Source organism: Oceanirhabdus seepicola (assembly GCF_023684385.1).
Taxonomy (GTDB): domain Bacteria; phylum Bacillota; class Clostridia; order Clostridiales; family Clostridiaceae; genus Oceanirhabdus; species Oceanirhabdus seepicola.
In genome coordinates this window covers 576712-807397 of record NZ_JAGSOJ010000002.1, presented here as the reverse complement: position 1 = coordinate 807397, position 230686 = coordinate 576712, and the positions used below count along the sequence as shown (strand labels likewise).

Genomic DNA, 230686 nt, shown 5'->3' with positions numbered 1-230686 from the left:
AAGGCTATCTATTTCTGTTCTAATCATAGCACTAGCTTCATCAATGAGGTCAATTGCCTTATCTGGGAGAAATCGATTGGTAATATATCTATGTGATAATTTTGCAGCAGCTACAATTGCATTATCATGAATTCTTATACCATGATGTATTTCAAATTTTTCCTTGAGTCCTCTTAATATTGATATTGTTTCATCAACAGCAGGCTCTGTAATAACAACTTTCTGAAATCTTCTTTCTAACGCCTTGTCTTTTTCAATATATTTTCTGTATTCATCAAAAGTTGTAGCTCCAATACATTTTAATTCCCCTCTTGCTAACATCGGTTTTATTATGTTACCTGCATCCATAGCTCCATCAGTTTTACCAGCACCAACAATGGTATGAATTTCATCAATAAATAAAATTATCTTTCCTTCGCTTCTCTCCACTTCTTTTAATACAGCTTTTAATCTCTCTTCAAATTCCCCTCTGAATTTTGCACCTGCTATAAGTGCACCCATATCTAATGAAAATACAATTTTATCTTTTAATCCTTCTGGAACATCCCCTCGTACAATTCTCTCAGCTAAACCTTCTACTATGGCCGTTTTACCTACCCCTGGTTCACCTATTAGTACTGGATTATTTTTTGTCCTTCTTGATAGTATTCTCACAACTCTTCTTATTTCATCATCTCTTCCAATTACAGGATCTAATTTATGTTTTCTTGCTTCCTGTACCAAGTTACGACCATATTTTACTAAGGCTTCATAAGTTCCCTCTGGATCTTGGGTTTCAACTCGTTGATTTCCTCTAACCTCATTCAATATTTCCAAAAACTTATCTTTAGTAATATTAAAAGCTTTAAACACTCTGTCCACCGGTCCATTATTACATATCTTGAACATTGCTAATATTACATGCTCAACACTGACATAAGAGTCCTTAAACTGTTTCGAAATCTCCTCTGCTTTTGAAAATAAACTTTCAAACCTTCTTGTTGGATATACCCCTGAAGATTCTGCTCCAGCACCTAGAACTTTGGGCATGCTATTTAATTGCTTCTCACTCTCTTTAATGATTAAATCTATATCTAAACCCATTCTAGAGAAAATATTAGGAATAAGTCCATCTTCTTGATTTATTAATGCATAAAACATATGTATATCGTCCATAGCTTGATGATTATAATTTACTGCACATTTATGTGCTTCTCCTATGGCAGATTGAACTCTCATGGTTAATTTTTCAATATCCATTTAAATACCCCCTTAACATATTAGATATTCTACGTTTCATAATTTATTCTTTCTTCTCTATTCTTTCTTACTATTATACATCCAATTGGAATTTAAATGCAATAAAAGGACAAACTATCAATAGTTTGTCCTTAAAATCTATTTTTAAATTTAAGTGCTAAATCAAAATATTTAAGTGCTTCTTTATTATTCTTAGCTTTGTAATACATATGTCCAAGTTCATTATATCTTCCACTTAATTCATCTCGATTTCCGAACTTTTTTAAACTATCTAAAGAAAGATTCATATACATTTCCGCTAATGTAAAATTATCAGCCTTAAAGAGTAATTTAGCTTTAAAATAATATGCTTTATCTATGATTTTTATATCATTTAGCAAAATAGCCACATTGAGGGCTTCATCACAAAGAACAGTTGCAGTATCGTTATATCCATTTTTAATGAATAAATCTAAGGAATTTATTATAAATTCCAAGCGCTGCTTTTCTTCATTTTTAGGGAATATTTCAAAAGAAGCAATCAAGCATTTCATTCCCTCTTCTTCTTTATTCAACTTTAAATATGTTTCTCCAATATTATGAAGCATTATTGCAATAGATTTATGATCATCCTTATATAACTCTCTTGCCTTGTCTTCGTATTCTGAATAATTTTCATCGCCTACCCACAAAGAGGATACAGCCAAAAGGTTATATATTTGCAACTATATATTCATCTACTGACTCATCAATATAATCTTTTAATTCCATAATAAGTTTATAGCACTCTTGGGGATTATCCATCATAATTTCACAAATAGCATAGTTATATTTGCTTGTTATGTATTTTTTTCTCAATTCATCAGTTAATTCTTTTCTTTCCATAAGATCAGTGCACACATTTTCAAAATATAACTTTGCCTGAGAATATTCTTTGTTTGCGTAAAAATATCTTGCCTCATCTAGATAAAACATAACCTGATTATCTTTAGTATAAGCCATTTGACAAAGATGATAATACTTAGAATTAATTATTTGCAAGCTTTCAGTCTTCTGATTATTTAAATAATAATTGAAAAGCAAATGCATCGCTTTCATAGCATGATTATAACATTGAGCTTCTTCACTAAAGTTTATTAAATATTTCAATTCCTCTTCATCAATCTTCTTTTGATCTTTCTCTTTGAACTCTTTTAATCGTCTCTCTATCTGCTCTTCGATACCTTCCAAAAGATAATTAATATCCAAGTCTAACTTATCAGCTATAAACTCTATAATCCATTTATCCGATTTAATTTTGTTATTCTCTATGCAACTCATTTTTGAAACTGATATTTTACCGTCACATAATTCTCTTAATGTTAACCCTTTATAAATTCTGGATCTCCTAATTTTTTCCCCAGTTGATAATATTTCCATCATACTCACCCACTATATATAATAATGTCAACAACATTAAAAATCTTTATTTAATATTCCTAACTTTTTAAATATTATTACTCCATCGTTAAGGTATTTAGCTGCTTTGTCTTCGAACCCCCAATCAATATAATGTTTACCTAATTTTATTGAAAGTTCAGCTTGTTCTTCTAAATATCCCATATTATCTGCGTAATTATGAGCCATTATTAAAGTATTTTCAGCTTCATTAACTCCACCTTCAAGGATATCTATTTTATATTTCAGAAGATAATAGTTTATCAATGCATTATTATTTCCCTTATCTACCTCGTCCATAATTTCCCTAAGAATCTCTTTTGCTGTTTCAATTTCCTTAAGTTTAATAAAATTCTCACAAATATTGACCAAAGTTTCAATTAAATTATCATCGCAATTTTTAATTCTTATTTCTCTTGCTTTATTATAATGAATAAATGACTGTTCAATATTCTCAAATTCAAAGAATAACTTTCCAAGATTATTCTCAATTTTTGAAATGTAGTGTTGATCATTTATTTCTTTAAATACCTCAAGAGTTTTCTTTGAATATTTTATAGCATTATCTAAATCACCTTTATTACTATATTGTTCTGAAATTAACAACAATGATTTTGCATATTCTTTTTTACTATCAATCTGCCCAAATTTTTCTTGAGCAAGAAAAGAATAATCAATGGATTTAGATGTATTCTCTAATTTATAGAAAGTTATAGCCCTATAATAATAGATTTCACCTAATAGAAAATCATTACCTATATCATTTTGTAAATAAACATCTTCCGATTGTTGAAAGTAACTATTTGAAGAATGATAAGCTTTTAATTTTAAAGTTATTATACCTAAGTATTTGAAAGTTTGTGCTATATCTTCATAGTTATTACTTCTAATAAATATTACATTAGCTGATAGAAAATACTGTTGAGCAACAGCTAACTCATTTTTCTCAAGATGCATCTTACCTCTTAAATATAAATTTCTAGCCTTTCTAAAATTCAGATTATATTTTTCAGCATAATACAACACAGTTTCAATATGTTTCTCAGCTTGAATCACTTCATCATTCAATATCTGTGATTCAGCAATATTTTCGTAATATAAACAAATCTTTTCAGCTTGGCTTTCTTCTGACTCCATTAAATACTCTACTGTACTATTTAATGATTCTGCTAAATACTCTAGCAAATCCATACTAGGATTAGATTTACCTGATTCAACAAGACTAATCTGTCCTGGTGTAATTCTATCCCCAGCTAAGTCCTTCAATGTTAATCCCAATTCTTTTCTTTTGCGTTTTATTTTTTCACCTAAAGATAAAATTTCCATGAACCACTCTTCCCTTACAGTTAGTTTTATCTATTTAAAGACATTTATCTATTCAACTTATCTATGTTTAATCATCATATATCACCCTAATTATACCATAATTTTTATTTTATCACCAAAATTTTTTTATTTACCTCTTTTTTTTTGTAATTTTTTAGCTTGAATGAATATAAAATTTAATTATTGAAATAATTATACCTCAAAAGGCGCTTTGCGCTTCGCTAGGGAACCCTATGGTTCCCTTCGACGCAACTAGCGTTGCTGAGCACCCTCCTTAAATCGGCAGGGGAAATACTTCCCCTACAACCCCTTCATTTTTATCCTTTAGAAATTGAACTAGTATAATTTTACACAATTATGTACCCCGTTGATTTAATCAACATTACATGTGATAATTTCTTTATAAAATTTTTCAATTTGCTAAAGAATAAAAAAATAAAAGACCACTCTTTAAATGGCCTTTTATCAATGTTTATCTCATTTTCTTCATATATCCATCAAACATATCATTAGCAGAACCTTTAACTACGTTTGTATATCTTTTTATTTTACGTTTAGTTCCCCTACTCATATTTGATGTAATAACAGCTGCTGCACTCATTCCAACCATTGACCCAATCATCATACCTTTAATAAACTTTGCTTTCATAAGTATTCGGGAATTCCCTTCCTCCTTCCTGTATGTATTGTGTATTTATATCTTATGTAATATGCACACAAGTTAAACAGGAAATAAATATCAGGCAGTTGAAAAAGCTCAATCTCTTCGTCACTACAGCTCACTGCGCTACTCAAGTACTAATGTTGTACATTCCGTTGCTCGTTCGCATTGTTCCTCGACCTTGAGCTTTTTCAACGCCTGAAATTCTGAAGAATGAAAATTTAATAAAAAATAATCGAGTTTATGGGTGCTATTTTACATTCACGTTATTCAATGCTTCTTCTCCTAAAATATCTTCAAGAAGATTTTTTATCTCTTCATTAGCTACATTTATCTTATTTTTTTTAATTAACTTATTACTTTCGTGGCTCATTTTAACTCCACCTGCTACTTTAGCTAACTCATCTACAATCTCATTATATAAATCTCCAGTATGGCTATCAACTTTTACAAACTGTACATTAATGTCATTCTCTTTAATTAATCTATTCATCTTCTCATAATATAATTGTGAGGAAATCCCTTTTCTTTGCCATTCCCCAGTCACATGATTTCTTACTCCCACATAATCATGATAAATTTTAACTTGTTTCTCTTCTGTCTCACAAGCATATTCCAGTGATCTTTCTGCTCCTAGGAGTTCTCCAGCTATTTGCCTAAGATTCTTCTTAGAATCATCTTCTGCAACTCCATTTTCAGCATGAACTATAGTATTATCCTTTAATATTACTAATCCATAAGAAAATTTTTCAGAAGCAATATTAAAACTTCCATCTACATATGCTTCTATACCACTAAATTTTTCATTTTCCTCTTCTTTCTTCTTATGAACTCCAAGATATATGTTAGCTTCTTCTAAGGTTTTAAAACTCTTATATTGAGCATTTTTAGCACCTTTAACCAATTTAGAACAGGTATCCCAATCTCTAACTATTTTATTAACAACGGGCTCTTTTTTATTAAAGTCATAGCCATTCTTAATTGCGTAAAATTTCTTCATTTTCTTATTCTCACCTTTCTTAAGGTATATTTACATACCTAAATTATCTAAGAGTCCTATAAACTTCTTTATTTTTCCTCCAGTAGAAACATTGGAAATATGTTCAATTCCTTGAGCAACCAATTTTATAATATCCTCATTTCCTTCCCAATTCTCTATAACAATATGCTCATCTATCTTATTTAACAAATAATCTAATCCTATAAACAGTATTATAATATCATCAACCTTACCTATTACAGGTATATTTTCTGGTATGATATCAATTGGAATAGCCACATATGTTAGCATTATTCCAGCAATAAGCTTATCTTTCTTGTGCACTCTTTTATCTTTAAATAATCTTATAATCAATGCTACTAAGTCAGGAATTAATAGTGCATATTGAGAGATTCCACTAAACTTACCTTCAATCACCCCTTCTGCTGTTCCTCTTATTGTAGTATAACCATCTGAAACCTTGTGTATAGCAGCACATGCATGATTTTCATTTAATTCATCAGTAATATTTCCTTCTATTTGTAGAACTTCATCATCTTCCCCATGTTCACTAATGCTTGACCCATTTATAATGTCTTCTAAATTAGCCGCCTCTTTTTTGCTATCATACACCATATTATTGATTTTTGTTACAATATATCCATTACACAGCTCTAACTTTTCTAATTCAAAGTTAACGTAAGGAATTAGTGAAGATAATAAATTTAAATCTATATACACCAAATTATTTTCTACATATATTCCTATATTCTTATACGCTTTAAAGAAAACTTTAAAAATACCTTTGACTACAAAATTTGCGATCCTTATATTCATGCATTTTATCATATCTATATTAAATGCTAAAATATTATTCTCTAATTTTTTTAAAGAAAGTTTAATGCTAAACTTAAATTTAATTTTATGCTTAAACGTCCCCTCTATAAATATATTTTCTTGTACTAATAGGCTAATGATGTCCAATCCATCTATTTTTGCAAAATCATGAACCACTTCATTAACCAACCCAAATAAATCATTTTCCTTTATATCAACCGTAATATTAGAAATTTTCATACTTAACCTCCTCAGTATATTAATATATATTTCTTATTTTAAAACTTATATCATTTAAGATATTCTAAAGTAATGTAATTCAATACAAATAATAAAGAATAGAGAACAAAGAACAAATCAAGAAAAATAACCCAATTTATTCTTTATTCTTTTTTCTCTATTCTTTATATAGATAAATCTACAAAGTAGTTTATCTATTATATAAGTATACAATAAATAATTAGAATAGAATAGTAATCTAAACAAAATATTCTAATGCAAAAATTACATATCCAATTCTTATGAAAATCATTGGACTAGTTTACATAAAGTAATTATAATAAGTCATATGTATAAAAGACAAATAACAAAGAACAGAGAATAATGAACAGTTTTGGATAATATTCTTCATACTTCAGAATATTTTAATTTAACTTGTAAGGGGGAACGCATTATATGAAAAAAATCAATGTAAAATTCTTTTTACCTATAATACTATCCATTTTTTCAATAATTATATATTTTTCCTTAAATTCTAACAATAATAATAGTATCACACCATATACAGATTTTTTAACAATGGTTGAAAAGGGTAACATTGCAACGGTAACACTAAACGATTCTGACATCATTAAATTTTCAAATACTTACGGGGAATCCCATAGCACATATAATCCAAGAAGTGAAAATTTCAAGGAATTCCTTCTTATTAACAATATAGATGTGAAAGAAAGTACAGAAAAACCACTTAAACAAACAATTCCATTAAGCATGTTATTAGCTTCACTAGCTTTGTTAATAGTTTTAGTTCTAAAAGATAGAAAGCTTTCTCCAAAGGGAATATTCTCAAACTCAAATTTAAATCTTGAAACAGTTGAAAATATTGATATATCCTTTGATGATGTTGCTGGAAATGAAGAAGCAAAGGAAAATTTAAAAGATGTAATTGATTTTCTTAAAAATCCAGAAAAGTACCACCAATACGGTGCAAGAATGCCTAAAGGTGTAATATTTTATGGTGAACCTGGTACTGGTAAAACACTACTCGCAAAAGCTGTTGCCGGAGAAGCAAATGTTCCATTCTATGCTGTTTCTGGTTCTGATTTTGTTCAGATGTATGTTGGGGTAGGTGCATCACGTATACGAAATTTATTTTCAAAGGCTCGTTCACATGGAAAAGCAGTTATATTTATTGATGAGATAGACGCAATTGGTAAACAGCGTAATTCAAGTAATACAAGTGGAAGTTCAGAAGAAAAAGATCAAACTTTGAATGCCTTATTAACAGAAATGTCAGGTTTTAATGAGAAGGAAGGTATTATTGTAATAGCAGCTACTAATAGATTTGACATGCTAGATAATGCATTACTAAGACCTGGTAGATTCGATCGACATATTGAAGTAGCTCTTCCCGATGTAAATGCTAGAAAGAGAATTATAGATCTTTATCTTAATGAAAAACCAACTAAAGAAATAGATGTAGCTTCATGGGCTAGAAAAACAGCTTATTTTTCTGGAGCAAAAATCGAAAACTTCATTAACGAAGCAGCAATTTTGGCATGTAGAGAAGCAACTCCTTCCATTACCTCATTCCACATGGAAAAAGCTTATTCTACTGTTATAGCTGGATCACCAAAACTTGATCGTTCTCATATAAAGGATATAGATAGGAAGATTACCGCTTATCACGAGATTGGACATGCTCTAACTAGTATGCTCCTTATTCCTAAGGAAGAAATATCTAAAATCTCTATTATTCCTAGCACAAAAGGTGCGGGTGGTTATACTCTATCAATACCTGAGGATAAAATGTATTATTCAAAAGATTACCTTTATAACAAGATTAAAGTTATGCTTGGTGGACGTGCCGCTGAGGAAATATTACTAGGAAATGATTATATAACAACTGGAGCTCAGAATGATTTCCAAAAAGCTACTTCCATCGCACTTGATTTAATTTCAAAATATGGTATGGGAGAAGCTTTAGGCTTCTTAAGTTATTCCGAATTAAAATCAAAAGGTTTTTCTGTGGATAACAGTATATTAAAGGAGAGCAAAACACTTCTTGATAATCTTTATAGTGAAGTTTTACAATTGCTTTCAGATAACTCACAAACCTTAGATAAATTTAGTAAACTTTTATTAGAAAAGGAAATGCTTTCTGGGGAAGACATAACCCTTTAGAATAACTGTAGAATGGACGATAAAAACAAATGTATAATTGATAATAAAATTTAGGTTCTGACTTAAGTCAGAACCTAAATTTTATTGTTCTTTAGAACAAGATAGTTTTACTCATTTTATCTTTTTTTCACTGCCAAGAATATGCCTCCTAAAACCGCTCCCCCAACAAGTCCACCTAAGTGGGCGATGTTGTTTATGCCTGGTACTAATACTCCTATAAACACATTTATTAAAATTGCTTGTAAAAGGCTATTCATAAATGACTTTCCGATTCTTTTTCTCATGATAAATCCGTATGCAAAAGCAGCACCCAATAATCCAAAAATAGCTCCTGATGCACCAACTGATATAACGTTGCCACCAAATATAATTGTAGCAATTGATCCTGATATCAATGCTCCCATATATATAAGTCCAAATTTAACTTTTCCAAATATCTCTTCAATCATTATTCCTAATACATATAATGCTAGCATATTCATTGCTAGATGCATAATACCAGCATGTAAGAAGCCTGAAGATATTATTCTATGATATTGTCCTGCTAATACTAACCCTTTATAGAGTGCTCCAAATTCAAGTAACACCTCAATATCCATATCAATTATATTTTTACTAAAGATTCCAGTGATTATATATATTAAGATATTGCTTAAGAGAAATACAGCTGTAATCCAATTTGACTTTAGCTTAATAATTGCTCCCTTGAATCCACCATCTCTTATTTCAATTGTTTTTTTTGCTTGTTTATTTATTTCATTATAAGCATCTCCACTACATCCATAAATATTGGATACATCTCCTCTATTACTATCAATCACTATAACTGATCCTATATTAGAATCCACTAGATTTTTGATTATACCATTATCTTCTTGCTTGAAATCATCACTTACCAATACAAAAATAATCTCAGGAACCCTATCAACATTCATCAATACTGTTTCTCTGTAATTCAATGCTTCCTTAAATTGATGTCTTTCCATAACAATAAGATATTGATCGAATTTTTCACCCTTTTTTAAAAGAACTTCTCCATCTTCTATCTTACCTTCACCATTTATTCTAATACTTTCATATTTTTCTTCTTTAACCATGTTTCTCATAAATATATTTAAAAAATTACTCAAAGTTTCCACCACCCTTTAGTTGATTCTAAAATAATCCTTTAGGAAAATTCAAATAAATAGCCGTCCTAGCGTACGGACGACTATTATAAAAAAATATCAATTTCATTAACTAACTAACCGAAACTACTGTCAAACTCAATGATTTTAATAAATCTACCTCATAAAAATTTATTGGTTTCCTTGTTCTTGAATCATATAGAATCCTAATCACTGGTCTATCTGGAAAGTCTGTATTCTGTCTAATAACATATCCTTCCACTCCATTAGATAATTTCACACAACTACCCATAGGATATACTGCAAATGTTCTTCTAAATTGTCTGACTATGTCACTATCAAAACAGCTTCCGCTTCCAGCAAGAATAAGTTCATATGCCTCATTAGGTGCAAATTTTTTACGGTAAATCCTATCATTACTCACCGCGTTATACACATCTGATATAGCCACTAACTTACCAAATTTAGAGATTTCATTACCTTTCCTACCATATGGATATCCACGTCCGTCAACTCTTTCATGGTGCTCAAGAATCGCTTTAACAATAGGTTCGTTTTCCCCATAATAGTTCTTAATAACTTCAGCTCCATAAATAGGATGCTTAATAATCTCTTGATATTCCTCTTCAGTTAACTTACCATTTTTCTTTATAATACTCTCATTAATTTTTATTTTACCTATGTCATGAAGTGTCGCTCCAACAGCAAGCTCTTTAAGTTCATTTTTGCCAAGTTCCATATTCAACCCAAGAAACGTTGCAATAATCCCAGTGTCTAAACTATGATAATAAGTGTAATCATCATAAGTTTTTATATCTTGAAGATTATCTCTAACTGATTCCTGTTCTATTATGTAATCAATCAAATTTTCAACAGCTTTAATAGCTTCTTTAGCCTTCTTTTTATTCCCATTATTTATGTTCTTAACTATTATTCCAAGATTCTTCATAGAATTCTGTTTTAGTTCTTCATAAACACGATCTCTCTTACATATGTCCTCAAGTCTTTCATCATCTATATATACATAAAATACGCCTAAAGATTTCAACTTTTCAATATATCCATTTGTAAGCCTTGCCCCCGCTCTTAATAGAACATTACCATCTCCGCTCAAAATACTTTTGCCTAAAACATCCCCATCAGTAACCCTCTCAATAAATTCTAATCTCATCATCCACCTCGACATAAAACATTATATAAATTTATAAATCTTCAAAATATATAACAACTTTTAATAATATTATATAATAAATGAACTTTTAAATCCATATAATAATTTATAAAGCAATGTTTAGGGTGTTTCAATGAAAAAATTCATCTTCATATTATTATTCTTACTCATAACAGTATTCTTACTTAGAAGTCAATACATATCAAACAGATGCAAAGATATGATATATGCAATAGAGCATTATTCCATGGACAGCATGCATAATTCTCATAAACTCACTAAAATAAATGAAATATACATCGACTTTAAAGATGAGTATGTTTCAATAGTGACTGTTACGGGAATAGACAAAAATAACAATGAATTGAAATATAATCTTATTTTAAAGAAAAACAAGAAATCCGTATGGAAAATTATACACCAATACGATCTAGAAACTAAGTCACTATCTAGCTAACAACTAACTAGCATCTAGGACTACTTATTTATCTTTATATACCTAGTATATCATCCATAAACTTAAGTGTATGTTCAATTTTACTTAACTCTTTATCATTGTATTTCTCAAAAGAAACAGAGCTAGCTTTGTATGGAATAGTATTTAAATCAGCTAAGGATTCTTCTAGTAATGCCAAAAATTCTCTTTGTTCCTTAAGCTTCTTAAAGATACTATTCTTTATATCTTCTTCAAGTTTATCTTTATCAACTTTCATTAAGCATGTATTTATATTAAATAGACCTACTCCAATTTCTCTGATAAACATAATTATATGAACACAATTATTTAATTTTTTTCTATCATAAGCCTCACTATATTGTCTGTACTTATCCTCATTCCAGTTCTCTTCGTAATGTGAATATACCCATTCGATATCCTTAAATACTCTATGAAATTTCTTTGTATTCATATGAAATATATGATATTGTTCATATTCTAACCCATTCATCATACTCTTGACTATAGAAATCAATTCACCGATGAAGAATTTAAAACTATTATTAACTAATTTATTGAAAAATGTTGTTGAAAACAAACTATTAAATAATATTGCAATGAATCCACCAATAAGCAAACCTATTATTCCATACATATATGATGTCAGTGGTTCTATTGTTGTGTTGATACCTGAGATACTATTTCCAATTATATATATATTAACAAGTAATCCACCATATAATTTTTCTCTCCAATTTACTTTTATGTTTACTAATATAGCTATTGTTAAGCTAACTGCACAGGATATAATATCAGCACCAAATAATTCTATAATCCCAGCAGTAATTATTCCTGATATAACTGCACATATTATTTCTTTTATCAATGCTATATATCCTATTCCATAAACAGGTTTAGCCATCAAAATTGAGCTAAATAAAATCACTATTAACCCATGTTCATATAATAATCTTGTGTTCCATATCATAAATGCTGTAGCCACTACTAAAAACATCTTTAGTATATATAATCTAGTACTATATAAAATAATTGAATTGCCCTTTTTTAATATTTTATTTCCGCTCATATAAACCTCCTACTTTCTGTTTATCTTTAGTATTATGTTATCTTATAAATTTATACTCAAAAAGCGCATTTCATGCGCTTCGCTAGGGAGAGCTTTACCTCATCATACTATACTATTAATTAGATACTTTGAAGCAAAAGGGACTGGTTAATTTCACCAGTCCCTTTCTTATTATTCTATAATACAATTATCAAGTATGTCATATAATTTATCACCATTTTCATCGAGTATATAAACATCCACAGATTCTGCTTCTTCATTTATTCTTACTCTTGAATCGATAATATCATAATCAATACTATTTATTTGCTTGTTAACCTTGTATCTAGATAATGTATTTCCTTCTATATCCTTAACTTCAACTACAAGGGTAATATTTCTATCTCTATCACTGTAATTCTTTATTGTGAACTTGGATACAAAATCTATTCCCTTATGAATAATTGAATTTATAACATCATGGACAACTAAATCACCCACTCTGACATTTCCTGAAGATATATCTGTTCCAATAGAATTAATATTACTATTGTAATTGATCTTGATATTACCCTTTTCATCTGAGAATAATACATAATCAACCTTCCAGTTTCCAAGAGTTCTTATATTATCCGCATAGAAGCTTCCTCTGTAGGTAGATTCATCTACCTTTTCAAGAATGATTTCTTTTTCAGTTAACATGTTGTTCTCAACCTGAACATATCTTAAGTATGCCTTATCATTCAAGCTGAATACACCTTTAGAAACCTTAACTTCAATTCCAACTTCCTCACCATATTCTATAACAGCCTTTTCAACATTAACACCAAGTATGCTCATTCCAATCTCTGGGTTCTCTATTGATATATCTGCTGCTGATAGATTTTCTCCAAAATTATGGATCTGTGAGTTATAGATAACAGAAGTATTATTATCTGTATCCTTTAAGATAATATAGTCTATCTTGATAATACCTTCTGGTGTTTCACTATCTATTGTGATTTCACCTTCATAGTATCCATTCGTTAAAGTAAGTTTAAATTCCTGTTCTAAACCTTCACCAACGTACTTAACATAAGCTACATCTGCTAATCCAGATGAATCTGAAGCTTTAATCTTAATCTTAGTACTCTCATTGTCATAAAGAACAAGAGTATTTGATTCAACAAAAATCTCACTTATTGTTGGTACATCTGCCTTTATTACTATATCATAAATAAATAAATTTGCACTTGGGAAGATATTAGGATGTATTTCAGAGTTGTATATAACTCTTCTATTACCAACCATATCTCCAACTATGATGTAGCTCATCTTCCATTCCCCATCAGGGATTTCTTGGAATGTACCTTTAAGAACACCATTATCTCCACTTAGAGTAACCTCTTTCTCTGCTCCATTTTGGTCAACAAATAGGATATATCCTCTGCCCTCTCCATTGATACCCTCAACCTCAGCAGTGATTCTAGCTTCTCTTAATGAATTAATATCTGCTGTGTCAACACTTATATTTTTCAATACAAGATTAACACCTTGAATTTTGATGTTCTGAGCTTGGAAGCTTTCGCCTATTCCATGAATATCGGAATTATAGATTATTGTTCTATTGTTCATTTCATCTGCAAGGATAATATAGTCTACGGACCAATCTTCTCCCGCATTTCCTTCGAACAATAACATTCTACCTTCATATATTCCCGCTTCATTCAATGTAAGCTTGACTTCTCTACTCTTAGCATTGTTTGATCTATACAACACATACGCTTCTTGCCCTAGCTCAGATATATTATCTTCTGCAGCTATTGCTAGCTTAACCTCAACCATAATTTCATTGTTGATGTTAATGTTTTCATGTGAGACTTCAATTCCCTTGAATGTTGGTCCCACAGCATCTTCACCACTTGTGTTAAAATCTCCGCCACTTATATCCATTCCATTTATAACTGAACCATGAATAATATTGTTGTAGTAAATACCAATATTATTTTTAACATTAGATAGAATTACATGACTTATCTGCCATAACAATGGATTAACATACTCTTCAGGTTTGAATCTACCAATGTAAACTCCATTTTCTAAAGTTAAGATTATTTCTTCTTCTAATCTTATATCTCCATCCACTGCTTCGTATACAACATATGCTTTTGAACTTAATTTAGATTCATCTTCAAAAGGAGTAACTATAATCTCATATTCTCCTTCTATTTCAAGATTTTTAACCTCAATACTCTCTATAGTTGGAGCTTTATCATCTTCTATGATGTTAAGAGCACTTAAATCCATAGCATTGATTGGATGTAGTTCGGAGTTATATACACATGAAGTATTTCCTTCAACATCTTTGAATAGAATGAAGTCAACATTCCATGAACTATAACCCTGTCTTTGGAATATTCCTTGATACTTTCCATCAACTAGTTCAAGTATAATATCTTTTTCTAGGATTTGCCCATTATATTTTGTAATATATTTAACATATCCTTTTTCATATAATTTTGATTCATCACTTACTTCTACTGTAATAAGATACTTTTCATCTAAATCATTCAATTTAGTTTTACTAAACTTTCCTATTACAGGGCCATACATATCCCTCTCAACAGTGAAGTTAGCTTTTGATAAATATTTAAAAGTATTATTCACTGTAGTACCATGAAGCTCTTTATTGTACACAATTTCCTTGTGACCTGATTTATCATTTAAAATAATGTAATTTAATTTCCAAACACCAGGTCTGAAAGATTCATCGATAACAAATTCACTTACATACTCATTGTTATCATTCAATAAGAGCTTGATTTCCTTCTCAAAAACTCCGAATTCATTCTCTAGAGTGTATAATGCATAAGCTTGTGAATCTAATGCAACATTCTCTCCATTTGCACTTATTGTTATCTTTTCAGTATCCAACATTTTCACATTACTTAAACTAACAGCAATATCTTCAAACAGCTCATAGTTAGCAAATTCCTTAACCAAGATGTTTCCATTACTCATGTTTATGTGATTAACGCTATCCCCTTTAAATCTATGCACAGCATCATTATATATAACAACTGAGTTATCACTCTTGGTCAACACAACAAAGTCTATTTTCCAAAGACCTATCATAAAGTCTTTATCAATTTGAAAGTTACCAACAAAAGAATTTGCTTCCTTAGATAATTTAATTTCTTTGACCTTTTTTACAAGTCCACTATCATTGACATATGCCACATATGCCTCATCACCTAACTCCCTAGACTTAGCCGATGTTTCAATACGAATTTGTACCTTCTCACCTAATGTGACTTCCTGCTTATCAACAACTATTTTAATATCTGAAGGTAGTCTAAAATCAATTACAAGAGCTTTTGCTTCCATGCCGCTACCCAAAATCAAACCAATAAAGAGAAATAAAGCGAGTATTCTACTAAAACATTTTCTTTTCTGCAAAAGACATCTCCCTCCCTTCTCAAAGGTGATCTATCAGCGATTATTTGTTATCTCTCATAATATGAATTCTACCTACACTCTTATCTTTGCTTTGACCAGTTACATAAATCTTAAGACCATAATTCTTAAGGATTAATCCACTCTCTGCATATTTAGTAGGACCATATTCGTATCCTTTTGAATTTGAGTAATCCTTATCATCTGAGAAATAAGGGTTCATGAATGTTTCATCATCTTCATAAGTTATATAGTCTGTACCAAAGCAATTTATATGATTAGGTTTAGTTTCATCTAATCCAAATGCAGCATCATGAACTCTATAATCTGATGCTCCATACATGTAAGGTTCTCCGAAAAGTATATATGGGTCGATTTGTTGGTCAGCATCTACTACACCTAGGAAACATTCACCTGGATGACTTCCTACATGATTCTGTCCTTTATACTTATCGTTATTTACATACCATATAACCAAACCTGGTTCGTATGCTATTCCTCCATCTGCAAATTCAAGCCCTTCATCTGCGTTGCTGTAATTTCTCCACTCTGCTAAATAGTAATGGTCATAAGTTTCTCTAGCATCAGTTACTATAAAATTATTTAGTTCTAGTGATGGATTTCCTTCAAAATTCTCACTATAAACTTCCTCTTCTCCAGAAACTACTTTTAATGCATCAATGAACCAACCTTTACCTTCAAATGCTGGATCTGTTTGATACCTAAACATAATATCGATATTTTTACCTGCATATGCTTCTAAATCAAATTCAGCATCTATCCATCCATCAGAAGTACCAGTAATACCATTTTCTATTGTAATTACTGTTCCTTCAAGGCTCTCAGTAGTTGTAATATTACCTGGAATAACAGCCCACTCATCTGCTCCATGCTCTTTAACTAATACACTTGCCCAGTCCCAATACTCTTCAGTATCATAAGCTGTCTTAAATTTAAGTGTTGCATCTTGTTTTCCTGTAAGATCAACATTTATTTGCATATTTGTGTCTAACATATTACCTCTTGTACTATAAAGAAGTTGATCTCCTTCTATAACCTCTACAATTTTCTCAGTAAAGGATGGAAGATCTATTCTTACAACATCATTATTAACACCTTTTGTAGATGCTTCATCTAATAATAATGTATATCCCTCTTGTGGAATCTCTTCTATATCTACTGTTGCACCTTTTAACCAGTTTTTATCTGGCATTGAAGCTTGTAAGAATTCTTTAGCCCATGGACTGAATCCTGTTGGCATTGTTCCAGGAATTTTCCCAGTCCAACTTCCACCTGCCATTATTGCCCATGCACCAACTGGCGAACCACTATAGCTATCAGCAGTATCATACTCATCAGGTAATCCTAAGTCATGTCCATATTCGTGTGCAAAAACTCCAACAGCTCCACTTTGTGGTTGAAGTGTATAGTCATTAGCGTACCAAGTGTCACCATTATGATCTTTGAATTCGAAGTCTCCCTCCACCTGGATAACCGAGCTGTGAGCCCACATTGCATCATCACCTTGTGATCCTCCACCTTGCTCTTGCCCCATACCAGCATGTATAATGAAGAGGCGATCTATAACTCCATCAGGCTCATAGTAATCTCCATCTCCATCAGAATCATATCTATCTTCATTATCGAAATCAGCAAAGTTTATATCTCCTGATGCTGCTGCTGCTCTTATAGCTTCTATAACGAAAGATTTTGTATCCCTATCATGTATCGCCTCACTTAATTGTTCTCCATAATACTTATAATCGTGCTCAGCGGTATACCAACCAGTAACTTTACCATCAACAGTATAACTTCCACCTGACTGCTGCAAATAGTATTCCTTCATTGTAATTAAATCTTCATCATTTGGCCCTTTAAAAGATCCGTCACCAAATAACATTTTTTGAAAGTGATTAGTATCATAATCATTAAACTTAAATTGGAGGTTCTCATCAGCCATGTCTTCAAATTTATAATCTTCGAAATCCATAAGAATAACCAATGGTTTAGAAACATATGCAGCTTTTTCAAACTTCTCAGCTTGTACAGTTTGAGGTACCTCTAATTTTTTTCCTTTTTGAAATGATTTTAATACATCCTTTTCGCTTTTTATTCCTATTTTTTTCATTTTAGAAACAATTTTTTCTCTCTGAGCATTCTCTTTTTCTGAAAGTTTTTCTACTGGTCCCTGTGAAAAAAGTTTTTTAACTATTTCCATTGCTTCTTCTGGTGTTGCATTTTTGTCAATTACCCCTTCTTCTATAAGAGCTGTAATAATTGTATTATAATCTGGGCTTACATAGTGAATAGGTCTAGTATTTTCTCCACCCGCTTGTACGCCTTTAGCAAATGCTTTGCCTGGTAACAAACTAAAACCCAAACTAAAAGCTAATAATAACCCTAAAATCTTTTTACTTTTCAATCTTATTTCCCCCTTCTAGTGTATTACTCTTTACTCTTTACAGGAATCTTTATGGTATTGCTCACTGGTACCAATCCATTAAGATTATCTATAATAAAACTCTTAATATAACTTCCTGATTCAGAAACCCTAAGCCCATATTCCATCTCAGTCATCTCCCCTGGTTTAAGAACATCTGAAACATAGATATAATCAATCATTCTGTCTTTTTCATCATAAACAGCAATGACTAAGCTAACACTTTTGTATTCATTACGTAAGTTCTTAGCCTTCATTTTAAACATTGAGAATTCACCTGCAATTACCTCATCATCTAACTCTCTTTGAATGACAACTTGATTCTCTATTGTGTATGTGAATTCACTTTTAATACTATCCTTATAGCCTTCTTTAACCGCATATGCTGTTATCTTCTTACTTGAGTCAATTATAATTGGCTTATTATACTTTATTGCCTGTGATGTAGTGGTATCAATAAAATCTAATTCTTCAATCTCATAATAAATAGCTGCTCCAGTTGTAGTAGTACTCAACTCAATACTAGTACCAGTCGTAACTGAACCCTCAGGTATACTTGTCTTAACCGGTTCAACCTGTTTGTTCTGTTTGATCTGTTTAGCCTGTTCAGTCTTAACTACTTTATAATCAAACTGTACTATTTCTCCATAGGAAGATTCTTTATATACACATGCTTTAATTGTTACGTCATCTTCAATAGTAATGGGCAATTCATAAATCACACCTGATTCAGTTGTAGGTTCTGATTCATCCAAGGTGTATATAATAGCCGCACCTGTGGTAGTTGTACTAAGCGTAACTACAGTTCCAACTGGAACTTCCTCCTGGTCAGATACATTTGAATCAACTACTCCAATACTTTTCTCAGTTTCAGTTCCTGCGGTAATATCGTCATTGTTTAGTTCAATAATAGCAACTGTTCCATCTGTATTAATAGCTATCCCATATTTAGATTTATCACTATTCGTTAAAGATACATTTGAACTTGTGTCAGCATTTGTAGACATTGGAATTCCTATTGAAAGAATTCCAATAAAAAACGCTATAAGGGTGATTAAGCTTATTCTTTTATTTATCTTTTTTCTCAAGCTTTTTCCCAGTTATATCTTCAATACAACCAGTCCCTCCTTTCTTTATAAGCTTTACTCTTCTTCATCCCAATAAGAGAAAATTTTAAGTTAGTCAATACTAAAAGTTTTTATTTTAAATCTTCTTGAATTGCCAATATTGATTTCTCCTGTATAGACACCTGGGTTAAGTTCGAGCTTAATTTCCATCTTGTCTGGATTTAACTCATAATCCTGAATTAATTCAAGATTTCCATTAACTTTATTCATGATCTTAAGATTCATAAACTTTTCAGATTCTGTAATATCAACTATATTGATAACAGCTTTGTTATTGATTATATTTACGACTAAAGTATTATTTTTTGGAACACTCTTTACAACACATGTTGCTACTTTATTATTATTAGATTCTGCAGTAATGGTTACTGTACCTAATTCTTTAGCCATAAGAATTCCATCATTGTCAACTGATATAATTTGGAAATTCGATGAAGTCCAAGTTAAATTTTTATTCGTTGCATTAGATGGATAAATTTTTGCAACTAGTTGTGCTTTTTCACCAAGTTCTATACTTTTTTCTTTTTGTAGAGTCACACTATCAACAGGAATTGGTAGTACAGTTACATTACATTTAGCTGTTTTACCATTTGTACTTTCAACTGTGATTACCGATATTCCTACTCCTGTTGCAACTACTTTTCCATTTTTATCAACTGTTGCTACACTAGTATTACTTGATTTCCATGTTAAAGCTTTGTTTGTTGCATTGAGTGGTAGAACTTGTGTAGTTAATTGATATTTAGAAGTAAGTCTCATCTTGAGCTCTGTCTCATTGAGAACTATGCTTTCAACATTAATAGTGCTATTTGAATTACCTCCACTATGAGAACTTCCACTATAAGAGGAACCCCCACTGGTTGAAGAAGATTCACTCTTCGGAACTATTTTCTTCTTGAATTCTTCATGTAGAATCTCTCCATATAGATTTTTAATATTCTTAAGTGATAACTCTACAGAATTCTTAACCTTTTTATGGAGTTTGATTTGCACATACCCCTCTTCTTCGTTGTAGGTAATAATATCTTCTTCAGTTAATTCAACACCATTTATTAAGAAGTTTTCCCTGTTGCTTATCCATTGCTTGTCCAATGCTTGAGTGAATTTAATACGAATAGTATTACTGTTGACTAGCTCAATTGATAAAATCCCCCCTTTGATTTTATCTCCATTTCCTTCTTTGTACTCACACCTATTACCATTCTCATCTGTATAGATGACTCTAGGTAATGAACTGAGTTCATGAAAAATCTCTCCGTTATTTTCAAACCACTTATTCTTTGTTTTTATTATAATTTTTCCTGTGTTTTTCTTTAAAGCATCTCTGATTTCTTTGATGTTTTTTTCATCGTTTGCATACTTCAAAGCAAAAGACTTATTTCCAATGATAACTGTATAATTTGGAATCTCAGCCAATGCAGTACTCGATATCATAGCGAGTCCTAAAAATATGCATATGGTTTTCCTTACCCATTTCATTAAATCCCTCCTTTTCTGTCTCTATTTTCTTACTGGTTTTTTAAAAATTCAACTTTTGTTCACATTAAATTTTACCATATTTTGGAAATTGATTCAATGTAAGCTTTATGACAAATTTTACCAATCAGATATGTTCCCAGTACTCTTTTTACTCTTTATTCTTAATATTGCAAGCTAAATCTTCATATAATAATTTTAAAAGTCAAATGATTTATTTTATAACATATTTATTGTTAATAAAATAAATTCATTTATCTAGAATATAGTAACTTTTTTTATAAAAAATCGTATATACTATATATATACATTTTTTACCATGTAATGATAAAGATTATTCATACTGAAATATTATTTTAGATAAACAAATAAAAATTATAATTAAAATAATTCTATTAGAAAGGAGTCTTAACTATGAAAAGGAAATTTAAAAAATTTATTTTTTTAGCTTTAATATTTTTACTCTGTAATATACAACTTTCTTCATACGCATTGACTAATAATGTACCAAGTAATGCTATTGCTAAAAAAGGAAGTGAAAGTATTATGAATAAACCAAATTCGGTCTTGGAGAATAATGGAGAATATTACTTTAAAATTGACAATCTAAATATATCTATATATAACTCTGATAAAGATTTTCCAACTGCCATTAACGAATTAACACTTACTGATGGTGCTCTTAAGAATGCCACATATAAGGATATATTTTTCATAGAAAATAAATTAATACTAATTTATGAAATATTGAATAAAAAATTAATTCCATATGACATTAATATGGATTCCTCAAAAAAGAATAACTTTAAAGATACTTTTGTACAGAGTTCCACTCTAGGTAAAACGCCCCCAAAAACATTTGATAGTAGGGGAAATTTGATTTTTTTCTATGATATCTCTGATATAAAAAATATCAAATTAGAAAATAAACTTTATATTCATGGGGATTATGAAACAACTGTCCAAAAAGATAACACCCTATATATTCTTACATCATTTTATTCTAAAGGAGGTAATAATTTATTTAATAACACCACCTCTGATTTAGCACACATAATAAATATTGGCAATACAAAATCTAAACGAGTTCATAACTTAACTAAAGTTGATTTAATTAAACAAAATTTCATAAGAATATCATCCATCAAGTGTAATAGTATAATAGAATATCTTTCAAATGATAGTTTATATTTCATCACTCTCAATAACACTAAGAGTACAATCTACAGATTATCTATGACTTCTGATAAACTTAAATATGTTAATAAGTTCTCAGTAGATGGATATTTAACTAATCCAAAATTTATGAATGAGTATAATAAAAAGCTAACTTTCATCTATCAATCTGCAGAGAATTATAAGAATTACAATATAGTCCTACTTGATGAAAACCTTAATTTAATTAAAGAGATAAAAAATATTAATAATAGTAAAAAATTAACCAGTGTTCAATTTTTTAAAAATTCTGTTAAACTGTCAATAGAAAATAGTCATTTTAAAGTAGTTGATTTTTCAACTCCCTCGAAACCGAAAATCTCTGAGATTAATGCTAATATAACTTAATGTAAAATACACCCTTAGCAATGCTGCTAAGGGTGTATTTTTATCCATAACTATTTATTCCATCTTTTTATTTTAAACTCTTTAATACCGCTTTAAGATAAGTCCAACATCTATCTACTGAAGATATTTCAACCCATTCATTTGGAGTGTGAACATCATGTAAGTTTGGTCCAAATGAAACCATATCCATCTCTTCACCAAATTTACCGCCAAACAAACCACATTCTAGTCCTGCATGTATAGCTGAAATTTCTGGTTTCTTTCCACTTATCTTTTCATATGTATCAACCATACATTCTCTAAGCTTAGAATCTTCTCTGTATTGCCATGCTGGATAAGCTGATTGATATTCCACAGAAGCCCCAACTAACTTACATAGTGCATCTCCTCTTTTAGCAATTTCCCATTTTCTACTCTCAACAGAACTTCTTATAGCACTTTCAAACCTAATTTTATTGTCTTCTGAAATACATACTCCTAAGTTAGTTGAACTTTCTACTAGTCCATCTATCTGCATGCTCATTGATTGAACACCATTTGGCATCATAAGAAGTGTATCAATAATTCTATTACTACATTCTTTTGTTAAAGCATCACTTACTTCAACATTTTCAAATGATACTTGTATCTCACTGTCAGATGCTGAAAGCTCTTTTCTAAATATCTCATGATATTCATTAATTATTTCAACAGCTCTATCAAAGCTATTCTCATTAACTACGATTGTACAATCACATTCTCTAGGAATAGCATTCATCTTAGATCCACCACTTATATTATGTATTCTAACTTCCATCTCTTTACGTAATTCATTCAGTATTCTACCAATAAGCTTATTAGAGTTTCCTCTCTCCTTATTAATATCCATTCCTGAATGTCCACCTTTTAAGCCTCTGATCTCAATAATAAGTCCACAACCTTCTACAGACTCCTTATTTCCCTCTAGAGTTATAACCTGTCTTACTCCTCCAGCACAACTAACTAGAAGTGTTCCTTCTTCTTCAGAATCGATATTAATTAACATCTTTCCTTCAATATTTTTAGCATCTAGAGCTAATGCTCCCCCCATACCCGTTTCCTCTTCTGTTGTTAATAGAAGTTCTACAGGTGGGTGTTGTAATGTATTATCATCTAAAAGAGCTAATCCATATGCAACTGCAATACCATTATCCGCTCCTAATGTTGTACCATCCGCTCTTAACACATCTCCATCAACTATGAATTTAATGGCATCCTTCTCAAAATCATGTTCTGTTCCTTTATTCTTTTCACATACCATATCCATATGACCTTGTAGAACAACTGTATTAGCATTCTCATATCCTTTTGTTCCTGGCTTTCTAATGATTACATTATATGCCTCATCCTGAATAACCTCTAAGTTTCTCTTCTTTGCAAAATCAACAAGCCAATTAGAAGCCTCTTGCTCATTTCCAGACCCTCTTGGTATTTCATTTAAATCCTTGAAATATTCAAATACCTTATAACTCTCTAACCCTTTTAGTTTTTCTAACATAACCCATACCTCCAGATAAAGTTTAATTATACTATTTCTTAACCTTTATGGTTATCATTTTTCCTCTATTTAATTTATTACCATCAACTGACTTAATACCTGGTTCAAAAGACATTACATAATTCATACCATCTATTAACTCTTCCTTTGGGTCTACAATTAACATTTTCCCATTCACTGATACCTCAGCTTCAATTTCATCACCATTAAATCCGTTATATATATGAATATCATCTTTTATTTCTGATATATCACCTTCAAGTTCACTATTGAACTTAATTTTGATATTCTGCTCTGGCTTAATTCTAAGTTTTGATGAGATCATGTCCACATTTACTTCCCATCCATTCAGTACCTTATCTCTATATTGTGAATCATCAACCACATAAAGTTCTTCCGCTTCTTGAACTTTAGCAAATGCTTCTTCAACATCATTAATATCACCAAAAATAAGTTTTGCTAAAACAAGTGGATTCACATCTGTAGTCTTTAAATTTGGAGTAATACCAATCTCATTTATCTTTCTCTTTCCTGGTGAAAAGAACTCTTGAGTAGTTACTTTAAGCGCACTCCCATCACTTAATTCAATAAGTGACTGTGCAACCCCTTTTCCATAAGTAGTATCTCCTATAAAATAAGCCTTGTCGTAATCCCTAATTGCAGCTGATAATATTTCTGAAGAACTTGCAGACATATTATTTACAAGGAATATTATAGGTTTGTCTATAATTATATCACTTGCATAATCTTTCAGTTCAACACCCTTCTCTTGTTTTTTATCTACAACCAAAACTGTTTCATTTCCAATCATCATTCCAGCTATTTCAAGAGCAACATCCATATACCCTCCACCATTGTATCTTAAATCAATGATATAGTTCTGCGCCTCTTGTTTTTGAGCGTCCTTTACAAGATCATGAAATTCTTGTGTTGTCTTTTGTCCAAATGTATTTATTATAATATGTGCAGTTGTATCGTCATTTAACCATTCCATTTCTACTGTAGGAAGCCTTATTTCATCTCTAACAACATTAAAGATTAATTCTTCTTTCCCTCTTCTCACAGTAATCTTAATTTCAGTACCCTTTTCACCCTTAACATAAGTTACTGCTTCATCAACAGTTAATCCTTTAAGATTTGCATCTCCAGCTTTAACTATTATATCTCCGCTCTTAATACCTACTGCTTCTGCTGGTCCTGTTTTAATGACATCACTTACTAATAATCCTTCTTCATGTTCCTTTATATAAACACCAATACCAAATATTTTATTATCAATTGCATTTATAAATTCATCATACTCATCTTTAGAAAAATATTTTGTGTATTTGTCGTCTATAAGCTCCATCATTTCATCAACTGTTTCAGCCTTCAAAATTTCTACTGGTACTCCATCTTTATAGTATTGTAATAAATAAAATAACACTTCATCTCTTATTTCATCTTTCACATCAGCAAAAGCTTGATTAACTTGTCCAAAAATGATGCATACTGCTAATATTATAGCAGTTAAACTCCTCTTTACTTTTCTATTAAAATCCATTAAATCACCCCATTATATATTACTTAATTACCCTGCTAGTTAGCTTATCAAGCAATTCTCCTGCTTCATCATAAAGATATATAACAACATTTTCTCCTGGCTTTGTTTTTGGAAGAACCACAGTCTCTTTTCCAAGTCCCAATTTATCTGGTGACATCACTTCTCCCTTTTCATCATAAACTTCATATAAAGATGCATTTGAATATTTTTCTTTTCCTTCTTCAGTCAAGTTTGCAGTAAGAAGCGAACCTAACATAGCATCCCTATATTCAACAGTAATATAATTATTATCAGGTGTAGATTTCTTCTCTTGATTTTTAACTATTCCAAATACAGCTCCTCCAATTATTAATATTAATGTTAGCACTCCTATGATAATCTTTTTATTCATATTCATTCCTCCTAATAAATTCTGTCTCTAACTCTTTGAGCTTTATTTTTTTATTATTTACAAGATTATATAATTCTATTTCTAATCTTTCCTTGATACATTATTCTCATTTCAGTATATCCAAATGCTTAGCATTAGTTTAAATTATATCACATTTAATTATTGATAATCAAAATTACTTCTAATGTTAATACTTTGTTTTTTTCTCTATATTTTTTTCTTTTTCCTAAATTTTTTATTATATATATGCAACTAAATTCTACATTTATACGTTTATATATATAGAAGATATTATCAAAGGAGATTGCCATGAATAAATATATTAAATACTTATTATTTATAACATTATTTTCATCATTTTTTCTTATAAACAAAACAGCTTCTGCTTATGATTTAAATGTTCAATCAAAGTTCAAGCTTGAAAATATAAATAGTTTTGAAAATCTAAAAAACTTTGAAGATTTCATGCAAAGTTTAGATAATTATGAGCATGGTGTTAACTCCATTGATAATTTAAAAAACACTAAATTCAATGAATATGCAGAATATGATGAGAGTCATATTTTTAGGATTAAAGGAAATGCTGTAGAATTTATAGACTTATCACCTAATAATTCTAAGGTAATAACCAATATTAGATTAACTAATTTCAACATACATAATTTATATATTAAAGATGACTATCTTATTGTAGCCGGAGATTATCTTAACACTTCAGCTGAATTAAGTTCTCCTTTTGGTGTCAATGATCCAGTAACTACCATAAAAATATTTGATATTACTATTTTGGAAATGCCTATCTTCTTGAAGGAATTCTCTTTATCGGGGAACCTTGTACACCTAACGTTCTCGGAAGATAGCATGAAAATCTTTTCAAAATTTAAACCATATAATGAAGCCTCATCAGAATTTGACTTCTGGCCTTATTATTTCATTGATGAAAAAAAATATTTCTTTAATGAAAATAATATTTATTCTGCACCATATGAATCAACCGAAAAAAATTATCTATGTGGGGTAAGCATTTCTCTCAAAGATGATATTTCACTCTCTGATACAAAAGCAATATGGGGAGTCGGTCAATCAGTGTACTCAGATGATGACTTTATTTATCTTTCATCATCTAAAAATAACCAAACGCAGATAATTAAACTGAGTATAGGAGAAGAGCTTTTCTTAGATAATTTTAAAGCTATTATGCCAGGATCTTTAACATTTTACGACGCTTTAAATATTGAAAATAATTGTTTAAAACTAATAACAACGCTAAAGCTATCTGACAAGGACACATTTGCTATCTATCTACTTGATGATAACTTAATTGTACAAGATATTTATTTTACAAATAAAGAATCTACAATTGAAAAATTCGATTTTGTAGATGATAATTTATTTATTAAATATAATACTTCATCTAATAACTATTCTAGTGAATGGGTTTCCTTATATTTTAAAGATAATAAAATTTCTGTGAAAAATAATCATAAAATAATATCTGGAGAACTCTATTATACTGAAGATTATATATATGAATTGAATATCACTTCAGATAAAAAAACATTTTTTAATATGAACATTTATGATTTGGAATATAATCTTATTACGACTTTAGATCTTACTACTAATAATTCTTACGGCACTAATGGTATTATGTTTTATGATAAAGAAAATAAACTTCTAGCACTACCTATAACACTTAAAACGGATAAGTTTAGCGAATATTTATTAACATACAAGCAGAATGACTCCAGAGACTTCACTGTGAATCTGATATCGAATTTTGATACACAATTACCTACTAACAATAGTAATTATATTGATCAAATATCGGAGTATATAACAATCAATGGGGATTATCTTTATACCATTTCTCCTAATTTTATCAATGTCTATGATTTAAAAAGTAATACTTTAATAACCAGGAACAAATTGTAGGGGACACGTGTAGTGGGGACTGTCACCACCCGAACCTACTCGGAACTTCTCGAAAAATGACTGATTTTAAAAAAGAGGCATCTTTATTTTAAGATGCCTCTTTAGGTTTATTCACATTCTTTTCTAGTTTATCAAATCTATTGGTCTATCCCTAAATCACTTCCTTATCTTCAATTGATTTATTTTTCATTGCACTTTCTACAAAATCCCTATATAATTCTCTTGCAGTATCTCTAGTAAAATAAGATAATATTTTATCGCTCTCTATTAGTTTTTCTTCTTTCATTCCTATATACATTGAATAACTGCTCCACTTATATTCTTCTGGTTTCAGTACCATATTAGCTCTTACTGGATTCAGATGTATATATCTGCTTGCTCTTACAGCATATTTACCACTGTCTATAACTTCTGAACCATATCTATCTTGGAATAAATGACCTACATAATTATATTTATTATTAAAATATCTAGCATAAAATGAGTTTAATCTGCTCATAAAATACTTAATATGTTTTTCGTGTGTTTGAATTTGTAAATGAACATGGTTTGTCATTAAGCAATAACATATGATTTCGTATTCATTATTATAATATACCGACACTTCTCTTAAGATTTTTAAATATACTTCATAGTCCTCTTTAACTCTAAAAATATCATTTCTACGATTTCCTCTTGATGTTATATGATACATAGCATTGGGAAACCAGATTCTATTTTTTCTTGCCATTTTAAATATTCCTTTTTTATTAAATGTTATCCACATTTCAAATTTTCAAACTAAAAAATAGACTGTCAGCAAAATACTCTGATAGTCTATTTGAACATTTTCTATTTTCCACTTTTTCCGAGCGGTTTCGGGTGATTTCGGGTGGTGACAGTCCCCTAGTATGCATTTCTAAACCCTCTGACAAAGGTCATAAAGAATATCTTTAGATCAAACCCAAATGTCCAATTTTCAATGTAATAAATATCATGTTCTATCCTCTTCTTAATGGAAGTATCTCCTCTAAATCCATTAACCTGCGCCCATCCCGTAATGCCAGGACGAACATGATGCTTTATCATATATTTAGGAATCTGTTCTTTAAACTTGTCAACAAAATATGGTCTTTCAGGTCTAGGACCAATTATGCTCATATCCCCTTTAAGGACATTAATGAATTGCGGTAGTTCATCAATACTTGTTTTTCTAATGAAAGAACCAAACTTAGTTTTTCTTGGATCATTCTTAGTTGTCCACTCCACTTTCTCATCTTCATCTTTCTGAACATGCATTGACCTAAACTTGTACATATTAAACTTTTGCCTATTAAGCCCTACTCTTTCCTGTTTGAATAATATTGGCCCCGGTGATGTAATTTTTATTGTAAGCGCAGTGAATATTAGTACTGGCGAAGCTAGCACTAAACATATACTACTAACTAATATATCAAATATTCTCTTAGGTAATTTATTCATTATATTATCCAGAGGTACATATCTTATATTTATTATTGGTAAACCATCAACTTCTTCTACATATGGTTTTGCAGGTATATATTTATAATAATCAGGTATTATCTTTGCTCTAATCCCATTCTGCTCGCAAGAATTTATTAACTCCCCAAGCTTACTGTATTCTTCGAGAGCTATTGCTATAAAGACCTCATCTACCCTATTCTTACTAATATATTGTTTAAAGTCATTGAAATCACCTGATAGACTGTTTGTTTTATTATTCAAATCTTTTATCATGCTATTTTGATATTTTAAGGTATCAATACTCGCAGCAACTTGTTTTTCTGCTTCTGTTTGCACTTTTCTACCTATTTTATTCTCATTTCTTTTGTTTACATTATCAGAAAAAATCCCTACAATATTATAACCCCAATGTTTATTTTTTTGAATTTTTCCAGTAAACCCTTTTGAAATTTCGCTATTCCCAAGAATAATTATATGTTTTAGATTACTTCCTTTTTTTCTAATTTTTCTTAGGACTAATCTTATTGTTACACGTTCCGCTGTCAATAATAATATATTAAAACCACCAAATAGTATTATAAAATATCTTGAAAAATCAACTGCTTTAGAAAAATATAGTATTAGTGTATAAATAATTATCCCTATAATATTAATATTAATTATATTGCTAAACTCTACAAATATCCCTTTTAATCTCTTAGGTTTGTACATATTGAATTTATTGAATAACACTAGGAATAATGGAACTAAAATAAAAGTATGGTTAAAATAGTTGGAAAAAGGTAATGGTTTACCATTAAGATCTATAATTCCTGATTCAAATCTTAATAACCACGCTAAAATTACTGATAAAATTATACAAAAACAATCCAATAGCACTTGAATTCTATTTAATTGTTTTTGAGTTTCTTTAATCATGTTAACCCCTCTTTTCTAAGCATATTTTCCACTTACTATTATAATATTCAATTTACAAAATTTTATAAATTTGTTAGCACGTAATAAACAAACCACTCCTACTGATTATAAAATTTAATTATAATTCCTTTGATGATTTTATCACATGTTATTCCATCTTCTTTTTCTAACTTTTTAACTAGTGAGCATCTTTATAGCTTCTGTTCTTGTTCAAAAACAGATATTACCTTTATCATTTCAGATTCTCCATCTATTTTAAGTATTCTACTTTAATTTCTTTTCATCTCCATTTTTATATAATATTTTTAATTTTAATAATAGCCATTGTTTTTAAATTTTCTCCTTATATTTTTCATTATCAACCTATATTAAAATAAAATAATAAAAAACATAAATTTAATAGTTGATTTCTCACCAATTAAGTTGATAAATATAAACTTTTTTACTTCTAGCATTTACTTTCTTCGCATATATATATAGCTTCTATAATCTTCTTTGCTATATACTCTATCTTATCCCTTTTTAAACCATTAAAAAAAGGTAATGCTACCGTTCTGTTGGATATATCTTCAGTTACTGGAAAGGCTCCTTGTTTATAATTAAAATCTGCTTTAATATATGGTTGAATATGTATTGGTGTAAAATATGCTCTACATTCAATTCCGTTATCCATTAGATAGTTCATTATACTTTGTCTATCTATTCCCTTATCCAGTAAAATCACATATGATGTCATTCCATTTATTTCAACATTTTCATAAATATACGGAATCTTAATACCTCTTATATTACTTAGTTCTTCGTTGTATATATCCCTTACCTTCTTCTTTTCTGCTACAATTTCATCCAATCTCTCTAATTGTGCGCATCCTATTGCAGCATGAAGTTCACTCATTTTATAGTTGTGTCCTTTATTCTTATGAAACACATATTCTTCCATTTTAATTCTATTTCTAGCTCTTAGGCTCCTTGATACATCAGTCATATTTTTGTCATTGGTTATAAGAATTCCACCTTCACCTGTTGTGATTTCTTTATTGGGAGCAAGGTTAATAACTGTAGCATGAGAAAATTCGCCAATTTTATTGCCATTATATTTACATGTCATAGCTCCACAGCTATCTTCTATTAAATATAATTTATATTTATCGGCTATTTTCCTTAAAGTTTCCATATCCATAGGTTGTCCAAAACTATTAGATGCCAGAATAACTTTTGTTTTCTCAGTAATGTTATTCTCTATACTATTAATATCCATATTGTAGCTTTTCGGATCTATATCAACAAACACAGGTATTCCACCTTCAGCAATAAAACAATTTAGTGGATCTACATAATTAAAAGGAGTAGTTATTACTTGATCCCCATTATTTATATCTAATGCTTTAACTATTAGGTGAAATGCACTTTCTGCACTGTTAACAGCAATAGCATATTTCGCATTAAATAACTTTGAGATTTTTGATTCAAATTCCTTTACTTTATGCCCTTCAATAAATATGCCAGATTTCATCACATCTACAACTTCATTTATTTCCTTGTTTGTAATATCTGGTTTCCCAACTGGAATATACACTTTACTACCTCCATTAATCATTTTTAATAACCTATTTCGATTTTTGACATTTTAAAATGAAATAAATATCTAACATTTTAATCAATATAAATATTTATGCAAATTCCCCCAATTTATAAGTTTAATTTCCTTTTGATCATTCACTATTGTATTGTTCTCATTAGAAATAGCAATCTCTTGCTTCATTATAATCCCTTTAGTATCAAAAATCATTGGACTTCTCATTAATGAAACTATCTCTTCTGCATCTATTTTTTTAAACTGTTTATGATCACTTAATATTAATACCATATCACAATCTAATATTGCTTCTTTAATTGAACTCACATTGCTCCAACCTTTTACATAAGGATCATATATGTTTAGTTTGTAGTTTTTATTCTTTAAAAGTTCTATAACCTTAATAGCAGGACTTTCTCTTACATCATCCACATTCCCTTTGTAACTAACGCCTAGTACAGCGATTAGTGGGTTTGCTGTACCTTTTAATAGTTTATCAATATTTTCTACAACAAAATATGGCATACCGTCATTTATCTCTCTTGCTATACTGATGATTCTAGAGTTTTTAGGCTCTTTATCAATAATAAAGTACGGATCCACAGCTAAACAATGTCCACCAACTCCAGGACCTGGATTTAATAAATTTACTCTTGGATGTCTATTTGCCATTTGAATAACATCTAGAGCATCAATCTTTAATTCAGTACAAACCCTTGTAATTTCATTTGAAAATGCAATATTCACATCTCTAAAAGTGTTTTCAATAAGCTTGGCCATTTCAGCAGTTTTAGAATCAGTTAATAATATTTCACCTTTAACAAATGCTTTATATATGTCAGCTGACTTAACCGCACACTCTTTTGTTATCCCTCCAACTACTCTATCATTATTAATCAATTCATTTATAATATTTCCTGGTAAAACTCTTTCAGGACAATGTGCTAAATATATATCTTTTCCTATATTAAATCCACATTCTTCTATTAAAGGTTTTATTAAGTCTTCTGTTGTCCTTGGGGCAATTGTAGATTCAATAATAATAATATTTCCTTTTCTTAAATAGGGTAAAAGAGAATTAACTGCATCTATTACATAACTTCCATCAAAGGATTTATCTTCTTTTATTGGAGTAGGAACGGCAATTATAAATGCATCAGCCTCCTTAGGCTTACTAAATGCTTTAAAGTTTCCTTTATTCACTACATCTTCAAACAAATCTGATAATCCAGATTCTTTTATATGAAGCTCTCCATTATTTATCATTTGAATTATATCTAAATTTATATCAACCCCACAAACTTCATTTTCATGAATAGCAAGCATTATTGCCGTTGGTAACCCTATATATCCCAATCCCAATACACATATTTTCATAAAATCACCTTTTATTAAATTTTTTTTCATTTTCTTGTTAACTTTTAACCATTAATGCTCTCTGTGAATTTTTCACATTTCATTTTGTGATTTTCACTTTTGACTAATTCACCTAGATTCCATTGCTCTACCTTTATTTCTTCTTCCGTACTCATTTTTTCTAAATATTTTAGTATATTTTTTTCAACTACGTCTTTATATTTTTCAGGAATTAATTCAATTGATTTTGGATACCATTTTTCTAGCCAATCTACGTTTTCTTCTCCCATTACTTTATCTTTTAAAAACACCATATTTTCATTACTTCCATTGTAGTGATAAGTAATATATTGAAGTACATTTTGGTGTTTAATAAGATTTTTACTTAATTGCTCCGTTGCTTCTCTAATCTTAAATACCTTTTCAAATAATTTATCATCTAGTTCTTCATCTTTAAGTGTTTTATCTAGTAAAACCTTTCTAAAGCACTTCCAACAATTTAAACATGGTGTTTGTGCTTTTCCTCTCATACATGATTGAGCTAAGTCAGAATAAGGTGAATTTATTACAATTTTCGATGTTCCAACCTCACTAATACCCGCTGTAACCTGATTGAATGGTAATCCCACAATCTCAAATAATTTTCCCCATCTTATATAATGAGTTCTTTTAGAATAATCTAAATATTTTTCATGACCAATTCTATATGATGATTCTAGGATTGTACCAAATGCTATACTATCTAATCCAATATAATCAGCCATTAATATTGCAGGTATAGAGTTAGCTACATCAATGGGAAATCCAACTGGATTCCTAACATATTCCAGATTACTTTCAATCATATATACACTTCTGCCCATATTTTTTAAACTCTCACAGGCAAAATACGCTGCATCTTTATCATATAAAGTATTTTTCTTTCTATTAAATTTAATCTTATTTAAAAATCTATACACTACATTTTTATTATCTGAATTTTTCTCTCTATCATCGCATTTTCTGTCTAAGAAAAATAACTTTGCAGTATTGGGTAGCACAGCTAGCGCAGCTGTTGAATCAACTCCACCACTATATGCTAATGCTGGCACTGAGTAAATTTGTGATTTTCTAGGCTTTAAACTTTCAACAATAGGAAATACCTTCTTCTTTGTAACTTTTTCAAACAATTCAGCAAAATCTTTGCTTACACCAAATGGTAAATTAATTTTATATTTACTAAATGGATAAATAATCAATATTGTTGCTAAAGCAATTATGTCCGGATGAGTACCTTCTAAACTCCAATCTGATGGTAATTTTACAAAACAATTAGTATTTCCTAGCCTAGCTTTTTCACTAAAATCTCCATCTCCATCTTCTGGTATAAAGGAAAATTTTAATCTTCCACTGTCCCATATTATATCAATCTTCATTATTACATTTCCTTTTCTTTTAAAATATTTAATAAATATTCTCCAACCTCATCTGCACCATTTCTCTCAATCATTTTATAAGCTGCTTCCCTCATTTTAATATTTGTATTATCATCTAAAATTTTTGAAATAGCCTTCTCAAAATCTTTAATTGATGAATCTATTAATGTAACAGCTGCCCCTTGTTTCTCCGCATTTTTTGCCCTAGCAACTTGGTCATCTGTTTTAGTATTTGTATTAGGTATAAATATTGTTGGTACTCCAAAATACATTAACTCATGATAAGTGTTATATCCTGTCGCAGAAACTGCTAAGTCAAAAGCTTTAAAATATCTAGAATTTGGATAATCTCTAATTACTATAATCCTATCTTGATATATATTAAGTCTGTTTCCGATGATAGACTCTCCTAAAACAACATAAATATCTTCTCTTTTTCTTAATACATAAATAAGCTTACCTAATGTTGAATCAATATCATTTATATTTCCTGCACCTAGTTGTACATACACCAATTTAGCATCCTTTGGTATTCTCCACTGCTTTCTTACTAACTCTCTATCCAATACTTCTTCTTTATCTAAATATACAATTGGCTCACACACTTTATGGTTATCTTTACTAGAAGTTTTTTCTTCACCTGCTTCACCTGGCTTAATTATATGGTGAAAATACTTTTCCTTTTCGTCTCTTATCGACTCAGTTCCCTTCTTTTGTTGACCTCTCTTAACCCATACTCTTTGTAAATCTTTAGCTTCTTTCATTGAAGCTATTAATCCTGCATAAGGATAAGCACCATCAAATACTAACATACTTGGTTTATGCAATTTCATTACCATTCCAAGTTGTTCTTTTAGCAGCATATTCCATTGTTTTGCACTTGTATCTTCTGGAAAAAGCATTTTAGACGGCAGATGGTATCCTAAGAAACCTTCTTGTAATATCAGATGCATTGCTGAGCTAGTGGCAAAGAAAATTATTTTTCTTTCTGGTTGTAACTTTTTTATTCTTCTTGCTATAGCTAATAATCTAGTAATATGCCCTAATCCCGCTCCATTTGTTGGTGTGAATATTATACACCCTTCTGTAGATTTTATAGTAGATACTACTTCTTTCACTTCTGTATTCTCTATCTCAATTGAAGCAGCTAATTCATCGCTAAACTTACCTTTCTTATGATCTTTATATAACTTCATAATAGTGACCGGCAGTTTAACGGCTTTTTTGAATGATTTTCTAGCTTCAACTACTGCATCACCTATTCTATATCTCACTGAGCTATTATTTTTCAAATAATCAATTGTCTGTCTGGAAACTTGTAAAGACTTTTTAACTTTATCTAAACTTTGTTTCTGTGATTCAACCTTTTTATCAAGTGATACTATGTTTTTTTCTAATTGTTTAACCTTTGTCTTATATGCATTTATTTCTTTAACATCACTTTGTTGACATACATCATTTCTTAAATCACTTATAATATTATCTAATATAGATTTAACTTGATCAGAATCAATAACTTTTAGTTTATCATGTAATTGATTGAATTCATTTTTAATTTCTTCAAAATCAACATTTATCTTCTTTATGACTTGATTATCTAACATTCCTTTAACATCATTATAATTTCTTTCTCTTAATTCCCCTAATATCTCTTTTGATTTATCTTGTAAACCATTAAATTCACTTTTTACTTTTTCATAATCGTCATTAATCTTTTCTATATTTAACAATACTGTTTCTGATTTTTTTATAGAATCTATTAACTCATTTTTAAAAATATCATTCTGACTTCCCTTTATACTATTCAGCTCATTTTTTATTAATGTTAACTCATTATGAAACCCTTCAAAATAAGAAATATATTGCTGTTCGTTTCCTTTGAAATCAGCATACTTAGTATATACTTTTTTATTTTCTTTATTTTGCTGTCCCATCTTTTCTATTCTTTGATTTTTGTTTGCTATATAAATCTCATTTTCTTTTTCAAACTGTAAAAACGCTTCTTCTTCTACGTTCAATATACTTTGAATATAATCTGAATCACAGTTTTGCAAATCAAATTTTTCATCAATGGAAGATTTTCTTTTTCCTACATAATATATTGTTTTGTCTTGAATTTTTACATATTCTTGTTGAAAGTACTTTCCTACTAAATTAATAAAGTTTCCAATATAGAATGTGCTCTTATGATCGTGGTAACTATGATATCCATGTGGTACAGTTATTATAATTTTTCCATCTTTATTTAAATACTCAAAAGTTACTCTTAATAACTTATCCGGATTTGAAAAATGTTCTAAAATTTCCCCCAAAATAACTGTATCAAATTCACCTAATTCAGCATTTATTACTGTACAATCTTCATTTGCAAATTTTACATTTGACCTTACTATATCTGACTCTTTATTTAATTCCTCTAAAGCATATTCAATCTTATTTTGTTCAATATCTATTCCTGTAACTTTAAACCCTTCTCTTCCTAACAAAATAGAAGTTATTCCTTGGCTACATCCAATATCTAGTATTTTTTCCCCATTTACTTGTTTGCATAACCAATGAATTCTCTCTCTAGTAAGTTGTTGAGTTTTTTTACTGTTTATATCCCCATAATACCTGGAATTTATTTGATTATCATCCATCGTTACCCTCCAGTTTTTCATATTAAAGTTACTCACTGTTCAACAAGTTATCATATATTCTAATAAAATTTTTTTTCTCATTTTCCCAATTGTATCTTAATCTAGCTTGCTTACAATTTAATTTAAATTCTATGTATTTATCTCTATTATTCAATAAATAATTAACTGCTTCTGCAATATTATTACTATCATGTGGATCTACACACTTTCCAATTTGATTATCTTCAACAATCTTTTTCATTTCCGGAAAATTACTTGCTACCATTGGTACTTCCATCATAGCATATTCTAATAATTTATTAGATAAAGAGGAATAATGATTGAAGCATATATTTTGAAGAACTTGAAAACCTAAATAAGCATGTTGAGTAAAATACATTAAATCTTTTGCAGGAACCTTAGATAAAAATCTTACTCTTTCCATTAATCCTTTACTTTCAACCATATTTATAATTTCATCTTTTAATTTGCCATCCCCAATAAAAACGGTTATTCCTTTTTTAAATTTGGGTATTGCTTCAATAATTTTTTCTAATCCTCTACCTTCTTGAATTCCACCTTGATATAACAATATCGGCTCATCTTTAGGTATGTTAGCTATTTCATACAAATTAAATTTAGATAAATCCTTTTCTTTAATAAATGGATAATTATGAATAATTTCAGGCTTTTTTATTTTATATAAATCTGCTGTATACTGTGCTCTTGTATCAGTAGTCATAATCATTTTATCTGTTTTTCTAATTAAAAATTTTTCTATTAAGGAATACCTCTTTTTACCTATATTTCCTGTTCTGCTAGTTTGCACCTCATGAGAATCGTATATAAGCTTTTTTTTCTTAAAAAGCTTACTACAAATATACCCTTGTGGTAATGTATTCAAATCATTACTATGATATATATCAAATTCTTCTTTCAATCCTTCTTTTATCATTCTTATAATCACATTAAAAATACCAACTAGCTTTAATATCTTAGTCTTCTTAAGAATAATTGAAATAAATTCTAGTAACAAATATATAGTTAGCAAAATAATATTTGTAATATTATTTTGTTTAATATTTTTTGCATTCTTATACTCACTTCTTAATTTATTCCTATAATTTCTTATATTTAATGCCAAGTCTGAGTATTTATTTACTCTTCTCACTTTAAACCCATCCATTATCTCATCTTTTTTAAGTCCTGATGAAAATTGGGTATAAACACATACAACTTTTACTTTATAACCTGCTTCAACTAGCGAAGATGCCTCTCTTCTAACTCTAGCATCATTAATAAAGTCGTTCAATACAAAAATACAAACGTTGCCTTTCATAAACATCACACCATTTCTATTTAGAATTTCTTAAACAATTCCTATATTCCTCTGTTATACCTATAACATCATCACCAAATTTAACCACTTCACCCTTATGTAGCCATAACACACAATCACATACTTCTCTAATTGCAGCTACACTATGTGATACTAAAACAACAGTCTTGTTACTTTCAATTAATTCTTTAATCCTATTATTACTCTTTTTCTTGAATGCTTCATCTCCCACCCCCAGTATTTCATCTATTAATAAAATATCTGGTTCAATATTAGTAGCAATTGAGAAACCTAATCTTGCTTTCATTCCTGATGAGTATGTTTTAACAGGACTATTAACAAAATCACCTATACCTGAAAACTCCACTATTTCATTAATTTTCTTATCAATTGTTTCTTTAGACATTCCCAGCAGCAAACCACTTAAGTAAATATTTTCTATCCCTGTTAATTCAGGTTGAAAACCTGTTCCTAGTGCTAATAAAGCTACAGATTCTGAGTAGAGTGCAACCTTTCCAATATCAGGAGTATATAGCTGTGCTAAAACTCTTAATAATGTACTTTTACCTGAACCATTGCTCCCTATAATCCCCAATGTCTTTCCTTTTTCTAATTCAAAAGAAACGCCAGTTAAGGCCAATACTTCTTTAGTCCTACTTTTATTCTTTTTTAATATATTAGCTATATATTTTTTAACTCCCATACTATTTATAAATATATATTTTAAATTCAAATTTTCTACTTTAATCGCAATGTCATTCATCATATCACCTTCGTATAATTTTTATCATGTTTATATAAAACTTTCAAACTACTGTGCATTAAAATCAAGCTAAATATTAACCAAATACTCAACATTAAGTAATACGGACTTTTACCATATAGTATTACATTTCTATAGCTTTCAATAAATGAAGTCATAGGGTTTATCCACCAAAGCATTCTTAAGTTTTGTGGAACTCTATCTAAACTATACAAACATGGTGTTAAATAAAACCATAGTTTAGTTGAAAAAACAAGAATATTTTTAATATCTTTGAAATATACACCTATATGTGCAAAAAATAATGATAAACTACAAATAAATATAATATTTATTATAAAGATAATAATAATCTCAAGATAATGTATTGTTATTGGTACTTTAAATAAAATCACTAATACAAATAACACTATAAAACTAAATAAAAACTTGTACGTATTAACAAAAACCTTATTCAATGGTAAGATAAATTTAGGCAGATATACTTGCCTTAATAGCCCAACTTTTGATCGAATAGCGTTAGTAGAGTCCATTATTGATGATATAAACCATTTCCACGGCAATATCGCACTAAAAATAAAAATCGGAAAATTTTCTTCCCCCTTCTTAAATATAATCAATACAAATACCATATACACTAACATTTGCATAATAGGATCTAGTATCCACCAAAAATAACCTAAGTACGTACTAGAAACTTGTACTTTTAAATCTGATTTAGTTGCATATTTTATATATTCTCTATATTTCTTTATATCCTTTATAGCTTGTCCATTTACTTTCATAAGCTTCTTTCCTTTCTAGCAACTTAATTAACTACTCGACCAAATGTTTTTTTGATATTGACTTGCTAATTTCTTTCTATCAAAATTATTTTTCACATATCTAAAGCCATTATTCCCTAACTGTAAAATGGCTTCTTTAAAACAAGTCATATTATTATATGCTTGATACTCTCTCATAAGTTCTTTTACATTCTTTTTATTATCAAAATCACATAAACTCATTCCGCAGTTAGCTTCGTTTAATACCTTTGAAACTTCTCCTTCAGGTCCTAAGTAAACTATAGGCATACCTCTATACATCAAATCAAACACCTTTGAAGGCATAGTTCTACTAAAATGATTATTATATTTTAACTTAACAAAGCATAAGTCAACTTTTTTAAGCATCTCATTTAACTCATCTTTTTTTACTGAATCATAAACTTGTATATTTTGTATATTATTTAATGAAATATAATTCTCTATCTTATCTTTTTCAGCTCCTTCCCCTATTAATATCAACTCTTTGTTCTTTATATCCAAGTTATTATAAAACTCAACAAGACTTAAAATATCTTGTGATATTCCAAATGTCCCAGCATAGCAAAAAACTAGCTTATCATCTCTGATTCTTTCCTCTATGAAACAATTAGGTTCTGTACTTTTGGAATTACAATTATCTATCATTTCTATTCCATTATAAATAACCTCTATTTTTTCAGTTTGAATACCATCTTCTATTAGCTGATCCTTAAATCCATTTGTAACAACAACTACTTTATCAGCTTTTTTGCATAATAATAACTCAAGCCATTTGAAAAATTTATAAGCATATGAACTTTCGCTACTCATAGTTGCCAACATCTGAGTGTAAGTTATATCTCGAATTTCATAAATAAACTTACTTTTATATGCTTTGGAGTAAAAATAAGCTACTATTCCAGTAAAAATAGGACCACTACTTCCTATTATTACATCAAATTTCTTACCAATTTTTTTCCTATTAAGAACTAAATTCATAATAGCAAACAGCATAAATGAAATACCTATTAGTGCTCGTCCAATTTTACTAGAATTTTTTCCAACATGCACTTTGCCTCTTATTAATTCGATCCCATCATATTTAATTTTTTTAAATAGTTTATTTTCATATCCTTCATATATAATCCCCTTAGGATAGTTTGGATTAGCTGTATATACAGTTACTTCATTTCCATTATCAGACCATATTTTTGCATGTTCAAACGCTCTAAACGCCCCAGCAGTTATTTCCGGATAAAAAAACTGTGAAATAAGTAATATTTTCAATCTATCACCATCTTATTTAGATAATTTATGCCGCTTATCATCTTAATCCTCTGCCTCCTTCATCACAAAAACATAACTGCCAACAGCGCAACACCCTAACAATAAGTAAAACAAAGGTGCAACTGAAACTCTATTATCATTTATTACTCCTGTGATCAGATATGCCACTATTGATGACAATACTGATAATATCATGTATTTACTCCATTGCTTCTCTTTATTCTTCCAACTTGATTTAAGTACTGTAAATATTGTTATTACTAAAATTCCTAAATAAGCTACTAATGATACTACTCCTGTATCTAATGCAATCTGCAGATACATATTATGAGGCTTATCTACTAAGTGCCACATATCATCGTATCCATATAGCTTTCCAATGAAGTCTTGTTGCGGAAAGTTTATTGCAAATGTATCTGGTCCATATCCTAGTATTATTGCATCTTTAAGTAAAGGTAAACTTCTAGACCATATATATCCTCTTACTGTAAATAGTTCCTCTTTACCATTGAATCCCAGGCTTTCAACTGGAATATTATCTATTTCATTGAATTTATTATTAATCATCTTTATGTTATTTCCTGTCATCTTATAATAGAAATAAATTCTTCCTTTTTTCAAGGTTATTAGAAGCGTATCATCTTTCTTTCCTAAAACCCCTTCGTACTCTTTATACCTCTTGTCATCTAGTTGTATCTTGTTTCCATCTATCACTTTGTATGTTAAAGGATTCTTTTCTTCATCATAAAACTTTAGTGTACCTTCTTCTACAGATAATACAATTGTTTCTGTTTGTGTTGAGAATCCAACTCTATTTTCTTCATTTATTACTTCTTTAAGTTCAGTTGCTTTTGTAATATCGAACTCATTATTTTCCTGAAATAAACCCTTAACGTTATTGCTTATCACTGCTACACTATCATTTGCTTGTTTTCCAAGCTTTCCATTTAAAACAAAATTAGTTCCCGTAATAACTACACATAAACTTACAGCCACTATAGCAACCTTTTTCCAACTTGTTAGAACTTTTCTAAAAGAGAAAATGAACACTACTACCATTCCAAATATTGCTCCTCCAAGCCCTCCTCTTGATTCACATATTATAAGTGTGTATATTGATATAATGAATACTCCACCGTATAGAAGTTTAGATTTCAGCTTTTCGCTGAATATAGTCATTCCTAATGATAAAGGTACTATTAAGGCATAATAACTCCCTAAATAATCCTTATGAAATAAAGTTCCGTAAACTAGTTCAACAAACTTAGCTTTTGCTATAAATTGCCTAAGATTTGGATTCAGAATGGTCATTAAATTTTTCCCAAATCCACTCTGCCATATATTCATTCCTAAATATTGAAATATCCCTATTACGGACATGATAAGTGACCCAATTAGAAGAGAATTTATTATAACCTTTATATCTTTTAATTTTTTAATCAATATAATCACTGATAAAAACACTATTATATAAGATAATTGAACAAGCATTCCTTGCTTCGATTCAACAAACCCAAATAGAGCTACTTTCCTGTTAGCCGAGAAAATTGTTGAAGCTATTATCAATAATGCATATACACCTGCTAAAATAAATATGTATTTCATCTTCTTTATTCTTTGTATAACTTTCTTATCTTCAAAAATTCTAAATAAACATATAAATACTAATATAATTGCTGTAAAGATAAGTGCCTGACTTTTGTATAGTGTAAAAAAATCAGTCCAATTCTTAGCCCCATTCCAATATTTATAAAAATCTCCTTTTAATACTTCGTTTTTAGCTTGTACAATTAAAGGATATATCATTACTAAAAAAATAAAAGGTATAAGATATTTCTTCTCCCTAAAAAAACTTCTCATAAATTCCCCTCCTGTGCTTTCCATATACACATATTAATTGTATAATTTTACTAAATAATATAATTCATTCCAATTACTATATTATCACATTTTTATCCATTTGTTAATAATTTATAAATTAAAAGGAGAAGAATTCTCTTGAATTCTTCTCCTTTAACGTCACTATTACGCTTGTTATTAGTCTCTTTCGAGTTTTTTCAACTTATTACGGGTGGTGACAGTCCCCAATTAGTATGATTGTACTACTGAATTTTGTGGATTGGACGCTGGCATTCTAATTACAATTTGATTATCTAGAACTAAGCCGTCAATCTCGATTTTAACTCCCATTTCCCTATCTACTGCATTATTATGTGGTGGTGATCCTATTTCTTCAATTACTTTTAATGTAAGTTCATAATAGATATCATTTGGATTAGCATCTATTTGAACAACATTAAATGAATACTCATATCCGTCATATGATAATGTTTGTTGGTAATTAGTTGCATTATTTGGATCTTGAATTGAAACTTTTATATCTGTCGCATCATTAATTATTATACCTTTTGATCTTAATATAGCTTTATCGCTAGATGGACTTGTAGGTTTTGTTATAAAGCTCATACCTTTAATTACTATATTTTTCTCTACTAATCCATTTTCTTTTTGTCCAGGCTGTACTATACCAGTGGAATCAACCTCATAAATCTTACCTATAAGTTTCACTACCAGATCATTTCCTTTTGGTCTAGTTACCTGCGCTCGTTCATCCAGTCCATCTGTCTTAATATTACCATTGCTACCGTCTAATGGACTATAATTTATATCCGTAGCTTCCCACTTGATTTTGTAATTATAATCTCCATCACTGGTAATTAGATCATCATACTCAATTTCCTTCTTCAACCATAAATCTTGATAGATTTCGCTAGAATCTATTTCTATTGAAGGATAAGCATTATATCTAATTATCTCCAAGTAGTTTTCAACTAGTTTAATTCTTAAGTTTGGATCAACAACATGTTTGTGAGGAATTCCAAGGGTAATTAATAACTCACTAAATTCACTTACTTGTTTGTTAATCTCCTTTTGAGTTACTGCCTCATCTCTATATATGCTATCTACTCTATTCAGTATTGCATTTGATTTATTAATTTGCTCATTAATTAAATCCTTAACAACATCTAAAGTATCATTTTTACCAAGTGCAGTTTTTGCATCTTTAATAATTTGACGCAGCTCAGATGTATCAACATATATTAAAATATCTTTTACATCTCTTATATTACCTAATTGGTCAACTACAGATATTTTAGCATTTTTGTTATCTGCTATCTTCTTTTTCAACTCATCTGGAGTTAAACTATCTACATCAATTACTAAATCCACTGGCTTTATTCCATTGGTAGATATAGGCATTGTAACACCGTTTATTATTGAGAATTTAAATGCATTATTTATTGCTACTGCATCTTCTAGTTCTTGAACAGTGAATAAGTTGTCCACATAATGTGATACATATACATCAGCATTTTCATATACACTCTGGAATGAAAAACCTTCACCTGCTGGTAAAACTATTTTATCATCTCTAACATAGTCCTCTACAATAATTGGCGGCCTATTGTCTACAGTAAGTGTTCCATTTGAAACTGATGATACTCCAATTCCATTTATTATAACAAGTTTATATTCTAGATTTGGAGCATAATATTTATCATTATCCTTTACCTTGACAGATGTTACCCCCTCATTTGGTGTATATAAAATTCCTTTTGGAACTGGCATAATTCGTTTATTACCATCTCCTTTAAGTTTAGTTATATATCCATGCTCAAGTGCGTACGCCCATGTACCATCTTCGTCAAATGGCCATATTCCATCTTGTTTCAACCAAGTTTTAGCGATATCTAACCAAGTCTCCTCGTCTGAATTAGGTCTTATATCATATACCCATGGACCATCAGCTCTTTCATGTTCATAATTAACAGTTCCACCATATGATTTAATATACTCATTATATCCTGAGTTTCCAAATTTCTTTTCCCATACAGGTATTAAATAAGCAATTTCTCCTACTTTTGGTGCAATCTTTAAAGTTATAGTGTCTCCATATTTTTTCGCCTCAGTTGCAATATCAGGAGTATATGGTAGATCTTCCGATACAACCTGAATTGAAGCAGGCTCACTAGATGCCCATCCTACAATGTTCGGAGCACTTCCTGTATTATCTGGTAAAGCTGTGTCTGTATATTTACTTACAAAGAATAAATCATAATTTGTTCCCATCAATAAATTTCCAAAACTATCAAGATTCATTGGTTTTTCATCTTCATAATCTTTCGGTCTTCCTGTAGTTTCATCAAATTCGATTTTAGTTGTTCCATCTTCCTTATAAGTTTGGAATCTTGTCCCTTGCCATGATGTTTCTGTTATTTCTTTATTATCAAATGGAATAATCTCATCTGACTGTAATCTTAGCTGCCTTCCTTTTGTCGTTAAGTAAATACGACTACTTGTAACATTCTTATTGCTTGTTCTCCTCATAACTTCTATATCGAAATCTCTTCCATCAATTCCTAAACCAGTATCATCTTTATCTTTCACTGGATGATGAATTGAGTTTGTTATTGATGGTGCTTCTCCTACTGTAAACATAGTTCCTTTACTTTCAGATTTACCTTGTCTTTTAATACTTAGATAATATTCCTTCGTTCCATACCTATCAAGTTCTACATTCTGGAATATTGCCTTATTTTCTACACCTTGTCTACTTACTACAACTGTTCTGAGTAATTTTGTTAAATCCTCATCTTCATAGAGTTTTAATTCATCACCCTCTCTTAATTTTGGAGGATCACTTACCTCATCTCCAATTTCAGGTTCACTATAAACCTCTATTTGGGCATTTCTAGTACCAGGATTATTATATATTGCAATTGTTGTTGTTTCATTTAGCATCTCTGATGGTATTTTCATTGTAAGTTCAATATATTGATTATATCCAATAAGTTTCCCTTGATATGTTCTCACACCATTTCTAATTACTACATTCTTTTTATCCCACTGAACAACAAATTGTTGTAATCTATTATCACTCATTATTCCTGAAACCTTAGGCGGAAGATGATTCGCCTCAATGGTTTCAATTGAGTCGTTAACCTCATCATATGGAACAATAACAGTTACATCGTCAACTTGTACAACTTTCTTGTCATTTTCAACCTTTTTAACTGCAATTGGTCTAATTCTTCCATTTGTATCTATAGGGACAGTGTACATATCACCTTTACTTACAAAATAAATAGTATTATATGCAATATTTATATAAGTTACTGGCTCAAATGTTAATCTTGTATTCTCTGTCCCATCAGTTTTTATCTTATATAATCTATTAGAATCTTTAGCGTTGCTGTAGTATATCCAATCATCTACTACATTAAAGAAGTATCCTCTATCGAATTTCGAAACTACACTGTTTAAATCTTGAGTTTCTTTTGATCCATCAGTCTTGACTTTTCTTAACTCACCTTTATTATTAGTGTAATATACCCAATCATCAACTACCTGAATGGAGCTTGCTCCTTCATCACTCAACTTCTTTCTATATGTACCACTAGTATTAACTGCATATACCTTGTAATGATCATTTATATTACTATAGTATATCCAATCTCCAACATAATTTAAGAAAAACGCTTCATCTCTTACTTGATTACTTATTGGAATTCCGTGTTTATCTCCTTTATTATCTGTAGTTGCATCACTACCATTTTTTCTTAATCTAGATATACGACCATTATCGGAGTAGTTACTATAATATATGTAATCTCCTACAATTGTAATAAATGCAGAATAATCATCATTAAGCTTCTGTTTACTTGATCCATCGTTCTTCATTCTATACAACTTGGCCTTATCAGAATAATTACTATAATATACCCATTCATCCGAAACATTTATGTACTGAGCGAAATCATCGCTTATTACATTGTGGAAGATACCGTTAGTATCATATTTATATAATCTATTGTCATCTCCAGTGTTGTTATAAAAGATATATCCATTTTCATCAGCAGAAACATATCCATTATTAACTATATTTCCAGCCGAGTTTCCTTCTCCTCTTTTCGGAAAAAGTTTAATTTTGATATTGTATTTTCCTTCGAAATATGAATTTATATTCCCTTTTCCTAATTTAGTCATAGAACTACTAAAAATTGTGATACCTTCACTAGCGTCAGTAGAAGTGAATATTGCTGGTTCACCTATTTTATAATATATATTACTATTATCCAATTTATAAAAGCATGAACGATCTATCCACTTATCTTCATCTTCATCCCATGCACCATCTATCCAATTAGATTTTTCCACATTCATCACAAGAACTTTATCAGCATTGCTATTTAAATTAACACTAATTTTAATATCAATACTTGGATTTACAGCTTCAAATAATGCTTTATCTTTATTCCAAGCATACATGGTCTTATTTCCATCAGCATCAATATACTCTATTGGCTTTTTTATATCAAAATCTGCTGGTTTAGTCTTTCCATCTATAAATTTATCCCCTAATATATCCTTTACCTTATCAGTGGATCGTTTGTAAACATAAAATATGGAATTATCACCTCTTAGAATTTCATTTGTCATTTGTGAATTATTAGCCAAATAATCAATAGAATAAGCAGTATTACCTATTATTAGTAATCCGTCTTCATATGGAAGTCCGGCATATAGGTTTTTCACTGTAAATTTTATAATTCTTCCATCTTTAAGCTTTTTACCATCTTTCCCTTCAATATTAGGGCTTATAACCAACCTATACTCTTTTCCTTGTACATAATTTTTTACAGGTTTAACATGTACTATTTTTTTATCTTTCTTATCTACTTCAATCTTAATGTGTACCTTTCGATTGTATTTATCTACAATCTTAATGTTACTGTATAATGATAATTTTTCTACTTCTCTGCTAAACTTTATCTTCCACTCCTTGTTCATAGATACACTTCCAGCATTTGTAGTATTATATACTTCTTTGGCAGCATAACTATCAACATATGTAAAACTAATGCACATTATTAATGACATACACATTATTAGGTATTTATATGTTTTTTTCATATCATCCCTCCTACCTTATATATCGAATTTTTTTATTGATTCTTAATAAGAAAACTATTGGTAATAATTCTTTGAATAATCCACTTGTTAGAAAATTCTTACCAAAAAGAATTGATGAAATTCAATCAATCTCATCAATTCTATATAAAGAATTATTCACTTTATATGTTATTTTTTAAAAACTACCTTACACTTGCTTATATCCGCATCTTTATCAAGAACTTTATCTGGAGTTAAATTGAAATTATATACTCTTGCCTTCGATGGATTAACACTTATATTCTCAATATTAAATACTCCTCCAGCAACAAGTTTATCTTCTGCATCTATTACTGTAATCGGAAGCGTATTAAGCTTAATTGTCTTGTCTAATCCATTACATATTACTAATACAATTGAAATCGAGCCATCATTTTCTTTTTTCATTCCATGTGTTAATATTTTAACTTCCCCTACATTAATAAGTGGCATTTTCCTTAAAAATTCTTCAAATTCATTACGCACCTCTGCTGATAATTGTTCTGGAAATGCTTCATATTCAACCTTTACTGTTTTCACAGCCTTAATTGATTTTTCAAATTGAATTTTCCAATCTTGTTCTGAAATCATATCTACGAATATGTTTTCCTTATTAAAATAAATTTTACTTGGTCTGCCCCCCAAAGGTGGAATTATTCCCACATCACTCATATTAAATATTTGACGGGCAAGTACTTTATCGTTTTCATCTACAATAACTAAAGGAACTATATCTAAAGAAACTTGTTTTGACAATCCATTTCTTATGTAAACACTGACTTCTAATTTATCTCCCATATTATATGCATAAATTCCGTTAATTGAAACTTCCCCCTCCTTTAAAGGTGGTAATTCCGCTAATTCATCACTCAACATGCCTTTTCGGAATTCAGACATAGTATTTTCATCAACCTCACTAAGCGACAAGTTTATATCAACTTCTTTTTTTACATCTTCATTATTAGTCTTATTTTTTAATTCACTCATTTAAAAATCCTCCTGTCATATAATCACTACTTCAATTGAATTATACTTTAAATATTGAAGTGTTTCTCTATAAACACTAGTATAACATACTATATTTAACACTATAAATAATACAAAAGATTATTTTATAATGTAATTTGACCTATTAGCATTATACCATAAAATAAATAACTATCTTTCAACTTTAAATTAAAAGTGTATTAATTTTTTCATATTGTTAATAATTTAATAATAATAAACATTATTCCAATCTAAACTTTCTATATTTAAGGATTAAATCATATTTTATTCAAAATGTTACGTTTTTGAGAATTGATATATTGACTGTATTGCACTTTCTTGCTATCATTTATAAAGTACTGGTATGATTAGAAAATAAATCATACTAATTCAAGCTTTATGATTACTCCCGTAGAAAGAGGCATATATAAATTATGGATATAGGAAAAAACATTCAAAATTTGAGAAAAAAACTCAATATGACACAACAAGATCTTGCTGAATGCATTGGATTAAGCAGATCTGCAATTTCACGTATTGAAGGCAAAACTTCTTCTGATACAGACTTATTAGAAGTTATAGCTGAAGCTTTTGATATTCCCTTAATATCTTTAATATCAGAGAACGACACTTTAACTCATGATGATTTACGTAGTATTAATGATACTAAATCTATTCGTGATATACATACAAATAGTATTGAAATGTATAGAAAGTTACCTGATAGAATGAAAACTTTAAGTAGAGCTATGGGATTAGAGGTTTATAATGAAATCCTAGAATGTGAAAATAGAGCAGTATCAAATTTCGCAAAAATCCTTCAAAAAAACATTGTATCAATTTTTTATGAAGATAATAATCTCTCAGCTGATAAATTTATTAAGTTTATTGATTCTTATGCTTCAGAGTGGATATCTAATAATAAGATTTAAATTAAGTATTCAAATACAGACATTTATCTTATAAAACAAAAGATTAATAAGGAAAGGAAAAGAAAAATGCTACTACATAAGGTTATAGAAAAATTCATACATAATTTAATTACAACTGATAAAAGCAAAGAAACCATAAAATCATATACTACAGACTTATCAACATTTGAAAACTTTATTTATGCAAAATATAACTGTCCAATGTATATAACAGATTTGGAAGTACCTGATATAGAAGATTATCTATATTCCTTAAAACTGAAAAATCTTTCAACGGCTAGTAGAAGCAGACATCTTTACACTCTAAGATCACTTTGGAATTATGCATATAAAAACAAATTATGTAAATGGAATATTGCTATGGGGGTTGAGCCAATTAAAATCCAAAAAAAAGAGCGTACTTATTTATCAGCTGAAGAAGTAAATGAACTTATTGGAGCAATTGATCACACACTAATTAATTTAGTTATTCAAACATTATTTTACACCGGTATGCGAATCAGTGAATGTCTTAATTTACAAATTGCTAATGTTAATTTTGAGAATAAAACAATCCATGTAATTGCAGGTAAAGGTAACAAGAATAGAAATATTCCTATTAATGACCACCTACTAATACTTTTGAAAGATTACTTAAATAATGATAGACCTGAAATTGACAGCAATTACTTCTTTGCCACTAAAAGATCTGGTAAATTAAGTTCTGCTTATGTTAATCGTATATTAAATGAAACTGTTAAAAATCTTGGTTGGAATAAACACGTTACTCCACATATACTACGCCACAGTTTTGCATCTAATTTAATAAAAAATGGTGTAAACTTAGTCCATGTACAAAAACTTTTAGGTCACTCTAATCTAAAAGTTACTTCTATTTATACGCATGCTAACTTTGATGAATTAGGTGAATCAGTAAATACTTTATAAAATACTAAAGAAAGAGGTGTGATTATATGTCCGAATTACATTTAAATGAAAATTTTACCGAGAATGACTCACTGAATGAGGTTGCTGCAAGTTTAACTAGTAATAGTAAGTCTAATTATGATGATAAATTTATTTTAAAAAGATTATTAGAAGGTCATACAAGAGATGATATAGCTGCTGAACTTCGTCATAAAAACTATAGAACTCTAGATATGTATATGAGGCGCCGTGGTTATATATGGGATACATTTAAACAAACTTATATACCTAAGCTTGAAGTCTCGACTAAGGTAGAACCTACTCCTGCATTAAATAAGGTTCAAAAAATTATAAACTTATTTAATACAGGAAATGACCCAATGGAAATAGCAAAAAAAGTTGGAATGAAGGATCACCGTGTTATGGCTGAATATATGAAAAACAAAGGATATTTTTGGTCAGCGGAAAAACAAAATTATTCCCTTGCAAAAGGAAAGCAATCTAGAGAAAATTTTGAAATTCACCGAGATAGTATTGAAATCCACCATAAAAACGATGAAATTACAAATTATAATGATGATTTAATGAGAGAGAAAGTCATTTCAAAAGAATGTGATACTTTCTCAAATATTGATAGATTACAAAATTTACTTCCTATGCTTGAAATGATTGATAAGCACAAAGATAAACTTGCTGAATTATTGTCTACTAATATTTCTAATACAATTCCTAGATATGTTATTGGAGGTATTACAATAACTAAGTCCTTGTGTATGTCACACCCCCTTTCTGAATTGATTAAAGATTTCAGTAGAGAAAAAAATATTAGTCAAAGAGAAATATTCGAAGTGGCTATTATTGAATTTTTAAATAAATATGGATATGAAAATGAAATTAATTCACTTTTTATAGACTAGTAAAAGCCTGTTCTGCATACTAGTTGAAAGTGTAGTTGTGAATTACGAAGAATACCATGTAGATTCTGACTGAAGTCAGAATCTACATGGTATTCTTCTTTATAACACAATCTTTAACTTTTTTATCTTTGATAAAATACTGTATTTCAAATTCACAGTACTATCATTGTCTCTTTTACAATTCAATTATTTCATTCAAAAATCCTATCACTTTATCAAGCTTTTTTACTTACACCTATTCCATAATTCTCTTACTTTCTCTACTGATAATTTTACAATTTTTGCGGATGTATCAATATCTAGGCCTAATTTCAGTGCCTCTATCGCAGCTTCTTCCCTTCCCACTTCTCTTCCTTCTTGTTTTGCCTTATTCAATGCACTTACTTTATCCTTCAAGATTTTACTTCTCATTTCATATAAGGCTCTTTGATCTTTATCATTACTTATCCTTACCAATTCATCTTTTGCTTCTTTTATCTCCTCAATACTCATTTCTAAATCCCTAACCTTCTCACTTTCAGGATTTTTCAAAAATTCTGTCCACGCTACTAGCATATCTTTTTCGTCGCTATTATCTTTTAATTTCGGTATTTCTATAAAATGTATTTCCATTACATCTGTTAATTCCTCACCTGTTTCTCTTTCTTTTAATCTATATCCATTATGAAATTTATCATTATTCAAATATTTAAAATTAAGGATATTAATGCATACTGTTCTTTTTAGCTTAGAGTAATCTTCCCCTTGACCAAGTTGTTCTTCATATAATTTGCTCCAGTAATAGAGACTTTTTTTAATCATATTATATTCATTCTTAAGTTGTATTTCTACATTAATTATCTCGTTATTACTTGTTTCAGATCCAAATATTTTCTTAAAAACAAAATCTATTTTAGGATCTAACAAGCCTTTTAACATTTTTTCACTTTTTTTCATTTTTCTACTTAAGCAAATTCACATACCTTATCTTAATATAATTATATACCACATTTTATCTTGTTTAAACTTTTATTATTTTAAAATTTATATTCTGTTTTTAATAAAAAAGAACTATCAAAATGTATTGTTCCATTTTGATAGTTCTTTCTTATTATTCAAAAAGTCGAAGACTTAAAAACAGCCGTTCAGTTACAAACATTTTTTATATTAATAACCATTTATATTAATAAAATCAATATTTTTGTCAATAATAGTAGTATATATTGTAATTATTTAAATTTTATGAGACAACATTTATTTTTATAATATTATTTCGTGTAAACAATGTTGTAACTTTATTAAATATTTAATGAAGTTTGATGAAAGCAATTTTGATTATTCGTTATTCTAATATGCTGATTACAAAGCCTTTTCAAAGCCTTCGCCTGTGGACAAGCAATAGCCCCATTTATACCTAACAATTTTTGGTATTAGATTTGGTAATATAAGTGCTATTAACCCAACAACAATCAAAGTAACATACAACAAACCTGCTGAGGATGGAGTAGCTGTTACTTTAAAAAAGGGTTTAGTTCCTTATAACACAACTAACACGTGGAATGAGGACAAAACTTCAGTTGAATTAAAAAGCTCTTTCAATTTACCAGCTGGTGACTATAAATTAGCTATCACAGGCTTGGACGATGAAACTATTAGCATTGAATCTGAAAAAGCTGAAGCATTAACAGTTAAAAAACCTACTATTGAAAAGAAAGCTGCTGCAGCTTTAGAACTTGAATTATTAAACCAATACGGTGAAGAAATGACACTAAACCGTGCAGACTTCACAATTACTGCTTACAATACTACAGCTACTACTGCAGTACCAGTAGCAGGTGCTAAGTTTGAACTTGACTTATCAAATGCAACATTTGAAAAAGATAATAAAGTTGTTGTAACAATAGTTCACAACAGAACTGGTTTATCAGTAATTGAAACATTAACTATAGTTGATGAAGCAATTAACAACCAATTCGAGTTTGGTAATGTAATTATACCAGAAGAACAAACAAAAATCTATGCTGGTGATACAAATGTTGAAGTAGAATACGTTCTTGTAGACCAATACGGAAACAAAATTGAGCTTGCTGCTAATCAAGGGCCAGCTGCTACAATTGATGGAGTAACTTTTGTATCAACTGATACTACAGTAGTTGATCCTGCTACTTTTGCAACAGATGCTGATGGAAAATTAACTTTCACAGCTGGATCTAAAGGTACTGCAACAATTACAGCATTAGTTGCTGCAACTGGAAGCGTTTCTACAGTAGCAATAGATGTAGTTGATTCAGAAGCTGTATCATCATTCACTGCTTCAGCACCTGCAAGCTTAGTTGTAGCTAGTGAAGATGTAGTTATCCCATTCGTTGCTATTGACCAATTCGGAGCTCAAATTAAAGCTAAAGATGTAAGCGTTGCTGATAGAGCTAAAGTTACATTCTCAACTTCTAACAATGCTGTTATATCTGCAAGTGATTTCTCTTTCAATGCTGATGGAGAATTAGTATTAAATGCAACTGGAGCTGGTAGTGCAACAATATACGTTTACTTTGACGGAGCTCTTCAAAACAGCATCTCATTCAGCGTTGAGGAAGCTGCTGTAGCAACTAGAATTACTGCTGTTAAAGATATCCCTGCTTTATTTGAAGCTGATACAACAGCTGTAAAAGTTATTGACAAAGATAACTTAACTGTAGTTGACCAATACAACAGAGAAATGACATTAACAAGTGAAACTGTTGATATCGTTGCTAAAGATGGAACTGCAAATATAATCACAATAGATGGAGCATCATTCACAGTAGGTGGAGGCGATGAAGACGTACAATTCGCTGGTACTTCAACTGCTGGAAGCGAAGTATTCACAATTTCTATAAACGGAGTTACTGGTTCTGGAATTGATGTAACTATCGGAACTGTTAAAACTGAAAACATCGTATCTTATGAATTAGAAGCTGTTGAAAACTTATACGGAAAAGCTGGACACGATAAAGATTCTGCATATGCAACAACTCTTGTATTAGAAGGTAAAACAAGTGCTGGTAAAGTTGTAGCTCTTAAACCAGGAAAAATCACTAATGTAACTTCTACAAACGCAGTAATCGGTACTGATGTTACTGGTAATGTTGGTAAGATCTTCGCAACTGATGAAGCAACTGCTAAAGTAGCTGTATGGAGTGGAGCTGAAAAACTTGCTGAAATCGATGTAGAAGCAATCACTGATGCACCAATGGCTAAGACTAACAAATTCTCTGAAGAGAGTGTTACTGTAGCTCAAAACATTGCAGCAGTTGATGCTAACACTGCAATCAGTAGTCTATTAACAATTGAAGACCAGTACGGAGTAGATATAACTGCAACTGCTGGTGGAATGTGGACATCTTCTGATAGTTCATTAGTTTCTGTAGATGCTTCTGGAAACACTGTTTCTTCAGCAACTGAAACTGGAACTGCAACTATTGGATATGTTACAAGCAATGGTTTAGTAGTAACTATAAACGTAACAGTTGAATAATAAATCTGATATAGATTTTAATAAGTAACAAAATAAGAAAGAAGGAACAACATCAGTTGTTCCTTCTTTTTCATTTTCATTTATTTTGACATTATAGTAAGTGTTGTTCCTTCTTCTGTTTTACTTGTAGCAATCGTAGCCTGATGATTCTCCTTTTCTACAGTAAGATTGGCAGGCTTATTATCTTTAGTAACTTTCCATCCATCCTTTTTTAAAAGTCTTTCATATTTCTTTAAGACATCTTCAGGACTTGCATCTTTAAGTTTATAAACAGCAATCCCCATCTGTCCTTCAATCGGCTCTTTAAAATCTTCAATTACCATACCTTCATACTTTGGAAGATAATTAAATTCTTCAGTATATGTGATTTCTTGATTACATGCTATAAAACTCACTGCAAACAAGAGGAACAAAAAAGATACACTAATTCTCTTCATCTTAAAACCTCCTATATATAAACTTATTTTCACCTTATATTCTTCTTCAAAACCAAAGCTATATATTTATATAACAAAATAATTATCAAAAATAGTATTATCTAAAAGATTACTATATATGCTAAAAAGAACAAAGAATAAATAACAAGTAAAGTGTTATAATTTGTTCTTTATTCTTTATTCTCTGTTTACTGCCTTTAAACCTGGGCGTATAGTTAATTAAGTTGTTTTACCAAAGTTATATACCCCTAAAAACAAACGCGCTAATTTCGAGTTTCTGAGAGGTTTTAGGCATATATAAAGAGAGCACCCTAATTTTTAAGATGCTCTCTTTTCATTTTTACATTATACATATAATTATTGTCCTAAAATAACGTCTACACCGTCAGCGTAAATATCAGTACGCTCTCCTAAAATATCCTCTAAAGAATTGATTTTAAGAACATAATCCTCGTTGTAATTCAAACCTTCAAAAGTTAATATCAGTGTACTACCATCAACATATCTAACACTGCTACAGCCAATCAAGATCTTTCTATTTTCCCCTTGGCTACATTCTAATAAATAATTAGCAGTTTCTAGATTCACTCCGCTATTTCTTATCTCACCAGAGAACGCTACCTTAATATGATCATTCCCTATAACAACTGCATCTTTAACATAAACACCTTGATAGTTTACATTACTACCTTGGAATTCACAATCAGATGCATTTGAATATGAATTTCCCATCTCATCTTTCATATATTTAGATACATTTAAATTATAAATTTTATTTTCTCTAACTTCATCCTTTAAATATAATTTAACCATAAAAGGATCTTTTTCACTATCATAAGATACCCTAATTGGACTAGTATAAAGACGCTTACTGGAAATATCTCTAATCTGATAATAACTAGTTTTCAAAGCAGAGATTTTATCTATAGGTTTATTGAAATACACATTTATAACCCTTCTGTTAACTGGTTCAACATATGTTATATCAAGATTGATTTTTGTACCGCCATACCAGTATACTTCACGCTTTTCGCTTTTTAATTTGCTTAAGTTAAAATTATCGTTAATCCCTTTCACAGTTAGCTCATATTCTTCTGAACTCTTTAATTTAGGGTAGATAGTTAATTCAACTGATTTTAAGTCATCACTTAAATTAATTTTTGTGATAGTTATAGGATTATCATTAGAATCTAATAGAAGGTAATTTTTTTTCTCACCTGCTGTGTTTTTATCAAATGCTTTATTGAAGTTTATTTTTACAATAGTTTCACTCAATGTTTCAACATCATCAATTTTAATATCTTCATTTTCACTATCGATACCCTCAAAAATCATCTGCTCTCCTAAGCCATTTAGAAGTCGAACTCCATAATCGCTCATTAAATCTCCTAAAACCTTAATAGTATACTCCTCATTACTATTAAATACATGCTCCTTAAGATAAATTGAAATTTCATTGTTTGAACCATCAACTCTTTTAACATCCATAGTCTGATAGCTACCCCTAATAAACTCATAACCATCTCTTAGTATTTCATAATAAAGAGGTAATTCAGCCCCCTCATTAATTGGCTGAGTAAAATATACATTTAATCTATTCTTACTTACTACTTCAATATTTCTAATTTTAAAGAAATCAGAATCAACTTTTTTAATCTCAAATTGAAGCTTGTACGGCTTAGATAAAGGTTTTCCTTGATGAGATTTAAGTCCCTCATCTAAACATAAAAAGTAAGACTTCCCCTGTTCATATTCTTTGCCAGGAATAATTTTTAGAGTCTTCTCTTCCTCAATATACTTAAGTTTGATATTACTAACTTTTTTATCCTTAGAATCCAAAACATAAATATTCTTATTATTTATAGTTTGCTTGTCCAATCCTGTTGAAAAAACAATGCTCCATTCCTTATTAGGTAATTGGACTTCCTCTCTCACATCTAAATCCCATTTATTATCATCACTATCCGCGAAAACAGACACTGTATTGGACGAAACTAACCCAATTAAAATACTGAAAACAATAAATAACTTTAAAATCCTTTCTTTTTTCACATCATACCCTCCTATATACTAACTATATTTGTCTGATATAGAGATTATAACATATTTTTCATAAAAAAAAGTTTAAAAAAGGAAACAATTTTATATGTTTACATATCTATCTGTAACTATTACTTCCATCAGTCTCTGACACTCTTTCAGGAGAATCATCATTCTAATTTGTTAATACATCATATTATTGAGCTATAAACTATGGATATTATTTATTCAACTATATATTATTCATCTCTCAGGATTACTCAAAAAGAAGACTGATAGATACTTAGATACTAAGTAAATCTATCAGCCTTTAAAAAAAAGAAAGGATACCGAAGTATCCTTTCTCATTTAACCTTTAATTTTTAGTTACTTTATCTATACTATTCAGATTAAGCATCCCAAATTTTTTAGTTGTCTGTAATTAATATTGCATCTGAAGTTGTATTACCAGCAGCATCAGTGATGTTAGCAGTAACATTACCAGTAACTGTAATCTCAGCTACTAGAGTAGTACCTGCGTCAGCATCATCTGCTAATGCTACAGTTAGAGCTGTATTATCAGCATTCCAAGTTTTTGTAACTTTATCTGCATTTGTACCAGCAATAGCTAAAGCATTCTCAACAGCAGTTACACTACTAGCATCTAATGCTTCGCTAAATGTGAATACATGTGAATCACCTTCAGCTAAAGCAATTTTAGCATCATCAGCAGAATCAGCTTGCTCTAAAATTGAAGATGTAACAGTTGGTGCTTTACCTTCTAATACAGTGAATGTAAACTCTTTAGTCTCACTAATAGTACCTTTAGTTAAAGTAGCTGTTAATGTAACAACTTCATTTACATCATCTGTAGCACTTTGAGTAATAGTTACTGTACCAGTAGCATATGCTGCAACATTAGAAGTATCTGCAGTTTCTGCCCATGCGATAGCTACAGTTTGACCATCTATTGTAGCTGTTTCTGGTAAAGTTATATTACCTTTAACAGTATCTTTATCTTCAGAAGCTGTGAATGTGAAACCAGCATAATCTAAACCTGTTTTAGCAGAATCAACATAATATTGATCTGGATTTGCAACATCTCCAGCTTCTACAGTTACGTTTGCAGCATATAAAACGTTGTTAGCTGCATTATCTTTTACAACTACATATAACTTATCATTAGCAGCAACATCGCCTTTAGCAATAATTAATCTATCTCCAACAACAGTAACTGTTTCAGGAGTTAAATCTGCTACGTTATAAACTGTTACTGTATGATTAGCTGTTGATAAACCAGCATAAGTAATCTCAGCTGCAGTAGAATCATTTCTTACAACTCTTAATCCACCATTTTGAACTATTCCATCAAAATCGCAAGAATCATTAGCTGTTGATACTCTATAAGTGCTTCCACTTACTAATGGAACTGTTAATGTAACATTATCATCGCTATCAGTTGAAGCAACTAAATCACCGCTTAATGTATCATTAGCAAGTACTTCTTTAACAGAAGTCACAGGTCCACCTACGTTAATAGTAGTACCATTAACTATTTTAACACCTTTAATGTAGTCAGAGTTAATTACTTCTGAACCAGTGAAAATGTGCTCTACATCTCTAACAGATGATAGATTACCAGCTATATCTTTAACACCGTTAATTGGAACTAATTTGTAAACTATTGTAGCAGATAATGGTGTAGATGTTTCTAATCCAACTTTAGTATCAGAATATCTATAAACACTCTTAATGTTTACATACTTAGTTACATTATCTTCGTCATAAGAAACTCTATAGTTTCCTAATATTGGATTGATACCTTTCTTTCTTAATGAATATGAACTAATTTTTTCATCATATTCAACTACGATGTTTGTATTATCATCAGCATAAACATTTGCAATTACAGGTTTTTCTTCATCGATGATGTAAGGTACTATTGGAGTTTTTTCATCCTTAGCAGCTGTACCTGCCATATCTGTAATTATGTTACTGAAATTCATCTCTGTAGTTTTATTATAATCATAATTAGTACCAACTATGAAATCAACGTAAGTCTTATCTGAACCTTGGTAGTATGCTGTTGGCGTGTCATTTCCTGAAATTACAACAGTTCCTAATGTACCTGTAACTTGAACCTCTTCATTAAAGTAAACTCTTACAGTTTTAGCATCTCTTTGTTCCCAATTCACAACTTCTGGAGCTATGTTTGCACGAGTAGTTCCAATGAATTTAATAGGAGCTTCAGCTGCCACATAACGTAATGTGTTACCAGTAGGGTCTGTTACACCTCTTAAATCTGTAATCTTGTAAGTTGCATTATTAACTAATGTACCTGTCTTAGGTTTAAATACAAGTAATGTATCATCGTCACGACTAGAAGCTAGTTCGAAAACAACAGTAGTATGATCACTTAAGTTTTCAGCTGTAAACTCAGTAGAAGATGTATCAACTGCTTCACTCATGTATACCCATACTTCGTCTTTGTGTAATGCTTCTGCATATAACATTTCTGGTCTTTCGTTGTCATTCTCTACTCTCTTACCAATAAATTCTCCATATGCATCAACTGTTTCATTACCTGAAGCATCAGCTATGTTATTTATAGTAATTCCGTAAGTTTTGTTTACTTTTTGAGAAGCCATTACTAATTTAACTACTTTACCTTTACCAGAGCTTGTAACTGTAGCACTTATTGGTGAACCAATATCGTGGCTTCCATAAATTTCAGCTATATCGTAGTTTGTTGGATCTTCAGCAGCTTCTTTATTTACTACTTCATTGAAAGTTAAGTAAACAATTGTGTTGTTACTAACTTTAACATTTGTAATGTGTGGTGGAGTTACATCATCACCCTTACCAACGAAATAATATTTTCTGTAGCTTGAACCAACAGTCTTCATTGCATTACCAAATTCGTCTGAAATACCTTTTACAGTTAATGTATAAGATTTAGATTTTGTTTGCTCACTAGTAGTTAGTATTACAGTTCTTCCTGATGTTGTATAAGGTTCATCTTGATCTTCTACTTCAACATTTAAAACTTCTAAATCATTGTTAAACTCATAATTGTTAAGATCTAAAACAGTACCGTAATCTAATGCGTTAGTTTCATTAATTGTGAATCTAACCTTTGTATTACTTAGAACTTCAACACTTGCAGGATCAACAGATGGAGATGTTTTATCTGCAACTCTTCCGTAGAATGTTCCTTTTAATGCTTTTTTGTTAATGTTTTCTGCTACAGAACCATCTTTTAAGTTATCAATTTCAACTGTGTATTTCTTACCAGCAGTTTGAGCTTCTGTAACGATTATTACTTTGTCATATAAATATGTGTCAGTATTTAATACAGCCTCGATAGACTCTATCTCTAATTCAGTTGTACCAGTTTTGATTGTATAGTTGCTTACATTTTCAGCAGACTCTTTATCAACACCATTTACATCACTGAAAAGAACTTCAATACGAGTGTTGTTAACAGGAACAACTTTTGAAATTGTAGCAGCTAAAGTATCAACTTTTCCTACAAAGTTTCTGCTTGTTTTAGCTACTTTTACATCATCAGCACTTAAAACATCTGCAATTTTTAAAATAAACATTTTGTTTTTTGTAACACCTTCTGTAGTTAATGTTACAGTTTTTCTTGAACCACTTAATTTAGCTTCTAAAACAGTTGCATCCTTATTTAATGTATAGTTAGCAACATCTTCAGCTGTTTCTCTATCTAAAGGCATGTCAAAGCTTATTTCTACTCTTTCAGTATCAACACAGTTTACAGTTTTAACTGTTGGAGCTGAAGTCTTCTTAGCAATACCAGTGAAGTTTTTTGAAACTTCATTAGCTGTTATAGTGTACGCTTGACCAGCATCCATTGCATCAGTAGTTAATATAACAACGTCACCTTCAACAGTTGCATCTATAACTTCTACAACGTCTTCAGTTCCTTTTTTAACGATTTGAAACCCCGCTGTTGAAACTGCTTCAACTTCTTCTTTTAATTCAACTTTGATTTTTGTATTACTAATAGCACTTACATCAACTACTTCAAATTCGTCTGAAACGCCGTTAGAAACTTCTCCATCAGCAGCTTCGTAATCAGCAGTTTCACCTTCAACATTTGTATAAACAACTGCTGGGATTACTGAAGTATCTTCTAGGATAGAGTTATCATTGTTATACCATTTGTTCATAGCTTTAACGTAGATTGAACCCTCACCTTTGTTTTTCATTGCATCTAAGATTTCTTTCTTGTTTTCATCTGCATTAGCGTATTTAAAAGCAAAAGCTTTCTCACCAATTACAACTGATTTGTCTGGCATTGCAGCAAATACGTTAGTTGTTCCTGCTAACATGATAGCAGCTAAAACTGAGCTAGTAATTTTTTTACCGTTCATAATTTGTTACCCTCCAATTATATCTATTTTTTCTTAACAATATATTAAATTAAATTTCTAAATTACTTTACTAAAGTTGTTTCGCTTTGTCCTAATAAAGTTCCTTCAGCATTGAAGAATTTAACAAGAACTTCTTGGTCTGCTTCTACTGGGAATAAATCTTTAGCAGTTTCTCCAACTACAACTTTATCATCATGAAGAGCTTCCATGTCTTCTCCAACTTTTGTGAAGATTTGGTAAGTAGCAACTTCTTCAGCTTCACAAGTTACAGTTACATTTCCACCAAACATTAATTTTTCTAAAGTAGCTACTGCTACAAAATCTTTAAGCTCTATTTCTTCTTCTTTTTCAATTTTGAAAGAAGCTTCTTTACCTAATTCAGTATTAACTTCTCCAACAAAAGTTCCTTCTGCATCGAAGAATTTAATAGTAACCTCTTGTCCTTCTTCTGCTGGGAATAAATCTTCAGCAACTTCTCCAACTACAACTTTATCATCATGAAGAGCTTCCATGTTTTCACCAACTTTTGTGAAAATTTGGTAAGTCGCAACTCCATCATTATCAGCAGTAACTGTTACGTTAGCACCAAACATTAATTTATCTACAGAAGTAGTAACAGCAACTGTTGCAGAAGCATTTTCAGTTACATTGATAACTTCCATTCTTAATGCATCATACTTTTCGTCACTTTCAGGTTTGTTGATCTGAACGTCAAGTAAGTAGTATCCTTCTTCTTCGAAAGTGTACTCAACTGGCTCGCCACTCCACTCAGTAGAAATTTCTCCCCACTTGCTGTTAGCGTAGTCATAGAAGTAAACTTTGAATTCGCTTCCTTCTTCTACTCCAGTAACACTGTTGATTGTAACAGTTTTACCATTCATAGTGTAGTCAATTTTCTCACCAGCACTGAATCCTTCTTTATCAGCATATAAATGATTGTAGTGGAAAGTATCATATCCTGATTTAACGTCTTCTTTGTAGTGCTCAGTTTCAGTTACATCTACGTCTGCTCTTTTAACCCAAACAGAAATAGTGTTTTGTCCTTCTTTAAAAGTTTCAGGTAACTCCATGTAGTATGGAACTGATGGATCTACTGCTTCACTGTACTCTGTTTCTGTCCAGTTTCCTTCTGCATCGTAGAACCAAACTTTGTATTGAACTTGTCCTTCTGCTTCTGAAGTAATGAATACTCCCATTTCATCGCCAGCAATTACTTCACGATGAGCGTTGAAGAACTTAACATTTGTTGGTACTGTAGTTGTACCTTCAGCTCTTGTTGGCATAACGCTTACAGCACTAGCAACCATCAAGCCAGCTAAAAATAAGCTGATTTTTCTTTTAATAGCCTTCATTATTGTAGTCCCCTCCTGTTTAAAAATATATTTATTTGTTTATTTTGGTTAGCATGTCCATAATAGCTTGTACCAATTGTCAACCATCCCTACCGTTGCATTCAACTGATGCAAGTCATCATTATCCCATTATAAGAATATCATGCTCATTCTATTATATATTACATATTCATTTCAAGTCAACACTTAAAATCATCCAGACCATAATTCATCTGCGATTACTGTCTATATAATAAATAACGTACGATATAGATTTTGGTTGCAATCTTTTTGATATTTTTTAATTTCTTAATTTCTTAACAAATTAACTTTGCATTGCTTTTTTCACACATTATTAAATACGTTAAGTTTTAAATTTTAGTTGCACTTTTTTCAAAAAAACTTTTAAAACTTTTTATTCACTTAATGATTGTGAATTTTTCCTGTTGTTTTTACACACATATATAAATACGTCACTATATTTATTTTAGTTGCACATTTTTAATTTATTTTTCTTTTTTTCTTTACTCATATGTAAAACATTGATATACTTTTAATGTATATACAGCTGTGTATATAAGGGAGGAGTTTATATGATTGATAAAAAAGACAATAATGAAATCAATTCAGGTTCTAAGTTCTTAAAGAAAGTCCTGAACAGATATTTTATAACAGGTTTGAGTTACATGGCATTAGGTTTATTTTCTTCATTAATTATAGGGTTAATTTTGTCACAATTATCTCAAATACCTTTTTTAGGTTTTCTTAAAGAATTTTCAGCTATAATAGGAGCAAAATCCCCAGTTGTAGGGGCAGCTATAGGATGCGCAATAGCTTATGGTTTTAAAATGCCTCCTCTAGTAATCTTCTCATCAGTTGCCACTGGAGCTTTTGGTTATTCCCTTGGTGGACCAGTAGGAGCCTTTGTTGCCGCTGTAGTTGGTGCTGAATTTGGGAATTTAGTAAGTGGTAAGACCAAAGTTGATATTGTTGTGATTCCATTAACTACAATTATACTTGGTTCTTTAGCAGGGAAATTTGTTGGACCACCTATATCTGAATTCATGATCTATATGGGAGATATAATTGATGTAACAACAAAACTTCATCCAATTCCAATGGGTATTCTGGTTGCCGCTTTAATGGGAATGTTCTTAACTGCCCCTATAAGTAGCGCTGCCATTGCAATTTCTCTTGGGCTTGATGGATTAGCTGCTGGTGCTGCTACTGTTGGATGTTGCGCTCAGATGGTTGGATTTGCAGTTATGAGTTTTAAAGCCAACGGTGTAGGAGGTTTAATTTCACAAGGACTTGGTACTTCAATGTTACAAGTATCAAATATAGTTAAAAAGCCTCAGATATGGATACCACCAATACTTGCAGGTGCAATACTTGGCCCTATATCAACTTCAGTACTTAAAATGACAAATAATCCTCTTGGTGCTGGAATGGGTACAAGCGGCTTAGTAGGTCAATTTGGCACATGGGCTTCTATGAGTTCAACAACGCCACCCGCACAGTTAATAATAATGATTCTAATAATGCAGATAATCGCACCAGCATTATTAACACTTGGTTTTTATTATATAATGAAGAAAATGAATTGGATTAAAGACGAATACTTAGCTTTAAATCTCTAAAGAAAAGAAATTCATAATGAAAGCTTTAGAAGAAGCTTAGAATGGAAACTTTTAAAGGAAGTTGAAAGTTGACAATAAAATAAAGGTTCTGACTTATGTCAGAACCTTTATTTTATTGTTCTTTAGCACAAAGTGATTTTACTTATTTTATCTTGCGATAAAATATTGTATTTATAGTAAAACCTTATTATTTTTTTTAAAAAATATTTTCACTGGTTTTATCAACGAATAAACTCTTGGATTTCAAGTACAATGCTTCAATCTAAATGAAACGAGTATCCGGCTCTTATTCATTGAACAATACAATTAAAATTTCACGGAGTGAAATGTCAATCGTTGTCCGTTGTCAACTGTCCGCTGTCAACTTCTTTTAATCTCTCAACTATGTCTTTAAAGAATGCTGCTCATTACAGGATAACTCTCTGCCCCAGCTCCACCTCTAATAGGTTTCAAACCACTATGAATAAACTTAGCTCTCACAACAGCATCTGTTCCATATTTCATCCTTATTCCGTCAATTACAGAATCTAAACTCTCTTTTTTCTTTATATCTTTATAATCGAATAATGTTAATTGCCTATTCTTTGAGGTAGATAGATGTGATAATCGTATTCCCAGGTGTCTTATAGGTTCTCTTTTCCACATTTCATCAAACAATCTTATCACTTCTATATATATATCATCTGTACAGTTAGTCTCATATGCCATGACCTTTTGATGACTATAGTTTATAAACTCACTGTTTCTTATGGAAACCGTTATACATTTGCATATATTCCCCGAGTCTCTAAGTCTCATACTACAAGTTTCAACCAAGGACATTAATACCATATGAGCCTCTTCCTTAGTATCAACATCAAATGATATTGTAGTTGAATTCCCTATCCCTTTCATCTCTATATAGTTTTCTCTTCTTACCAAAGAATGATCTATGCCATTTGCATATTCCCAAACAAGTTTTCCATGACTCTTCATTCTTTCTTTAAGAACTCCCACCTCACATTGTGCTAATTCCCCAATTGTATTGATTCCAATAGTCTTTAGTTTTTTTTCTGTTGCTCTCCCCACCATAAATAATTCCCTCACCGGCAAAGGCCAAAGCTTGTTCTCAATCTCCTGGGGAAAAAGTGTTGTAGATGCATCTGGTTTCTTAAGTTCCGATCCCATCTTTGCTAGAAGTTTATTATTAGAAACCCCTACACTCACCGTAAATCCTAATTCTGATTTTATCCTCTCCTTAATCTTTATAGCAAGTTCATAAGGATCTCTTTTAGCATCTTCATTCTCACTTACATCTAAAAAACATTCATCAATTGAATATCTCTGTATTGTTGGTGTATACTCACTAAAAATATCAAACATAGCATTACTACTCTTAATATAAATATGAAACCTTGGTGGAACCACTGTAAGCTTTGGACATTTTATCTTGGCCTCCATTAAAGACTCTCCTGTTTGCACCCCAAATTTTTTAGCTGGAATAGATTTAGCTAAAACTATTCCATGCCTAGATTTAGGATCCCCTCCCACAACAGAGGGAATTTCTCTTAAATCCACACCCTCACCATGTTGCAATCTATATACCGCATCCCAAGATAAGAACGCCGAGTTAGCATCTATATGAAATATTATTCTATTTTTGCTCTTCTTCTTAAAAAACAAATCATCTTCATATTTATTATTTCTATATCTATTATCTTTAACGTTATCAAAACTTGCATAACTCATAAAACCCCAAACGCCCCCTTTAGAAATTCCCTTTTATTATATATTATACACGAACTTAAGTTCTTATTCTATATAAAGTTAAATTTTAAAAGAAGTTGGAAGTTGAGAATGGAGAGTGGAGAACGTAGGATGTTTATGCTCCTTGAGCAGAAACTAGATTTTATCGACCTTTAGACCAATAGAATTTTACTCATTTTATCCAAGGATAAAATATTGCACCTAAGATACAATGTTTCATTCCTAATGAAACGAGCAAAATCTTATTGTTACTTAACCAATAAAATTAAGGTTCTGACCTTTGGTCAGAACCCTCCATCGTTCTCCACTCTACACTCTCCACTCTCAACTATGTTTCCTAAAGCGCCACTGCCCATAAGCATGTCACTAACCATAAAACAATATTCACCAAGAAGGGTTTATCCTGAATAAATACCTCTTCCGGTGCTCCACCCATTTTGTTAGTACTCAGAAGCATCTCATATCTAAGGGTTCCGTATATAACAAATGGGATTGTGTATATCATCCGTGCATATTCTGTTCCATCAATACAATATAATATGTAACTGATTATAGTCAACCCAAGTAACATAAGAAGTATTCTATCCACATATTCCTCGCTGTATTGAGAGAGGGTTTTTCTATGAGTTCCAGCTCCTACCTTTAAAAGATATAATTCATTCTTTCTCTTTCCAAAACCTAAATATAGTGAAAGTAATCCCGTACAGATTATTATCCAGCTGGAAAGTTTCACATCTATTGCTACTGCTCCAGCTGCTACTCTCAATATAAATCCTGCAGCTATGCTCATCACGTCTATTATAGCTATATTCTTTAGTTTATATGTATACAGTATATTTAATACGGCATATAATAATGTAATCCTTAATAATAGGCTATTAATATTATAACTTATACCACATGCAGCAAATATCATAATAAAGGCTAATATGTATCCTTCTTTAAGAGAAACCTTTCCACTTGCAAGAGGTCTGTTCTTTTTCACTGGATGCATTCTATCCTTCTCGATATCTGAAGCATCGTTTATTATGTACACAAAAGATGATACAAAACAAAATGCAATAAAAGCTTTTATTGTTACAAAAATATTATCAGTATTAGTAAAACTTCTTGAAAATATCAGTGCACAAAATACAAATCCATTTTTTATCCATTGTTTAACTCTAAAAAGCTTTAAATAACTCTTAATCTTCTCCATCATATTTAATCTCTCTCTCAATATTTTCCCTAAGGGTCGGCTTAAAAATTACTTACCCTTTGTTTCAAAATGTGAACGGTTCTTTCACTTTTTGAAACAACTTTAGGGAAAGTTTATTTTAAAACGATCCCATAGTATCTTAGAGAATTTATCTGCCCCTTCCTTATCCAAATGAGTTATATCAGTAAAATCATTAATATTAAACCTAGCATCATAAGTAAAGTTCAAGTATACCCCATCTTCTCCAAGACTATCATTAATATATTGATTAAATTCCTTTAAATACTCATCAGTGTAATTTATAAGTTCATTTTTTCTAAGTGGCGGCATAACCACTATAACTTTAATATTTTTATCTTTGCAATACTCTATTATCTTTTCAAAATATTCCTTCTGTATAGGCAGCATCTTACTTTCTCTAGTTACAGTATCCGTTTCGCTAGGTATTCCTGGAATTATAAACTGCCCATTTCCTTTTAAATATCTCCTATTCTCATCCTCTTCTTCAAATATGCTGTTCCATCTCAAAAGAAGGTTATTTTGTAATTCTGTCATTCTCCTGTTCATATCTTCATTAAAATGAAATGAGTAATCCTTCATATATTCGGGATCTAAAAGACTTTTATAAATATAATTTCTTGTATCTGCTATAAAAGAGAACTGAAAATAATCGGTTCCAATAAGCACGCTGTTTGGTAAATTATTATTCTTCTCCAGATATAAAAGCTTGTAATACATTTGATTATATGTATCGTTATCATGTGCAAAATTATAGGTATTCACATTGAACATATCAGGATTTATTCCTCTATACATCCTGGAATTTCCTAATATAATAAGATTATATTCTTCTTTTAATGCATATTTAAAACTTTGCTCTATCTGCATTTGTGTGTTTGGTCCATATACTCTTAATAACTTTTCTTCAGTGGCACCTATAAACAACCGAAATGTCACAACAAACAAAGTTATGAATATAGTAAATTTTAATATAAATTTTTTCATATGCCCACCTCATATGGAATGATTTAAATTTTGTTGCACTATTCATTTCAAATCTCCAGTGTTTTAAGGATGTTTGAAGTGGATAGGGTTACAAAATTTCATTCTATATTTAAATTCCTTTTAAAATTGAAAATAAATAAAGTTTCCATCTTCAAATACTGCAAACAATATTATTATAATTAATATAAAATAATACGAAACCCATCTCATTACTATAGGCTTATTGTGCACACTCTCTATAGCGTCATCTCTTCTACTAATTGCTTGAGTCACGAGTAATATTAGTACACTGATAAACACTATAATTAACCTCTCCTTATCCACCCCTGAAGGTAATAAGATATCCTTAATATATGTTAAACTCTTCATATTCCCAAGTCCATTGAACATATTCTTGCTTATGTACATTGCATCACTTAATGATTCTGCTCTAAAGAAAACCCATCCATAACACACCAAAGAGAATGTTATAATTCTTTGAATCATCCCATGAAGCAAATTAAGTATTGGTATATTATCTATTCTTGTAATCTTGATAATTTTCTCCTTTAAAGGTTTTATTATTCTACCAATTACAAGATATACACCATGAAGGGCACCCCATATAACAAATGTCCAATCCGCCCCATGCCATAATCCACTTACAAGGAATGTTATGAAGAGATTAAAATAAACTCTTTGTACCTTTACTCTGTTTCCTCCTAGCGGTATGTATACATAATCTTTAAACCAACTTGATAATGATATATGCCACCTTTTCCAAAATTCACTTATACTTTTTGAGAAATATGGTGATTTAAAGTTCTCCATAAGGTCAAATCCTAATATTCTTGCTGATCCAATGGCAATATCAGAGTATCCTGAGAAATCACAATATATTTGAATAGCAAAACATACCGTGGCTAGTATGAGAGGAAATCCATAAAACTGTTGAGGTGAATCATACACCCTGTCTACAATTATGGCGATTCCATCTGCAATAACCATCTTTTTAAAGAATCCCCATAACATTCTCCTCAGTCCACTTACTATTCTATTATAATCGAATTCATGTTTTTCATAGAACTGTGGCAACAACCTATCCGACCTCTCAATTGGTCCTGCCACTAATTGTGGGAAGAAGGTCACATATAAAGCAAATATTCCAAAGTGCCTCTCCGCCTTTCTTCTTCCCCTATATACATCAATAGTGTAACTCAGTGTCTGAAATGTATAGAAAGATATCCCCATAGGAAGAAGTATATCAAAACTTCTTACACTATATTCCAGAGTGAATAATTCCATCACTGCCCTTATACTATCATTAAAGAAGTTAAAATATTTGAAAAAGAACAATATCCCTAGATTAGATGCTAAACTCAAATATAAAAACCTTTTTCTTTTCTTTTTATCATCCTGCTTTTCCATCATTATACTAGCAAAATAATCAATCACAGTAGATATGATAATCAGTATTATATATTCCGGCTTCCATGCCATGTAAAAATAGTAACTAGCGCCTAACAAAAGCGCCCATCTGTATTTATGAGGAATCATAAAATATGCTATTGTTACTAAAGGAAAAAATATCAGAAATTCAAAGCTGTTAAAAAGCATACATTGTCCTCCTAACTTTTTTATAGAGATTCTTTATTAAAGTTAATTTATTCAAATAGATTATTCTTTTTTCTTTATTCTTTCTTCTCTGTTATTTGTATAGTTTTTTCTTCTCACAAAGTCTCTTAACCCTGTCTTTCGCTGGAGTAAGGTCATTAAGTGCATTATCTATTGCCCAGGAAATTATATCTGCTATCTCAACTATATCCTCCTGAACAAATCCTCTTGTTGTAACAGCTGGAGTTCCCATTCTTATTCCACTTGTTACAAAAGGACTTAATGGTTCAAATGGAATAGTATTTTTATTTACAGTTATTCCAATTTCGTCTAATAATCTTTCAGCATCTTTACCTGTTATTTCTTTATTCCTTAAATCAACCAATACCAAATGATTATCAGTTCCACCTGATAGTATGTTGAAGCCTCTCTTTTTTAGTTCTACAGACAATGTTTCAGCATTTTTAAGTACTTGTTTCATATATTTCTTGAAATCTTCACTCATTGCCTCCTTGAAACAAACTCCTTTTGCTGCAATGACATGACACAGAGGGCCTCCTTGTATTCCAGGGAATATGCTCTTATCTATAAGTTTTGCGTATTTTTCTTTACAAAGTATAGCTCCTCCTCTTGGTCCTCTTAAAGTCTTATGAGTTGTAGTTGTAACAAAATCAGCATATGGAACTGGGTTCGGGTGTACTCCCGCCGCTACAAGTCCCGCAATATGCGCCATATCCACCATTAAATATGCTCCTACCTTATCACATATCGCTCTAAACTTACTAAAATCAATTACTCTTGAATATGCACTAGCTCCAGCAACAATCATCTTAGGCTGCTCTTTAATTGCAATTTTCTCAAGCTCGGTATAATCTAAATACCCATCACTCCCAACACCATATGATACGAAATTATATAATTTTCCTGAGAAGTTAACTGGACTTCCATGAGTAAGATGTCCTCCATGAGTAAGATTCATTCCCAAAACCTTATCTCCTGGTTCAAGTATAGCAAAATAAACTCCCATATTAGCCTGTGAACCTGAGTGTGGTTGAACATTTACATGTTCAGCTCCGAATAATTCTTTCATTCTATCTCTAGCTATATTTTCTACTATATCAACAAATTCACATCCACCATAATATCTCTTATTAGGATATCCTTCAGCGTATTTGTTAGTAAGCTTTGAACCCATAGCCTCCATAACAGCCTCACTTGTAAAATTCTCCGAAGCTATAAGTTCGATCTTGTCATTCTGTCTTTCTTCTTCATTCTTAATAGCCTCATATATGTCCTTATCAAATTCTTTTAAATGTTCCAATGTCATAAAATTTCTCCTCTCTCACGCATCCACCATTATCATATATAAATTTAGCAGATTCCATTCTTTTGTATTATTCAAAATATGTCCTAATATTTATTAAAATATTCTGAAGCATGAAGAATATTATCATTATTTGTTCTTTATTTTCTGTTCTTTGTTCTTTCTTATTCGTTCTTTCTTCTTTATCATTTCTTCTTCCTTAAATTATACCACAAAATCCATATTTTTTATTATTAAGGAATTTGAAATTTTTCCTTAATAAGTTATCACATTAATCGTGCTTATATCCACGAGTTAAAACCATTCTTATAAGTTTTATTCCTTTCTTCTCCACTTGCTCATCATAAACAAACCCAATTTTCTCATATAATTTTATAGCTCTTTCATTGCTGCTTAATACTTCTAAATTTATTTGTTTCATCTCCAATTTCTTAAATGCATATTTACTTATTATCTTTATAGCTTCTTTAGCATATCCCTTTCTAAGATATTGCCATTCACCAATAACCATTCTTCCAAATTCACAGTTTTTCTCTTTAAAATCTATTGAATAAAGTGCTACACTTCCAATAATTTTTCCATTTTCTTTAACCTTTATCACAAACATTATATCGTCTTGTCTTTCTTCATATCTACTAAACCAGATTCTTTGCATCTCTTCATCTATGCCTCCATTACTCAAAAACCACTTTCGTATCCTCTCATCATTTTTCCATTTCATTATTTTAAAAATATACTCTTCTCTAACACTGACAAGTTCTATTCTATCACCATCTAGAATAATATTTTTATCCATAAAACCCCTTCTCTTAAAATTTAACTCATACTTATTTTATGCTTCTCAAGCCCCTTTGGACACTAAAAAAGCACGGTGCACCGTGCTAAAACCTTTCAAAAGAAGTTGAGAATGGAGAGTTGAGAGTTGAGAACGTAAGATGTTTTTGCTTACGTAAAAACTACATCTCATCGGTCTTTAGACATGAAAGGTTTACTCATTTTATCTTTGGATAAAATATTGTATTAAAAATACAATGTTTCATTCCAAATGAAACGAGTAAACCCCTCTTATTCCTTAAACAATACAATAAAAATTTCACGGAGTGAAATGTCCAACGTTCTCCCCTCTCCACTCACAACTCTCAACTTCTTTTAAACTCTTTCTTATTAAATTCCACTAAAATATTTACTTTCAACTTCTTCCGATGAAATTGGCTTACTAAAGAAATATCCTTGTATAATATCACAGTTCAATTCTTTAAGTATTATTAACTGTTCTTCACTTTCTACCCCTTCTGCAACAACCTCTAAATTTATTTTATGCGCTAGTTGAATTATACCATCAACGATAGACTTCTTATTGTTGTCATTCTCTATGTCATCTATAAATGATTTATCAATCTTTAATATATTTATTGGTAGTTCTTTCAGATAGCTTAAAGATGAATATCCTGTTCCAAAATCGTCAAGTGAAATATTAATCTTTTTTTCTCTCAGTTGTTTAAGAACCTTAACATTATAATCAAATTCTTTCATTAAAGAGTTCTCAGTTATTTCAACTTCTAAGAGTGTAGGGCATACTTCACAATCATTCATTATTTTTTCAATCTCTTGAATAAAATCTTCATTCTGGATTTGCTTTGGTGAAACATTTACTGATATTGTTCCATACTCAAACCCCTGTTTCTTCCATTCCTTATTCTGTCTTGTTACTCTTTCAATTACCCATTTGCCAATTTTACAGATTAACCCTCTCTCCTCTGCAACTTCTATAAATTCCATTGGAGAAACAAATCCAAGTTCCTCACTATGCCATCTTAGAAGAGCTTCAAATCCTGCGATCTTGTTATTGTTAATATCTATTTTAGGTTGATATACCAGATGTAGTCCATCATTATCAAGAGCTTCCCTTAATCCTTTTTCAATTTTATCTCTTCTCATAATATTCTCACTTAGCTCTTTATCGAAGAAAGTAAATTTATTTTTACCACTTCTTTTAGATTCATAAAGTGCTGTATCTACATTTTTAAATATCGTGCCCCTATCACGTCCATTATATGGGAAAATCGCAATTCCCATACTCAATCGTGTATATATTTCCTTATCGTCTATAGATAATGGGGTCTTCATAACTTCACTTAGCTTTCTACAAATACTTGTGATTTCATTTATATCTTCAAATTTATTAATGAGAATAATAAATTCATCTCCTCCAATTCTAGAGATAAGATGCTCATTATTTGTTACTTCTCTCAAAATATTGGATACCTCTATCAATACTTTATCACCGACAGCATGTCCTAGTGTGTCATTAATTATCTTAAATTCATCAAGGTCAATTGCAATCAGTGCCCCTTTTGTGTTATTCTCATTTGAATTTTTTAATTCTCTCTCTAATGTGTTAAAGAATAATGCTTTATTAGGTAGATTAGTAAGCATATCGTAATTTGCAAGAAACCTTATCTTTTCTTGGAATTCAATCCTCTCGCTGATATCTGTTAGTGCGCCTATGAACTTTAAAGGTTTACCTTCATCATCTTTTATCATTTTCCCTTTGAAATATATCCATTTATACCCACCATCAAAGGTCTTCAATCTGAATTCACATTTAAAAGACTCTTCTTTATTCTTAGCATGCTTAACATAAGCTCTTAATATTTTTGACATATCTTCTTTATGTACTATTTTTTTTAGATACGATAGAAAGCTATCATTATTTGAATTAGCACAGTTCAAAATAGTATACCATCTATCTGATACAAAATACCTATCAGTGCCAATATCCCATTCTAATATACCATCATTAGTAATTTCTAATGCTGATTTATATCTTTCCTCACTATTTCTGAGTTCTCTTTCCCTATTCAAAAGTTCATCATATTGTGCTCTAAGTTCCTCTTCTGCAGCTGCTAACTGTGAATATACTGCCGAAAGTTCCTCATAACTATTTTGAATTTTCAATTCATTTTCCATATGATATGTTATATCTCTGGAAATGGACGAGGTTCCAATGATTTCACCTTTGCAATCTTTGATGGGGGAAACTGTAAGAAAAACATATATTTCAGTACCATCTTTTCTTTTTCTCTTAGCTTTTAATCCCTTAATCTTAATTCCATTTTTCACATCTTTCTTTATTTCATTAATTTCACTTTCATTATCTTCTGTATAAAGAATAGATATATTCTTTCCTACAGCCTCTTCTTTTCTCCACCCATAAACATTCTCTGCTCCATTATTCCAACTTGTTATATATCCATTGATGTCTTTTCCTATTATGGCATCATCTGAATACTTTATTATATTGGCAAACTTCATAGCTCTGTCTTCTGCAATTAAACGTTCTTGGATCTCATCATTTGATTTTTCCTTAACTATATTTAATTCTTCTATATGCCTACCCATACTAATTATTCTATATCCTAAATACCCAAAAATTACAATAAGGAGGATTCCCATTGTAATAACTATATGTTTTATACTCATAACTGCAGCAACCATTAGTCCAAACATCCAATAATCCCCTCCTGAAGTAATACAATTACTTAATATATTATTTTTATTAGTACATAGTTTCACTTTTTGTTATCGTTCATTTTTCCGAATTATTTAGATATTTTAAATTTATCATTAAAAATTTTTTTCTTTTGAAAATTACAATGATTCTGCTCCTTTTTAATAAACCTAAAGCTAACTTATTTGATAAATTTATTATATTTTGGAGGAATGACTATTTTTTTGTAGAAATGTATATATACACATTAGTGCATATATTACAGCTCAATAATTACTATATTAGTATAAGGGAGAAATTTATGAGCATAAAATCAAAACTTTTATGGAGTTATATATTCCTTATTATCTTTTCTACAACTCTTTTAGGAAGTATTCTAGGCTCAAAAGCTGAAGTTGCCCTTTCTAAAGAAATTGCTGCAAAAAGCGAAACCATCTCAAACTTGATACTTGACATAGTAAGTGTACGAAATAACTTATTATTTGATAAAGTATCCACAGACCTTAAATATGCTTCAGAAATTTTAGAAAGCTATGGAAATTTTCGTATTGATCATGATGAAAATATAAATATTAAGGGAACTTCCCTCCCAAATTTATATGCCGGGGAAGAAGATTTAATAAATTCCCATGACTATATTCAAAAAGTTGAAGATGTAACTGGAGCTGTTTGTTCAATTTTTTTATTTGATTCTCATAAACTAATTAGAGTAAGTACTAATGTAACCGAAAATGGGAAATCTGCATTTGGTACATATATAGATTCCACCTCAGAAATATATCATAGGATTACAAATAAGGAATCATATTATGCAAGAACTCGTTTTGAAGATTCTTGGTATATTTCTGGCTATGTTCCATTGTTTGATGAAGACAATAATTTAATTGGGGCTTTAGGTTTAGGTCATGAACAACTAAATGATTACCTTGAAGAAGTTATAAACGAAATTACGATAAGTAATACAGGATATGTTTATATCGTAAACTCCTCAGGTGATGTAATCTTCCACCCTACCCTTAAAGGAGATAACTTGTTCAACTATGATTTCGCGCAAGATATCATACAAAGAAAATCTGGTTCAATTGAATATGAATTCCAATCAACTTGGAAAATGGCTGCATTCACATATTTTGAACCTTGGGATTGGCATATCGTTGCTACCGCAAATTATGATGATATAAATTCTGCTTCAAACTCAATAATGTATACCGCACTGGCTATTGGTATTATTGTATTATTTATAGGAATTATGATTGCATTATTTTTATCTCATACAATCATTAAACCAATCATGGATTTAAAATCGTGTATGGAAAAAGTTACAGAAGGGGATCTCAGTGTTCAATCTAATATAGACAGCAATGATGAAGTTGGCGTGCTTTCAAGAAGTTTCAATACACTTGTAAAAGAAAATAACAAACTCTTAGAAGAAACTCGGGAATATAATAAACTCAAAGTGGAGTTTTTCTCAAACATATCTCATGAATTGAAGACACCGCTAAATATTATATTCACCACAACTCAGCTTCTTGAATATAAATTCACTAGAGCTGAAGAAGTTTCACCTAATAAACTAAATTCTTATCACGCAACAATAAAACAAAACTGCTATAGATTATTGAAGCTAGTTAATAATTTAATTGATATTACGAAAATCGATTCAGGTTACTTTGAATTAAATAAAATGAACGTAAACATCGTAGAAATAATAGAGGATATAACTCTTTCTACTGTTGATTATGTTAATTCTAAATCAAGAAAAATTATTTTTGACACAAATACAGAAGAGAAAATAATGGCGGTTGATCCTGAAATGATGGAAAGAATAATACTGAATCTTATTTCAAATTCCATAAAATTCACATTACCTAATGATACAATAACTGTTACTCTAACTGATTTAGGGGATAATATACAATTATCTATCAAGGACACTGGCATTGGGATAGCGCCTGAAAAACAATCAGTAATATTTAAACGTTTTAGACAAGTTGATAGATTACTGAACAGAAATCATGAAGGCAGTGGTATAGGATTATCCCTTGTTCAATCTCTGGTAAATATGCATGATGGATCAATAACTGTAAAAAGCCATCTTGGAAAAGGTAGTGAGTTTATTATAACTTTACCTGCAAGCTTAACAACTAAGCCTAGTGCTAGATGTAACGTGGATGCAGCAACTTCTGATGAAGATAAAGTAAAAAAAATTCACATTGAATTCTCAGATATATACTCATAAATCTTACAGAACTTTCAAAGTTACAATATTAGTTAGGCTCTATTTTCTGTCTTTAGAATTTCAGGCTATTTAAAAAGCTCTAAATCAAGGAACTAGGCGAGCAGTGGAGTGTACGAATTATGTACTCGAGCAGCGCAGAGAGCCTTAGTGACGCAGAAATCGAGCTTTTTTAACAGTCTGAAGTCAATTTTAAAATTGACTTCTTATATATTTTGGGAGGAATAAGTAGATTTTTATAGAAATATATATATGGTCTTTATTTATATAGAAATTTTTTAGGCGTATCAAAATAAATATGCCTTATCCAAAATATACGAGATAAGTATAGAGGAGAAACTTATGAGTATAAAATCAAAGCTTTTATGGAGTTATATATTTCTTATTATCTTTTCCACCGTTCTTTTAGGAAGTATTTTAGGGTCAAAATCTCAAACAGCTCTTTCTAAAGAAATAGGTGCTAAAACTGAACAAATCTCCACCTTGATACTTGATATTGTAAGTGTAAGAAATGACTTATTATTTGATAAGGTATCAACTGACCTTAAATATGCTTCAGAAATCTTAGAGAGCTATGGGGATTATCGTGTTGATTATAATCAGAAAATAACTGTTAAAGAAAATCAACTTCCAAATTTATATGCTGGGGAAGAGAGCTTAATAAATATAGATGAATATATCAAAAAAATTGAAGACGTAACTGGAGCTGTTTGTTCAATTTTTGTATTAGATTCTAATAAACTTATTAGAGTAAGCACTAATATAAAGAATAATGGGGATTACGCTTTAGGCACATGTCTTGACTCTTCATCAGAAATATATAATAGAATCACAAATAAATTATCATATTATGGTAAAACTCCTATAGAGGATTCTTGGTATATTTCTGGTTATATTCCACTTTTTGATGAAAACAATAATGTCATTGGGGCTTTAGGTGTTGGTCATGAACAATTAAATGATTATCTTGAAGAAGTGATAAATAAGATTCAGATAGGCAACACAGGATATGTGTATATTTTAAATTCAGCTGGTGATGTTATCTTCCATCCTAAAATCAAAGGTAAAAACTTAATAAGTTATGATTTTGCACAAGATATTATCCAAAGAAAGACAGGTTCCATAGAATATGAGTTCCAATCTTTTTGGAAGATGGCTAAATTCACATATTTCAAAGAATGGGATTGGTATATCATTTCCACTGCTAATTATGATGATATACATTCTTCATCTAAAACTATAATATATACTACAATATCTATAGGTATCTTTGTGCTATTTGTAGGTATAATGATTGCTCTCTTTTTATCAAATACTATCGTTAAACCTATTATGGATTTAAAGTCATGTATGGAAAAAGTGTCTGAAGGTAATCTGGACATCCAAAGCAAAGTAGAAAGTACCGATGAAGTGGGTGTCCTTTCTAGAAGTTTCAATACACTTGTAAAAGAAAACAAAAAACTTTTAGAGGAAACACGAGAATATAATATACTAAAGGTAGAATTTTTTTCGAACGTATCTCATGAATTAAAAACACCCTTAAATATTATATTTACCACAACTCAACTTCTTGAATATAAATTTAATAGTGATGAAGAACTTAATCCTCAAAAGATAAATTCCTATCATAATACCATAAAACAAAACTGTTATAGATTATTAAAGTTGGTTAACAATCTAATTGATATTACAAAAATAGATTCTGGATATTTCGAATTAAATCTGCTAAATGTTAATATCGTTGAGATTGTTGAGGATATAACACTTTCTACAGTTAATTATGTTAACTCAAAATCTAGAAATATTATTTTTGATACAAATACTGAAGAAAAAATCATGGCCGTAGACCCTGAAATGATGGAGAGAATAATGTTGAACCTAATTTCAAATGCAATAAAATTCACTAAACCTAATGATACAATAACTGTTACCTTAACCGATTTAGGTCATGTTGTAAAGATCTCAATCAAAGATACAGGTATAGGAATTGCCCCTGAAAAACAATCAGTTATCTTCAAGCGTTTTAGGCAGGTTGATAGATTACTCAACAGAAATCATGAAGGAAGTGGAATTGGATTATCCCTTGTAAACTCTCTTGTAGCTATGCATGAAGGCTACATAAGTGTTAACAGTGAACTTGGCAAAGGTAGTGAATTTATTGTCACAATACCTACATCATTGGTACCTAAACCTAACGATAACTCAATAGTGGATGATACAATTTCTCATGAAGATAAAGTAGAAAAAATCCACATTGAATTCTCAGACATCTACTCTTAAAAAAGAAGTTGAGAGTGGTGAGTTGAGAGCGGAGAACGATGGATTGTTCTGACTAAGGTCAGAACCTACATTTTATTGTTCTTTAGAACAAGAAGAGTTTACTCATTTTATATAAATATAAAATCTTGTATTTCAAATACAATGTTTCATCTATGATGAAACGAGTAAACCTTTATTGTACAAGGAACAATAAAATTAAAATTTCTCAGAGAGAAATGTCCAACGTTCTCAACTCTACACTCTCAACTCTCAACTATGTTTTACCTTTCCCTACCCCCTGACAACATCTAAACGGAGGAACTACAATAATGTCAAAGAAAATTTTAATAGTCGAGCCTTTCTTTTCAGGCTCACATGCCTCATGGGCGAATCAATTTAAAGAACTTAGCTCTCACGATATAGATATTTTAAGCATGAAGGGTCAATTTTGGAAATGGAGAATGTATGGTGGTGCAATAACACTTGCTGAAGAATTCTTAGCTGGGAATTATACTCCAGATATAATCCTCGCTACTGATATGCTGGATCTTACAACATTTCTCTCATTAATCAGGCATAAGTTATCCTCTCATGTGAAAATTGCTGTGTATTTTCATGAGAATCAACTTACCTATCCATGGAAAAATGATAGTGTAGATAAAAAACTTAACAGAGATATTAATTATGGATTTATGAATTATACAACTGCACTAGCTGCTGATTATGTGTTATTTAACTCAAGTTACAATATGAATTCATTTTATGATGAACTATCAAATCTGCTAAAAAAGATGCCAGATTATAGACTAAATGACACAGTTGAAAAATTGCGAAACAAATCATCTGTTCTTCCAATAGGTATGCATCTTTCAAAACTTGATACTATAGTAGAAGACGTTTACCATGAAGATACCCCTTTAATTCTATGGAATCATAGATGGGAATTTGATAAAAATCCTGATGATTTTTTCAAAGCTTTATTCATATTGAAAGAGAGAGGTTTAAAATTCAAGGTGGCTATACTTGGTGAAAACTATAAAAATTCTCCTCAGATTTTTGAGAAAGCATTCTCTGTTTTAAAAGAAGAAATTGCAGCTTCTGGTTTCATGAGTGTGAATGAATATCGTTCATGGGTAAAAGCTTCTGATATTATTCCTGTTACTTCTAACCACGATTTCTTTGGGATAAGTGTGATGGAAGGGGTATACAGTGGATGTTATCCAATTCTTGCAAAAAGATTAACTTACCCAGATCTATATGAACACCATAATAATCCTGAACTTTTTTATGAGGATTTCGATGAACTAGTAGAAAAACTAACTTTCGCTATTGAGAACATTGAAGATATCCGAAAGAAAGACTTTAAATATCTAACTGTAGATTATGATTGGAAAAATTTAATTTATACGTATGATGAACTTTTTGATAAATTATAAAAAATTAAAGCTATAAAAATGCTTTTTACTGCATTTTCATAGCTTTAATTTTTGTTTATTAATCTGAATCTTTTATTCACATGTATTTGTTTTACAAATATATCCTTCTTGTAGAAGTTGAAACTTTGTGGAGAACTTCTACTTGCTCCTTATCAACATTAGCTGCCAATGACGTTATCGATGCTAGAATGAAGAGCACACTAGTTATTAGTATAACTTTTATAACCTCTTTGCCTTCGTTTTATCTCCTCCATATATATATATTTATTGTTATTTAACCTAATTAAATATAACATAATTTTTTATATATTTGTAATTTTATAGTCTAAAATGCACTATATTAAATCTGAATGGTTATAATATAAGGTTGAATGGTTATTCCTAAAACTTGCCTATTACTTCTATAGTATTAAGCTTCCATTTATTTCTTCCATAACCTCTCTATCAATGTGCTTAACAGTCTTAAGATCATTAAAACTATTTGAGTATATATCTATGGAATAATCACATACCTTTTTGCGCTTTTGAAATATGCTTTGTTTCTGCACTATAGATTGTACGCTCTTTTGCGATATTATGAACATCTTCTTTTTTAATGATCCATTACATATAACAATATTTTCTTTTGAAATACCTATTCCATTATTTAAATATTTTCTAAATCCTAATATTATCTGTACTATGGCTACTACTATCACGATTGTCAACTTTATATACCTTGGTATTCTTATATAATACAGTACTACACCTAACAACAATATACTCATTATAGTTCTAATAAAAAGAAATTTTGATAGAACATTTTTCTTAGAAAGTATAATCTGTTCTTCACAATTAAACTCCTTAAATATATCTTTAATAATATTATCTTTCAATTTTTTATTAGCTATAGGATATACTATAGGTTTAGTCTTATCATCCTTTTCCTCACCATACCCAACTATAGCCGCTTCCATACTATACACTCCTAAAAGTTGGCTCCCCAATGATTGAGATATATTTATAGAGTTAACCTTATTTATTGAAAAATTATAAACTTTTTTGCTAAATAATCCATATTCAACATATATATTATCTCCCCTTCTACAAAGGGTGAAATTGAAGTATTTTATATATTGTATAACAAAAGATACTATAGTTGCTAAAATATAAAGTATTCCAATTCCTAATATTGCAGTAATAATTATAATATATATGGGGATATCTATAGCCTTATCTCCTATATCTCTTGTGACTTTTGAAATTACGTTCATACTTTGATTTTTGAGTTCATCTGTAATTAGAAAATCAAAATTATCAAGCAGAAAATAAGTTCCTATAACCCAAGTAAGCTTACTTTTAGTTAGAGAATATATAAATATATCTTTTTTATTCATTTTATAACTTTTTTCTGAATTACTTTTATCACTTTGATTTTGGCTGTAATCTTTCACTCCTGAAATAGTTTCTTTTCTATCTTGTTCCTCATCATTAATCTGCAATCTTTCCTTAAATGCTCTTGCTTCATCTACTTTTATTGTAACATCTAATTCGGCTTTACCAGTTCCTACAATCCCGCTGTTAACTTTTAAAGTGCAAACATTAAATATTTTACCTATAACTGTTTCCTTTATATCTATAGTACTTATTTTATCTATAGGGATTTCCTGTTTCACTTTGTGAAATAATCCTTTTTCGGATACAATCATCTCATCTTTTATATAATAAATAGTTTGTCTCCATTTTACTACTGCAAATATTGCTTTTACTAGGAATACCAGTATTAAATAATACAATGAAATTTTTAATACTACTTTTAGTATAAATATTAAAAAAATCAATTCCTTGTATAAGAACTTTATAATGTCTTCAACAATTGTACTCCAGTGATTTCTATTTGGCTTATGCATCATTTTCAATCACCTTTTTCTTTATTTTATCTTTTAAATATTCACTTATTTCTACGGCTTTTTCTTTCTCAATATTAGGTATAACATGTGCTCCACCAGCAGTATGTATTTTTACATTTACAAGATTAAAACGTTTATTTATTATACCTTGTTCCATCGTTATTTGTTGAATTCTTATTATAGGTATTATAGTTCTTTTTGTTGAAAATATTCCCTCAACAAAATCAACCTTGTCATTAGTAATCATATATTTCCATTGTGCATATTCAATTGCAGGATATATAAATGTATTCAATATTAAAAATGCCACTATGATTCCTATAACTGAATATAGATATATAGAAAAATCACTTACCCACCCAATTTCTAATACTTCTTTAGTAAAATAAATAGCACCTAATAATATAATTGTCACTATTACTGTAGTAATTAATCTGGCTATAAACCATGATCTTTTTGAATGTTCACTTAATCTATTGTACTCCATAGCCTTTCCCCCATGTTAATATTTATGAGACATTATAACATATATCTTTCCATTTTTCCATTTATATTCCACGTGTTCATCACATAGCCCATTCTGACCATTGTTCAAGAATATTATCCAACTCTTTGATTTTTTCTTCTCTCTCATAATGTAGTTCTTTAAGTTCCCCATAATTATCCCCTATGGAATTCATTTTTTCATCAATCTCTCTTATCTCTTCCTCTAATACTGAAATTCTATTTTCCAGTTTAGTTACTTCTCTCTCAATTTTTTTATTCTCATCTACTCTTTTTGACTTCTTTATCTTTTCTTTTTTTTCTTTCGGCTGCTCAATTACTTGTTCCTTACTATTACTTTTTTCTTTCTTATAGAAATCGTAATTTCCATCATAATTTACAAAATTATTATTATCAATTTCAATAATCTTATTGCTCATTTTATTGATGAAATACCTGTCATGTGAAATAAAGAATACGGTTCCTTTAAATTCTTCTAAAGCATTCTCTAAAGTTTCAATTGATTCAATATCAAGATGATTTGTAGGCTCATCTAATATTAATAAGTTTATATCTTCATATAATAGTTTACTTAATTTAAGTCTTACCCTTTCTCCACCAGATAAGTGCTTCACCTTCTTATAAGCTTCTCCTCCGAAGAACATAAATTTAGATAAAAACTCTCGTGCCTTTCCCTCAAGTATGTTAATATCTTCTCTAAAACACTCAACCACTGTTAATTCTTCATCGTTAAAAGATATATTTTGAGGCAGATATGCAACTTTAACATTCTCCCCTATCTTCACTCTTCCTCCATCTGAAGATTCTTCTCCTAATAATATCTTTAAGAATGTTGTTTTACCACTTCCATTAGCACCTATAAGTGCAGCTCTTTCTTGATATTTTATAAGCATATCTGAATCTTTAAAAAGAACTTTATCTTCATAACTCTTACTTAGCTCTCTTGCAACAATAACCTCATTTCCCGATCGTTCTGTAGCACTGAAATTCATCTTCATGTTCTGTTTCTCGAACTTAGGCTTATCTATTCGCTCCATCTTATCAAGCTTTATCTGTATACTTGCAGCTCTCTTAAAGAACTTATTATTATCAGCTCTAAGTGCCCAATCTCTCAAATCCTTGATTGTATTCTTCATTGATTTTATCTGTTTTTGTTGTTCCTTAAATTGATGAAATTGTTGAAGCATATCTTCATCTTTCTGTTTCACAAAATCAGAATAATTTCCCTTGTAGGTTATACACTCCATATCTTCTATCTCTATAATCTTGCCCACAGTATTATCTAAGAAATATCTATCATGGGATACTATGATAACAATTCCTCTGTAGTTCTTTATATAATTCTCAAGCCACTCAGCAGATTCCATATCCAGATGATTTGTTGGCTCATCAAGCAGCAATATATCAGGAGTTTCAAGTAAGATTTTACCTAGTATAACTGTAGTTTTCTCCCCTCCACTTAACACCTTAAATTCTTTGTTCAAGAATGCTTCTTCTAGCTTTAATCCTTTACATACTCTGCTCATTTTCTCTTCCTTATCATATCCACCTTTTGCCTCATATGCCTGTTGTAGATAGCTATACCTCTTTAAGGTTTTATCTAACTCTTCACCATTTATTTGTGCCATTTCACTTTCTAATGATTTCATCTCAACTTCAATCTCAATCAACTCTTGAAAGGAAATATTCAGAATATCCCTAACAGTGTAATTCTCAGGATACTTATGAACTTGTTCAAGATATCCTATGCTCTTCCCTCTAGGTATACTCATCCAGCCATCATCATGTCTAGTCATTTCCTCAATTCCAGCTATCATCTTTAAGACCGTTGTTTTCCCACATCCATTAGCTCCAACTATTCCAACTCTTTCATTATCATAAATATTGAATGATAAATTCTTAAAAACCAGTGTAGCATCTAAATATTTTTTTATATTATTAAATGATAATTCTACCATTTTATTCACTCTCCTCGTTATGTGTTTTAAATGCTATCAATGATTATTTCCTTTAATACTCTTATTAGTGAAATCTCAGTTCCAAGTATTGCATTACTTTTTATAAACACAAAAAAGCCGCAAGAAGATTGTTCTTCTTACAGCCTAAAATTCAACGTAAAATTATTATAATAAGATTAGAATATGAACCAATATAAACCTATGCCTATTTTATTACAGCATAAATTCTTATATCTTATTAAATATTACTATTTTAGTAATGCAAGTTATCTTCCAAATTACCAATTCCATAAAGAGCATACCAAATAAACCTCTTCCCCATTTTAGGAAAGAAAAGCCCAATGTGAAATAATCATTAATTTTTTATAAAGCCTCTATATGAGAACTCTATAGTAAAAATAAAATTAATAAGTTTAGTAATTTGCTGGTGTCATAACTTGTTACCTCCATAGATTTATTGTAAATATTTTCTTAAGTGATTGTACCATATAATTACACTAAAGACAAGATTAATCTTTTTATTTTACAGCTCCATAGCTTTCTTTATCTTTCTAACTACCACATCAATAATCCTATGTGGAGATATTACCTTTACAAATGGACCAAGGGCAATAAGTTTCCTTATTACATCATCCTCTTCAAAAGTATAATAATTAAGTTTTATCTCATACTTATTATCTCCCAAAAACCTTGATGTTCTCTCAAATCCTGAAAAACACATGAAACATCTCTCCATGGCTCCTCTCTCATCAGTAACCTCTATCACTATAGGCTCTTTTGCATATTTATTTTCTTTTAGCAATTTTAATACTTCTTGTTTATCAATATTTGGCTTCATATCATGTACCAGTTCCACCTTTTCTATGGTGTGAAGATTTACCATAATAGGTCTATTTTCTTCTAACGAATACATCGATATTCTAAATTTATCATCTTTTAAAGAGTATTCTATTCTTATTGGTAATGATAGTTTATTCTCGTATCGCCTTCCCCATTTATCAACATTACTATATCTAATTGGCTTGTTCTGTACTATTCCTTCTAAAATTGTATGAAAGTCATCATGAAACTTTGAATAATCAATACTCACATCATTATTTGCCGTGTAAGTTCTCTCAATCATATCAATATTCCCTATTCCCTCAACATCATTTAATGCTTCTTCTAATTTTAGAACAAGTGTATCGCCTAATAGCACCTTCACCATAGGTTCCTCTATTAATCTTTTCATCCACTGCTTTTCTACTACATTAAACCTAACTGGGATGTTTTGATTCGTACTATGATTAATTGATGGATAAAAAAGACCATCTTTCTCCCTTAACAGATTCAGATTATCTTTATCATCATACTCATTTAACAATAACCCTTGAAAAGTTTTAAAATCTTTCCCAATGACCTTTTCATCATATTCCCCATCATCAATAAGTTTTATCACCTGTTCTTTACTCAAACCATCCTTTGCTAAACTTAAAATAAGGAAAACCAAACGAAAATATCTATTTTTACACTCATGAAATAATTCCATAATTGTTCAGCATCTCCTTCCAATCATCTTTTAATCTTTTATCTAGCCATTTAGGAGATATTATTTTTATATATCCAGAATAACTTCTAAGCCAAGGAATCATCTCATGGCAATCATTTACTCTCTTTTCAATGAAATACTCTCCATTTTCTATATTATCTATGGTGTATTCCCCTAATTCACTTTTTATCTTTTCCAGTATGTATTTTTCCTTTGATTCATCTATAATAACCTTAATCCTTAAGGTATCGTATCCCTCAATCTTGTTGCACGGAACACTTGACCAGCTATTCTTCATACAATCAGTATACTTTTGTTCAAACTCTTTTGGGTTATATGTTTCTTTATGAATAACCACGTCCTCTACCCTATCCAAACGTGAAGATACACACCTTCCATTTTCATTGAAACTAAAAAGATAAAATCTACCACAATTCACATCATACCTAAGTTTGAAAGGTTTAATCACCTCTCTTGATTTTATACGCCTTCCTGCTTTTGAAGTGTTATGGCTTATCAAATTTCTACTGTTTATAGCCTTCATAAATTTCCAAAGAATCTCTTCATCAATTAAAGGATGAAAATGAAGATTTTTATATTGAAAACAACCATCATAGTCCTCATTAATTCCTCTCTCATATACCATATAATCCTTTAAGGTTTCTTCACAATAATATCCACTTATTGTTGGAAATAATATATTTTTATAAAGAGATACAAGAAAAAACAACTTTTTTACTTCATCATTGTCAAGCTCTTTTAAAATATCCTCTGAAATGCTATATGCCTTACTCCTACCTTTTTTTTCATATTTTAATATCTCCAAGGAGTTTGTTAATTCATTTATCTTTCTCTGTACAGTCTTACTACTTATATTATCATAGGATATTAAGCCTTCTTCAATTAGAAATTCCTCAATTTCTAAAAAAGTCATAGGCTTATCCACTTTATTTAATGCCATTAATAAATAGAAGTGTAAAACAAGATCTGTTTTAGTGAAACTCTTACTCTGATAGGTACTAACCAAGAAATTTTGTGTATTACTAATAGAATCATAACTAAGGCTCAGAAGCTTGTTCCTTCCTTCCCAATCACTCCTTATGAATTCATTTTCAATATATTGTTGTATTCTTCTGATTTCATAACTAACTTTTCTTGAACTTACTAAACTCTTATTCTCTAGATCTTCCCTAGAAAAACACCCATAAAGAAAAATATCTCTTAATATGCAGCGTATATTATCATAATGCTTTATAAAATCACTGAACATATCTACACCCCTATCCTGTTTCCTATATCTTACTATTATATCTGATTTCCTTTTTAAATTCACCCATATATATTCCAAACTAAAATAAAATAGCTGCTTATACCAAACAGCTATTTTTTATTATGATTCTGCTTTAAAATTATATATAGGCTTTATTACATCGATTATATCAACTGTATCATGAATATTCTTCACTATCTCTTCCATAGGCTTATACACCATTGGAGCCTCATCTAAAGTTGATTTACTAACAGAGGTAGTATATATTCCATTCATTGACTGTTTAAATTCTTCTAAGGTTACGGTTTCTTTCGCCTTAGTTCTACTCATAATCCTTCCTGCACCATGTGGTGCAGAGTAATTCCAATCTTCATTACCCTTACCAATACATATTAAACTTCCATCTCTCATATTAATTGGAATTAGAACCTTCTCTCCCTTATACGCAGATATACTTCCTTTTCTTATTATGTTATCCTCAAAGTTAATGTAATTATGAGTAGTATTAAAATATTCAAATCGCTTTAATTCTCTTCCTACTAATTTTTTCAATATAATATCTGCCATTGTTTCTCTATTTAATAGAGCATACTCTTGACATATGTTCATGTCATGTAGATATCTTTCTTTGAATTCTCCAGTTAAATAACATAATTGTTTAGGAAATTCAGGTTCAAGTTCATCATACTTTTTCTTTAATTCTTTTAATGCCTTTTGTATCTCTTTCCTTCTTCCCGCTTTTTTATATTCTTGAATTAACTCTTCACGTTCTTTGAAATAAGATTCCTTTCCACTACATAAATCGATAGCTAGATTCTGATAAATTTGTGCCACTTGAGTACCAAGATTCCTACTACCTGAGTGAATAACAAGATAACTTTTCCCTTTAGAGTCTTTACCCACTTCTATAAAGTGATTTCCTCCCCCTAATGTTCCTATACTTCTCTCAATTCTTTTAGTTCTCTTTAAGTCTCTATAACAGTGTAATTCCTGTAGTTTCTCGTATCTCACAATCCTTCCTTCATGAGTACTCTTTCCAGAGGGAATATGTTTTCTTATTATCTCATCAAGTTTTTTTACATCTACCTTTGTATCACCTAGCTCAACAGTAAGCATCCCACACCCAATATCAACTCCAACAATATTAGGAATAACCTTATCTCCAAGGTCTGCTGTAAATCCAATGACACACCCGACTCCTACATGGGTATCTGGCATTATTCTTACCTTGCATCCTTTAGTAAATGGTAGATCACATAATTTTTTAAGTTGGTCTATTGCTTCTTGTTCTATATTATCTGTAAATACCTTAGCTCCACTATATTTTCCTTGTACTTTTATCATAAAAATCCTCCATTAATCAAAGTAATACCTTTCAATACTCTCTTTTAAACTTCCTATTCCATTCTCTACTTTATATATAAACTCCAATATTTTTTCATTCCATCCAGCTATTATGTTAACTCTCTCTCCATGAAACTGCTGTGTTCCATATCCTTGCAAATCAATAGCATGAACCCATACATCTGGATTAACCTTCTTTTTATATTTCTCAAGAAAATGTTGACATGTATTATAGCCATTATTAATTTCATTATCTGAAAGAATTATTATTCTATCTACAAAAATTCTATTATCAAGGAGATATCTTATAGGTAATGTTATATCTGTTCCACCACCATTAATTGGTATGGAATTTGCATTTGATATTATTCCATTTGTACTTGCCATTGGATTTGAGTATAGACGTGTATCGAAAGTAGTTGTAATTGTTTCCTCACAAATATGATTTGAAATTGCCATCATCAGCACAGCAATCTCCGCACATGAAATATCACTTTTCCCGCTCAAGTTCCACCTCATTGAACCAGATACATCTGCTGAAATCATAGTTTTTCCTTTTAGAGTATTGATATTATTAGTTGAATACTCTAAAGCCTTCTCAAGGGTATCATACACCTTTGATGTACCAATCCCTTCATTTTTTAAAACATTGTATGCTGAATAATATCTGAAAGGGAGTTGTTTACTTCTTCTAACTTTATTTTCATCACTTAAAAATTCATATATATCATCTATATTATTTGGCTCAGCCTTAATTATATTTCTCAGGTTACGCAAAGTTGCCATATATCCTAACCGTTTTCCTTCTATCAACTCTTCCCATGTCTCTTTTTTATTTCCTTTGGTTGATAATTCTACTTCCCAAGTTACTGGTGCTTTTAACTGATCCTCTAATACTCTTTTGAACATATTACTCTGCTCTTCTGTTTTAGCCTTTGGATGAGTAAGACATAAAATATCTTTTAATCTCACATCTTTCTTCCTATTATACTTGGCAAGTGAATACTCATCAAAGGTGATAAATGCATCAGCTACTCCTTTTTTCATGGAATTAGGAATAGGTTTCCCATAAGTATTTAGAGTATAGCTTACTATCTCACTCATGTCATCTACTCTCTCAACTATTTCATTTATTGCTTTTCTCACATACTTCTTACCTTGTTCTGACCGTGCCAATTCTCCTATGAGCACATGTGAAATACTTCTTAGATGCATTTCTTTTCTTGCATAGATTGCTAAATTAGCCACAAATTTTGGATCTTCTTTAATCATTTTCCTAATATCTTCTAATATTTCCTCTGAGTTATCCCCATAAAACTTCTTTTCATTAAAGAAACTTGTTAATATTGCCATAATCAATTTTTCTTTTATATCCATACTATAGGCAACATGCCCCGATTTATTATTTTTAAAAATTCCACTTTTATTAGAATTAAACTTACTCATTTTACTACCTCCATTCAAGGGAGAAAAGCTATTTAAGTATTAGTACATTTTGTACCAACTAGTGCTCTACCATTTGAGCTATCTACTGATATACCATACTGCAACTTAATTTATACACGTTCAAAATCTCAGCGTTTCAATGAGTTATGGACTTGTATAAATTAATAGTTGAAGTGGTATATCTATACTAATATTTAGTATAGAGTGAGACTCGAACTCACAACACCTAACGCTTTAATCGAAGTAACTTAAATATGCACTACCCTATTCATTTTTTCCTGTTCCTTACAATATCTATTATAGTTATATTAAGGGTTTTATTACAGACAAAAACTTTGCAAAGTTAACTTGATTATGAAATTAATTCTAAATGCAGATGGGAATTAAAAATCTGTGTATAACTTATGATATAATTTCAGTGTATGAACGTATTGAAATTATATCTTTAAAGTTGGTGATAAAGTGAAACAATATTATACGGTAGGACAATTATCTAAGTATACTGGAATTCCAAAACAAACTTTGAAATATAAAATAACTCCCCAATTAAAAGGGAGTTATTTTATATTGATTTAATGTATCCTATTTCATTTTAAAGACTTCACCTTTCGGTACAAATGGTAAGCTTCTACCTTCAGGTAATAAAAATGCATGTTCTCTCTTAATGCGAAGTTTATCACAAAAGCCATCTGTAATTATTAGTATTGGTCCATCTTTTGGAAAATCTTCAGCTTTTTCTAGAATATCAATGCCTAGCTGAAGTATTGTTCCACCTCTCCCCTTTACTTTTACTTTGTCTGCAATAGCTTCAGGTGACATGTATCCCTCATCATAAACTGCTGCATCACAGAAAATAACGCGGACATATGGAACATCTCTGGACATGCTGTAACTAGCAATTGTTCCAAGAGCTTTTGCTAATAAAATTCTATCCATTGAACCTGAAGTATCAATTAAAACTCCAAAGGTTCTTCCATCTTCACTTCCATATGGATATACCCATCTAGGTCTTGGAATATCTGGTGTTGATGACTGTCTTCTACTTTGTCTAGCATAAGACCTTACCTTTTCAATGGGTGCAAAGTAATTATCGAACCATTTTGCAAGTTCCACATCCCAAGGTATTGGTGGCTGAGAAAGTGCTTTTATTTCTTCTATAAGACCTGCGGGTAAAAAGCCTCTCTCTGTATTTTCATGATATTGAAGTCCCTGACTTAAGCATTTTTTATAAAATTCATCAAGAGTTATACCATCTCCAATATTCCACCAATCAGTTCCATCCCCTTCTAAAATATCAGATAATCCGCACCCTCTTAGAGTTGCAAGTTTCCTATATTTTCTTATATCCGTAACAATTCTATCATATATATCTTCTGCAGAAAGTCCTTTTAGTTCAATATCATGGAGTGCTCCTATCTTTGGAAGTTCTCCTAAGCCCATTTCTAATAACCATCCATTAATTACATAATCACAAGCGATATTCCACAAATAAGGATCTCTTCCACATCTTCTTGAGTGATGCCCCAAGCATACATGCAAAAATTCATGTGCCATTACAAATCTACACTCATATTCATCCATTCCTGCTGCAGGATTGATATATATTTCTTTAAACTGTGGATTAACTGCTGCCACTGATATCTTCATACGCTGACATATCATATTATCCTCAATAATCTCAAAGGAAGACGCTACCGCCCCAAGTAGAGGGTAACTATTAACAAACCAATTTTTTGCTTTTTTCCCTGGAGTTATTTTTTCTTTATTAGCACCAAGATATGCCTCATATCCACCAGCCACATTAACCGCACTAGTAACTGCCGAGTTCAAACCTTGTGCAAAACATTTTTGCCAATCAATTTTGTCCATCCAAGAATATTCTCTTTCATGAACCATAATCATATCACAATGGTTATTTCCTGCCGTCCCAAAATTTTTCATAGTATTTGGAATACCTTCTTCAACAAAATAATTATAAAGTTTCTCCTCACTATTACCTCTAAAATTATAATCATAAGAAAACTCTCTTGGAGGAGCACCAAGTTTCATTTCTTTTAAAAACTTAGCAATAAAACAATCGCATACAGTGTTCCAAATAAAGAAGTTCTCAATATTTTTAAAATGATTAAATCCTAAGTGCAATAGACAATGTGCAAGCACATAAACCCAGTTTTCAACTTCAGCTTTTTTATTGAAATTAACATAAATAACTCCCTTATTAGTAATAACTGCCCACCCGTCTTCAGGGCATAAACTTTCTTTTTCACGAACAAACCTAGCATGATATGCAAGAGAAGAAAACATAGGATGATTATGTAAAATATTCACTGCATTATTAAAGTTTCTTTCTGCTGGATCAAACTTTTTATCCTTCTTTTTTTTATTTGCCATATACTTTTCCTCCTGCAGTTATTGCTGCTTTTTCACAAGACGAGGAAGGTCTCTTACAATATCAACCATAAACCACGCAGGTAAACATTTATTCCCTTCTTGATCTGAAACTACAATTTGTGCAATCTCAACACTTATTGATGATAATTCTTTTAAAAGTGCTTTAGCTCTGTGAGAAAGCATTTTATGATTTTCTGTCATCTTATCTTTATTTTCAGGAAGTTCTTTTATAAGTTGAGATCTGAAAGATTGTGCAAGGAAATAAAGAACATCTCTATCTTTTGCATCGCTTGGCCAAGAAGTATCTCCATTGATAATAGATGCTAATTTATATTTATTTTTAATCTGTTTTATAAAAGCCTTAAACTGTGCTGCATGTTGAGGGGATAAACATCCTCCTGCAAGTATTCCAATCCACTCATCTGAAATATTATCGCCATATTCTTTCATTGCATCGCTGAGCATATGCCATGATCTTGGTGATGAAAATGGCTCTTCAGTTTTAGGTGGATCCATCCATAAATGATCTGGTCTTAATTTTATATACTCAATTATATTTGGGTGTATTCCTGACTCTTCTGCCCACTTAATCCAATCTCTATGAGATGCCTTAAGCTGAACATGTATCATTCTATTTATAAGCGCTGAGGACATAGGCTTTACAATAGCACTATCTTGTGCACGATTTCCTGCACCTATTACTATAGATCCTTCTGGCAATTTATACTCTCCAATTCTTCTTTCATGTATCAAACTATAAAATGCCTTTTGCACCTCATGAGAGCATGCATTTAGTTCATCTAAAAAAAGACAGTAGGGCTGTTCTTTTGCAATTATAGAAGGTGGACAAAACCTACTGCATCCATCAACTATGTGAGGAACTCCAATTATATCCTCAGGAGCAAGCTGACTTCCTAATAGTGAAACACATGGTAGTCCCACCTCCTCAGCAAACTTTTCAACTAATGAAGATTTTCCTATTCCAGGAGGTCCCCAAATAAACACTGGTCTTACTACTGATACATTTAATAAAAACTCTGAAAGTTGTTTTTGTGTAATTGTAATAACTGAATTCATACTTTTATTTATTCCTTTCTTTCACATTTTACAATATAAATTATAGTATATTACCAATTTTATTACAGACAAAAACTTTGCAAGGTTGCCTTAATTATGAAATGAATTATAGCTGGCAGCTTATAATTTCAAATTAAATTTCTTAATTTTTTAACCTTTTAGAATAGTACAGGTTCCAAAGTGATAAACTATATTGAAAATAGTAAGAAGGTAGGTAATGATATGACTATTGCGAAAGAGCATGTTAATAAATTAATTCATGAAAATTCTCCTTACTTGTTACAACACGCCCATAATCCAGTAAACTGGTATCCATGGTGTGAAGAAGCTTTTATAAAGGCTACTGAAGAAGACAAGCCGATATTTTTAAGTATTGGTTATAGCTGTTGTCATTGGTGTCATGTTATGGAGAAGGAGTCCTTTGAGGATGAAGAAGTTGCTGAAATATTAAATAAACATTATATAAGCATTAAGGTTGATCGTGAAGAAAGACCAGATATAGACAGTGTATATATGAAGTTCTGTCAAGCTTATTCTGGAAGTGGTGGCTGGCCTCTTTCAATACTTATGACACCTGATAAAAAACCTTTCTTTGCAGCAACTTATATTCCTAAACATAGCAAGTATGGCCTTGCTGGTTTCGTAGAATTACTTGATTCTATTAAAGAAACCTGGGAACTTAAAAGAGAAGAGGTTTTAAATGCAGGTGATAAAGCACAGGAGGCTTTAATCAGAAGTGAGAAATTGGATATTAAATCTATTAATGAAGATAAATTCATAGATGAGGTTATGAAAAATCTTTATAATGTAGCTGACTTTAAAAATGGGGGCTTCGGTGACAAGCCAAAATTCCCTGCTCCACACAATCTTTTATTTTTATTAAGATATTGGAAAAAAACTAAAGACGAGAATCTACTTAAAATCATAGAAAAGACTCTTGAATCAATGTATAGAGGTGGAATCTTTGATCATCTAGGCTTTGGATTCTCACGATATTCAGTAGATGAAAAATGGCTTGTACCTCACTTTGAAAAAATGCTCTATGATAATGCCCTTTTATCTTATACATATTGCGAGGCATATGAAGCAACTAAAGATACTCTTTATAAGAAATTTACTGAGAATATTTTTACCTATATTCTCAGGGATATGACTTCTCATGATGGTGGATTCTATTCCGCTGAAGATGCTGACTCTGAGGGGGTTGAGGGAAAGTTTTATGTTTTTTCACCTGATGAAGTTAAAAGTGCCTTAGGTGAAGAAGATGGTGAAAGGTATTGCAAGCTTTTTGATATAACTGAAAAAGGAAATTTTGAAGGGAAGAATATTCCTAATCTTATTAACTCCACATTATCAGAACTAAATAACCATGAAATTGATACTTTAAGAGAAAAGCTTTATAGATTTAGAGAAAAGAGAGTTCATCCTTTTAAAGATGATAAAATCTTAACCTCATGGAATGGTCTTATGATTGCTTCTCTTGCATATGCTGGAAGAGTATTTCACAATAAAGATTATATAAATCAATCTGAAAAAGCTGTAAAATTTATTATAGATAATTTATCAAATCAGGAAGGAAGACTTTTTGCAAGCTACAGAAATGGAGAGACTAATAATTTAGGCATATTAGATGATTACAGCTTCTTTATCTGGGGATTAATAGAGGTTTATCTTTCAAACTTTAAGATTCCATATTTAGAGAAAGCTATTGAATTGACAGAAAAAATGATTGAACTTTTCTGGGATGAAGATAGCCATGGTTTCTATCTATACGGAAATGACAGCGAAGAGTTAATAGTACGACCAAAAGAACTGTATGATGGTTCTGTACCATCTGGAAACAGCGTTTCTGCTCATATTCTACTGAAGCTTTATAATATTACAGGTACTACTGAATATCTAGAAAAAGCAGAAGATTTATTTAAAGCCTTTGGCAGTACAGCTGAAGATACTCCTACTGCCTATACTTTTTTTGCTTCTTCCTTAATGACGAAGAACACACCTGGTTCGCAAATTATCTTGTGTGGAAACATAGAAGATAACGAAATTCAAAGGATGCTTAAAGTTTGTTATAAAACCTATAATCCTTTCAGAATTGTTCTAGTATCTGATGGTGATGATAAACTTAAAGCGTTATGCCCTATGCTGGGTGATAAAGCTCAAATAGAAGGTAAAGCAACAGCTTATGTATGTAAAAACTATTCATGTATGAAACCCGTTACGTGTGTTGATGAACTTGAGAAGCTTTTGAATGATTAAACCCTCGAGTTTTAGAAAATACTGTAGTTAAAAATTAAGCTTGTTCGAGCATATAAACGAACAAGCTTAATTTTTTTCAATTGATTCAACTAATTTCCCTTTAATAATTAACCTATGAGATGCAACTCTTATAGGAGTACAGGTAATAAGAGTTATTTCATATTTTTCACGTGAATCTAAAACCCATGTCTCTGTGGGTTTAACAATAAATGAATCATATACTATGTATGTAAATTTATTTTTAGCTGTCTCAATATATATATAATCATCCTTATTAATTTCATCAAGTCTATTAAAAAATTCATTATAAGAATAACTTCTATGTCCTGCAATACTGCAGTTTCCCTTTTCTCCTAGCCCTGCACTATTAGAGTAATGAGCTACTGAATATTTAAGATTCTTCATAGTTACTCCATCAGATATAGCAACCTCTAACTCTATTTTGGGAATGCTCAATATCCCAATACAATTTTCATATGCATTTTTTATGTTTTCTTCTTTAGGCACGTTCTTATTATCTGTACTTTCCTTACTTATATTATTAGAATTATCTTTATCCTCAAATGATGCAGTATTCTCTTTTAATTGATTACTTTCAACCTCCTCATCTTGTTCACTATACTCAGAGTCTTGTTCCCCCTCATTAAATAAATTTAATTCACTTATATTTAACTCTTCATTTTCTTTCTCATTTATAACTGAATTCTCCAAAATAGATTTCTTCATCTGCCTCTGAATTATCTCCGTTTTAAATTTTCCGTAGTTTATTACACCTAAGATAATTATCCCCACAGTCATTAATATGATACCCATCAACTTCCTTTTCACAGTTACCGCTCCTTTTTAGACATGCTCAAATAAAGAACAAGTCAATTTCCAAAGAATAAAAATATTCCTTTCAAATGTGTTTTAATTGAAATTTAAAAAAACAAAACACTAGAAAGGCATATACTTAATATGATACATAATTCACTTGGAATATTCAACAGTTTTTACATTTATTAGAAAACAACCTTTGAAGTAGTAACAATCTATATCTCAATTCGGTTAGAATTGACTTTAAAGTTGTGTCTATTTATAGTATATTAATATTAATTGTAAAATTATAGTAATAATGTTATAATTTACTATAATTAGTGCAATTCAAATTTACCCTGATTTATTATAAAATCAAAATCTCCCGAATATATATATAATTAGGTAATCATTTCACTAACTACATAGCAACATACTTTTTACTCCTAAAATATAATTCATAATAAATTATTAAATTTTTTGATTTCTAAATTATATATATGAAATCAAAACTAATCATATGTACTATTAAAAATACATATGAAATTCAAGGAAAGGTAGGTTACTTTATGAAAAAGAAACCATTATATCTGTTTATTTTCACCATTGTTTTTGCAGTAATATTTTTAAGTTATTCTTTTACTTATGGATTGATAAACAACACAGATACGATAAAAACTTTTTATGTAACTCCAGATAATAATGTATTCAAATTAAATCTCATGGACTATTCACAATCCCCACTTTATCCAGGAGGTATATTACAAACACCATTTAACATAATAAACAATACTAATAAAAATATAAAGCTTGAAACCTTAAGTTTTGAAAATTTTTCTTTAACAAATATGTCTTCTGACAGTAAAATAGACAGCACTAACCCACGATATTATAGTTTCACAGAAGATGTGTATCTAAACTTTAAACATAAAGATACTACAATCTTTAATAAACCATTATCTCAGGTTATCAACCAACATACTTTTAAACTAGATAAAAAATTAATCTTCTCAAAAGATGCTGGAAGTGAATTTACTCTAGAACTTTCTATGATTGATAATGCTGGGAATGATGTTCAAAATCTCCAGGCAGATTTTAATATCCTATTTAATTTTACTGAACACTATGTTGACCAAGACGAAAATCCTGATCATGATCAAGGCCAAGGCCACGACCAAGATCAAGATCAAGATCAAAACCAAGATCAAGACCAAGATCAAGCCCAAGATCAAGATCAAGACAAAGATCAAGACCAAGATCAAACCCAAGACCAAGATCAAGATCAAAACCAAGATCAAGATCAAAACCAAGATCAAGCCCAAGATCAAGATCAAGACAAAGATCAAGACCAAGATCAAACCCAAGACCAAGATCAAGATCAAAACCAAGATCAAGATCAAAACCAAGATCAAGCCCAAGATCAAGATCAAGACAAAGATCAAGACCAAGATCAAACCCAAGACCAAGATCAAGATCAAAACCAAGATCAAGATCAAAACCAAGATCAAGATCAAGACCAAGATCAAGACCAAGACCAAGATCAAGACCAAGAACAAGACCAAGATCAAAACCAAGATCAAGATCAAAACCAAGATCAAGATCAAGACCAAGATCAAGACCAAGACCAAGATCAAGACCAAGAACAAGACCAAGAACAAGATCCAGCCCCAACTCTTGTTCCAGACCCTAAACCTGATAATAATCCTAATGATAATGAAGGTGGGGAGCCAATAATCATTGAAGAAAAACTTATACAAACTGGTTCATTCTTTGATTATAAGGTACTTTTGGGAATATCAGTATTATTCATAGGATCCGGTATTGCACTACTCTTCAATAAAAAGAAATAATTCAAAGTATAAAAAGTGTATTAAGATTATTTCTATATAGAACCTAAGTAGTATATATCTAATTATTTTTAGTTATATACTACTTCTATTTGATAGTTAAAAAGTATACTTTATGGTATGTTATATTTTGGAAAAATATTCTATACTATAAATATAAAATAATATTTTGGGGAGTGAAATTTATGAAAAAAGGAAAAGTAATTGCACTAATACTAGCACTATCGCTCACTACAATGGGTGTAGGATATGCAGCCTGGCAGGATAGCGTTACTATACACTCAGAAGTTACTACTGGTAATATTGACGTTCAATTCGTTGGCTTAGATAGTTTTCCTACTATACCTCTTGCAATAGCTGGCACGCCAAATAAAGCAGAAATCATTTCAAACGGTGACTCCTACATAGACTTAAAAGATAATGGAACAATAAGTAAAGATAAAAAAGTCCTAACCATAGATGCAGGAAATTTTTATCCAGCTAATTCAGAGGATCGTGTCTTAAGATCTATTAGCATTAATCCTGATAGTTCAAATTCTTCACTAGATCAAAATAGCACAGAGTTACCAGCTTTATGTTTCAATGGTGTAATACAAAATTTAGGAAGTGTCCCTGTTAAATTTGATGGAGTAGAAATTGAATGTGAAGATGATAAAGATGTAGCAAATTATATTAAAGCTGAGTTTGGTTATATATATAAACTTACCTCTAATAATTCAACAATACTTAGACTTGAAAATAATAGAGAATTTAAAGAACTAAAATCTTCTTTTCCTCCTAAACCAACTAGACCTCCGTTTGATATGTCTTTAACTAAACTAAAAAGTTATTTAGATGAAAACCTTAAAGATGTAATATTATATCCTGATGAAATTTTAACTGCTGGTGATTACTCCCAAGAAACGTCTAAAATAGTACCAAAGATTCAATTTTACATAACAGAAAATGCTCCAAATTCAATTCAGAATAAAGAGTGTAAGATAAATATTAAATTTAAATGGAAACAATTTAATAAATAACATTATCTAATATAAAACGACTTTGTCGCTGAGTTTAAACATAAGGGCTGTCTCACCTTAGAAATCACTTTCTATGGCGAGACAGCCCCTTGGCTTAACTTAATTAAGATTTTAATTTTTATTCTTATATATTAGTCTATTCAATAACATCAATTATTTCAATAGTTTGATTTTTCACCTCTTGATTTTCTTTATTCTCTATTCCCATATTATCTATTTCTATATCAGATTTAAATAAATATAATTCTTTCTCACTTATAACATAGAATTTAGATATCTCACTATAATCACTGCTATACTTGTACATGATAGGCTTACCTACTTCATCACTAATTCTCACAAGATCATCAATGGATTTTACCTTTATACACTCCCCATAATAACTAAGACCCTCTTCATTAAGAGCCACCAATCTATCCCCATGATTTTTAAATATCTTCTTAAGCTCTTTCTCATGTTCATCTATAACTACAGGTATTGTAAAGAATAATACATATATTAATGCTAGCAAACATATCCCCGCTACTATTGATAGAATAATTATTCTATTTCTATTTACAGGAAGGGAAATCTTTTTAGTTTCATCAATAACTCCATTTTGTTCGTCTTTTAAATTACCACCGATTTCAAAGTAACTTCCATCTAACGGAATTAGCATTGTAGGAGAATATGTTTTATTTATTATTCCATTATCGGTTTCAGCTTCCATGTTAACCTGTGCCTGAATTGCAAATTTCACTGAACTGGATATTTTAGCAACCTCAGAGACTTCTTTTATAAAGTCCTGAAATTTATCTAACTTTATTGTAATTTTATCCTCTATAAAATAATCTTTATCCTCTGCTTGAAAGTCTTTTCTGTCAATTATCGAAAACTCTTTCTTCCATATGTTCTTAAGACTCTCGCCTTCTCCAGTATATCCTTCTAGCACTGCCTTAATTTCGTAATCCCCTTTAATATCTGCTTCATTTTCTCCATTAAACTGAAATGTAAAAATACTCTCTATGTGCTTAACAAATTCAGATATGTATATTTGTCCTTCATCTAGAACATTTTCTTTAAATAACATATTGGGCTTCAAATGAACTTTATAATTAAATGCCGCTCCACTATTATAAGTATAAAGAGTGATTTTTTCCTCTTTTGTTTTATTGCTTTTAGCTTCCTTAAATATAAAAAAAGATGATACACATATTAGAATAATCAGTGCTACTATTAAAATTAGTTTCAAGTTTTTATTTATGCTTACTTTCATACTATACCCCTCTCTTTTGGTACTCTTTGTTTATTATGTATATTTTACCCTATTTCATATAAAAAGGCGAGTACAATTTGTACTCGCCCATTTTTCTTATTGATAATTTATTAATAATCGTATTGCTTGGTTATTATTTATTAAATTGTTTCCAGTTAAATTTAATATTAACCGTGCAATTCTTATCTTGTGTTTCATTTCCAGCACTTTGATGTATATATAAACGAAGGTGTGGAACTAGTTTTATACTCTCTCCAACAATTGCTTCAGAATCTAAACAGCCAAAAAATACGGTTGTTTCCTCACCTAAAACATAGTCATCGCCTACTGCATTATTTAAAAACGTTTCAAACTCTTCTAATGTCATATCATCCTTAGGGCAATACTGTGAAATATTCTCCACTGTATCAAATCCTTTTGTGAAATCGGAATCAATTTTTTTCCATCCTTTAAATAGTTTCCACACGTAGTAATCACCCTTATAAACTTTACATAATACGCCCTTTTCAACCCTAATTTTATTATATAAATCCATATTAGCGTTAGTATTAGGGAAAATCTCAACCCCATTAATTTTCGCTGGTATGCTTCCGGCATTTATAATTCCTGCTGTAATTCCTAATGCAGGTCTTTCGTTTCTATCATCTTTCCCGTGCCATTTTTCTCCAGTGACATCCTTTGATGGATAAAAGTTCGCTGCATTTATTGTTAGAAGTTTATCTACTCCATTTGCATCATCTCTTACTGTTCCATCATCCTCTAAAGTAACATATGAGTTTGCTGGATCTATAGATACATCTGGTAAATCATCGTTATCACAAAAACGTACATCCAATGATCCTGTATTTACTTGCGATTCTATAGTAACGCTATCCTGCCATGCTGCATAACCAGCACCCATGAATGTAATTGCTCCTACTAATGCTAGTGCTATTATTTTACCTTTTTTCATATAATTAATCCCCCTTACTTATTTAAAAATAATTATTTTATTCATTAAATTGTTTCCAAGTAAACTTTATTTCGATTTTTATGGTTTTGTTCTCATAAAAATCATAGTCGATATCTTCTATGCCACCTTTAAACTCAAGTGCCATATTTTGTACTAGGCCTCCACCATCTGGATTTTGATTAGAAGATCCAATTAAAGCCTCTTCGTGTTCCTTTAACATAACGTCACTTAAAAAATCTTCAATTTTATCACCTAGTTGCGCTAATGGTATATTTATACCTATTTCAGTCATATTATCTGGACGATACTCCACATCATCATTAAGTATCTCATAATACAACTCTGGAATATAAAAAACATCTAGTAATGTAGTATTTAGTTCATACTCACTATCTTCTTCATTTATTCCCTTAACATAACAATTTATTTGTACATTATCTATCTTTACTGGTATACTAGATAGATTTCTTATTGATCCAGGAATTGTCACAACTGCACCTGGAAAAACATTTTCACTTTCTAACTCTAATTTATCATTCTGGTCTCCTTCATTATCATTAGTTATTCGATTGGGCCAATTTACTTTTATCAACTTTGACTGTTCCCTAAAAGGCTCTCGAATACCCTGTTGTTCTTTATATATTTCTAAAGTGTCATAAGCTTCAACTTTTAAAAGTTTTTTACTACACCCGCCAATCTCTACATTCATTTTTCCTGTAGACACAGTTGATTTTAATTTAACACTATCTTGCCATGCTGCATAACCAGCTCCCATAAGTATCATTGCTACAGCCAATGCCAATGCCATAATTTTACTTTTTTTCATACATTATCATCCTTTATTTATCTGAATGGATAGCATAATATAATTTCTTTTAAAAAGCAGGGACATATTTTCCCTGCTTCAGTTAGATTATATTGTTTTCTTTAATATTATTGATTGAATTGCTTGAAGTGTGGCTCAAATTCAAAATCAACAGATGCTCCTTCTGTTCCTGTAGCACCATCTGGTAATTCTACGTCAATAATAACTTTCATATCAGTTTCTTTATTAACTGTAAGAGTTGATAGATCAACTGTGCTTAAATCATACTCTGTTCCATTAACAACTAATTTAGAAGTAAATACTAATTCATCTAGTTCTGAATTTGAAGGCATATCAAGAACTGTTAATGCATCGTCAAATTTTACTGGTATAGTACTTATGTTGTCTAAATATATTTCTGCGTGTCCAGTTGCTCCAGGATATAAGTTATCAAATGTTACCTTAACTCCTTTATTAGCGTCTATTTCTGTAATATCTCCAACACCAGCTGATGCAACATTATCATTATCAGTGTTAGTGATATTAGCAAAAGTAGCAGTACTAGTTCTATCAATATCTACTTGTAATTTACCAGTTGCTACAGTTGATTGAATAGTTACGCTATCTGTCCATGCTGCATATCCAGCACCCATAAATGTGATTCCAGCCGCAAGAGCTAATGCGATTATTTTTCCTTTTTTCATTTTATATCTCTCCCTTAAATTATATTTTAGTTTTTATTCGTGTCCATATATTCTCAGCCCACAGAGTAGCTATTATTGACTACTTAATCTCAGCGCGCTGTAGTTATTATCGACTACATATTAATTATATAGCTTCCCCCCCCTAATTTCTCCACTCTAAAGTATACTCTTTAATAGTCCTTTTAGATTATTTTCAATGGTACTAATTCATTAGAAATATACTACTTTAGTAGTATTCAGGCTGCTGAAACTCTTAATAAAAACAAAAGAGCAGATTAATCTGCTCTTAAAATTCTACCTGTTCTTTTGGTACATCATCTTTAGTTTTTAGAAGAAGAGTTGGCCACCCAATCTTTGGAACTACTTTAATAATAGTACCTTTCACATCTTCTAGCCTAACAAGATCTCCATCTTCTACTGAGTTATTATCACCTTTGGTTTTATAGCACTTTATCCCCTCTTCTTCCTTTATATCAATAATTCTGTGAGATATAAGTATATTTCCACTTTCAAACTGTATAACCTCCCCTATTTTAAGGTTCATAACACTTTCACTGTCTACTTTCTTTACTAAGATAACATCTCCTGGCTTAATTTTAGGTTCCATGCTTCCTGATGCAATAACTGAAGGATATACAGGAAATACCCCTACTGCAAACCACACAATACATATGGATACAACAACCGTTACCATCCAACTAAAGGGATTCTCCTTCTCTGCTTTAATACCTTCTTTCTCCTTTGATTCCTTTTTATATAATTCCTGAATTGTCATAAATGAGAATAAAGGTACAATTGTCCCAATAAGAGCTTTTACTATCCACTTTATATCTGGAAGTATAGGACTTAAAAATTCAAAGCCTTCAATAATCCCCATATACATGATGGCAGGTACAACCCCTCCTAAATAAGACAAATAAGATGCCATAAGACTTGTTGAAAAATTAGGAAGACCATAATTCCCCATAAACTCAGCTGTACTCTTTAATCCTGAAAGACCAGTATATCTACTGAAATTCATCTTAATAAATGCCATAAGCAGGGCAGTTAAAAATACTGCTACTCCCTTATATTTTTCTTTGGTATTACTTATCATATAACTTCTAATAATCTCCCTCGTAACTAGGGGAAAACCAAAAATCAATAGATTAGTTACTATCCCTTTTATACTATGGCTATAAGGACTCTTACCTAGACCAAAGATAATACCTGCACCAATCATAATAAGAACATATATAACCCCAAAATTAAATGCCCATAAATTCACAAACCCTTTATTTCGCAGCTTTGCTTTTGCACGCGACCTTGGAATTTTCCAAACAACTATAGCTAGTCCTATCCACATCATTGGTTTCACTACATACATATTTATATTGGTATCTATAGAAGATAATATATGTGAATTATCAATATAATATATTGATATAAGAATAAAAAGAAGCATTACACTTCTTTTGGGGTCTTTCTTTACTGGTATAAATTCATCTTTGGACATGATTTTCTCCTCCATAGTATTATTTATTTACTATCTACTTCATTATTATCTTTTGAATCCACAATTATAGCATCTGATAACTTCTCTAAAGCCTCAAGTATTTTTTCTGTTTCAGTTTGGGTTTCTTCCTCTGGCTGTTGATCATTCACATCAACTTCTTCGCCTGGTTCAGTATTACTATCATTTTCTTCTACTTTTGGATCATTATCTTGACTTTGATCATCAGCTTCACTTTGTTCTTCTATATCTATTTCATTATCTTCAATTTCATTATCTGTCTCTTCTTCTATTTGTGATGAATCCTCTTCTACTTCATTATTTGATTCTGATTCCACAATTATAGCATCAGATAAATCATCTAATGTCTCGTTTCTTTCTTCTAATTCTGAACCATTATCTTGTGTTTGATCATTAGCTTCACTTTCTTCTTCAATATCTATTTCATTATCTTCAATTAGATTATAATCTTCACTTTCATCCTCAGAAATTATCACTTCAATCTCCCCTGATAAAGCATCTATGCTGTCGTTGAATCTACTATTATCAGAAATATCCATAGATATAGCACTTGAAGTTGTTACCTCCATAGATATAGCACTTGAAGTTGTTACTTCGTTATTCGGTAATTCAACAAATATATTTAAATCAATAAACAAAGTTTCTTTCCATGAACCATATTTTGATTTAAATTCAATAGGTGCTATCGTAGTATAGTACCCATCAGCCCTAGGAATATGAACTTTTATAGTTTCACTTATAGGATTTATAATTATAAATCCTCCATTTTCGAGTTCAAATTTTTTCTCACCTTCGTTAATCATCTCTACTGGTATTGTTCCCTCATCAACCACATTGTATTTCAGAACAATATCATTTGGATAATACATTATTCCCCTAATTAAGATTGTATTAGAGTCAAATTCTACGCTAATATCATTATATTTTTTAGCTTGTGTATCTGCTGTATCTTTTATATCCCCATTAAGCTTATTACCAAAGTGTATCTCATCAAAATTTTTATCTCCATTAGGGTTATTATTAAAATATGCTTCATTAAAAATCACATCAATACTTCCAGTACTTATTTTACCAATTATGCTAACACTTTTATTCCACGCGGCATATCCTACCCCCATTACACTCAGCGAAGCAGCTATAGTACTACATATAAGTGCAGCTCTAGTTACTTTTATAAATTTTCTTCTTACCACCCCTATTTACCCCTTCCAACTACAAATTTGAAACTTTACAAACCTAATCAAACCTAATCAAAGCTATCAGATTTATATGTAGTTTTTTATAAATTTCATTTCTATGCAATATCCTTAGCTACTAACATAATCTGTGTTCTATGAGATAAGTTGAGTTTTGATAGTATATTACTAACATGCTTTTTTACGGTATTTTCTGATATATATAGTTTTTTACCTATTTGCAAATTACTCAATCCATTTCCAAGCTCTCGTACCACATCTTTTTCTCGTGGTGTCAACTGATTAATTTTATTATCCTCCTCATCTGTAACTTTATAATTCAACATTTCAGAATCATAGAATTTCCTACCTCTTTTTATGACACTTAAGGCATATATAATATCTTCTGCGAATGCATCCTTTAATAGATATCCATCTACACCACTCTTTTGTGCCCTTGAAAAATCTTCTTTTTTTATAGATGAAGTTAGAATAATAAATTTTGTATTTAAATTTTTTTCCTTTGCCCTTTTTATTATTTCCAATCCATCTTCATTACCAAGGTTCAAATCTATTATTGCACTGTCATATTTATCCTGTATTAAACTATTCATTGCATCATGTACATTTGAAGCCTCTTGGATTTTTTCAATATTATCTTCAAATGAAAGCGTAGATACAAGACCTTTCCTCACTAACGGATGGTCGTCAACGATAAGTATGTTCATACAACTTCCCCCTTCTCAATTCTTTGAATAATATTAGGAATCTTAACTTCTATAGAAGTCCCCGTACCAATTTCACTATAAATATCAATTTCTCCATTAAGTGAGTAAGTTAAATTCTGAATATTTCTTAAGCCTAATCCATTTTCTTTCTCTTTTCTTATTCCATTTAAATCAAACCCTTTACCGTCATCTATTATTTTAAGCAACTTATATTTTGATTTTATATAAAGAGTAATATCAACGTTGTTTGCATTACCATGCCTCAGTCCATTCCCTATTCCCTCACATATCATTCTATATACAGCTTTTTTTTCTCTAGTTGACAACAATTCGTGATTTCCTTTAATCTTAAATGTTATGTTAACATTATTTAATCTTTGTATTTCTTTTATATAATTCATAATGTCCACTTCAAATGTATTTACACCATCTTTTTTCCAACTCATACCATAGATTGTAAACCTTAATTCCCTCATTACATTATTTGTTGAATTTCTTATATTATTTAACCCTTCTTTGATTTCATTGATATTTGATTTTTCTAGATTTTTTATCAATGCAAATATTCCACATGACATACCAAAGAGTTTTTGTAATATACTATCGTGAATTTCATCGGCTATTCGATTTTGCTCTTCAGTAACAAGCAATCTCTCATTTACCTCTTCCAGATGAGACCTTTCAATTACTATTGAACTTAATTGAGCTAAAAAAACTAATTGATCTATATTTTGTTTTGAAATAATATCTTCCTTATAACCTGTAGTTTCTATTCCTAAGATTCCATAATTATTATATGTTGATCTCACTATTACCATCGTAAATCGTTTATCTGCCACTATTATATCTACAGGCGACTCTGAGTTATATATACTATTCCATCTAACTGATATTTCATGTCTTAATTTATTTTTCATAAATTGTGAAACATCTTCATTTCCTTCAATAATAATTTTATTTTCTTCATCTAAAATATTATTAAAAAAAACAGTATCTGATCTTGTAATTTCCTTAGTACAATTAACTATTAGTTTTATAATTTCACTTCTGTCCCTCTGATCTGATAATGATCCTACTGCTTGGTATAATGACATTATTTGCTCCATTGCTTCATTTGTTTTCTTATTTGCTATTACTAATTGATTATTTAACTCTATTAATTTTTCACTTTCAGATTGAAGTATTTTTGTGAATTTCGATAAAAGCCCTATAGCTGCTGTAATTAATAAAACACTAAGAATAATATTCGGTTGTTTGGCTATTATTTCAAATAAACTTTTATTCCCTTTATCCACAAATAGGTATATATTCCCTATAGATGCCAACAAATAAATTGATGAATTTATCCAACAATGTTTTCTATCTAATTTTAGTGCAGCTATTAAAATTGTATTGATAAAATACAATAAATATGGACTATTAAAACCACCTGATGGTAATAGTACAAAAGAACTACCAATAGCTTCTATAAAAACTAAAATACTAATGTATTTGCTAGAGTTCTGGTTTTTCTTATAAAGATACGTCAATATCATTGATCCTAAACTTATACATAATACTATGAAGATTTTACTATGAAATGTGGAAATATTATTCCCTATAATGAAAAAAAATGAAGTGAATATTAATGATATGTATCTATACAAAAATACTATTTTCATTTCTCTTGATTCTTCTTTTGCAAAAAAAAACTCTTTTATAATTCCTCCCAATTGCAAAACCTTTATTCTCCCTTCTCCTTTGAATTGTAAATATATGGTAATTATATGGCAATTATTCCTAATTGTCAATTTAAAACACTTAACTTCCCATTTTTTTACGTTATTTGATATTTAAATCTGTATCTATACTTATATTTATATTTAAGACTTGTAAGTAGTATTCGAATTTCTAAAAACAATAATAAAAAAAAAGACAACATAAAAGTTGTCTTTCTAAATATCTATTTCTCTATTTCACAAAAGTCACAAAAGGCTTACATCTTAACAGATATCCCCTTATCATTAATTTTATTATGTTGTTTTCTATCAATTTTGTCCCAATCATATTTTCTTTTTCTATATTGAAATATTGCCGATAATCTATACATTGAACAGAGTTGTCTATACCCGAGACATTCAATAATGCTAAATATCATAAGTTTTAAAATAACTTTAAGTGAGAACATATTATTAAATATATAATTTTCTAGTATAATAGCTGCCATTGAGATTACAAAACTATATCCTACATATACTACTATAAATGTTATAAAAAACTGAATATTAATAAATCCTGTATAGTATGCTAGAAGAATAAATACAAATCCAACAATCTCTATTATGCAAGATAACATTTCATATATTAAATAGTACAAAAACGAGAAGGATCCAATTAAGCCATAATTAATATTTAAGAATATATATTTATGTTCTAATAAACTCTGCATTAATCCAATATGCCAACGTCTTCTCTGCCCTCGTAAATCTTTTAACTTTTCAGGAACCTGTGACCAACATATAGCATATGGTGCATACTGAATACTATATGCTAATTTATTTTTACGATAAAAAGAGTGCATCTTAACAACGAGTCCCATATCCTCTCCAATACTTTGAGAATCATATCCTCCTACATTGATAACTGATTGTTTTTTAAATAAACCAAAAGCTCCAGATATGATTAGATTACCATTAAATCTATTAAACCAAACTCTTGTAGTAAGAAAAACACGACAGTATTCTAAAGTTTGCATTATAACAATCCATTTTTTTTGCGGTAATACTTTTACAACTTCTCCATCTTCTATAACTACCTGATTTGATACTTTGATATTTCCTCCAACAGCTATTGTTTTTTCATCTTCCATAAAAGGTATAACAATATTGCTTAAAGAGTCTTTTTGCAGAATTGAGTCAGCATCAAGTGATACAAAAAAAGGATATTTTGATGCATTTATACCTAAGTTTAAAGCATCTGCTTTCCCACCATTCTCTTTGTTTATAAGCGTAATTTTGATTTTACTTCCGCCTTCATATATACTTATCTCATCTTTACTTTGAACTAACCTTCTAACAGGTCTCATAACTTTTTGTAAATTAAAATGTTCAAGTATAACTTGCTCCGTTCTATCCTTTGAACCATCATTTACTACTATAATTTCATACTCTGGATAATCAAGACTTAGAAGTGAATTAATGCACTGAACAACAGTCTGTTCTTCATTATATGCAGGAACTAAAACGGAAATAGGAATATAATTTGCTTTGTTTTTTATTCTAATATTATTACTATATTTTTTTCTGTCCATAGCCTCTTGAAGATTAATCATAGCAAAGATGGTGGAAATAAAGAATATCGCTGCATATATAAATATATAATACATAAATGCCACATTTACATAATCAATTATATTTTCTAACATTCCTACACCACCTCTTGTCTATTTGATTTTTCAAGATACTCTTCGTAAGTTATTTTCTTTTTAACAAACATTGCATAAAACATTATGTCTGTAGAGTATTTATCTTTTTTCGCTAAGACGTCATATAGTAAATTCTCACCTAAATCAAAATCTAATAAGGCCATAGCTGAATTTAATCTCACAAACCAATTAATATCAGTAATGCTTATAAGCAGTTTATCCACTGTTTCTTGTGAATAATATTTGGACAATGTTTTTGCAGCAAGAGCTCTAAATTCCCACTGTTCATCATCTAATAAACTTATTAGTATTGGTTTAACTGGTGGATAATTTATTATATTAAAATATTTCACAATGCTAGTTACAACCTCTTTATCTGTGTCAATTGAATTTAATTTATAGGCAAATTTTTTAGTTGCAAATGTAAAACCTACCTTTTGAAAATGTTCAATTATTATGCACTGAATCTGATTACTAAATTCATCAAAAGACTTCAATAACTGATTATTAAGTTCTAGCATATCACCGCCAAATTGATTCATTATATCAATAAAGAGTTTTTCATTAAGATATCCGCTCGTTCTAGAAATATACAACAATGCTTTAGTAAAATACTCTACATTACCAATTTCACCTATTGAGTTCATTGCATTGAATCTTAAATAAAGTGAACTTGTTTTTAATGAGTCCAGTAAAAAGTCATTTATATAGTCATTATCTACTTTATACTGTCCCATAAGGAAAGCCGTATATACATTTTTTATACTTCCTTCTTTTTTATTCTTGTTTACTAAGCTCTTTATATATCTATTGAAACTTCCCATATATTTTTTAACATGAATATAATGCTCAGAATTCTGATTAAATGAAATTATTGTTTCATTAAAAACTTTTTCATATGCTTTATTATCTAACCTTTTCTTCACTTTATTAATCTCTCTACGTGATAAATCTATATTATTCTTTAATTTATTCAATTGGCTTAATATTTCTTTTCCAAAAGTCTCAGATAGCTTTTCCACTTTTTTATTAATCCTCTTCTCACGATAATCACTTATGATCATATACACTATAGAGGAAGAGATAATATATACGAAAAAAATCAGCATTAAATAAATATATACAATTGATTTCATTTTATCAACCTTCCTCCTTTCTAGTTACTTGCTTTAGATAATTCCTCTTTCAAAAGATAGTATGATTTTTTCAGTCTTTCGTGATAAGTAGGCTTAGTCCATTGATTCCATTTGTATAACTTAGAATCTATTCTATTTATAGTATCATTATTCTCTTTAACTGTAACACCTGCATAAATTCCTTTTATACTAATTGGAGTAATATCAAAAGTATCATAGTAATCATCATGAATCTGTTTTGTAGATGGATCCATAAAATTCAAAAGTGCCCATGGAATTCTAACCTCTACATAATCTTCTCCAATATAAAAATCAGATATAGAATTAAACTCAGAGATAGTAGGATTTCCATTCCCATGAATAAGTCTTCCTGTCTCAGTTGATTGTTTTTCTACAAATCCCCCTAATGCCTCTACATATGTTTTAGGTCTTGTATATATCATTATCTCTGAAAATTCATCCATATCACTTGTATGATTTATTATGTCTGGACGAATTTGCAGCTGCTTTTCTTGTTCTAAAAAGTTATGAGTATTATAATATTCATGTACTAATACTTTTGAACTTTCCACATCACTTACATGTATAATAAAATCAGCTTGTCCATCAAATTGGAGATCATACTGTGTACTCTTTGTTGCTCCTGAATTAGGGGTAACATCTAAGTCTATATAAATATCTTCACTTAAAGGATTAAATCCATCTTTCATGTTAACCATAAAATATAGGTATTTTTCATCTGATTTCATTGATAGGGAGACCTCTGGTTTACTGCTTAAAATATCTTCTTCTTTCCATTCATTATTGCTATTGTCAGGATAAGAAACACTTTCTTCATTTCCTGGTTCAAAAGCCATAAGTCCAAAGGATTGGCTATATGTCTGTGTGTCACTCCAATAAGCAGACTTATCAAGTATAATACGGTCTTTGGTATTCCATGCAGACCTAAACCAACTATCACCCCATTCAGCAATTATACTTCCAGCACATCCGGATTTTTTTATAGCATTATAAGTGTCTACCAAAGCCTGAGCTTGCTCTGTTTCATTTATATAACCTTTACTCGTATCTGAAATAAAGTCTGTTGCTAATCTAGATGAAGGTATACCATATTCCGATATTACAACTGGTATAGTATGATAATTATTTATATCTGAAAAAAATAATCCACTATCTCCTTCATACATTAAAAGTGTACTAACTGAAGGATATATATTATAGGAAACAAAGATACCAGTTTTCAGTTCTTCTGTAGTTTTTATATTTTCCACATCTATAAAACTTTTTATGTTATCTTTCTCATCCTGCTCCAGTATTATTGTTGACCCATTAGATAATGAGGTGCTTTTTTTAATATGAAGTGATGATGATCCTACAAAGGTAATTAGTCTTTGCTCTCCATAATTTTTTGCTTCATATTGGGCAACATAATCACCAGCTTCTGCTAAAAAACTTTCAAAAGAAGAAGCATTTTCACTTGTATAAAAATATTCCCCTTCATAAGGTGATTTATCATTCATAATTTCAGAATAAATTAAATCATGGGCTTGCCATTCAATCCCAACAGTATATCCTATTACATACTTTGATACATTTGTTTTATAGCTTTCAAAGAGATTTAGATTAACTCTATTATAAGATTCCCCATGTACTATATTTACAACCGCTTCAATGTAATCCTTGAATTTTTTCTTCATATCTTTAGTCTGCGGATTATAACCATCCTTTAAGTACACTTCATTAAAATAAATTCCCTGTAAAATGTATAATGGTTCTTCCTTTTCATTGTTGAATTGCTCCAATGCTTCATAAAACTCTTCAGGCATAATATTTTGAATACGTATACAGTTAACATTCATATCCTTAATATATGAAAACCATCTTAAGTATTCCTCGTTGCTAATAAAACTATCTCCAGGAAACGCCCCTGGTTTTCCTGGATTCATATTAATACCTGTTATCTTGATTTCATTCCATTTGTTATTTTTATTGATTAATATCTCTTTGCCTTCTACTTTAGTAAAATATTCTATAGTATCATAGTTTGATATTTTTCTTATTAATCCACTTTTTACACCCAATATGAGAAAAAATATAACTGTGTTAATTAACATAAACCTCTTCATATTATTTTTCCTCCAATCTAATCAGTCCACTTGTATAGACTCTCAATATTTTCATCTATCCATGCGCCTCTGTTTATTAGAAATTCTTTTAACATGCGAATTTCTTCTTCATAAGATTGAGCCATACCTTCTGTAGGATATAATAATCGTGGATTAGCTTTAAAAAACTCATCTAATAGCTTAACATCGTGCTCATATGGTGCAAAAATTTCAATATGATTATTCTTGAACACTTCTGCTTGATTACTCAAATAAATAGGCCATTCTGTAAAATTCCGCTCTGGTGCATCTCCTAATAGTTCTACAGTATCATCAATAAATTCTATTAAATATTCATCACTAAAGTATGTCTTTCTAAGGAGCTTATATCTGTTTATAACTTTAGAAACAAACTTTTTATCCCTCATCAATCTCTCAAACCATGAAGTTTGTGGCATGTAAAACCCAGCGTAATCATAGTATTCACTTAATAAATTACTATTTCCCATAGATATATTAAAGTCCCATACTGGTCCTGCTTTTATTTTTTCTCCATAATCTTTGTATATATAAGTACTGAATATACCAGCATCTGTATTGTTAAAAAACTCATTTATTATAAAATAATCTACAAAGGAGTCCACATCTATATGCTCACCGTATCCTTCTCCTACGACATCGTACTTATCAGAATATAATACCCTTTCAAATTCACTTATGGTCTTACTTATATAATCAATTTGATTATCAGTTATATCTCTGTTGGGATATATACCAACAATTCCATAATCATAAATATATATTTCTTTACCATAAGTTTGAATGACAATATCCCCTTCTTTAGGTTGATCTTTAGCTACAATAAAGCTTGTTTCTCCCTTATCATCTTGAGATGGAAGTATGTCTACTCTATCGTTTCCTCTTTTTATTTTTTCAATCATTAAATATAGCCCTTTATAATGTTTTTCTTCAATCTCAGAGCTTCCATCATCTAAAAGATATACCTCACAGAATTTAGAACCTGGTGCATAATTCATGATTTTCCCAGATATATTATATGCCATATAATTTCTAATAAGAGATTTATCCTCAAAAGGAGCATTCAATACCCAATCAGAGTCTTTAGACATTCCTAGTATTTTTTTCTCTTTTTCAGTCCCTTGCTCGTCTCTCAACTCAAGACTATATTGTTTTTTAGGAAACTTTCTTGATGATCTTCCACGAATTTTTATACCTATGTTAGAGGTAAACGCAGGTTCATCAATCCTATAATTAAGTTCATTATCACTATTATAAAACTTCATTGTTCCATTAATTTTCTCAGTACCATTTATTTTAACTCCATTTGTATCAATAACAATTACAGGTAAGTTATTCCCTTGCTCCCACTCTTGGCTTGTACTTTCTTCTTGTGTTATTTCGTCTATGCTTTCTCCCTTTATTCTTGCATTATTAATATTTTCATTACTACAAGCAACCCCTATTGGCATAAAACTCAGTAGGATTATTAAAAGTTTTAAAATACATTTATTCATGCTAACACCTACCCTATAGTTTCTCCGTTTTGAGCTACAATATTAACTGCTGTAACACCTTCTATACGGTATAACTTCTTTAAAATATTCTTATCTTTGTCTTTCTTAATTTTTATTTGATAAATCAATTCAAGGCTGTCATTTGATGAATTTTTAGCTCTTAATTGACTCCCTTTAAATGCCTTAAATACACACCTCATCATTTCCTCTTCTTTTACTCTCATTCCTCTTATAATAAGTATATATCTATCTTCTCTTCCAAACCCACCTATACTAAGTAATATTAATGTTACACATAAGAACCCTGAACCAATTATAGCTATCATATAATTAGTTGTTCCTACACACAGCCCAATAGCAATTGCCCAAAATATATATGCCGTATCTCTAGGATCTTTTATTGCAGTACGAAAACGTACAATAGACAATGCACCAACCATCCCTAAAGATAGAGCAATACTACTTCCAATTACAATCATTACTATGGTTGTAACTAATGTAAGCATTATTAAAGATATATTAAATTTTCTATTATACATAACTCCACTAAATGTAATTTTATAAGTAGAGAAAATTATTAAGCTTAAAAAGAGTGCAATAACTAAAATTTCAATAGATTTAAATATACTTATACTACTGTTATTTGATATTAAATAATCATATAATGTTTCTTTCATATATTTTTCAGTCTCCTTCCTACCTATAGAGAATCCGTAGTTAAACTTTATTTATACATGCTCAAAATCGCAATGGTTCTATGAGTTTTGAGTATGTATAAATTTAGTTTTCACTTGGAATCTCTATATAAATATCTCAGCTCAATAGTTAATTTATCCAAGTAATATCTTGAATAAATTAAGAAATCTATATTCATTAATTTAATCTATAAAATTAAGATAAATAATTGTCAAAAAATTTTCTTGAAGTACAATATTTACTTAAGGATTGATTAACCCCATCCTTACTTTGCATAATCTGCGTAATCCAGCAAAATAATTCTCCATCATACTTTACCTCTAAAATTGCATGATAATGATTAAAAACTGGTATCATTGGTATTGCATTTGAAAATAAATCAAAGTTTGTTTCATTAGCTCTTATATCACTATCTAACGTTACTCTAATATTATTTTCAGTGTGTAGATATGCTCTTCTGTTGTACTCAATTAATACAACTGGTTGATACTGTCCTAAGGTCATAATATTATAAGCTGTTTGGGCAGTACTATTATTATATTTCAATAACACTTGATACTCTTTATTAATTAAACGAATTGCATCTTCTCGAGTTATCTCTGTGGTCTCTTTAATTTGATCCACATTAATTTTTCTCTTTATTTCTAATTTAACAACTTCAGCATTAGTATCATATATTCTAAGACGTATCTTTTTTCTAACTTCTTCTCCATACATTTTGCTATAGAAGTCACAATTATTTATAGAATCAAAATACAAACTTCTAACACTATATCCAAAATTTTTATTATTTGAATCTTCTATCAGGATATTTTTAAATACATTATTAAAATTGAAATAATCATATTCACTTATTACGTACTTAATCTCTCTTCTATTAACAATCACAACATCACCCCTATTCTGTGTTGTTAAATACATTATCTATATAATGAATAACTTCTATCTTGCGACATTTTTAGCGTCCCTTGTATAAAATCGCGTATTTTCTTTATTGTATTTATATGCTTTCGACTCAATTCCTCAATATTTTCATTCTTTCTTTCTATAATTATATTTGTTTTTAAATAAAAAGTAAATGTAAGTATCTATGTAACTATTCAATTCTTACTATAAATGCTTAAGTTTATGGGTATAAAATAAAACCCTAATTAATAGACCATTTAGTGGTTCTATTAATTAGGGTTCTGTTTATCCTTGTGTTATTTTCATTTTTTTCTAAGGCTATCTACTTCTAATACACCATTCCCCCTTGTATTTTTGAAAAGATAGTCATTTACATCCAAAATAGAAAAAGTGCTTAGGTATAACTTTATAGCTTCCCTAGCACTTTCATTCAATACAAATTCTCTTAATTTTCATGTTTTCTCTCCTCTTATGAATACACTATCTGCTATTTTATCTCCTTTCATTACATCTCTAACCTATAGTGAAAGTAAATCACCTGCTCTTAGCCCTACATTTATTCCAACTACAAAGAGCATATAGTCTCTTTTGTTCTTCTTTCACTTTGGCTGACTATGTTTAATTTATGCTTATTAGTCAGCATTTAGTTTTTGTTTCGGATTAACCTATTTCTCTCTATGCGTTGATTTTACTGAAATTTCATGCTGTTTATTTTCGCTTACTTCTTTAAGACGCAAGTGAAGTTAAGGGTAAAATAACTAGCCTAAGAAATTATTTATTTTACCTTCTTAGGCTATTCAAAAATATACTATATGTTTTATCTTTTCTTCATTTCAATTTTTAAATAAAGATAAAAAAACTAATAGCTACTAACGCTAGCACCCATCAACCTTTTTTCAGATATATTTATTTTAATTTGAGAAGGAAGGTTTTCCTTCCCTCTCTTTAATTAATTTGTTGACACTTTGTTCATAACCCCTAAGGGTCTTTTCGAAACCCAAAAATATTGTCCTTACTCTTCTGCTGCTACATTGATTGCTGATGATTCCCCAGCTGCAACAACCTTACCATCTTTAATTTCAACTACTACTAATATTTGTCCATTATCTTCAGATGAAATTGTTGGTTTTGTATTAGAAAGTATTCCACCTAAATCTGAATTTGCATCACTGTCTGTTGTTTCTATATTCCAACCATTTATTTCTGTTGCTTTTGATGCAGATATTAATACATACTTCAGTGTTCCTTCTGCTGTTGCTGTATCTCCTGTGATTGCTCCAGCATTATCTACTGCAATTGTTAAATCTGCAATATCTGCTGATACATTGATTGCTACTGATTCCCCTGCTGCTACAACTTTACCATCTTTAATTTCAGCTACTACTAAAATTTTTGTATTATCTGTATTCGTAATTACTGGTTTTGTATCAGAAAGTGTTCCACCTAAATCTAAATTCGCATTAGCTTCTGTTGTTTCTATATTCCAACCATTTATTTCTGTTGCTTTTGATGCACTTACTAATGCATACTTCAGTGTTCCTTCTGCTGTTGCTGTATCTGATGTGATTATTCCAGTATTATCTACTACAATTGTTAAATCTGCAATATCTGCTGCTATATTGATTGCTGCTGATTCCCCAGCTGATACAACTTTACCTTCTTTAATTTCAACTACTACTAATATTTGTCCATTATCTTCAGATGAAATTGTTGGTTTTGTATTAGAAAGTATTCCACCTAAATCTGAATTTGCATCACTGTCTGTTGTTTCTACATTCCAACCATTTATTTCTGTTGCTTTTGATGCAGATATTAATACATACTTCAGTGTTCCTTCTGCTGTTGCTGTATCTCCTGTGATTACTCCAGCATTATCTACTGCAATTGTTAAATCTGCAATATCTGCTGATACATTGATTGCTACTGATTCCCCAGCTGCTACAACTTTACCATCTTTAATTTCAGCTACTACTAAAATTTTTGTATTATCTGTATTCGTAATTACTGGTTTTGTATCAGAAAGTGTTCCACCTAAATCTAAATTCGCATTAGCTTCTGTTGTTTCTATATTCCAACCATTTATTTCTGTTGCTTTTGATGCACTTACTAATGCATACTTCAGTGTTCCTTCTGCTGTTGCTGTATCTGATGTGATTATTCCAGTATTATCTACTACAATTGTTAAATCTGCAATATCTGCTGCTATATTGATTGCTGCTGATTCCCCAGCTGATACAACTTTACCTTCTTTAATTTCAACTACTACTAATATTTGTCCATTATCTTCAGATGAAATTGTTGGTTTTGTATTAGAAAGTATTCCACCTAAATCTGAATTTGCATCACTGTCTGTTGTTTCTACATTCCAACCATTTATTTCTGTTGCTTTTGATGCAGATATTAATACATACTTCAGTGTTCCTTCTGCTGTTGCTGTATCTCCTGTGATTGCTCCAGCATTATCTACTGCAATTGTTAAAGCTGTAATATCTGCTGGCGTTTGGTCACCACCACTTTCTACCTTCTTAACTCCTACACCTGTTATTGATGTTACCTTTGATTGAATATTTGGTGATATATTATTACCTTCAGCAACAATATATATATCATAATTATCTACATCAATAGGTAAACCGGATATTGTAACATCTACTTTGATATTTGCTTGTATTTTATCTATCTTTCCATTAGCAACTACAACAACATCCTCGTTTTTATCATTTTTATAATTCGTTCCTGCTATTACTTCTGTCACCTCAGGTTCATGCTGTCCTTCTCCTACTACTATATAATATACTTTACCTTCTTTATTAAGCGTTACTTTTAAATTTATTTCAGCATTATTCTGTCCTGGTGAAGCTGTATAAAACTCAAAGCTTGGTGGACTTAATTCATCTAATTCTTTATTTAATTCATTTATTTCTTTATTTAAATTTTCTTGTGTTCTACCCTCTTCAGAATTAATAAATGCAGTTATAACTTTCTCTTTATCTTCTACAGACAACTTATTATATTCAGTTAAATCTAATGAGTTATTTTTTACTATACTATTGAATTCAGAAACAGTACTATCTTTTGAATAATCCACATATATACTACCAAGTTCAACTATTGGTTGATAATTTTTATCAAATACTGCAAGTTCTACATTATATTTTCCTTCTTCTGATCCTTCTGGATTTTGTATTGCAATACCCAACTTTTTAAATTTATTTCCCTCACCTATAGAAGATGAAATCATAATTTTGTTAACTACTTTATTCCCTTTTGGATCAGTTACTTTAACTATTCCTATACACTGTTTATCATCTAGAATATAGTTATCACTATCATCTTCCTTATTTACTATCTTGCATTCTTCATATTTATAATCATTTATATCCTCAGCTTTATCTTTTATATTTAAATTATTTATGCTATAAGCTGTTTTAGTTAATTTATACTCTTTTTCAAGTTTAGCTTGAAATCTCTTAATATATTTGCTTGACAATTCTTGTTCATTATCCTTAGCAACAACTTCGATTATATACTTTCCACCATCAGATAGAATATTTTGAGAAACTTCAAAACTAGTAACTCCCTCAGTTAATACTCTATCATTTTGTTCAAATATGATTTCATCACTATTAATCTCTTTTACAATTACATCGACTTTATTTGCATTATTAGCTTTAACTTCAATTACTGCCTTATTAGTACCTAGAACTATATTTGCATAATCAACTACAATGTCATTCCCTACATCATTTTTTTCGATTTCCATATGGAAATTTGTATTTGATCCATTTCTTCCATTTACTTGTTGAATAGAAACGGAAATATCTTCTACAATGTCATTTGAAGATACATTTTTCTGCATTAAATATACTTTATCTTCAAAACATTGAATATATCTTCCATCTATTTCCAATCTTTCATGGCTACTCTCATCATAAATCCAAGTAGATGTTCTACCCAATGTTACTTTAAAATCCTCACTTGGTGTTTCACCATCTTTCGTTTTCAAAACTATATCTGTAATATCCGCTCCTAATTCAATATTATTAGAAATTACTCCTGTCCTTCCATCAGTATTACCACTCCATGCATCATACTTACTACATTCTATAAAAACAGGTAATTGATCAACAGCTTTTTCAAATGCATATTGAAGCTCACTCATGTTTTCAAATTTTCCACCAAAATAATCTCTTCTATAAGATCTGATGCTATTTGCAAGGCGAATTTTTTCCCACTCTTCATAGTTTTTATATTCATTTCCCAGTGTAAAAGTCTTTTCTTCGCCACCATCATCATATTTAATACCGTCTGCATCTTCAATAAGTCTTCTCATTCTTTTTCCATTTTCAATCCATGAATTATACTCTTCTTCTCCACTATTTGACACATATAAATTATTTAATTCATCAAGCTTAGCAACAATTTTATCAGCTGTATTAACCTCTTTTCTAATATCATCCAAAGTTGTTTCTTTATTACTAATTTTAACTTGTGAAAGATCAACATTTTCTCCTCTTTCCACAAAGTTAATTATATCCGCTAGCTTCTTATTATTAGATGATATATTATCAATATTAAAATTAGTGCTTTCAACATATAAATCATCTATTTTAGCCTTATCAGCTACTTGTAAATCAATCTGTTCATTACCATTTTCAGATGCTATATTTACTTCCCCTATAGATGCATCTTTAACATCTATTCTTGCTCCATTACCATCTGTTACCTGTAATTGTCCTGCTGTTACTCCATTTTCTAAATGCAAACTATGTGTAGCTACTTCTTTTACAATTATTTTACCTGAATTTAATCCAAATTCATCATCAGCAGTCTTTTGTACCTTTACTTTATCTAAAGTTATAGATCCACCATTCCCATCTTTTCCTCTTATAATTATATTACCTTTAACCCCAATATTTCTCACCTTTACGAATTCATCTTGCCCAGCTTCAATAATTAAATCCTTTTCTATAACTATATATTCATCAGAATAGAACTCAATAGGACTTTCTTGAGAACCTTTTGGGTCTCCATTTACTCTTAATATGTACTCACTAATATTATCAGTAACGACTCCATTATTAGTCTTAATTATTCCACTATTCCCATTTGATTTAATAGTTACAACAACTTGATCACTTTTAGTAACTCCACCTCTAGTTGCACTCGCCTTAATTATAGCACTACCAATTTTATCTGAGGCAACTGTAACTAATCCATTAACAACAGTTGCTATTGATGTATCACTTGACTCCCAAACCATTGCATTATTAGTTGAATTATCAGTATATCTTACCCTTGCTGTAAATTGTTTACTACCACCTTGATTTATTATAATCTCATTACCATTTTTATCAATAATAACTGAACTCACTTTAACAACTGGTGTTGGTCTATCATTCCAATCATTATCTCTATCACCACCATGACTACTATTACCACTATTATTACTACTTGATGATTTTGAATTATCTTTGTCTGTTTTTGTTATATTCTTTTTTCCATCTCCACTAGTTTCTACTTTGTTTCCTTTTTTATCAAGTTGCTTTACTTTTGATTCCTTACTTATATTCAATTTAGTTTTAACATTAGTAATGATTTTATCTACTTGACCCTCTACCAACTCAATATTAGCTTCTTTGTTTACTTCAATTTTCTTAAAGTCTCCAAGTAATTTAATATTATCATTTTTATTTTTTGGTGCTATTTGTATTTGTTTTACAGAAGCATCTTTAGCAGCCTTTAGAGTTACTCCAGTTTCTACTATTACAGCTTCAGTGAATGTTCCTCTTAATTCAACATTCTGCTGCTCACCTTTTTTTCCATCATTCTCAACACTTACTCTTATTTCTCCAAAAGATCCAGATACAGAATCTATAATTGCATAAGTCTTAATAATAGTATTATTGACTTTAGTTGTACCTTTAGATTCAACTCTAACTTTACTATCACTTGAAACTTCTAGCTTGTCTGCAGTTACATTATATAAATGTATACTATTTTCTCCACCTGAAAGTATAACTATTTCTTTAGCTGTTACGTTTTTCACATCAGTGCTTCCTTCTTTTCCTGGATCGATGTATATTATCCCATTGACTGTTGAATTATGAATAGTTACATTATCACCAGTAATATAAACATTTCCATTAATTTTAGCACCTGAAATTTTTTTATTATTCTCTGTTATACTTAATGGCTCTCCAATTTTCTCCCCATCATTTATATCGTAATCAATAAGTTTACCATTAACATCTTTGTATGTAACTTTCGGTATGCTCTCATTTGAAATCTTACTTGTAGTATTATTCTCATACCATTGTCCACTTTCTGATTTAACAAAAATCTCAGGACTCTTTTGCATTGTCTTAAGAACTTCCGAATAATTCTCTTCACGCTTAACATAATTTAAATCATATGCCTTATCTCCAATTACCACAGTATTATTCGGCATTTCCGCAAAAACCGAAAAATTAGAAATTAAAAACATAATTAAAGTAAAAATTGTAATACCCCTAAATCTTCTCATAAATGTCTTCTCCTCTTGATCTAACTCTGATTTTTTCAATAATTCCATCAAATTTTTAATGATTTCATTATTAAAAAGTATCCCCAACTTATTTGTGTTTATTTTTTAAATTTAATTCATCATTTTTATGGAATTAAATCCATTTTTTTCTTAAGTTGGGCCTACTATATATTACTATATTTAGGTTTCTATTTCAATAACAAATATAATAATCCACTTACTTGTTTATATATATTAGTTATTTAAAACATTAAAAGACTTCTTATTGTTTTTATATAATGATTTAAACTCTTTAAAATATTTATCATAAATTACAGTATTATTTTTATTAGGAATATAACGCTCTTTTACTTTTATAAACTTTTTTGCTTCTTTTATTTCTTCAATAATATTTAATCCTACAGCCATAACTACAACTGCTCCTACTGCACCAATATTTTGTGGACTATCTACTGTTTCTATTTCACGATTTAATACATCTGAAAGTATTTGACATGTTAAAGGAGCTAAAGCACCTCCACCAACGAGCCTTATTACTTTTGATGTTTTTACCTTCTCTTCCGAAGCTTCCAATTGCCATCTTAAATGGTAACACACTCCCTCAATAACCGAATGGATTAACTCTGTCTTACCTGTTTCTAAACTTATATTGAAGAACATACCTCTTGCATTATGATCTTCAAAAGGACATCGATTTCCATGAAGCCAGGGTGTAAAAATAACTCCATTACTCCCTGCTGGAACATCTTTTATAGCATGCATCATGTAATCATACAAACTTTTATATACTTCTTCTTTGGATTCATTTATCTGTTTTTTCTCTTGGTAAACATCTATTTCATCTAATGCCAAATGCTCCTTAACCCATTCAAGACATTTTCCTGCCGTTTCTAGTTCCGCGAAATAATTAAAAGTTTTGTGACTGGCCCCTACAATAGATGCAATCATATGCTTTAAATCCAGTATTCGTTTACTTACAACAGTTGATACCCAACCTGAAGTTCCTAAATAAATATGAGTATTGTTTTCTTCTACAGCGCCTGCACCTATCCCAATAAGTGATGCATCTCCTCCCCCTCCAAATACAGGAGTTCCCTCTTTTAGATTCAATTCTCTAGCTGCATCTTTTGTTATTCTTCCTACCATATCTGTACTTTTAACCACTTTAGGAAGATGCTCCATATTAACACCAAACATTTCACATATTTCTTTACTAAACCCTTGTTTACCTTTTCGAATATCATAAAGCATCGTAGCAAAAGCACTATCTTCTGTCATAACAAATTCCCCTGTGGCTCTGCAAGTCAAAAATTCCTTAACATCTAACCATTTATATGTCTTTTCGAAATTATTCGGCTCATTACACTGAACCCATTTATATTTCCAAATAGGATCCTTTACACTTGCAGCAACAGCACCACTAATCATAATAGACTTTAATGATTTATAAACATTTAGTCCAGCTATTTGCAATCCTGTTCCCAAACCCTCTTTCTTCTCTCTTTTTGCTCTGTTATCCATATAACTCAATGCACGCCTTATAGGTTCACCTTTTTTATCTACTAGAACTAATCCCTGCATTTGTGCACAAAATGAAATCCCTTGTACTACTTCAGGAGAAATATTATTTTCCTGCAGTACTTTCTTTGTTGTACTACACATAGCATTCCACCAATCATAAGGGTCCTGTTCAACCCCTCCATTTTCTACTACGTGTAGCTCATACCCCTCGATAGAACTTGCAATTAATTTTATTGTGTGTGAAATTTCAAATAGACAAGTTTTAATCCCTGTTGTACCTACATCATAAGCAATTACATAAGTCTCCATCTATTAACCTCCCTCTACCATCATAACCAATAATTTGTTCAACTACTTAGCTTTGATTCCTTCATAAGGAAAGTAAAAGGTACCTCTATTACAGTTATTACAACAATAAGAATCATTGGCAAAACTACAGAACCTGAAACGCTAACCATAGACTCAAAAATATACACAAATAGAACACCTGATATTTGCCCCATAAGAAGTATTAACCCAAGGGAAGTCCCCTCCTGAATAGGATAAGCTACTTCTGAGCCATGCTGGAACCTTCGTTGAAATATTTAAAAGAAATGGCTGTCCAATTGCAATAATAAATTGAGCAATCAATACTATAGTATAATTGTCAGCAAATATAGCTGTTATAACAGCTCCAAATATCAAAGACTGTCTGTACCCAAACTTATCCACAACCCAAGAAGCAGGCATGGAAAAAATTATATACATTATCATATAACTCATTGAAAATAAAGCTATAGACATGCCACTTACCCCGTAGAAGCTTTCTGCCATGCTAGATATTGGAGCTAAAGAAAGCCACATCATCTCTGTAGATATTATAATTGGAACAATTGCTAGTAGAATTATCCATCTGTAAGATGATACATTTTTGCTTTTCATTTTGGTTACCACCTCAACATATTATTCTTTTAATACTTTCTTAGAATATTTTTTTAAATAAACATATCTCATCAACATACACTCTAGAGGATTTATTGGTTTTACTTTGCCAAGTAGTGAAGCACCTATAAGTGCTTTACTTGCTTTCTGGGTTACCATACTTACTGCTTCAGCATCATCATAAGTTTTTCCACAGCATAATGCTCCTATGTTTCTCACGAGGATCACTGAAGATTTTTTTAAAGCTTCTGAAATTAAACGTGGGTTATTCTCAACATTTTTTACGTGTCTACCTACAAGCTGTGCAAAGTCATCTAGCAGAGGCTTCAATTTAATACCCTTATGAGAAATGGCGCGTATTTCAGGGGAATTATTAAATAAGATATGATTGATATTTTTATTTTTAGTGAATATAGCCTTATATATTTCCACTTCTTCAGGTAAAGAAGAGTCTATATTATCATAGTTAACTTCAATTTTTTCTCCATCCATATACAATACACAACCGTTTTCTGTCCTTTTACTATTGAAATAAATTTTATCACAAGATGAAGGTTCCCTTTCCCCACTTTGTGAAAGGGCAAATGTAGACATTTCCAAAGGATTATATTTCTCTCTTTTACTCAACCTCAAATAATGCTTTACCATAAAGGCATCACAAGCTTTTTCAAGTGCTGAAGCTATCATAAAGGCTTCATCATAATCTTTCCCAAAACAAAGAGCTCCATGATACTTCATAATAACTGCATTTGTTTTTGAATTCATAAGGGACTTTGCCACATTTTTGCGAAGTGATTTTGTTCCAGGTAAAGCATATCTTGCGAAGAGAACCTTCCCATCCAAAGAAGGGTGATAACCATTGATTTCTATTGAATTTAGCTCTGATGCCCCAATAACAGAAGCACTTTCTTGATGTGTGTGTATTACAAATTTAATATTAGGATAAAGCTTGTAAACCTCTGCATGTATTCCCTTTTCTGAAGAAGGTTTTATATTACCTTTATAGCTTAAATCAGCTATATTTACTTCAACTATTTCATCAGGCGTTAGTGACAGATAATTCCTGCCGCTAGGAGTTATTACAAAGGTATTTTCATCTACACGGCAACTTACATTGCCCCATGTACGAGCAATCAAACCTGATTCAACAAGCTTTATTCCGGCTTTTATAACTAAGTTCTTAGCTTCCTTTATATTCATACTATCCTCCATATTACTCTTTGATAGCTACTTCTTTGAATACATTTTCAAATCTTGATAGGATGTCTGGCAACATCTCTTCATTATAGGCTGCACTAGTGTATAATCTAGATCCCGCTAGAGTTACGAGTCCTTCAGCCATATATGCAGCTCCTATATGCTCCATTTCTTTTTTTCTTTCAGAAGTAGCATTTAAAACTGATGGAATTTGCCATGGTTTCCTCCAGTTTATTACAAAGTGCATTGTACCTACTGTTTCAAGATGGCATATTGACCCTTGGTTAAAAGCTACAAAAGGTAGATTATACTTTTCAATTAATTCTTGTACACCTTTAATTAATTTATCACCAAATAATCCTGCTTTTTCTATTGCCTTTTTTCTTTCAATTTCACAAAGTGTATAATATCCTGCAACACAACTAAGTGGATTTGCTGCCATTGTACCACCAACAAGTGCCTTTTTATGTTTAGATCCTCCACTTATTCCGGCAGTTAAATATTTCATATACTCTTTTTTACCACCTAGCCCTCCTGCACTAGGATACCCTCCAGCTACTACTTTTCCAAAAATAGTTAAATCCGGAGAGACGTCAAAATATCCTTGTGCTCCTGACATTCCAATTCTAAAAGCAGTTACTACTTCATCAAATATTAGGAGTGCTCCATATTTTCTACATAATTTTTCAACACCTTTATTAAAGTCCTTATCTAAAGGTCTAGTTCCACTTTCAGGTCCTATTGGTTCAATTAATACTGCTGCTGTACCACCCCTTAATTGATTGAAACGCAATTTTTTTTCAAGATCCTTTAAATCGTTTGGGAAAAACTCTTGTGTATATTTGAACATTTTACGTGGAACTCCATTAGCTTGAGTATGCTTAGTTCCTGGTAATCTTATCCCATAAGCAAGCTGATCACTCCACCCATGATAAGCTCCACCCATTTTTAAAATATTTTTCTTTTTAGTAGCAAGACGTGCAACTCTTATTGAAGCCATACATGCTTCTGTACCTGAACCTAACATTCTAAACATTTCAACAGATTTAATATTATCCGAAATTTTTTTAGCAAGTTTATACTCATATTCATGGAATAGTCCTGTAGATGGTCCACAATCATTTAATAATTCAATTACTTTTTCACGAACCTCTATGGGATTACTACCTAATACTGTAGGGCCTCCTGCTTGAAGAAAATCATAATATTTATTACCATCTAAGTCATACAAGTAAACTCCTTCTGCCTTTGTGAACACAAGTGGAAAAGGATGATTAAAAGCAAGGTTATGCTGAACTCCTCCTGGAATTATTTCCTTAGCTTCTTTAATCATTTCCTTGGATTTTGAACATTTTTTATCAAAATACTCTTCCTCATATCTTTTTAATGCCTCTGGACGAACAGTATAAATTGGTTTTTTAATTAATCCATCAAGCTGATTTATTACTTTCTTCACATCAGGGTATTCAGAAATTGAAAATCTTTGATCCATATAAAAGCTCCCCCTTTTGAATTTTAAATATCCTCAATATAAAAGCGCTAATAATCACTTTATTACATTCTATGAAAGTATTGAGTGAATATTCACTCATTTTTTCAAATTTAATACCCATAATTTGAAAATTTTTGATATAATTAGAAATATAGACTCATTGACTATATGTAGTCTATGAATAAAGATAGTAAAATCGTCTGTGTAGGTTTCTACACTAGATATTTTAATGAGGTGCGACTAATGAAATTTAAGTATAATAATGAATTGTTTGATAAAATATCTGAAGAGAAAAAAAGTAGAATACTAGAAGCAGCTATAACTGAGTTCGCTGATTATGGTTATGATAGAGCTAATATAAATAAAATAGCTGAAAAAGCCGGTGTAAGTGTAGGATCAATATATAAGTACTTCAATAATAAACAAGACTTATATCTAGCAATTGTAAATTTTTCTGTTGAAAAACTTAAAACAGTCCTAAATGAAATAATTAGTAGTGAAATTGATTTTTTAAGCACAGTAGAAAAAATTATTAAGGCAATACAGTTATTCTCAAGAAGTGATGTATATTTAACAAAATTATATAATGAAATGGCCACAGAAAATAATTCTGAATTAGTATGGAAAATTGCTTCTGATATGGAGGGAATATCTGCAAATCTCTATTCATCCATTATAAAAAAAGCTCAAGATGATGGACAAGTTAGAAAAGATATAAATTCAGATTACTTTGCTTTTTTCCTTGATAATTTGTTCATATTACTTCAGTTTTCATATTCTTGTGAGTATTATAAGGAACGACTTAAAATGTTTATAGATGAAAAGGTATTTGATAATGATGATTTATTAGCTGAGGAACTATTAAAATTTATAAAAGGAGCTTTTTATTTAAAATAAAAACGTCGCTAAATCAGATTTAGCGACGCTTCATTTATTTCACTATAATTCAAATCTTATTTTGCAGCTTCTTTACTTGATGGAAGAATTACTTCAACCTCAGAATGTGGACGTGGGATAACGTGAACTGACATTAATTCTCCAACACGTTGTGCAGCAGCAGCACCAGCATCTGTAGCAGCTTTAACAGCTCCAACATCACCTCTAACCATAACAGTTACAAGTCCGCCTCCAATATATTCTTTACCTATTAAATATACATTTGCAGCCTTAACCATAGCATCTGCTGCCTCTATTGATCCTACTAAACCTTTAGTTTCTATCATTCCTAATGCATCAAATTTCATTTTGAAATCCTCCTAAGTATATTTTATTTTTTATATTATAAATTTTAATTATAAACACTTATTAATTTATTTCACTATTGTTATTTTTGATTTTGAGTTAATGCCCATTGCATTAGCTTCTTCTATATCAAGATGACATTCAAGCGTTGAAGCATCATTAGCTCTAACAGCTACATTGTTGTATACTCCGCCTCTTAAATCATCAAATTTTATTGATACTATATCGCCATCACAAACTCCTAAATTTTTAGCATCATCAGGTGTCATGTGAATATGTCTTTGTGCAACTATTAAGCCTTCTTCTATTTGAACAGAACCTTTTGGTCCAACTAATGTAATTCCAGATGTTCTGTTTAAATCTCCAGATAATCTTACATGTGGTACTGCTCCAAGTTTAATGCAGTCTCCAGCTAATACTTCAACTTGAGTCTTACTTCTTACAGGTCCAAGGATTCTAACTTTTTCAATTGCACCTTTTTTTCCGCAAATTATTACGGTTTCCTTGCACGCATATTGTCCAGTTTGAGATAAGTCTTTAAGTTTCGTAAGCTGATAATCTTTACCAAAAAGACTATCTAAATCTTTTTGTGAAAGATGTATATGTCTATTAGAAACACCTACTGGAATATCATTTGAATTCCCAGGAGTTACAGAATCTGCTTCTTTACCCTTCACAGCTTCTAGTAAAAGCTTTAATACATCTTCATAATTATTCATTAGTTTGACCCCTTCATAGAAGCTACTATTTGATTAACTAAGTCTAAAAGTTCTTCATTTTTTTTGCTTTCACTATTGCATTCAGTACAATTGTTAGTATTTTGAACACAATCATTAGCTTTATTTAAAGCTGCTGCAGCTGCTGCAATTTGATCTGGACTCATATTCATAAATTGATTTTGAACTCCATGACAGTTTTCAGCAGTTTTTATACAATTGAAAGTTGGGTCATTAGATGCTAATGTTGCGCAATCTTTTAAACCATAAGCAACTCTCTTGATGTTTATAAGGTGTTCTGGGGTAACATTTTCAGATACTGAACTTCCTCCCCATGTACCACATCCTAAAGTAAATGAAGGCATAAGACCTGTGCTTCCACCTGTTCCACCTTGTGCTCCACCAGTGTTAACAAGAATACGAGAAGCTGGCTTTGCAGAAAACTTCATAACCATATCTCTATCTTCAGTATGGATACTCATTGTGTGACCAATTCCATTTTGAAGTAATTGAATACTTAATTCACATGCTTCATGACAGTCTTTTACTGTATAGAATCCAAGAACTGTAGTAAGTTTTTCAAATGATAATGGATTGCCTTGACCTACTCCATTTTGCTTTCCTATAAGTACTTTTGTTCCTTCTGGAATTGTGATTCCTGCAGCACTTGCAATAACTTGTGGACTTCTTCCAACAAACTTAGCATTCATAACATGTCCATTTTTGAATAAAAGCTTACAAACTTCAGCAGTTTCTTCTTCTGTCATGAAATATCCGCCTTGCTTTTTGAACTCTTGAACAACAATATCATGATTGCATTCTTCACATATTATTGATTGTTCTGAAGCACAAATTGTACCATAATCAAAAGTCTTACTTGCAATAATGTTTCTAACAGCTTTCTCTACATTAGCAGTTCTTTCGATGTATGCTGGTGAATTTCCTGCACCTACACCTAGAGCTGGTTTTCCTGCACTATAAGCAGCTTTAACCATTCCTGGACCACCCGTAGCTATTATTATAGCTACTTCTGGGCTTTTCATCAACTCATTTGTAGCTGCAATTGATAAAGTAGTTAGGCTGGCAATAATGTTCTCTGGTGCACCAGCCTCAACAGCTGCATCATTCATTAATTGAATTGCTTTAATTGTACATTTTGCAGCAGCTGGATGTGGTGAGAACACTATAGCATTACGAGACTTAATTGAAATCATAGCTTTGAAAATCGCAGTAGACGTTGGGTTTGTTGAAGGTACTATACCCATAACTAAACCAACTGGCTCAGCAATCTCTATAAGCTTATTTGTCTCATCTTCGTTAATTATACCGACAGTTTTCATATCTTTGATTGAATCATATAGTACAGTAGATGCTAAATGATTTTTGAAAGTTTTATCTTCAACTTTACCAAAACCAGTCTCTTCAACTGCCATTTGTGCTAAACAAACACAATTCTCTTTTGCAACTCTAACCATGTTAAGTAAAATTTTATCAATTTGCTCTTCTGTGTAATCAGCAATTTTATTAGCTGCTACTTTTCCAAGTCTAGCAAGATTTCTAGCTTCTTGTATTGAACGCAAATCTTTATCATAATTTTCCATTATTCATACTTCCTTTCGTAAACCTCACAATAGCTAATTTTTCTCATAATATAATTTAAATTTCGTAATTAATAAATTCTTTCCTGCCTTTGAAATTGTTCTACCTGTAATTACAAAATCTTTATATTCACGAGCTAGATTTCTAAGCTTAACAACCTTTATCTTAGATAATATCAAAATGGTTTCTTCTATACCATTTTTACTTACTAAATTATCTACATCATCTTTATGTAGATTGTCTAAACTTACCTTATTTAGTTTATCTAAATCATTAACTAAAGTATCTTGATTTTGTTTAACCTTCTCTTCAGTTTTCTCTGCAACCTCTATAACCTCTTTAGTTTCCTTTACAACCTCTACAACCTCTTCAGTTTTCTCTGCAACCTCTACATCTTTATCAGATGATGGAGCTTCTAAAACTTCTACTGGAGTATTAGGTCCAATTATACTTTCCAATTCCTCATGAGGACGTGGAATTACATGCTCTGAAACTAAAAATTCTTGATCAAGTTTTTTAACAGCTGCTACCCCAGCTTCTATAGATGCTTTTACTGCACCTACATCACCTGTAACTGCAATTGTAACAAGACCGCCACCTACATAAGTTTTTTCAATAATACTTACATCTGCTGATTTCACCATTGTATCAGCAGCCTCAACAGCTGCAAGTAATCCTTTTGTTTCTATTAAGCCAAGCGCTTGCATAGGTCAATCCTCCTAGTCTTCTATAAAAGATCTGCCCAGTTTGCTGGATATGTTGTATAGAATACCCTAGCTTTGTCTGGAGAACCCCAAACTACTTTAGAACCTGATGGTACAAATAACACATCTCCAGGATAAGCTACATATGTCTTTCCATCGATTTCCACTGTTAAAGTTCCCTCAATAACAAAGTCAATCTCCTCGTAAGTTAATTCCCACTCAAATTCTGAGTTTTCAATAACTAAAAATCCAGCACTCATTTTTGATTCTTCTTTATTTATTAACTCTTGAAAATAAACTTTTGCATCTGGATTACCAGTATCAAATACGTCCATTTTCACTGAGTTTCCTCTAACAACTTTAAGTCCGTTAGGAGCGCACTCAGCGTCATATGGAAGGTCCTTCGCCTTTAAACATTCAAGCATTTCTTGTAAAAGACCCCTATTCATCATTTCTCTAAATAGAGTAATCATCATTTCACTATCCATATTCTCTATACTTGGAGCTTTTTTCACTTCAGAATTCACTACAGAATTTTGTACTGAATTCTGTACTGAATTCTGTGCTTTAGTCATAGGAGCTTCTGTAGTAAATATCACTCCACTGTTTTTTGCAAGATCCTTAGCTGATGGCGTAATTATCTCACTACCATCTAAATAAAATATTTTCTCGCCGCTTAATATTACTGCTTCAACATCTTTTCCACATATTAATCTTTTCATGCTTTCACATCCTTTCAAATAATATTGATACCTATAAAGATCCTAAAATCCTATGATTGTTTAAGAAAGATTGGATTTTAACCAAAATTGCAATCATCATCAATTATCCCAATAACAACTGCATCTACAGGAATATTGTCATTATCTAACATTTTACGAGCAGATGATCCAGTACTAACTATAACTCTATCACCAATACCTGCACTGATAATATCAACAACAATAAATCTACGTCCGTCATCTTTCCCACCGATTTCCTCAGCAAGCATAAATTTAAACCCGCTAAGTGATTCGGCTTTTCTAGTTGCCCATACATTATCAATAAGTCTTGCTGCTATCATATTGTTTTTCCCTCTTTCATTTTCAGTTTAATCTCATTTATTGCGGATTCAACTGATGATGTATCACCAAAAATCCCAAGTAAAACCATGTGCTGAGGACATGTCCCTCTAATATCTTCAACAGTAACTCCAGCAGCTTTCTCAGCAATATCTGCAACGTAAATCATATCGATAAGCTTGCCTTGAACAAGACCTATAGCATCAACATTATCTAACTTTGTTTTGCAATTTCCACCCATTCGTCTAATTAGAATATCTTTAGTGCTATCGGAAGGTGATTTTATAATTCTAAAATCCACTTTTCAACACTCTCCTTATTCTTCTATAATATCTTGTGTACAACTTAATGCTATTCCAAGAGGTGTAACAAACATAGGGTTTTTAGGTTTATGAGTATGCACTCCTGTCTTTTTTTCAATAATTTCTTCAATTCCTGTCAAACAACAAGTACCCCCTACTAAAGAAAGTTCATTCACATCATAATCTTTAATATGCTGATTAATAATTGATGACACCTTTTCAACTACTGGCTTTAGTACTGGTAAAATTTCCTTATGATTTTTATTATCTCTTTTAAATATATCTGCCTCTTTAAAAGGCATTCCATATGCACCTGAAATAACTAATGAAAAATGAGTACCACCTGTAGGTTCATCAACAACATAAACAACCTTTCCATCTTTTAGAACTGATATTCCAGTTGTTCCACCACCGATATCTACAACTGCACCATTTTTAATTTTAAGTGCAGCATTTGCTGCAGTAGGTTCATCTAAAAGGCATGTCAATTCAAATCCTGCCGCTTGAACTACGTTTTTAATTGCTCCAGAATCTAAAGCATCTGTGCCAGGCGGAATTGCAGCAGCCGCATAAAGAAGTTCTGTATTCAATTTTTCCTCGATTTCCTGCTTAAGTTCTCTAACAATTCTTATTGCTCCGATATAGTCAACAACCATACCGTCACGAACTACATCTGCATATCTATATGCACCAGCAACAGGCTCATAGTTTTCATCTAAAACAGCCAAAACCACACAAGCTGTACCTAGGTCCACACCTGTATAATAAACAGAAGATCCATTAACAATTGGTGTTTCTATAACTTCTTCAAACTTCTGAACCAACTCATCGCAATATTCAAAAGTTAATTTTTTCTCTGACATTCTTTTCCTCCTACTGCTGAACAAATCAATTGAGACAGCGAATTAATTATTGAATTAACATTTCCCGTAATTGCATTTTCAAAACAGTCATCATCATTTTCATAAGTCTCAATTATCTCAAACTGTAACTCCTGTAAAGCACAACGAAGTGTATGTATTTTTAAAATTGCATTGCTTTTTTGAAGTTGCATATGAAATTCTGTTATTTCAAAACAATCATCAAGCTCAGTTGTGAAATTTAATGAATTCATTCCTGTACACTCTCTGCAGTAAATGGACTCAAGAGTACCTTTTCCATTCACAACATTTCTAATGTTTGATATTTTTCTACCCAAATTCACAATACTTTGTGCTAAAATAATATCTTCTCTTAATATTTCACTACTAGTAACAAGAAATAGTGCCTCTATGGATTTTAATTTACAACAAAGCTTCTTTTTCAACTTTAAATTACTGTTTCCCACTTCTTTTATTTCTACAACCTGGTTATCTTGTTTTATTGTTTCACCCTGGTTGTCTTGCTTTATTGTTTCAACCTTATTGTATTGAGAAATATTCTTATTTACTTTTGGAGCATCATCATTAATTTTTATTCCTTTATCAGATAAATATTGAGTTGCTCCAGGTGTAAAGCGCTGTCCCTTTTGTAACTTATAGGTGTTAAAAGGTTCTTTTCTATATATATCTCTCAAATACTCTTCAGTAATAAATTTCATCATTGACCTTTACTCCTCACCTTTTTCAAATAAATACTTCTTTAAAGGATCAATTCCTATTCCCATTGGAAAACTAATATGAAAATATGGTTCTGATACTCCTATCTTCTTTAGCTGTTGCAAACATTTTTCTTCATTTTCAGGCATCAAGTCACATTTTGTTATAACTCCAATTACCTGACATGTAAAAGACTTTGCAAATCCAGGGGAGTATATTTCGGCGCAATTAGATTGGTCAACTAATATAAGCACATAAGATGCATCCTGAGCTGCTGCAATTATATGTTTGTACATCCATGCATTCTCTATATAAGCTCCTGGAACATCAATGGTATTCTTACCATAAATTAAATCTGGTGTTCGTCTTAATGGACCATCATAATCGTTTAATACATTAACCAATGTAGTTTTACCACACCTTGAGGGGCCAATTACCATTATACGCTTCTTTCTCATGTTCTTGTAATGGGAGCAGGAGTAAATCCAAGCATATCCTTTAACGTATCATTTACTGCACCAAGTGCTGTTTCAACACTTTGAACATCACCATTTATTACAACAGAACCTGTAAAACGATCAAGAAATCCAATTTCAACATCAGCAAACTTTGTAGCAATATCTGCTGCAATAATTGCAGTTTCATATGGAGAAAGGGTTAAAATACCTATTGCTCCTTTTTCATCGATTCCAAGACGTTCATATATATCAGGCATGGGCGATGCAATAACATGAGCTATGGTAATCTGCTTTCCTGGAACTGACTCTTGTACAATACGCTGTATATTTCTATCAAGAAAATCTCCCATAAACCTACCCTTCCATCTTATTATCTATTTGAAATTTTTTAATGACGGATTACTTTTACAGGTAAATCGTATCTTTTAATCCATCCTTCTATTGCATCTAAATCTTCACTTTTTAAACTTGGATCATCCTTTATAGGATATTCAATTCCTAATTGATTGTATTTATTTACCCCCATCTTGTGATATGGAAGCAAATCAATTCCTTTAAAGTTTTTATACTCTTTGTATGGCGTTAATAACTCCATAACTTTTTCAATGTCCTCTTGACGATCATTTACACCTTTAAGTAAAGGCATACGAATCTTCACATTGTATTTGCGACGAAGAAGTTCTTCCAGATTTTCTAAAATCCGTTCATTCCTCACACCTGTTAACTCAAAGTGTCTCTCAGAATCAATATGCTTAATATCAAATAGGAATAAATCTGTGAACTCGGCAACCTTAAGTACTGATTCCAGCTTTGCATAACCGCAAGTTTCAATTGCAGTGTTTATCCCTTCTTGCTTACATGCCATTAATAAACTGCACGCTGCTTCTGGTTGCATTAAAACTTCGCCACCACCTAATGTAACTCCACCACCAGACATTTCATAAAAAGTTCTATCTTCTTCTACAATTTCTAAAAGTTCAGAGATAGTTTTTACTTCTCCAACTATTGATATAGCAGATTGAAGACAAGCTTCTTTACACTTACCACATCCGATACAATCAATATCATGATTAACTTCATGCTTTAGAGTTTCATTAGAGATAATATGTTTGGAAACAGGACAAACAGAAACACAAGCGCCACAATTAACACACATATTAGTTTTAACCATAACCCTAGGCTTTTTTATCATTCCTTCAGGATTTGCACACCATTTACAACGAAGGGGACACCCTTGAAAAAATACTATAGTTCTTATTCCATCTCCATCATACATATTATATTTTTGTATATTAAAAATCGACGCTTTTCGTTCAAGTATACCTAAATTTCCATTACTCATATTCTTCATTCTCCTGTTTCTTTTACCTTGATTCTTAATATATATCTTAACCGTAATCTACAGAACAGCGCTGTAGATTACAGTTAAAATTAAATTTAACTAAGCATCGTTAAACTATATAATACTTCTACCTTATTAAATTTCTTTTAATTAAAGGTGTTCAAGCATAGTTCTACTGATGATTTCATCTTGAACATCTTTACATAACTCAACGAAAAATGCACTATATCCAGCAACACGAACGATTAAATCACGGTATTGCTCTGGGTGTTTTTGTGCTTCTAGTAAAGTCTTATTATCTAAGTAGTTAAACTGTACTTCTCCAAGTTGAAGCGCACATGCACTACGTAATAATGTAATTATTCCTTGTTCACCTTCTGGTGTATCAAGAAGACCAGACATTAATTTGAAGTTATGAACCATACCTATATTCATATCCTCACAAGACATTTTAGAAACAGATTTCATAATAGAAGTAGGTCCTTTATAATCTGCTCCTTGTGATGGACTTATACCATCTGATAAAGGCATCCATGCTCTACGTCCATTTGCTGTAGCTCCAGTAAGCTGTCCAAATGGAGTGTTGTTAGAGATTGATAAAGTACCATGGCTAAGTACTGAATATAATGTCTTATATTTACGGTGCTCTCTTTCAGTAAAGTTAACTAAATCAGCTGCAATTAAATCTGCATAGTCATCATCGTTACCATACTTAGGTGCATCTAAACAATCTTTTCTTAATTTTTCATATCCAACGAAATCAACTTTTAGAGCTTCGTTCATTTCTTGTAAAGTGTATTTTTTATCATCAAATACTAATTTCTTTATAGCTGCCATAGAGTCTGCATAAGTAGCAAGACCACTCCATACTACTCCAGGTCCGAAGTTATACATAGCTCCGCCGGCTTCTACTCCTTTACCTTTTTCCATACATCCTTCATACATCATGGACATAAGTGGTTTTGGTGCAAGATCTCTGTGAACACGTTGAGAAATTACTGTAGCAACACTTGTCCACTTAGTAACATATTTAATTTGCTCTTTAACTGCAGCTTCAAATTGCTCATAAGTTTTAAACTGACTTACATCACCCATATTTGGGCATACTTGCTTACCATACCATAGTGGTACACCATTATTTAAAGCAAGTTCTATACATATAGGCCATTGAGTGTATCCTGTAGAAGTCCATTGATATAATCTTCCTGATTTCTGTGGCTCAACGCATCCCATTAAACAGTAATCTCTTGCATCTTCTATAGAAACACCTTTAGCTAACATCATTTTTATATGAACATCATCAAAGTGACATGCTGGGAATCCCATACCTGCACGAATAACCTCAACTATCTTTTTAAGATACTTCTGTGGTGATGATTTGTGTATACGGCACGCTAAAGATGGTTGGTATATCTTAACATGACGAACTGCATCCATTAATAGGTATGTTAATTCGTTTGTAGCATCACGACCTTCTCTAGTTACACCACCTAAACACATGTTAACGAATGGCTGATAACCTGCAAAGAATTTAGAAGCATCTTCACTTGTTAACCACATCATTTCAGACATTTTTACAAGCATACAACCTGCTAATTCAAATGCTTCAAAATCAGTCATACGTCCAGCTTCAATATCAGCTTTATATAATGGGTACATGTACTGGTCAACACGTCCTATAGACATACCTGTTTGATTTTCCTCAACTACAAGTAATGATTCTATAGTCCAAACTGATTGAACTGCTTCCCAGAAATTGCTTGGCTTGTGCGCTGGAACTCTAGCATTCACTTCAGAAATCTTTAATAATTCTGCTTTTCTCTTAGGGTTAGTTTCTTTTGCAGCTAACTCAGCAGCATAGTCTGACATACGTTTAGCATATATCATAACACCCTCAGCAGTATCAATTAATGATTTGTAGAAATAGATTCTATCTATATCATCTGGATTTTCATAGCTAAGTTCTGCTAATTTTTCCTCAGATTCTTTTATTATGTCAAGCATACCTTTTTTCATTAAGATAACGTCATATCCTGGGTTAGAGTCTCCCCCACCATTTACTGCGTGATATGAACAGTCTGAAACATAAGATTCTCCTGAAAGTTCCCATACTCCAGCTTCACGATACTGATCTTCACAGTATTCATCAACTGATTTACCTTTCCAAAATGGGAATATGTCTTCACGTAAAACATTCTTATCTTCTTCTGAAAGGTAGAATGGGTCTTGTGGACGAGTTGATATTGTATCAAGTTCATCCTCTAACCATCTCCAAGCGATATCAGGAGAGAATGATCCTGCACGAGGCATTCCATTTGGTGCACCAACTATAAGCTCGTGGTCTTGAATTACTAATGGTGCATGTTCACAACAGTATTTGAAACATTTACCACGTAAAATTGCTTTAGGCATACCAGGGTTTTCTTTAGCCATTTTAGTAACAGCTTTTGCTTTGTGAATTGTTATAGTTGGAACATGCTTTAAGTAAGTTTCCTTTAACTTACTTAGACGTTCAGTTATTCCATCTGGAATTTGACCATTATTGTCACCTACAACATGACTAGCAACTGGTTCTTCTTTTGTTATTTCTTTAGAAACACTTGAAAACATCTTCATTAAACTAGCACGTTCTTCTTCTGACATGTTTTGAGTAGCTTCCATAAATTTATTTGAAAAATCACGAATATCCACTTTATTACCTCACATTCTTTAATGTATTTCATATCTTAGATATGATATTTCAACTTAAGTTACCTATAACTTTTTTCAAAATATTCTCTAGTACCTTAAAGTTATCTATTTCATTTGCATTTAGTTTATCATTTAAAACTGAACTTGAAGAGTTCCCATTATTGTTTTCTGATTTAACAATTTCATCAACTTTACGAACTCCATATCCAACTTTACGCACATATATTAAATTCATAGGTGAAACGTTATCTGAAGTCATCCCATGACCTGCAGAACCGCTACCTAAAGTCATTGAAGGAAACAAATTTGTAGTTGCTCCCATGCTTCCAAAAGTTCCTGGAGTATTTACAAGCACTCTCCCAACTGGTTTCTTCAATGCAAATTGACGAATAACGTCTTCATCCCTTGAATGTATAACAAGTGTATGTCCATGTCGCTCACTAAGTAACAATTCTATACATTTTTCACAAGCATGCATCCAGTCATCTTCTATATAAAAAGCTAACACAGGACAAAGCTTTTCTCTTGAATAAGGATTTTTTTGGGAAACAAACTTTTGTTGTGAAATAAGAACCTTCACATCTTGAGGAACACTAAAACCAGCATTCTTAGCCAAGAATTGTGGTGATTTACCAACCATCTCTAAGTAAAGACTTCCATTTTTATCAAAAAGTATCGTTCCCAACTTTTCAGCTTCCTCTTCTGTCATAAAGTATCCACCATTTTTCTGAAGTTCTTGTTTTACTTCAGCTACAATACAACTATCAACAACAATTGATTGTTCAGCGGCAGAAACAATTCCATAATCAAAATTCTTGCTATTAATAATATCTTTAACTGCCTGCTCTATATCAGCTGTACGCTCTATAAAAGCTGGACCATTTCCATTACCGCCATAGATTACAGGCTTACCAGATTTATAAGCTGCATCAAGCATTTGTGGAACTCCAGTATTCATTATAAGTGAAGTATCCCTATGATTCATAAGTTCTGATGAACCACTTGGTGTTACTGTATGTAAATATGCAAGAGCACCTTCTGGAAGTCCTACACCCTCTGCAGCTCGAATCAAAATATCAATTGTTTTACAAATTGTATTTTTAGCTCTTGGATGAGGTGAAAATATAATTGCATTTCCAGATTTAATTGCAATTAATGCCTTATATATCGTTGTAGAAACAGGACTAGTTGATGGACAAAACGCTATAATAACACCCATTGGCACGCCAACATCCATTGTCTTGTTCACTTTATCTTCATTAATGATACCTACACAATTCATACCTTTAAGTCTATTATTCAGATACTCACATACAAAATGGTTTTTGATATATTTATCTTCCCACTTTCCATATTCAGTTTCTTCATTAGACATTTTTGCAAGTTCCCTTAAATGTTTTTCAATCTCTTCAGTCATACGTTCAACTATCTCATCAAGTTTTTCTTGTGAGAAGGTTGCTAATTTTCTTTGTGCTTCACGAGCATTTTCAACGAGAATTCTCGCTTCCTGCATGGAGAGTAAATCATTATCAATAATATTCATTTTTCTCTCTCCTTTTCCTTAAAAAAATTTAATTTTCTTGTTCTGGTAAAAGATTTTTAATTGCGTAACGCTTTATTATTTTTTCAAGATCTTCGTGTGGTCTTGCAATAACTATTGAACTATAAAGGTTTGCACCTTCCATTCCTTTAACTGCTGCAACACCAGCATCTACCGCTGTTCTACAAGCACCAACATCACCACGAACTACTACAGATATATATCCTGATGCAACATTTTCATATCCTACAACTTCAACGTCTGCTGATTTGCACATAGCATCTGCTGCTTCTAAAGCAAAAACCAGACCAAAAGTTTCTATTAATCCTAAAGCTTCATATCTTGCCATAATCATATCATTTCCTTTCTATGTTTTATGAATCAATATCGTGTACTGAAACAATATCTCCAACTTCTCTAATAGGACGTGGCATAACATTGTGTGCTGTTAATGTACCAACAGCTCTTGCTGCTTCAGCACCTGCTTCTACAGCAGATTTTACTGCACCCACATCACCTTTTACCATAACTGTTACAAGAGTTGAACCAATATTTTCATATGAAATTAATTCAACATTAGCTGCCTTAAGCATTTTATCTGCTGCTTCAAGTGCAGGAACTAAACCTACTGTTTCTATAAGACCTAAAGCCTCATCTCCATAATACCTCATTTGTAATTCCTCCTCCCTGTTTTGACTCAATATATATATTTCATGAATCATACAAATTGTACGATTATATGTATGTTTGTATTAATCTTTCTTTCGTTTGTTTTATATATTGATTATATTCCTTACCCTTTGGGGGAAAGTCAATATTTTTTTATAAAAAGATTTTTATACAGTTTCACTGTAAAGTATGATATTAGGAGCAATATCTGCTCCTAATATTCACTAAAAATAATTACTTTACTACAATTTCAAGTGATTTATTCTATATAAGCATTCCCCCATGGGGAATGTTAAAAATTAACCTCTAATATATTTATTAATTGTAGCAGCACCCTCTTCATGTGCATGATAATAAACCTTTAATTCCTTATTTTTATCTAATTCAAATCTTGTTTCCTCAATAAGTCCATTTGCTTCTGCTGTCATTAAAGCAGTAATTACAGCTTTCTTTTTCAAAGCCTTAAAATTTCCATATTGTCCTTTTAACGCTTCTATAACATCATCAGCACAAGCTTCTTCAACTTTAGTAAAATATTTTAAGATTGCATAATTAAGCGGCTTCATCTAGTTGAACCTCCTCATTTTTTCTTCTTAAAAGATCAAGTGGATTCATAGAAATTGTAAGAATACCAAACATCATTACTACAGCTCCAATCCAAGCAACTGAAGGTAATGCCCATCCATCCATTCCACCGTATACTCCTAATAACAATAAGCAGAATAATGGTCCGAAGAATGAATATGTACCATTACATGCAGTACCAAGTCCCGCTCCGCACATACTGTTTCCAGCATACCATGTCATAAATGTGATAAATGATAAAAGACCACTCAAAGCAAACCAAATCATTGCAGGACCACTTGTAAATGCTTGTACCGCAAGATCAACAGAAATATTTACTCCACCAGCCATTATTCCAAAAATCGGAACTAAAATGAATAGATTTGCTATACCTGATGTTACTTGACGAATACAAATACCAATTTCAGGATCAATCATTGCTGAACCATATCCAGCTACACAACCTTCAAATCCCCAAGCAAGAGCTGCAATAATTGCTATTGCAATACCAATAAAAGTACTTGTTGAAGCACCACCGGTAAATCCTGTACTACCAATTAAGAAGCTGGCAAATACACATACCGCAATACCAAAAGCCATACGTTTATTTAATTCCTGCTTATATAAAATTTTACCTAATATAGCAGCAATAGCAGGACAAAGCGCTGATATTGGAACAACTATTGAGCCTGCCATTTGAATAGCTATAACATAAGCAGTACCAGCTATAGGTCCTCCGATAAGCGCCGCGACAATTATAATACGTCCTGGTGCTGTATTAACACATCTTAAGAAATCTTTAAATTTTCCTTTTTTTAATGCATATAAAAGCGACCAACCAGCACTACATGTATCGTTGATTGCATTACCAAGTGCTGCAAGTAAGTACGCTATAGCAAATGCTGATAACCCTGCTGTATTAGCACCATACCAATCACCCCAAACACCTTTAGTCATTCCCATAGTTAGACATGCTGTCCATAGTCCATAGATAAGTCCTGAAAATAAAGCTAGGGATATACCCTTTTTGAAGAAATTACTTGTTAATTTCTTTTTTGAAGCAACTGCTTCTAAACTTACTGCTTTTGAAACTTCCTTCATAAAATAAAACTCCTTTTAATGTCCATTTTCTTTAGTATATTAATTTCTTTTGTATATTAATAAAAAGCTCATCACTGTCAAGCCTTAGCTTATAGCAATGAGCTTTTTAAAAATTCAATTTCGTTCTTTCTTAGTCTTTGATATATTTGTTGATTGTAGCCGCACCTTCTTCGTGTGCATGATAATAAACCTTTAACTCACCATTTTTATCTAATTCAAATCTTGTTTCTTCAATAAGACCATTTGCCTCTGCTGTCATTAAAGCTGTTATTACAGCTTTCTTTTTCAAAGCCTTAAAATTGCCGTACTCCCCTTTTAAAGCATTTATAACATCATCAGCACAAGCCTCATTAACTTTTGTAAAATATTTTAAAATCGCATAATTAAGCGGCTTCATTTTCTGCTACCTCCTTCTTTCTGAATAAATCCATTGGATTCATAGCTATTACAAGGATACCAAACATCATTAATACGGCAGAAATCCAAACGATTGGAGGTAATGCCCATCCGTCCATACCACCTATCACTCCAAGAATTATCCAACAGCAGAATGGACCCCAGAATGAAAATGTACCATTACAAGCCATACCAAGTGCAGCACCACACATACTGTTACCGTTATACCAACTCATGTATGAAACAAAAGCACAAAGACCACTTAAAGCAAACCAAATCATTGCAGGACCACTTGTAAATGCTTGAACAACTAAATCAGTTGAAAAGCTAATTCCGCCACCAAACATCATACCAAATAAAGGTACTAATATTATTAAGTTTGATAGTCCAGATGTTGCTTGACGAATTGTAATACCAACCTCGGAGTCAATCATAGCTGTACCATATCCAGCTACACAACCTTCAAATCCCCATCCAAGAGCCGCGATAAATGCAATACAAAGTCCAGCTAATAATCCCTCTGGAGCATCTGAACCAATACTAGTACTACCAATCATGAAACTAGATAAAACACATATAGCTATACCAAGTAACATACGCTTATCTAATTTTTGTTTAAATAATATTCTTGCTAAAATAGCACCAATAGCTGGGCAAAGAGCAGTAATTGGAATAACAATTGAACCTGCCATTTTTAAAGCTACAACAAAAGCTGTACTTGAAATAGGTCCTCCAATAAGAGCAGCTACTATCATTACAGCACCCGGCTTAGTTTTAAGACATCTAAAGAAATCTCCAAGTTTACCTTTAACAGCTGCATAAATTAATGCCCAAACAGCACTACATGTATCATTTACAGCACTACCAAGAGCACCAAGTACAAATGTAATAACTACTGCTGACAACCCTGCTGTATTAGCACCATACCAGTCCCCCCAGACTCCTTTTGTCATTCCCAGCGTCAAAAACGCCGAATAAAATCCATACATAAGACCTGAAAAAAGAGCAATTGAAATACCCTTTTTTAAAAAATTAGATGATAATTTCTGTTTTGCACTGATCGCTTCTGCGTTTACCACTTTCGAAACTTTACTCATAAAATAAAACCCCTTTCGATTATGCGCTTAACATTTTTTTAATTTATATTATGTTTAATACACAAAAATATTTTAGTCCAACTACATATACAATATATAGTTTCAGAACGTATTAATCTGCAATATATATTGCAGATGGTTTTGATTGAACTTACTTTTTTTGTGGTTAAATCATATTATTAAATAAAAATTTATAATGAATATATTTTCAGACAGGCACTAATATTATTATGATTGTTATAATTTGTGGCATTTTATTTTTAAACTATTGAACAACTCTTCACTTTGTATCTTTAGGTTTTTTATACTCAAGTAAATTATATAACTTTCCCTATGGGGTAAGGTCAATATATATTCATGAAAAATTCAAAAAAAATTTAAAACCAAATAACTTTAGCTACTCTTCGTATATTATTTATTAATATATGAAGAGTAGCTAAAGTTAGTTATATCCGTCTTTTTAGATAAAAAATAGAAAAAATACACCAATAACAATCAATATAACTTAATTCCTTAAAACAATATTTTTTTATCTAATAATATTTTATTTTTCTTTTACATATCGAGTATTATAATCACGTTTAACTCTCCCCTATGGTCAACGTTTGCATAATAAAATTATTTTTTTCTCTTAACTTTAATCAAAATTTCCGTTACAAATTTATCAACATTTTCAGTTGTCCAATAATCTGTTACATATCTTTCGTAGGATTCTTCACAGCATATGTAACCATGGCTTTTTGTCCAATCTTGAATTTTTTTATATGTTTCATTAATTGTTTCATGACCTCCTATATGATAACAAGTAGCTACCATCCAGCCGCCAAATTCTACACTTAGTTCCTCTTTAATCTTTAAAATCGTCTCTTGCATTATTCTAATCTTATTGCATTTCCCATTAATTTTATCCTCAAAGGATGGAAAACATATAATTACAGGACCTGTTATTGCATTATCTATGCTATCTATGTAATTATTAAACTCTATATTAATTATAGAATCCATATAATGATATTCAAAATCTTGATCTAAAAAAGTTAAAGTACGATTATCTATGTATTTTATAGCCACATCGCAGACGTTGTTTTCAATTACCATCTGTGCCTCGACTATAAGATCATGCCAATCTTTAACCGATCTTATTTTTAAATTTATTTCCTTATCGAGATCCTTTAATTCACTGATTTTTTTTCTAAAACTTTTATCAAAAAAGTCATAGGTTGTCCCTTTTAAGAAGTCTTTCATTTCCTCAAGCTTAAATCCACTCTGCTTATAATATTTTATCACTGGCACTGCTAATAAATTTCTCTTGCTATAATATCTGTAACCACTTTCATCAGCTACTTTATCAGGCGATAATATGCCCATTTTGTCGTAATATCTCAGCGCTTTTTTTGTTATTTTGCATATTTCCCCAACTTTTCCTATTGAATATAATTCTCCCTCCATTTTAATCCTCCTTTTTTGTCGTATTTTAAATTATATTATAATCCAGTTAATTTATCAACTTTTTGTAAAAAAAACACAAAAAAACCACCCATTAATGAGTGGTATAAAATACATTATTTTATCCTATAACTTTATCTAAAAGATTTAATAAATCTTCACTTGTTGTTTCTCTAGGATTTGCTGTTGTACAGATATCATTAAGTGCTGCATTAATAATTTCTACTCTTGATGCTTGAGCCAAATTCATATCAACACCTTGCTCTTTTAATGTTGTTGGAATCATCAATGTCTTTTGAAGTTCTACAATACTTCTAATTAGATTATTAACTCCAATATGTACATTTGGTGCATGTAACTTCAATAATTTTGCAAGTCTTTGATATTTTTTAGCCGCTATGTCATATTCAACATTAAAAGCATTTTTACTTAAATTAGCATTATATTCAATTACATAAGGAAGTATCATCGCATTACTTCTACCATGAGAAACATGTAATTTCCCACCCACCGCATGAGCTAAACTGTGAGTAATTCCAAGTCCAGCTGCATTAAACGCCATACCAGCAAGGCATGATGCATTGTGAAGTTTTTCTCTTGCTAATATATCATTTCCATCAGCATAAGCCTGTGGTAAAAATCTAAAAGCTAATGTAAACGCTTTTTCTGCAAGCGCATCTGAAAAATCAGTAGCATTCTTTGAAACATAGGCCTCTATAGCGTGTGTGATTACGTCCATTCCTGTATCAGCAGTTATAGATTTAGGTACAGATTTTACCAATTCCGGATCAAGAATTGCAACCATTGGAAGAAGAGATTTATCTGCAAGAGCATATTTTATTCCTTCTTGTTTATTTGTAATTACTGCATATTCAGTTACCTCAGAGCCCGTACCGCTTGTAGTTGGTATAGCGTAGCACTCTTCTATAGAGGAAACTCCTCCATTAATTTTTTTTGCATATTCTCTGATGGCCTTAGCTCCATCAATTGATGAACCTCCACCAAGAGCTATCATAACCTGCGCATCACAACTTTGTAATTTTTGAATACCTGCAGCAATAACTTCTACAGATGGATCAGGTACAATATCACTAAATATAGCTACTTCACAATCAACAAGCTTTTCTTGTATTTTGGCAGCCATACCTGAAGTTTCCATAAATTTATCGCATACTATCAATACTCTTTTATTTTTAATTTCATTTAGTCTATCTAATGAACCTTCTCCAAAATAAACTTTTGTATTAATACTAAATTCTTTCATATACATTTTCTCCTAATTTTAAAAAATATTTAAGATATGAATGAATTAGTTATTCTTTAACTTGAATATAAAATTAACCCACAATTATAACAGTCAAAGTAAGTTTATAATAAACTTTACCAATGAATTATACCAAGAATGTATTAATAATACAACACTCAACTTTCGACCTTATATCTATAGGCTATACCCTATAGCCATCGGTCCAAGCGAACTGCTTTTGTTTTATGATGAAATTTCTAAGAAAAATCACTAACGTTAACCGATGGCTTTTTACAGAATTATATATTTAACCACCTAATAACTTAATCCACGAGAATTCTTTTATACTTACCTTTTTAGTTAGACAATGTCTTAATCTACGTCTAACACCAATTAAACCTTAACTTTGTTTTTGTAGGTATCCAATTCATAACAATGATATTTTAAAAAATATGTTGACTCTACCCTTAAGGCAAAGTATATAATTTACTTGAGAAAAAATTCCTACACGATGCAAAATCATAAGCTGTTCAATAGTTTAAAAATAAAATGTTAGCATAATCGAAAGGGATTTTATTTAGCGAAAATCTTTTCTGTGTTTTTGTGTTTGACAAATCAATTATCACAGGAAATAGGGTTTACAGAGTTTTTTTATATAAAAAACTCTGTAAACCCTAATAGATAACTATTTTAACAAAAATAAGGGTGTAAAACTTAACACTACCAAAAGGAGATGTGACTAGTTTATGGATTTGTTAGATCAAATATTTAAAGCTGGAGTTGTTGGTGCAGGTGGCGCTGGGTTTCCAACTCATGTGAAATTAAATTGCAAAGTAGAATATTTAATTTTGAATGGTTCTGAATGTGAACCACTTCTTGCTACGGATAAATATTTAATGAGAACTAAAGCAAAAGAGATAATTGAAACATTAGAAAAAATAGCTGAATTGATTGAAGCTAAAAAAATAGTAATTGGTTTAAAACACAAATATAAAAGTGAAATTGAGAGCCTTCAATTAGCCATAAAAAACATGAACTCTAGGGTAGAATTGCATTATTTGGATAATTTCTATCCAGCAGGAGATGAACAGATTTTGGTTTATGAAATAACTGGAAAAACCATTCCACCTGCAGGTATCCCTTTACATGTTGGAGCAGTTGTATCTAATGTTGGAACTGTTGTTAATATTAATGAGGCTCTGAATAATACTCCAGTTATGTATAGTTATGTATCAGTTTTAGGTGAGATTAGAAATCCAGTTATACTAAAAGTCCCTATTGGAACACCTATAATAAAATGCATTGAAGAAGCAGGTGGTTCACCCCTAAATGATTATAGCATAATATTGGGTGGCCCAATGATGGGGAAAATATTAAACAAATCAGATTTAGAACATAGTGTAATAACTAAAACTAATGGAGCAATTATTGTTGTACCAGATAATCACTACTTAGTTGAAAGAGATAAAATTTCTATTGAACACATAATTAACAGAGCAAAATCTGCTTGTATACAATGTTCATATTGTACACAATTTTGTCCTAGATATTTAATAGGACATCCTATAGAGCCGCATAAAATAATGAGAACTCTATCCTTATCTAAAAATGAGGAGATTATAAAAGAAACTCAACTATGTTCTGAATGTGGTGTCTGCGAGCTATATGCATGTCCAATGGGTTTATCACCACGTCAAGTAAATATTTTCTTAAAAAATGAATTAAGAGAAAAAGGGTTCAGATATAAAAATACTGAAAGTGAGTTTTATGCAAGAGAAGGAAGAGAAAATAGGAAAATACCAACTAAGCGCCTCATGGCGAGAGTTGATGTTATCAAGTATTATGGGCAGGAAATTGAAGAATCCAAAGAAATATTTGTTTCAACAGTGAAAATACCATTACAACAGCATATTGGTAAAAGCGCTACTTCTCTTGTTAATATTGGAGAGATGGTTACAAAAGGACAACAAATTGGAAGTGTTGAGAAGGGTGAATTAGGAGCCAATATTCATGCTAGTATAAGTGGAAAGGTTGTTGAAGTAAATAATTTCATTGTTATTGAAAATGAAAAAATGGAGGATGAAGCATAATGAATACAATTGGTATGATCGAACTTAATAGTATTGCAAAAGGAATTGAAACAGCAGATATTATGGTTAAAGCTGCTGAAGTTAATTTAGTAATGGCTAAGCCTATTTGTCCAGGAAAGTATTTAATTTTAATAGCAGGAGATGTTGGATCCGTAAATTCATCAATTGAAGCTGGTGTGCAAAACGGTAGTTTATACGTTGTTGATAAGCTATTACTACCTAGAGTTCATCCTCAACTTTTGAATGCAATCAACCAATCTAGTGATATTGGAGAAGTAAATGCTGTTGGGGTGTTAGAATATTATAGTATTGCAACAGCTATAGTAGGAGCAGATGCTGCTGTAAAGGCTTCAAATATTCAACTGATAGAAGTGAGATTAGGAATTGGAATTGGTGGAAAAGCATTTGTAACATTTACTGGAGATATTAGTTCTGTAAATGAAGCTGTAGAAGTAGGAGCTAAGATTGGAAGCGACAATGGCTTGTTAGTAAACAAGGTTGTGATTCCATCCCCAACAAAAGAGCTATTTAATAAATTACTCTAGATTATTATCAAAAATGAATTTTCAAAGTTGATCATATTTCAATAAATTCTTTGCAGAAATTCATCATATGATAGAATATAAGTATATTAACTAATTTATAACATATAGTACAATGTGTGGTACAATATTTTAGCGAAGCAATGGAAGCTGTCTCAAAAATGATATCAAATCACTTTTGAGACAGCTTCTTTATTTTTTCTCATGTTTATTACTTCATTATACCACTATTTATCGCCTTCTGAGGACATGCATTTTTACATTCTGCACATCGTATATACTCTGGACTGTTGGGCTTTTTATAATTTTCTGTCCTTCATAAGTTGCATTTTTATATTCATCATTATACTTTTCATCTATTCCTATTAAACAATTATTATTTTCAATACACTGTTTCAGCATTATAAATCTTCCTACACGTCCATTACAATCTTTGAAAGGATATATTTTTTCAAATCCCCCATGGAACTTTACAATAGAGCAAATCCTTTTTCTGAACTTGCCACCACCTCAATAATTCATCCATTTTTATATCAACTTCCCAATGTTGATCTAGAATAATATCTGAACCAGTTATTTAATTTAGTACTTTCTTCCATGCTCCAGAAAATCCACGTTGAAAATATCTTGTGTTATTTCAGCATTCTATGACTTTCTAGCATTATAGATTTTGTTAACTTTTCTCCTAAAGTAATAATAACAAAATCAAATAATTCAACTGAATTATTTGCTTCATATTAGTATAATCACATTAATTTCAGATAAAAATATATTGATATTAGTTTTGAGGTGATATAATGACTCCAACTGAAAAAGCATACATCGCAGGAATAATCGATGGCGAAGGAAGTATTATGCTCATAAAGTTTCATAAAAATCAATTCCCCTCCCCATTCAATATCGTAGTAATCATCATTCAATATTTCATCTCGAAATATTTTACCCATCTTCTATATTTATCTATATCGCCAAACAAAGCCACAGCAAGTTTTATATTTACCACTAATAGCTCTTTGGATAGACTGGAATGTAACATTATAAAAAACTGAAGCCTCTTTACAACTATTCCAAACATTAATAAGGTTTCCATCTATATCATATTGATTAACTACTTTAGATTGTTTACTCTTTTTAGGCTCAGAGTATTTCCATATAAAATTACAACAAGTTTTTCTTTCACCATTACAAACTTTACGTATTGCCTTAGATGTAGTGTTATAGTAATCTGCTGCTGTCTTAGCATCTTTCCATATTTTAATTAATTTTTCATTTAAATCATACTGTTTAACTGTTTTTGTTACTTTGGACTTTTCAATCTTACAAACTTTCTTATAATCAAAAATATCTTTTATATCTATGCAATTATCAATAAAAGTCTTATACTCATCTAAATAAATCCATCTGAAATTTTTATAAGACTTATGCTTTTCTCTATATTCACAACATTTTAAAATAGAACCTATATTAAATTCATTTTTTAAGTACTTCACTGTATATTCACCTAGATAATTTGCATCATTATCCAATTTTACTATTAACCTAGATTCTTTATACTCTTTTTTTGTATCTATATCATTCATATACTTTACAAATTCATCCCATTTATCTTTTTTTCTTTTTAAATAAATAGTTGCTCCATTATATAAAGCATCTACTACTTCTCTATATTTTCTACCTGAAAAACTTATTTGACAACTTTTAGGTGAATGTTTATTTATCAAAATATCTTTATCTGAACTGAAAAACACCTTAATTCCGTAAAGCATGTCATATGTACCAATAAATTTTATTTCACATTTAAATATTAAACTTTTTCTATTTTTTCTTGCTTTTTTATAAGTTGATATACACCCATCCCCGTCCATATACCCTCTAATAAAATGCTTTATTAGCTCACAAGGCACTATTATCTCTGATGGGAACTTCAAAACTAATGATTTTCTAGGTACACATCCTAATTTTATCAAATCATTTGCCATTTCTTTGCTTGCAATATTAATAGAAACGTATCCTTTTTTATTTACATATATAGGTCTATCTGAATTTATGTCATTTAATAATTCTTCTAAAATATATTTATCATCTGGATGTAATTGTATTATTATTTTTTTATTATTTTCGCTTATTTCAGATATACATCCATCTGCATATAAAAATCCTAACCAATATGCTTTTCTTTCAGTATCTATTTTTTTAAAATATGAATTATCTTGGCTGTATCTTTTCATAATCTCACCTTAATAGTATTTTTGTATTATTTTTTGTAAAATATTATTAATTATTCATATAAAGCAAATGTATATTTGCTCATAAATTATGAAATACTATTTATGAATAAGCAAAGTAAATTTATATTTAACTAAAAGAACCACGACATCATGTCGTGGTTTTGAATGGTGGAGGCGAATCGCACTCTGCGAAATCCACTAATCTATTCTGTATTTTCTGAAGCTCATAATTATTTTAACACAAACTCCATTATTGCTAGTCCCCATAAATGCAATGGATAAAAAACATAGAATAAATATTTACTAAATTTATTGTTAACTCCTCTTTCTCCATTGTATAAGAGTATAAATGGAACTACCGTAATAAATAAGAAATCACAGTTAAACATTAACATATTTATTGTCATTTCAAGTGTCTCATAAGGCACATAGCTTATACCAAGTAAAAGTACAAATAATACTCCGTATCCAATCATAGCTTTTTTCTTATTTGTTCTAAAGAAATATGTTATTAATATAAATGGTATTAAGCTCATACCACCTTCAACATATATCCCTAATGGCACAAGAACTATTGCTACCACTAATAATCCCCATTTTTTAATTCCTTTACTATTCTTGCTAAGTTCAAATAAATTAAGTATTGTAAGTCCTAATGCTAATGTCATAAAAATATTATTATGAATACTAACATCCTTTGAAACAAAAGCTGTATTTATAATACTGTTCACTATATGCATAAATGCTGCCCACACAAATAATCTAAAGTTATACTTTAATTTATTTCTAGTATAAAATAATCCTTCTACCATTAAAAATGCAAATAGTGGAGCTACAAACCTTGATAATGGATGAAACCATTGTGGAAATACTTTTGGAAACGCAAAGTACATATGATCCATTAACATTACTATTAGAGCAATAACTTTTAATTGAAATCCGTTTAATTTTTTCATAATTTCTATTCTCCTCTTCCTATTATCTTCTGTGCTTATTATATATTTTGAAGAGAGTTGAAACCATTTTATTGCATTACATCCCCATTACACTTTTGTTATATTTCCCTTTAAGCTACTCATTAAAATTAATTATAAAAAAAATGTAACTAAACTCAGCTACACTTTTTCCATTCACCCTTTATTCTATAATCATATTCTTTGCGTATTTTAACGTAATAAAATAATAAATAAAATATCCAATATAATATATTCCCAATGTTATTAGTATTGGTGAAGTTATAGATCTTGGTATGATCTTTTGTACAATTGTCATTGCAAATAGGTTATGAATAGTACCAACCATTAATGGCAATATAAATATTATCTTTAACTGCTTTGATAACATCTTTTGAATATCCTTATTCTTTGCCCCTAATTTTTTAAGCATTAAATATCTTTCTTTATCATCATAAATGCTAGATAGTTGTTTAAACAATATTATACTTCCAGTACACAATAAAAATATTGTTCCTAAGAATAATCCTATAAATAACATTAACCCATACAATTCTAAAAGTTCCTTACGCATTGTAATGCTTGAAGTGAAGTTGAATGGATAATAAAATTGAATGCTTTCTTTAACAATCCTCTGAATATCTCTAGCAATATTTAGCCCTTGCTGTTCATTAGATATATCTATAACTCTTAATTTATATATTTCATCTTTTATTTTATACTGATTAAATACATTATCCTTTATAACTACTAAATCGAAGGTACTTTGAGTATTTAATAATAAATCTGTGTAATGTTTCTTAATAACATATGACTGATTTTCATATATTAGATTAATTTGTTGATTATCTAAGCTTTCATAAAAATATGTCATTCCTTCATTAGAAATGTAATAAACATCATTTTTATTTTTCAACTCATTATACACTCTATTTTGATGATTCATTATACATTCAAAGTCACTTTCTTTTATAAGATGTATATTTCCTCCTCTTTCTTTTGATATTTTATCTTTCTTTGAAACTAAATCATACTTTGCTTTTTTCTCTATAAGTTCTACAATCTTATCAAATTCAACTATATGATTTTTTCTATTTTTATTTAATATATTATTTATTTCACTATTTACTGTCTGATTTTGGCCGTTTATATTATAACTAAATTTATAATTCTCTTCTATATTCTTGTCAATATCATAATAAAGGGATATACAAAACCCAAGAGCTGTTACACTTGTTGCAACCAAAATAGCAATAGTGGATAAAATTTTTGAATTACTTGATATTTTATAACTTAACTCAGAAAAAGCAATTAAATTTCTTCCTCTATAATAAAACATTTTATTTTTCTTAACTATATTCAATATAATTGATACTACTGATGAAAAGAATAAAAATGTACCTGGAATTATTATTATTAAAATCATAGGTGCCATTGTAATTTCTCTTATTAACATATCACTAGTAGCTATTATATAAGACAATATTATTAACCCTATTCCAAATATACCTTTAATAACTACTATAGTTTTATTGGTTGTTACCACTTCTTTTTCTTTTTTAAATAAATTGATAAGTTTTGTTCTTTTTATGAAAAAATAGTTCCTTATCCCAATTATAATAAAAATAATAGCAAATGTTTCTACAGTTTGAATGATTGCTCTAACACTTAATCTCATCTTTATTACAACGTACTCTCCCATAAACTTAACCAAAATCATTGTCATCAACTTAGAGAATAAAAAACCCAATACTATACCTAAAATGATTGCAACTATTCCTATTATAAAATTTTCATATAAAAATATCTTTCCTATTTGAGTTTTTCTCATCCCAAGCAGACTATAGGTTCCTATTTCCTGTTTACGTCTATTAATAAAAAATGAGTTTGAATAATACATGAATACAAATGAAAATACAACTATAACTATAGATGCAGCATTTAATCCGCTTTTCATAGATTTTCTTAAAGTAGATAAACCCTCATTGTATTGTATAGATTTAAAAGTAAAATAAATAAATACACTAAATATTATAGAAATAAAATACATTCCATAATTAGATATACTGTTTTTAACATTTTTCAAGGATACATTAAATAAATTCATTTCTTTCACATCCTCCAAGTAAAGCTACTGTGTCTAATATTTTGTGATAAAATTCTTTGGAACTTTCTCCTTTAACGATCTCTGTAAATATAATTCCATCTTTTATGAATAAAATTCTATCGCAATAACTCGCACTTGTAGGATCGTGTGTTACTAAAAGAATTGTTGCTTTTGTTTCTTTATTTAACTTTGAAAAGGAGTTTAATAAACTTCTAGCAGCTTTAGAATCCAACGCGCCTGTTGGTTCATCTGCAAGCATTAAAGCAGGCTTAGTAACAATTGCTCTACATACTGCACCTCTTTGTTTTTGTCCTCCTGATACTTCATAAGGATATTTATTTAAAGTATCATGAATATCAAGTGTCTTTGCTACTTCTTCCACTCTTTTTTCTATAATAGCTACACTCTCATTTTTTAGTGCTAAAGGTAACATTATATTTTCTTTAATAGTAAGTGTGTTTAATAAATTAGAATCTTGAAAAACAAACCCAAGATTATCACGTCTAAAGTCAGCTATTTCATTTTGATTTAGTTCAGTAAGATTTTTTCCATTAATAAGAATTTCACCTGAAGTCTGTGTATCTATTGTAGATATTATATTTAGTAATGTTGACTTACCAGCTCCTGACGCCCCCATTATCCCAATAAATTCACCTTCTCTAACTTTAAAACTAACACCTTTTAAAGCCTCAGTCTTTGCTCCTTTTTTTCCATATTCTTTTTTTATATTTTCAACAACTAATATATCTCTCATAAGAACCTCCTAGTTTATACTCATAAGGCTATTATAAATATATTATTATTTTGCTACCATTTATTTTAATTACACCAATATAACATTTTTGTAATATAACTTAACTCTGATGTGTATTTACTCTCCCAATAACATGATTACTAGATTTATAAGCTTCCTTAAAGTATAATAATAATTAAAAATCTCATATTAAGATTAAGAACAATAAAAATGGAGGTAAAAATGTTTAAGATAATGATAATTGAAGACGATGTTGTCCTTAAAAATGAAATTGCAGAGGAACTTACCAGATGGGGACACAATCTTCATAAAATAAATGATTTAGAAAATATCATTGAAGAATTTAAGAGCTTTACCCCTCAACTAGTTTTATTAGATATTAATCTTCCATTTTACGATGGTTTTCATTGGTGCAACGAGATAAGGAAAATCTCTAAGGTCCCTATAATATTTATCTCTTCTAGGAATTCAAATATGGATGTTATAATGGGAGTAAATTTAGGAGCAGATGATTATATACAAAAACCATTCTCAATAGATGTATTAGTTGCAAAGGTTAATGCTCTTCTTAGAAGAACTTATAACTTTAGTGAATCCACTTCTAATATAATTACTCACAATGAAGTTACCCTTGATCTCTCTATAGCTACACTTACTTATAAAGATAACAATATCGAACTAAGTAAAAATGAATTTAAAATTCTTAACATACTTATGAACAACAAAGGCAAAATAGTTAGTCGTGACAAACTTATGAAGAAGCTTTGGGATAGTGATTGGTTTGTTGATGATAACACGCTAACTGTAAATATAAATAGACTAAGAAGACGCTTGAAACAAATCGGTCTTGATAACTTTATAGAAACAAAACGTGGCTTAGGCTACATAATAATGTAGTAGTTAGGAGACATTATGAAATTTATAGATTTTTTAAAAGACCAGTATGGTCTACTTATTTTCAATTTTTCATTTTTAACCATTACCATATTAGTTATTGTATTTTCTCCTCTAGATATAATTTTATTTGATACCATATTCTATATAACTATATTAAATATATTTTTCTTAGTCTTGTATTTAATAATTAGTTATATTAGGAAGAATAAATTTTTGACTTTGTTAGACGAATGTATAGATACTAATAACCTTAATAAGGTTAGCCTATTCAAAATAAATAATGAAGAAAAGCAATGCTTAAAGCTTATTAAAACCTACAAAAAACAAACTGAAGATATTATTAATAACACTACTGATAAATTTAAAGAAAACAAAGAATTTATGGATATATGGGTACATGACATAAAGATGCCAATATCAATACTAAAGATTATAATAGAACGAAATCAAGTTCCTGAATGTGAAAAGCTTTTAGATAAAATAGATGATGAAGTAACAAGAATTGAGAATTCCGTTGAAAGAGTTCTTTATTTATCAAGACTTGAATCTTTTCATAAAGACTTTCTTATTCAAGAGGTTAATCTTGAAAAGGTAGTAAGAGAGATAATCAGGAAATACTCAAAATATTTTATTGCAAATAAAATAAAGCTTAGCTTAGAAAATGTAAACTACTATGCTTTATCAGATAAAAAATGGCTTTTATTTATATTTGATCAAATAATAAGTAATGCTCTAAAATATACTGAATCTGATGACTCAATATCTATCATAGGAGAGAAAACAGATAACACTTTCAAAGTAATTATAAAAGATACTGGCTGTGGAATAAAAAAAGAAGACCTAGATAGAATTTTTGAAAAAGGATTTACCGGAAGCAGGGGTAGAAACATGATGAAATCAACAGGTCTTGGACTTTATTTAGCTAAAGAATTATGTAATAAATTGGGTCACCATATACATGTACACTCTAAATATAATGAATATACAGAGTTTATCATTGTATTTAAAGAAAATTATTAAATACTTAGAATAGCCATATTCAATTGAATATGGCTGTTTTGGTTCACCGCTATTTCTCCTAAAAAAATCAAATAAAAAAAACCACGACATGTCGTGGTTTTGAATGGTGGAGGCGAGGGGAATCGAACCCCTGTCCGAAAACAATCCCATAAAAGCATCTCCGAGCGCAGTCAGTAATTTGGGATTCCCCAATTTTCACTCCTACTGACAGGATTGAAAATCCGGTAGCTTCATTAGTTCCGTTCTTAGCTCAAAGCTTTGCTAAGCTCGGTGCCCCGCTAAGTTGACGTCCTTTGATAAGCCGCGGGTTACTTACCAAGGACGAGCAGCTACTAAGCTGCTAAAGCGTAATTATCGTTTGCGTTTAAATTTAATTCCTGGTTTATTTATGAGGGTCTAGGATTCCCTCAGCTCGCTTCCTTTACAAAATACATCCCCGTCGAAAGCCATGTACGCCCCCATGTATTGTTGCTACTCTTATCTTCGCAAACTGAACATAGGATTATACCTTCCAACATTTTATATTCAATTGTCTAAACTTTTAGCTTTTCCGCTAATCTAAATAATTATATCACAAATAGCAAATATGTCAAGGTGACTTCCAGAAACGCTCGTTCCTACTTTGCTATAATCATATTGTACATCATTCAAATTTTCAAATCAATGATGAATTCAATCCACATTATGCGAACTCTTCATAGTAAGCAACTCTATGGGAACCTTAGAACAGACTTCCAAAAAAATTTTATCTCCACGCATCTTTCATCTGTTTCTGTATATCTCTCTTTGCTGACTTCTCTTTTAAAGATTGTCTCTTATCATAATTATGCTTACCTTTAGCAACACCTAACTTAAGTTTTACTCTTCCTCTTACTAAATATAATGATAGTGGTACAAGAGTATACCCTTGCTGAGAAGTATATTCCATAAGTTTTTCTATTTCGTATTTATGAAGTAATAACTTCTTATCTCTCATAGGATCCTTATTGAATATATTTCCTTGCTCGTATGGACTAATGTGCATTCCTACCATGAACACTTCACCATTTCTTATCTGAGCATAACTTTCCTTAAGTTGTACTTTTCCAGCTCTTATAGATTTAACTTCTGTACCAAATAACTCCAACCCTGCTTCATATGATTCTTCTATAAAATAATCATGAAAAGCTTTCTTATTACTAGCTAGTTGATTTGATGGTTTCTTACTCTTAGCCATCATATCACCTCCTTATTCTATGATATATTTTAACCTATTTTATGAATTATGTCATCTCCTTTCTTACTTAGTTGCCTGTCCAGCCCTCATTTTCAAGAAAATCCTTATAAATCTCTCATTATATTTTTTTAAATTCAAAGATATTTGGTAGAATATTTTAATACTCCTTTCTATAAAAAATCTAGAATATCTCCATATTGAACTCACAGAATAATATATCGACATATAGCTATATTATTCGTACAATAAGTAATTACAAATCAATTATTAACCAAATATTGTTGTAATTCTCCAGAAAAGATATTAAAATATAATTATTATGTTGTTTAATAAAATTTTATATTTAATTAAATTTTTTTAGTATTACATTCAACAATTCGGAGGGGTTTTGATGAAGAAATCATCATTAGAAAACGATTATCTACTTAAGATAAATTTTCAAGATAATAAACGAAGTTATTCCAGCAGTCCATACAAAAAAGATAAAAAAGGTTTTGGCTGGTTTTCAAAAAAATTCTTTACAATTTTTATTGTATTAACATTAATTTTAACCTTATCTGTAGGTGCTATAAATTTGTATGTTATTAATTCAACATCTAAATATATAGTTCTACCTGAAGATTCTCCTAAGAGCGATTCTATGATTGTTCTCGGCGCTGGTATTTACACTGACGGTAGTTTATCTCCTATGCTTTATGATAGAGTTAAAACTGCTACTATAGTATCTAATAGTAACGGTACTGAGAAATACCTACTTACTGGTGATCATGGAAGAAAAGATTATAATGAAGTTGGTGCTATGAAATCAACTCTTATATCTAAATATAATGTACTTCCTGAAAACATCTTCTTAGATCATGCAGGTTTTAGTACATACGATTCTATGTACAGAGCCGATTATATATTCAAAATAAAATCCACTGTTATAGTAACTCAGAAATATCATCTTCCAAGAGCTATTTATCTAGCCAGAAAAAAAGGAATAGATGCATATGGAGTTGCTGCTGACAGGCCTTCATCATACATTGGAATGCCCAAGTATAAATTTAGAGAATATCTTGCCACTACTAAAGATTTTATAATATCTCTTTTCAATGTTAAACCTACATTTTTAGGAAATGAGATTCCAATTAGTGGTGATGGAAGACAAACACACGACGATTAAAAAAAAGCACATTTGTGCTTTTTTTTAGTTGAGAGTGGTGAGTTGAGAGTTGAGAACGACGGATGTTTTGCTACGCAAAAACTACATCATATTTTTCTTTAGGACAAGAGGTTTTAACTCATTTTATCTTAAGATAAAACATTGTATTGTCTATACAATGTTTCATTTAAATGAACCGAGTAAACCCTTATTGTTCCATTACCAATAAAGTGTAGTTTCTGACCAAAGTCAGAAACATCCTACGTTCTCAACTCACCACTCTCCACTCTCAACTATTTTTTAATGTATTGGTTCTTCTATTGCTTCCTTCTCTTCTTCTTTCGTTTCTCTTTCGTCAATTCCTTCAAGTATTCCTCTATCTTCCATACCATCTACTACTTCTATTTCTTCATTATCTTCTTCATCACTTAGAAGCTCAAAGTATATATCATAGTTATCCATTTCTACACTACTAACTCTTATCTTAACAGCATCTCCAAGTCTGTAGACATTCTTTGTATGCTCCCCTATCAGACAGAAGTGCCTTTCATCGAAAATGTAATAATCATCTTCTAATGCACTTATATGAACTAATCCTTCTATACTATTAGAAAGTTCAATAAACATACCAAAATTTGTTACAGAAGAGATAATTCCTTCATAAACCTCTCCTATTCTTTCTTTCATGTATTCAGCTTTCTTCAAATCATCAACTTCTCTTTCAGCTTCCATAGCTACTTTTTCTCTTTCAGATGATCTGAGTGCTGCTTCACCTACTATATTTTTAAGTTTATTTACTCTTTTATCATTAATTCCTGTATTTATGAATTCTTTTATTATCCTATGAATCATCAAGTCAGGATATCTTCTTATTGGAGAAGTGAAATGACAATAATATCTAGCAGCAAGCCCAAAGTGCCCTGAACATTCTGGTGCATATCTTGCCTTCATCATAGTTCTTAACATCAAAGTGCTGATAACTGTTTCTTCTTTCTTCCCCTTAACCTCTTCAAGTATCTCCTGGAATACTCTTGGATGTAAACTTTGAGTTGGTTTAATAAATAATCCAATATTGTGAGCAAACTCTTTAAAACGTCCCAACTTCTCACTATTTGGCTCTTCATGTATTCTATAAACAAATGGTAGATTAGTCCAAAACATATACTCAGCTACAGTTTCATTACACACAAGCATGAACTCTTCAATTATTCTATTAGATACTTCTCTCTCATATGGTTTGATATCTATAGGTTTTCCTAATTTATCAAGTATTATCTTACTCTCTTCAAAATCAAAATCTATAGCTCCACGACTCATTCTCTTCTTATTAAGTATGTTAAACAATTCTTCCATGGATTTGAAATCTTCATAAAGATAATCGTACCGTTCAATCAGCTGTGTATCTCCATACTTAAGAATCTTTGTTACATCACTATAAGTCATTCTCTCATTAGTCTTTATAATACTCTCAAAGACTTCATTTGAGACAACCTTACCAGTATTATCTATCTCCATCATACATGTTAATGCAAGTCTATCAACTTTAGGATTAAGACTACATACACCATTTGATAACTTTTTAGGTAACATAGGAATAACTCTATCTACAAGATAAACTGAAGTCCCTCTTTTAAGAGCTTCCTTGTCAAGAGGATTTCTCTCTTTAACATAATGTGCAACGTCTGCAATATGAACTCCCAATTTATAGTTACCATTATCCATTTTTTCAATTGACACCGCATCATCAAGATCCTTAGCATCTGCACCATCAATTGTTACCATTTTCTTTTCTCTAAGATCTATTCTTCTTCCAAATTCCTCTTCAGGTATTTTATCCTCAATACCTTCTGCATAAGACTCTACCTTCTCTGTAAATTCTTCTGGAAGATTAAATTTTCTTATAATTGTGAGTATATCAATTCCCTTCTCACCCTTATATCCAAGTACCTCAGTAATCTTCCCTTCTGGATTTCTTCCTTTTTTAGGATACTGAGTTATCTTTGCAACTACTACCTGACCTTGCTTAGCATTCATATTTTGACTCTTAGGAATAAAAATATCCATCTGTAGTTTCTTATCTTCTGGAACAACAAATCCAAAATTCTTACTATCTTCATATATTCCTATAACACTTGTAATCTTTCTTTCAACAATTTTCTCTATTTCTCCTTCTTCTCGCTTGCCTTCTATCGGAGTCTTTGTTATCTTTACAATAACCTTATCTCCATGCATAGCTCCATTAACTCCAGAAATAGGGATAAAAATATCTCTTTCTCTATCTTCACTTATAACGAACCCAAAGCCCTTTGGCTTTCCATCAAATATTCCAACTATTAATCCCATCTTCTCTGGAACCCCATAATGCGAAGTTCTATTTTTAACTATTAAACCTTCCTTCTCCATAACATCTAACGTCTTTTGAAAGTCTTTTAGTTCATGTCTTCTTATAGCAAAGATTTTGGCCAATTCCTTTGCATTCATTGGCTTATATGCATTTTCTTTCATAAAACTTACTAATACACCTTTGATGCTCAAACCTTTCACATCCTTTTAATAAAATAAATAAATATACCTATATAATAGTATACCCATTCTCACCATTTAATTATGTTTTTATCTTTTAATTGAATAATATTACTTCCATGAGTATACCAAAAAAATATTATATTATAAAGTTTTTTCCTATATGTGCACGATATTCTAGATATTTAAGCAAAAGGCGTATTACATTCGATAATTTCTTTGGAGAATTTTTCAATTTTATAAAGAATAAAAAAAAATAACGCATTGGGGTTTGCGTTATTTTTGAGTATGAAATTTGGGGGATTGAGTATAGATTTTTCCGTTCGATCTATACTCACAGTCTTTGGGGAAAGACTGTTTGACTAATTAAAAAGGGGGCTATTTAATTCTTTGTTTCCTTACAACTTAATTATATAAAATTAAATGCTAAAAAACAAGTATTTTATCGTTTTTTGTTGTAACGATTTTGTAAATAAATTATTAATTAATGTTACTCTTCCCCTTTAAGCATCTTCAATTCTGCATTCGACAATTCTCGATAGTCACCTTCTGGTAATGTCTCATCAAGTTTCAAGCCGCCAAATTCCATCCTTTTTAGGAAAACAACTTCTTTTCCTCTAGTTTTGAACATTCTCTTCACTTGATGGAACTTTCCTTCTTGAATAGTCACCATAACTTCAGCACCATGTTCATCTGATTTTAAAATTTCAAGTTTCCCTGGCATGCACTTATATCCATCTTCAAGTGTGATCCCTTCTTCAAACGCCTTTACGTCTGTATCATCTACAGCTTTGTCAATATCAGCAAAGTATACCTTATCTATATGATTTTTAGGAGAAATCAATCTATGATTTAACTTTCCATCATTAGTCAATAATAAAAGACCTACCGTATCTTTATCTAATCTCCCTATTGGGAAAGGCTCAAAAGCTTGAAGTTCAGGCTCCAGAATATCAACAACTGTATCCTGATAGTTATCAAATGTGGCTGAAATATAACCCGCTGGTTTATTCATCATAATATACACAAATTCTCTATAGTTTATTTCTTCACCATCAACCACTATGATATCATTATCTGTATCAATCTTCATATCGCTTTTCTTAGCTGTAACTCCATTAACTTCTACCCATCCATTCCTAACCATTGCTTTTACTTCTTTTCTTGAACCACGTCCTAAATTTGATAATATCTTATCTAATCTCTCCATTTTTATCTCCCTTGGTTTAGGGGATACACCTCTCTTTCGTTACTCTATTCTAATTCATCTAATAGACACACTTTTTTTATTTTATCACAAATCAAGGATATATAGATATATTAACTCTAAATAAATTTAATATATTCTGAAGAATAAAGAATCTCAGCAATATTTTTTCTTTATTCTCTGTTATTTCTTATTACTTCCCATTTACATTAGGCCTATTCAAATAATTAACAGTAAATTTATTTATGCAATAATGTTCATATGATCCATTATTATTGATATGCTTAACAAGCATCAAAATTCTATATTCTCCAGCTTGCTTTGGTATGAATGTGAAGAAATCCTTTGCTGAATACTTTTGCAGAACTCTCCATCCATCATTATCATATAAATAGAACTCATATATTATATTCTCTTTAATATTACATTCCCCTTGAAAAGTTATTTCATCAAGCATATTAATATTCTCTCTATCACACTTAATATAACTCTCCGTAATAGGTCTGTTTCCAATTACATTGATGTGAAGATTTTTTATATAATCCTGTTCCTCTTCACTCTTAATGTTTTTACAGAAGAACTCAAATTTATATCGCCCACTGTTCAATAACTTAAAATCATACGCTCTATGCTCTGAATAATCACTCTGTTCAACATGAACCCCATTAAGATATACATTATATTTATAAACCATTTCCTTAGATTTATTTCCAACAATTTCAAAATTAATCTTATCATGAATATAATATTCTCTTGCATCATAAAGGATATATTCTATCTTACCCGGTATAAACGCCTTAACATTTAAAATAAAAACCTCTTTAGAGTCAAATTCCTTTTTACTCTTGTTTCCTTTTAGATGAATTTCTAACTTAAACTCCCCAGCTTCCCTTGGAATAAAATCTATTTCATTATCTTTACTAAATTCAGTTCTCTGTATTTCTTTATCATCCTTGAATATAATAAATCTATATTCGCTCATCCAAGGTGTTGCCCCTTCTACTCTAATATTCAATTCATGGTTAATGAGAATATTATTTATATCTTCACTAAAGATTACTTTTTCAATACGTTCATCCTGAACTGCTAATTCTTTAACACCGAACTCCAATTCCTTCATATCATCAGGTGTTTCAGAAGATTTTCTCTTAATAATACATTTTATATTATATCTTCCCTCTTTCTCAGGTTTCCAGAAAAAATAAGGAGATGCTATATAATCACTATCAAGAATTTTATTATTTTCAAACTTCTTCAGAATTTCATTTTTATTTAACCCTTCAATTTCCTTATACTTAATCTTGCTGCACACATGAACCCTTTTCTCTTCAATCTTTTCAATCATAAATCTATAAAGCAATCTTGAATCACTATTTGTCACAGCTCCAATTTTTATATTTGTACCAACTTCTTGTGGAGATTGAAGATTTGTTGTCAACTCTTTTATAAGCACCTTCTCCCCATCTTTCACTCTATAAACTATTTTTGCTCTATCATCATACTCATTTAAAGAGAACATATCCTTTATATAACATATCAACACATACTCGCCCTTTAATTCCTCAACAAGAGTAATATTATTATTACTAGAGTAATCTCTAAGAATCTCTATTTCTCCCTCAGGGTAAACTTTTATAAATTTATATACTACATTATCATCTTCTTTATAATCTATCTTAACATTAAAATTTATATTTCTACCAACATAAAGATTATTTTTAGAACATTCAATCAATTTTATTCTTGGTTCTTCCTTAGCCTCTACTTCAACCTTTTTTGTCAAGCTTATTGACTTCTTTCCATTTCCCTTTGTTGTGAAACATTTTAAAGAAATCTCTTTAACTCCAGGAGTAGTAAAATGATATTGGATATCACCATCTTTAGTCATATCTTTTAATGTTTTCCATACCTTATCATCCTTAATCATATACTTATATACCGCATCATTTCTATTACTTCTCGCTGATATGCATAACTTTTCACCAACTTTAAGCTTGTCCTTATCAACATTGAATTCTTCCATGCGGAATGGTACTTCTTTGTATAAAATCTCGTAATGACTTCTTGTAACATACTCAAATGCTAGATTAGATTTCTGCTTTCTAGCTTGTACCATTATAAAATAATCCCCAGCTTTATCAAATCTCCATTTTAACGTATTATCTATAGAAAACTCCCTTACTGTTTCCCAATTACTTTCATGCCCAATGAGAAATTTATATTCAAGATCTTCTCCAATATCATTTATTACTTCAATATTAATATTTCTTCCTTGAAATTGTTGTTTCTCTGGAACAATATTTAATCTTATTTCGTCCATAATTACCCCCATATAAAAATCGACATATATTCCTTACTCTAATTATACTATATTCCCATTATATGTAACAACTCTCCTATACACTAATTAACACATTCTTATCATATAAAATAAAATTCTGCAAAGACTACTATATATAATTACAAAGAACAAATATCAAAGAACAGAGAACAAATTTTGGAGGTGTACTAATGGATAAATATGATGGAAATTACACATATAAAAAAAAGCATATAACTATTGATAAAAAAAACAATCCTTATCCAATTATAGAGCAGACAATAAATGCTGAACTATTCCCATTCTGCCCAAATAGCGCTATAGATACATCATTTTTTGAAAAAGAAGAAGAAATATAAGCTAAAGCACAAGGATTAATTATCCTTGTGCTTCTTTATTATTTCTATAAGATTTCTTTTAAGTCTTTCATCATCTATCTTCGTTCTTTTTTTAGGCCCCTCTATCCTGCCCCCACCTCTTCTCACCTTCGCATTTACATGCCTCCTCATAAGAAGGGTGTCAATATTCTGTTCAGTGTATAACTTTCCAGTAGGATTGATGGCATGAGCTCCTTTTGGCATGACCATTGCAGCAACACCATAATCTTGTGATACAACTATATCATTCTTCTTGGTTTCATTCATAACTTTCATATCAACACTCTGAAAACCTCGATCAGCAACCCTTACTTCTGAATAATTGCTTTTTATCATATGGTCTATTGTACAGAATATAATCACTTCTATATTATATTCTTTTGCTACCCCTTCAATTGCTTCTCTTGAAGGACATGCGTCTCCATCTATTATGATTCTCATATCCATACCCTCCTTTAATGAACAGCTAATAAATCAATTAATAGAGAAGAATGAAGAAAGAACAAATATTGTTCTTATTCTTAATTCTTCAGAATATGTTGAATTTGATTTAAATAAAATATATTTATACTATTTATTTAGCTAACTTTTCATTGAGTTCTTTTTTTAGTTCTTCAAATCCTTCTTTACCAAGAAGTGCAAACATGTTTTTCTTATATGCTTCAACGCCTGGTTGGTCAAATGGGTTAACTCCAAGAACATATCCACTTATTCCACATGCCTTCTCAAAGAAGTATACTAAATAACCATAGTTGAATGGTGATATCTCACTCATATTTAACACTAAGTTTGGAACTCCGCCATCAACGTGTGCTAATGTAGTTCCTAAGAACGCTTGCTTATTAACGAAATCAATCGTCTCTCCACTTAAGTAGTTTAATCCATCTAAATTCTTCTCATCAGATTTTATAGTCATCTCTTTAAGAGGTTTTTCAATATTTATTACTGTTTCGAAAATATTTCTTACACCATCTTGTATATATTGTCCTAGTGAGTGTAAATCTGTTGAAAATACAACTGAAGCAGGGAAAATACCCTTTCCATCTTTTCCTTCACTCTCACCATATAATTGCTTCCACCACTCAGACATGTATTGTAGTCTTGGCTCATAGCTAACCATTATTTCTGTAGTATTTCCTTTATTATAAAGACAATTTCTAACTGCAGCGTATTTATAACAATCATTCTCTTCAATGTTTTCATTACTAAACTCTTCTCTTGCTGCTGCAGCACCATCCATCATAGCTTTTATATCAACACCGGCGGCTGCTATTGGAAGAAGTCCAACTGGAGTTAACACAGAGAATCTTCCACCAACATTATCAGGGATTACGAAAGTTTCATATCCTTCTGCATCTGATAATTGTTTTAAAGCCCCTCTAGTCTTGTCAGTAGTTGCAAATATTCTTTCCTTTGCACCTTCTTTTCCATATTTATTCTCTAATATCTCTTTAAAGATTCTGAAAGCGATTGCAGGCTCAGTAGTAGTACCTGATTTAGATACAACATTCACTGAAAAATCTTTTCCTTCGATTACTTCTAATAAATCTTGTATGTATGTAGAACTAATATTGTTTCCAGCAAAATAAACCTCAACACCATTTCTCTTGTCTTTTGGAAGATTGTTGTGGAAACTGTGAGTTAACATCTCTATTGCAGCTCTTGCTCCAAGATATGATCCTCCAATACCTATAACTATAAGGACATCAGAGTTACTATTAATCTTCTCAGCTGCTTTTTGCACTCTTGCAAACTCATCTTTATCATAATTAACAGGTAAATCAACCCATCCTAAAAACTCATTTCCAGGTCCATTTCCTTCGTGAAGTAACTTATGCGCACTTGAGATTGCTGGCTGCATCTGTTTAACTTCATGTTCTCTTAGAAATTCAGAACAATTTTTAATATCCAATGATAATACTTTTTTCATTTAAATTCCTCCATTTCATATAATCTTTTTCCCATTATTATATTATGCCACATTAATGCGAATACTTTAAAGTTTTTTTTAATTTTTATTTGTAAATTATATTTTCTAGTATTAATTCAACTCTTAAATTACTTCTTTCACTAATTCAACTGTCAATATTAATCTTTGCATTTTATCACTATATTATGGAGAATTAATAAAAAAAGTTAGCATAAAAGAGTTATTTCTCTTTTATGCTTCACTTTTCCCTCTAGCATTCTGTTCTTGAGTCATTTCTTCTTCAAATTCAGCTTCCTCTTCAAGGTTAACATCTTCTAACTTTGCTAGATTCTCTTGATAATCTTCTACCTCTTTTAATTTACCAGATTCTACTTTCCCTTGATCATTATTTGCTTTTGTTTCTTTTAAAAAATCGGTCTTTGCTTTAGTTGCTTCTTCCAATGAATTATATTGCTCTGGTTCTAAAAATGTGTACAAATGTACTCAAATTAGATAATTCGCACTTATTCTATCTTAGCGATAGTTTAAAGCCTTGGTTGAGCCAGTCCATTTATTCATCTAACTAAATCTCCCACAACCGTATTTTAAAGTTTTATAATCAAAGATATATTTAACCCTCATTTCTGATAAAATATATGCTTCATATTTTTATGAGGTACATATATTTGTGATTAAATATCCTTTTTGACTCTTAACTAGCTCTATCTTCTAAAATCTTTTTAACCTTTTTATAATTTATATATAAACTAATTTCTTTATCATATTTTCTATCTAAAATATTAATACTAGCATTTAAATCAGAATGAATTTCTCCACATTTAGGACAAGTAAACACATCACCTTTTCTTATTCCAAAACTATTACATTTACTACATAATTTACTTGTATAAGCGGGATTGATATAAGTATATTTAATATTATTAAAATCACATTTATATTCTAGTCTTTCTCTTATATATCCCTTTATCCATCTTGAAAGCTTTCGTTTAACAGATTTAGGATATTTTCCATTCCAATTAACAAAGTCTAATTGTTCCATAACTATTTCTTTTGGCTTTTCTGTATCTATCAATTTGTTTATTGAATGGTTTATATAAGATTTAACTGTTTCATTATGAGTTAATTTATTGTGATTACATTTTACTTTACCTAAATTATTTTGTAATATACTATTAGCCTTTGTAATATTCCCATGTTCTAGATGTTGATTATACAAAGCATAGAACCTATTTCTTTTAGTATTAATTTCATTCAACCTTTCAGTTTCTTTGCTTAAATAATCATTGAGATTTTCACCATAAAACTTACCACTTGATACTGCAAATAAATACTTATATCCCTTATCTATTCCTATTATATTATCATAATCTTTGTGATATTTAGTTTTAATTTTCAAAGGAATATGAACTTCTATTTTATTTTCAACTACTTTGATTATTAAAGTTCTATCATATTTATTACTATCTGTTAGTTTAATAGGTAATCTCTTACCTTTTTTAGTACAGGTTATTTTAATTCCATCATCTATATATGAATATAAACCTGTGTCTATTGAAAAAGTAGTTAACTTATAAGAATAGGGTATCTTCCCCTTATATTTTCTAGTATATCTTCTAATAAGGTTATTTAAGTATTTAAAATTCAAATCAATATCCTTGAATTTACTTGGAATATCATAATCTTTATGTGTAAGTATTCTGTGATATAATTCATTTGATTTAAGAATATAGTTTATATAATGTTTATCTTTTTTAGTTAAATTATCATTTACTTTGCATTGTTCTTTAATTCTTCTTTTGATATTACTCCATTCAGACTTTATATTAGTCATAGCTTCACTTAATGCTAATTTCCAATAACGAGCAGGTAATTTCCACTGCTGAGCAAATTTTGATTTTGTCCATTCATCTCTAATTTGCCGTGGGTTTGACAATAGTGAAATACTATTAATACCACTATATCTTGAATAGACGTAATTCTTAACATTCTTGAATTGATTTCCTATGAATAATAACTCTTTCAAGGTTTCTTCATCTAATTCATATGAATGTTGCTTTACGGTTTTAACTATATTATCCACTATTAATCACCACGCTTTTGAATATTTTCATCATACCTATAGTATTCCCAATTCACAACACTTTTCTACCATAATTATAATAAAAATATAAATATTCCAAGGTACTATTTAAAATGGATATAAGTTAAAATAACATAAAAAGAATAACTATTTCTAAAGAAATTAATAAATAATTAAAGTTGAAAAAGAACAACGTTCAATTAGTTATTTCGTTTATCTTTGATTATGAAAAGTTAATAAAACAATTAGTTTTTATATACTTTTTCATTAAGCATTCATTTACAAAACTTTAAAATACGGTTGTTTACAAATTATCTAATTTTACATTTGTACATTTTTTAGAGTGTTCACATGAGCACGCTAATTCTCATGCAGTTCTCTTATGAACTTCTTATGCTTTCACATAAGCACAGACTATATCACCATCCATTAAGGATGCTCCCCATTTCCCCACGCTTGTAGGTACGAGATTCCTCTCTAGTCGTTGAAGGTTTCCCTCTTCGGGACTTCCCTGCTGATTACCCATTGTATAAGCACTTAGGATTTAACCTTATGCCATCTAATTTATTCTTTCTACTTTCGTAACCATCACGCTTAGACTTATTTCATTCTTACGTTGTGGTTCAATTAACTTTAGGGACTTCCAGCAATTAAAGGAGTTTTGGATAGGTTATTCCTATCGCTCTATGCTCTTTACGAACATAGGGAGCTTTTGTTTTAAAATATACATTTATATATGTTTTTACACATTTAAGCACATCTTTAATAACTGTTTAGTTGCTCCTGTTATGGTATTTATATATTTCTCCCTACTTTTATACTTCTCCTGTTCGTACCATCTCATGTCATTTTTATTGAAGTAATTAATTATAAATATCTTTTCTTTATCCATGATTAATCCCCTCTACTATATTTTTTATATTATTTGAAAGGCTTATTTGTTAATTGATGAGATTTATTCCCTACCGTCTTTGTATATAATCATTGCAGAATATTCAGGGTCGGTGGGATACTGATTTCCAGCTGCATATTTAACATCTATTATTTCTAAATTTTTATTTTCATGTAGCCATTCATTTACTACACTTTCAAGATAGTCATACCTACTACGGGCAATAATTTTCACTTTCATTTAATCCCCTCTCTTAAAGATTCATGATATTAATTATATGATGCAAGTCCTATATTAATAATAAAAAAACTTAAATTGTACTCATTATTACCTACTACTGAAAATAATCACTCCTAATATTAGGTATTTTTTTTAGTATTATTTACCACTCTTGCCCCCCCCTAAAACCCATCTATGAACTTCGTATTATGTAATAGTACTAAAGATAATACGGGAGGCAATGCATGTACATAAGTGAATTCGGAGAAAAACTTAATTTAATAACCCTTTTCGTTTATACGGTTAATGACGAAAGAGTTTCAACACAAATTCAAAAACATTTAATAAAAAGTTATGCACAAAACTTGCGAATTAATCTAACAGATGAAATGATTGGAGAATTAATTACAAATTAATAAACATACGTGTTTTACACGTGATAATTTCTTTAGGAAATTTTTCAATATATAAAGAAAAAATAGGTGGTTATGATTTTAAGCAATCATAACCACCTATTAACCTTACATAATTATTATATTTTATTCAGTGTATCACCAGTTCTTATTCCCACTCGATAAACCAAAGAGTTTGTTAAACTTTTTTGTTTAGTGTTTGCTTGTTTTTTGTACTTTTTTTAGGTATTTTATTTATATTATTTAATGGTAGTGGATTTTTTAATATCAAATTAATATCACAAGATAAAATATAAAAGCTCTCTTTACCAACAATAATAAAATCACATTCGTCAGCATTCTTTAATAATATACTTACACCTTATTAAGCAATATCCGCAACATAGTTTACTATACTCTAGTGTTACAATTCCCCTTATAAAATCGCCGTTTTCGACTCCACTCTATATAGCTTTATTACCGTCTCCACATGTGTCGAGTGTTGATGACTACTCATACTTTCAACATCCCCATAACTTTCAAATTTATAGGGCTGATATGAAAAATCAACCTATAACAAGGTGTAACTACTTCAGTTTATCAAGACCAAGTCCATCACAAAACTTGTTTTTACATTCCATATTTTAGTTACTATTTTTACAACTGCATCCAGATAAGCTATGAAGTTCATACAATACGTACTTATGTTCCGGTAAAATCCTACCTTCATTAATACCCCGGTAAGATCCTTTATTCTTTCTTACTTTTTTCAAATGATTATTCTCTGAAATAATTCAAACGACTCATGACATTAATTTCTATTATACAATGAGAAATCAGTATACATGTTTTAATTCTTTAACATAGTCTTTGAAAACTTCACGTTTTTTAATCAATAGCTCCCAGATTATTTTCCCGATTCTTGGTTTGTGTGTTTCAGGGTCAATATAATACATGCTGTTCGACGCTCTTGCAAGGAAATCCAACAAGCCGTCAGTATGAGTCGGGATGTAATTGACTTTTTTCATATGTTCAAGTTTATCCAAATACAATAAGCTGTACATATAGGAAAGGCTGTCATGATAATTGAAATCTAGAACAGGTTTTGCATTAGAGTCTTTAAGGTGAATCAAAACTGGAACATTAATTTTTTCTAGCTTTTCAAGCAACTTTTCATCAAACATCTCTCCATAATTTTTACCTACAATTTTTACGTAGAGACATACACCATCCATATCTAGCTGTTTAAGACAATATTCTATTTCTTCAAGACTATACTTAGGGTCATCCAAGTCAATTGCTGCAAACACACCTGCTTTAGATTTTGCTTCTTCTTTCATCATGGCAATTGTCTGATTATAAAGTTTCAGTGCTTCTCGTCTTTCTTTTGCAGGAAGTTGCCATAATTCTGGGATATCCATTGAAACCATAGCATTATTGTGTTTCTCCATGATTTCAGAATCCTTAACATTCATATCCAATGTTCTCCCCAACTTATCTGTCACGAACTCTGTCACTTTCTTAGGATTCACATGTACGTGGTGATTAACAGTCCCTATGCTTCTTTTCCGTGCCGTCACTTGAACATTCAATGGTTTGAAAGGTATTTTCTTGTCAGTAAATGCTGCCTTGACATTGTTTGAATAAAGATTCTCAAACGCACTTCTTGAAAGATCGAGTTGCGAAATTTGTTGAACAAAATACTTATATTTGTCTGGTGCCCAACATAAATCGGTACCAAATATAACATGATTGGCTCCAAAGAAATTCAGGACTTCTGGGAGCATTTCATCCGGGTACCCAACCAGAGCAGTATCAGCAAATAGTTGACTACGCCACGCTTCAAATTCATTCATGATATTGGGATTCTCTTTTTCCAACCCCTTCAGTGCTGACATCATAACTTTTGGCATTACCCCCCCGCCATGGGAAAGAAAGAACTTGATATCAGGGAATTTCTTATGATAGCCACTTCTCATGAAATCAACTATCGTTTTGGTTGTGTCCATCTTAAGGTAATAAGTGTAGTTAAGTAATGTGTAGTTAACACCTTCTTCAGGTTGTACAGGGTGTACATACACAACCAATTTTCTTTTATTAACTTCCTCCCAAAACGGTTCATAACTTTCATCACCAAAGTATTTATAACCTGCATTACTTAGTAGACCAAGTCCCTCTAACTTCAACGTATCTAGGGCGTACTTCAGTTCTTCAATAGAAGCATTAGGATCTGGTAACGGCAATGTAGCAAATCCCCCAAGTCTATCAGGATATTGTTTGATGAGTTCCGCCATATACTCATTACACTTTCTTGCCATTGCTTTGGTTTCAGCAATATCCCCATAATAAATACCTGGCAAGGAAAATGATAATATTGCTTTTTCTAGGTTTATATTGTTCATCCAATTTAACATCAATTTTGGTGACCATTTAGCATGAGGCAATCCATAAACATCCTTGTTTCCATTCTTAATGATAAACTCCTCGAAGAATGGTGGGCTTATATGGTGATGCGTATCCCATTTCTTGAACTCATTAATTTTTTGTTTCATAAACCGCTCCTTTTACATACTTTTTAAACTAAATCAGTTTCTTAAGTTCATAATATATCCATTTTTAAGCTTTGTCAACTTTTTGAACTAAAAAGTTTATAAAGTTTATAAATATTGATTAATTACCATTTTTACAGTATAATGATAAGTAATACAGGAGGCACATATGAATGGACACGAAAAAAGAAAACTAAGGAAAATGTCAGAGATAAAAGCAGTGACATATGAACTTTGCAACCAATATGGGACACAGAAGGTATCTGTTGATGAAGTTGCTGAACGTGCAAACGTATCTAAGGCTACTATCTATAAATATTTTGGATCAAAAGAAGATTTAATTGAAAGTGTGGTAAGCGATATTTATGAGAATATCATCCTAAATACAAGTAGTATGATTGAAAAAGATGGGGACTTTCTTGAAAAACTCAATCATATCATAATGGCTAAAGTGTCTTCTTTAGATATGATGAAAGGAGATTTCCTCAAGGAAGTATTCTCAAAAAACAACTCTGCCGTATCGAAGATGTTCAATGAAAAACTCAAAGATTTGATGTATGGTTTTTATCAACAGGGAAAAGAGCAAGGTTATATTGACGAAGGTATCAGCAACGATATACTGTATGCATTCAGTGAAGCCTTTAATGCTGGATTCCAAGCGGTATTTGATACTGATATCATCAATACCAAGGATTCGGAAGCCATGTCACAACTCATTAACCTGTACTTTCACGGATTCATAAAGCAAAAAAATAACAGATATAAAGTGCGTTAAAACAGACAAGTTGAATACGAAAAAATGGAGCAGATACACCTATCCGCTCCATTAATTTTTTTTGTAAGGCCCCATATGCAAAAATTAACAGAAGTTTATCATCAAGAAGAATATTCTCCGAGGTGGTAGCTAGTAAGCACGCGACTATCTCAATACATATGCAACAACTGGAATTTGATTATTATTCCTTCTCTCTTAATGAATAGCGCCTGAAACTCTATCATGGTTAATTTCGTAATGGTTTCCATACTATCGGCAACCAAGTCTAAACTCTTATCACCTATAGTAAATGGTGGTCTACAGCTCATAAAGATGCCTCCTACTTACTAGTCATAAGAAAGAGTAGAAAATTTTCTACTCTTAAAACTTGAAATACTCTTTAATTTTCCTTTATTATATTAAGTTAAGCTTTATTACTGTCTCCACATGTGTCGTTTTCGTTATAGGAATATATTTCTTTGTCTGTTTCACTAACAATCACCGGAAGGTAATTACCATTTTTATATTTTTAAATTAATATCTCCATTCACTTCTCTATGTAGGGGTTTCATAAAGGGGCGTGGGGATTCCCCACACTTTACAATCTATTGGCTATACCAATAGGAAGCTTGCTCCACTACTAAAGTAGTGGTACTGTTCAGCTCCCCTGTACACTATTTTTTATATATTTTGCATAAAGATAACTGACTGTTGAGTGGGCAAAATCATCTCCAGTTGATTCACTTAATGCCTTGGCAATTGCTCTATATGATTTCCCCTCAGCTTTTAGTCTCGCTATCATTTCTAAATTCTTTACTGTTGCTTTAGTATGGCGACTTGAATGTTCTAAGATATTACGTAAGACTTTGTTTTCATTTTTTATCTTTTCAATATCCCCTACTTGACCTTTAATTTTTCTAATCTGATTTTGAATAGAAACAATTTCTTTATCTTTTTCAATAACCAAAACATTTAAATTCTCACACTGATTATTTATCTTCTCTATTTCATTTCTTAACATTTCATTTTTATTTTCTAGTGCTTTAATTTCTTTTTTACCAAATTTAATAAGTGCCATTTCTATTCCTCCCAATGACGGCATGACGGTTTTATATCTAGCACTTTTACCGTCATGACGACAAAATCTTAGGCTATATTACTGTCATTAGTGTCATTACCGTCACGTATTGAAAGAATACGTTTATCACTTTTTCTAATAAATTCAATGTAGATATTAAATTTTTCGTTGAGAATATCAGCATGAGACCTCAACTTCTTAGATAATGTTGCTGGTGTTATTTCCTCTTTATAACCGCATTTAGCAAGTTCACTTAATAAATGGGTAGATGTATTATAATAGCTTTTCTTTTCTCTAATATAATCACAAATCGCTCTTATAATTGGTTCATCATTCTCAAACTCATCATAAGCATCATGTTCTATAAGTTTCCATAAACAATTAACTTTATCAAATTCAAGTCTAAGCTCTGTATCTGGTATATCTCTACCTGTTATAAATAATTTAGCTTTGGAAGACATTCTATTATCTCTCACCAAAACATAACTCCCATCTGCGCTACCACTTAAACCCATGGATCCAGAAATCATATTAAATGGATCATCATCTTTCATTTTTCTAAGATGATGAACACATACTATAGCAATATCATATTTATCAGAAATTGATTTTAGTGCACTGATATCTTTATAATCATTGGCATAACTTATATTATCAGAACCTAGGGTTCTTACTTGCTGAAGTGTATCAATAACCACAAGCATGGTTTCAGGGTTATTGATGATATAATTTTCAATCTGGGCTACTAATCCACCGCCAAGTGGCAATGTTTCTGTTGCAAAGGCTGTAGCTTCACTAGCATTTTCCGTAATGCTCATCAAACGGCTTTTAATACGCGGTAATTTATCTTCTAAGCAAAGATATAGCACCTTCCCCTTTGTTGTCTTAAAACCCCACACTGTTTCTCCTGTTGCAATCATTTGGCAAAGCCATAGCACTAGCCATGACTTGCCAATCTTCGGACTACCTGCAAGTATATGTAATCCCGATGGTAATATATTTTCAATAATTACTCTTGATTCTTTTAACTCCAGTTCAAATAACTTCTCTCCTGTTATAGTTTCTAAACGCTTAGTCATTTACACCCTCCTTTAACCCTTTAAGAATTGTTGAACTATAAAGTATAAGTTCTAAAAGTTCTGTGTTATCATCACTTATTTTTTCAAGTCTCTTAAGTTCCTCATAATTTACTTGAAATTGATTGCGTAAAGCCTTATACACACGTGGATTTCCATTGACAACAACATCCTTTTTCAACACTCTATTGATTATATAAGCTTGTTTAGTCATCCCAGATAATTGAGCCAGACTATCGAGCTGCTCTGCTTCTTCTGGTGACATTCTAAAGGATACCGTTTTACTACGCCATCGATTTTTAGGATCTAACGTTTTTTTCATTGTCATTACCTCTTTCTATACTCAATTTATCTGCAATTTCTACTTGTTTTGAAGGAAATAAATGAGCATATCGGTAAGTAATATCAATATTTTCATGACCTACTCTATCAGCAATAGCTACAGCAGAGAATCCCATTTCAATAAGTAACGATACATGCGAATGCCTCAAATCGTGCACTCTAATTCTCTTAATGCCTTGTTCTTTACTTCCTCTATTCATCTCATGGTGGAGATAACTCTTAGTAATGGGAAATAATCTATCTTTAAGTTTAATACCATATATTGATTTAATATATTCCTTTACTTCTTCTGTTAAAAAGTCAGGCATTTTTATGATTCGAACACTCTTAGGCGTTTTAGGTTCTGTTACAACATCTGTACAATTTATTCGCTGATATGATTTATTAATTCTAACTGTACTCTTATTAAAATCAAAATCTTCCTGCGTCAGAGCAAGGAGTTCACCTAACCTAATACCACACCAATATAAAATCTCAAAGGCATAAAATGATATGGGTTTGTCCATCATAGAATCAGAGAATTTCAAGTATTCTTCTTTAGTCCAAAATAGCATCTCTTTTGTCTTCTCCTTACCCATATTACCTGCTTTACGAGCTGGATTAGATTTTAATTCATAGAATCTTACAGCATGGTTAAAAATAGCACTGAGCTGATTATGTATGGTTTTGAGATACGTTGGTGAATATACCTTACCGTTTTTATCACATATTTTCATAATTTCATTTTGCCAAGCGATTACATCTGCAGGCTTAATTTCATTTATTTTCTTATCCTTGAAGTATGGTAAGATTTTTTGTTCAATTATATTTTGTTTTGTCATCCATGTGTTTTGTTTTAATCTACTTTTCAAATCATTAGTATATATTTCTACAAATGCTGAAAAACTCATATCTAAGTTAGCACTGCTTTTTTGTAAAAACTCTCTCTCCCATTCTAGTGCATCACGTTTAGTTGCAAAACCTCGCTTTGTTTTACCTTTATTTTCCCCCTGCCAATCACGGTAATAGAAAAACACATACCATTTACCAGTTTTTTTATCCTTATATGCTGACATTTAAAGCACTCCTCCCTCTAACCCATATACTTTTTCATAAAAATACTTTCTACTTACACGACCAGATATAACTAAGAAGCCTTTATCCTTTAACTTAATATTCATTTCTCTCACTAACTTATAAGCCTGTGCTTCTGAAATGCTTAATTCTTTTGCAACTTCTTTAGCGTGTATGAAGATGCTTTTTTCCATATGCCTACCTCCTGCAAGTCAAATTTAACTAAACAAAAATGTTTAGTATGTTTGAATAATACTAAACATTTTTGTTTATGTCAAGTGGTTTTCGACTATTTATTAAACTTTTTTGTTTAATATTATTGATTTTTCTTTTCAATCTAGTATACTTAAATATATATTTATGCTTAATTGGAAAGAGGTAATGATTTGGCTATTGGAGATAAGATTAAAAAAATACGAGTAAAACGAGATATGACTCAAAAAGAATTAGGCCTTGCCATAGGTTTCAACGATAAAACCGCTGACGTACGTATGGCTCAGTATGAATCTGGAACAAGAGTACCAAAAGAAGCTGTCATAATAAAAATAGCTGCGGTTTTAAAAGTGAACCCTGACTATTTAATGGCTCCGACTTTAACCAAAACTGAGGAAATTATTCATACGCTAATTTATTTAGATGAATATAATCAACTAAAAATGCAAGCTGAGGAGTATACAACCCCAGAAGGCGAAAATCAAAAAATCATTAATTTATCAATTACAGCAGTCGATTATTATTTAGAAGAGTGGTATGACAAAAAAAGAGCCCTTGAGAATAATGAAATTACTCAAGAAGAATATTATGAGTGGAAAATAAATTGGCCAGATAGTTCAGAAAGATACAGAAAAACATTTCCTGAATTTTATTAGAAACTTTAATTTTCTATTTTAATATCAATTTAATATCAATGCTAAAACAAAAAAACCGCAACACCTCAATTTATAAGGTGTTGCGGTTTTATGTTGCTTACTCCCACTCGATAGTTGAAGGCGGCTTAGAAGTAATATCATACAGAATTCTGTTTACTCCTTCAACCTCATTAACTATTCTTCTAGAAATCGTATCTAATACCTCGTATGGAATTCTTGACCATTCTGAAGTCATTGCATCTGAAGATGTTACCGCTCTTATTCCTACTGCGTGAGCATATGTTCTTTCGTCACCCATAACACCTACAGACTTAATGCCAGGTAAACAAGCAAAATACTGCCATATGCTTCCCTCAAGTCCATTTAAAGCAATTTCTTCTCTTAGTATTGCATCTGCTTCTCTTACTATATGAAGCTTATCTTCTGTTACCTCACCTAAAACTCTTATTCCAAGTCCTGGTCCTGGGAAAGGCTGTCTCCACACTAAGTGATGTGGAATTCCTAACTCTTCTCCAACAGCTCTTACTTCATCTTTGAATAATTCTCTTAATGGCTCTAATAATTCAAAAGCCATGTCCTCTGGAAGTGCTGTATTGTGATGAGTCTTAATCTTAGCTGAAGTATCTGTTCCACTTTCAACTACATCTGGATAAATAGTTCCTTGCGCTAAGAAATCCATCTTTCCTAATTTTTCAGATTCTTCTTCAAAAACTCTTACAAACTCTTCACCAATGATTTTTCTCTTTTGCTCTGGATCACTTACACCTTTAAGTTTTCCAAGGAATCTTTCTTTAGCATTTACTCTTATTAAGTTAAGATCAAATTGCTTTCCAAAGATTTCTTCTACTTGGTCACCTTCATCTTTTCTAAGTAATCCATGATCAACAAATACACATGTTAAATTTTTTCCGATTGCTTTGTGTACAAGCATAGCAACAACTGATGAGTCAACCCCACCTGATAATGCTAATAATACTTTCTTATCTCCAACTAATTCTTTTATTTCTTTTATTTTTTCTTCTGCAAAAGATGACATTGACCAATCACCTTTTAAATTACAAACATTGAATATGAAATTAGTTATAAGTTGTTTTCCGAATAAAGTATGCTCTACCTCTGGGTGAAATTGAACTCCATATAACTTCTTTTCATCATTACCAATAGCAGCTACTGGACATTTATTTGTTTTCCCGATTATATCAAAACCTGTTGGTGCTACTTCTATATAATCTGTATGACTCATCCAACATTGAGTTTCTGTTATACCTTCAAATAATGGTGAATTTGTATTTAACTCTATATCAGCTTTTCCATACTCTCTATCAGCAGAACTTACTTTTCCACCTAATTTATGAGACATTAATTGAGCCCCATAACATATACCTAATATTGGAACACCTAATTCAAATATAGCTTCATCAATCTGTGGTGTATTTTCGCCATATACGCTGTTTGGTCCACCTGTAAAAATTATTCCCTTTGGATTTTTAGCTTTAATTTCTTCTAATGATTTTGTATATGGAACTATCTCACAATAAACATTATTTTCTCTTACTCTTCTTGCAATAAGTTGATTGTATTGTCCACCGAAATCAACTACTAATATTAGTTCATTATTCATATTTTTCCTCCACTACATTCTGTAATTTGGTGATTCTTTTGTAATATTTATATCATGTGGATGACTTTCTTTTAATCCAGCAGATGATTGAACAACAAATCTTGCGCTTTCTGCCATTTCTACAAGAGTTTTTGCTCCTAAATAACCCATTCCTGATCTAATTCCACCAAGAAGTTGAAAAATTGTTTCACTTACAGATCCCTTGAATGCAACTCTTCCTTCAACGCCTTCTGGAACTAACTTCTTATTTCCTTCTTGGAAGTATCTATCTGTGCTTCCTTTAGCCATTGCACCTAATGATCCCATTCCTCTGTATACCTTGTAGCTTCTTCCCTGATAAATCTCTGTTTCTCCTGGTGCTTCTTCGCATCCTGCAAACATAGACCCCATCATTGCAATTTTAGCACCTGCTGCTAAAGCTTTTACCACATCACCTGAGTATTTGATTCCTCCGTCTGCAATAACAGGTACCCCGTATTTTTCTCCCTCTTCAGCACAATCCATTACTGCTGTTAATTGTGGAACACCTACTCCAGCAACAATTCTTGTTGTACATATTGATCCAGGTCCTATTCCAACCTTAACACAATCTGCTCCAGCCTCTATAAGTGCTCTAGTAGCTTCTGCTGTTGCAACATTTCCTGCTATAACCTGAAGTTCTGGATAATTTTCTTTAATTTTTCTAACACCATCAATAACTCCCTTTGAATGTCCATGAGCTGTATCCAGTGTTATAACATCAACATCAACATTAAATAGAGCTTGAACTCTCTCCATCATATTAGCAGTTATCCCTACAGCTGCTCCACATAATAATCTACCTCTTTCATCCTTAGCTGCATTAGGGAATTTTATTGATTTCTGTATATCTTTTATTGTAATAAGTCCTTTTAAGTTAAAATCAGCATCTACAAGTGGAAGTTTCTCTATCTTATGCTTGCTCAATAAAACTTTAGCTTCTTCAATAGTTGTTCCTTCCATAGCTGTTACAAGATTTTCTTTTGTCATTACTTCATGAATTTTCTTACTATAATCCGTCTCAAAAGCTAAATCTCTATTTGTAAGTATACCTACTAGTTTAGTTCCTTCTGTTATTGGAACACCTGATATTCTATATTTAGCCATTAAATTTTCAGCATCTTGAATAGTATTTTCTGGTGAAAGATATATTGGATTTGTTATAATACCATTCTCCTGTCTCTTTACTCTATCAACTTCTGCTGCTTGTTCTTCAATAGACATATTCTTATGGATAATTCCTATTCCACCTTCTCTAGCCATCGCAATTGCCATCTTTGACTCAGTTACAGTATCCATACCTGCACTCATAATTGGAATATTTAAAGTAATCTTCTTTGTTAATTGAGTTTTAAGTGTTACTTCCTTTGGAAGAACCTCAGATTTATTAGGTACTAATAACACATCATCAAATGTATAAGCTTGTTTTAAAATTTTTGCCATTTTTCACACTCTCCTTAATCAATATTGTTTATATGAGTTACTCATCACAAAGGAATAAGGTGAACAGAATAAAAAAAAATGCCTAGTTCACAATTGAGTGAACTAGGCATAATAAATTCTTAAACCTACTCACTCATAGTCGAGAATTTGCGGTACTCGGTAGAAACTTCCCCGCCTTATTCGAGGATTATATGATGAGAATATATTGTATTTTTATTTTTCGCCTAAATAACTTATTACCTATTCTATTTAAGTTATCACCATTTGTCAACACTTTTCTTCACTTTAAATAAAACTCTTTTTAGCATTTTGTATAAGCTTTCTAAATATTGATTCGCAAGGGCTTATATCCACCATTTCTTTAGTAAAAAAAAAGCTAAGCTTAGTCATAAGACCAAACTTAGCTTATATTTATATGTGTTCTTAGTACATTCCACCCATATCCATTCCAGGACCACCTGGCATTGCTGGTACGTCTTTATCTGGAATATCAACTACAGCAGCTTCTGTAGTTAAGAATGTTGCCGCAACTGATGCAGCATTTTGTAATGCTGATCTAGTAACTTTAGTTGGGTCTACTATTCCCATTGAAAGCATATTAACGTATTTTTCATTAAGAGCATCGAATCCAATTCCTGGTTCACTCTTTCTAACCTTCTCAATTATAACAGATCCTTCTAAACCAGCATTTGTAGCTATTTGTCTTACTGGCTCTTCTAGAGCTCTTACAATAATATTTATACCCACTTGAGTATCTGCAACCTCATGAGTAAGTTCACTTACAGCATCAATAGCATTAACGTAAGCTGTTCCTCCTCCAGCAACTATACCCTCTTCAACTGCAGCTTTTGTTGCAGCTAAAGCATCTTCAATTCTAAGCTTCTTCTCTTTTAGCTCTGTTTCTGTAGCCGCACCAACTTTAATAACAGCAACTCCACCAGCAAGCTTTGCAAGTCTCTCTTGTAATTTCTCTCTATCAAACTCAGAAGTAGTCTCTTCTATCTGATTCTTGATAATGTGTACTCTCTCAGCAATAGCATTCTTATCACCTTTACCATTTACGATAGTAGTGTTCTCTTTAGAAACCTTAACACTTTCAGCTCTTCCTAACATATCGATTGTTACATCTTTAAGGTCTCTTCCAAGCTCTTCTGATATAACTTCTCCCCCTGTTAGCACTGCTATGTCTCTTAGCATTTCTTTTCTTCTATCTCCGAATCCTGGCGCTTTAACTGCAACACATACAAAAGTACCTCTTAATCTATTAACAACTAAAGTAGCTAACGCCTCTCCTTCAACATCTTCAGCAATTATCATAAGCTTTTTACCTTGTTGAACGATTTGCTCTAAAACTGGTAATATTTCTTGTATGTTATTAATCTTCTTATCAGTTATAAGCATATATGGATCATCTAGTATTGCTTCCATTTTTTCAGCATCAGTTACCATATAAGGACTTAGGTATCCTCTATCAAATTGCATTCCTTCAACAACATCTAATTCAGTGCTCATTGATTTAGATTCTTCAACTGTGATAACACCTTCATTGCCCACTTTCTCCATTGCATCAGCAATAAGATTTCCAATCTCCTCATCTCCAGCTGAAATTGCAGCAACCCCTGCAATATCTTCTTTACCTGCTACTGGCTTAGATGCTTTTTTTACTTCCTCTACAGCTTTATTTACAGCCATCTTAATACCATTTCTAATTAACATTGGATTAGCTCCAGCTGTAACATTTTTCAAACCTTCTCTTATTATCGCTTGCGCTAATAATGTAGCAGTAGTAGTTCCATCTCCTGCAACATCGTTAGTTTTAGTAGCAACTTCCTTTACAAGCTGTGCTCCCATATTTTCAAATGGATCTTCTAGCTCTATTTCTCTAGCTATTGTAACACCATCATTAGTGATTAATGGTGAACCGAATTTTTTATCTAAAACAACATTTCTTCCTTTTGGTCCTAATGTAACTTTAACAGTATCTGCTAATGTATTTACACCTTTTTGCATATTTCTTCTTGCTTCTTCATCAAAAAGAATTGTCTTTGCCATTTTAATTCCCTCCTACTATAATAAAATCTAATTATTTTTCAATAACTGCAAGTATTTCCTCTTGTTTTAAAATAATATATTCTTTATCTTCAATTTTAACTTCTGTTCCACTGTACTTAGAGAATAATACTCTATCCCCAACAGTAACTTCCATCTTAACATCTTCTGTTCCTGGTCCAACAGCAACTATTTCAGCCTCTTGTGGCTTTTCTTTAGCAGCGCCCGGAAGAACTATACCGCTCTTTGTAGTCTCTACCGCCTCTATTCTTTTAATTACAACTCTGTCTCCAAGTGGTCTAATTTGCATAGTGTATAACCTCCTTTTATTAATGGTGATATGATAATTTATAGAATTATTATTATTTTCAACCTATAGCACCAATATCTATTATACTAGATAACTAAGCAATAGTTTATACTTTTTTATAATTTTGTAATCAAAAACTCTTAATTTTATATAAGATTTACAATTTAAATCATTATTCTTATAGTTCCACTTTAATCAGCACTCAATATAATAGAGTGCTAACATAATTATATATTAATTAATACTCCTATTTTTATCAAAGTCTTAATCCTATGTATATCCTTCATTTATTAATAAATATCTAAAGTTTTGGCTTAATTTCTTCTGTTTTCTCACAATTCCTTTATTTTCTATAAATTATATTTTTATTAAGTTTATACCTTAATCTATTATAAACTTTATTTATATATTCTTTTCTTTGATATAAAAAATATATTTTTATAAATATTTTCATTCACTCTAAAATAATATATAGTAATAACACTAAAAATATTTCTGAAATAGCATTACCTACTTAATTTGAATTGAATACTTATAAGTAAAATGGACATACTTCCTAAAGAGATTAAATTAGGTAGGAGAGATTTATGTGAAAAATTCAAAAAAACAATATTTTTACTCATGGTTTATTTCAATATCATTATGTATTTTAATTATATCAGGATCAATAATAATTATATTTAATTCTAGATTTATATATCCACTCTCTATAAAAATATTAAATATTTCATTGCCTGAAAATATGAGTTATGACACTCTAATCAATAATTATAATTATATGATAGATTTTATTACGCAAAGGAATTATGAAATTTTTAATTTACCTAACTTTCAATCGTCTGAAAATGGTATAATACATTTTATAGAGGTAAAAAATGTATATTGGAAAATTTTGTACATATTCGTTATTTCTTTAATATCGACTATCACGATGATTTATTTCAAGAATTTCAAGAATTTTAAGAATAATTACACCTTTCTTAAAACCTCATCAAATATATTGATTTTTGTTGTACTCTTGCTTACAGCGCCAGCAATATTGCAGTTTGACTTTGCATTTGATTTAATGCATATGATTATTTTTAACAACGATTATTGGTTATTAGATTCCAAAACGGATCCTATTATAAATATTTTGCCACAGAATTTATTTTTAATTTTTTTTATCGCGATTTTAGGAATAATAATCTTAAATATGTTTATCTTAAGATTTATTTATAATTATTTGAATGGAGGAGAGAATTCCAATGAGCAAAATTAACGAAATATTAGAACAGATTGTACAACGCAATCCAGGAGAAGCAGAGTTTCATCAAGCTGTAGAAGAGGTATTACACTCTATTGAACCTGTTATTGAAAAATACCCTAAATTCGCAAAAGCTAAAATAATAGAGAGAATGTTTGAGCCCGAAAGACAAATTATGTTCAGAGTACCATGGGTAGACGATAAGGGAGAGGTACAAATCAACAGAGGATTCAGAGTACAGTTTAACAGCACTTTAGGTCCTTTCAAAGGCGGTTTACGGTTTCACCCTTCAGTTTACTTAGGAATTGTTAAATTCTTAGGATTCGAACAAATATTCAAAAATGCTTTAACCGGTCTTCCAATTGGAGGCGGTAAAGGTGGTTCTGACTTTAATCCTAAAGGAAAATCTGATTTAGAAGTTATGAGATACTGCCAAAGCTTTATGTCAGAGTTATACAGACATATAGGTCCAGATATTGACGTACCTGCTGGAGATATTGGTGTAGGCGCAAGAGAAATAGGTTATATGTTTGGTCAATACAAGAGAATTAGAAACGGTTATGAAGGTGGCGTACTTACTGGAAAAGGCTTATCTTACGGCGGATCTTTAGTAAGAACTGAAGCTACTGGTTACGGTTTAATCTACTTTGTTAGAGAAATGCTAGCAGCTCATGGACATGATTTCTCTGATAAGAGAATCGTAATATCTGGTTCTGGTAACGTGGCTATATTCGCTAATGAAAAAGTAACAACTTATGGTGGTAAAGTTATTGCGATGTCAGATTCTCAGGGTTATGTAGTTGATGAAAACGGAATCAACTTAAACACAATCAAAAAGATTAAAATTGAGAAAAGAGGAAGAATAAGAGAGTATGTTGATTATCATCCAGAAGCTAAATTTGTTGAAGGATGCAAAAACATATGGGATATTAAGTGTGATATAGCACTTCCATGTGCTACTCAAAACGATATTGAATTAGTTCACGCTGAAAAGCTTGTTGCTAATGGATGTTTAGCAGTTGGCGAAGGAGCTAACATGCCTTGCACCAATGAAGCCGTAACTTACTTTATCGAAAAAGGAGTATTAGTTGCACCCGCTAAGGCTGCTAACGCTGGTGGCGTTGCTACTTCAGCTCTTGAAATGGCTCAAAACAGCATGAGATACCACTGGACGTTTGAAGAAGTTGATTCTAAACTTCAAAACATCATGAAAAACATATTCAAAACTGCTAAAGAAGCTTGCGAAGAATACGGAATTGAAGGAAACTACGTTTCTGGTGCTAACATTGCTGGTTTCACGAAAGTTGCTACTGCTATGATGGATCAAGGAATAGTATAAAAAAAGGCACATTCGTGCCTTTTTTAGTTGAGAGTGGATAGTTGAGAGTTGAGAACGTAGGATGTTTCTGCTAACGCAGAAACTACATCTTATTGTTCTTTAGAACAAGAGGTTTTCACTCATTTTATCCTTAGATAAAATATTGTATTTCACATCCAAAGTTTCTTAATAAGAAACGAGTAAACCATTTATTGTCAAAGGCTCAATAATATTAAGATTTCTCGAAGAGAAATATCATTCGTTCTCAACTCTCCATTCACCACTCTCAACTATGTTTTCTATAGTATGTTATTTTCTCTTGCATAATAAAATAAATATTGTTGAGCAAATCCGGCTAAATTTCCAAATTTGTCTCTTCCAAACTTTCTTATTTTAGGGAGGGTTACATCCGGTGCCACATAAAAATGCATCATGGCTCTCTTAACCCAAACATCTACCGGAAATGCTGAATATTTCCCCATTGAGAACAACATAATACAGTCTGCAACTTTTGGTCCAATACCCTTAAATTCCACCAATCCTTTATGACATTCATCATCCTCAAAAGCTTTTATGGTGTTTAATATTTCTTTATCAATTAGAACCTTTTGTATCGTTTCATATATGTATTTTGCTCTAAATCCAACACCACACTGTTCTAAATCCTGTACTTCTGCTTCCTTTAACTCATCAATTGTAGGAAAAGTAAAATATTCATTTCCTTTATAATAAATCTTTCTTCCCCATCTCTCACTTATTCGCTCTATAGATTTTTTTATCCTTGGTATTTGATTATTTGCTGATATAATAAAAGATATAGTTAATTCAAATGGATCTTGTTGTAATATCCTTATTCCGTTTCCAAATTCACAAGCCATCTTCAAAGTCTCATCCACTCTTAATTTTTCAATTATCTCACTATAATCTCTATCAATATCAAAATACTCTCTCCATGTTTTATTAAACTCTTCCATTGAACAATCGTATAATATTACATCATTTCCTCTTTTCTTAACTTCCATTACTCTATCAAAGGCAACTCCAATATAGCTACCACTTTCAGTCTTATTCCACCTAAATGCCTGACCACAATCAAAGATATCCTTTAAATCAAAATTTTGTACTTCTTTAATAATAATATCTTCTCCATTTATCTCAATTTCTCTATAAGTGCTCATTGCCATTTTTCTCCTAACTATTATTAAAAATAAATTTTCTAATATCTAACCACTATAAGTTATAATTTCCTAACATCTATTATTGTCTCTTATAATAATCTTTATTAGTTTGTACAACTACGCTCTTTTAATTCCTGTTTAATTTCATTTTTACACATTTGTATTCATTTTCTCGTTTAATAAGTTTTTCAATTGTTACTATCACTACGACTTCATTTGATTAACTCTTTTTATTATATAATAACTTTTATCACTTGACAACATATACAATTGAAAATACCTACACTTTAGAAAAGGCGAGAACAATAATTCTCACCTTTGGACTTCTATTTTTCATTATTAAAGAGTTTAAGTTGTTAAAAAAGTTCAAGTTCAAGGAACAAAGCAAACGAACAGCATAGAGAATCTTATTGACACGGAAATTGAGCTTTTTTAGCAAATTAAAAAGACAAGAGCTATTAACTCTTGCCTTTAAATTTATAATTTATCTTATGCTAAATTATTTGCTATTTCTTGAGCTGATTTTCTACCAGCACCCATTGCTAATATTACTGTAGCAGCACCTGTAACAGCGTCACCACCAGCATAAGTGTTTTTAGCTGATGTTTTTCCATTATCGTTGAATACTTTTATATTATTCCATTCATTTAATTCTAAGTCATTTTTTAATTCTGTGATTATTGGATTAGCTCTAGTTCCTAATGCCATGATAACAGAATCAACTTCAATTATATGCTCACTACCTTCTATAGTAGAAACACGACATCTACCTGAATCATCTGGCTCACCTAATTGCATTTTTGTACATTTAACGCCTTTAACCCATCCATCTTCACCTGTAATTTCTGCTGGATTAGTTAAGAATACGAATTTAACTCCTTCTTCTTTAGCATGATGTACTTCCTCTACTCTTGCTGGTAATTCCTTCTCTGTTCTTCTATAGATTAGGTATACTTCAGCTCCAAGTCTAAGTGCAGTTCTTGCAGCATCCATTGCAACGTTTCCGCCACCTACAACCGCAACTTTATTACCTATTTGCATTGGTGTCTCATACTCATCGTCAAATGCTCTCATTAAGTTTGCTCTAGTTAAGAACTCATTAGCAGAGAATACTCCATTTAATCCTTCTCCTTCAATTCCTAAGAATTTAGGAAGACCAGCTCCAGATGCGATGAATAAAGATTCAAATCCTTCTTCTTCAAGGCTTTGGAAGTTAATTGTTCTACCAAAAACAACATTCTTTTCAAACTTAACACCTATACTCTTAAGGTTGTTAATTTCATGCTTAACTATCTCTTTTGGTAGTCTAAACTCAGGAATACCATAAGTTAAAACTCCTCCAAGTTCATGAAGCGCTTCAAATACAGTAACATCGAAACCTTTCTTAGCAAGATCACCTGCACAACTTAATCCTGCTGGTCCACTTCCAATTACCGCTACTTTTTTACCCGAGTTCTCTCTTACTGTTGTAGAAGCTGGTTTGTTTTTTCTATGCCAGTCTGCTACAAATCTTTCTAATTTCCCTATAGCAACCGCTTCACCTTTATGGCTAAGAACACACTTGCTCTCACACTGTACTTCTTGAGGACATACTCTTCCACAAACTGCTCCAAGTGAAGTATGCTTAAATAATTCCTCTGAAGCCATCTCAAAGTTTTCTTCTTTAATGTATTTTATAAATTCAGGAATATCAATAGCTACTGGGCATTTGCTTACGCATGGCTTTGATTTACATCCTAAACATCTTTTTGCTTCTTCTACAGCCTCTGCTTCATTATATCCTAAACAAACTTCTTCGAAATTTGTACTTCTTACTTTTGGATCTTGCTCTCTAACTTTAATTCTCTCTAATATCATATCATTACCCCCTGTGACATTGACATTCTTCAGCTTTGAACTGTTGAAGTTTTTCTTTTTCTTTGTATGTTGTTGATCTTCTCATAGCCTCATCAAAATCAACTAAGTGACCATCAAACTCTGGACCATCTACACATGCAAACTTTATTTTATCACCAACAGTAACTCTACATGCTCCACACATACCAGTTCCGTCAACCATTATTGGATTCATACTAACTACAGTTGAAATTCCTAATTCCTTAGTTTGTAAAGCTACAAACTTCATCATTATTAATGGACCGATTGCTATTACAAGATCATATTTCTTACCTTCTACCTTAACAAGGTGATCTATCATATCTGTAACTCTACCCTTCATACCTAAAGAACCATCATCAGTTGCAACATAAACTTCATTAGCAACTTTACTCATTTCCTCTTTAAGAATAACTAAATCCGCACTTCTACCACCAATTATTACATCAGTATCCATTCCATGCTCATGCAACCACTTAACTTGTGGATATACAGGAGCAGAACCAACTCCACCTGCAACAAAAAGAATTTTTTTATCTTTCATTTCTTCAAATTCTTCAATGAAGTCTGATGGTTTTCCTAAAGGACCAGCTATATCCATTATATGATCGCCTTCGTTCATAGTCTCCATTCTTTGAGTAGATCCACCCACCGCTTGTACAACTATAGAAACTGTTCCTTCTTCTCTGTCGTAATCTGCAATTGTCAGCGGTATTCTTTCACCTTTTTCATGTAACTTAATAATAACAAATTGTCCTGGTAATGCTGACTTTGCTATTCTTGGTGCTTCAATGTTCATAAGGAAAATCTTTTCTGACAATTGTTTCTTCTTAACGATTCTGTACATAATAACTCCTCCAATAAAAATACTTTTAATTCGACCTTCATAAAATTAGCAGAAAACTTAAATACTTATATAATAAAATCTTTTGATTTTTTGTTACAATTTTTGTCTATTTCATCCTAAAGGCGCAAAAACAAGGTGTAGAAAATATAGTTATCCCATACGCTTCTACACCCTGTCCTTTTATCTGAAAGTTTCCTCACTAAAAATTCAAGTAAGTTCCTCCTTCGATGTCCTAATTAATAGAATCTCTCCAGGGGCGTGTCAAACTATTGTTACAAACCTGAAAGTTTCGCAATAAGTTAAGCACACTTACCACTTTCTTCTTCGGTTACCCAGAATACTCACATAGTATTTGGATATCTCCAACAGCTCTCATCCACAAATATTAAATTTTACAATTCATATTTCTACCTTCATTTTAAAACTTTCTTTGTTATTAGTCAACCTTAAATCTGAATTTTTTAAAAGTTTACATCATTTCCTTCAAATACACATTTAAATACTTCCATCATTTCCTCTACAGATATACTTCTAGGGTTAGAACCAGTACAAGCATCTACTATAGCATTTTTAGAAATATACTCAAGATTGTTATTGAAATCTTCCTCTGTTACACCAAACTCTCTTAATGAAGCTGGTATGTTTAATTTTTTATTTAAATCTCTTATAAGTTGAACTAAAGAATTTACTAATTCCCCTTGTGTTTCACCTTTTAATCCTAATCTTGAAGCAACCTTAGCATATCTATCTCCACACTCTTTTGCATTAAATTGAACAACTGCTGGTAGATATATAGCATTTGCACATCCATGAGGAATATTAAATACAGCGCCTGTTTTGTGTGCCATACTATGTGTTATTCCTAATAAAGCATTTGAGAATGACATACCTGCTAAACATTGAGCAATATGCATTTCTCCCTTAGCTTTTAAATCTCCTTCAAAAGATTTTATTATGTTTTCTTTTACCATTTCTAAAGCTTCCATTGCTAATGGATCAGAGAAAGATGATTTATTACAAGCAACATATGCTTCTAGTGCATGAGTAAATGCGTCCATACCAGTATGTGCTACTAATTTTGGTGGCATTGTTGCTGCTACCTCTGGATCTACTATAGCTATATCTGGAGTTAAATTATAATCAGCTAAAGGATATTTGATTTTCTTATTATAATCAGTTATTACTGAGAACGCTGTAACTTCTGTAGCTGTACCACTTGTTGAAGGAATAGCTACAAATTTAGCTTTATTTCTTAATTCTGGTACTGTAAATGGATCTTTAACATCATCAAAAGTTTTTTCTGGATGCTCATAGAAAATCCACATTGCTTTTGCAGCATCAATTGGTGATCCTCCTCCAATTGCAACTATCCAATCCGGTTCAAATTCTCTCATGATTTCTGCACCTTTAAATACAGTTTCAACAGATGGATCTGGTTCTACCCCTTCAAGTAATTTAACTTCCATTCCTGCTTCTTTTAAATATGCCTCTACCTTTTGAAGGAATCCAAACTTTTGCATTGAACTTCCTCCAGTAACAATAATTGCTTTTTTACCATTTAATTCTTTTAAAACTGCTAAAGAGTTTTCTCCAAAATATATATCTCTAGGTAATGTAAATCTATTCATAATAAATTCCTCCAATAAAATAAATTTCTTTTTCAATATACTTATAACTAAAGCAATTTTCATGCCATTTTTTACGATACACTTTTAATTTGATATATTTTTCACTATCCTGTTTAATTATTAACAATTATCAGCTTTATATTTCCATTTTCACCATATGTAATGGTATATTTCTGACATATTTTAATTTACTTTATCATATCAAATTTTCCTTCAACCTCAATGTGTACTTTTTTAATACATAATAGAAACAACATATGTCCTAAAACCATACATTGTAATGTTTTAGGACATATGTTGTTAATTTTCACTCAATCTTATGACATATTGTATTTATTTATATCATACTTTTTCATTTTTAGATATAATGTATTCCTACTTATATCTAAAATTTTAGCAGTTTTTGATATGTTTTTATCATATTCCTTCAAACATGAAATTATAGCTTTTTTCTCTAGTTCTTCTAAAGTACATAAATACATATTATGATTATTAACTTCCCTCGCCGTTATATTTTTATCAACTTCTTCAATATTTTTAATTTTAATTGTAGATTTCCCATCTAAATTAACTATATTTTCTATATAGTTTTCTAATTCTCTAACATTACCTTTCCATTCATAACTATAAATTTCATCTAAATGTTCCTGTGAAATATACGGAATCATCTTATTAAGTTTCCTAGCTTTTATTCTTAGAAAATGCTCTATAAGAGGTTGTAAATCTGCTTTTCTCTCCCTCAAAGGCGGCATCATTATAGGAATAACACTTAATCTGTAGTATAAATCTTCTCTAAACGTCCCTTTATTTACTTCTTCTATTAAGTTTTTATTTGTTGCAGCTATTATTTTAACATCAATAGGTATATATTTATCTCCACCTACTCTATTGATATATGCTTCTTGGAGTACTCTCAAAAGGTTAACCTGCATATCAAGGGGCATCTCCCCTATTTCATCCAGAAAAAGCGTCCCCCCATTTGCAAGTTCAAATTTCCCCGGTCTTCCTCCCCGTTTAGCTCCAGTAAAAGCTCCTTCCTCATATCCAAAGAGTTCTGATTCTATTAGATTTTTAGGAATTGCTCCACAATTTATTACTATAAAAGGATTATTGGCTCTACTACTGTGATTATGAATTGCTTGTGCTAAAACTTCTTTACCAGTTCCACTTTCTCCTTGTATAAGAATTGTAGATGGACTATCCGCAACTCCCTTTGAAAACTCAACTATTTCTTTCATAATTTTGCTCTTATATATCAAATCATCAAATGTATATTTTGAAATCATATTTGAATATTTGTTAACCAATTTCATAACTGCATGAATCTCATTGATTATAAGAACCACTCCTATAAGTTCTTTATTATTATTAAATATAGGATTAGCACTTATATTATATTTATTATTCTTGTTAAATGAAACATCCTCATACATGAAACTTTTACCCTGACTAATTTTTTCATAAATATCTGGCCATACACTTATGATTTTATTGATATTTATATGTTCATGTTTCTTTTCTTCAAGATGCAGCATATCCTGTGCAGTTTTATTATAATGTCTTATTATTCCTTTCATGCCCACTGCCACTATACCATGTGATATGGAATTAACAATACTATCCATATATAAATAAGCCTCAACTAATTCTTTTTGAAGTTTCTCATGAGACAAATTTCTCTCAATTGATTGTACTGCTGCTACAACCATTCCTAATGTATGCGGGTGAACTTCTGTGCTATATCCCGTAAGGTTTAGAGAACCTATAATCTCATTCTCAAAGTGTATAGGGGCTGCCGAACAAGTCCATCTATGATATGCCTGTATAAAGTGTTCTTTTGCCGATATCTGAATAGGCATATTCTCTTTTATTGCCGTCCCCATAGCATTTGTTCCTATACTTTTTTCGTTCATATAGGCTCCAGTTACCATATTCAATTCTTCCGCCGCTTTAAGAACATTATCATCACCCATTATTTTTAATATACAGCCCTCTCTATCTGTTAAAATTATTAAGAACCCTGTATTGTGAACCATATCATACAGATTCCCTATTATGGGCGTGGCAACTTCAATAATCCCTTTATTCTCTTGTAAGGCTTTGCTCATTTCTGTTCCTTTTAATATTTTCCTAGGCTCAACTCGTTCTTTTTCAATTCCATATAATTCACTTCTCATGTGCGATTTTTTTATTATTGCCTTTTTAAATTCTTCTGAATATCTCACTTTTGTTTGTTGACGATTTTAGAGATTTAATTTCAAACTCAAAGATCGCCTACCTCTCCTCTCTTCATTTTAAACGACACTGCTGATATATCCGTCGCATTTTTCACTTGTTGTTTATTTCGAATTTTCTTAATAATAAAAACCTGCTGTTTACCTAGACAGCAGGTTTTTTATTTATTACATTATTTATTATAATCGTAGAAACCTTTTTTAGTCTTTCTTCCCAACCAACCAGCTCTTACATATTTTCTTAATAATGTGTGTGCTCTATACTTTGGATCTCCAGTTTCTTTTAACATTACATCCATTATAGCAAGAACAACATCTAGTCCAATTAAATCACCTAAAGCTAATGGCCCCATAGGATGATTTGCTCCAAACTTCATAGCTCTATCAATATCTTCTACACTTGCAATTCCTTCAGCATATATTCCAACCGCTTCATTTATCATTGGAATAAGTATTCTATTTACAACAAACCCTGGTGCTTCTGCAACCTCCACAGGCTCTTTTGCTATATCTTCAGACAATCCCTTTATCTTCTCAAACGTTTCATCTGAAGTAGCTATTCCTTTAATAATTTCAACAAGTTTCATTACAGGCGCAGGATTAAAGAAATGCATTCCTATTACCTTTTCTGGTCTATTTGTAGCTGCCGCTATTTCTGTTATAGATAAAGATGAAGTATTAGATGCTAGAATTGTTTCTTCTTTACAAATCTCATCTAATTCCTTAAATATCTTTTTCTTGATTTCCATATTTTCTACAGCAGCTTCAATGATAAGATCACAGTCATCTACAAGCTTAATATCTGTAGTTCCTGATATATTGCTTAAAATTTCTTCTTTTTTCTCTTCTGTTATCTTTTCCTTCTTAACTAATCTATCAAGAGATTTTGTAATGAACGCTATTCCTTTATCAACATATTCATCCTTAATATCTCTTAAAATAACCTCATACCCTTTTGAAGCAAAAACTTGAGCGATTCCCGCTCCCATTGTTCCAGCTCCTAATACACAAATCTTTTTCATAGTTAAGCCCCCTTGTTTTTTATTGCACACTCTGTGTGCACATCGAAAAATAAAAAACCTTAAACAAGTGGAGAGTGGTGAGTTGAGAGTTGAGAACGTCGGATGTTTCTGCATACGCAGAAACTGCATTTTATCAATTATAGAACAATAGGCATTTACTCGTTTCATCTTTAGATGAAACCTTGTATTTTAAATACAACATTTCATCTAAAGATGAATAAGTAAAACCCTTTTTTTGTCTAAAAAATAATAACAATGTAGGTTCTGACCTTTCGGTCAGAACCATCCATCGTTCTCCACTCTCAACTTTCAACTCTCAACTATGTTTTTATCTACTGTTCTTTTCTTGCTTTTATTTGCTCGATTAACTCTGGTACGATCTTTTTCAAATCTCCAACAAGAGCAACGTCTGCAGCCTTCATCATAGGTGCATCTGCATCTTTGTTAACAGCTATGATAAAGTCAGCATCTTGCATTCCAGCTAAATGTTGAATAGCTCCTGAGATACCACAAGCTATATATATTTGTGGTCTAACTGTTTTTCCTGTTTGACCAACTTGAAGTGACTTATCAATCCACTCGTTATCAACAGCAGCTCTAGAAGCACCAACAACTCCACCTAAAACACCTGCAAGTTCTTCAAGAAGCTTGAAGTTTTCAGCGTTACCTACTCCTCTACCACCTGAAACGATGAAATCTGCTTCAGTGATATCAGCAACTTCTTTAGCAACCTTAACAACTTCTTCAACCTTTGTTCTAATATCATCTTCACTTAGTTCAACATTATATTTTTCAGTAATAAACTCTCTATTTTCATCTCTCTCTTGCTTTGAGAACACCCCTGGTCTAATTGTAGCACACTGTGGTCTATGATCAGCACATATAATTGTAGCCATAAGGTTACCACCAAATGCAGGTCTAGTCATAAGAAGATTATTAGTCTCATCTTCAACATCAAGTGCTGTACAGTCAGCTGTTAATCCAGTTTCAACTCTACATGCAATTCTTGGACCTAAATCTCTTCCAATATATGAAGCACCAACAAACATAATTTCTGGTTTCTTCTCTTCTACTAAGTCACATATAACCTTAGTATATGCATCAGTAGTATAGTGATGTAGTAACTCATGCTCACAAACGATAACTCTATCTGCACCATAAGCTCCTAATTCTTTAACCATATCATCTAGGTCTCTTCCTAATAATACAGCACATAACTCTGTTCCTATTTTATCAGCGATTTCTCTACCTTTTCCTAATAATTCTAAAGAAACCTTTTGTAATTCTCCATCTCTCTGTTCAGCAAATACCCAAACACCTTTATAATCTGTTAAGTTCATAATTTCCCCTCCTCTTGGCCTTAAATGTAGTGTTTCTCTTTTAATCTATTTACCGCTATTTCTGCAGCTTCCTTTGGAGAGGCATTTATGATCTCCCCTTGGCCTTTTGTTTCTTTAGTAGAAGATCTCTTAACTTTAGTAGGAGAACCTTTTAATCCGATTTTTGTTCTATCACAATTTAAATCATCTGCATTCCACTTTATAATATCCTTTGAGAATATTTGGAATATATTTTTAACGTTCATGTATCTTGGGAAATTAAGTTCTTTAATAGCTGTTAAAAGAACTGGAGTTTTAACTCTTATGATATCATAACCATCTTCCCATGATCTTTGAACCTTTAATTCTTCACCGATAATTTCTACTTCTTCAACATAAGTGATTTGAGGCATATTTAAATGCTCTGCAATTTCTGGACCTACTTGAGCTGTATCTCCATCAATAGCTTGTCTACCTGCAAATACTATGTCAGCATCTAATTTTCTTATTGCTTCAGCTAATGCGTAAGAAGTAGCTAATGTATCTGCTCCTGCAAAAGCTCTATCTGAAATAAGAACTCCTTCATCAGCTCCCATAGCCATAGCTTCTCTTAATACTGCCTCAGCTTGTGGTGGTCCCATTGTAATTACTGTTACATGTGCACCGTTAGTATCTTTTAATGATAACGCACCTTCTAATGCATTTTTATCCTCTGGATTCATTATTGAACGTACTCCATCTCTGATAAGAGTACCTTTAACTGGATCAATCCTTACTTCTGTAGTATCTGGAACTTGTTTTATACAAACAACTATTTTCATCATTAGAGCCCTCCTATTTCAATTCATGAGCTGCGATTACCATTTTTTGAACTTCAGAAGTCCCTTCATAAATCTCAGTAATCTTAGCATCTCTCATCATTCTTTCTAATGGATACTCTTTAGTATATCCGTATCCACCATGAATCTGAACCGCTTTAGTTGTAACTTCCATTGCAACTTCTGCCGCATAAAGTTTTGCTCTAGCTGCATCTGCACTAAATGGAAGACCCTTATCTTTCAAGTAAGCAGCCTTATATACTAATAATCTAGCAGCTTCTATCTTAACGTTCATATCTGCAATCATCCACTGTAATCCTTGGAATTTAGCAATTGATCTACCAAACTGCTTTCTTTCTTTCATATATTTAATACACTCATCGTATGCTCCTTGAGCTAAACCTAACGCTTGAGCAGCAATACCAATTCTTCCACCGTCAAGAGTCTTCATAGCAATAGAGAATCCTTTACCTAATTTTCCAAGAAGATTTTCTTTAGGTACAACACAATCTTCGAAAACTAATTCAGTAGTTGAAGATGCTCTGATACCCATTTTGTCCTCAACTTTACCAATTGAGAATCCTTTGAAACCTTTCTCTACTATAAAAGCACTAATTCCTTTAAGTCCTTTAGATTTATCAGTCATTGCAAAAACTATGAAAGTATCTGCAGCTCCACCATTTGTGATAAATATTTTTTGACCATTTAATATGTAATTATCACCATCTTCTACTGCTGTTGTTTGTTGACCTGCAGCATCTGTACCAGCATTTGGCTCTGTTAATCCAAAAGCACCAATTTTCTTACCTTGTGCTAAATCATGAAGGTATTTTTCCTTTTGTTCTGCTGTTCCAAATTGATTTACAACAGCTGTACATAAAGACATATGAGCAGATAATATAACTCCTGTACTACCACATACTCTTGATAATTCTTCAACTGCGATTGCATATGAAATATTATCTCCACCAGCTCCACCAAATTCTGTTGAAATTGGAATACCCATTACATTTAATTTAGCCATTTTCTCAACATTTTCAATTGGAAATCTTTCTGTTTCATCTATTTCAGCCGCTATTGGCTTTACTTCATTTTCTGCGAATTCTCTCATCATTTGTCTAACATATTGTTGTTCTCTCGTTAATTCAAATATCATTTTTAAGCCTCCCCTATCTATTTTTGAAGGATTTTTCTCTTTTTTCTAGGAATGCACTCATTCCTTCTTCTTGATCTTCTGTACTAAAGCAAGAACCAAATACTTCCCCTTCATACATAAGTCCTGTTTCTATATCAACTTCAACCCCTCTATTAATTGCTACCTTAGAGTATGCAACAGCTATTGGAGCGTTATTTTTTATTTTTTCAGCCATATCTTTAGCCACATTCATAAGTTCTTCTGGTTCAACCACGCTATTTACAAGCCCAATTCTTAAAGCCTCATCAGCTCTTATAATATCACCTGTAAATATAAGTTCTTTAGCTTTTCCTACACCAACTAAACGAGCTAATCTTTGTGTACCACCAAATCCCGGTGTAATACCTAATGATACCTCTGGTTGTCCAAATTTAGCTTTCGAACTAGCAATTCTTATATCGCATGCCATAGATAATTCGCATCCACCACCAAGGGCAAATCCGTTAACCGCTGCGATAACTGGTTTTTCCATCAATTCTAATCTTCTAAAAATCTTATTTCCCAGAAGACCAAATTTTCTGCCTTGTATACTGTTAAGATCTTTCATTTCTGAAATATCTGCACCAGCTACAAATGACTTACCATTTCCAGTGATAATAACGACTCTAACATCGTCATTTCCCTGTACTTCATCGATTACATTATTTAATTCTTTTAAAGTTTGAGAATTTAATGCGTTTAAGGCTTGTGGTCTATCCATAGTAATAGTAGCAATACCACTTTCTATAGATAACTTAATATTTTCATACATAATTACTCATCTCCTAGAACATGTTGAATTCTACCACTTTTATTGAATATAAACTTTTATGAATCATTGTATGTCTAGCCTTGAATGATTGTTTGGATTGTTAACTTTATAACAAGATTGGGCAAAATAATCTAGAAGTTTCCACTTCCAATTACATTATAACATCATTATCTTTTATTTCAACAATATTGTTGATAAATTTATAAATTTTTTCTCAACTCTGAATTCTTTGATTATTGAACCGTATAAAAATAAATAACAAATCAAAATGCCACAAACCAGACTAGCATATTAACTAGTTATTTACTCTAATATTACTAAGATTTAATCTATTTAAAATTAGTAAAGAGTTTGAACAATTTACTTTTTGTAAAGATCGATTTTTGAAAGTTTCTTGTGTAAATATTTCACTAAATTTCAACAACCATTTTTTTCTTCTATTTATAATATTAAAAGAACCTATAGATAAATTTTCTATAGGTTCTCAGTTTGTTATAAAATTAGATTTCATCAATTGCATTAACTTTTCTTCTATTCCCCATTAGGTTATCATTCATTCTACATGATAATGTTAGAAGACTCTCACTTAAATTAACATTTTCCACAATTACATTCTTAGGTACTTTCAGATCAATAGGTGCAAAATTCCATATCCCATCTACACCATTTGATGTTAAAACTTCACTTATTCCTTGAGCATGTTCCTTAGGTACACAGATTATACCTACATCTATATCGTTATTTTTCAGAAACTCTTCTAAATTATCAGTATCTTTTACTTCAACATCACTTATTTTAAGTCCAACTAATTTTGGGTTTCTATCAAAAATAGCTTTCAATTTAAATCCTATAGATTTAAAATAAGAATAGTTTGCAATTGCCTGCCCTAGGTTACCTGCTCCAATTATTATAGTATTATAATCCTTTGTTAAACCCAGTATTATACCAATTTGTTTATACAGTTCTCTTACGTTATAACCATATCCCTGTTGTCCAAAGTCTCCAAAGTTATTCAAATCTTGTCTGATTTGAGATGCTGTGAAACCAATTTTTTCACTTAATTCCTTTGAAGAAATTCTGTCAACATCATTTCTTAAAAGTTCTCTAAGATATCTGTGATATTTAGGCAACCTCTTTATCACAGCCATAGATATATACTTCTTTTTTTCCAAAAAAATTCTCCCCTTCCCATTTTACCAAAATATTGAATTATCGGTAAAAGCATTACAATTCTCTCCTTAAGACACATTCAAAAAACAACCCAGTCCTCTTACTGGTCCTTTTGATTTTCGGGGTCGCTACTCAATCCCATATATACAGTAAGTATGCACACAATTGAGTGCTCAGAAAATAATCAAATCACTTAGCCATCCGTCTTGTTTATTTTTTTCATATGTCTAAATTATATAATTACATCATTTTTTTACGAGATAAACACATTTTCCTACTATTATAAAACACAATAAAATGATAAACTAAATATGTATGTTTATAGCTAAAAATTTCACTAATATAAATATACCTTTTTTTTTAGTGTTTAACAAGGATTATATGTTAAAAGTATAACACATTTTTATATATATTATAATGATTGAATTTCAGATTTTTAATTCAGTCAAATTAAATGATTGAGGTGATTAAATATGATAGCTTTTAGTTGTACTGGAATTAAAAAGCTATATGGAATAGATGAAATTTTAACTGATGTTACATTTTCCATTAATGAGGGAGAAAAAGTTGGTTTTGTAGGTAGCAATGGAGCCGGAAAATCAACACTAGTAAAAATTTTAACTGGCCGCCTAGGTTATGATTCTGGTGATATTTTTATTGATAAATCAAAAGAGCTAGGATATCTTTCTCAAAATCTTTCTTTAGATTCAAGTAACACTATATATGATGAGATGATTTTAGTATTTTCAAAATTAATTGCTTATGAAGATAAACTTTCAGCATTAGAAGAAGAAATGGCCAAGCCATTTGATGAAGACAATTCTGAGTATCATAGCAAAGTCATTGATAATTATACTCGCTTGAGAGATCAATATGATATTGAAGGTGGATATGTATTCAGATCAGAAATTTCAAAAGTTTTATATGGCTTAGGTTTCACGAAAGAGGATTTTGATAAAAATATTTCTATATTAAGTGGAGGACAAAAGACAAGAGTAGCTCTATGTAAACTCCTGCTCTCTAAACCTGATATTCTTTTTCTCGATGAACCAACTAACCACTTAGACCTTGCTGCCATTGAATGGTTAGAGTCTTATTTAAAAATATATAGTGGTACTGTTTTAATCATTTCCCATGATAGATTTTTCTTAGATGCAATAACAACTAAGACCTTAGAACTTATTAATGGGAAAATCAAAATATATAACGGTAACTATTCGCAGTTTATTGAACTTAAGAAAAAGAATTATGAACTGGAATTAAAAGCTTTTAACCTTCAGCAAGCTGAAATAAAAAGACAAGAAGATATTATAAAAAAATATAAGTCCTTCAATCGTGAGAAGAGCATAAAAGCCGCAGAAAGCCGTCAGAAAGCTCTTGATAAAATTGAGAGGGTAGATTCACCTGATAGGGAACATAAGATTAAGAAGATATTATTTGAGCCTGCTATAACCAGTGGTAATGATATATTAGAATGTAAAGATCTTAGCATGAGTTTCGGTGATAATCATCTCTTCTCAAATGTTAATTTCTTCATTAAAAAAGAAGATAAAATTGCATTAATCGGATCAAATGGTCGTGGAAAAACTACACTTTTTAATTTAATAATGAGCAAACTTCCACCCAAATCTGGGGAAATACACCACGGAAGGAACATCCAAATAGGTTATTATGATCAAGAACAATCAAATCTAACTCCTAATAAAACTATATTAGATGAAGTGTGGGATGATTTTCCAAAATTAAATCAGCAACAAGTTAGAAGCGCTTTAGCATCATTTCTTTTCTTTGGAGATGATGTGTATAAAGAAATTTCGACTTTAAGCGGTGGAGAAAAATGCAGAATAAATCTCTTAAAACTGATGTTATCAAAACCGAATTTTCTTTTATTAGACGAGCCAACAAATCATCTAGATATTATGTCAAGAGAGGCTTTAGAAGAAGCATTGCTATCTTATTCAGGAACAATGCTTGTAATATCACATGATAGATATTTCCTAAATAAAATCGTTCACAAAATCATGGAACTAGAGGAATATGAAATCAAACAATATCTAGGTAATTATTCTTATTATGTGGAGAAAAAAAATAATCCTAAACGATTTGATGATATTTCAGTTATAGAAGGAATGACCAAGACTAAATTGAAAGCTGAGAAGAAAAAAATTAAACAACAGAAACAAGATGAGAAAAAACTCCAGCTAAAGATTAAAAATCTTGAAAAAGAAATTGCACAAACAGAAGAAAGTATAGAAGAACATGAATCTCTCCTCTGTAAAGAAGAAGTGTATTCTAATGCAACTAAGAGCATAGAAGTAACAAAAACGCTTTCAGATTTAAAAACTTCACTTAGCAATCTTTATTCTGAATGGGAAAATTTGTTATAAATTAATCCTGAAGGTAAAAATAGACATAGTTCCTTTAAAAATTTATGCATTTCGTTGTTTTTTTATTTTTATTGTATAATACTTAAATAAATGGTATTATATTCTTGTGGAGATTCACATGTAAATACATTAATCGAGGGTTAGAATTATGAGATTTTCTAAAAAATGTATAATATTAAATAATGAACCTAACAATGGCGATAAGCTAATATATACCCAGTATAGTAATACGGTGTTATTAGTTAAAAAGTTTCTTTATGAATGCATTGAGAATAATTCAGATATACCAGAGGAAGAACAAGATTTAATAAATTACATGTATAAAGAAAAAATTTTAATTGACTAATAAAAGCACGCTTTTTAAAAGAAATGGATAATGATGGAGCTTCTCACTTACGTGAGAAGCTTCATTTTATTGTTCTTTAGAATAATAAATTTTACTTATTTTATTCAAGATAAAATATTGTCTATTAAATACAATATTTATAGAAATACCCCATGCAAATCAATTGTATTTAATAACTTATGCACACATTAAATAATTTATAATTTCCTAAAGAATAGAAAAAGCACGCAAAGCGTGCTTTTAAAAATAACTTTATAAACCCTAATAGTGAATTGCAAGAGTTTTTCTATCATTTTTTAAATGCTAAAATATTGTATTCTAAGTACAATGTTTCATTATTAATGAAACGAGTAACCCATACTATTCCTTACAATATTAGATTAAAATTTCTCGAAGAGAAATGTCATTCATTCTCCATTATACATTTTCCATTATCAATTATGTTTTAAACCAGTTCTCTATTAACCATCTCAGTTAAAGCAAATGTAGCTACATCATCAGCATATTTCCCTGGTCCAAAACCAGCATCATATCCAAGCTCTTTTGCTATCTCATGAGTGATTCTTGCTCCACCAGCAACAAGGATTATTTTATCTCTAAGTCCTTCTGCCTCTAAAAGTTCAACTAACTCAGTGAGGTTTTTAATGTGTACATCTTTTTGAGTAACTGTTTGTGATACAAGAAGAACGTCAGCTTTTAATTCAATAGCCTTCTGAATAAATTCCTCATTAGGAACTTGGCTTCCAAGGTTAAGTGCTTCAATTCCTTCATATCTCTCTAATCCATAATGACCAGCGAATCCTTTCATGTTCATTACAGCATCTATACCTACAGTATGAGCATCTGTACCTGTACTAGCCCCTACTATAACTACGTCTCTCTTAATGTTTTCTTTAATATAGTCCTCACACTCATGCATATCCATTGTATCAACTTCCACTGTCTCAACATGTATATCTTCATAGTTTACCGTGTGTTCAAGAGAACCATATACAACATAAAATGTAAATTCTTTATCTAATGAACCATGATGAGCACAGTTAGGATTTTTTAATCCCATCTTTTTAGCTAATTGAAGAGCAGCTTCAACTCCCTTTTCATCATCACACACTGGTAAAGTAAAGCTAACCTGCACTTTACCATCGTTCATTGTATCTCCATATGGTTTAACCTTAGTTAGGTCTAAACTCTTATCAAAATCTTTAGATTCAGTAGAATATAATCCTCCGCTCATTACTTTGCACCTCCAAGCATTAACTCAATAAATGGATTGTAGTAGTTGTTCTCTTTCTCGTAAACACCTGCTAAACCTTTACCTCCATCAATAGGTCTCTTAATTCCAGCAAAAACGCCTTGCTCTAACGTTTTGAATAAACCTAATTTTTCGATTTCAGTTAATAGGTTAGTTGCATTTCCAAGAACCTCATTAGCTCTATTTACTATAATTCCATCAGGCTTGAATGATATTTCATCACCAAAGTCCTTCATGTTATTAAATACATAATTAGCATTATCAATTGAAATAGCTCTATCAGCTATGAACGGTGTGTGAATAGCTTCTGTTAACATACCTAAAAGGTGAAGCTTCTGTCCTGTCATAATAGTTACCATGTTAAATAATGCATCTTGTACATTTCCTTTAAATATATCACCAGTTTTGAACTTTGTTGGAGGCATATATTTTAATGGAGCTTTAGGGAATATTTCTCTAGCCATTTGAGCTTGTGCAAGTTCTAATAAGAAACCATTCTCAGTATCTGGATGCATCTCAAAAGCATGCCCTAATCCCATCTGCTCTTCAGGTAATCCAGCAAACAATGCAAATTGCTCATTTATGAATTGTGATGCTAATACAGTATGTGCTTCCTCTATTGCATCAGCAGTAGTTAGGTAGTTATCTTCTCCTGTATTGATTATAACACCAGCATATCCATTTATAATTCTTGAGAAATATTGGTCTACTATAGTTCTCTTCATGTTAATATCTCTAAATAATATTCCATAAAGAGCATCATTAAGCATAACGTCTAATCTCTCTATAGCACCCATAGCAGCAATTTCAGGCATACATAATCCAGAGCAGTAGTTACATAATCTAATATATCTACCTAACTCTTCTCCTACCTCATCAAGAGCATCTCTCATAAGTTTAAAGTTTTCTTGTGTCGCAACTGTTCCACCAAACCCTTCTGTTGTTGCTCCATATGGAACATAATCAAGAAGACTCTGTCCAGTTGTTCTGATAACAGCAATAATATCTGCCCCTTGTTTTGCAGCTGCAACTGCCTGTTTAATATCTTCATAAATATTACCAGTAGCAACTATAACATATAAATAAGGTCCAGTTTTATCTCCAAACTCTTCAAGATAAGCTTCTCTTTTCCCTCTATTAGACTTAATTTTTTCTACCATGTCTTTTGCAATTTTATCAATTGCCATCTTTATTTCAAAATCATCATGCATAGGTAATGAAGTTAAATCTAATTCTCCCTTAGCAACTCTTTCAGCGATTTCCTGTGGGTTAAGTCCAGTTTCAACCATTGCATTCCCTATGAATTTAGCTGCACCTATTGATATACCATTTCCTTTTTCAATGTTTTCAACAACAACATTAGGTAATGGCACCTCTAATTCATCTACACCATCAATTCCTAATAATCTACATATTGTTCTTTCTACAGCTACAGTAGTATGCTTATCGATAAATGTTTGCGTATCCATTGCAATATTTTTAGCACTCTCTCTAGCTTGAGAAACTAAATCCCAGTTTAAGTTTAATTTACTCTTCACTCTTCTTCCTCCTCACCATATAACTCTTTAATTTTTCTAGATATCTCTTCATCAATTCCCAATAACATAGCAATATTCAAAGCATCCTTAGGTACTGAATCCTTACCCATAACCCTCTCTAAACGATAGTCCATATGTTTTTGAATTATTTCAACAGATTTTGATTTCTCTAATTGAATTTTTCTCTTCAATTGTTCAAAATTCACATCTTTTAATCCCTTTACCTGATAATGATCCATCTTATCATTAACAACCCCATCGTAATGAGTTGCAAATAAACATATAGAATTAAATTTGTGAAAGAATTCTGTAACAACCTTTACCAAATTCCTTCCTTCAAAAGGATTTGTTCCACGAGCGAATTCATCAAAGGCAACAAATCCATCTCCTCTTTTAACACTCTCTGTTATCTGCTTAAGTCCCATTATTTCAGCACCAAAGGTGCTTAATCCTTTAGATATTGATTGCATATCATCTGAAATAAGATAGATAAAATCAAATTGAGGTAATTCCCCTTCTTTAGCAAAAATATAAAACCCACTCTGAAAAAGCAGTAAGTTTAAAACTATGGTTTTCAACGTAATTGATTTTCCACCCATATTCGCTCCTGTGATAATAGTACTTCCATTATACAGTTCAATACTTATAGGAGTGAATTCCCCTTTATTTCTAGCCTTTATTAAGTCTACCACTTCAGGGTTTATTCCATCTTTTAACCTTATAGTCATATCAGAACTGATTGTTGGTTTAACCCCACCATACTGTTTTGCTATGTCTGTTTTACTAATTGCCAAGTCCAGTTTTCCTATTTTATCTATGTTCTCTTCTATTATTACACAAAATGCTCTAATTTTCTCTGAAAGATTTTTTCGAACATCCCATTCTTCTTCTTCCTCTTGCACCACGAACTCTAGACGCTCTTCTTTCAGTATCTGTGTATTGTGTAGATCTTTTTCTTTATATATTTTTTCCTCAATACTTCTTTTTTTATTTCTCACTTCTTTTAGCTTTGCACTATATTCCTCATACACATAGAATGTAGCCATCCTTTTCCCTTGAGGGTCAAGTAACTCCACCACATCCTCAGTATTCTTTAGAGCTAGTTCTTCGATATTAAGTTCTAAATCACAAACTAAGCATCTTATTTCTTCACATATCATGGAAAAAATCTTTATTTCAAAAAGTTCAACCTCATCGAGGCACTCTCCACCCTTACATCTCTTAACAGTATTACGTATATCTTTTATTTTCATGAACTGTCTGAATATCTCATTATAGATTCTCTCATTATTGCTTCTGCTATGAATTATCTCTTCAATAATATCAAACTCTCTTTGCAAAAGCTTCTTATGTTCCTTATTGTATGGTTTAATGTTTTTTTTCTCATCCATTCCAAAAGGAGTTATAATATTAAGTGAATCTAAAACATATTGAAATCCAACTTCTTTTCTCTGTTCTTCAGCTAAAAATCTCATTTTTTACCCTCTCAAAACATTGAATACTGGTATTTTTGTTCTTTTTGTCAGTTCATTCAAGAACTGTTCTTCTGAAAATACATATCCATATGGGGATATCGGATTAATAGTAATTGCAGTTACATTAATTTTATTCAAAGCTTTCACCACTCCACCTAATTTTTTAAATTTACGCAAAGTGTTCTGTGTAGCAAAAACCTTAGTACCATCCTCAACCACAAATGTTATATTACTCATTTTCCTACAACTCTTCATTATTTGGTCCATGACCTTATCTGTCAAAACACCCTTTATAAAAACATATCTGGTTTCTTCATCTATATTCTCACTAATACCTTTACCTGCAATCATGGACGTTGATACATTCAAAGCTAGAGTTCCATAATTCTTATCCATTATAACAACTCTACTATCTTCAAATTTACCATACTCTCTCAAAGCTTTACAGTCATTTAATTTATCTATAGATAATATTTCTGACGTAAAAACTGTTTCATCAATAACCTTCTCCATATCACTATGAAGAGCAGCTCCTGTTGCCAGAATCGTACCTTCTGTTATAGATGGTGAGGCAAAACTTTTTCTTCCAAGAGCTCCATCTACAATTACTTTTTCACACTTAAGCTCGAATAATTTATCGACTATATCACCAACATATGCTCCTATTGAAGGACCTGCAAGATCAACATAACCAGCACTGATAGCGTTAGATATTACAACTCTTCCCATAGGTGTTGTGTAATCCGTAACGTATATAATTTCCTTTGTAAAGTCACTGTTAAACAATGCATTTTTAGCTGTAGCAACAATAGTATTCTTTTCTATGAAAATCTTTGGCTTTTCAGTGGTTGTTACTCTATCTACTTCTTCTCCATCTCGCCCTATGGACGTTAGACCAAGGGAATATTTTCCCCTGGCCTCATCCAAAATATAATTTAAAGTTGTTGTTTTTCCTGTATTTTTGGCCATTCCAATAATCGATATACTGTTGTATGGCTCAATAAGTTCAAGAATATTTTTCATTTCTTAGTGATGTCCTCTTTTATTTCTTTCAAGATTATTTGGTTCTAGAGCTAATTGCTGACCATTAAGTAATCCAGCAACTCCAACCTTCTCAACCTTCTTTTCTCCTTTACAAACTTCGCACTGACATCCTGGTGTATAGTTCTCAGGCTCAGTATAAGTTGTAATAACTCCTTCAAAGTTTCTTAATATAACTTTGTTATGGCTTTGAGATATAACATAGTTTGGCATTACAGGAGTTTTTCCTCCTCCTCCTGGTGCATCAACAACAAATGTTGGTATGCAGTATCCAGAAGTATGCCCTCTAAGTCCTTCAATTATCTCAATTCCTTTTGAAACAGGAGTTCTAAAGTGCTCTAGTCCTAATGATAGATCACAAATATAGATATAGTAAGGTCTTACTCTAATCTTAACTAACTCATGTACAAGATCCTTCATAACATGAACACAGTCATTTACTCCTCTTAATAGCACTGATTGGTTACCTAATGGAATACCTGCATCAGCCATTAATCTACAAGCTTCAGCTGCTTCTTCAGTGATTTCATTTGCATGATTAAAGTGAGTATTTAACCATACTGGATGATATTTCTTTAGCATATTTACTAAAGCAGGAGTTATTCTCTGTGGAAGAACTACTGGAGTTCTTGATCCAATTCTAATAATCTCAACATGAGGTATTTCTCTCAATCTCTTAATGATATACTCTAAAGTTTCATCTTCAACTAATAGAGCATCTCCACCAGATAATAATACATCTCTTACTTCTGGTGTATTTCTTATATATTCTATAGCTTTCTCTATTCTTTCCATTGGCATACAGTCATCAGTTTGTCCTGCAAATCTTCTTCTAGTACAGTGTCTACAGTACATTGAGCACTGATCAGTGATAAGAAGAAGTACTCTATCTGGATATCTGTGAGTTAATCCAGGTACAGGTGAATCAGTATCTTCATGAAGAGGATCTAATAAATCAGCCTCGGATTTATGTAGTTCTAAAGCAGAAGGTAACGCTTGCTTTCTTATTGGATCCTCTGGATCATTAGGGTCAATTAGTGCTAAATAATATGGAGTAATAGCCATTCTTAAAGTCTCAGTGCACTTTAATGCTCCCTCTTCTTCTTCTGGAGTTAATGGTAAATACTTCTTAAGGTCTTCAACAGTTTCTACTCTGTTTGCAACTTGCCATTTCCAATCTTTCCATTGTTCGTCTGAAACATGACCGAATAATTCACTACGCCTATTTACCTTCATAATAAATTTCCCCCCGATTTTATATTAAATGTAAGTTTTCTCGAATATTTCTCTAAGTTCTTTGCACTCTCTTAATACAGAAAGTGTAATTTCAGCATGACCTTTAGTATATCCATTACCGATTATCATAGTTACATCTTTTCCTACGCCTTCAGCTCCTAAAGCGGCTTTTGTAAAACTTGTAGCCATTGAGAAGAAATAAACAGTACCTTCATCTTTAACTGGAAGAATTGTAGACATTTCAGTATTTTCAACGTTTACACAGTTTACTGTAATATCAAGTTCCTTACCATTTGTTACTTCTAAAGTTTTATTTAAAACTTCAATAGGCTTAGTAGCATCTGAAATAACTACATCTATTGGAAGATTTAATGAATGAATTCTGTCAGCTTCTTCTTGATTTCTTACAAGACCAATAACCTGACCAGTAGGTCCAACTCTTTTAACTGCTTCATAAAGACATAACATTCCTGATTTTCCAGCTCCACCAAGGATCATTATTTTTTGTCCTGGTCTAGCTAATTTTGCGATTTGTGCAGGTGCTCCAGCTACATCAAGTGCTGCAAGAGCTAATGTTTCACTCATATCTGTAGGTAATTTAGCATAAATTCCACTTTCAAATAATATTGCTTTACCTTTAATGTCAACTCTATCTATATCCATTTTAACATCAATAAACTCATCAATTCTTAAAGGAGTTAATGAAAGAGATACTAATGTAGCAATTTTATCTCCAACTTTAAGATCAGTTTTTCCTTCTAAAGCAGGTCCAATCTTCTCAATTGTTCCTATAAGCATTCCACCAGATCCTGTAACAGGGTTCTGCTGCTTACCTTTTTCTTCAACTATTTCAGCGATTCTAGCTTTAATTTTTTCAGCATCATGTCCAACTTCATTAGCAATTTGAGTAAAACTAGCTGAGTCAACATTTAAAGATTGAACATCAATAAGAATCTCATTATCATATAATTCCATATCATTATCTATTTTTCTAGCAGGTTGTGGTAACACTCCTAGTGGCTCTATAACTCTATGTGTTCCAAATTTACATCCTTTTTTCATAATTAAACCCTCCAAACTTAATATTAGTTTAATCCTAGTATTTCTCTTGCTTCTGTTGGTGTAGCAATCTCTCTACCTAATTCATTAGCTAATCTAACTACTCTCTCAACTAGTTCAGCATTTGATTTAGCAGGTACTCCTTTAGAAATAAAAACATTATCTTCAAATCCAACTCTAACATGACCACCCATTATGATAGCCATACTAGCCATTGCAAACTCATGTCTTCCTATTCCTGAAACAGTAAAAGTACTTCCTGCTGGAATACTTCCTGCCATGAAAACTAAATCTCTTGGTGTTGCAGAAATTCCTCCATTAACACCCATAACAAAGTTAAAGTGCATTGGAGATTTGATAAATCCTTTTTTATTTAATCTGATAGCCATATCAATCATACCCTTGTCAAAAACTTCAACCTCAGGCTTGATATTGTTCTCTATCATTCTAGTTCCAAATTCTTTTATTGTATTTTCAGTGTTAACAAATACCTCATCTCCACCAAAATTACAAGTTCCACAATCCAAAGTAGCCATCTCAGGGTTTAATTCAGTTGGTTGAAGTCTTTCATTATTACTCATTCCAACTGCCCCACCAGTTGATGGTTGCACTATTGCTTCTGGACATCTTTCCTTGATTGCCTCCATACATACTCTGAATCTCTCTTTATCCTGCGTTGGAGTACCATCGTCTTCTCTAACGTGTAAATGTATAATACTAGCTCCAGCCTTATAAGCTTTTTCAGCTTCAGATGCTATTTCTTCAACTGTATATGGAACAGCTGGATTATGTTCTTTTGTAACCTCTGCACCACAAATCGCAGCAGTGATTATTAATTTTTCCATCTATATCACCTCTGGAGTTTATTTTCTTTGCTTATCCTTTGGAGTAACACATGTACCACTAGCTCTACAAACAACAATAGGTTCTGGTAAAACATCTGCAGCTGAATCACTTATTTCCGGTCTTGGTACTATTACTTTTCTAGCTTCAAAAACCATTTTTCTAGATGAATTTCCAACTTTAACAATTTCACCTACAGCTTCGATATAATCTCCAGCATATACAGGTGCCATAAATTCAACACTATCATATGCTTTGAAAAGTCCTTCATCACCATCATGTCTGATTAATAATTCTGTTGCTACATCTCCAAATAATTGAAGCATTCTAGCTCCATCAACTAAATTTCCACCGTAATGCGCATCGTGAGAACTCATTCTCATTCTAATTAAAGCTTTCATTTTTTTCTCCCCTTTCTTAAAAAAAACTAATTCAAACGCTTTGTTACTAATTAGATTATTTTGCCGCCAACCCAATCATTCACCTACTAGACTACTTCCGTAAATGGTATTCTATCTAAGTTAAAATAAAAAAATGATTGCCCAATCTTATTTAATATCTTTAGCTTAGATTATCTCCATATTGTACTTATTATTTTGCCCAAAATAAAAGCACTGAAAGTTTTTCAGTGCATAAAAAAAATATGGAAGTATTCATGCAATGAAAATAAAATAATCATCACATAAATAGCGCTCCATAAAATATATATTTACGGCAGTGAGCGGAATGTACTCTCGCCCCCCAAGAATATATTAAGGTCTCATATACCCTTTCGGCAACCGCATCCTTCACATTCGTCATCAAAGGAACCTCTTCTTAACATCCAAATGATACCATACGTTTGCGCCTCTATTTATGTTCAATATTTAATTATGTGTAACTGTTTAAAATTTTCTTACACTTTCATTATACTCATTGACTACCATTAATGCAATATTTAACATTAAATATTTCAATTTTTTTTGATATGATTTCTATTCTTCATTTTTCTGAATATTGATTATTGTGGTTGTGTTTCTTTAATTAACCAAAAATTTGTTGTCATTATATTTATTCCATTTAAGATTATGTAAATTCCAAGCATGTACCTAACGCTTTTGAAAAATTGAAAAAATGAAACGAATGTAATCGTCGTCCAGAACTTTTAAAAGTTAAATTTATTTGAACTTGACTTATGTATTTTGCGAGAATTTATACATAGATATTGCCGCAGCTATGGCTAGATTCAAGGAATCAATTCCATTATTGTGAGATATAAAAACACTATTCCCATATTCTCGTAATTTACTATCTAACCCACTAGCTTCATTCCCAAAAACTAATGAATATGGTTTTTCGCTTTTTCTATCAACTTCTTCAATTTCTAATGTACCATCTAGCATAAAAAGAAACATATCATGATTGCTAAATGATTTATAATATTCATGAAATGATTTGAACCTTTTTACATTCTGTTTGAATATTGCTCCCATAGAACTCCTAATTACTTTTGGATTGTAAATATCTATTGAAGGCTCGATAATTGCAATATTTTTAATACCAAACCCTACACTAGTCCTTATTATTGTTCCTACATTCCCAAAATCGCTAGGATTTACTAATACAACATGAGATTCATTCATATTTAAATTTTCTTCATACTTTCTGAATACTCCAATTACAAAACAGTTTCCTTTAGGGTTTATTTTATTGATTAAATTATCATTTTCTCTAATCCTTATATTCTTTTCTTCACAAACACTAAATATATAATCTTTAACTTCATCATTACTAAACTTAGAACTTATAACTATTTCAATAACTTGATTAATCTTATTTTTTAATAATTCAATAGTTGGAAATGCTCCAAACGTATATGAATAATCATATTTTTTATTATATTTCTTTATGTTGTTCCCCATAATTTTCTCTCCCCTAATAACATTAAATATATTGATAAAACTTTTTATTTTATCAATATATTAATGTTATCAAAAGACGCTCACGGTGTCCTCCTCGAGAATGATACATAATCAAACTTGAGCAAAAAAAGGCACGCTATGCGTGCACTATTTTTTATCATTTATTTCATTCTATTATCTATAAGTTTCTGAAGCATTCCTTCATCTGCAACATAAGGAATTGTAATATGATCTGTACCCTTATTTTTTTCGTTATACTCTAGACTAACTTCTATAGAATGAGGGTTTCTTGCCCAGTTTCTTCTTGCAACTCCACCCATAACATCCCATGCCATTGAACTCTTTATAATTTCATCAGCTCTCTTACTTCCATCAAGAAGTAATCCAAAACCTCCATTTATGGATTTACCTATTCCAACTCCTCCTCCATTATGTAATGCTATCAAGCTCATTCCTCTTGCTGCATTACCTGCAAAACATTGAATAGCCATATCTGCACATATTCTAGAACCATCTTTGATATTTGATGTTTCTCTGAATGGGGAATCTGTTCCACTTACATCATGGTGGTCTCTACCTAACATTATAGGTCCAACCTCGCCTCTTCTTACCATCTCATTAAACTTAAGGGCAATCTTCATTCTACCTTCTGCATCTTGATATAAAATTCTTGCTTGTGTTCCTACAACAAGTGCATTCTTCTCTGCATCTCTAATCCAAATATAATTATCTCTATCCTGTCCTCTTCTATTTGGATCTATACATTCCATAGCAGCATGATCAGTTGCAACAAGATCCTCATGCTTCCCGCTTAAACATACCCATCTAAATGGCCCATATCCATAATCAAATAACATAGGTCCCATAATATCCTCAACATATGATGGATAAATGAATCCCTCTTTATCATTTACTTTGTTGTTTGATATCTCCTTAACACCTGCATCGAATACAGATTTCATGAATGCATTACCGTAATCAAAGAAATAAGTTCCTCTATCACTTAGAATTTGGATAAGCTCAAAATGCTTCTTTAATGTTTTATCAACTAATATCTTAAACTCTTCTCTGTCTTCTTTAAGAAGTCGTGTTCTTTCTTCAAAACTTATTCCCTGAGGACAATATCCCCCCTCATAAACTGCATGACATGAAGTCTGATCTGATAAAAGATCAACATTGATATTATTGTCTACAACATATTGTAATAAATCAACTATATTTCCTTCATACGCAATTGAAAGAATATCCTCATTTTTAATAGCCTCTTCAGCCATATTAAATACTTCTTTTAAATCATTAGATTTTCTTCCAACCCACCCTTGTGAGTGTCTTGTTTCTATCCTTGAAGGGTCCACCTCAGCAACAATTGATACTGCCCCTGCAATTTCAGCAGCTTTTGGTTGAGCACCACTCATTCCACCTAAACCAGATGTAATAAACAACTTACCTTTTAGATCCCCATCATCAGGAACTCCTAATTTTAATCTACCTGCATTAACAAGTGTATTGAATGTACCATGAACAATCCCTTGAGGTCCTATGTACATCCATCCCCCTGCTGTCATCTGTCCGTAATTTGATACCCCAAGTTGCATAGCCTCATGCCAATCATGTGGATTATCGTACATACCAACAAATAACCCATTAGTTATTATTACTCTTGGTGCATCTGGTTTTGATCTAAATAACCCTAAAGGATGTCCTGATTCTACAACTAAAGTTTGATCATCTGTAATTTCTTCTAAGTATCTCTTTATTAAACTATATTGCATCCAATTCTGACACACTTGCCCAGTTTCCCCATAAGTAACAAGTTCATAAGGATAAAGCGCTATTGCAAAGTCTAAATTATTTTCAATCATAATCTGAAATGCTTTACCAGAAACACATTTCCCCTTATACTCATCAATAGGCTTTCCATAAAGGTTTCCTTCTGGTCTGAATCTGTAACCGTAAATTCTTCCCATTGTTAATAATTCTTCTAAAAACTCCGGTGCCAATTCCTCATGATACTCCTCTGGAATATATCTCAAAGCATTCTTAAGAGCAAGTTCTGTTTGTGCCTTATTTAATGTAAATCCCCTATCCGGAGCTCTTCTTATACCCTCCTCAAATTCAGGCATCTTTGGTAATCCATTAGGAAAATCTAATTTGATTATCATCCCATTTTTAATATCAACATTGTTAATCATAAATATCCCGTTGCCAAAACCTTATAAAACTCTATATTAAGAATTCAGCAACAGTTCACCTCCTCCACTATGGCAAAATTTCATAATTTATAAACCATTCAAAATTTTCAGTATTTTAAATCCATTACATACTTTATTCTCGATTAATCTCTTAATCCCCTTCTTAAAAAAACGTTTATTTTTCCTACTAAGGTAAAGTGATATATAGATAAACTATATCTATAAAATAACAAATAACACAGAATAGAGAACAAATATTTAAGATATTGTTCATTATTCATAATATCTTAAATTTAATAATAAAAATTAAAACCATAAGAAAAGTTCATTCTTATGGTTCCTTTAATTAATTATATTAATACTTATAGTTTTCCTCCGCAGAATGGACAAAATTTTGCACCACTCATTACCCCTGAGAGTTTTTCTCCACACAGTGCACATGTAGACACATCATCTTCCTTTGTTCTATTCTTATTTCTTATAATACTGGAAACTTTCTCCTTATTAATTGGTGTTACCAAAACATGATCAACTTCATTTTTAAACATCTCTAGCTCTTCTTCACTAGAAGAACATAACACACAAATTGTATCTTTAGATAACTTCTTGATATTTTTTGCTATTACATTTCCTGAAAAGTATTTCATTACTAGATTCACAAAAACAATATCGGGATTTATAGCTTTAACAGCCTCAAATACTTGAAGTTCATCAACAATATTCCCTTCTACCCCCAAACCATTTAATATGTCCTTCATAATCAAATTTTCTAATTTACAATCATTTACAAGAATTGCTCTCATTTAAAATCACCCTATTTTAAAGCCGGCATTTACAGCCGGCTTATTAAATTGTTATATTTATTTTTCGAATGGTTTATTTAATTCTTCAGTCCCTTTTAAAACAAATCTACCATTTTTGATGATTTCAATCTTTTCACCATTCTCATTGATTGCTGCAATAAAATCCAAGCCATCATATGGAAGGGTAATATCTGTATGACATTGTGTGTATGCTTCATTTATATTGGTCTTTCTTAAGATTGATTTTTCATTATCTCTTGCTATTATCTCTTTTCCATCAGTTGGATTATAAACAGCAACATCCTCTGACCATGAGAAACAAGTATCACCTATTGCAAAGTGTGGACCCATCTTCTCCACAATCAAGATTGGCAGTATATTCATTATTCCGTGTTTATTTGCCATAACGTAAGCTGTTGTGTTAGTTCCTATAGCAAATTCCCCAATTGGAAGTGTTTTATGAGGGAACATTAAATTCTCTTGAATATATTTTTTATTATCTTCTTCATTATAGAAGTTTGAACAAGTATATTCATCAATATATCCATCTTTAAATGTAATCTTCAAATTTTCAAACTTTAATTCTCTTAAATATACTTCTTCAACATGAAGGACACCATTTGTTCCTGTTAATTGCGGAGATGTAAACACCTCTCCAACTGGAATATTAACATCGGCAACACAGTTTACATAGTTTGTCTCTTTCTCTGGATTACTAATCTTCTGATTCTTAACCATTATATCTGTCTCGTTTGATCCCTTACCTTTTACGTGAATATATTCACCTTTATCTAAGGCATCTATAATATTTTGTTGAATCTGCTCGTACTTATCACTATCAAGCATATTAACTTCACAAGTATCTTCAAATATCTCTTCGAAATTATCCCCTATTTCAGGTACTGGGAATGCAATTATAGTAAAGCTATACTCACTTCTTGGCATATATTTTGATTGAATCTGTTGTATAGTTCCGCTTAAAGTATTGAATAATTGAGATTGCTCATCATCAAGCTTAAGACACTCTTTTTTACTCTCAGGTGAAAAAGGCTTCTCACCAAATGTTTCAACTACAGCAGGTCCTGCGAATCCTCTTAGAGTATCATCTATTTCCTCTGCAACCTCTTCAAAGGCCTTTAATCTCATATCAACAAACTCTTTATCCATATAAAGTGCATTATCAAATCTATGGTCATATGGCATCTGTTTATTTGGTTCAGTTGAGTTAATATTCCCAATAACGCACTCCAATCCCATATCCGCAAAGTTTTTGATAGCTTCTTTCATCATCATTTCTTGACCTGCATTAAATCTCAATTGCACGTTTTGTTTCTTAGATAAGTCTTTATTATCTCTTACGAATCCTTTTCTGAATCCTTCAGTATATGTATCAGCTATCTTCTTTATTTTTTCACAATCATATTTATTATAGAATTCAGCTGTTTTTATCTCGTTCTCATCAATAAATTCACCATATTTGAAAAGGTATCTTAAATCATTAAGATCATCATTCTTTATTATATCAACATAATAAGAAATTTCTGGTGAAAGTTTCTCAGTCATACCCATTTTAATATTTTCATTTAAATCAATTTTATAATCTCTTATTACCATTGCCTTTAATTCGCCAACATTCCATTCATTATCACATTTTAGAAGATTAAATATTTCTATGAAAAGCTGGTTAGTCTTGGCCATTTTGAATCTTTTATGCTTATATGCATACTCAATATAATCTACAAATCTCATATAAAAGCTAGATAATATTTGTCCAATCTCTTCACCAAAAACACTTACACAATATGCTGGATTTGCGTAACTTGTTTCATAAGCTTCATTAGTAACATGTCTATACATTTTGTGATTTTGTTCAAGTAATTCTTCAAAAGTTTTACTCTTGAAATATTCCTCACTTAGTTCACTTTCATGTTCACATAATTCAAGAATAACCCCTGCAGTATGAGAAAAAAACTTACCGTATTCACCACAATTACAACTACATTTCTGAGTCTCTTCTTTAATTTCTTTAATAACTTTTAATGTTTCATTTAGTTGTTCTTCATGTTTGTCATTTAAATTTCTATAATACTCATTAAAATTAAACATAATATATCCTCCTTTTTTTTAGATTCCCTTAATATTTACACATAACCATAGGCTATCATATAATTCCAATATCTTCAATAGACAACCTTATATTTTTAATATTTCTGTAAAAATTTTAAAATTCTTATGCATTAATTTACATATTTTTACATTTAAGTTGAATCAAACTTCTCAAAATTTTTATCTATCGGATTTTAAAAATAAATTAAAGAGATGTTTTTATGTTTTTTTGGTATAATTATATTAATTGAAGTTAATGATTATAATATACCATTATTTTCATATTGATGAATAAGGGGGAGATTAAATTGTTCAATAAAAAACGTATTCCATATATAGAATTTTTACCGTTAATTATTATTTCTCTTATTCTATATAAAGTTATAGATAATTTTGAAGGGATTGCAGGAGCAATCACCTCGTTTCTTCCTAGTTTGAGCACTATTATTTGGGGACTTGCTATAGCTTACCTTATGAACTTTCCACTTTGTTTTATTGAAAAGAAAATAAAAGTTCCTAGAGTTTTTTCATTGATAATTGTGTATGCTATATTATTAGGAACTATTGCTGCACTCTTCACAAGTTTGATTCCTGAAATAAGTCGTAGTATTAGTGAGTTGATTAAATCGTTTCCTAGTGAAAAAGAAATATCAGACATAATCAAATCTTTACAAGATTCATTTGGAAATATTGAATTTGTTCAAGAATTTGACATAAGTTCAAATGTGACCAAAATACTATCTACATTTTCATCAGCACTTTCCGAATCCTTTACTTCAATATTATCAGGATTAAATGTTACTGTAACAACTGTAATGTCTATAACAACTTCATTAGTGAAGTTTATTTTTGGATTGATTATTTCAATGTATATATTAAAAGACAAAGAAAAACTCTGTAAGTATACTAATAGAATTTTTAAATCTTTACTATCTCAAAAGAGATTTAATGGTTTACTTTTTAACATCAAAGAAATACATGAAGTGTTTTCAAAGTATATAGTAGGTAAATCTTTAGATTCGTTTATAATTGCAGTACTTTGCTTCATCGGATTAAGTTTGATGAAAATTCCATATGCTCTTTTAATAAGTTTTATAGTGGGAATAACTAATATGATTCCTTATTTCGGACCATTTATCGGAATGATTCCATCTGCCCTAATAGCGCTATTAGCTTCTGGTCAATGGGAGAAAGGGCTTGGTGTTCTCATATTTATTATTGTATTACAACAGCTAGATGGGTGGCTTATCGGTCCTAAAATTTTAGGTGATTCAGTTGGCCTTAATCCATTAGTAGTGATAATTGCGATAATTATTGGAGGAGCAACCTTTGGATTAATAGGTATGTTCGTAAGTGTACCTATAGCAGCAATTTTAAGAAGTAATTTTGAAAGGTTCCTTGAATGGCACCTTAAGAAATCTGAATTGAGTTTAGATAATGATATTGAATCGTAAAAAGAACACGGCAAACCGGATAAAACAAGTTGAGAGTGGTGAGTTGAGAGTGGAGAACGTTGGACATTTCTCTTCGAGAAATTTTAATTATTTTGTTCCGTTTTAAAAAGCGATTCACTCGTTTCATCTTTATGAAACATTAAATTTAAAGTATTATTTTTTCTTAAAGCAAAACAACTGAAAAACAATATATAAAAATTGATTATAAACCTATAATCAGTTTTTTTGTTAATAATATAAATTTTTATTTAAGCAAAATATAAATTCTAAAATGAACATGGTTTCTGCCATTTGTGAGAAACTATGTTTTATTAGTAATCAAACAATAAGATTTTACTCGTTTCTTTTAAAAGAAACATTGTAGTATAAATACAATATTTTATCAAAGATAAAATGAGTAAAATTATTATCCTTAAGACCAATAAAATGTAGGTTCTGACCTTAGTCAGAACCATCCATCGTTCTCCATTCTCCACTCTCAACTCTCAACTATGTTTTTAAAGGTTTTTGTTCTATCTTTCTCCAAGCTTTAAATTCGGTACTGCATTAATATCTATTGCAGATTCTCTTCCCGCTTGGTATTCATAATATGCGGCACTTCCTATCATTGCCGCATTGTCTGTACAAAGTATCATAGGTGGGAATAAAACCTTTATATTATGCTTTTTGCATTCCCTTTGCATTGTTTCTCTCAAAGAAGAATTTGCCGCAACTCCTCCTGCTATTGCAATTTTGTCTACTTTGTTCCTTTGACAAGCTTTTATAGCATTATCAACCAACACTCCAACAACAGCTTTTTGGAAGGATGCTGCTACATCCGCCTTGTTTATTTCTTCATTCTTCATATTCATTTTATTTAAATAATTAAGTACTGCGGATTTTACTCCACTGAATGAAAAATCTAAAGAATTCTTATCATCCATTTTTGCTCTAGGGAATTTAATAGCATCTTCATCCCCTTCTTTTGATATCTTATCTATCTTAGGTCCACCAGGGTATCCAAGTCCTATAGCCCTTGCAACCTTATCAAAAGCTTCACCTGCGGCATCATCTCTTGTTTTACTTATAACCTCAAATTCACCATAATCTTTCATGTGTACAATAAATGTGTGCCCTCCAGATACAACAAGACAAACAAATGGCGGTTGAAGGTCTTTATGCTCTATAAAGTTTGCACAAATATGGCCCTCTATATGATTTACTCCTATTAGTGGTACATTAAGCGAATATGCTAACCCTTTAGCATATTGCAATCCAACTAATAACGCTCCTACTAATCCAGGTCCATATGTTACTCCTATAGCATCGACATCCTCTAGTTTTATTCCTGCTTTATCTAAAGCCTCTTGGACAACTGCTGATATAGCCTCAATATGCTTTCTTGATGCAACTTCAGGTACTACTCCACCAAACTTTTCATGAACATCAATTTGAGATGATATTACATTTGATAGAACCTCTCTTCCATTAACAACCACCGCAGCTGCTGTTTCATCACAACTTGATTCAATAGCTAAAATTATTACTTTATCTTTCATGTTTATTTACACCACACTCTTATTTATGCTCTAGGCATATTCAAATATATATTATACAACAAATTGTTATTTTTCAGCAACTATTACTGTAGGTAAAGTCTCTAACCTCCATGTTTTTTTATCAAACCCACCATAGAAAGTAACATTTTTAAATCGCTTAAAACATTCTTCTAATTCATCTTTAACAATTGGTACAAGTTCTACAGAATTCACATATTTCTCTCCACTATGAAACTTTATTGTTCCTTTGAACTCTATGTTTCCATTACTTTTCATGATGTAATCTCTTATAAATTCAAGTCCGCCTTCATCTCTAACTATATCAGGTAATCCACTCATATTCTCTTTTAATATTTTATCGTAATTTATTACTTGTATTATCATCTTTCCATTTTCACTTAAGACATCATAGCAGTCATTAATAAAATCACCTATAATCTTTTTATCTGGTAAGTGAACAAGAGAGTTTCCTATACAAAAAATACCGTCAAATTCTTGATTCAATTCTTTAATTTTAGTCATATCCATAACCATTTCATGAACTCTACTACTAGACGTTTTTTTATTCCTTAATAGTTCTACCATCTTTTCATCAAGATCTATTGCCGTAACTTTTTTTCCTTCTTCATCAAGTTCAAGCGAATATGTACCACTTCCACATGCAACATCAAGAATTCTTTCTCCATTACGGAATTCCTCCATTAGAAACTCCTTTTTTACATTACTAAATGGAAAAATCGTATCATAATATTTACTTAATATATCATAAAACATCATCTCTATCACCTCTCACATAATTTCACATAATATTTTTTGAAAACAAACCCTTTATTATTGGTATAATAAACTTAGCCACATTCAAATACCTTATATATATTATACTACTATGTCCAATTGATAGTAGTTACTTATGTTACTATTATTAAAATTATTCTCAAAGGAGTGAAAGAATATGTACTCAATATACTTAGTTGAGGATGAAAAAGATCTCAATACAATACTATCTACTTACCTTAGACAAGAAGGTTGGAATATAAAATCCTTTCTCACCGGTTCTGAAGTGCTGGATCATATAGATGATGAACCTGATTTATGGATATTAGATATCATGCTTCCCGATTGCGATGGATTTGAATTAATAAAAAAGATTAAAAATAATAACGAAAACACACCTGTTATCTTCATTTCTGCTAGAGATAAAGATATTGATAGAGTTATAGGTCTTGAGATGGGAAGCGATGATTATCTTGCTAAACCATTTTTACCTATCGAACTGATTATTAGAACAAAAAAACTTCTTAAGAGAGTATATTCAAAAAGTATCTCCCCCCAAAAAACAGGAACACTTACACTAGGAGATTATATAGTTGATGATACCAAAAGGAAAATATTCTTTAAAGACAATGAGATTGAAATAACCTCCAAAGAATATGATTTATTGAATTTTCTTTTTAAGAATATCGGTACTGCCTTTTCTAGAGAACAAATTTTATTAAAAATATGGGGAAATGATTATTTTGGAAGTGATAGAGTTGTAGATGATTTAATACGAAGAATACGAAAGAAATTTTATGATTTAAATTTAGAAACAATATATGGATTTGGATACAGATTAAATGAAATTTAAAAACTACTCTCTATCTGTACAGTTTTCCATATTATTTACAACTTTCATAGTGTTTTTTGTACTCTTGTTTACATCCGCAGTTACTCTATCATTAAAATCATCAGTAAAAAAAGACTTATATAATCTCATGGAATTTTCTGAAGAAAATTATATAAATTATTTAAGTAATCAATTATATGGTAAATTTTTAACTAGGTATACCTCAAATACAGATTTAATTAAGAAATCTAACTTTTCTACTATGAAAGGAGATTTTTTTTCAAATGCAAAAGATACTATGTTATCTAAATTGCCTACTAGTAATAGATTAAAAGGAATATATAACATGAATATTGGTGCTCAAATTAATATGAGTTTCAAATCTAATATTAATAGAAATATACCTAAAGAACATCAAGATGAATTTTTAATAATGGTCTCAGAGCAGTTTAAAAGCCAAGAGGAAGATTCCAAGGAATACTATTATCAATTCAAACTTGATAATTCTAAAGTATATCCTATTTACTATAAATTAACTAAAACTGAAACTAAAATATATGACAATATTAAAAATCGTATATTACACAATTATTCGGGTAAGACTGCTACAAAAATGATTGATTTCCTTGATAAGCATTCTTCATCTGAAAAAAACATATTCAAATTGGAAGGAATAATGACTTATTCATGGGATAATACGATTAATACTCTTGTTAATGAAATTTTAACTAATATTATTCCATTTCTTATAGTTGGTGCATTAGTAGCCTTAATTCTAGGAATATTACTTTCTAAATACTTAACTAAGCCTCTTAAGAAACTTAAGAGCGCTGTAAAAAATATTGGTGAAAGAAATTGGGATACTCCTCTTACCGTAGATAGGATGGATGAGATAGGTGAACTAACCTATTCTATTGAGGGAATGAGACGTGAACTTGTAAAAAATTATGAGCAGGAACAATGGATGCTCCAAAAAATATCACATGAGTTAAAAACACCAGTTATGATTATCAGAAGCTATGCCCAAGCAGTAAATGATGGCATTTTCCCAAAAGGCTCTCTTGAGGATTCAATAAAAACTATTGATTCTGAAGCTCTACGTCTTCAAGAAAGAATAAAAGATCTGCTCTATTTAACTAAACTAAACTATATGACTAAACATGAAATTGAAAAAACACCTATCAATTTAAAGACTCTAATTGAAGATGTTTGTGATTCTTTTGAAGCCAAGAAAGGCGACTTACAACTCAATGAAGATTTATTTGACTGCATTATTGATGGTATACCGGATCAATTAAAAGTAGTTTTTGAAAATATTATAGATAATTCTATACGATATGCCAAAACTGAAGTATCCATTACTATTACTACAAATAAGAATAATTTAATTGTATATATATTTAATGATGGTGCAAATATTTCCTCAGATGTTATGAATAATATCTTCGAACCATTTTTTAAAGGCTCCAAGGGTAATTATGGATTAGGCTTAGCAATAGCTAAGAATATTATAGATATTCATAATGGTGAAATCACTATACAAAACGAAAAAAATGGAGTATCATTTTTAATAAGCTTGAACAATTCAAATGTTTAGGCATGTGAAAACAAATAACAAAACAAAGATGACAAGGAGACCTGCATGGGGGATTTATATGCAAAGGTAGTTGTAAAGGGCTCACCTATTTCAAAATCAAACTTTAAACTATTCAATTCAAATGGTAGAGCTATTCTGCCCTATAACTCTGGAAAATATCACGATAGATATGCTCTGTATGAGGAAGAAATTGCATTACAAGCAAGATCTCAAAATCCTGGTGTTGTTATAACTCAAGGAGTAATTGCAGTCTTGAAGGTGTTTTATAAAAGCGAAAAAAGACATCCTGATACCAACAATATAACAAAGAGTATATTTGATGGTATTGAAAAGAGTGGTTTAATTATTAATGATGCTCAAATTAAACATATGATAATAGAAGAATTTTATGATAAAATTAATCCAAGATTTGAACTTGAACTCTTTGGAGAAAGTGAATATTCAATGGAGTACTCTATAAAGAAAAGAGTATCTCCTCTTGAACCAGTAGATTATTCTCCACCACCTAACAGAAAAAAAAGTGTTGAGACAAACCTTAAAACAAAAAAAACTGTTACTAATCAAAAAACGTCAAACAAAATTTCATGTCATATTTGTGGAAAATCTATCACTAAAGAAAGTGCAGTTTCCGCAAACAAAGGCTCAATGTTAATATGTAAAGCGTGCTTTAAAAAGCTATTCTAAATAGTCATTCTAAAGAAAGCATCTAAATTACGTACATTAATGAAGACACTTTTAAAAGAAGTTGAGAGTGGTGAGTTTTGAATGGAGAACGATGGATGTTTCTGCTTACGCAGAAACTACAACTTATTGTGCTTAAAATACAATGTTTCATGTTAATGAAACGAGTAAACCCTTTATTGTCTGAAACCCAATACATTTAAAATTTCACGAAGTGAAATGTCCATCGTTCTCAACTCTCCACTCTCAACTATGTTTTCATCCCTCTCTTCTGCATAAATACTCTAGCACTCTTATACCCTTCTTTGAATAATTTTATTGTATCTTCTCTTGGAAGCTCAAATTGAGTTATAGGGATATCACTACAGGGAACAAAAATAGTTCTCTTTAGATTTTCCTCCTTCAAAGCTGGTCTTACTCTATCAGATGTAAGTGTATCTGCTATATCAAGGACATATGATAAAGTATTATCCTGTTTAATTCCATAGTTTTCTGTATACTCATAATCTATTCCAATAGTTTCTACATTGTTATTTACACCATCAAAGATATCAATTGGAAAATTCTTAGATACTCCACCATCAACAATATAATGAACAACACCATCAACCTTTAATTTAACTGGCTTAAAAAAGAATGGAATACTAATACTCATCCTGATAGCTTTTGCAACAGTAAACTTACTTATATCAATACCATACTCCTCAAAACAATCTGGCATAATCATTTCCTTTTTACTTGTTATATCTGATGCTATGACTTTTAATCTCATTCCATTATCCCCATTAAGATCTTGGAATGTTCTCACCCCTTTTTCCCCTAAAAGCTTTTCCATCCATTTCTCTATATATCTCCCTGAATATATTCCTTTATCTCTAACTAATCCAATGGCATTTCCTACAAAAGGGATTTTCCCTATTACTCCTCTATCTTTAAATTTAAGAAAATTAAAATCTATTATCATCTTTTTTATTTCATGAGCTGTATACCCAACAGCTATCAGCGATGCAATTATAGCACCTGATGATACTCCTGCAGCTTTTTCCCATGAAAATCCTTCTCTTTCAAGACCACATAAAGCTCCAACAATTCCAATTCCTCGTATGCCTCCTCCAGCACACACAAGATTCCCTTTCATATTATTCTCCCATTTATTACTATACTAAAATACTATTAATTTTCTATGTTTTTTATTCTAAATATAGATATTTATGATATATTTAGAATATAGATAAACTACTCCGTAGATTTATCTATACAAAAAAAAAGAGCAACTTAGGTTATTTGTTCTCTATATAATATTATATACAGGAGGTATTATTATGAATTCACATGAAATTAATTATAAACTCTATGGC

The 230686-nt window shown here is 30.8% G+C and carries 182 protein-coding genes, 1 other RNA gene, 2 pseudogenes and 3 riboswitches (2 of these 188 running past the window's edge); of the genes and pseudogenes, 35 read left to right on the top strand and 150 right to left on the bottom strand.

Features of this window, described 5'->3' with window-relative positions:
* From clpB to KDK92_RS11145, 7 genes are all read right to left on the bottom strand, one after another.
* Nucleotides 1-1239 carry the start of an ATP-dependent chaperone ClpB gene (gene clpB / locus KDK92_RS11175; protein WP_250859338.1) on the bottom strand. 1356 nt of this gene lie to the left of the window's left edge, so the window shows 1239 of its 2595 coding nt (coding positions 1-1239); it begins with the start codon at nt 1237-1239; its stop codon lies off the left edge, out of view.
* A gap of 131 nt (nt 1240-1370) precedes the next feature.
* Nucleotides 1371-1925: a tetratricopeptide repeat protein gene (locus KDK92_RS11170; RefSeq protein WP_250859337.1), complete on the bottom strand. Its 555-nt coding sequence runs from the start codon at nt 1923-1925 to the stop codon at nt 1371-1373.
* Between the two features lie 4 nt (nt 1926-1929).
* On the bottom strand, nt 1930-2640 hold the full coding sequence (locus tag KDK92_RS11165; protein WP_250859336.1) for a helix-turn-helix domain-containing protein: 711 nt from the start codon (nt 2638-2640) through the stop codon (nt 1930-1932).
* Nucleotides 2641-2673: 33 nt separating this feature from the next.
* Entirely contained in the window at nt 2674-3981 is a 1308-nt protein-coding gene (locus tag KDK92_RS11160) for a tetratricopeptide repeat protein (RefSeq protein ID WP_250859335.1), read from the bottom strand.
* Nucleotides 3982-4453: 472 nt separating this feature from the next.
* Nucleotides 4454-4630, bottom strand: coding sequence for a hypothetical protein (locus KDK92_RS11155; protein WP_250859334.1), 177 nt, complete (start codon nt 4628-4630; stop codon nt 4454-4456).
* Between the two features lie 262 nt (nt 4631-4892).
* On the bottom strand, nt 4893-5642 hold the full coding sequence (locus KDK92_RS11150) for a ribonuclease H1 domain-containing protein (protein ID WP_250859333.1): 750 nt from the start codon (nt 5640-5642) through the stop codon (nt 4893-4895).
* Between the two features lie 30 nt (nt 5643-5672).
* Entirely contained in the window at nt 5673-6698 is a 1026-nt protein-coding gene (locus KDK92_RS11145; RefSeq protein ID WP_250859332.1) for a YkvA family protein, read from the bottom strand.
* Nucleotides 6699-7133: 435 nt separating this feature from the next.
* On the opposite strand from KDK92_RS11145, the gene KDK92_RS11140 reads away from it, so the two are divergent.
* Nucleotides 7134-8861 (top strand): ATP-dependent metallopeptidase FtsH/Yme1/Tma family protein, encoded by a 1728-nt coding sequence (locus KDK92_RS11140; protein WP_250859331.1) that lies wholly within the window; start codon nt 7134-7136, stop codon nt 8859-8861.
* Between the two features lie 116 nt (nt 8862-8977).
* On the opposite strand, the gene KDK92_RS11135 is transcribed toward KDK92_RS11140, so the two are convergent.
* Nucleotides 8978-9967: a rhomboid family intramembrane serine protease gene (locus KDK92_RS11135; RefSeq protein WP_250859330.1), complete on the bottom strand. Its 990-nt coding sequence runs from the start codon at nt 9965-9967 to the stop codon at nt 8978-8980.
* Between the two features lie 133 nt (nt 9968-10100).
* Nucleotides 10101-11159: an HD-GYP domain-containing protein gene (locus tag KDK92_RS11130; RefSeq protein ID WP_250859329.1), complete on the bottom strand. Its 1059-nt coding sequence runs from the start codon at nt 11157-11159 to the stop codon at nt 10101-10103.
* 133 nt (nt 11160-11292) lie between these two features.
* Here KDK92_RS11130 and KDK92_RS11125 point away from each other — a divergent pair, with 133 nt between their 5' ends.
* Nucleotides 11293-11616, top strand: coding sequence for a hypothetical protein (locus KDK92_RS11125; RefSeq protein ID WP_250859328.1), 324 nt, complete (start codon nt 11293-11295; stop codon nt 11614-11616).
* A 34-nt stretch (nt 11617-11650) separates the two neighbouring features.
* Here the strand turns inward: KDK92_RS11125 and KDK92_RS11120 are convergent, their stop codons facing one another.
* The 5 genes from KDK92_RS11120 to KDK92_RS11100 all read right to left on the bottom strand — a co-directional run bounded on the left by KDK92_RS11120 (nt 11651) and on the right by KDK92_RS11100 (nt 21142).
* Nucleotides 11651-12682, bottom strand: coding sequence for an aromatic acid exporter family protein (locus tag KDK92_RS11120; RefSeq protein WP_250859327.1), 1032 nt, complete (start codon nt 12680-12682; stop codon nt 11651-11653).
* Between the two features lie 171 nt (nt 12683-12853).
* Nucleotides 12854-16099, bottom strand: coding sequence for a hypothetical protein (locus KDK92_RS11115; protein ID WP_250859326.1), 3246 nt, complete (start codon nt 16097-16099; stop codon nt 12854-12856).
* A 40-nt stretch (nt 16100-16139) separates the two neighbouring features.
* On the bottom strand, nt 16140-18518 hold the full coding sequence (locus KDK92_RS11110; RefSeq protein ID WP_250859325.1) for an immune inhibitor A domain-containing protein: 2379 nt from the start codon (nt 18516-18518) through the stop codon (nt 16140-16142).
* Between the two features lie 23 nt (nt 18519-18541).
* On the bottom strand, nt 18542-19624 hold the full coding sequence (locus KDK92_RS11105) for a chitobiase/beta-hexosaminidase C-terminal domain-containing protein (protein ID WP_250859324.1): 1083 nt from the start codon (nt 19622-19624) through the stop codon (nt 18542-18544).
* Between the two features lie 90 nt (nt 19625-19714).
* Nucleotides 19715-21142 carry an Ig-like domain-containing protein gene (locus KDK92_RS11100; RefSeq protein ID WP_250859323.1) on the bottom strand — a complete coding sequence of 476 codons (1428 nt, stop codon included), beginning with the start codon at nt 21140-21142 and terminating at the stop codon, nt 19715-19717.
* A 411-nt stretch (nt 21143-21553) separates the two neighbouring features.
* On the opposite strand from KDK92_RS11100, the gene KDK92_RS11095 reads away from it, so the two are divergent.
* Nucleotides 21554-22702, top strand: a complete 1149-nt coding sequence (locus KDK92_RS11095; protein ID WP_250859322.1) for a beta-propeller domain-containing protein — start codon at nt 21554-21556, stop codon at nt 22700-22702.
* 67 nt (nt 22703-22769) lie between these two features.
* Here the strand turns inward: KDK92_RS11095 and KDK92_RS11090 are convergent, their stop codons facing one another.
* The 3 genes from KDK92_RS11090 to KDK92_RS11080 are packed head-to-tail and all read right to left on the bottom strand — an operon-like array spanning nt 22770 to nt 26152.
* Entirely contained in the window at nt 22770-24218 is a 1449-nt protein-coding gene (locus KDK92_RS11090) for an aminoacyl-histidine dipeptidase (protein ID WP_250859321.1), read from the bottom strand.
* A gap of 31 nt (nt 24219-24249) precedes the next feature.
* Nucleotides 24250-25761, bottom strand: coding sequence for a S41 family peptidase (locus KDK92_RS11085; RefSeq protein WP_250859320.1), 1512 nt, complete (start codon nt 25759-25761; stop codon nt 24250-24252).
* Between the two features lie 19 nt (nt 25762-25780).
* On the bottom strand, nt 25781-26152 hold the full coding sequence (locus KDK92_RS11080) for a hypothetical protein (protein ID WP_250859319.1): 372 nt from the start codon (nt 26150-26152) through the stop codon (nt 25781-25783).
* Nucleotides 26153-26461: 309 nt separating this feature from the next.
* Between KDK92_RS11080 and KDK92_RS11075 the strand changes: the two genes are divergently transcribed.
* Nucleotides 26462-28087, top strand: a complete 1626-nt coding sequence (locus KDK92_RS11075; RefSeq protein WP_250859318.1) for a beta-propeller domain-containing protein — start codon at nt 26462-26464, stop codon at nt 28085-28087.
* A 151-nt stretch (nt 28088-28238) separates the two neighbouring features.
* On the opposite strand, the gene KDK92_RS11070 is transcribed toward KDK92_RS11075, so the two are convergent.
* The 13 genes from KDK92_RS11070 to KDK92_RS11010 all read right to left on the bottom strand — a co-directional run bounded on the left by KDK92_RS11070 (nt 28239) and on the right by KDK92_RS11010 (nt 49588).
* Complete coding sequence (locus KDK92_RS11070) at nt 28239-28817, bottom strand: transposase (RefSeq protein WP_250859317.1); 579 nt, start codon at nt 28815-28817, stop codon at nt 28239-28241.
* Nucleotides 28818-28972: 155 nt separating this feature from the next.
* The gene (locus tag KDK92_RS11065) at nt 28973-30469 is read right to left on the bottom strand and encodes an undecaprenyl-phosphate glucose phosphotransferase (protein WP_250859316.1); all 1497 of its coding nucleotides are present in this window, start codon (nt 30467-30469) and stop codon (nt 28973-28975) included.
* A gap of 448 nt (nt 30470-30917) precedes the next feature.
* Entirely contained in the window at nt 30918-32045 is a 1128-nt protein-coding gene (locus tag KDK92_RS11060) for a DegT/DnrJ/EryC1/StrS family aminotransferase (RefSeq protein WP_250859315.1), read from the bottom strand.
* 81 nt (nt 32046-32126) lie between these two features.
* Nucleotides 32127-33452 (bottom strand): nucleotide sugar dehydrogenase, encoded by a 1326-nt coding sequence (locus tag KDK92_RS11055; RefSeq protein ID WP_250859314.1) that lies wholly within the window; start codon nt 33450-33452, stop codon nt 32127-32129.
* A gap of 14 nt (nt 33453-33466) precedes the next feature.
* The gene (locus KDK92_RS11050) at nt 33467-34816 is read right to left on the bottom strand and encodes a DUF6395 domain-containing protein (RefSeq protein ID WP_250859313.1); all 1350 of its coding nucleotides are present in this window, start codon (nt 34814-34816) and stop codon (nt 33467-33469) included.
* 2 nt (nt 34817-34818) lie between these two features.
* Nucleotides 34819-37455, bottom strand: coding sequence for a methyltransferase domain-containing protein (locus KDK92_RS11045; protein ID WP_250859312.1), 2637 nt, complete (start codon nt 37453-37455; stop codon nt 34819-34821).
* 28 nt (nt 37456-37483) lie between these two features.
* Nucleotides 37484-38773: a glycosyltransferase family 4 protein gene (locus tag KDK92_RS11040; RefSeq protein WP_250859311.1), complete on the bottom strand. Its 1290-nt coding sequence runs from the start codon at nt 38771-38773 to the stop codon at nt 37484-37486.
* 16 nt (nt 38774-38789) lie between these two features.
* Nucleotides 38790-39539 (bottom strand): ABC transporter ATP-binding protein, encoded by a 750-nt coding sequence (locus tag KDK92_RS11035; protein ID WP_250859310.1) that lies wholly within the window; start codon nt 39537-39539, stop codon nt 38790-38792.
* Nucleotides 39536-40321: an ABC transporter permease gene (locus KDK92_RS11030; RefSeq protein ID WP_250859309.1), complete on the bottom strand. Its 786-nt coding sequence runs from the start codon at nt 40319-40321 to the stop codon at nt 39536-39538. The genes KDK92_RS11035 and KDK92_RS11030 overlap by 4 nt, the downstream gene beginning before the upstream one ends.
* A gap of 27 nt (nt 40322-40348) precedes the next feature.
* Nucleotides 40349-41608 carry a glycosyltransferase family 4 protein gene (locus KDK92_RS11025; protein WP_250859308.1) on the bottom strand — a complete coding sequence of 420 codons (1260 nt, stop codon included), beginning with the start codon at nt 41606-41608 and terminating at the stop codon, nt 40349-40351.
* A gap of 42 nt (nt 41609-41650) precedes the next feature.
* The gene (locus KDK92_RS11020) at nt 41651-43468 is read right to left on the bottom strand and encodes an O-antigen ligase family protein (RefSeq protein ID WP_250859307.1); all 1818 of its coding nucleotides are present in this window, start codon (nt 43466-43468) and stop codon (nt 41651-41653) included.
* A 228-nt stretch (nt 43469-43696) separates the two neighbouring features.
* Nucleotides 43697-48583: a DUF5050 domain-containing protein gene (locus KDK92_RS11015; protein WP_250859306.1), complete on the bottom strand. Its 4887-nt coding sequence runs from the start codon at nt 48581-48583 to the stop codon at nt 43697-43699.
* 168 nt (nt 48584-48751) lie between these two features.
* Nucleotides 48752-49588 carry an SLAP domain-containing protein gene (locus tag KDK92_RS11010; RefSeq protein ID WP_250859305.1) on the bottom strand — a complete coding sequence of 279 codons (837 nt, stop codon included), beginning with the start codon at nt 49586-49588 and terminating at the stop codon, nt 48752-48754.
* A 434-nt stretch (nt 49589-50022) separates the two neighbouring features.
* Here KDK92_RS11010 and KDK92_RS11005 point away from each other — a divergent pair, with 434 nt between their 5' ends.
* From KDK92_RS11005 to KDK92_RS10995, 3 genes are all read left to right on the top strand, one after another.
* Nucleotides 50023-50520 (top strand): helix-turn-helix domain-containing protein, encoded by a 498-nt coding sequence (locus KDK92_RS11005; protein ID WP_276575941.1) that lies wholly within the window; start codon nt 50023-50025, stop codon nt 50518-50520.
* A 66-nt stretch (nt 50521-50586) separates the two neighbouring features.
* Nucleotides 50587-51447, top strand: coding sequence for a tyrosine-type recombinase/integrase (locus KDK92_RS11000; protein WP_250859303.1), 861 nt, complete (start codon nt 50587-50589; stop codon nt 51445-51447).
* 26 nt (nt 51448-51473) lie between these two features.
* Nucleotides 51474-52343: a hypothetical protein gene (locus KDK92_RS10995; protein ID WP_250859302.1), complete on the top strand. Its 870-nt coding sequence runs from the start codon at nt 51474-51476 to the stop codon at nt 52341-52343.
* 225 nt (nt 52344-52568) lie between these two features.
* On the opposite strand, the gene KDK92_RS10990 is transcribed toward KDK92_RS10995, so the two are convergent.
* The gene (locus KDK92_RS10990; RefSeq protein WP_338115267.1) at nt 52569-53261 is read right to left on the bottom strand and encodes an Rpn family recombination-promoting nuclease/putative transposase; all 693 of its coding nucleotides are present in this window, start codon (nt 53259-53261) and stop codon (nt 52569-52571) included.
* A 697-nt stretch (nt 53262-53958) separates the two neighbouring features.
* On the opposite strand from KDK92_RS10990, the gene KDK92_RS10985 reads away from it, so the two are divergent.
* Nucleotides 53959-55836, top strand: a complete 1878-nt coding sequence (locus tag KDK92_RS10985) for a hypothetical protein (protein ID WP_250859300.1) — start codon at nt 53959-53961, stop codon at nt 55834-55836.
* An 80-nt stretch (nt 55837-55916) separates the two neighbouring features.
* Here KDK92_RS10985 and KDK92_RS10980 read toward each other — a convergent pair whose 3' ends face one another.
* From KDK92_RS10980 to KDK92_RS10965, 4 genes are all read right to left on the bottom strand, one after another.
* Nucleotides 55917-56273 (bottom strand): hypothetical protein, encoded by a 357-nt coding sequence (locus tag KDK92_RS10980; protein WP_250859299.1) that lies wholly within the window; start codon nt 56271-56273, stop codon nt 55917-55919.
* A gap of 357 nt (nt 56274-56630) precedes the next feature.
* Nucleotides 56631-58325, bottom strand: a complete 1695-nt coding sequence (locus KDK92_RS10975) for an Ig-like domain-containing domain (RefSeq protein WP_250859298.1) — start codon at nt 58323-58325, stop codon at nt 56631-56633.
* Nucleotides 58326-58720: 395 nt separating this feature from the next.
* On the bottom strand, nt 58721-62692 hold the full coding sequence (locus tag KDK92_RS10970) for an Ig-like domain-containing protein (protein WP_250859297.1): 3972 nt from the start codon (nt 62690-62692) through the stop codon (nt 58721-58723).
* A 62-nt stretch (nt 62693-62754) separates the two neighbouring features.
* Complete coding sequence (locus tag KDK92_RS10965; RefSeq protein WP_250859296.1) at nt 62755-64044, bottom strand: hypothetical protein; 1290 nt, start codon at nt 64042-64044, stop codon at nt 62755-62757.
* Nucleotides 64045-64616: 572 nt separating this feature from the next.
* Between KDK92_RS10965 and KDK92_RS10960 the strand changes: the two genes are divergently transcribed.
* Nucleotides 64617-65663: a PTS sugar transporter subunit IIC gene (locus KDK92_RS10960; protein ID WP_250859295.1), complete on the top strand. Its 1047-nt coding sequence runs from the start codon at nt 64617-64619 to the stop codon at nt 65661-65663.
* 390 nt (nt 65664-66053) lie between these two features.
* Here the strand turns inward: KDK92_RS10960 and KDK92_RS10955 are convergent, their stop codons facing one another.
* From KDK92_RS10955 to KDK92_RS10925, 7 genes are all read right to left on the bottom strand, one after another.
* Nucleotides 66054-67391: a Y-family DNA polymerase gene (locus tag KDK92_RS10955; RefSeq protein WP_250859294.1), complete on the bottom strand. Its 1338-nt coding sequence runs from the start codon at nt 67389-67391 to the stop codon at nt 66054-66056.
* 355 nt (nt 67392-67746) lie between these two features.
* Complete coding sequence (locus KDK92_RS10950; RefSeq protein ID WP_250859293.1) at nt 67747-68610, bottom strand: decaprenyl-phosphate phosphoribosyltransferase; 864 nt, start codon at nt 68608-68610, stop codon at nt 67747-67749.
* 99 nt (nt 68611-68709) lie between these two features.
* Nucleotides 68710-69612 carry a DUF1574 domain-containing protein gene (locus KDK92_RS10945; RefSeq protein WP_250859292.1) on the bottom strand — a complete coding sequence of 301 codons (903 nt, stop codon included), beginning with the start codon at nt 69610-69612 and terminating at the stop codon, nt 68710-68712.
* 120 nt (nt 69613-69732) lie between these two features.
* On the bottom strand, nt 69733-71208 hold the full coding sequence (locus KDK92_RS10940; protein WP_250859291.1) for an MBOAT family O-acyltransferase: 1476 nt from the start codon (nt 71206-71208) through the stop codon (nt 69733-69735).
* 91 nt (nt 71209-71299) lie between these two features.
* Nucleotides 71300-72532, bottom strand: a complete 1233-nt coding sequence (gene glyA, locus KDK92_RS10935) for a serine hydroxymethyltransferase (RefSeq protein WP_276575940.1) — start codon at nt 72530-72532, stop codon at nt 71300-71302.
* Nucleotides 72533-72800: 268 nt separating this feature from the next.
* Entirely contained in the window at nt 72801-73325 is a 525-nt protein-coding gene (locus KDK92_RS10930) for a GNAT family N-acetyltransferase (RefSeq protein ID WP_250859290.1), read from the bottom strand.
* Nucleotides 73326-73693: 368 nt separating this feature from the next.
* Nucleotides 73694-76039, bottom strand: coding sequence for a sensor domain-containing protein (locus tag KDK92_RS10925; protein WP_250859289.1), 2346 nt, complete (start codon nt 76037-76039; stop codon nt 73694-73696).
* Nucleotides 76040-76341: 302 nt separating this feature from the next.
* On the opposite strand from KDK92_RS10925, the gene KDK92_RS10920 reads away from it, so the two are divergent.
* The 3 genes from KDK92_RS10920 (at nt 76342) to KDK92_RS10910 (ending at nt 81971) form a co-directional block, all read left to right on the top strand.
* The gene (locus tag KDK92_RS10920) at nt 76342-78279 is read left to right on the top strand and encodes a Cache 3/Cache 2 fusion domain-containing protein (protein WP_250859288.1); all 1938 of its coding nucleotides are present in this window, start codon (nt 76342-76344) and stop codon (nt 78277-78279) included.
* A gap of 339 nt (nt 78280-78618) precedes the next feature.
* Nucleotides 78619-80556: a Cache 3/Cache 2 fusion domain-containing protein gene (locus KDK92_RS10915; protein ID WP_250859287.1), complete on the top strand. Its 1938-nt coding sequence runs from the start codon at nt 78619-78621 to the stop codon at nt 80554-80556.
* A 308-nt stretch (nt 80557-80864) separates the two neighbouring features.
* Entirely contained in the window at nt 80865-81971 is a 1107-nt protein-coding gene (locus tag KDK92_RS10910) for a tRNA-queuosine alpha-mannosyltransferase domain-containing protein (RefSeq protein WP_250859286.1), read from the top strand.
* Nucleotides 81972-82372: 401 nt separating this feature from the next.
* Here KDK92_RS10910 and KDK92_RS10905 read toward each other — a convergent pair whose 3' ends face one another.
* The 9 genes from KDK92_RS10905 to KDK92_RS10865 all read right to left on the bottom strand — a co-directional run bounded on the left by KDK92_RS10905 (nt 82373) and on the right by KDK92_RS10865 (nt 95378).
* Complete coding sequence (locus KDK92_RS10905) at nt 82373-83863, bottom strand: PH domain-containing protein (protein ID WP_250859285.1); 1491 nt, start codon at nt 83861-83863, stop codon at nt 82373-82375.
* Nucleotides 83853-84347 (bottom strand): PH domain-containing protein, encoded by a 495-nt coding sequence (locus tag KDK92_RS10900; protein WP_250859284.1) that lies wholly within the window; start codon nt 84345-84347, stop codon nt 83853-83855. The genes KDK92_RS10905 and KDK92_RS10900 overlap by 11 nt, the downstream gene beginning before the upstream one ends.
* A gap of 79 nt (nt 84348-84426) precedes the next feature.
* The gene (gene abc-f, locus KDK92_RS10895) at nt 84427-86322 is read right to left on the bottom strand and encodes a ribosomal protection-like ABC-F family protein (RefSeq protein ID WP_250859283.1); all 1896 of its coding nucleotides are present in this window, start codon (nt 86320-86322) and stop codon (nt 84427-84429) included.
* 523 nt (nt 86323-86845) lie between these two features.
* Entirely contained in the window at nt 86846-87850 is a 1005-nt protein-coding gene (locus tag KDK92_RS10890) for a WYL domain-containing protein (protein ID WP_250859282.1), read from the bottom strand.
* Nucleotides 87834-89120, bottom strand: a complete 1287-nt coding sequence (locus tag KDK92_RS10885; protein WP_250859281.1) for a WYL domain-containing protein — start codon at nt 89118-89120, stop codon at nt 87834-87836. Before KDK92_RS10885 ends, KDK92_RS10890 begins: the two co-directional genes overlap by 17 nt.
* A 120-nt stretch (nt 89121-89240) precedes the next feature.
* A complete protein-coding gene (locus KDK92_RS10880; protein WP_250859280.1) occupies nt 89241-90464 on the bottom strand; it encodes an RtcB family protein in 1224 nt (407 codons plus the stop codon).
* Nucleotides 90465-90476: 12 nt separating this feature from the next.
* On the bottom strand, nt 90477-91910 hold the full coding sequence (locus tag KDK92_RS10875) for a TROVE domain-containing protein (protein WP_250859279.1): 1434 nt from the start codon (nt 91908-91910) through the stop codon (nt 90477-90479).
* Between the two features lie 582 nt (nt 91911-92492).
* Nucleotides 92493-94301 (bottom strand): vWA domain-containing protein, encoded by a 1809-nt coding sequence (locus tag KDK92_RS10870; RefSeq protein WP_250859278.1) that lies wholly within the window; start codon nt 94299-94301, stop codon nt 92493-92495.
* 18 nt (nt 94302-94319) lie between these two features.
* Nucleotides 94320-95378 carry an AAA family ATPase gene (locus KDK92_RS10865; RefSeq protein ID WP_250859277.1) on the bottom strand — a complete coding sequence of 353 codons (1059 nt, stop codon included), beginning with the start codon at nt 95376-95378 and terminating at the stop codon, nt 94320-94322.
* Nucleotides 95379-95600: 222 nt separating this feature from the next.
* Between KDK92_RS10865 and KDK92_RS10860 the strand changes: the two genes are divergently transcribed.
* Nucleotides 95601-97637, top strand: coding sequence for a thioredoxin domain-containing protein (locus KDK92_RS10860; RefSeq protein ID WP_250859914.1), 2037 nt, complete (start codon nt 95601-95603; stop codon nt 97635-97637).
* Nucleotides 97638-97703: 66 nt separating this feature from the next.
* On the opposite strand, the gene KDK92_RS10855 is transcribed toward KDK92_RS10860, so the two are convergent.
* On the bottom strand, nt 97704-98465 hold the full coding sequence (locus KDK92_RS10855; protein WP_250859276.1) for a class D sortase: 762 nt from the start codon (nt 98463-98465) through the stop codon (nt 97704-97706).
* Between the two features lie 536 nt (nt 98466-99001).
* On the opposite strand from KDK92_RS10855, the gene KDK92_RS10850 reads away from it, so the two are divergent.
* Complete coding sequence (locus KDK92_RS10850) at nt 99002-100282, top strand: hypothetical protein (protein ID WP_250859275.1); 1281 nt, start codon at nt 99002-99004, stop codon at nt 100280-100282.
* A 182-nt stretch (nt 100283-100464) separates the two neighbouring features.
* A complete protein-coding gene (locus KDK92_RS10845; RefSeq protein WP_250859274.1) occupies nt 100465-101298 on the top strand; it encodes a hypothetical protein in 834 nt (277 codons plus the stop codon).
* Between the two features lie 136 nt (nt 101299-101434).
* Here the strand turns inward: KDK92_RS10845 and KDK92_RS10840 are convergent, their stop codons facing one another.
* From KDK92_RS10840 to KDK92_RS10750, 20 genes are all read right to left on the bottom strand, one after another.
* The gene (locus tag KDK92_RS10840) at nt 101435-102553 is read right to left on the bottom strand and encodes a DUF5305 domain-containing protein (protein WP_250859273.1); all 1119 of its coding nucleotides are present in this window, start codon (nt 102551-102553) and stop codon (nt 101435-101437) included.
* Nucleotides 102554-102686: 133 nt separating this feature from the next.
* The gene (locus KDK92_RS10835) at nt 102687-103505 is read right to left on the bottom strand and encodes a hypothetical protein (RefSeq protein WP_250859272.1); all 819 of its coding nucleotides are present in this window, start codon (nt 103503-103505) and stop codon (nt 102687-102689) included.
* A 37-nt stretch (nt 103506-103542) separates the two neighbouring features.
* Nucleotides 103543-104331, bottom strand: coding sequence for a hypothetical protein (locus KDK92_RS10830; protein WP_250859271.1), 789 nt, complete (start codon nt 104329-104331; stop codon nt 103543-103545).
* A gap of 107 nt (nt 104332-104438) precedes the next feature.
* Nucleotides 104439-105014, bottom strand: a complete 576-nt coding sequence (locus KDK92_RS10825; protein ID WP_250859270.1) for a hypothetical protein — start codon at nt 105012-105014, stop codon at nt 104439-104441.
* A 286-nt stretch (nt 105015-105300) separates the two neighbouring features.
* Nucleotides 105301-106509: a signal peptidase I gene (locus tag KDK92_RS10820; protein WP_250859269.1), complete on the bottom strand. Its 1209-nt coding sequence runs from the start codon at nt 106507-106509 to the stop codon at nt 105301-105303.
* 23 nt (nt 106510-106532) lie between these two features.
* Nucleotides 106533-107720 (bottom strand): hypothetical protein, encoded by a 1188-nt coding sequence (locus KDK92_RS10815; RefSeq protein ID WP_250859268.1) that lies wholly within the window; start codon nt 107718-107720, stop codon nt 106533-106535.
* Between the two features lie 101 nt (nt 107721-107821).
* Nucleotides 107822-108430, bottom strand: a complete 609-nt coding sequence (locus tag KDK92_RS10810) for a response regulator (protein ID WP_250859267.1) — start codon at nt 108428-108430, stop codon at nt 107822-107824.
* Nucleotides 108427-110142: a sensor histidine kinase gene (locus KDK92_RS10805; protein WP_250859266.1), complete on the bottom strand. Its 1716-nt coding sequence runs from the start codon at nt 110140-110142 to the stop codon at nt 108427-108429. The genes KDK92_RS10810 and KDK92_RS10805 overlap by 4 nt, the downstream gene beginning before the upstream one ends.
* 263 nt (nt 110143-110405) lie before the next feature.
* Nucleotides 110406-111833 carry a glycosyltransferase family 2 protein gene (locus tag KDK92_RS10800; protein ID WP_250859265.1) on the bottom strand — a complete coding sequence of 476 codons (1428 nt, stop codon included), beginning with the start codon at nt 111831-111833 and terminating at the stop codon, nt 110406-110408.
* Nucleotides 111834-111835: 2 nt separating this feature from the next.
* Nucleotides 111836-112969, bottom strand: coding sequence for a HEAT repeat domain-containing protein (locus tag KDK92_RS10795; RefSeq protein ID WP_250859264.1), 1134 nt, complete (start codon nt 112967-112969; stop codon nt 111836-111838).
* A gap of 20 nt (nt 112970-112989) precedes the next feature.
* Complete coding sequence (locus tag KDK92_RS10790) at nt 112990-115095, bottom strand: hypothetical protein (RefSeq protein ID WP_250859263.1); 2106 nt, start codon at nt 115093-115095, stop codon at nt 112990-112992.
* 17 nt (nt 115096-115112) lie between these two features.
* A complete protein-coding gene (locus KDK92_RS10785) occupies nt 115113-116609 on the bottom strand; it encodes a CotH kinase family protein (RefSeq protein WP_250859262.1) in 1497 nt (498 codons plus the stop codon).
* An 8-nt stretch (nt 116610-116617) separates the two neighbouring features.
* Nucleotides 116618-117286 (bottom strand): DUF4956 domain-containing protein, encoded by a 669-nt coding sequence (locus tag KDK92_RS10780; protein WP_250859261.1) that lies wholly within the window; start codon nt 117284-117286, stop codon nt 116618-116620.
* Nucleotides 117287-117500: 214 nt separating this feature from the next.
* Nucleotides 117501-118193, bottom strand: coding sequence for a polyphosphate polymerase domain-containing protein (locus KDK92_RS10775; RefSeq protein ID WP_250859260.1), 693 nt, complete (start codon nt 118191-118193; stop codon nt 117501-117503).
* Between the two features lie 1030 nt (nt 118194-119223).
* Nucleotides 119224-124737, bottom strand: coding sequence for an Ig-like domain-containing protein (locus KDK92_RS10770; protein ID WP_250859259.1), 5514 nt, complete (start codon nt 124735-124737; stop codon nt 119224-119226).
* 234 nt (nt 124738-124971) lie between these two features.
* Nucleotides 124972-126567, bottom strand: coding sequence for a xylulokinase (locus KDK92_RS10765; protein WP_250859258.1), 1596 nt, complete (start codon nt 126565-126567; stop codon nt 124972-124974).
* Nucleotides 126568-126605: 38 nt separating this feature from the next.
* Entirely contained in the window at nt 126606-126734 is a 129-nt protein-coding gene (locus tag KDK92_RS24555; RefSeq protein ID WP_276575938.1) for a hypothetical protein, read from the bottom strand.
* Nucleotides 126721-127179 (bottom strand): MFS transporter, encoded by a 459-nt coding sequence (locus tag KDK92_RS10760; RefSeq protein ID WP_250859257.1) that lies wholly within the window; start codon nt 127177-127179, stop codon nt 126721-126723. Before KDK92_RS10760 ends, KDK92_RS24555 begins: the two co-directional genes overlap by 14 nt.
* 21 nt (nt 127180-127200) lie before the next feature.
* On the bottom strand, nt 127201-128379 hold the full coding sequence (locus tag KDK92_RS10755) for a class II aldolase/adducin family protein (protein ID WP_250859256.1): 1179 nt from the start codon (nt 128377-128379) through the stop codon (nt 127201-127203).
* 13 nt (nt 128380-128392) lie between these two features.
* Entirely contained in the window at nt 128393-129868 is a 1476-nt protein-coding gene (locus KDK92_RS10750; RefSeq protein WP_250859255.1) for an aspartate aminotransferase family protein, read from the bottom strand.
* A gap of 243 nt (nt 129869-130111) precedes the next feature.
* On the opposite strand from KDK92_RS10750, the gene KDK92_RS10745 reads away from it, so the two are divergent.
* Entirely contained in the window at nt 130112-130765 is a 654-nt protein-coding gene (locus KDK92_RS10745) for a TetR/AcrR family transcriptional regulator (RefSeq protein WP_250859254.1), read from the top strand.
* 56 nt (nt 130766-130821) lie between these two features.
* Here the strand turns inward: KDK92_RS10745 and eutM are convergent, their stop codons facing one another.
* The 22 genes from eutM to KDK92_RS10635 form a co-directional block, all read right to left on the bottom strand.
* Nucleotides 130822-131112 carry an ethanolamine utilization microcompartment protein EutM gene (gene eutM, locus KDK92_RS10740; protein ID WP_250859253.1) on the bottom strand — a complete coding sequence of 97 codons (291 nt, stop codon included), beginning with the start codon at nt 131110-131112 and terminating at the stop codon, nt 130822-130824.
* A gap of 66 nt (nt 131113-131178) precedes the next feature.
* The gene (locus KDK92_RS10735) at nt 131179-131829 is read right to left on the bottom strand and encodes a phosphate propanoyltransferase (protein WP_250859252.1); all 651 of its coding nucleotides are present in this window, start codon (nt 131827-131829) and stop codon (nt 131179-131181) included.
* The gene (locus tag KDK92_RS10730; RefSeq protein ID WP_250859251.1) at nt 131829-133427 is read right to left on the bottom strand and encodes an acetaldehyde dehydrogenase (acetylating); all 1599 of its coding nucleotides are present in this window, start codon (nt 133425-133427) and stop codon (nt 131829-131831) included. The genes KDK92_RS10735 and KDK92_RS10730 overlap by 1 nt, the downstream gene beginning before the upstream one ends.
* Nucleotides 133428-133460: 33 nt before the next feature.
* Nucleotides 133461-134132 carry a BMC domain-containing protein gene (locus KDK92_RS10725; protein WP_250859250.1) on the bottom strand — a complete coding sequence of 224 codons (672 nt, stop codon included), beginning with the start codon at nt 134130-134132 and terminating at the stop codon, nt 133461-133463.
* Between the two features lie 20 nt (nt 134133-134152).
* The gene (locus KDK92_RS10720; protein ID WP_250859249.1) at nt 134153-134851 is read right to left on the bottom strand and encodes a cupin domain-containing protein; all 699 of its coding nucleotides are present in this window, start codon (nt 134849-134851) and stop codon (nt 134153-134155) included.
* 77 nt (nt 134852-134928) lie between these two features.
* Nucleotides 134929-135192 (bottom strand): EutN/CcmL family microcompartment protein, encoded by a 264-nt coding sequence (locus KDK92_RS10715; protein ID WP_250859248.1) that lies wholly within the window; start codon nt 135190-135192, stop codon nt 134929-134931.
* A complete protein-coding gene (locus tag KDK92_RS10710; RefSeq protein ID WP_250859247.1) occupies nt 135189-135491 on the bottom strand; it encodes a BMC domain-containing protein in 303 nt (100 codons plus the stop codon). The genes KDK92_RS10715 and KDK92_RS10710 overlap by 4 nt, the downstream gene beginning before the upstream one ends.
* A gap of 15 nt (nt 135492-135506) precedes the next feature.
* Nucleotides 135507-136355 (bottom strand): ethanolamine utilization protein EutJ, encoded by an 849-nt coding sequence (gene eutJ / locus KDK92_RS10705; protein ID WP_250859246.1) that lies wholly within the window; start codon nt 136353-136355, stop codon nt 135507-135509.
* Nucleotides 136337-137074 (bottom strand): cobalamin adenosyltransferase, encoded by a 738-nt coding sequence (locus KDK92_RS10700; protein WP_250859245.1) that lies wholly within the window; start codon nt 137072-137074, stop codon nt 136337-136339. The genes eutJ and KDK92_RS10700 overlap by 19 nt, the downstream gene beginning before the upstream one ends.
* Before the next feature lie 6 nt (nt 137075-137080).
* Nucleotides 137081-137527, bottom strand: a complete 447-nt coding sequence (locus KDK92_RS10695; RefSeq protein ID WP_250859244.1) for a EutP/PduV family microcompartment system protein — start codon at nt 137525-137527, stop codon at nt 137081-137083.
* Entirely contained in the window at nt 137524-137877 is a 354-nt protein-coding gene (locus KDK92_RS10690; protein ID WP_250859243.1) for a BMC domain-containing protein, read from the bottom strand. Before KDK92_RS10690 ends, KDK92_RS10695 begins: the two co-directional genes overlap by 4 nt.
* Nucleotides 137878-137915: 38 nt before the next feature.
* Nucleotides 137916-138869 carry a choline TMA-lyase-activating enzyme gene (gene cutD / locus KDK92_RS10685; RefSeq protein WP_250859242.1) on the bottom strand — a complete coding sequence of 318 codons (954 nt, stop codon included), beginning with the start codon at nt 138867-138869 and terminating at the stop codon, nt 137916-137918.
* A gap of 150 nt (nt 138870-139019) precedes the next feature.
* Nucleotides 139020-141560 (bottom strand): choline trimethylamine-lyase, encoded by a 2541-nt coding sequence (gene cutC, locus KDK92_RS10680; RefSeq protein ID WP_250859241.1) that lies wholly within the window; start codon nt 141558-141560, stop codon nt 139020-139022.
* A 49-nt stretch (nt 141561-141609) separates the two neighbouring features.
* Nucleotides 141610-143103 (bottom strand): acetaldehyde dehydrogenase (acetylating), encoded by a 1494-nt coding sequence (locus tag KDK92_RS10675; RefSeq protein ID WP_250859240.1) that lies wholly within the window; start codon nt 143101-143103, stop codon nt 141610-141612.
* Between the two features lie 28 nt (nt 143104-143131).
* Nucleotides 143132-143449: a BMC domain-containing protein gene (locus KDK92_RS10670; RefSeq protein WP_250859913.1), complete on the bottom strand. Its 318-nt coding sequence runs from the start codon at nt 143447-143449 to the stop codon at nt 143132-143134.
* A 25-nt stretch (nt 143450-143474) separates the two neighbouring features.
* Complete coding sequence (locus tag KDK92_RS10665) at nt 143475-143771, bottom strand: BMC domain-containing protein (RefSeq protein ID WP_250859239.1); 297 nt, start codon at nt 143769-143771, stop codon at nt 143475-143477.
* Between the two features lie 297 nt (nt 143772-144068).
* The gene (locus KDK92_RS10660; RefSeq protein WP_250859238.1) at nt 144069-144335 is read right to left on the bottom strand and encodes a hypothetical protein; all 267 of its coding nucleotides are present in this window, start codon (nt 144333-144335) and stop codon (nt 144069-144071) included.
* Nucleotides 144322-145434 carry a hypothetical protein gene (locus KDK92_RS10655; protein WP_250859237.1) on the bottom strand — a complete coding sequence of 371 codons (1113 nt, stop codon included), beginning with the start codon at nt 145432-145434 and terminating at the stop codon, nt 144322-144324. The genes KDK92_RS10660 and KDK92_RS10655 overlap by 14 nt, the downstream gene beginning before the upstream one ends.
* 130 nt (nt 145435-145564) lie before the next feature.
* The gene (locus tag KDK92_RS10650; RefSeq protein WP_250859236.1) at nt 145565-145831 is read right to left on the bottom strand and encodes a hypothetical protein; all 267 of its coding nucleotides are present in this window, start codon (nt 145829-145831) and stop codon (nt 145565-145567) included.
* The gene (locus KDK92_RS10645) at nt 145818-146927 is read right to left on the bottom strand and encodes a hypothetical protein (protein WP_250859235.1); all 1110 of its coding nucleotides are present in this window, start codon (nt 146925-146927) and stop codon (nt 145818-145820) included. The genes KDK92_RS10650 and KDK92_RS10645 overlap by 14 nt, the downstream gene beginning before the upstream one ends.
* Before the next feature lie 618 nt (nt 146928-147545).
* The gene (locus KDK92_RS10640; protein WP_250859234.1) at nt 147546-148376 is read right to left on the bottom strand and encodes a MerR family transcriptional regulator; all 831 of its coding nucleotides are present in this window, start codon (nt 148374-148376) and stop codon (nt 147546-147548) included.
* A 118-nt stretch (nt 148377-148494) separates the two neighbouring features.
* On the bottom strand, nt 148495-149637 hold the full coding sequence (locus tag KDK92_RS10635) for a 1-propanol dehydrogenase PduQ (RefSeq protein WP_250859233.1): 1143 nt from the start codon (nt 149635-149637) through the stop codon (nt 148495-148497).
* A 728-nt stretch (nt 149638-150365) separates the two neighbouring features.
* Between KDK92_RS10635 and KDK92_RS10630 the strand changes: the two genes are divergently transcribed.
* Nucleotides 150366-151709, top strand: coding sequence for a 4Fe-4S dicluster domain-containing protein (locus KDK92_RS10630; protein ID WP_250859232.1), 1344 nt, complete (start codon nt 150366-150368; stop codon nt 151707-151709).
* Nucleotides 151706-152254 carry a BMC domain-containing protein gene (locus tag KDK92_RS10625; protein ID WP_338115266.1) on the top strand — a complete coding sequence of 183 codons (549 nt, stop codon included), beginning with the start codon at nt 151706-151708 and terminating at the stop codon, nt 152252-152254. The genes KDK92_RS10630 and KDK92_RS10625 overlap by 4 nt, the downstream gene beginning before the upstream one ends.
* Before the next feature lie 228 nt (nt 152255-152482).
* On the opposite strand, the gene KDK92_RS10620 is transcribed toward KDK92_RS10625, so the two are convergent.
* Entirely contained in the window at nt 152483-152653 is a 171-nt protein-coding gene (locus KDK92_RS10620) for a hypothetical protein (RefSeq protein WP_250859230.1), read from the bottom strand.
* A gap of 3 nt (nt 152654-152656) precedes the next feature.
* Nucleotides 152657-152728, bottom strand: a pseudogene (locus KDK92_RS24920) (Fic family protein); the annotation flags it as partial.
* Nucleotides 152729-153048: 320 nt separating this feature from the next.
* On the opposite strand from KDK92_RS24920, the pseudogene KDK92_RS24965 reads away from it, so the two are divergent.
* A pseudogene (locus KDK92_RS24965) lies at nt 153049-153144 on the top strand (LAGLIDADG family homing endonuclease); the annotation flags it as partial.
* 63 nt (nt 153145-153207) lie between these two features.
* On the opposite strand, the gene KDK92_RS10615 reads toward KDK92_RS24965, so the two are convergent.
* The 4 genes from KDK92_RS10615 to KDK92_RS10600 form a co-directional block, all read right to left on the bottom strand.
* A complete protein-coding gene (locus tag KDK92_RS10615; protein WP_250859229.1) occupies nt 153208-154479 on the bottom strand; it encodes an NUMOD1 domain-containing DNA-binding protein in 1272 nt (423 codons plus the stop codon).
* 230 nt (nt 154480-154709) lie between these two features.
* Nucleotides 154710-155435 (bottom strand): TraX family protein, encoded by a 726-nt coding sequence (locus KDK92_RS10610; RefSeq protein ID WP_250859228.1) that lies wholly within the window; start codon nt 155433-155435, stop codon nt 154710-154712.
* Nucleotides 155436-155616: 181 nt separating this feature from the next.
* A complete protein-coding gene (locus KDK92_RS10605) occupies nt 155617-157539 on the bottom strand; it encodes an ABC transporter permease (RefSeq protein WP_250859227.1) in 1923 nt (640 codons plus the stop codon).
* A complete protein-coding gene (locus KDK92_RS10600) occupies nt 157526-158293 on the bottom strand; it encodes an ABC transporter ATP-binding protein (protein WP_250859226.1) in 768 nt (255 codons plus the stop codon). Before KDK92_RS10600 ends, KDK92_RS10605 begins: the two co-directional genes overlap by 14 nt.
* Before the next feature lie 222 nt (nt 158294-158515).
* Between KDK92_RS10600 and KDK92_RS10595 the strand changes: the two genes are divergently transcribed.
* Entirely contained in the window at nt 158516-159190 is a 675-nt protein-coding gene (locus KDK92_RS10595) for a response regulator transcription factor (protein ID WP_250859225.1), read from the top strand.
* 213 nt (nt 159191-159403) lie between these two features.
* The gene (locus tag KDK92_RS10590) at nt 159404-160210 is read left to right on the top strand and encodes a sensor histidine kinase (protein ID WP_250859224.1); all 807 of its coding nucleotides are present in this window, start codon (nt 159404-159406) and stop codon (nt 160208-160210) included.
* A gap of 104 nt (nt 160211-160314) precedes the next feature.
* Here the strand turns inward: KDK92_RS10590 and ssrA are convergent.
* Nucleotides 160315-160670, bottom strand: a transfer-messenger RNA (tmRNA) gene (gene ssrA / locus KDK92_RS10585).
* 285 nt (nt 160671-160955) lie between these two features.
* Nucleotides 160956-161429 (bottom strand): SsrA-binding protein SmpB, encoded by a 474-nt coding sequence (smpB, locus tag KDK92_RS10580; protein WP_250859223.1) that lies wholly within the window; start codon nt 161427-161429, stop codon nt 160956-160958.
* A gap of 388 nt (nt 161430-161817) precedes the next feature.
* On the opposite strand from smpB, the gene KDK92_RS10575 reads away from it, so the two are divergent.
* The gene (locus KDK92_RS10575; RefSeq protein WP_250859222.1) at nt 161818-162591 is read left to right on the top strand and encodes a SanA/YdcF family protein; all 774 of its coding nucleotides are present in this window, start codon (nt 161818-161820) and stop codon (nt 162589-162591) included.
* 279 nt (nt 162592-162870) lie between these two features.
* On the opposite strand, the gene rnr is transcribed toward KDK92_RS10575, so the two are convergent.
* The 3 genes from rnr to KDK92_RS10560 form a co-directional block, all read right to left on the bottom strand.
* On the bottom strand, nt 162871-165105 hold the full coding sequence (rnr, locus tag KDK92_RS10570; RefSeq protein WP_250859221.1) for a ribonuclease R: 2235 nt from the start codon (nt 165103-165105) through the stop codon (nt 162871-162873).
* Between the two features lie 478 nt (nt 165106-165583).
* Nucleotides 165584-166303 (bottom strand): pseudouridine synthase, encoded by a 720-nt coding sequence (locus KDK92_RS10565; protein WP_250859220.1) that lies wholly within the window; start codon nt 166301-166303, stop codon nt 165584-165586.
* Between the two features lie 190 nt (nt 166304-166493).
* Complete coding sequence (locus KDK92_RS10560) at nt 166494-168620, bottom strand: triple tyrosine motif-containing protein (RefSeq protein ID WP_250859219.1); 2127 nt, start codon at nt 168618-168620, stop codon at nt 166494-166496.
* A gap of 191 nt (nt 168621-168811) precedes the next feature.
* Here KDK92_RS10560 and KDK92_RS10555 point away from each other — a divergent pair, with 191 nt between their 5' ends.
* A complete protein-coding gene (locus KDK92_RS10555; protein WP_250859218.1) occupies nt 168812-168979 on the top strand; it encodes a hypothetical protein in 168 nt (55 codons plus the stop codon).
* 15 nt (nt 168980-168994) lie between these two features.
* On the opposite strand, the gene KDK92_RS10550 is transcribed toward KDK92_RS10555, so the two are convergent.
* The 7 genes from KDK92_RS10550 to KDK92_RS10525 all read right to left on the bottom strand — a co-directional run bounded on the left by KDK92_RS10550 (nt 168995) and on the right by KDK92_RS10525 (nt 174139).
* Nucleotides 168995-169438 carry a YaiI/YqxD family protein gene (locus KDK92_RS10550; protein WP_250859217.1) on the bottom strand — a complete coding sequence of 148 codons (444 nt, stop codon included), beginning with the start codon at nt 169436-169438 and terminating at the stop codon, nt 168995-168997.
* 133 nt (nt 169439-169571) lie between these two features.
* Entirely contained in the window at nt 169572-170927 is a 1356-nt protein-coding gene (locus tag KDK92_RS10545; RefSeq protein WP_250859216.1) for a glucose-6-phosphate isomerase, read from the bottom strand.
* A 231-nt stretch (nt 170928-171158) separates the two neighbouring features.
* Nucleotides 171159-171404 (bottom strand): hypothetical protein, encoded by a 246-nt coding sequence (locus KDK92_RS10540; protein WP_250859215.1) that lies wholly within the window; start codon nt 171402-171404, stop codon nt 171159-171161.
* Nucleotides 171405-171618: 214 nt separating this feature from the next.
* On the bottom strand, nt 171619-173007 hold the full coding sequence (locus KDK92_RS10535; protein ID WP_250859214.1) for an RNA-guided endonuclease TnpB family protein: 1389 nt from the start codon (nt 173005-173007) through the stop codon (nt 171619-171621).
* A 391-nt stretch (nt 173008-173398) separates the two neighbouring features.
* Complete coding sequence (locus KDK92_RS24545) at nt 173399-173533, bottom strand: hypothetical protein (RefSeq protein WP_276575937.1); 135 nt, start codon at nt 173531-173533, stop codon at nt 173399-173401.
* A gap of 216 nt (nt 173534-173749) precedes the next feature.
* Nucleotides 173750-173899 (bottom strand): hypothetical protein, encoded by a 150-nt coding sequence (locus KDK92_RS10530; RefSeq protein ID WP_250859213.1) that lies wholly within the window; start codon nt 173897-173899, stop codon nt 173750-173752.
* A 63-nt stretch (nt 173900-173962) separates the two neighbouring features.
* Nucleotides 173963-174139, bottom strand: a complete 177-nt coding sequence (locus KDK92_RS10525; RefSeq protein WP_250859212.1) for a sporulation protein Cse60 — start codon at nt 174137-174139, stop codon at nt 173963-173965.
* Between the two features lie 224 nt (nt 174140-174363).
* Here KDK92_RS10525 and KDK92_RS10520 point away from each other — a divergent pair, with 224 nt between their 5' ends.
* Nucleotides 174364-174534 carry a hypothetical protein gene (locus tag KDK92_RS10520; RefSeq protein ID WP_250859211.1) on the top strand — a complete coding sequence of 57 codons (171 nt, stop codon included), beginning with the start codon at nt 174364-174366 and terminating at the stop codon, nt 174532-174534.
* 812 nt (nt 174535-175346) lie between these two features.
* Here the strand turns inward: KDK92_RS10520 and KDK92_RS10515 are convergent.
* Nucleotides 175347-177062, bottom strand: a complete 1716-nt coding sequence (locus tag KDK92_RS10515) for an amidohydrolase family protein (RefSeq protein ID WP_250859210.1) — start codon at nt 177060-177062, stop codon at nt 175347-175349.
* Between the two features lie 166 nt (nt 177063-177228).
* Between KDK92_RS10515 and KDK92_RS10510 the strand changes: the two genes are divergently transcribed.
* A complete protein-coding gene (locus tag KDK92_RS10510; RefSeq protein WP_250859209.1) occupies nt 177229-177834 on the top strand; it encodes a TetR/AcrR family transcriptional regulator in 606 nt (201 codons plus the stop codon).
* A gap of 149 nt (nt 177835-177983) precedes the next feature.
* Here KDK92_RS10510 and KDK92_RS10505 read toward each other — a convergent pair whose 3' ends face one another.
* The 6 genes from KDK92_RS10505 to KDK92_RS10480 all read right to left on the bottom strand — a co-directional run bounded on the left by KDK92_RS10505 (nt 177984) and on the right by KDK92_RS10480 (nt 181556).
* Complete coding sequence (locus KDK92_RS10505) at nt 177984-178142, bottom strand: hypothetical protein (protein ID WP_250859208.1); 159 nt, start codon at nt 178140-178142, stop codon at nt 177984-177986.
* A gap of 329 nt (nt 178143-178471) precedes the next feature.
* On the bottom strand, nt 178472-178891 hold the full coding sequence (locus tag KDK92_RS10500; protein WP_250859207.1) for a helix-turn-helix domain-containing protein: 420 nt from the start codon (nt 178889-178891) through the stop codon (nt 178472-178474).
* Between the two features lie 68 nt (nt 178892-178959).
* Nucleotides 178960-179970, bottom strand: coding sequence for an AAA family ATPase (locus tag KDK92_RS10495; protein ID WP_250859206.1), 1011 nt, complete (start codon nt 179968-179970; stop codon nt 178960-178962).
* Nucleotides 179963-180289, bottom strand: a complete 327-nt coding sequence (locus tag KDK92_RS10490; RefSeq protein ID WP_250859205.1) for a plasmid mobilization protein — start codon at nt 180287-180289, stop codon at nt 179963-179965. Before KDK92_RS10490 ends, KDK92_RS10495 begins: the two co-directional genes overlap by 8 nt.
* Entirely contained in the window at nt 180267-181364 is a 1098-nt protein-coding gene (locus KDK92_RS10485) for a site-specific integrase (RefSeq protein WP_250859204.1), read from the bottom strand. The genes KDK92_RS10490 and KDK92_RS10485 overlap by 23 nt, the downstream gene beginning before the upstream one ends.
* Nucleotides 181365-181556: a DNA-binding protein gene (locus KDK92_RS10480; protein WP_250859203.1), complete on the bottom strand. Its 192-nt coding sequence runs from the start codon at nt 181554-181556 to the stop codon at nt 181365-181367. It abuts the gene before it with no gap.
* A gap of 192 nt (nt 181557-181748) precedes the next feature.
* Here KDK92_RS10480 and KDK92_RS10475 point away from each other — a divergent pair, with 192 nt between their 5' ends.
* Nucleotides 181749-182231, top strand: coding sequence for a helix-turn-helix domain-containing protein (locus KDK92_RS10475; RefSeq protein WP_250859202.1), 483 nt, complete (start codon nt 181749-181751; stop codon nt 182229-182231).
* A 97-nt stretch (nt 182232-182328) separates the two neighbouring features.
* Here the strand turns inward: KDK92_RS10475 and guaA are convergent, their stop codons facing one another.
* From guaA to KDK92_RS10455, 4 genes are all read right to left on the bottom strand, one after another.
* On the bottom strand, nt 182329-183852 hold the full coding sequence (guaA, locus tag KDK92_RS10470; RefSeq protein ID WP_250859201.1) for a glutamine-hydrolyzing GMP synthase: 1524 nt from the start codon (nt 183850-183852) through the stop codon (nt 182329-182331).
* Between the two features lie 12 nt (nt 183853-183864).
* Complete coding sequence (gene guaB, locus KDK92_RS10465; protein ID WP_250859200.1) at nt 183865-185313, bottom strand: IMP dehydrogenase; 1449 nt, start codon at nt 185311-185313, stop codon at nt 183865-183867.
* Between the two features lie 116 nt (nt 185314-185429).
* Nucleotides 185430-185528: riboswitch (purine riboswitch) on the bottom strand.
* Between the two features lie 208 nt (nt 185529-185736).
* Nucleotides 185737-187365: a chaperonin GroEL gene (gene groL, locus KDK92_RS10460; protein WP_250859199.1), complete on the bottom strand. Its 1629-nt coding sequence runs from the start codon at nt 187363-187365 to the stop codon at nt 185737-185739.
* A gap of 31 nt (nt 187366-187396) precedes the next feature.
* Entirely contained in the window at nt 187397-187672 is a 276-nt protein-coding gene (locus KDK92_RS10455) for a co-chaperone GroES (RefSeq protein WP_250859198.1), read from the bottom strand.
* Between the two features lie 589 nt (nt 187673-188261).
* On the opposite strand from KDK92_RS10455, the gene KDK92_RS10450 reads away from it, so the two are divergent.
* The gene (locus KDK92_RS10450; protein ID WP_250859197.1) at nt 188262-188933 is read left to right on the top strand and encodes a TIGR01906 family membrane protein; all 672 of its coding nucleotides are present in this window, start codon (nt 188262-188264) and stop codon (nt 188931-188933) included.
* Nucleotides 188920-190257: an NADP-specific glutamate dehydrogenase gene (gene gdhA, locus KDK92_RS10445; protein ID WP_250859196.1), complete on the top strand. Its 1338-nt coding sequence runs from the start codon at nt 188920-188922 to the stop codon at nt 190255-190257. The genes KDK92_RS10450 and gdhA overlap by 14 nt, the downstream gene beginning before the upstream one ends.
* 278 nt (nt 190258-190535) lie before the next feature.
* On the opposite strand, the gene KDK92_RS10440 is transcribed toward gdhA, so the two are convergent.
* The 11 genes from KDK92_RS10440 to KDK92_RS10390 form a co-directional block, all read right to left on the bottom strand.
* A complete protein-coding gene (locus KDK92_RS10440) occupies nt 190536-191414 on the bottom strand; it encodes a DNA-3-methyladenine glycosylase family protein (RefSeq protein WP_250859195.1) in 879 nt (292 codons plus the stop codon).
* 489 nt (nt 191415-191903) lie between these two features.
* Complete coding sequence (gltA, locus tag KDK92_RS10435; protein WP_250859194.1) at nt 191904-193271, bottom strand: NADPH-dependent glutamate synthase; 1368 nt, start codon at nt 193269-193271, stop codon at nt 191904-191906.
* 4 nt (nt 193272-193275) lie between these two features.
* Nucleotides 193276-194136: a sulfide/dihydroorotate dehydrogenase-like FAD/NAD-binding protein gene (locus KDK92_RS10430; protein ID WP_250859193.1), complete on the bottom strand. Its 861-nt coding sequence runs from the start codon at nt 194134-194136 to the stop codon at nt 193276-193278.
* A gap of 162 nt (nt 194137-194298) precedes the next feature.
* Nucleotides 194299-194400, bottom strand: a riboswitch (glycine riboswitch).
* A 197-nt stretch (nt 194401-194597) separates the two neighbouring features.
* Nucleotides 194598-195764 carry an iron-containing alcohol dehydrogenase gene (locus KDK92_RS10425; protein ID WP_250859192.1) on the bottom strand — a complete coding sequence of 389 codons (1167 nt, stop codon included), beginning with the start codon at nt 195762-195764 and terminating at the stop codon, nt 194598-194600.
* A gap of 317 nt (nt 195765-196081) precedes the next feature.
* Nucleotides 196082-197989: a sigma-54-dependent Fis family transcriptional regulator gene (locus KDK92_RS10420; protein ID WP_250859191.1), complete on the bottom strand. Its 1908-nt coding sequence runs from the start codon at nt 197987-197989 to the stop codon at nt 196082-196084.
* A 182-nt stretch (nt 197990-198171) separates the two neighbouring features.
* Nucleotides 198172-199020, bottom strand: a complete 849-nt coding sequence (locus tag KDK92_RS10415) for a 3-hydroxybutyryl-CoA dehydrogenase (protein WP_250859190.1) — start codon at nt 199018-199020, stop codon at nt 198172-198174.
* A gap of 332 nt (nt 199021-199352) precedes the next feature.
* Nucleotides 199353-200360 (bottom strand): electron transfer flavoprotein subunit alpha/FixB family protein, encoded by a 1008-nt coding sequence (locus KDK92_RS10410; protein WP_250859189.1) that lies wholly within the window; start codon nt 200358-200360, stop codon nt 199353-199355.
* Between the two features lie 20 nt (nt 200361-200380).
* Entirely contained in the window at nt 200381-201160 is a 780-nt protein-coding gene (locus KDK92_RS10405; protein WP_250859912.1) for an electron transfer flavoprotein subunit beta/FixA family protein, read from the bottom strand.
* 13 nt (nt 201161-201173) lie between these two features.
* Nucleotides 201174-202313, bottom strand: coding sequence for an acyl-CoA dehydrogenase (locus KDK92_RS10400; RefSeq protein WP_250859188.1), 1140 nt, complete (start codon nt 202311-202313; stop codon nt 201174-201176).
* Nucleotides 202314-202326: 13 nt separating this feature from the next.
* The gene (locus KDK92_RS10395; protein WP_250859187.1) at nt 202327-203103 is read right to left on the bottom strand and encodes a short-chain-enoyl-CoA hydratase; all 777 of its coding nucleotides are present in this window, start codon (nt 203101-203103) and stop codon (nt 202327-202329) included.
* A 500-nt stretch (nt 203104-203603) separates the two neighbouring features.
* Nucleotides 203604-204275 carry a redox-sensing transcriptional repressor Rex gene (locus tag KDK92_RS10390; protein ID WP_250859186.1) on the bottom strand — a complete coding sequence of 224 codons (672 nt, stop codon included), beginning with the start codon at nt 204273-204275 and terminating at the stop codon, nt 203604-203606.
* A 471-nt stretch (nt 204276-204746) separates the two neighbouring features.
* Between KDK92_RS10390 and abc-f (KDK92_RS10385) the strand changes: the two genes are divergently transcribed.
* Both abc-f (KDK92_RS10385) and KDK92_RS10380 read left to right on the top strand, forming a co-directional pair.
* Nucleotides 204747-206660, top strand: a complete 1914-nt coding sequence (gene abc-f, locus KDK92_RS10385; RefSeq protein ID WP_250859185.1) for a ribosomal protection-like ABC-F family protein — start codon at nt 204747-204749, stop codon at nt 206658-206660.
* A gap of 148 nt (nt 206661-206808) precedes the next feature.
* Entirely contained in the window at nt 206809-207006 is a 198-nt protein-coding gene (locus KDK92_RS10380) for a hypothetical protein (RefSeq protein WP_250859184.1), read from the top strand.
* 445 nt (nt 207007-207451) lie between these two features.
* Here the strand turns inward: KDK92_RS10380 and kamE are convergent, their stop codons facing one another.
* The 12 genes from kamE to KDK92_RS10320 all read right to left on the bottom strand — a co-directional run bounded on the left by kamE (nt 207452) and on the right by KDK92_RS10320 (nt 222452).
* Nucleotides 207452-208240, bottom strand: a complete 789-nt coding sequence (gene kamE / locus KDK92_RS10375; RefSeq protein ID WP_250859183.1) for a lysine 5,6-aminomutase subunit beta — start codon at nt 208238-208240, stop codon at nt 207452-207454.
* Entirely contained in the window at nt 208240-209796 is a 1557-nt protein-coding gene (kamD, locus tag KDK92_RS10370) for a lysine 5,6-aminomutase subunit alpha (protein WP_250859182.1), read from the bottom strand. The genes kamE and kamD overlap by 1 nt, the downstream gene beginning before the upstream one ends.
* Nucleotides 209793-211271 (bottom strand): lysine 5,6-aminomutase reactivase ATPase KamC, encoded by a 1479-nt coding sequence (gene kamC, locus KDK92_RS10365; protein ID WP_250859181.1) that lies wholly within the window; start codon nt 211269-211271, stop codon nt 209793-209795. The genes kamD and kamC overlap by 4 nt, the downstream gene beginning before the upstream one ends.
* A 3-nt stretch (nt 211272-211274) precedes the next feature.
* Nucleotides 211275-212294 (bottom strand): lysine 5,6-aminomutase reactivase subunit KamB, encoded by a 1020-nt coding sequence (gene kamB, locus KDK92_RS10360; protein ID WP_250859180.1) that lies wholly within the window; start codon nt 212292-212294, stop codon nt 211275-211277.
* 3 nt (nt 212295-212297) lie between these two features.
* Nucleotides 212298-213548, bottom strand: a complete 1251-nt coding sequence (gene kamA / locus KDK92_RS10355) for a lysine 2,3-aminomutase (RefSeq protein WP_250859179.1) — start codon at nt 213546-213548, stop codon at nt 212298-212300.
* Between the two features lie 24 nt (nt 213549-213572).
* The gene (gene kdd, locus KDK92_RS10350; RefSeq protein WP_250859178.1) at nt 213573-214610 is read right to left on the bottom strand and encodes an L-erythro-3,5-diaminohexanoate dehydrogenase; all 1038 of its coding nucleotides are present in this window, start codon (nt 214608-214610) and stop codon (nt 213573-213575) included.
* Between the two features lie 23 nt (nt 214611-214633).
* A complete protein-coding gene (gene kce, locus KDK92_RS10345; RefSeq protein WP_250859177.1) occupies nt 214634-215452 on the bottom strand; it encodes a 3-keto-5-aminohexanoate cleavage enzyme in 819 nt (272 codons plus the stop codon).
* Nucleotides 215453-215470: 18 nt separating this feature from the next.
* The gene (kal, locus tag KDK92_RS10340; RefSeq protein ID WP_250859176.1) at nt 215471-215851 is read right to left on the bottom strand and encodes a 3-aminobutyryl-CoA ammonia lyase; all 381 of its coding nucleotides are present in this window, start codon (nt 215849-215851) and stop codon (nt 215471-215473) included.
* A 278-nt stretch (nt 215852-216129) separates the two neighbouring features.
* Nucleotides 216130-216310: riboswitch (Lysine riboswitch) on the bottom strand.
* 312 nt (nt 216311-216622) lie between these two features.
* Nucleotides 216623-217351 carry a TrmH family RNA methyltransferase gene (locus tag KDK92_RS10335; protein WP_250859175.1) on the bottom strand — a complete coding sequence of 243 codons (729 nt, stop codon included), beginning with the start codon at nt 217349-217351 and terminating at the stop codon, nt 216623-216625.
* Between the two features lie 161 nt (nt 217352-217512).
* Nucleotides 217513-219543 carry a urocanate hydratase gene (locus KDK92_RS10330; protein WP_250859174.1) on the bottom strand — a complete coding sequence of 677 codons (2031 nt, stop codon included), beginning with the start codon at nt 219541-219543 and terminating at the stop codon, nt 217513-217515.
* 362 nt (nt 219544-219905) lie between these two features.
* Nucleotides 219906-220346, bottom strand: coding sequence for a response regulator (locus tag KDK92_RS10325; protein ID WP_250859173.1), 441 nt, complete (start codon nt 220344-220346; stop codon nt 219906-219908).
* 57 nt (nt 220347-220403) lie between these two features.
* Nucleotides 220404-222452, bottom strand: a complete 2049-nt coding sequence (locus KDK92_RS10320) for an aminopeptidase (RefSeq protein WP_250859172.1) — start codon at nt 222450-222452, stop codon at nt 220404-220406.
* 308 nt (nt 222453-222760) lie between these two features.
* On the opposite strand from KDK92_RS10320, the gene KDK92_RS10315 reads away from it, so the two are divergent.
* Nucleotides 222761-223906, top strand: a complete 1146-nt coding sequence (locus KDK92_RS10315; RefSeq protein WP_250859171.1) for an AI-2E family transporter — start codon at nt 222761-222763, stop codon at nt 223904-223906.
* 512 nt (nt 223907-224418) lie between these two features.
* Here the strand turns inward: KDK92_RS10315 and tsaD are convergent.
* Together tsaD and KDK92_RS10305 are read right to left on the bottom strand one after the other, a co-directional pair.
* Nucleotides 224419-225444, bottom strand: a complete 1026-nt coding sequence (gene tsaD, locus KDK92_RS10310) for a tRNA (adenosine(37)-N6)-threonylcarbamoyltransferase complex transferase subunit TsaD (protein WP_250859170.1) — start codon at nt 225442-225444, stop codon at nt 224419-224421.
* 66 nt (nt 225445-225510) lie between these two features.
* Entirely contained in the window at nt 225511-226221 is a 711-nt protein-coding gene (locus tag KDK92_RS10305) for a class I SAM-dependent methyltransferase (RefSeq protein WP_250859169.1), read from the bottom strand.
* A 175-nt stretch (nt 226222-226396) separates the two neighbouring features.
* Between KDK92_RS10305 and KDK92_RS10300 the strand changes: the two genes are divergently transcribed.
* A complete protein-coding gene (locus tag KDK92_RS10300) occupies nt 226397-227071 on the top strand; it encodes a response regulator transcription factor (protein WP_250859168.1) in 675 nt (224 codons plus the stop codon).
* A 3-nt stretch (nt 227072-227074) separates the two neighbouring features.
* Here KDK92_RS10300 and KDK92_RS24540 read toward each other — a convergent pair whose 3' ends face one another.
* Nucleotides 227075-227200 (bottom strand): hypothetical protein, encoded by a 126-nt coding sequence (locus KDK92_RS24540; RefSeq protein ID WP_276575935.1) that lies wholly within the window; start codon nt 227198-227200, stop codon nt 227075-227077.
* Nucleotides 227201-227312: 112 nt separating this feature from the next.
* Between KDK92_RS24540 and KDK92_RS10295 the strand changes: the two genes are divergently transcribed.
* Nucleotides 227313-228647: a sensor histidine kinase gene (locus tag KDK92_RS10295; protein ID WP_250859167.1), complete on the top strand. Its 1335-nt coding sequence runs from the start codon at nt 227313-227315 to the stop codon at nt 228645-228647.
* A 45-nt stretch (nt 228648-228692) separates the two neighbouring features.
* Entirely contained in the window at nt 228693-229331 is a 639-nt protein-coding gene (locus KDK92_RS10290) for a RusA family crossover junction endodeoxyribonuclease (RefSeq protein WP_250859166.1), read from the top strand.
* A gap of 247 nt (nt 229332-229578) precedes the next feature.
* On the opposite strand, the gene KDK92_RS10285 is transcribed toward KDK92_RS10290, so the two are convergent.
* Entirely contained in the window at nt 229579-230466 is an 888-nt protein-coding gene (locus tag KDK92_RS10285; protein WP_250859165.1) for a patatin-like phospholipase family protein, read from the bottom strand.
* Nucleotides 230467-230650: 184 nt separating this feature from the next.
* On the opposite strand from KDK92_RS10285, the gene KDK92_RS10280 reads away from it, so the two are divergent.
* Nucleotides 230651-230686, top strand: the beginning of a protein-coding gene (locus KDK92_RS10280) for a TIGR00266 family protein (protein ID WP_250859164.1). The gene runs 705 nt beyond the window's last position; only the first 36 of its 741 coding nucleotides appear in the window; it begins with the start codon at nt 230651-230653; its stop codon lies off the right edge, out of view.

Bases quoted from the DNA above. Each gene is read 5' to 3' on its own strand.
- KDK92_RS11095 (WP_250859322.1), top strand. From the start codon at position 21,554: ATGAAAAGGAAATTTAAAAAATTTATTTTTTTAGCTTTAATATTTTTA.
- KDK92_RS10490 (WP_250859205.1), bottom strand. From the start codon at position 180,289: ATGAAAAAAACGTTAGATCCTAAAAATCGATGGCGTAGTAAAACGGTA.
- KDK92_RS10940 (WP_250859291.1), bottom strand. From the start codon at position 71,208: ATGCTTTTTAACAGCTTTGAATTTCTGATATTTTTTCCTTTAGTAACA.
- KDK92_RS10885 (WP_250859281.1), bottom strand. From the start codon at position 89,120: ATGTTCAGTGATTTTATAAAGCATTATGATAATATACGCTGCATATTA.
- kdd (WP_250859178.1), bottom strand. From the start codon at position 214,610: ATGAAAAAAGGATGTAAATTTGGAACACATAGAGTTATAGAGCCACTA.
- KDK92_RS10950 (WP_250859293.1), bottom strand. From the start codon at position 68,610: ATGATGGAGAAGATTAAGAGTTATTTAAAGCTTTTTAGAGTTAAACAA.
- KDK92_RS10400 (WP_250859188.1), bottom strand. From the start codon at position 202,313: ATGATATTTGAATTAACGAGAGAACAACAATATGTTAGACAAATGATG.
- KDK92_RS10825 (WP_250859270.1), bottom strand. From the start codon at position 105,014: ATGAAAAAAGGAAAAATAATCGCATTAGCTCTTGCGGCTGGAATCACA.
- KDK92_RS10930 (WP_250859290.1), bottom strand. From the start codon at position 73,325: ATGGATAAAAATATTATTCTAGATGGTGATAGAATAGAACTTGTCAGT.
- KDK92_RS10765 (WP_250859258.1), bottom strand. From the start codon at position 126,567: ATGGAGACTTATGTAATTGCTTATGATGTAGGTACAACAGGGATTAAA.
- KDK92_RS10990 (WP_338115267.1), bottom strand. From the start codon at position 53,261: ATGTTAAAAGGCTTGTTAGATCCTAAAATAGATTTTGTTTTTAAGAAA.
- KDK92_RS10440 (WP_250859195.1), bottom strand. From the start codon at position 191,414: ATGAGCACTTATAGAGAAATTGAGATAAATGGAGAAGATATTATTATT.
- KDK92_RS11075 (WP_250859318.1), top strand. From the start codon at position 26,462: ATGAATAAATATATTAAATACTTATTATTTATAACATTATTTTCATCA.
- KDK92_RS10850 (WP_250859275.1), top strand. From the start codon at position 99,002: ATGAAAAAGAAACCATTATATCTGTTTATTTTCACCATTGTTTTTGCA.
- gltA (WP_250859194.1), bottom strand. From the start codon at position 193,271: ATGATATTAGAGAGAATTAAAGTTAGAGAGCAAGATCCAAAAGTAAGA.
- abc-f (WP_250859283.1), bottom strand. From the start codon at position 86,322: ATGGTAGAATTATCATTTAATAATATAAAAAAATATTTAGATGCTACA.
- KDK92_RS11070 (WP_250859317.1), bottom strand. From the start codon at position 28,817: ATGGCAAGAAAAAATAGAATCTGGTTTCCCAATGCTATGTATCATATA.
- KDK92_RS10760 (WP_250859257.1), bottom strand. From the start codon at position 127,179: ATGAAAAGCAAAAATGTATCATCTTACAGATGGATAATTCTACTAGCA.
- KDK92_RS10555 (WP_250859218.1), top strand. From the start codon at position 168,812: ATGGATAAATATGATGGAAATTACACATATAAAAAAAAGCATATAACT.
- KDK92_RS10395 (WP_250859187.1), bottom strand. From the start codon at position 203,103: ATGTATGAAAATATTAAGTTATCTATAGAAAGTGGTATTGCTACTATT.
- KDK92_RS10290 (WP_250859166.1), top strand. From the start codon at position 228,693: ATGGGGGATTTATATGCAAAGGTAGTTGTAAAGGGCTCACCTATTTCA.
- KDK92_RS10500 (WP_250859207.1), bottom strand. From the start codon at position 178,891: ATGGCACTTATTAAATTTGGTAAAAAAGAAATTAAAGCACTAGAAAAT.
- kce (WP_250859177.1), bottom strand. From the start codon at position 215,452: ATGGAAAAATTAATAATCACTGCTGCGATTTGTGGTGCAGAGGTTACA.
- KDK92_RS10430 (WP_250859193.1), bottom strand. From the start codon at position 194,136: ATGTACAGAATCGTTAAGAAGAAACAATTGTCAGAAAAGATTTTCCTT.
- KDK92_RS10920 (WP_250859288.1), top strand. From the start codon at position 76,342: ATGAGCATAAAATCAAAACTTTTATGGAGTTATATATTCCTTATTATC.
- KDK92_RS11020 (WP_250859307.1), bottom strand. From the start codon at position 43,468: ATGAGAAGTTTTTTTAGGGAGAAGAAATATCTTATACCTTTTATTTTT.
- KDK92_RS10965 (WP_250859296.1), bottom strand. From the start codon at position 64,044: ATGAAGGCTATTAAAAGAAAAATCAGCTTATTTTTAGCTGGCTTGATG.
- KDK92_RS11035 (WP_250859310.1), bottom strand. From the start codon at position 39,539: ATGATGAATGACATTGCGATTAAAGTAGAAAATTTGAATTTAAAATAT.
- KDK92_RS10630 (WP_250859232.1), top strand. From the start codon at position 150,366: ATGGATTTGTTAGATCAAATATTTAAAGCTGGAGTTGTTGGTGCAGGT.
- KDK92_RS10880 (WP_250859280.1), bottom strand. From the start codon at position 90,464: ATGATAAAAGTACAAGGAAAATATAGTGGAGCTAAGGTATTTACAGAT.
- KDK92_RS10595 (WP_250859225.1), top strand. From the start codon at position 158,516: ATGTTTAAGATAATGATAATTGAAGACGATGTTGTCCTTAAAAATGAA.
- KDK92_RS10525 (WP_250859212.1), bottom strand. From the start codon at position 174,139: ATGAAAGTGAAAATTATTGCCCGTAGTAGGTATGACTATCTTGAAAGT.
- KDK92_RS10700 (WP_250859245.1), bottom strand. From the start codon at position 137,074: ATGATGAAATTTATTACTGAAGAGTATTTGAGAGATATATATAGAAAA.
- groL (WP_250859199.1), bottom strand. From the start codon at position 187,365: ATGGCAAAGACAATTCTTTTTGATGAAGAAGCAAGAAGAAATATGCAA.
- KDK92_RS11015 (WP_250859306.1), bottom strand. From the start codon at position 48,583: ATGAAAAAAACATATAAATACCTAATAATGTGTATGTCATTAATAATG.
- KDK92_RS10720 (WP_250859249.1), bottom strand. From the start codon at position 134,851: ATGAAAAGATTAATATGTGGAAAAGATGTTGAAGCAGTAATATTAAGC.
- KDK92_RS10715 (WP_250859248.1), bottom strand. From the start codon at position 135,192: ATGATAGCAGCAAGACTTATTGATAATGTATGGGCAACTAGAAAAGCC.
- KDK92_RS10455 (WP_250859198.1), bottom strand. From the start codon at position 187,672: ATGCAAATTAGACCACTTGGAGACAGAGTTGTAATTAAAAGAATAGAG.
- KDK92_RS11125 (WP_250859328.1), top strand. From the start codon at position 11,293: ATGAAAAAATTCATCTTCATATTATTATTCTTACTCATAACAGTATTC.
- KDK92_RS11155 (WP_250859334.1), bottom strand. From the start codon at position 4,630: ATGAAAGCAAAGTTTATTAAAGGTATGATGATTGGGTCAATGGTTGGA.
- KDK92_RS11150 (WP_250859333.1), bottom strand. From the start codon at position 5,642: ATGAAGAAATTTTACGCAATTAAGAATGGCTATGACTTTAATAAAAAA.
- KDK92_RS11160 (WP_250859335.1), bottom strand. From the start codon at position 3,981: ATGGAAATTTTATCTTTAGGTGAAAAAATAAAACGCAAAAGAAAAGAA.
- eutM (WP_250859253.1), bottom strand. From the start codon at position 131,112: ATGAAATTTGATGCATTAGGAATGATAGAAACTAAAGGTTTAGTAGGA.
- KDK92_RS10790 (WP_250859263.1), bottom strand. From the start codon at position 115,095: ATGAAGAGGTTTATGTTAATTAACACAGTTATATTTTTTCTCATATTG.
- KDK92_RS11045 (WP_250859312.1), bottom strand. From the start codon at position 37,455: ATGGATGATAATCAAATAAATTCCAGGTATTATGGGGATATAAACAGT.
- kamB (WP_250859180.1), bottom strand. From the start codon at position 212,294: ATGAAAAATATTCTTGAACTTATTGAGCCATACAACAGTATATCGATT.
- KDK92_RS10485 (WP_250859204.1), bottom strand. From the start codon at position 181,364: ATGTCAGCATATAAGGATAAAAAAACTGGTAAATGGTATGTGTTTTTC.
- KDK92_RS10840 (WP_250859273.1), bottom strand. From the start codon at position 102,553: ATGAAAGTAAGCATAAATAAAAACTTGAAACTAATTTTAATAGTAGCA.
- KDK92_RS11090 (WP_250859321.1), bottom strand. From the start codon at position 24,218: ATGTTAGAAAAACTAAAAGGGTTAGAGAGTTATAAGGTATTTGAATAT.
- KDK92_RS10405 (WP_250859912.1), bottom strand. From the start codon at position 201,160: ATGAAAATAGTTGTTTGTATAAAACAAGTTCCAGATACTACAGAAGTA.
- KDK92_RS11055 (WP_250859314.1), bottom strand. From the start codon at position 33,452: ATGAAAAAAAATTTAATAAAAGGTGATTTTATGAAAATATGTGTATTG.
- KDK92_RS10550 (WP_250859217.1), bottom strand. From the start codon at position 169,438: ATGAGAATCATAATAGATGGAGACGCATGTCCTTCAAGAGAAGCAATT.
- KDK92_RS10830 (WP_250859271.1), bottom strand. From the start codon at position 104,331: ATGAAAAAAAGTAAAATTATGGCATTGGCATTGGCTGTAGCAATGATA.
- KDK92_RS10750 (WP_250859255.1), bottom strand. From the start codon at position 129,868: ATGGATCAAAGATTTTCAATTTCTGAATACCCTGATGTGAAGAAAGTA.
- KDK92_RS10660 (WP_250859238.1), bottom strand. From the start codon at position 144,335: ATGAAGCCGCTTAATTATGCAATCTTAAAATATTTTACTAAAGTTGAA.
- KDK92_RS10800 (WP_250859265.1), bottom strand. From the start codon at position 111,833: ATGTTAGAAAATATAATTGATTATGTAAATGTGGCATTTATGTATTAT.
- KDK92_RS11065 (WP_250859316.1), bottom strand. From the start codon at position 30,469: ATGATTAAAGAAACTCAAAAACAATTAAATAGAATTCAAGTGCTATTG.
- KDK92_RS10655 (WP_250859237.1), bottom strand. From the start codon at position 145,434: ATGAAGGAAGTTTCAAAAGCAGTAAGTTTAGAAGCAGTTGCTTCAAAA.
- cutD (WP_250859242.1), bottom strand. From the start codon at position 138,869: ATGAGTAATGGAAATTTAGGTATACTTGAACGAAAAGCGTCGATTTTT.
- KDK92_RS10955 (WP_250859294.1), bottom strand. From the start codon at position 67,391: ATGAGTTATGCAAGTTTTGATAACGTTAAAGATAATAGATATAGAAAT.
- KDK92_RS10745 (WP_250859254.1), top strand. From the start codon at position 130,112: ATGAAATTTAAGTATAATAATGAATTGTTTGATAAAATATCTGAAGAG.
- KDK92_RS11145 (WP_250859332.1), bottom strand. From the start codon at position 6,698: ATGAAAATTTCTAATATTACGGTTGATATAAAGGAAAATGATTTATTT.
- KDK92_RS10945 (WP_250859292.1), bottom strand. From the start codon at position 69,612: ATGAAAAAATTTATATTAAAATTTACTATATTCATAACTTTGTTTGTT.
- KDK92_RS10820 (WP_250859269.1), bottom strand. From the start codon at position 106,509: ATGTCCAAAGATGAATTTATACCAGTAAAGAAAGACCCCAAAAGAAGT.
- KDK92_RS10755 (WP_250859256.1), bottom strand. From the start codon at position 128,379: ATGAATATAAAGGAAGCTAAGAACTTAGTTATAAAAGCCGGAATAAAG.
- guaB (WP_250859200.1), bottom strand. From the start codon at position 185,313: ATGGCAAAAATTTTAAAACAAGCTTATACATTTGATGATGTGTTATTA.
- KDK92_RS10295 (WP_250859167.1), top strand. From the start codon at position 227,313: ATGAAAGGAGATTTTTTTTCAAATGCAAAAGATACTATGTTATCTAAA.
- KDK92_RS11100 (WP_250859323.1), bottom strand. From the start codon at position 21,142: ATGAAATGGGTAAGGAAAACCATATGCATATTTTTAGGACTCGCTATG.
- guaA (WP_250859201.1), bottom strand. From the start codon at position 183,852: ATGAATAATGAACTAATATTAGTAGTTGATTTCGGTGGACAATACAAT.
- KDK92_RS10335 (WP_250859175.1), bottom strand. From the start codon at position 217,351: ATGGGGAACAACATAAAGAAATATAATAAAAAATATGATTATTCATAT.
- glyA (WP_276575940.1), bottom strand. From the start codon at position 72,532: ATGACATTGGAACATTTAAAAGAATTTGATAAGGACATATATGAGGCT.
- KDK92_RS11120 (WP_250859327.1), bottom strand. From the start codon at position 12,682: ATGAGCGGAAATAAAATATTAAAAAAGGGCAATTCAATTATTTTATAT.
- KDK92_RS10520 (WP_250859211.1), top strand. From the start codon at position 174,364: ATGTACATAAGTGAATTCGGAGAAAAACTTAATTTAATAACCCTTTTC.
- KDK92_RS10725 (WP_250859250.1), bottom strand. From the start codon at position 134,132: ATGCAAGCGCTTGGCTTAATAGAAACAAAAGGATTACTTGCAGCTGTT.
- KDK92_RS10410 (WP_250859189.1), bottom strand. From the start codon at position 200,360: ATGAACTTAACAGATTATAAAGGTGTTTGGGTATTTGCTGAACAGAGA.
- KDK92_RS10780 (WP_250859261.1), bottom strand. From the start codon at position 117,286: ATGAAAGAAACATTATATGATTATTTAATATCAAATAACAGTAGTATA.
- KDK92_RS10845 (WP_250859274.1), top strand. From the start codon at position 100,465: ATGAAAAAAGGAAAAGTAATTGCACTAATACTAGCACTATCGCTCACT.
- KDK92_RS11040 (WP_250859311.1), bottom strand. From the start codon at position 38,773: ATGAAAGGCAACGTTTGTATTTTTGTATTGAACGACTTTATTAATGAT.
- KDK92_RS10605 (WP_250859227.1), bottom strand. From the start codon at position 157,539: ATGAATTTATTTAATGTATCCTTGAAAAATGTTAAAAACAGTATATCT.
- KDK92_RS10510 (WP_250859209.1), top strand. From the start codon at position 177,229: ATGAATGGACACGAAAAAAGAAAACTAAGGAAAATGTCAGAGATAAAA.
- KDK92_RS10545 (WP_250859216.1), bottom strand. From the start codon at position 170,927: ATGAAAAAAGTATTATCATTGGATATTAAAAATTGTTCTGAATTTCTA.
- KDK92_RS11030 (WP_250859309.1), bottom strand. From the start codon at position 40,321: ATGAAAGTAAATGGACAAGCTATAAAGGATATAAAGAAATATAGAGAA.
- KDK92_RS10900 (WP_250859284.1), bottom strand. From the start codon at position 84,347: ATGGAGTACAATAGATTAAGTGAACATTCAAAAAGATCATGGTTTATA.
- KDK92_RS10860 (WP_250859914.1), top strand. From the start codon at position 95,601: ATGACTATTGCGAAAGAGCATGTTAATAAATTAATTCATGAAAATTCT.
- KDK92_RS10910 (WP_250859286.1), top strand. From the start codon at position 80,865: ATGTCAAAGAAAATTTTAATAGTCGAGCCTTTCTTTTCAGGCTCACAT.
- KDK92_RS10425 (WP_250859192.1), bottom strand. From the start codon at position 195,764: ATGAATAGATTTACATTACCTAGAGATATATATTTTGGAGAAAACTCT.
- KDK92_RS10575 (WP_250859222.1), top strand. From the start codon at position 161,818: ATGAAGAAATCATCATTAGAAAACGATTATCTACTTAAGATAAATTTT.
- KDK92_RS10960 (WP_250859295.1), top strand. From the start codon at position 64,617: ATGATTGATAAAAAAGACAATAATGAAATCAATTCAGGTTCTAAGTTC.
- KDK92_RS10995 (WP_250859302.1), top strand. From the start codon at position 51,474: ATGTCCGAATTACATTTAAATGAAAATTTTACCGAGAATGACTCACTG.
- KDK92_RS10615 (WP_250859229.1), bottom strand. From the start codon at position 154,479: ATGAAAAGATACAGCCAAGATAATTCATATTTTAAAAAAATAGATACT.
- kal (WP_250859176.1), bottom strand. From the start codon at position 215,851: ATGAAAGCTTTAATTAGAATGAGAATGAGTTCTCACGATGCGCATTAC.
- KDK92_RS10675 (WP_250859240.1), bottom strand. From the start codon at position 143,103: ATGAATATTATTGATAATGATTTACTCTCCATGCAGGAAGCGAGAATT.
- KDK92_RS10695 (WP_250859244.1), bottom strand. From the start codon at position 137,527: ATGAGAAAGAAGCGTATAATGGTAATTGGCCCCTCAAGGTGTGGTAAA.
- KDK92_RS10320 (WP_250859172.1), bottom strand. From the start codon at position 222,452: ATGTTTAATTTTAATGAGTATTATAGAAATTTAAATGACAAACATGAA.
- gdhA (WP_250859196.1), top strand. From the start codon at position 188,920: ATGAGCAAAATTAACGAAATATTAGAACAGATTGTACAACGCAATCCA.
- KDK92_RS10285 (WP_250859165.1), bottom strand. From the start codon at position 230,466: ATGAAAGGGAATCTTGTGTGTGCTGGAGGAGGCATACGAGGAATTGGA.
- KDK92_RS10870 (WP_250859278.1), bottom strand. From the start codon at position 94,301: ATGGCAAATAAAAAAAAGAAGGATAAAAAGTTTGATCCAGCAGAAAGA.
- KDK92_RS10890 (WP_250859282.1), bottom strand. From the start codon at position 87,850: ATGGAATTATTTCATGAGTGTAAAAATAGATATTTTCGTTTGGTTTTC.
- KDK92_RS10795 (WP_250859264.1), bottom strand. From the start codon at position 112,969: ATGAAATCAATTGTATATATTTATTTAATGCTGATTTTTTTCGTATAT.
- abc-f (WP_250859185.1), top strand. From the start codon at position 204,747: ATGATAGCTTTTAGTTGTACTGGAATTAAAAAGCTATATGGAATAGAT.
- KDK92_RS10380 (WP_250859184.1), top strand. From the start codon at position 206,809: ATGAGATTTTCTAAAAAATGTATAATATTAAATAATGAACCTAACAAT.
- KDK92_RS11005 (WP_276575941.1), top strand. From the start codon at position 50,023: ATGGATATAGGAAAAAACATTCAAAATTTGAGAAAAAAACTCAATATG.
- KDK92_RS10325 (WP_250859173.1), bottom strand. From the start codon at position 220,346: ATGAGAGCAATTCTTGTAAATGATTGTAAATTAGAAAATTTGATTATG.
- KDK92_RS10730 (WP_250859251.1), bottom strand. From the start codon at position 133,427: ATGGAAAATTATGATAAAGATTTGCGTTCAATACAAGAAGCTAGAAAT.
- KDK92_RS10905 (WP_250859285.1), bottom strand. From the start codon at position 83,863: ATGATGCATAAGCCAAATAGAAATCACTGGAGTACAATTGTTGAAGAC.
- KDK92_RS10635 (WP_250859233.1), bottom strand. From the start codon at position 149,637: ATGAAAGAATTTAGTATTAATACAAAAGTTTATTTTGGAGAAGGTTCA.
- KDK92_RS10560 (WP_250859219.1), bottom strand. From the start codon at position 168,620: ATGGACGAAATAAGATTAAATATTGTTCCAGAGAAACAACAATTTCAA.
- KDK92_RS10495 (WP_250859206.1), bottom strand. From the start codon at position 179,970: ATGACTAAGCGTTTAGAAACTATAACAGGAGAGAAGTTATTTGAACTG.
- KDK92_RS11085 (WP_250859320.1), bottom strand. From the start codon at position 25,761: ATGGATTTTAATAGAAAAGTAAAGAGGAGTTTAACTGCTATAATATTA.
- KDK92_RS10515 (WP_250859210.1), bottom strand. From the start codon at position 177,062: ATGAAACAAAAAATTAATGAGTTCAAGAAATGGGATACGCATCACCAT.
- KDK92_RS10415 (WP_250859190.1), bottom strand. From the start codon at position 199,020: ATGAAAAAGATTTGTGTATTAGGAGCTGGAACAATGGGAGCGGGAATC.
- KDK92_RS11080 (WP_250859319.1), bottom strand. From the start codon at position 26,152: ATGAATAAAAAGATTATCATAGGAGTGCTAACATTAATATTAATAATT.
- KDK92_RS10785 (WP_250859262.1), bottom strand. From the start codon at position 116,609: ATGAATAAATGTATTTTAAAACTTTTAATAATCCTACTGAGTTTTATG.
- kamA (WP_250859179.1), bottom strand. From the start codon at position 213,548: ATGAAGGTAAATAGGCGTAGTGAATTATTCGGTCATGTTTCAGACGAA.
- KDK92_RS10530 (WP_250859213.1), bottom strand. From the start codon at position 173,899: ATGGATAAAGAAAAGATATTTATAATTAATTACTTCAATAAAAATGAC.
- KDK92_RS10665 (WP_250859239.1), bottom strand. From the start codon at position 143,771: ATGAGGTATTATGGAGATGAGGCTTTAGGTCTTATAGAAACAGTAGGT.
- KDK92_RS11010 (WP_250859305.1), bottom strand. From the start codon at position 49,588: ATGAGTGAATTAAAAAATAAGACTAATAATGAAGATGTAAAAAAAGAA.
- KDK92_RS10670 (WP_250859913.1), bottom strand. From the start codon at position 143,449: ATGGCAAGATATGAAGCTTTAGGATTAATAGAAACTTTTGGTCTGGTT.
- KDK92_RS10300 (WP_250859168.1), top strand. From the start codon at position 226,397: ATGTACTCAATATACTTAGTTGAGGATGAAAAAGATCTCAATACAATA.
- KDK92_RS10640 (WP_250859234.1), bottom strand. From the start codon at position 148,376: ATGGAGGGAGAATTATATTCAATAGGAAAAGTTGGGGAAATATGCAAA.
- KDK92_RS10915 (WP_250859287.1), top strand. From the start codon at position 78,619: ATGAGTATAAAATCAAAGCTTTTATGGAGTTATATATTTCTTATTATC.
- kamE (WP_250859183.1), bottom strand. From the start codon at position 208,240: ATGAGCGGAGGATTATATTCTACTGAATCTAAAGATTTTGATAAGAGT.
- eutJ (WP_250859246.1), bottom strand. From the start codon at position 136,355: ATGTCAGAGAAAAAATTAACTTTTGAATATTGCGATGAGTTGGTTCAG.
- KDK92_RS10835 (WP_250859272.1), bottom strand. From the start codon at position 103,505: ATGAAAAAAGGTAAAATAATAGCACTAGCATTAGTAGGAGCAATTACA.
- KDK92_RS10810 (WP_250859267.1), bottom strand. From the start codon at position 108,430: ATGAACATACTTATCGTTGACGACCATCCGTTAGTGAGGAAAGGTCTT.
- KDK92_RS10505 (WP_250859208.1), bottom strand. From the start codon at position 178,142: ATGAGCTGTAGACCACCATTTACTATAGGTGATAAGAGTTTAGACTTG.
- tsaD (WP_250859170.1), bottom strand. From the start codon at position 225,444: ATGAAAGATAAAGTAATAATTTTAGCTATTGAATCAAGTTGTGATGAA.
- KDK92_RS10865 (WP_250859277.1), bottom strand. From the start codon at position 95,378: ATGAATTCAGTTATTACAATTACACAAAAACAACTTTCAGAGTTTTTA.
- KDK92_RS10650 (WP_250859236.1), bottom strand. From the start codon at position 145,831: ATGAAGCCGCTTAATTATGCGATTTTAAAATATTTTACAAAAGTTAAT.
- KDK92_RS24540 (WP_276575935.1), bottom strand. From the start codon at position 227,200: ATGAGATTATATAAGTCTTTTTTTACTGATGATTTTAATGATAGAGTA.
- smpB (WP_250859223.1), bottom strand. From the start codon at position 161,429: ATGATGGCTAAGAGTAAGAAACCATCAAATCAACTAGCTAGTAATAAG.
- KDK92_RS10735 (WP_250859252.1), bottom strand. From the start codon at position 131,829: ATGAATAATTATGAAGATGTATTAAAGCTTTTACTAGAAGCTGTGAAG.
- KDK92_RS10610 (WP_250859228.1), bottom strand. From the start codon at position 155,435: ATGAAAAAATTAAACGGATTTCAATTAAAAGTTATTGCTCTAATAGTA.
- KDK92_RS11050 (WP_250859313.1), bottom strand. From the start codon at position 34,816: ATGAAGATTGATATAATATGGGACAGTGGAAGATTAAAATTTTCCTTT.
- KDK92_RS10620 (WP_250859230.1), bottom strand. From the start codon at position 152,653: ATGCTGAAACAGTGTATTGAAAATAATAATTGTTTAATAGGAATAGAT.
- KDK92_RS10875 (WP_250859279.1), bottom strand. From the start codon at position 91,910: ATGAGTAAGTTTAATTCTAATAAAAGTGGAATTTTTAAAAATAATAAA.
- KDK92_RS10305 (WP_250859169.1), bottom strand. From the start codon at position 226,221: ATGATGTTTTATGATATATTAAGTAAATATTATGATACGATTTTTCCA.
- KDK92_RS11130 (WP_250859329.1), bottom strand. From the start codon at position 11,159: ATGAGATTAGAATTTATTGAGAGGGTTACTGATGGGGATGTTTTAGGC.
- KDK92_RS10600 (WP_250859226.1), bottom strand. From the start codon at position 158,293: ATGAGAGATATATTAGTTGTTGAAAATATAAAAAAAGAATATGGAAAA.
- KDK92_RS10480 (WP_250859203.1), bottom strand. From the start codon at position 181,556: ATGGAAAAAAGCATCTTCATACACGCTAAAGAAGTTGCAAAAGAATTA.
- KDK92_RS11000 (WP_250859303.1), top strand. From the start codon at position 50,587: ATGCTACTACATAAGGTTATAGAAAAATTCATACATAATTTAATTACA.
- KDK92_RS10970 (WP_250859297.1), bottom strand. From the start codon at position 62,692: ATGAACGGTAAAAAAATTACTAGCTCAGTTTTAGCTGCTATCATGTTA.
- KDK92_RS10980 (WP_250859299.1), bottom strand. From the start codon at position 56,273: ATGAAGAGAATTAGTGTATCTTTTTTGTTCCTCTTGTTTGCAGTGAGT.
- KDK92_RS11165 (WP_250859336.1), bottom strand. From the start codon at position 2,640: ATGATGGAAATATTATCAACTGGGGAAAAAATTAGGAGATCCAGAATT.
- KDK92_RS10645 (WP_250859235.1), bottom strand. From the start codon at position 146,927: ATGAGTAAAGTTTCGAAAGTGGTAAACGCAGAAGCGATCAGTGCAAAA.
- KDK92_RS24545 (WP_276575937.1), bottom strand. From the start codon at position 173,533: ATGGGTAATCAGCAGGGAAGTCCCGAAGAGGGAAACCTTCAACGACTA.
- KDK92_RS10565 (WP_250859220.1), bottom strand. From the start codon at position 166,303: ATGGAGAGATTAGATAAGATATTATCAAATTTAGGACGTGGTTCAAGA.
- kamC (WP_250859181.1), bottom strand. From the start codon at position 211,271: ATGAGATTTTTAGCTGAAGAACAGAGAAAAGAAGTTGGATTTCAATAT.
- KDK92_RS10770 (WP_250859259.1), bottom strand. From the start codon at position 124,737: ATGAGAAGATTTAGGGGTATTACAATTTTTACTTTAATTATGTTTTTA.
- KDK92_RS10690 (WP_250859243.1), bottom strand. From the start codon at position 137,877: ATGGGAGATTTTCTTGATAGAAATATACAGCGTATTGTACAAGAGTCA.
- KDK92_RS11135 (WP_250859330.1), bottom strand. From the start codon at position 9,967: ATGAGAAACATGGTTAAAGAAGAAAAATATGAAAGTATTAGAATAAAT.
- KDK92_RS10925 (WP_250859289.1), bottom strand. From the start codon at position 76,039: ATGTTTGGACTAATGGTTGCTGCAGTTATGAGTATAAAACATATAGTT.
- KDK92_RS10330 (WP_250859174.1), bottom strand. From the start codon at position 219,543: ATGATTAACAATGTTGATATTAAAAATGGGATGATAATCAAATTAGAT.
- KDK92_RS11140 (WP_250859331.1), top strand. From the start codon at position 7,134: ATGAAAAAAATCAATGTAAAATTCTTTTTACCTATAATACTATCCATT.